Source organism: Leptospira terpstrae serovar Hualin str. LT 11-33 = ATCC 700639 (genome assembly GCF_000332495.1).
GTDB lineage: Bacteria > Spirochaetota > Leptospiria > Leptospirales > Leptospiraceae > Leptospira_A > Leptospira_A terpstrae.
The window spans coordinates 113,990-344,675 of the sequence record NZ_AOGW02000009.1 but is presented as its reverse complement, the minus strand read 5'-3'; the positions used below and the strand labels follow the sequence as shown (position 1 = coordinate 344,675).

The 230,686-nt window shown below is 37.8% G+C and carries 213 protein-coding genes, 1 pseudogene and 1 riboswitch (2 of these 215 cut by a window edge); of the genes and pseudogenes, 100 read left to right on the top strand and 114 right to left on the bottom strand.

Annotated elements, in window-relative coordinates; all coding sequences use genetic code 11:
* Window positions 1-724: the 5' portion of a class I SAM-dependent methyltransferase gene (locus LEP1GSC203_RS08310; protein ID WP_002973256.1), read on the bottom strand. It extends 266 nt beyond the left edge of the window; 724 of the gene's 990 nt are visible here — the first part of the coding sequence; it begins with the start codon at window positions 722-724; its stop codon lies beyond the left edge, outside the window.
* A gap of 214 nt (window positions 725-938) precedes the next feature.
* Between LEP1GSC203_RS08310 and LEP1GSC203_RS08305 the strand changes: the two genes are divergently transcribed.
* From LEP1GSC203_RS08305 to LEP1GSC203_RS08280, 6 genes are all read left to right on the top strand, one after another.
* Window positions 939-1,352: a ribonuclease HI family protein gene (locus LEP1GSC203_RS08305; protein WP_002973332.1), complete on the top strand. Its 414-nt coding sequence runs from the start codon at window positions 939-941 to the stop codon at window positions 1,350-1,352.
* 38 nt (window positions 1,353-1,390) lie between these two features.
* Window positions 1,391-1,714: a hypothetical protein gene (locus LEP1GSC203_RS08300; RefSeq protein WP_002973453.1), complete on the top strand. Its 324-nt coding sequence runs from the start codon at window positions 1,391-1,393 to the stop codon at window positions 1,712-1,714.
* Between the two features lie 32 nt (window positions 1,715-1,746).
* Window positions 1,747-2,169 (top strand): Fur family transcriptional regulator, encoded by a 423-nt coding sequence (locus LEP1GSC203_RS08295; protein WP_002973507.1) that lies wholly within the window; start codon window positions 1,747-1,749, stop codon window positions 2,167-2,169.
* Window positions 2,160-3,446, top strand: a complete 1,287-nt coding sequence (locus LEP1GSC203_RS08290) for a CCA tRNA nucleotidyltransferase (protein ID WP_039937544.1) — start codon at window positions 2,160-2,162, stop codon at window positions 3,444-3,446. Before LEP1GSC203_RS08295 ends, LEP1GSC203_RS08290 begins: the two co-directional genes overlap by 10 nt.
* Before the next feature lie 179 nt (window positions 3,447-3,625).
* Window positions 3,626-5,140 (top strand): outer membrane beta-barrel protein, encoded by a 1,515-nt coding sequence (locus tag LEP1GSC203_RS08285; RefSeq protein WP_002973347.1) that lies wholly within the window; start codon window positions 3,626-3,628, stop codon window positions 5,138-5,140.
* A 10-nt stretch (window positions 5,141-5,150) separates the two neighbouring features.
* Window positions 5,151-5,612, top strand: coding sequence for a hypothetical protein (locus tag LEP1GSC203_RS08280; RefSeq protein ID WP_002973380.1), 462 nt, complete (start codon window positions 5,151-5,153; stop codon window positions 5,610-5,612).
* 286 nt (window positions 5,613-5,898) lie between these two features.
* On the opposite strand, the gene LEP1GSC203_RS08275 is transcribed toward LEP1GSC203_RS08280, so the two are convergent.
* Window positions 5,899-6,249, bottom strand: a complete 351-nt coding sequence (locus LEP1GSC203_RS08275) for a hypothetical protein (protein ID WP_232225847.1) — start codon at window positions 6,247-6,249, stop codon at window positions 5,899-5,901.
* A gap of 209 nt (window positions 6,250-6,458) precedes the next feature.
* Here LEP1GSC203_RS08275 and LEP1GSC203_RS08270 point away from each other — a divergent pair, with 209 nt between their 5' ends.
* From LEP1GSC203_RS08270 to LEP1GSC203_RS08255, 4 genes are all read left to right on the top strand, one after another.
* A complete protein-coding gene (locus LEP1GSC203_RS08270) occupies window positions 6,459-8,501 on the top strand; it encodes a methyl-accepting chemotaxis protein (protein WP_002973316.1) in 2,043 nt (680 codons plus the stop codon).
* A 119-nt stretch (window positions 8,502-8,620) separates the two neighbouring features.
* Window positions 8,621-9,694 carry a cytochrome-c peroxidase gene (locus tag LEP1GSC203_RS08265; RefSeq protein WP_051064149.1) on the top strand — a complete coding sequence of 358 codons (1,074 nt, stop codon included), beginning with the start codon at window positions 8,621-8,623 and terminating at the stop codon, window positions 9,692-9,694.
* Between the two features lie 4 nt (window positions 9,695-9,698).
* Window positions 9,699-9,851: riboswitch (cobalamin riboswitch) on the top strand.
* Between the two features lie 203 nt (window positions 9,852-10,054).
* Window positions 10,055-10,645 carry a hypothetical protein gene (locus LEP1GSC203_RS08260; protein WP_002973431.1) on the top strand — a complete coding sequence of 197 codons (591 nt, stop codon included), beginning with the start codon at window positions 10,055-10,057 and terminating at the stop codon, window positions 10,643-10,645.
* A 50-nt stretch (window positions 10,646-10,695) separates the two neighbouring features.
* Entirely contained in the window at window positions 10,696-11,553 is an 858-nt protein-coding gene (locus tag LEP1GSC203_RS08255) for an LIC_13355 family lipoprotein (RefSeq protein ID WP_002973434.1), read from the top strand.
* Between the two features lie 139 nt (window positions 11,554-11,692).
* Here LEP1GSC203_RS08255 and secA read toward each other — a convergent pair whose 3' ends face one another.
* From secA to LEP1GSC203_RS08240, 3 genes are read right to left on the bottom strand one after another with little or no spacing between them, the layout of a single operon-like run.
* Window positions 11,693-14,449 carry a preprotein translocase subunit SecA gene (gene secA / locus LEP1GSC203_RS08250; protein ID WP_002973301.1) on the bottom strand — a complete coding sequence of 919 codons (2,757 nt, stop codon included), beginning with the start codon at window positions 14,447-14,449 and terminating at the stop codon, window positions 11,693-11,695.
* A gap of 10 nt (window positions 14,450-14,459) precedes the next feature.
* Window positions 14,460-15,149: a type 1 glutamine amidotransferase gene (locus LEP1GSC203_RS08245; RefSeq protein ID WP_002973527.1), complete on the bottom strand. Its 690-nt coding sequence runs from the start codon at window positions 15,147-15,149 to the stop codon at window positions 14,460-14,462.
* The gene (locus LEP1GSC203_RS08240; RefSeq protein ID WP_232225844.1) at window positions 15,146-15,727 is read right to left on the bottom strand and encodes a hypothetical protein; all 582 of its coding nucleotides are present in this window, start codon (window positions 15,725-15,727) and stop codon (window positions 15,146-15,148) included. Before LEP1GSC203_RS08240 ends, LEP1GSC203_RS08245 begins: the two co-directional genes overlap by 4 nt.
* Before the next feature lie 146 nt (window positions 15,728-15,873).
* Between LEP1GSC203_RS08240 and LEP1GSC203_RS08235 the strand changes: the two genes are divergently transcribed.
* Window positions 15,874-16,347: a hypothetical protein gene (locus LEP1GSC203_RS08235; RefSeq protein ID WP_002973340.1), complete on the top strand. Its 474-nt coding sequence runs from the start codon at window positions 15,874-15,876 to the stop codon at window positions 16,345-16,347.
* A gap of 149 nt (window positions 16,348-16,496) precedes the next feature.
* Window positions 16,497-17,777, top strand: coding sequence for a 6-hydroxymethylpterin diphosphokinase MptE-like protein (locus LEP1GSC203_RS08230; RefSeq protein WP_002973530.1), 1,281 nt, complete (start codon window positions 16,497-16,499; stop codon window positions 17,775-17,777).
* On the opposite strand, the gene LEP1GSC203_RS08225 is transcribed toward LEP1GSC203_RS08230, so the two are convergent.
* Window positions 17,774-17,959: a hypothetical protein gene (locus LEP1GSC203_RS08225; protein WP_002973508.1), complete on the bottom strand. Its 186-nt coding sequence runs from the start codon at window positions 17,957-17,959 to the stop codon at window positions 17,774-17,776. The genes LEP1GSC203_RS08230 and LEP1GSC203_RS08225 overlap by 4 nt on opposite strands.
* Before the next feature lie 128 nt (window positions 17,960-18,087).
* On the opposite strand from LEP1GSC203_RS08225, the gene LEP1GSC203_RS08220 reads away from it, so the two are divergent.
* Window positions 18,088-19,560: an HDOD domain-containing protein gene (locus LEP1GSC203_RS08220; RefSeq protein ID WP_002973218.1), complete on the top strand. Its 1,473-nt coding sequence runs from the start codon at window positions 18,088-18,090 to the stop codon at window positions 19,558-19,560.
* The gene (locus LEP1GSC203_RS08215) at window positions 19,553-20,335 is read left to right on the top strand and encodes an ABC transporter ATP-binding protein (RefSeq protein ID WP_002973370.1); all 783 of its coding nucleotides are present in this window, start codon (window positions 19,553-19,555) and stop codon (window positions 20,333-20,335) included. Before LEP1GSC203_RS08220 ends, LEP1GSC203_RS08215 begins: the two co-directional genes overlap by 8 nt.
* Window positions 20,336-20,347: 12 nt before the next feature.
* Here LEP1GSC203_RS08215 and LEP1GSC203_RS08210 read toward each other — a convergent pair whose 3' ends face one another.
* Entirely contained in the window at window positions 20,348-24,079 is a 3,732-nt protein-coding gene (locus tag LEP1GSC203_RS08210) for a hypothetical protein (protein WP_002973459.1), read from the bottom strand.
* Between the two features lie 283 nt (window positions 24,080-24,362).
* On the opposite strand from LEP1GSC203_RS08210, the gene LEP1GSC203_RS08205 reads away from it, so the two are divergent.
* From LEP1GSC203_RS08205 to arsB, 7 genes are all read left to right on the top strand, one after another.
* Window positions 24,363-25,541: a DUF445 domain-containing protein gene (locus LEP1GSC203_RS08205; protein WP_002973254.1), complete on the top strand. Its 1,179-nt coding sequence runs from the start codon at window positions 24,363-24,365 to the stop codon at window positions 25,539-25,541.
* Window positions 25,538-26,500: an NAD-dependent epimerase/dehydratase family protein gene (locus LEP1GSC203_RS08200; RefSeq protein WP_002973489.1), complete on the top strand. Its 963-nt coding sequence runs from the start codon at window positions 25,538-25,540 to the stop codon at window positions 26,498-26,500. The genes LEP1GSC203_RS08205 and LEP1GSC203_RS08200 overlap by 4 nt, the downstream gene beginning before the upstream one ends.
* Window positions 26,501-26,529: 29 nt before the next feature.
* A complete protein-coding gene (locus LEP1GSC203_RS08195) occupies window positions 26,530-27,342 on the top strand; it encodes a hypothetical protein (RefSeq protein WP_002973338.1) in 813 nt (270 codons plus the stop codon).
* A 154-nt stretch (window positions 27,343-27,496) separates the two neighbouring features.
* Window positions 27,497-27,841: an ArsR/SmtB family transcription factor gene (locus LEP1GSC203_RS08190; protein WP_002973312.1), complete on the top strand. Its 345-nt coding sequence runs from the start codon at window positions 27,497-27,499 to the stop codon at window positions 27,839-27,841.
* Complete coding sequence (locus LEP1GSC203_RS08185) at window positions 27,834-28,256, top strand: arsenate reductase ArsC (protein WP_002973515.1); 423 nt, start codon at window positions 27,834-27,836, stop codon at window positions 28,254-28,256. The genes LEP1GSC203_RS08190 and LEP1GSC203_RS08185 overlap by 8 nt, the downstream gene beginning before the upstream one ends.
* Before the next feature lie 10 nt (window positions 28,257-28,266).
* Window positions 28,267-28,800: a DUF6428 family protein gene (locus LEP1GSC203_RS08180; RefSeq protein ID WP_002973277.1), complete on the top strand. Its 534-nt coding sequence runs from the start codon at window positions 28,267-28,269 to the stop codon at window positions 28,798-28,800.
* Complete coding sequence (arsB, locus tag LEP1GSC203_RS08175) at window positions 28,801-29,847, top strand: ACR3 family arsenite efflux transporter (RefSeq protein WP_002973348.1); 1,047 nt, start codon at window positions 28,801-28,803, stop codon at window positions 29,845-29,847.
* Window positions 29,848-29,904: 57 nt separating this feature from the next.
* Here the strand turns inward: arsB and LEP1GSC203_RS08170 are convergent, their stop codons facing one another.
* The 6 genes from LEP1GSC203_RS08170 to LEP1GSC203_RS19575 form a co-directional block, all read right to left on the bottom strand.
* A complete protein-coding gene (locus LEP1GSC203_RS08170) occupies window positions 29,905-31,149 on the bottom strand; it encodes an NADH:flavin oxidoreductase/NADH oxidase family protein (RefSeq protein WP_002973404.1) in 1,245 nt (414 codons plus the stop codon).
* A 58-nt stretch (window positions 31,150-31,207) separates the two neighbouring features.
* Complete coding sequence (locus tag LEP1GSC203_RS08165; protein WP_002973512.1) at window positions 31,208-32,218, bottom strand: sensor domain-containing diguanylate cyclase; 1,011 nt, start codon at window positions 32,216-32,218, stop codon at window positions 31,208-31,210.
* Window positions 32,219-32,261: 43 nt separating this feature from the next.
* Complete coding sequence (locus LEP1GSC203_RS08160; protein WP_002973521.1) at window positions 32,262-32,849, bottom strand: DUF6962 family protein; 588 nt, start codon at window positions 32,847-32,849, stop codon at window positions 32,262-32,264.
* 65 nt (window positions 32,850-32,914) lie between these two features.
* Window positions 32,915-34,717: a PAS domain S-box protein gene (locus LEP1GSC203_RS08155; RefSeq protein ID WP_002973323.1), complete on the bottom strand. Its 1,803-nt coding sequence runs from the start codon at window positions 34,715-34,717 to the stop codon at window positions 32,915-32,917.
* A 225-nt stretch (window positions 34,718-34,942) separates the two neighbouring features.
* Window positions 34,943-35,413, bottom strand: a complete 471-nt coding sequence (locus LEP1GSC203_RS08150) for a GNAT family N-acetyltransferase (protein ID WP_039937538.1) — start codon at window positions 35,411-35,413, stop codon at window positions 34,943-34,945.
* A gap of 166 nt (window positions 35,414-35,579) precedes the next feature.
* Window positions 35,580-35,753, bottom strand: a complete 174-nt coding sequence (locus tag LEP1GSC203_RS19575) for a ribbon-helix-helix protein, CopG family (protein WP_084764920.1) — start codon at window positions 35,751-35,753, stop codon at window positions 35,580-35,582.
* Window positions 35,754-36,048: 295 nt separating this feature from the next.
* Here LEP1GSC203_RS19575 and LEP1GSC203_RS08145 point away from each other — a divergent pair, with 295 nt between their 5' ends.
* Window positions 36,049-36,606 carry a hypothetical protein gene (locus tag LEP1GSC203_RS08145; protein ID WP_002973389.1) on the top strand — a complete coding sequence of 186 codons (558 nt, stop codon included), beginning with the start codon at window positions 36,049-36,051 and terminating at the stop codon, window positions 36,604-36,606.
* Between the two features lie 66 nt (window positions 36,607-36,672).
* Here the strand turns inward: LEP1GSC203_RS08145 and LEP1GSC203_RS08140 are convergent, their stop codons facing one another.
* The 28 genes from LEP1GSC203_RS08140 to LEP1GSC203_RS08005 form a co-directional block, all read right to left on the bottom strand.
* Window positions 36,673-37,053 (bottom strand): hypothetical protein, encoded by a 381-nt coding sequence (locus LEP1GSC203_RS08140; RefSeq protein WP_002973257.1) that lies wholly within the window; start codon window positions 37,051-37,053, stop codon window positions 36,673-36,675.
* A gap of 19 nt (window positions 37,054-37,072) precedes the next feature.
* Window positions 37,073-37,228 carry a hypothetical protein gene (locus LEP1GSC203_RS19770; RefSeq protein WP_002973324.1) on the bottom strand — a complete coding sequence of 52 codons (156 nt, stop codon included), beginning with the start codon at window positions 37,226-37,228 and terminating at the stop codon, window positions 37,073-37,075.
* Between the two features lie 155 nt (window positions 37,229-37,383).
* Complete coding sequence (locus LEP1GSC203_RS08135) at window positions 37,384-37,626, bottom strand: hypothetical protein (RefSeq protein ID WP_002973392.1); 243 nt, start codon at window positions 37,624-37,626, stop codon at window positions 37,384-37,386.
* Window positions 37,623-38,360 (bottom strand): hypothetical protein, encoded by a 738-nt coding sequence (locus tag LEP1GSC203_RS08130; RefSeq protein WP_002973287.1) that lies wholly within the window; start codon window positions 38,358-38,360, stop codon window positions 37,623-37,625. The genes LEP1GSC203_RS08135 and LEP1GSC203_RS08130 overlap by 4 nt, the downstream gene beginning before the upstream one ends.
* A gap of 462 nt (window positions 38,361-38,822) precedes the next feature.
* Window positions 38,823-39,203, bottom strand: a complete 381-nt coding sequence (locus LEP1GSC203_RS08120; protein ID WP_002973481.1) for a hypothetical protein — start codon at window positions 39,201-39,203, stop codon at window positions 38,823-38,825.
* 262 nt (window positions 39,204-39,465) lie between these two features.
* Window positions 39,466-40,143 (bottom strand): hypothetical protein, encoded by a 678-nt coding sequence (locus LEP1GSC203_RS08110; protein ID WP_002973283.1) that lies wholly within the window; start codon window positions 40,141-40,143, stop codon window positions 39,466-39,468.
* Window positions 40,144-40,150: 7 nt separating this feature from the next.
* Window positions 40,151-40,501 carry a hypothetical protein gene (locus LEP1GSC203_RS08105; RefSeq protein ID WP_002973366.1) on the bottom strand — a complete coding sequence of 117 codons (351 nt, stop codon included), beginning with the start codon at window positions 40,499-40,501 and terminating at the stop codon, window positions 40,151-40,153.
* On the bottom strand, window positions 40,498-40,983 hold the full coding sequence (locus LEP1GSC203_RS08100) for a M15 family metallopeptidase (protein ID WP_002973454.1): 486 nt from the start codon (window positions 40,981-40,983) through the stop codon (window positions 40,498-40,500). Before LEP1GSC203_RS08100 ends, LEP1GSC203_RS08105 begins: the two co-directional genes overlap by 4 nt.
* The gene (locus tag LEP1GSC203_RS08095; RefSeq protein WP_002973549.1) at window positions 40,984-41,493 is read right to left on the bottom strand and encodes a hypothetical protein; all 510 of its coding nucleotides are present in this window, start codon (window positions 41,491-41,493) and stop codon (window positions 40,984-40,986) included.
* Window positions 41,490-41,834 (bottom strand): hypothetical protein, encoded by a 345-nt coding sequence (locus tag LEP1GSC203_RS08090; RefSeq protein WP_002973227.1) that lies wholly within the window; start codon window positions 41,832-41,834, stop codon window positions 41,490-41,492. The genes LEP1GSC203_RS08095 and LEP1GSC203_RS08090 overlap by 4 nt, the downstream gene beginning before the upstream one ends.
* Window positions 41,834-43,639 (bottom strand): WD40/YVTN/BNR-like repeat-containing protein, encoded by a 1,806-nt coding sequence (locus tag LEP1GSC203_RS19435; RefSeq protein ID WP_002973308.1) that lies wholly within the window; start codon window positions 43,637-43,639, stop codon window positions 41,834-41,836. The genes LEP1GSC203_RS08090 and LEP1GSC203_RS19435 overlap by 1 nt, the downstream gene beginning before the upstream one ends.
* Before the next feature lie 3 nt (window positions 43,640-43,642).
* Window positions 43,643-44,305, bottom strand: coding sequence for a hypothetical protein (locus LEP1GSC203_RS08080; RefSeq protein ID WP_002973492.1), 663 nt, complete (start codon window positions 44,303-44,305; stop codon window positions 43,643-43,645).
* Entirely contained in the window at window positions 44,305-44,757 is a 453-nt protein-coding gene (locus tag LEP1GSC203_RS08075) for a hypothetical protein (RefSeq protein ID WP_002973415.1), read from the bottom strand. The genes LEP1GSC203_RS08080 and LEP1GSC203_RS08075 overlap by 1 nt, the downstream gene beginning before the upstream one ends.
* A gap of 70 nt (window positions 44,758-44,827) precedes the next feature.
* Complete coding sequence (locus LEP1GSC203_RS08070) at window positions 44,828-45,517, bottom strand: hypothetical protein (RefSeq protein ID WP_002973433.1); 690 nt, start codon at window positions 45,515-45,517, stop codon at window positions 44,828-44,830.
* 34 nt (window positions 45,518-45,551) lie between these two features.
* A complete protein-coding gene (locus LEP1GSC203_RS08065) occupies window positions 45,552-46,091 on the bottom strand; it encodes a hypothetical protein (protein ID WP_002973358.1) in 540 nt (179 codons plus the stop codon).
* A 1-nt stretch (window position 46,092) separates the two neighbouring features.
* Window positions 46,093-46,299, bottom strand: coding sequence for a hypothetical protein (locus LEP1GSC203_RS08060; RefSeq protein WP_002973319.1), 207 nt, complete (start codon window positions 46,297-46,299; stop codon window positions 46,093-46,095).
* 18 nt (window positions 46,300-46,317) lie between these two features.
* Window positions 46,318-47,415 carry a hypothetical protein gene (locus tag LEP1GSC203_RS19430; RefSeq protein WP_002973378.1) on the bottom strand — a complete coding sequence of 366 codons (1,098 nt, stop codon included), beginning with the start codon at window positions 47,413-47,415 and terminating at the stop codon, window positions 46,318-46,320.
* Window positions 47,416-47,535: 120 nt separating this feature from the next.
* The gene (locus tag LEP1GSC203_RS08050) at window positions 47,536-48,078 is read right to left on the bottom strand and encodes a hypothetical protein (RefSeq protein ID WP_002973422.1); all 543 of its coding nucleotides are present in this window, start codon (window positions 48,076-48,078) and stop codon (window positions 47,536-47,538) included.
* 34 nt (window positions 48,079-48,112) lie between these two features.
* Window positions 48,113-48,280, bottom strand: coding sequence for a hypothetical protein (locus LEP1GSC203_RS19765; RefSeq protein WP_002973365.1), 168 nt, complete (start codon window positions 48,278-48,280; stop codon window positions 48,113-48,115).
* On the bottom strand, window positions 48,277-48,597 hold the full coding sequence (locus tag LEP1GSC203_RS08045; protein WP_002973344.1) for a hypothetical protein: 321 nt from the start codon (window positions 48,595-48,597) through the stop codon (window positions 48,277-48,279). The genes LEP1GSC203_RS19765 and LEP1GSC203_RS08045 overlap by 4 nt, the downstream gene beginning before the upstream one ends.
* Window positions 48,594-48,827, bottom strand: a complete 234-nt coding sequence (locus LEP1GSC203_RS08040) for a hypothetical protein (RefSeq protein ID WP_002973336.1) — start codon at window positions 48,825-48,827, stop codon at window positions 48,594-48,596. Before LEP1GSC203_RS08040 ends, LEP1GSC203_RS08045 begins: the two co-directional genes overlap by 4 nt.
* A complete protein-coding gene (locus LEP1GSC203_RS08035; RefSeq protein ID WP_002973318.1) occupies window positions 48,805-49,305 on the bottom strand; it encodes a hypothetical protein in 501 nt (166 codons plus the stop codon). Before LEP1GSC203_RS08035 ends, LEP1GSC203_RS08040 begins: the two co-directional genes overlap by 23 nt.
* Window positions 49,302-49,739 (bottom strand): protein kinase family protein, encoded by a 438-nt coding sequence (locus LEP1GSC203_RS08030; protein WP_002973247.1) that lies wholly within the window; start codon window positions 49,737-49,739, stop codon window positions 49,302-49,304. Before LEP1GSC203_RS08030 ends, LEP1GSC203_RS08035 begins: the two co-directional genes overlap by 4 nt.
* A complete protein-coding gene (locus tag LEP1GSC203_RS19760; RefSeq protein ID WP_002973428.1) occupies window positions 49,736-49,912 on the bottom strand; it encodes a hypothetical protein in 177 nt (58 codons plus the stop codon). The genes LEP1GSC203_RS08030 and LEP1GSC203_RS19760 overlap by 4 nt, the downstream gene beginning before the upstream one ends.
* 196 nt (window positions 49,913-50,108) lie before the next feature.
* On the bottom strand, window positions 50,109-50,435 hold the full coding sequence (locus tag LEP1GSC203_RS08025; RefSeq protein ID WP_002973329.1) for a hypothetical protein: 327 nt from the start codon (window positions 50,433-50,435) through the stop codon (window positions 50,109-50,111).
* Entirely contained in the window at window positions 50,432-51,949 is a 1,518-nt protein-coding gene (locus LEP1GSC203_RS08020) for a VapE domain-containing protein (protein WP_002973261.1), read from the bottom strand. Before LEP1GSC203_RS08020 ends, LEP1GSC203_RS08025 begins: the two co-directional genes overlap by 4 nt.
* A 171-nt stretch (window positions 51,950-52,120) precedes the next feature.
* Complete coding sequence (locus LEP1GSC203_RS08010) at window positions 52,121-52,960, bottom strand: tyrosine-type recombinase/integrase (RefSeq protein ID WP_002973448.1); 840 nt, start codon at window positions 52,958-52,960, stop codon at window positions 52,121-52,123.
* Between the two features lie 220 nt (window positions 52,961-53,180).
* Window positions 53,181-54,347 (bottom strand): acyl-CoA dehydrogenase family protein, encoded by a 1,167-nt coding sequence (locus LEP1GSC203_RS08005; protein WP_002973371.1) that lies wholly within the window; start codon window positions 54,345-54,347, stop codon window positions 53,181-53,183.
* A gap of 58 nt (window positions 54,348-54,405) precedes the next feature.
* On the opposite strand from LEP1GSC203_RS08005, the gene LEP1GSC203_RS08000 reads away from it, so the two are divergent.
* The 3 genes from LEP1GSC203_RS08000 (at window position 54,406) to LEP1GSC203_RS20140 (ending at window position 56,579) form a co-directional block, all read left to right on the top strand.
* Window positions 54,406-55,479 carry an alpha/beta hydrolase gene (locus LEP1GSC203_RS08000; protein ID WP_002973535.1) on the top strand — a complete coding sequence of 358 codons (1,074 nt, stop codon included), beginning with the start codon at window positions 54,406-54,408 and terminating at the stop codon, window positions 55,477-55,479.
* Between the two features lie 51 nt (window positions 55,480-55,530).
* Window positions 55,531-56,235 (top strand): SDR family NAD(P)-dependent oxidoreductase, encoded by a 705-nt coding sequence (locus LEP1GSC203_RS07995; RefSeq protein WP_002973543.1) that lies wholly within the window; start codon window positions 55,531-55,533, stop codon window positions 56,233-56,235.
* A 212-nt stretch (window positions 56,236-56,447) separates the two neighbouring features.
* Window positions 56,448-56,579, top strand: coding sequence for a CPBP family glutamic-type intramembrane protease (locus tag LEP1GSC203_RS20140; protein ID WP_084764929.1), 132 nt, complete (start codon window positions 56,448-56,450; stop codon window positions 56,577-56,579).
* 69 nt (window positions 56,580-56,648) lie between these two features.
* Here the strand turns inward: LEP1GSC203_RS20140 and LEP1GSC203_RS07990 are convergent, their stop codons facing one another.
* Window positions 56,649-57,164 (bottom strand): SRPBCC family protein, encoded by a 516-nt coding sequence (locus LEP1GSC203_RS07990; RefSeq protein ID WP_002973282.1) that lies wholly within the window; start codon window positions 57,162-57,164, stop codon window positions 56,649-56,651.
* Entirely contained in the window at window positions 57,161-57,505 is a 345-nt protein-coding gene (locus tag LEP1GSC203_RS07985; RefSeq protein ID WP_002973368.1) for an ArsR/SmtB family transcription factor, read from the bottom strand. Before LEP1GSC203_RS07985 ends, LEP1GSC203_RS07990 begins: the two co-directional genes overlap by 4 nt.
* Window positions 57,506-57,722: 217 nt before the next feature.
* On the opposite strand from LEP1GSC203_RS07985, the gene LEP1GSC203_RS07980 reads away from it, so the two are divergent.
* Window positions 57,723-58,088 (top strand): DUF4180 domain-containing protein, encoded by a 366-nt coding sequence (locus LEP1GSC203_RS07980; protein WP_002973222.1) that lies wholly within the window; start codon window positions 57,723-57,725, stop codon window positions 58,086-58,088.
* A 21-nt stretch (window positions 58,089-58,109) separates the two neighbouring features.
* Here the strand turns inward: LEP1GSC203_RS07980 and LEP1GSC203_RS07975 are convergent, their stop codons facing one another.
* The 3 genes from LEP1GSC203_RS07975 to LEP1GSC203_RS07965 form a co-directional block, all read right to left on the bottom strand.
* Window positions 58,110-59,204 (bottom strand): GAF domain-containing protein, encoded by a 1,095-nt coding sequence (locus LEP1GSC203_RS07975; protein ID WP_002973449.1) that lies wholly within the window; start codon window positions 59,202-59,204, stop codon window positions 58,110-58,112.
* Between the two features lie 122 nt (window positions 59,205-59,326).
* Window positions 59,327-60,232, bottom strand: a complete 906-nt coding sequence (locus LEP1GSC203_RS07970; protein WP_002973205.1) for an aldo/keto reductase — start codon at window positions 60,230-60,232, stop codon at window positions 59,327-59,329.
* The gene (locus LEP1GSC203_RS07965) at window positions 60,229-61,392 is read right to left on the bottom strand and encodes an LLM class flavin-dependent oxidoreductase (RefSeq protein WP_002973466.1); all 1,164 of its coding nucleotides are present in this window, start codon (window positions 61,390-61,392) and stop codon (window positions 60,229-60,231) included. The genes LEP1GSC203_RS07970 and LEP1GSC203_RS07965 overlap by 4 nt, the downstream gene beginning before the upstream one ends.
* 92 nt (window positions 61,393-61,484) lie before the next feature.
* Here LEP1GSC203_RS07965 and LEP1GSC203_RS07960 point away from each other — a divergent pair, with 92 nt between their 5' ends.
* The 4 genes from LEP1GSC203_RS07960 to LEP1GSC203_RS07945 all read left to right on the top strand — a co-directional run bounded on the left by LEP1GSC203_RS07960 (window position 61,485) and on the right by LEP1GSC203_RS07945 (window position 66,011).
* Window positions 61,485-63,356: an SLC5 family protein gene (locus LEP1GSC203_RS07960; protein ID WP_039937527.1), complete on the top strand. Its 1,872-nt coding sequence runs from the start codon at window positions 61,485-61,487 to the stop codon at window positions 63,354-63,356.
* A gap of 109 nt (window positions 63,357-63,465) precedes the next feature.
* Window positions 63,466-64,218, top strand: coding sequence for a rhomboid family intramembrane serine protease (locus LEP1GSC203_RS07955; protein ID WP_002973496.1), 753 nt, complete (start codon window positions 63,466-63,468; stop codon window positions 64,216-64,218).
* Window positions 64,219-64,340: 122 nt separating this feature from the next.
* Window positions 64,341-65,180, top strand: a complete 840-nt coding sequence (locus LEP1GSC203_RS07950; protein WP_002973395.1) for a hypothetical protein — start codon at window positions 64,341-64,343, stop codon at window positions 65,178-65,180.
* 111 nt (window positions 65,181-65,291) lie between these two features.
* Entirely contained in the window at window positions 65,292-66,011 is a 720-nt protein-coding gene (locus tag LEP1GSC203_RS07945; RefSeq protein ID WP_002973289.1) for a glycosyltransferase, read from the top strand.
* Window positions 66,012-66,027: 16 nt separating this feature from the next.
* On the opposite strand, the gene LEP1GSC203_RS07940 is transcribed toward LEP1GSC203_RS07945, so the two are convergent.
* The 3 genes from LEP1GSC203_RS07940 to LEP1GSC203_RS07930 all read right to left on the bottom strand — a co-directional run bounded on the left by LEP1GSC203_RS07940 (window position 66,028) and on the right by LEP1GSC203_RS07930 (window position 69,393).
* Window positions 66,028-67,278: an adenylate/guanylate cyclase domain-containing protein gene (locus LEP1GSC203_RS07940; protein WP_002973263.1), complete on the bottom strand. Its 1,251-nt coding sequence runs from the start codon at window positions 67,276-67,278 to the stop codon at window positions 66,028-66,030.
* A 239-nt stretch (window positions 67,279-67,517) separates the two neighbouring features.
* Window positions 67,518-68,729, bottom strand: coding sequence for an NADP-dependent isocitrate dehydrogenase (locus LEP1GSC203_RS07935; RefSeq protein ID WP_002973552.1), 1,212 nt, complete (start codon window positions 68,727-68,729; stop codon window positions 67,518-67,520).
* Window positions 68,730-68,775: 46 nt separating this feature from the next.
* The gene (locus LEP1GSC203_RS07930; protein WP_002973349.1) at window positions 68,776-69,393 is read right to left on the bottom strand and encodes a hypothetical protein; all 618 of its coding nucleotides are present in this window, start codon (window positions 69,391-69,393) and stop codon (window positions 68,776-68,778) included.
* 27 nt (window positions 69,394-69,420) lie between these two features.
* On the opposite strand from LEP1GSC203_RS07930, the gene LEP1GSC203_RS07925 reads away from it, so the two are divergent.
* Window positions 69,421-69,795 carry an LIC_13246 family protein gene (locus tag LEP1GSC203_RS07925; protein WP_002973424.1) on the top strand — a complete coding sequence of 125 codons (375 nt, stop codon included), beginning with the start codon at window positions 69,421-69,423 and terminating at the stop codon, window positions 69,793-69,795.
* Between the two features lie 56 nt (window positions 69,796-69,851).
* Window positions 69,852-70,886 carry a hypothetical protein gene (locus LEP1GSC203_RS07920; protein WP_002973529.1) on the top strand — a complete coding sequence of 345 codons (1,035 nt, stop codon included), beginning with the start codon at window positions 69,852-69,854 and terminating at the stop codon, window positions 70,884-70,886.
* 58 nt (window positions 70,887-70,944) lie between these two features.
* On the opposite strand, the gene LEP1GSC203_RS07915 is transcribed toward LEP1GSC203_RS07920, so the two are convergent.
* Window positions 70,945-71,892, bottom strand: coding sequence for an MBL fold metallo-hydrolase (locus LEP1GSC203_RS07915; protein ID WP_002973232.1), 948 nt, complete (start codon window positions 71,890-71,892; stop codon window positions 70,945-70,947).
* A gap of 48 nt (window positions 71,893-71,940) precedes the next feature.
* Between LEP1GSC203_RS07915 and trmB the strand changes: the two genes are divergently transcribed.
* The gene (gene trmB, locus LEP1GSC203_RS07910; RefSeq protein WP_002973364.1) at window positions 71,941-72,600 is read left to right on the top strand and encodes a tRNA (guanine(46)-N(7))-methyltransferase TrmB; all 660 of its coding nucleotides are present in this window, start codon (window positions 71,941-71,943) and stop codon (window positions 72,598-72,600) included.
* A 33-nt stretch (window positions 72,601-72,633) separates the two neighbouring features.
* Here the strand turns inward: trmB and LEP1GSC203_RS07905 are convergent, their stop codons facing one another.
* The 4 genes from LEP1GSC203_RS07905 to rsgA form a co-directional block, all read right to left on the bottom strand.
* Window positions 72,634-76,233 carry a tetratricopeptide repeat protein gene (locus LEP1GSC203_RS07905; protein ID WP_002973272.1) on the bottom strand — a complete coding sequence of 1,200 codons (3,600 nt, stop codon included), beginning with the start codon at window positions 76,231-76,233 and terminating at the stop codon, window positions 72,634-72,636.
* The gene (locus LEP1GSC203_RS07900; protein ID WP_002973236.1) at window positions 76,230-77,843 is read right to left on the bottom strand and encodes an LIC10124 family lipoprotein; all 1,614 of its coding nucleotides are present in this window, start codon (window positions 77,841-77,843) and stop codon (window positions 76,230-76,232) included. The genes LEP1GSC203_RS07905 and LEP1GSC203_RS07900 overlap by 4 nt, the downstream gene beginning before the upstream one ends.
* On the bottom strand, window positions 77,840-78,811 hold the full coding sequence (locus tag LEP1GSC203_RS07895) for a FecR family protein (RefSeq protein ID WP_039937519.1): 972 nt from the start codon (window positions 78,809-78,811) through the stop codon (window positions 77,840-77,842). Before LEP1GSC203_RS07895 ends, LEP1GSC203_RS07900 begins: the two co-directional genes overlap by 4 nt.
* 65 nt (window positions 78,812-78,876) lie before the next feature.
* Complete coding sequence (rsgA, locus tag LEP1GSC203_RS07890) at window positions 78,877-79,830, bottom strand: ribosome small subunit-dependent GTPase A (RefSeq protein WP_002973444.1); 954 nt, start codon at window positions 79,828-79,830, stop codon at window positions 78,877-78,879.
* A 49-nt stretch (window positions 79,831-79,879) separates the two neighbouring features.
* Here rsgA and LEP1GSC203_RS07885 point away from each other — a divergent pair, with 49 nt between their 5' ends.
* Window positions 79,880-81,706, top strand: coding sequence for a sensor histidine kinase (locus tag LEP1GSC203_RS07885; protein ID WP_002973299.1), 1,827 nt, complete (start codon window positions 79,880-79,882; stop codon window positions 81,704-81,706).
* On the opposite strand, the gene LEP1GSC203_RS07880 is transcribed toward LEP1GSC203_RS07885, so the two are convergent.
* On the bottom strand, window positions 81,703-82,791 hold the full coding sequence (locus tag LEP1GSC203_RS07880; protein WP_002973215.1) for an acyl-CoA desaturase: 1,089 nt from the start codon (window positions 82,789-82,791) through the stop codon (window positions 81,703-81,705). The two genes, LEP1GSC203_RS07885 and LEP1GSC203_RS07880, sit on opposite strands and share 4 nt — an antisense overlap.
* Before the next feature lie 59 nt (window positions 82,792-82,850).
* Between LEP1GSC203_RS07880 and LEP1GSC203_RS07875 the strand changes: the two genes are divergently transcribed.
* Together LEP1GSC203_RS07875 and tpx are read left to right on the top strand one after the other, a co-directional pair.
* Entirely contained in the window at window positions 82,851-83,984 is a 1,134-nt protein-coding gene (locus LEP1GSC203_RS07875) for an LBF_2804 family protein (protein WP_039937516.1), read from the top strand.
* 34 nt (window positions 83,985-84,018) lie between these two features.
* Window positions 84,019-84,534, top strand: coding sequence for a thiol peroxidase (gene tpx, locus LEP1GSC203_RS07870; RefSeq protein WP_002973268.1), 516 nt, complete (start codon window positions 84,019-84,021; stop codon window positions 84,532-84,534).
* On the opposite strand, the gene LEP1GSC203_RS07865 is transcribed toward tpx, so the two are convergent.
* The 3 genes from LEP1GSC203_RS07865 to LEP1GSC203_RS07855 form a co-directional block, all read right to left on the bottom strand.
* The gene (locus LEP1GSC203_RS07865) at window positions 84,518-86,827 is read right to left on the bottom strand and encodes an ATP-binding protein (RefSeq protein ID WP_002973523.1); all 2,310 of its coding nucleotides are present in this window, start codon (window positions 86,825-86,827) and stop codon (window positions 84,518-84,520) included. The genes tpx and LEP1GSC203_RS07865 overlap by 17 nt on opposite strands.
* A complete protein-coding gene (locus tag LEP1GSC203_RS07860) occupies window positions 86,824-87,915 on the bottom strand; it encodes a metallophosphoesterase family protein (protein ID WP_002973335.1) in 1,092 nt (363 codons plus the stop codon). Before LEP1GSC203_RS07860 ends, LEP1GSC203_RS07865 begins: the two co-directional genes overlap by 4 nt.
* A 76-nt stretch (window positions 87,916-87,991) precedes the next feature.
* Window positions 87,992-89,185 carry a CaiB/BaiF CoA transferase family protein gene (locus tag LEP1GSC203_RS07855; RefSeq protein WP_002973225.1) on the bottom strand — a complete coding sequence of 398 codons (1,194 nt, stop codon included), beginning with the start codon at window positions 89,183-89,185 and terminating at the stop codon, window positions 87,992-87,994.
* A 108-nt stretch (window positions 89,186-89,293) separates the two neighbouring features.
* On the opposite strand from LEP1GSC203_RS07855, the gene LEP1GSC203_RS07850 reads away from it, so the two are divergent.
* The gene (locus LEP1GSC203_RS07850) at window positions 89,294-93,523 is read left to right on the top strand and encodes a beta strand repeat-containing protein (protein WP_039937588.1); all 4,230 of its coding nucleotides are present in this window, start codon (window positions 89,294-89,296) and stop codon (window positions 93,521-93,523) included.
* A gap of 42 nt (window positions 93,524-93,565) precedes the next feature.
* Here LEP1GSC203_RS07850 and LEP1GSC203_RS07845 read toward each other — a convergent pair whose 3' ends face one another.
* Both LEP1GSC203_RS07845 and LEP1GSC203_RS07840 read right to left on the bottom strand, forming a co-directional pair.
* Complete coding sequence (locus tag LEP1GSC203_RS07845; RefSeq protein WP_002973406.1) at window positions 93,566-95,365, bottom strand: sulfatase; 1,800 nt, start codon at window positions 95,363-95,365, stop codon at window positions 93,566-93,568.
* Between the two features lie 3 nt (window positions 95,366-95,368).
* The gene (locus tag LEP1GSC203_RS07840; protein ID WP_002973209.1) at window positions 95,369-95,758 is read right to left on the bottom strand and encodes a DMT family transporter; all 390 of its coding nucleotides are present in this window, start codon (window positions 95,756-95,758) and stop codon (window positions 95,369-95,371) included.
* On the opposite strand from LEP1GSC203_RS07840, the gene LEP1GSC203_RS07835 reads away from it, so the two are divergent.
* Entirely contained in the window at window positions 95,753-96,652 is a 900-nt protein-coding gene (locus tag LEP1GSC203_RS07835; RefSeq protein WP_002973467.1) for an alpha/beta fold hydrolase, read from the top strand. The two genes, LEP1GSC203_RS07840 and LEP1GSC203_RS07835, sit on opposite strands and share 6 nt — an antisense overlap.
* Window positions 96,653-96,790: 138 nt before the next feature.
* Here LEP1GSC203_RS07835 and LEP1GSC203_RS07830 read toward each other — a convergent pair whose 3' ends face one another.
* From LEP1GSC203_RS07830 to LEP1GSC203_RS07820, 3 genes are read right to left on the bottom strand one after another with little or no spacing between them, the layout of a single operon-like run.
* Window positions 96,791-97,090: a hypothetical protein gene (locus LEP1GSC203_RS07830; RefSeq protein WP_002973384.1), complete on the bottom strand. Its 300-nt coding sequence runs from the start codon at window positions 97,088-97,090 to the stop codon at window positions 96,791-96,793.
* Between the two features lie 15 nt (window positions 97,091-97,105).
* On the bottom strand, window positions 97,106-98,533 hold the full coding sequence (gene lpdA / locus LEP1GSC203_RS07825; protein WP_002973372.1) for a dihydrolipoyl dehydrogenase: 1,428 nt from the start codon (window positions 98,531-98,533) through the stop codon (window positions 97,106-97,108).
* Window positions 98,534-98,576: 43 nt separating this feature from the next.
* A complete protein-coding gene (locus LEP1GSC203_RS07820; protein WP_002973281.1) occupies window positions 98,577-99,317 on the bottom strand; it encodes a class I SAM-dependent DNA methyltransferase in 741 nt (246 codons plus the stop codon).
* Between the two features lie 77 nt (window positions 99,318-99,394).
* Between LEP1GSC203_RS07820 and LEP1GSC203_RS07815 the strand changes: the two genes are divergently transcribed.
* The 4 genes from LEP1GSC203_RS07815 to LEP1GSC203_RS07800 are packed head-to-tail and all read left to right on the top strand — an operon-like array spanning window position 99,395 to window position 103,611.
* A complete protein-coding gene (locus LEP1GSC203_RS07815) occupies window positions 99,395-100,525 on the top strand; it encodes a hypothetical protein (RefSeq protein WP_002973540.1) in 1,131 nt (376 codons plus the stop codon).
* Window positions 100,526-101,041 carry a chemotaxis protein CheX gene (locus LEP1GSC203_RS07810; RefSeq protein ID WP_002973443.1) on the top strand — a complete coding sequence of 172 codons (516 nt, stop codon included), beginning with the start codon at window positions 100,526-100,528 and terminating at the stop codon, window positions 101,039-101,041.
* 6 nt (window positions 101,042-101,047) lie between these two features.
* On the top strand, window positions 101,048-102,085 hold the full coding sequence (locus LEP1GSC203_RS07805) for an alpha/beta hydrolase (protein ID WP_002973341.1): 1,038 nt from the start codon (window positions 101,048-101,050) through the stop codon (window positions 102,083-102,085).
* A gap of 44 nt (window positions 102,086-102,129) precedes the next feature.
* On the top strand, window positions 102,130-103,611 hold the full coding sequence (locus tag LEP1GSC203_RS07800) for a DUF342 domain-containing protein (RefSeq protein ID WP_002973456.1): 1,482 nt from the start codon (window positions 102,130-102,132) through the stop codon (window positions 103,609-103,611).
* 11 nt (window positions 103,612-103,622) lie between these two features.
* On the opposite strand, the gene msrA is transcribed toward LEP1GSC203_RS07800, so the two are convergent.
* Both msrA and mtnA read right to left on the bottom strand, forming a co-directional pair.
* Window positions 103,623-104,132 carry a peptide-methionine (S)-S-oxide reductase MsrA gene (msrA, locus tag LEP1GSC203_RS07795; protein ID WP_002973223.1) on the bottom strand — a complete coding sequence of 170 codons (510 nt, stop codon included), beginning with the start codon at window positions 104,130-104,132 and terminating at the stop codon, window positions 103,623-103,625.
* Entirely contained in the window at window positions 104,129-105,202 is a 1,074-nt protein-coding gene (gene mtnA / locus LEP1GSC203_RS07790) for an S-methyl-5-thioribose-1-phosphate isomerase (protein WP_002973300.1), read from the bottom strand. The genes msrA and mtnA overlap by 4 nt, the downstream gene beginning before the upstream one ends.
* Before the next feature lie 120 nt (window positions 105,203-105,322).
* Between mtnA and LEP1GSC203_RS07785 the strand changes: the two genes are divergently transcribed.
* Window positions 105,323-105,589 (top strand): sigma-54 down-regulated protein, encoded by a 267-nt coding sequence (locus LEP1GSC203_RS07785; RefSeq protein WP_002973373.1) that lies wholly within the window; start codon window positions 105,323-105,325, stop codon window positions 105,587-105,589.
* A 37-nt stretch (window positions 105,590-105,626) separates the two neighbouring features.
* Here LEP1GSC203_RS07785 and LEP1GSC203_RS07780 read toward each other — a convergent pair whose 3' ends face one another.
* Genes LEP1GSC203_RS07780 through LEP1GSC203_RS07765 form a run of 4 tightly spaced genes read right to left on the bottom strand, consistent with a single transcriptional unit; the run spans window position 105,627 to window position 109,829 of the window.
* Complete coding sequence (locus LEP1GSC203_RS07780; protein WP_002973516.1) at window positions 105,627-106,337, bottom strand: hypothetical protein; 711 nt, start codon at window positions 106,335-106,337, stop codon at window positions 105,627-105,629.
* The gene (locus LEP1GSC203_RS07775) at window positions 106,334-108,151 is read right to left on the bottom strand and encodes a CHAT domain-containing protein (RefSeq protein ID WP_002973271.1); all 1,818 of its coding nucleotides are present in this window, start codon (window positions 108,149-108,151) and stop codon (window positions 106,334-106,336) included. Before LEP1GSC203_RS07775 ends, LEP1GSC203_RS07780 begins: the two co-directional genes overlap by 4 nt.
* A 12-nt stretch (window positions 108,152-108,163) precedes the next feature.
* Complete coding sequence (locus LEP1GSC203_RS07770) at window positions 108,164-108,874, bottom strand: hypothetical protein (RefSeq protein ID WP_002973374.1); 711 nt, start codon at window positions 108,872-108,874, stop codon at window positions 108,164-108,166.
* 37 nt (window positions 108,875-108,911) lie between these two features.
* The gene (locus LEP1GSC203_RS07765; RefSeq protein ID WP_002973485.1) at window positions 108,912-109,829 is read right to left on the bottom strand and encodes a sigma-70 family RNA polymerase sigma factor; all 918 of its coding nucleotides are present in this window, start codon (window positions 109,827-109,829) and stop codon (window positions 108,912-108,914) included.
* 45 nt (window positions 109,830-109,874) lie between these two features.
* Between LEP1GSC203_RS07765 and LEP1GSC203_RS07760 the strand changes: the two genes are divergently transcribed.
* Window positions 109,875-110,789, top strand: coding sequence for a M23 family metallopeptidase (locus LEP1GSC203_RS07760; protein WP_002973216.1), 915 nt, complete (start codon window positions 109,875-109,877; stop codon window positions 110,787-110,789).
* 31 nt (window positions 110,790-110,820) lie between these two features.
* Here LEP1GSC203_RS07760 and LEP1GSC203_RS07755 read toward each other — a convergent pair whose 3' ends face one another.
* The 3 genes from LEP1GSC203_RS07755 to dnaE all read right to left on the bottom strand — a co-directional run bounded on the left by LEP1GSC203_RS07755 (window position 110,821) and on the right by dnaE (window position 117,402).
* Window positions 110,821-112,719: an AMP-dependent synthetase/ligase gene (locus LEP1GSC203_RS07755; protein ID WP_002973313.1), complete on the bottom strand. Its 1,899-nt coding sequence runs from the start codon at window positions 112,717-112,719 to the stop codon at window positions 110,821-110,823.
* 79 nt (window positions 112,720-112,798) lie between these two features.
* Entirely contained in the window at window positions 112,799-113,851 is a 1,053-nt protein-coding gene (locus tag LEP1GSC203_RS07750; RefSeq protein WP_408605597.1) for an AraC family transcriptional regulator, read from the bottom strand.
* A gap of 53 nt (window positions 113,852-113,904) precedes the next feature.
* Window positions 113,905-117,402 (bottom strand): DNA polymerase III subunit alpha, encoded by a 3,498-nt coding sequence (dnaE, locus tag LEP1GSC203_RS07745; RefSeq protein ID WP_039937510.1) that lies wholly within the window; start codon window positions 117,400-117,402, stop codon window positions 113,905-113,907.
* A 163-nt stretch (window positions 117,403-117,565) separates the two neighbouring features.
* Between dnaE and cobT the strand changes: the two genes are divergently transcribed.
* The 3 genes from cobT to LEP1GSC203_RS07730 are packed head-to-tail and all read left to right on the top strand — an operon-like array spanning window position 117,566 to window position 120,029.
* On the top strand, window positions 117,566-118,621 hold the full coding sequence (cobT, locus tag LEP1GSC203_RS07740; RefSeq protein ID WP_002973220.1) for a nicotinate-nucleotide--dimethylbenzimidazole phosphoribosyltransferase: 1,056 nt from the start codon (window positions 117,566-117,568) through the stop codon (window positions 118,619-118,621).
* Window positions 118,622-118,629: 8 nt separating this feature from the next.
* Window positions 118,630-119,451 (top strand): adenosylcobinamide-GDP ribazoletransferase, encoded by an 822-nt coding sequence (locus tag LEP1GSC203_RS07735; RefSeq protein ID WP_002973469.1) that lies wholly within the window; start codon window positions 118,630-118,632, stop codon window positions 119,449-119,451.
* Window positions 119,436-120,029 (top strand): histidine phosphatase family protein, encoded by a 594-nt coding sequence (locus tag LEP1GSC203_RS07730; protein ID WP_002973447.1) that lies wholly within the window; start codon window positions 119,436-119,438, stop codon window positions 120,027-120,029. The genes LEP1GSC203_RS07735 and LEP1GSC203_RS07730 overlap by 16 nt, the downstream gene beginning before the upstream one ends.
* A gap of 6 nt (window positions 120,030-120,035) precedes the next feature.
* On the opposite strand, the gene gatB is transcribed toward LEP1GSC203_RS07730, so the two are convergent.
* The 5 genes from gatB to LEP1GSC203_RS07705 form a co-directional block, all read right to left on the bottom strand.
* The gene (gene gatB / locus LEP1GSC203_RS07725) at window positions 120,036-121,499 is read right to left on the bottom strand and encodes an Asp-tRNA(Asn)/Glu-tRNA(Gln) amidotransferase subunit GatB (RefSeq protein ID WP_039937583.1); all 1,464 of its coding nucleotides are present in this window, start codon (window positions 121,497-121,499) and stop codon (window positions 120,036-120,038) included.
* Window positions 121,500-121,558: 59 nt separating this feature from the next.
* Entirely contained in the window at window positions 121,559-122,662 is a 1,104-nt protein-coding gene (locus LEP1GSC203_RS07720; protein WP_002973511.1) for a bacteriohemerythrin, read from the bottom strand.
* A gap of 188 nt (window positions 122,663-122,850) precedes the next feature.
* A complete protein-coding gene (locus tag LEP1GSC203_RS07715) occupies window positions 122,851-124,326 on the bottom strand; it encodes an aldehyde dehydrogenase family protein (RefSeq protein WP_002973439.1) in 1,476 nt (491 codons plus the stop codon).
* A gap of 85 nt (window positions 124,327-124,411) precedes the next feature.
* Window positions 124,412-126,556, bottom strand: coding sequence for a 7TM diverse intracellular signaling domain-containing protein (locus tag LEP1GSC203_RS07710; RefSeq protein WP_039937508.1), 2,145 nt, complete (start codon window positions 126,554-126,556; stop codon window positions 124,412-124,414).
* On the bottom strand, window positions 126,544-128,658 hold the full coding sequence (locus LEP1GSC203_RS07705) for an adenylate/guanylate cyclase domain-containing protein (RefSeq protein ID WP_039937506.1): 2,115 nt from the start codon (window positions 128,656-128,658) through the stop codon (window positions 126,544-126,546). Before LEP1GSC203_RS07705 ends, LEP1GSC203_RS07710 begins: the two co-directional genes overlap by 13 nt.
* Window positions 128,659-128,771: 113 nt before the next feature.
* On the opposite strand from LEP1GSC203_RS07705, the gene LEP1GSC203_RS07700 reads away from it, so the two are divergent.
* From LEP1GSC203_RS07700 to LEP1GSC203_RS07675, 6 genes are read left to right on the top strand one after another with little or no spacing between them, the layout of a single operon-like run.
* The gene (locus LEP1GSC203_RS07700) at window positions 128,772-129,938 is read left to right on the top strand and encodes a FliG C-terminal domain-containing protein (RefSeq protein ID WP_002973326.1); all 1,167 of its coding nucleotides are present in this window, start codon (window positions 128,772-128,774) and stop codon (window positions 129,936-129,938) included.
* A gap of 4 nt (window positions 129,939-129,942) precedes the next feature.
* Window positions 129,943-130,866 carry a flagellar assembly protein FliH gene (fliH, locus tag LEP1GSC203_RS07695; protein WP_002973208.1) on the top strand — a complete coding sequence of 308 codons (924 nt, stop codon included), beginning with the start codon at window positions 129,943-129,945 and terminating at the stop codon, window positions 130,864-130,866.
* Window positions 130,863-132,848: a sensor histidine kinase gene (locus LEP1GSC203_RS07690; RefSeq protein ID WP_039937504.1), complete on the top strand. Its 1,986-nt coding sequence runs from the start codon at window positions 130,863-130,865 to the stop codon at window positions 132,846-132,848. The genes fliH and LEP1GSC203_RS07690 overlap by 4 nt, the downstream gene beginning before the upstream one ends.
* The gene (locus tag LEP1GSC203_RS07685) at window positions 132,845-134,842 is read left to right on the top strand and encodes a 7TM-DISM domain-containing protein (protein WP_002973519.1); all 1,998 of its coding nucleotides are present in this window, start codon (window positions 132,845-132,847) and stop codon (window positions 134,840-134,842) included. Before LEP1GSC203_RS07690 ends, LEP1GSC203_RS07685 begins: the two co-directional genes overlap by 4 nt.
* A gap of 14 nt (window positions 134,843-134,856) precedes the next feature.
* On the top strand, window positions 134,857-135,483 hold the full coding sequence (locus tag LEP1GSC203_RS07680; protein ID WP_002973238.1) for a Crp/Fnr family transcriptional regulator: 627 nt from the start codon (window positions 134,857-134,859) through the stop codon (window positions 135,481-135,483).
* Window positions 135,484-135,533: 50 nt separating this feature from the next.
* Window positions 135,534-136,760, top strand: coding sequence for an NnrS family protein (locus LEP1GSC203_RS07675; protein ID WP_039937500.1), 1,227 nt, complete (start codon window positions 135,534-135,536; stop codon window positions 136,758-136,760).
* 7 nt (window positions 136,761-136,767) lie between these two features.
* Here LEP1GSC203_RS07675 and LEP1GSC203_RS07670 read toward each other — a convergent pair whose 3' ends face one another.
* Genes LEP1GSC203_RS07670 through LEP1GSC203_RS07655 form a run of 4 tightly spaced genes read right to left on the bottom strand, consistent with a single transcriptional unit; the run spans window position 136,768 to window position 141,378 of the window.
* A complete protein-coding gene (locus LEP1GSC203_RS07670; protein WP_002973423.1) occupies window positions 136,768-138,519 on the bottom strand; it encodes a nitric oxide reductase activation protein NorD in 1,752 nt (583 codons plus the stop codon).
* Window positions 138,520-138,528: 9 nt separating this feature from the next.
* Window positions 138,529-139,311, bottom strand: a complete 783-nt coding sequence (locus LEP1GSC203_RS07665; protein ID WP_002973291.1) for a CbbQ/NirQ/NorQ/GpvN family protein — start codon at window positions 139,309-139,311, stop codon at window positions 138,529-138,531.
* A 3-nt stretch (window positions 139,312-139,314) separates the two neighbouring features.
* Window positions 139,315-140,664, bottom strand: coding sequence for a cbb3-type cytochrome c oxidase subunit I (locus LEP1GSC203_RS07660; RefSeq protein WP_002973214.1), 1,350 nt, complete (start codon window positions 140,662-140,664; stop codon window positions 139,315-139,317).
* Window positions 140,665-140,673: 9 nt separating this feature from the next.
* Window positions 140,674-141,378 carry a c-type cytochrome gene (locus tag LEP1GSC203_RS07655; RefSeq protein WP_002973302.1) on the bottom strand — a complete coding sequence of 235 codons (705 nt, stop codon included), beginning with the start codon at window positions 141,376-141,378 and terminating at the stop codon, window positions 140,674-140,676.
* Window positions 141,379-141,686: 308 nt separating this feature from the next.
* On the opposite strand from LEP1GSC203_RS07655, the gene LEP1GSC203_RS07650 reads away from it, so the two are divergent.
* Together LEP1GSC203_RS07650 and LEP1GSC203_RS07645 are read left to right on the top strand one after the other, a co-directional pair.
* Window positions 141,687-142,259 (top strand): cytochrome c oxidase subunit 3, encoded by a 573-nt coding sequence (locus LEP1GSC203_RS07650; RefSeq protein WP_002973284.1) that lies wholly within the window; start codon window positions 141,687-141,689, stop codon window positions 142,257-142,259.
* Window positions 142,260-142,269: 10 nt separating this feature from the next.
* The gene (locus LEP1GSC203_RS07645; RefSeq protein ID WP_039937497.1) at window positions 142,270-142,500 is read left to right on the top strand and encodes a hypothetical protein; all 231 of its coding nucleotides are present in this window, start codon (window positions 142,270-142,272) and stop codon (window positions 142,498-142,500) included.
* Here the strand turns inward: LEP1GSC203_RS07645 and mtnC are convergent.
* Genes mtnC through LEP1GSC203_RS07630 form a run of 3 tightly spaced genes read right to left on the bottom strand, consistent with a single transcriptional unit; the run spans window position 142,497 to window position 145,639 of the window.
* Window positions 142,497-143,228, bottom strand: coding sequence for an acireductone synthase (gene mtnC / locus LEP1GSC203_RS07640; RefSeq protein WP_002973266.1), 732 nt, complete (start codon window positions 143,226-143,228; stop codon window positions 142,497-142,499). The two genes, LEP1GSC203_RS07645 and mtnC, sit on opposite strands and share 4 nt — an antisense overlap.
* Before the next feature lie 24 nt (window positions 143,229-143,252).
* Window positions 143,253-144,617 carry an MFS transporter gene (locus LEP1GSC203_RS07635; RefSeq protein ID WP_002973388.1) on the bottom strand — a complete coding sequence of 455 codons (1,365 nt, stop codon included), beginning with the start codon at window positions 144,615-144,617 and terminating at the stop codon, window positions 143,253-143,255.
* On the bottom strand, window positions 144,614-145,639 hold the full coding sequence (locus LEP1GSC203_RS07630) for a hypothetical protein (RefSeq protein ID WP_002973452.1): 1,026 nt from the start codon (window positions 145,637-145,639) through the stop codon (window positions 144,614-144,616). Before LEP1GSC203_RS07630 ends, LEP1GSC203_RS07635 begins: the two co-directional genes overlap by 4 nt.
* 126 nt (window positions 145,640-145,765) lie before the next feature.
* Here LEP1GSC203_RS07630 and LEP1GSC203_RS07625 point away from each other — a divergent pair, with 126 nt between their 5' ends.
* Window positions 145,766-146,578 (top strand): WecB/TagA/CpsF family glycosyltransferase, encoded by an 813-nt coding sequence (locus LEP1GSC203_RS07625; RefSeq protein ID WP_002973369.1) that lies wholly within the window; start codon window positions 145,766-145,768, stop codon window positions 146,576-146,578.
* 5 nt (window positions 146,579-146,583) lie between these two features.
* Here the strand turns inward: LEP1GSC203_RS07625 and LEP1GSC203_RS07620 are convergent, their stop codons facing one another.
* A complete protein-coding gene (locus tag LEP1GSC203_RS07620) occupies window positions 146,584-150,213 on the bottom strand; it encodes a hypothetical protein (protein ID WP_002973233.1) in 3,630 nt (1,209 codons plus the stop codon).
* Window positions 150,214-150,370: 157 nt separating this feature from the next.
* Between LEP1GSC203_RS07620 and LEP1GSC203_RS07615 the strand changes: the two genes are divergently transcribed.
* Window positions 150,371-151,246, top strand: a complete 876-nt coding sequence (locus tag LEP1GSC203_RS07615) for a glycogen-binding domain-containing protein (protein ID WP_002973483.1) — start codon at window positions 150,371-150,373, stop codon at window positions 151,244-151,246.
* A 61-nt stretch (window positions 151,247-151,307) separates the two neighbouring features.
* On the opposite strand, the gene LEP1GSC203_RS07610 is transcribed toward LEP1GSC203_RS07615, so the two are convergent.
* The 7 genes from LEP1GSC203_RS07610 to LEP1GSC203_RS07580 are packed head-to-tail and all read right to left on the bottom strand — an operon-like array spanning window position 151,308 to window position 157,089.
* Window positions 151,308-151,634, bottom strand: a complete 327-nt coding sequence (locus tag LEP1GSC203_RS07610; RefSeq protein ID WP_002973420.1) for an ATP-dependent Clp protease adaptor ClpS — start codon at window positions 151,632-151,634, stop codon at window positions 151,308-151,310.
* Between the two features lie 16 nt (window positions 151,635-151,650).
* Complete coding sequence (locus LEP1GSC203_RS07605) at window positions 151,651-152,616, bottom strand: transketolase family protein (protein ID WP_002973361.1); 966 nt, start codon at window positions 152,614-152,616, stop codon at window positions 151,651-151,653.
* A gap of 2 nt (window positions 152,617-152,618) precedes the next feature.
* Entirely contained in the window at window positions 152,619-153,785 is a 1,167-nt protein-coding gene (gene metK / locus LEP1GSC203_RS07600; RefSeq protein WP_002973436.1) for a methionine adenosyltransferase, read from the bottom strand.
* 25 nt (window positions 153,786-153,810) lie between these two features.
* Window positions 153,811-154,548 (bottom strand): lysophospholipid acyltransferase family protein, encoded by a 738-nt coding sequence (locus tag LEP1GSC203_RS07595; protein WP_002973417.1) that lies wholly within the window; start codon window positions 154,546-154,548, stop codon window positions 153,811-153,813.
* Entirely contained in the window at window positions 154,545-155,237 is a 693-nt protein-coding gene (locus LEP1GSC203_RS07590) for a Rossmann-fold NAD(P)-binding domain-containing protein (protein WP_002973506.1), read from the bottom strand. The genes LEP1GSC203_RS07595 and LEP1GSC203_RS07590 overlap by 4 nt, the downstream gene beginning before the upstream one ends.
* Entirely contained in the window at window positions 155,234-155,596 is a 363-nt protein-coding gene (locus LEP1GSC203_RS07585) for a PilZ domain-containing protein (RefSeq protein WP_002973345.1), read from the bottom strand. The genes LEP1GSC203_RS07590 and LEP1GSC203_RS07585 overlap by 4 nt, the downstream gene beginning before the upstream one ends.
* A 32-nt stretch (window positions 155,597-155,628) precedes the next feature.
* Entirely contained in the window at window positions 155,629-157,089 is a 1,461-nt protein-coding gene (locus LEP1GSC203_RS07580) for an MBOAT family O-acyltransferase (RefSeq protein WP_002973412.1), read from the bottom strand.
* 130 nt (window positions 157,090-157,219) lie between these two features.
* On the opposite strand from LEP1GSC203_RS07580, the gene LEP1GSC203_RS07575 reads away from it, so the two are divergent.
* Together LEP1GSC203_RS07575 and LEP1GSC203_RS07570 are read left to right on the top strand one after the other, a co-directional pair.
* Window positions 157,220-157,726, top strand: a complete 507-nt coding sequence (locus LEP1GSC203_RS07575) for a DUF3332 family protein (RefSeq protein WP_002973226.1) — start codon at window positions 157,220-157,222, stop codon at window positions 157,724-157,726.
* 53 nt (window positions 157,727-157,779) lie between these two features.
* On the top strand, window positions 157,780-158,850 hold the full coding sequence (locus LEP1GSC203_RS07570) for a hypothetical protein (RefSeq protein ID WP_002973493.1): 1,071 nt from the start codon (window positions 157,780-157,782) through the stop codon (window positions 158,848-158,850).
* A gap of 46 nt (window positions 158,851-158,896) precedes the next feature.
* Here the strand turns inward: LEP1GSC203_RS07570 and LEP1GSC203_RS07565 are convergent, their stop codons facing one another.
* Window positions 158,897-159,250 (bottom strand): single-stranded DNA-binding protein, encoded by a 354-nt coding sequence (locus tag LEP1GSC203_RS07565; RefSeq protein ID WP_002973427.1) that lies wholly within the window; start codon window positions 159,248-159,250, stop codon window positions 158,897-158,899.
* 136 nt (window positions 159,251-159,386) lie between these two features.
* Between LEP1GSC203_RS07565 and LEP1GSC203_RS07560 the strand changes: the two genes are divergently transcribed.
* Genes LEP1GSC203_RS07560 through LEP1GSC203_RS07545 form a run of 4 tightly spaced genes read left to right on the top strand, consistent with a single transcriptional unit; the run spans window position 159,387 to window position 164,970 of the window.
* On the top strand, window positions 159,387-160,910 hold the full coding sequence (locus LEP1GSC203_RS07560) for a sensor histidine kinase (RefSeq protein ID WP_002973538.1): 1,524 nt from the start codon (window positions 159,387-159,389) through the stop codon (window positions 160,908-160,910).
* On the top strand, window positions 160,907-161,305 hold the full coding sequence (locus LEP1GSC203_RS07555; RefSeq protein ID WP_002973513.1) for a response regulator: 399 nt from the start codon (window positions 160,907-160,909) through the stop codon (window positions 161,303-161,305). The genes LEP1GSC203_RS07560 and LEP1GSC203_RS07555 overlap by 4 nt, the downstream gene beginning before the upstream one ends.
* A 29-nt stretch (window positions 161,306-161,334) precedes the next feature.
* Entirely contained in the window at window positions 161,335-162,897 is a 1,563-nt protein-coding gene (locus tag LEP1GSC203_RS07550; protein ID WP_002973248.1) for an FMN-binding glutamate synthase family protein, read from the top strand.
* A complete protein-coding gene (locus tag LEP1GSC203_RS07545; protein WP_002973474.1) occupies window positions 162,898-164,970 on the top strand; it encodes an adenylate/guanylate cyclase domain-containing protein in 2,073 nt (690 codons plus the stop codon).
* Here the strand turns inward: LEP1GSC203_RS07545 and eat are convergent.
* On the bottom strand, window positions 164,967-166,262 hold the full coding sequence (gene eat / locus LEP1GSC203_RS07540) for an ethanolamine permease (protein WP_002973522.1): 1,296 nt from the start codon (window positions 166,260-166,262) through the stop codon (window positions 164,967-164,969). The genes LEP1GSC203_RS07545 and eat overlap by 4 nt on opposite strands.
* 269 nt (window positions 166,263-166,531) lie before the next feature.
* Between eat and LEP1GSC203_RS07535 the strand changes: the two genes are divergently transcribed.
* From LEP1GSC203_RS07535 to LEP1GSC203_RS07490, 10 genes are all read left to right on the top strand, one after another.
* Complete coding sequence (locus tag LEP1GSC203_RS07535; protein ID WP_002973219.1) at window positions 166,532-167,350, top strand: LA_0442/LA_0875 N-terminal domain-containing protein; 819 nt, start codon at window positions 166,532-166,534, stop codon at window positions 167,348-167,350.
* 15 nt (window positions 167,351-167,365) lie between these two features.
* Window positions 167,366-168,181 carry a hypothetical protein gene (locus tag LEP1GSC203_RS07530; RefSeq protein ID WP_002973290.1) on the top strand — a complete coding sequence of 272 codons (816 nt, stop codon included), beginning with the start codon at window positions 167,366-167,368 and terminating at the stop codon, window positions 168,179-168,181.
* A 140-nt stretch (window positions 168,182-168,321) separates the two neighbouring features.
* Window positions 168,322-169,176, top strand: coding sequence for a DMT family transporter (locus LEP1GSC203_RS07525; RefSeq protein WP_039937489.1), 855 nt, complete (start codon window positions 168,322-168,324; stop codon window positions 169,174-169,176).
* 173 nt (window positions 169,177-169,349) lie between these two features.
* The gene (locus LEP1GSC203_RS07520; protein WP_039937487.1) at window positions 169,350-170,156 is read left to right on the top strand and encodes an Ig-like domain-containing protein; all 807 of its coding nucleotides are present in this window, start codon (window positions 169,350-169,352) and stop codon (window positions 170,154-170,156) included.
* Window positions 170,157-170,539: 383 nt separating this feature from the next.
* Window positions 170,540-171,052, top strand: a complete 513-nt coding sequence (locus tag LEP1GSC203_RS07515) for an Ig-like domain-containing protein (protein ID WP_002973286.1) — start codon at window positions 170,540-170,542, stop codon at window positions 171,050-171,052.
* Between the two features lie 255 nt (window positions 171,053-171,307).
* A complete protein-coding gene (locus tag LEP1GSC203_RS07510; RefSeq protein ID WP_039937581.1) occupies window positions 171,308-172,756 on the top strand; it encodes a TPM domain-containing protein in 1,449 nt (482 codons plus the stop codon).
* A 145-nt stretch (window positions 172,757-172,901) separates the two neighbouring features.
* A complete protein-coding gene (locus LEP1GSC203_RS07505) occupies window positions 172,902-173,840 on the top strand; it encodes a hypothetical protein (RefSeq protein ID WP_002973435.1) in 939 nt (312 codons plus the stop codon).
* A 14-nt stretch (window positions 173,841-173,854) separates the two neighbouring features.
* On the top strand, window positions 173,855-174,379 hold the full coding sequence (locus tag LEP1GSC203_RS07500) for an RDD family protein (protein WP_002973528.1): 525 nt from the start codon (window positions 173,855-173,857) through the stop codon (window positions 174,377-174,379).
* Between the two features lie 25 nt (window positions 174,380-174,404).
* Window positions 174,405-174,608: a helix-hairpin-helix domain-containing protein gene (locus tag LEP1GSC203_RS07495; RefSeq protein WP_002973294.1), complete on the top strand. Its 204-nt coding sequence runs from the start codon at window positions 174,405-174,407 to the stop codon at window positions 174,606-174,608.
* 50 nt (window positions 174,609-174,658) lie between these two features.
* Window positions 174,659-175,165 (top strand): DUF1993 domain-containing protein, encoded by a 507-nt coding sequence (locus LEP1GSC203_RS07490; protein ID WP_408605596.1) that lies wholly within the window; start codon window positions 174,659-174,661, stop codon window positions 175,163-175,165.
* A gap of 15 nt (window positions 175,166-175,180) precedes the next feature.
* Here the strand turns inward: LEP1GSC203_RS07490 and LEP1GSC203_RS07485 are convergent, their stop codons facing one another.
* A complete protein-coding gene (locus LEP1GSC203_RS07485; RefSeq protein WP_156808578.1) occupies window positions 175,181-175,669 on the bottom strand; it encodes a hypothetical protein in 489 nt (162 codons plus the stop codon).
* Between the two features lie 292 nt (window positions 175,670-175,961).
* Here LEP1GSC203_RS07485 and LEP1GSC203_RS07480 point away from each other — a divergent pair, with 292 nt between their 5' ends.
* The 3 genes from LEP1GSC203_RS07480 (at window position 175,962) to LEP1GSC203_RS07470 (ending at window position 178,253) form a co-directional block, all read left to right on the top strand.
* Window positions 175,962-176,873: a hypothetical protein gene (locus LEP1GSC203_RS07480; RefSeq protein WP_002973475.1), complete on the top strand. Its 912-nt coding sequence runs from the start codon at window positions 175,962-175,964 to the stop codon at window positions 176,871-176,873.
* A 93-nt stretch (window positions 176,874-176,966) separates the two neighbouring features.
* Window positions 176,967-177,746, top strand: coding sequence for a helix-turn-helix transcriptional regulator (locus tag LEP1GSC203_RS07475; protein WP_232225829.1), 780 nt, complete (start codon window positions 176,967-176,969; stop codon window positions 177,744-177,746).
* A gap of 57 nt (window positions 177,747-177,803) precedes the next feature.
* The gene (locus tag LEP1GSC203_RS07470) at window positions 177,804-178,253 is read left to right on the top strand and encodes a DUF1761 domain-containing protein (protein ID WP_232225828.1); all 450 of its coding nucleotides are present in this window, start codon (window positions 177,804-177,806) and stop codon (window positions 178,251-178,253) included.
* 123 nt (window positions 178,254-178,376) lie between these two features.
* Here LEP1GSC203_RS07470 and pckA read toward each other — a convergent pair whose 3' ends face one another.
* Window positions 178,377-179,969 (bottom strand): phosphoenolpyruvate carboxykinase (ATP), encoded by a 1,593-nt coding sequence (gene pckA / locus LEP1GSC203_RS07465; RefSeq protein ID WP_039937478.1) that lies wholly within the window; start codon window positions 179,967-179,969, stop codon window positions 178,377-178,379.
* 70 nt (window positions 179,970-180,039) lie between these two features.
* Here pckA and LEP1GSC203_RS07460 point away from each other — a divergent pair, with 70 nt between their 5' ends.
* The 5 genes from LEP1GSC203_RS07460 to LEP1GSC203_RS07440 all read left to right on the top strand — a co-directional run bounded on the left by LEP1GSC203_RS07460 (window position 180,040) and on the right by LEP1GSC203_RS07440 (window position 186,164).
* Window positions 180,040-181,470, top strand: a complete 1,431-nt coding sequence (locus LEP1GSC203_RS07460) for a glycogen/starch synthase (protein WP_002973468.1) — start codon at window positions 180,040-180,042, stop codon at window positions 181,468-181,470.
* Between the two features lie 54 nt (window positions 181,471-181,524).
* The gene (locus LEP1GSC203_RS07455; protein WP_002973495.1) at window positions 181,525-183,045 is read left to right on the top strand and encodes a hypothetical protein; all 1,521 of its coding nucleotides are present in this window, start codon (window positions 181,525-181,527) and stop codon (window positions 183,043-183,045) included.
* Between the two features lie 157 nt (window positions 183,046-183,202).
* The gene (locus LEP1GSC203_RS07450) at window positions 183,203-184,819 is read left to right on the top strand and encodes a hypothetical protein (protein WP_002973241.1); all 1,617 of its coding nucleotides are present in this window, start codon (window positions 183,203-183,205) and stop codon (window positions 184,817-184,819) included.
* 101 nt (window positions 184,820-184,920) lie between these two features.
* Window positions 184,921-185,298, top strand: a complete 378-nt coding sequence (locus LEP1GSC203_RS07445; protein WP_002973298.1) for a DUF1304 domain-containing protein — start codon at window positions 184,921-184,923, stop codon at window positions 185,296-185,298.
* Complete coding sequence (locus LEP1GSC203_RS07440; protein WP_002973551.1) at window positions 185,295-186,164, top strand: RNA polymerase sigma factor; 870 nt, start codon at window positions 185,295-185,297, stop codon at window positions 186,162-186,164. The genes LEP1GSC203_RS07445 and LEP1GSC203_RS07440 overlap by 4 nt, the downstream gene beginning before the upstream one ends.
* Here the strand turns inward: LEP1GSC203_RS07440 and LEP1GSC203_RS07435 are convergent.
* A complete protein-coding gene (locus LEP1GSC203_RS07435) occupies window positions 186,132-187,028 on the bottom strand; it encodes an AraC family transcriptional regulator (RefSeq protein ID WP_002973411.1) in 897 nt (298 codons plus the stop codon). The two genes, LEP1GSC203_RS07440 and LEP1GSC203_RS07435, sit on opposite strands and share 33 nt — an antisense overlap.
* A gap of 147 nt (window positions 187,029-187,175) precedes the next feature.
* On the opposite strand from LEP1GSC203_RS07435, the gene LEP1GSC203_RS07430 reads away from it, so the two are divergent.
* Window positions 187,176-188,024 carry an NAD(P)H-binding protein gene (locus tag LEP1GSC203_RS07430; RefSeq protein ID WP_002973387.1) on the top strand — a complete coding sequence of 283 codons (849 nt, stop codon included), beginning with the start codon at window positions 187,176-187,178 and terminating at the stop codon, window positions 188,022-188,024.
* Between the two features lie 50 nt (window positions 188,025-188,074).
* Here the strand turns inward: LEP1GSC203_RS07430 and LEP1GSC203_RS07425 are convergent, their stop codons facing one another.
* Window positions 188,075-189,250 (bottom strand): YncE family protein, encoded by a 1,176-nt coding sequence (locus LEP1GSC203_RS07425; RefSeq protein ID WP_002973531.1) that lies wholly within the window; start codon window positions 189,248-189,250, stop codon window positions 188,075-188,077.
* 196 nt (window positions 189,251-189,446) lie between these two features.
* Here LEP1GSC203_RS07425 and LEP1GSC203_RS07420 point away from each other — a divergent pair, with 196 nt between their 5' ends.
* The gene (locus LEP1GSC203_RS07420) at window positions 189,447-190,949 is read left to right on the top strand and encodes a hypothetical protein (protein ID WP_039937477.1); all 1,503 of its coding nucleotides are present in this window, start codon (window positions 189,447-189,449) and stop codon (window positions 190,947-190,949) included.
* A gap of 54 nt (window positions 190,950-191,003) precedes the next feature.
* Here LEP1GSC203_RS07420 and LEP1GSC203_RS07415 read toward each other — a convergent pair whose 3' ends face one another.
* Window positions 191,004-191,408 (bottom strand): DUF5329 family protein, encoded by a 405-nt coding sequence (locus LEP1GSC203_RS07415; RefSeq protein WP_002973331.1) that lies wholly within the window; start codon window positions 191,406-191,408, stop codon window positions 191,004-191,006.
* Between the two features lie 234 nt (window positions 191,409-191,642).
* On the opposite strand from LEP1GSC203_RS07415, the gene LEP1GSC203_RS07410 reads away from it, so the two are divergent.
* The gene (locus LEP1GSC203_RS07410; RefSeq protein WP_002973547.1) at window positions 191,643-192,314 is read left to right on the top strand and encodes a TetR/AcrR family transcriptional regulator; all 672 of its coding nucleotides are present in this window, start codon (window positions 191,643-191,645) and stop codon (window positions 192,312-192,314) included.
* Here the strand turns inward: LEP1GSC203_RS07410 and LEP1GSC203_RS07405 are convergent.
* The 3 genes from LEP1GSC203_RS07405 to LEP1GSC203_RS07395 all read right to left on the bottom strand — a co-directional run bounded on the left by LEP1GSC203_RS07405 (window position 192,311) and on the right by LEP1GSC203_RS07395 (window position 201,196).
* On the bottom strand, window positions 192,311-193,729 hold the full coding sequence (locus LEP1GSC203_RS07405) for a sulfatase-like hydrolase/transferase (RefSeq protein WP_232225824.1): 1,419 nt from the start codon (window positions 193,727-193,729) through the stop codon (window positions 192,311-192,313). The genes LEP1GSC203_RS07410 and LEP1GSC203_RS07405 overlap by 4 nt on opposite strands.
* A 211-nt stretch (window positions 193,730-193,940) precedes the next feature.
* Window positions 193,941-196,130, bottom strand: coding sequence for a transglycosylase domain-containing protein (locus tag LEP1GSC203_RS07400; RefSeq protein WP_002973457.1), 2,190 nt, complete (start codon window positions 196,128-196,130; stop codon window positions 193,941-193,943).
* Entirely contained in the window at window positions 196,127-201,196 is a 5,070-nt protein-coding gene (locus tag LEP1GSC203_RS07395; protein WP_002973391.1) for an alpha-2-macroglobulin family protein, read from the bottom strand. Before LEP1GSC203_RS07395 ends, LEP1GSC203_RS07400 begins: the two co-directional genes overlap by 4 nt.
* Before the next feature lie 146 nt (window positions 201,197-201,342).
* On the opposite strand from LEP1GSC203_RS07395, the gene LEP1GSC203_RS07390 reads away from it, so the two are divergent.
* Window positions 201,343-201,777, top strand: coding sequence for a hypothetical protein (locus LEP1GSC203_RS07390; protein ID WP_039937476.1), 435 nt, complete (start codon window positions 201,343-201,345; stop codon window positions 201,775-201,777).
* 44 nt (window positions 201,778-201,821) lie between these two features.
* Window positions 201,822-204,200: an ATP-binding protein gene (locus LEP1GSC203_RS07385; RefSeq protein ID WP_002973509.1), complete on the top strand. Its 2,379-nt coding sequence runs from the start codon at window positions 201,822-201,824 to the stop codon at window positions 204,198-204,200.
* On the opposite strand, the gene ahpF is transcribed toward LEP1GSC203_RS07385, so the two are convergent.
* The 3 genes from ahpF to LEP1GSC203_RS07370 all read right to left on the bottom strand — a co-directional run bounded on the left by ahpF (window position 204,186) and on the right by LEP1GSC203_RS07370 (window position 207,385).
* A complete protein-coding gene (ahpF, locus tag LEP1GSC203_RS07380) occupies window positions 204,186-205,745 on the bottom strand; it encodes an alkyl hydroperoxide reductase subunit F (protein WP_002973359.1) in 1,560 nt (519 codons plus the stop codon). The two genes, LEP1GSC203_RS07385 and ahpF, sit on opposite strands and share 15 nt — an antisense overlap.
* A 44-nt stretch (window positions 205,746-205,789) precedes the next feature.
* Complete coding sequence (gene ahpC / locus LEP1GSC203_RS07375) at window positions 205,790-206,353, bottom strand: alkyl hydroperoxide reductase subunit C (RefSeq protein ID WP_002973446.1); 564 nt, start codon at window positions 206,351-206,353, stop codon at window positions 205,790-205,792.
* 114 nt (window positions 206,354-206,467) lie between these two features.
* Window positions 206,468-207,385 carry a hydrogen peroxide-inducible genes activator gene (locus tag LEP1GSC203_RS07370; RefSeq protein WP_002973518.1) on the bottom strand — a complete coding sequence of 306 codons (918 nt, stop codon included), beginning with the start codon at window positions 207,383-207,385 and terminating at the stop codon, window positions 206,468-206,470.
* A gap of 92 nt (window positions 207,386-207,477) precedes the next feature.
* On the opposite strand from LEP1GSC203_RS07370, the gene LEP1GSC203_RS07365 reads away from it, so the two are divergent.
* From LEP1GSC203_RS07365 to LEP1GSC203_RS07315, 11 genes and pseudogenes are all read left to right on the top strand, one after another.
* Window positions 207,478-209,403: a PP2C family protein-serine/threonine phosphatase gene (locus LEP1GSC203_RS07365; protein ID WP_002973243.1), complete on the top strand. Its 1,926-nt coding sequence runs from the start codon at window positions 207,478-207,480 to the stop codon at window positions 209,401-209,403.
* Between the two features lie 9 nt (window positions 209,404-209,412).
* Window positions 209,413-210,150 (top strand): LytR/AlgR family response regulator transcription factor, encoded by a 738-nt coding sequence (locus LEP1GSC203_RS07360; protein ID WP_002973292.1) that lies wholly within the window; start codon window positions 209,413-209,415, stop codon window positions 210,148-210,150.
* 127 nt (window positions 210,151-210,277) lie between these two features.
* On the top strand, window positions 210,278-210,649 hold the full coding sequence (locus LEP1GSC203_RS07355) for an LIC20211 family lipoprotein (protein WP_002973418.1): 372 nt from the start codon (window positions 210,278-210,280) through the stop codon (window positions 210,647-210,649).
* A 58-nt stretch (window positions 210,650-210,707) separates the two neighbouring features.
* Entirely contained in the window at window positions 210,708-211,055 is a 348-nt protein-coding gene (locus LEP1GSC203_RS07350) for a hypothetical protein (RefSeq protein ID WP_084764927.1), read from the top strand.
* Entirely contained in the window at window positions 211,052-211,393 is a 342-nt protein-coding gene (locus LEP1GSC203_RS07345; protein ID WP_002973350.1) for a hypothetical protein, read from the top strand. The genes LEP1GSC203_RS07350 and LEP1GSC203_RS07345 overlap by 4 nt, the downstream gene beginning before the upstream one ends.
* A complete protein-coding gene (locus LEP1GSC203_RS07340; RefSeq protein ID WP_002973381.1) occupies window positions 211,365-213,881 on the top strand; it encodes a TonB-dependent receptor plug domain-containing protein in 2,517 nt (838 codons plus the stop codon). The genes LEP1GSC203_RS07345 and LEP1GSC203_RS07340 overlap by 29 nt, the downstream gene beginning before the upstream one ends.
* The gene (locus tag LEP1GSC203_RS07335; protein WP_002973251.1) at window positions 213,881-214,381 is read left to right on the top strand and encodes a hypothetical protein; all 501 of its coding nucleotides are present in this window, start codon (window positions 213,881-213,883) and stop codon (window positions 214,379-214,381) included. The genes LEP1GSC203_RS07340 and LEP1GSC203_RS07335 overlap by 1 nt, the downstream gene beginning before the upstream one ends.
* A 1-nt stretch (window position 214,382) precedes the next feature.
* Entirely contained in the window at window positions 214,383-214,997 is a 615-nt protein-coding gene (locus LEP1GSC203_RS07330) for a MotA/TolQ/ExbB proton channel family protein (protein ID WP_002973478.1), read from the top strand.
* A 2-nt stretch (window positions 214,998-214,999) separates the two neighbouring features.
* Entirely contained in the window at window positions 215,000-215,401 is a 402-nt protein-coding gene (locus tag LEP1GSC203_RS07325; protein WP_002973390.1) for an ExbD/TolR family protein, read from the top strand.
* Between the two features lie 179 nt (window positions 215,402-215,580).
* Window positions 215,581-216,051 (top strand): annotated as a pseudogene (locus LEP1GSC203_RS07320) (energy transducer TonB); the annotation flags it as partial.
* A 10-nt stretch (window positions 216,052-216,061) separates the two neighbouring features.
* Window positions 216,062-217,978 carry a sensor histidine kinase gene (locus LEP1GSC203_RS07315; RefSeq protein WP_002973503.1) on the top strand — a complete coding sequence of 639 codons (1,917 nt, stop codon included), beginning with the start codon at window positions 216,062-216,064 and terminating at the stop codon, window positions 217,976-217,978.
* Here LEP1GSC203_RS07315 and LEP1GSC203_RS07310 read toward each other — a convergent pair.
* The 8 genes from LEP1GSC203_RS07310 to LEP1GSC203_RS07275 form a co-directional block, all read right to left on the bottom strand.
* Window positions 217,956-218,522: an SCO family protein gene (locus LEP1GSC203_RS07310; protein ID WP_039937575.1), complete on the bottom strand. Its 567-nt coding sequence runs from the start codon at window positions 218,520-218,522 to the stop codon at window positions 217,956-217,958. The two genes, LEP1GSC203_RS07315 and LEP1GSC203_RS07310, sit on opposite strands and share 23 nt — an antisense overlap.
* Window positions 218,504-219,571 carry a multicopper oxidase domain-containing protein gene (locus LEP1GSC203_RS07305; RefSeq protein WP_039937475.1) on the bottom strand — a complete coding sequence of 356 codons (1,068 nt, stop codon included), beginning with the start codon at window positions 219,569-219,571 and terminating at the stop codon, window positions 218,504-218,506. Before LEP1GSC203_RS07305 ends, LEP1GSC203_RS07310 begins: the two co-directional genes overlap by 19 nt.
* A 19-nt stretch (window positions 219,572-219,590) precedes the next feature.
* Window positions 219,591-219,902: a PLDc N-terminal domain-containing protein gene (locus LEP1GSC203_RS07300; RefSeq protein ID WP_002973352.1), complete on the bottom strand. Its 312-nt coding sequence runs from the start codon at window positions 219,900-219,902 to the stop codon at window positions 219,591-219,593.
* A gap of 15 nt (window positions 219,903-219,917) precedes the next feature.
* Window positions 219,918-221,891, bottom strand: a complete 1,974-nt coding sequence (locus LEP1GSC203_RS07295) for a right-handed parallel beta-helix repeat-containing protein (RefSeq protein WP_002973317.1) — start codon at window positions 221,889-221,891, stop codon at window positions 219,918-219,920.
* A gap of 77 nt (window positions 221,892-221,968) precedes the next feature.
* On the bottom strand, window positions 221,969-222,595 hold the full coding sequence (locus LEP1GSC203_RS07290; RefSeq protein WP_002973548.1) for a TetR/AcrR family transcriptional regulator: 627 nt from the start codon (window positions 222,593-222,595) through the stop codon (window positions 221,969-221,971).
* Window positions 222,596-222,700: 105 nt separating this feature from the next.
* A complete protein-coding gene (locus tag LEP1GSC203_RS07285; RefSeq protein ID WP_002973524.1) occupies window positions 222,701-223,645 on the bottom strand; it encodes a TPM domain-containing protein in 945 nt (314 codons plus the stop codon).
* A gap of 48 nt (window positions 223,646-223,693) precedes the next feature.
* On the bottom strand, window positions 223,694-225,304 hold the full coding sequence (locus LEP1GSC203_RS07280; RefSeq protein WP_002973546.1) for a SulP family inorganic anion transporter: 1,611 nt from the start codon (window positions 225,302-225,304) through the stop codon (window positions 223,694-223,696).
* A gap of 33 nt (window positions 225,305-225,337) precedes the next feature.
* Entirely contained in the window at window positions 225,338-227,050 is a 1,713-nt protein-coding gene (locus LEP1GSC203_RS07275) for a helix-turn-helix domain-containing protein (protein ID WP_232225823.1), read from the bottom strand.
* Here LEP1GSC203_RS07275 and LEP1GSC203_RS07270 point away from each other — a divergent pair.
* Genes LEP1GSC203_RS07270 through LEP1GSC203_RS07260 form a run of 3 tightly spaced genes read left to right on the top strand, consistent with a single transcriptional unit; the run spans window position 227,039 to window position 230,580 of the window.
* Window positions 227,039-228,025 carry a sodium-dependent bicarbonate transport family permease gene (locus LEP1GSC203_RS07270; protein ID WP_002973426.1) on the top strand — a complete coding sequence of 329 codons (987 nt, stop codon included), beginning with the start codon at window positions 227,039-227,041 and terminating at the stop codon, window positions 228,023-228,025. The two genes, LEP1GSC203_RS07275 and LEP1GSC203_RS07270, sit on opposite strands and share 12 nt — an antisense overlap.
* Window positions 228,026-228,063: 38 nt before the next feature.
* Window positions 228,064-229,902, top strand: a complete 1,839-nt coding sequence (locus tag LEP1GSC203_RS07265; protein WP_002973397.1) for an alginate export family protein — start codon at window positions 228,064-228,066, stop codon at window positions 229,900-229,902.
* Between the two features lie 60 nt (window positions 229,903-229,962).
* Window positions 229,963-230,580 (top strand): TetR/AcrR family transcriptional regulator, encoded by a 618-nt coding sequence (locus LEP1GSC203_RS07260; protein ID WP_002973296.1) that lies wholly within the window; start codon window positions 229,963-229,965, stop codon window positions 230,578-230,580.
* A gap of 1 nt (window position 230,581) precedes the next feature.
* On the opposite strand, the gene LEP1GSC203_RS07255 is transcribed toward LEP1GSC203_RS07260, so the two are convergent.
* A protein-coding gene (locus LEP1GSC203_RS07255; protein ID WP_002973430.1) for a lysophospholipid acyltransferase family protein crosses the window boundary here: on the bottom strand, window positions 230,582-230,686 show its final stretch. It continues 654 nt past the right edge of the window; the window shows 105 of its 759 coding nt (coding positions 655-759); its start codon lies beyond the right edge, outside the window; its stop codon occupies window positions 230,582-230,584.

The window sequence follows — 230,686 nt, the reverse complement described above, 5'->3', positions numbered from 1 at the left end:
AGAATGTGGGTGGATCTAAAAAAATTAAATCATATCGTTCTCGGTTTGGATTTTTAGTTTCTTCTTCTATCCATTGCAGTATATCTGCATTTACAATTTGATGATTTGATGTTTTAAATCCATTGTGTTCCAGATTTTTTAACGCCCAGTCACAATAAGTTTTAGATAGATCTACACTTTTTGTTTTTGTGGCACCACCTGACGCAGCATAAACGGAGAATGCTCCAGTATAAGAAAAGAGATTTAATACCGACTTTCCTTTGGAAGCTTTCCTCAACCAATCTCTTGTAATCCGATGATCTAAAAAAAGTCCAGTGTCTAAATAATCTGAAAGATTAGTTCGAAATTCCAAGTTAGATTCTTTTACCCATTCAAAGTTTCCTTCGATGGCAAGTTTATCATATTGGTCAGTACCTTTTTGTTTTTTACGTCTTTTTAAAAATAGCTGTTCTTCTGAGATTTGGAATACTTCCCGAACAATGGATGCTATGAGATCAAACCGTTCTTCATGTCCTTCTTCTGCTTGGAAACGTAAGGAACTTTTATCATAAAGTACCAGTCCATTGGGATAGAAATCCAGAATGCAGGATATTTGTGGAATGTCTTCCGAGTAAATTCGGTAACATGTAATTGATTCTCGTTTTGCCCACTTTTCGCGCTCTTTCTTTAGTTTACGAAGGCGGTTTTCAAACATGGTAAGGGCACCAAATCCCCGTTCGGTCATGGAATTTCCTTTTTTTTCGGGGGGGTTTGGGAATTTTAGGTAGATGTCCCCGCCCTATATAGATTGGGTGGGGTAATCCACCCGCCACCCAATACGCTCCGTTTACCACGGCCCGGCAAAAAAGTCCTTCATAAATCAAAATCCAAAAGATTTTTTTAATTTCTGTTCATGTTTTTGATTGGTGAGAGAGAGATCACCGAAAAGACTGTCGGCTATGTCTACAAAAGATACCACCTTTATTTACTGTGACGGTAGTTCCCGCGGTAATCCAGGTCCCGCTGCCATCGGTGTTTCCTTTCAAGACAATGATGGAATCGAATTTTTTTTTCTATCTGAAAAAATTGGAAACGCAACGAATAACGTGGCAGAATGGCAAGCCTTACACCGAGGTATGGAAGAAGCGATCAAAAAGAATTTACAAAAAATCAAATTTCGTTTGGACTCCGAACTTGTCGTCAAACAAATGAAAGGCGAATACAAGGTAAAAAATAAAGACTTACTTGTTTTCAAAACCAAATGTGAATCTTTAAAATCTTCATTTCAACAATTTGATATTCAATACATCCCTCGTGAACAAAACACCAGAGCGGACCAATTAGCAAACTTAGCGCAGGATGCAAAGGTGTGATTTTTCAAATTTTTACCAAAATAGTGCCTCTATTTTTCATGGTTATCTTCTTAACCCATTGTAAAAAGTCAGTCACTCGCCAATTGGATGATTTACTAGAATCTAGTTCTTCCTTCAAAACAGCCACATTTTGTGAATCAAACAAAGCTCAACTTTCCGAAAGAAAAGAAGACTGCGAACGGATCACCCAATTGGCAAAGGAAGAACTTGATTCCATTCTCAACCGAAGATTGGATTTAGGCATTGCACCTGTGATTGTTGAAAAAAATAAAGGAATAGAAATTGAAGAGTTTTTACAAGTCCATACTCGGATGGGAATTCGGTATTGGGAAATCTGGAAAGCAAACGTGATTTTAGAATAGACAATCTTCCCCCATCACAGGATAAACAAATCATGGCTGGAGACCCTTCCCAAATTTTAAAAAAAATCGGACTCAAAGTTACGAAAAATCGTGAACAAGTTTTGTCCATTCTACAAGGATCCCCCCGGCCGTTAAACCACCAGGAAATTATGGAAAAACTTCCCAAAGAGGAATCTTGGGACCGAGTTACCATCTACAGAGCACTATCCGATTTAGAAGAAAAAAACCTTTTAAACTCTCTCCATTCCACAGATCGAGTCACCTACTTTGAGTTAAAGTCCGATGGGAACCATATTGTTTCGGCAGCACATGGACATTTGATTTGTAATGTATGTGGCAAAATTGAATGTATCGATGATCCGTGGAATGGGATTCCTTCCGCCAAACACTTGAAAGGTTTCTCCACCGAATCAGTCGAAATTGTGTTTAGAGGCAAATGTAGAAATTGCCAATAGACATACATTCCTTAGTCCCCGCAAAATTTTTAACTCATCTGCTACAAATTGACTCTGCATTGAAAGGAGCAGGGTTCGAATGTTACCTTGTTGGTGGCTCGGTGCGTGACCTAGTCATGGGAAAAATTCCCAAAGAATACGACCTTACAACAAATGCAGAACCCAAACAAGTTAAGAAACTATTTCGGACAGTAATAGACACAGGAATTGAACATGGTACTGTAACAGTTGTTTTAGATAAAATCAATTACGAAATAACAACTTACCGAATCGACAAAGACTATTCTGATGGAAGACGGCCTGATCATGTGGAATTTGGTACTACTTTGTCGGAGGATTTGAAAAGAAGAGACTTCACTATGAATGCATTAGCATTCGATCTACAAACTGGACATCTTGTGGATGAACATTTGGGAATTAGGGATATTGAACTAAAGACCATTCGGACCATAGGAAATCCGATCCTACGTTTTACTGAAGATGGATTACGACCAATTCGTGCTCTACGTTTTGCAAGTACTTTGGATTTTTTGATCGAACCAGAAACAAAAAAGGCTATTCACGAAACAAAACATATTACAAAAAAAATATCATTAGAGCGATTCCAAGATGAAGTTCTCAAATCCTTTTTAGGACCCTATCCTTCTCGTATGATCCAGCTGTTAGCTGAGGAAAGTATTTTCCAAATTTTCCTTCCTAACCTGCCGCCACAATTGTTTCCAAATCATAATATTTTAAAAAAACTAGACCAAACTTCCAAAGACTTTATTGGAATCCAATTGGCATTGGCATTTTTTTCATTTTTGAATCAAAGCTCTTTAAAAGAATTAGAAACCATTCTTCGGACTTTAAAATTCTCAGGTCAGAATACAAAGGATTGTTTATTGTTCTTCGAATTTTTAACTAAGTGGGAAAAAAATCAAACAACTCCTAATATAGATGAATTTACAATAAAAAAAGAATATCTAGCGCCCGTTAAGCGACACTTCCAATCACGATTTTCGATCGATAATGAATTTATCTTTAAACTCAAACCAATTTTTGGGGAAATCACATCACAGATGGTTCGAATTTGGGAAGAAGAACCACCCCTTCTCCTCACGGATATGAAGATAAACGGGAACCATTTGGCCGAAACTTACCCCCAACTGGCAAAAACCAATTATGGAATGGTTCTAAATTATCTTTTAGATCTTGTCCTACACTCGCCTAAAGAAAATGAATATTCAAGACTATTGCATCACTCTGCTCATTTTATAAGCAATTTGACCAATTAGTTCGTTTTTTTTTCATCCATTTACCCTCGAGTTGTTCTTTATTTAATCAAAAACATATTTTTTTTCCCCAAGAACCCATTCAAATACAGTGTTTCCATTTTTTTCTACCTTCCTCGCGTAGAAACTCCGCCAACCTGGTACACAACTTGCACAACAAGTTCACATAGGAGAAATGGCAAATGAGAAATAAATACACTCTGTTGGCGACGATCGTTGCTACCTTATTTTCCCAGGCTTCCCTTTTTGCTCAGGATAAAAAGGAAAAGGATAAGTCTTGGTATGAGTTGGTAAATTTTTCCGGATATGTGGATGTATACTATAACTATACTTCAAACAACCGGCAAGGGGCTACCCAAGATACAGCGGGTACTTTTCACCAATACAACAAGCAGTTTGCTGTGAATGCAGTTAAACTCTCTATGGAGAAGTTGGCGGATAAAGAAAGTCCATGGGGTTTCCGTTTGGATATGCAAAACGGACAAAACAACATGTACCAAGAACGTCCGTATCAAACAACAAACTCGCTTCATAATATGCAGTTGTTACAACAAGCTTATGTTTCAGCATACTTCCCAGTACTCAAAGGGTTGACTGTTGACGTAGGTAAGATGGCAACCCATATTGGACTCGAAGTTTTAGACTCGAAAGACAACATTGCTTACACCATTGGGTATGTGTTCTACAATACAATCCCCTTCATTCACACCGGTGCACGAGCTAACTTACAAGTAAACGATAGACTTTCAACAAGTTTATATCTTTACAATAGTGCGCAAGGAACTGGTTACACTGGTAACGGTCAACAATTTGGTTACAGTGGATTGGCAGCTTACGGTGATGCAGCAGGTGGATCTAGTTTAACTAGCACTCAACAACATGCTTATGCTGATGGTCCAAACCCTACTAGAGCGATTGGAACACAAGTAAAGTATGATTTAGTACCTGATAAATTCCAAGTAGTATGGAACACATTGCAAGCCAACGATAACATCAAAGGTAGACAAAACAATGCTCTTTACTATCTTGAGCAGTCAACTGGAACTTCTTTTCCAAAACAATCTGCTTTCAAAACTGACCATTGGATGATCCAAAACTTGATTTTGATCTTCAAACCAACTGACAAATTGACTACTATCTTTGACTATACTTACGGTGAAAGAACTGGTCAAACAAACACAGCTGCGTATGGATATGAAGCAAGTGGAGTGACTAAAGCAAAATTAGATGCTGCACTACCAGGTTTAGTTCCTGATTTAGATCCAGGTTTAGTTGCTGCTGGTTTCACAAAAGACACTAGTTTCACTCGTGAAAACAAAATCAAAAGAGTTTACCAAACTTACCAACTACAAGCGAAGTACCAATTTACAAACTTCTTTGCACTTGGTTTCCGTTTTGAGTATCTTGATGACAAACGTTACGGTGGGTCACTTGCTGTAAACCCTCCTCTATTTGCAGTTACACCTGCAGACAGATATGACCTCAAGTTCCAAGATTCCATTGGTGCAAGAGCAGTTACTAACTACGGTCAAATCAAAACTCTCACTTTCACACCTACTTTCGACTTAACGGAAAACCTCCAAGTAAAAGTAGACTTAAGAAGAGATTGGGGTCCTGGTCAACAGTTCATCGATACTTCTGGAAGACCGGCTTCTCACCAAAACGGTATCATCGTCGGTATGGTAGCAAAATTCTAAGGAGAAAACAATGAAAAAGAATATGAAATCCTTTAAATCTGGTTTAGTAGGAATCTCTTTGGCACTCCTTTTGGCAGCTGGCGTTGTTGGCTGCACAGAGTCAGGTGCAAAAAAAGAAGATAACCCAACGGCTCTACTTTACCTAGTCAACGCTGGAAGTTTCAACGAAGTTCAACAAATCTGTCTAGTTGCATATACAGCAGCAAACTCATGCGTTGGTGGAAAAGAATACTTCAACTCAGGGAACGGTTGTTCGCTAGTTAAATTGGAAGGTAAAACGACTGATGATTTGAATGCATTGAAAGAATGTGTACTTAAAAAAGTCAATGACCCCATTCAACCTTGTAACTTACCTCAGTTTACTTATGGCCTTGCGCAACAAGCCCTTGCGGGTGCGTTTGCCGCTTGTAACACATCGTATACAACAGCTGCTGGCACAACAGTAGATTTAACCAGTTACTTGGTATACTAACAAAACTTGAGTCAGGAGATGACCTCTCCTGACTATTTATTTAACTTTCAATTATCCCTACCTAAATCTTTTCAAATTTGACCTTAATCGGTTTACAGAACCGGCGTCATAATAAATAAGCTAAACTTAAAAATGAAAAATGAATTTTAAGATTAACGTATAATCCTATATTCTGAATTACAAAAACAATGAATTCATTCTTATCTCTTTCTCCAATGCAATGATTGGAAAAGGTTTCAACAATCTGAGGGAGGTGGATATCTCCCTCAATCAACAAGGAAGGTTTTTAAGGTTTTTTATAATCTACTTTTTCAACGAAAGATCTGCGAAAAATCACAGTGATTTCTTTATCTGGAGGAGAATCACCAGAGAATTTACTAATAGGCCGTTTATAAATCCAATACTCTCTATCGCCTCCTCTTTTGACTTCATCTGGGTCGCCAATAAATTCTCGGACAAAGTTTCCATTTTTACCTGGCAAAGTGTCTTTGATCTCTCTACGCAGTTTCATTCCTGCCAGTTGCTCCACTGTTAGTTGAGCCAAAACTTCTTCACGTTTTTCTTCTTCGGATTTGATGTCTTCAGCCGATTTAGACATAAACTCGCGACATTTAACTTCATCTTGAAAAGTCTTCATACAATTTTCAAAAAGACTCTCTTTGTTTTTTACTTCCAAAGTACGAGCACATGAAGCCGAAACGAACAATGTAATTAGTATTAGGGATCTGTTCACAAACCCTCCCATTCTTACACCTATAAAATTAAATGATTGATTTATTGAATATCAATAATCGTTAGAAGGTAAGTGGAATTTTTTTCGTCCACTGTAGGAAGATACACAGTTCTATGACAAAATTTCTTTCAAAGTTTTCCATTCAGACCAGACTCTTGCTGCTACCGATTCCTCTCATTGCATCACTATTCATCATTTTGCTTATTTTAGTACGTTCACTGAATGGGAACATTGAGTTCTCCGAAAAAGAACAATTAGGAATCCAAACACTAAAACCAATCTATCTGGCTTATAGAGAAGGTTTAGAAAGGCTAAAGATTGGACAAGAAAACACGGATGATTTGGTTCCTCTAATCAAATCTGCTCAATCTAAAATTAAAGAAACAGACCTTCTCCCAAACGAAACAAAAGAACTTTCTACTTGGAATCAATATACAAAAATCAAAAGTTTTGACCAACCCACAGCAACAAAGTTTCTCTATGACACACAAGAACTTGCTTTGAAAATTGGCGATTTTTCTAATCTAATTCTTGATCCGGAAGTTAACTCTTATTACCAAATGGAAATTATTTTCTTTCGAGTACCTGAGATACTAAAAAACGTAGGAGTTTTAAAAGAAGTAACTCGTGAAGAGTATTCGAGTGCTAATTACAATACCAAACAATATTCTAGCAGTAGTTTTACCAAAGCCTTGATTTCCATTAATTCTATTGAAACCACATGCAATGAAATTCAAAAATCCTATACAAAATCCGTCGAAGATCCTTCTCCTTATGTTGGAGAACTAAAAAAGGCAACTGAGGATTCTAAAATCACTTGTGAAAACTATATCCGAGAACTGAAAGATACATTCATCTTAACAAAAGTTAAACCAAATTCAGCAGAGAAGTTATTTGCAACTATCCATAAAGGGACTTTGATCGCAGGTGGAATCCAAAACAGTTCCATCGCAATATTAGAAAAGTTAGTAAACGATAGGATCCAATTATTATCTTTCCAGAGGAATATAAACATTATTTTAGTTTTGATTTCTTTACTTATCTCTAGTTTATTTGTTATATTCATATTTAGAAGTATCAGCAATCCATTAACAACTGTTCTTTCTAAAGTAAACGAACTTTCCAGCGGAGAGGCAGATTTAACAAAAACACTTCCTAATTTTGGAAACAATGAAATAGGGAAAATTACAAATTCGATCAATCTTTTTTTGAAAAACCTCAATCATATCATGAACCAACTAAAAATCTCGGTAAGTGACGCAGAGAAAGTTTCATATAAATTAAAACAAGATGCAATTTCTGTTTCAGACAATGCATCCTCCCTTGCTTCCATCTCGGAAGAATCTGCGGCATCTCTAGAAGAACTAACAACTTCATTTGAAATTATGTTTGAATTCATTACAAATGAAACGAAAAACATTGTTAAAATTACAGAGGAAATGAAGAAAATAGAAGGCTCTATTTTTAATATTGAAAAAGCTCTTTTTCAGTTAACGGATCAATCTATTACGTCAACAAACTTAGCTAATTTTGGTAATGTTTCCATTCAAAATACTGACAATGCTATGACTGAAATTCGTTCCGTAACAAAAGAAATCACGGGTATTGTAGATCTGATCACCGAAATTTCAGAACGGACCAACTTACTCGCATTAAACGCAAGTATTGAAGCTGCTCGTGCTGGTGATGCGGGGATGGGTTTTGCCGTAGTAGCTGAAGAAATTTCTAAATTGGCTGATAAAACACAATCGTCAGTCAAAAACATAAAACGACTCATTGATAAAAGTAACTCTGTTGTAATCATTGGGGCAAACCATGTACATGAAACTGTTAATGCACTTAGCGAAATTGTAGAACAATCCAATAGAATGCAATCTGGTGTAGACCACTTGAAAGGCGAAATGACAATACAAACGAATAGTTTAATCAATGTCACGACAGAGCTTAACGGATTGCAAGAAATGGCGGAAACTATTGAGTTTTCTAGTCGGGAGCAAAAAAAAGCTTCGGAAGATATGGTTAACACTATCAATACTCTTTCCGGTAGTGCCCAAGAACTTGCTAATAATTCAGAAGATTTAAATCAAGTCAGTCAAAAAATTGGTGAAATTGCTGGAACAATTGCAGCAGTAACAAATTCCTTTCACACAAATTAAATAATTAACGACAAGCAGTCTAAAATTAGAATTAGTTTTCTCAACTTTCACTACCAAACGAAAAACCGGATCCAAAATTTGAATTGAAGGATTCGGGGTAGATTCCTTGTTTGGTTTCTATGGTTTCACCTCCATTAATTCGTTCAGACAAACAAAAACTTAATCTACTATTTTTATGTTTAATACATATAATATCTGCTAGTTGCAATATTCTAACTAATGAATCAAACAAAAATTATATAACCAATAGTTTGGTTTCTTTAAGTATCTCATCAAACATTATGTATGCAATGGAAATCCAGGCTGTTGCCAGAGAAAAAATTGGTCAATTACCGAGCTTTGTTCCAGGTTCTGAAACAGATTCAATTGCCAAAATTAGTTTAGGTAACAAACTTTTTAGAGATAACAAACTTTCATCTAATCATGTGCAATCCTGTTTGACCTGCCATCCAATTGATGGAACTGCTGCAGGTATGGATCGACAATCCACTTCACGAGGAACGTTTGGCCAACTGGGAAAAAGAAACACTCCTACGATTCTTAACGTTGGCTTTTTACCTATAATTTTTTGGGATGGAAGAAGAGATACATTAATCAACCAAGCAACGGACCCATTCATTAATCCTTTAGAGATGTCACTACCATCGGAATCCGAATTATTATCTCGTGTTCAAAACGATTCAAGTTATACAGCTTTTTTTGCAAATGCTTTTCCCGATTCGCCAACTCCAAGTATTCATTCCATTCGACTTGCATTAGTTGCCTTTGAAAATTCTCTTGTATCAAAATCAAGATTTGATGATTTTATAGAGTCTAATTCGTTTGCTCTCAATAAAGATGAGTTAGACGGATTAAAAACATATCTTGAGGTAGGATGTACAAACTGTCACAACAAAAACCTACTTGGCGGATCACAATTTGCTAAATTAGATACTGTGCATTCATACAATCCTAATGATTTTGGAAGATCTGAATTTACTGGAAATCCGTCAGACAATTATTTCTTTAAAGTACCACCTCTTCGAAACGTAGCATTAACGGCACCCTACTTTCATGATGGTAGCGTACCTACTCTCAAAGAAGCTGTCCGACGGATGAATCATTACCAACTGAACCGACCGATGAATGATTCAGAGATCGAAATGATTGTTAACTTCCTAAAATCATTGTCAGATAAAACAAAGATAAACTAAATCCATTGACAAAAAATATTGAGGTGGGAACTGTGGCATTACCTTCAGGGAGGAAACAGGTGAAAGTCCTGTGCTGACCCGCAACTGTGATGCACCTAATATAGTATAAGCTATATTAGGTGATAAGCCAGATCTTCCCCGCAAAGTTTTCTCCGTGGATTGGGAACTTTGCACACTTACATCTATCTGTCTCACAGATGGTGTAAAGGGGCCCCGAAGGTAAATTCGGGGCGCCCGTATGGAAAAAACATTACTTACATATCTTTCTATAGATTTTAAGATTTCCCGTCTTCTGGCGAGGATAAACCTATTTCCTGTTCGTGTTCCCCTAAATTCAAATCAAGATTTAGGAGAATCTAAATGAAAACAACTATCCAACTAACAATTGCTATTTTAGCAATTTCATTTTCAACTGCCTGTTCCGACTCAGGAAAAGTCGATGAGTCAGCAGCTAACACTAATTTATTCACAGGCCTTCTTGTTGGACAACAACAAGGTAAATCAAGTGTAATGGATTCTTTAGCAGAAATTAGAGGATATTGGAAGGGAGGATTTTGTAGTGGTGGAAATTGTACTAGTTTCACTTCCAATGTTTCCATCGTACAAGATCCATCTGGATTTGGTATTTGGGCATCGGGAACTAGTTATTTAAGAATCATTGCAGTTGATACTGTCAATCGCACATTTATCTACCAATACCTTCCATCGGATGCATGGAGTCCAAGTAAATACACAAAAGTTATTTGGACAGCACCTACAACTGTTGGTTGCGAAAACTCAGCAAACAAATGTTTCTACTATTGCACAGTATTTCCAAACTTCGCGACCTTAGCTGAAGCAGAAAATGCCAATCTATCCACTTACAGTTCTGCTGATCCTACGAGAACGGGTTGCGGCGGTTTCGGTTGGAGCAAAGCACTTTTCGTTTCATCCAATCCAACAAGCTGGTAGTTAACTTTATTTTTGGCTCTGATTGTATCAGGGCCAAAGGGAGTCATTTAATGAAAACAAAATCCGATCATTCCATTAGATATCTAATGATAATATTACTATTCTTAAATTTGATTAATTGTTCACCAAAGCCAAAAAACAACCAAGTTGAACTCTTAGCGCTATTAGGCTCCAATCAAATTACGAATAATACAAGACTTAATTGTCCGTCAGGAATTTTGCCTACTGGAATTCCTATTGCAGATACAGTTGTTTCGGCAAATTCAAATGTGAGTGGATTCAATGATTCCTCTAAGGCAATCAACGGTATCTGTGGAGGTGGAGATCTTTCCGGATCGTTAGATGTATATGCTTTAAACTTAACAGGAGCAGGCGCAACATTAGTTTTATCCTGGGGAGGGAAAACAGTTAAGAATATTGCTGGAAATGATTTTATAGTTTATGAAAACTCATTTCGAGTCACAGAAAGTAACGACCGTTATGCCTTCGATCCGATGGTAGTGCAGGTATCTTTTAATGGTACCAATTATTGCGGTTTTGATATCAGTGGATTCAATTCCTCTGTCGCAGACAGTAATAAAATTTCTTCCTGGCCTGGTTTCGGTGGGCTTAGACCAGTTCTCTATAATATGAGCTCCAATCCTTTGTCATTAGAACAACTGTTTACGTCGACGGGAAGTGGATTTTTATTAGGTGGTGGAGATGGATTCAATATAGACGATTTAATTACAAATGTGAGTTGCGATACTACAGTATTAAACAATATCAAAACACTAGGATTCAAATTTATTAAAATGACATCAGCATCGGCAGTCACTGATCCGAACACAGGTTTGGGATATGTTTACCCACATTCCTATAATAATGGATCCGATATTGATGGTGTGGTTGCCAAGTCTATAGAATAAAAACAAAAATTAGAATCGTAACCTATCTATACAACATTCTAAAATTTGATTCAACGTATTAAATCCCAACTCTCACCATAGTGCCGAAGACTATTTGCAAGAGTTGGTTTTTTTTCTTTTTATAAAAGTAACTACTTACCTATTTTTTGCGTCGGCTCGATTTTCTTTCGGAACCACCACCAGAACTTGTTGTCGAAGAGACTTGAGGTTTGGTTTTATTGGACTTAACTTCATTTCCAAACATATCCACTTCCGCTCTCTGTTCCTCGCCAATTTTTTTGTATTCTTTTGGTGAAGATTCATCTTGGTTACGGTCGGATTCAGTCACTTCAATCTTCAACAAAAAAGAGACTACTTCGTTTTTAAGACTATCAACTAACTGATCAAACATCTTAAACCCTTGTAGTTTGTATTCGATCAAAGGATTTTTTTCTCCATAACCAACAGTCCAAATTCCTTCTTTCAAATGGTCCATGGCATATAGATGTTCTTTCCATCTATGATCCAAAATGTCTAAGAATACATTCCTTTCGATCGATCGCCAAACCTCTTCCCCAATTGAAGAAACTTTGGATTCATATAGTTCTTTTACTAATTTAGAAACTACTTCGAATACTTTGAGTTGTGGGTTAGATTCTTTTTTGAATTGTTTTGGATCAATGGTTTCGGTGATACCTAAACTTTGGATCCACTCGTTAAGAGATTCCGCTTCCCAAGCATCCACATTATTGCCTTCGCAATAAAGAATGACTTGGTTCTCAACTACTTCATCAAAAAAATCAACAATGGTTCTCGACATATTTCCTTTGTCTAAGAGTTCATTGCGAATACCGTAAATATATATTCTTTGACGGTTCATTACATCGTCATACTCTAACAAGTGCTTTCTGATATCGAAGTTATGACCTTCCACTCGTTTTTGTGCACGTGCAATGGCATTGGATACCATACTATGCTCCAACTCTTGACCTTCTGGCATCTTGAGTGTGTCCATAATACGTGCTATGCGGTCAGATCCAAAAATACGCATCAAATCATCTTGTAAGGATAAATAAAATCGAGAAGAACCAGGATCCCCTTGCCTACCGGAACGTCCGCGAAGTTGGTTATCAATTCGACGGGATTCGTGCCTTTCGGAACCAATGATATGTAATCCACCAGCTCCAATCACAAAGTCATGATCCACTTTCCATTTCTTTGCTTCCGCTAGAATTTTATTACATTCTTTTTTGATGTTATCATTACGAATTTCTGATATTTTAGACTCTGCCTCTTCAAACTTTTGTTTGATCAAATGTTCCCGAAAACTGTAGATTACTTCGAGTTCTGCTTTCGCTTTGATCCCTAATGAATCAGATAGTTCATCTAACTTTTCCAAGTCTTCTTTGTATTTAGGTGCACCTCCAAGAACAATATCTGTCCCACGACCCGCCATGTTAGTAGCGATGGTAATGGCACCTGGGCGACCTGCATTGGCTACAATTTCGGATTCCCTTTCATGTTGTTTTGCATTTAATACGTTGTGAGGAATTCCATGCGAAGTTAAAAGTTTAGATAGTACTTCCGATTTTTCGATTGAAATTGTTCCCACGAGCACCGGTTGTTTTCTGGAAACTTTTTCCTGGATGTCTTTGACAACCGCATCAAATTTCTCACGTTCAGTTTTATAAACGCGATCTGGCATATCTTGGCGTTGGATCTTTAAATTGGAAGGAATGACAATGACATCTAAATTATAGATTTTTTTGAACTCTTCTGCTTCTGTATCTGCAGTTCCTGTCATACCTGACAACTTCTTATAGATACGAAAATAGTTCTGGAAAGTAATGGATGCTAATGTTTGTGATTCACGAGCAATTGCCACACCTTCCTTTGCCTCTAAGGACTGGTGTAATCCATCAGAATAACGCCTTCCCTTCATCAAACGACCAGTAAACTCATCAACAATGATGACTTCACCATCTTGAACTACATAGTCTTTATCTCTATAAAATATCTTATGAGCTTTTAATGCTTGTTGCACGTGATGTACTAATTCAATATTTTCTGCTTGGTATAAGTTCTCTACACCTAACAATTCTTCTACGTGATGAACACCGGCTTCAGATAAAATTACATTTTTTGCTTTTTCATCGATCTCGTAATCTTCCCCTTCAATGAGTTTAGGGATGATTTTATTTACCTTGAGATATTTGTCTGTTGATTCTTCCGCAGGACCCGAAATGATGAGTGGAGTTCTTGCTTCATCCACTAAAATGGAATCCACCTCATCTACGATCGCATAGTTATGTTGTCTTTGTACGCGATGTTCTTTGTAACTAACCATGTTATCACGTAAATAATCGAAACCAAATTCATTGTTAGTTCCATAAGTGATATCTGAATTGTAAGCTACTTTTCTTTCTTCGTGATCCATATCATGTTGAATCACTCCTACCGAAACTTTTAAAAATTCAAATACAGGTCGCATCCAATTTGCATCACGTTTCGCCAAATAATCGTTAACGGTTACAACATGGACACCTTCTCCAGAAAGGGAATTGAGATAAATAGGTAAGGTTGAAGTAAGCGTTTTCCCTTCCCCTGTTTTCATTTCAGATATATTTCCCCAATGTAAAGAAATACCACCCATCATCTGCACATCAAAATGCCTCATTCCCAAAGTTCGATAAGCAACTTCACGTACTGTGGCAAATGCTTCAGGTAAAACATCATCTAAAGTTTCTCCAGATGCTAACCTTTCTTTAAACTTTGTTGTTTGCAAAGACAAGGTTTCATCGTCCATTGCTTTGATTGCCGGTTCAAAAGAATTAATAGCTTCTACAATGGGATTGAGTCTTTTCAAATCCCTTTCATACTTACTTCCGAATAAAATTGTTAATATTTTTTGAAACATACCGAGTCCGTTATAATTTTATAATATTTCGAAATATTGTTATGGCAGTTTCTGCCATAACTTTCTGTTTGTCTGCGATTTCAGAAAAATCACCAGTCCCTTTTGCGATAAAATCTTTGTGAACCGACTGCCAGACTTGTAACATCTCTAAAGTTGGTTCCAAATGTGTTTGGAAAGCAAAAACCTTGTTTTTGTAAGAAAACATTTGGTTAGCATAAAAATCACTAGCTAGCAAATGTTCTGCACCCACTGGAATGTCAAAAATATCTTCGTGAAGGTGAAATGCCAAAATGGAATCCTTTTCTATTCCATTAAAGATGGGATGTTCTGGTTTTAAAACTTGAAGTTCAGAAAATCCTGTCTCTGGACCTTTGGTGCCAGGACGAACATTTGCACCTAACGCTTTCGCAATGATTTGTGAACCTAAACAAATACCAATTAGTTTTTTGTTTTGTAATGCAACTACATTGTTTACAATATCATAATATGGTTTAAAAAACTCTTGTTCCTCAGGATCTGCAACAGACTGAGGACCACCTAACATAACGATTAGATCAAAATTCAAATGAATTTCAGGCATCAAATGAATTCTTTTGTCATACGCATTTTGATAACTGATTCGGTAACCTGCTTCCCGTAGAATCGGCTCTAAAATACCAGGGCCTTCACAATCGATAAACCTGATGAATACTGCTCTCATAATGATTCCATTCCAAATTGGTATCGAAAGAAATTGAACTTTGCATCTTTACGAATGTTATCCACTGACGTTTGTTCCGAAATTGATCCCAAAAAGTTATAATACAATCGCATGGGTTTTGTAACAAAAAGTAATGTTTCCGGGGTTCCGGTAATGAGTCCCCCTTCTTTTACACGAAAAGGTGGTTTCATAAACACGATAGGAACTTGTATTTTTCGATTTTTGACTTCAATGTCCATCCGTGTTTTTGCTAACTTGTATACATCACCAAACGGGCGATCGTCGGTGATGTCTGGAACTATTTGATACGGATCGACAATCATGTATAAAGCTTTCGAAGGAAACTGACTTTCGATTTCTGCATGCAGAAGATTGAGAGCCGGGATCTCTTTCCAACAAGGAACACAATCGGGGGAGTAAACATTGAGTGCGATTTCCTCTTTCTCCAACCTGGAAAAAGAAATTTCGGCACCACTGGCGGTAAGTCCTACCCATGATTCCTCTCCAAAGTAGGAGGATTTAGCGGGAGCACAGCTAATGAGACATAAACTAACAGTTAAGATGAGGGAGGCTTTCATAAATCCCATTTATTGGACGGTCCATCCCCATGGTTTGGACTACGAGAAGGTCTGTAAAGCCCGTTTTCGAACTTTACCTTGACATCTGACCCCTGCCCCTCAACCTGGTCTAACATTCCACTCCTTCCATCAGGGAATCAAAGAAAATGAGCCAATCGCACAAAGAAGACTTCGATATCGTATCCTTAATAGAACTTTGCCGGGAAAAAAAATACGAAACTTGCGTGGCCGGTTTCAGCACGATCGACAAAATTGACAAGATCACTCTCCCGAAAAAATTAAAAAACCGCAAGTTAACCGTACAAGCATTATACGCACTTACAAACAATATGGTTCAGTGGAAATACCTTTCCTCTGAAGAAAAAGCAATTCTCCAAGCAGAAAAAGACAAACTTGCTGGAGTAACTTCCACTGCAGGTGCTTCCTTTGCTCCTCATGCAGAAGAAGATATCGAAGAAGATTTTATCCCTGAAGAAGAAGCTCGTAAACCAGAACTGGAAGATGGTTTTGAGGATGAATTTGGTGATGAAGCAGAAGAAGAAGAGGAAGACGACGATGATGATGATTTCGACGACGACTCCGATGATGATGCAGAAGCTGACGAGGAAGAAGAGGACTAGAGGTTACTCCCATTCCTCTAATCCTTCACTTTCAAAACAAACTTCTCTATAACTTTCAAACCCCCGACAATTTTTATCTACATTCCAAAGTCTCCCCTGAAAAGGAGGCTTCTAGATTTTTATCCTCTCTCCTACACGATTCCATTCCCGTGATCCTGGGTGTAGGTGCATTACATAATGTTCGGTCATTTATAGAAAATCCAAATGGTCACCAAATCATTGTTTTTTGGGAACCGAATCAAGAAATTTATGAGTGTAACGAATTCCAAACGGAAATAGAAAGTTTGGAAAATCTTGCAAAAACCCAAGGATTATACGTAGTTTTTGCCAAAGGTAAAACACCGAATTGGTTAAAACTAAAAACCGAAGTCCAAAACATCTCCCACTTATCCCCTTCACTTCATTCCAAATGGAGTTTGTACATTACTCCTAGTTATGAACGAATTTTTCCAGAGCTGGTCGCTCTATGCCGAGAGGGATTTCAATCACAGTTTCTCTCCTCGGGGATCAATCAAAACACCATCCAACATTTCCAAAGGTTGTGGACTCACAACTACTTGAAAAATCGGATGGCACTACTGGATTCAAAATCAACATTTGAATGGTTCCAATCATTTTCTTCTCCCAAAAACCAAGTTCTATTTGTGGGTGCAAGCCCTGGGTTAGAGACAGACCTGGAAACTATAAAGCAAAATCGTTCCTCATTTCTTATTTTTGCCAGTGATACGGCTCTCGGATACTTAGTACCGAATGGGGTGATACCCGATTACATTGTATCTTTTGATTCTGGCAGAGGGACAGCTTATCATTTTTTATTGGAGATTCCGTCACATATTCCCATAATCACTTGGTTAGGTGGGGCAACTTTCCTATTCGAACTCCTCAATCCTAAAATTTTGGTCAATACAGGACATCCCTTAGACCAAATTGTGGAACACCAACTCAAACAAAAAAGTGGGAAAGAATGGCCCCACTATTCCAATCCTAGTTTGAATTTACTTGGTATGGTTTTATCGATTACAGAGAAAATAGAAGGTAGAGATTTTTTTGTGAGCGGGGTGAGTTACTTGGCAGAACGAGGAAAGTCTCATTGTAAGGGAACCGGTTATGAAAGGTTTTACTTACCAGAAACCAATCGGAAAAAAAGTTTAGAGCTTACCACCAAACGCCTGTACTCTGGAGATAGAAAAGGCAAAAATCAAATTGCTTGGGAAGAGATGAGTAAACAAGGAACAACTACAAACATTCAATTTCTCTCCAAATCCAAAGATAAAAGTTTCCATAAGATACATAAAATGACACAATCATTACAATCTTTTCAGGGTTTTCCCCCATCAATAGCGGAATTGGCAAAGTGGGCCAACCAAGACCATTCCGGTATCATCCATCGAAAAACCCTCACCACTTGGTTGCGGTTTTCACTAAGTTAAGCACCAAATAGAACCGGTATTTCTTGTAGATTCCACTCTGCGCGTTCTTTGTTTGCGGGAATTCTATCAAAAACTTTTGTTTTTTTGGATTTCCCCTTAGGTCTTCTTTCAATATCCTCAAGAATTTTTTCCAACCGCTCTTGCATAAGCAAATGCAAATTCATTTGGTCTAACATATCCATAGTGATTTCCTCCACTGTTGTAATCACTATACAATGCGCCTGGGACAAAATAGAAATCGGATGAGAAAAAAATATCTATTGCGTCCAAAAGAAATTAAAATATAAGAGTGTTACGGGAAAAAGCGTTTGTGAATTTTCAAGATATTATCTCTCAATTAGAAACCGCAAAAGAATCCAGAATTAACTTTTACTTTGTTACTGAAGAACAAAATCAGGAGATATACGCATTACTTGTCCATGTAATGGGGTATATGGACAAACTCTATTTAGTAGAAGTCATCTTTACTGTTTTAAAAGAACTTCTCATGAACGCCAATAAGGCCAATGCAAAACGCGATTATTTTACCCGAGAAAATTTAGACATCCAAAACGCTGGTGATTATGCAAAGGGAATGTCCCGGTTCCAAGAAAATATCATCATGAAGTGGAATGAACAGTTGGATCGGTTAGACGGTGGAAATTACTACATAAGTCTTCTGATGAAAGTAGAAGGTAAGTCCATCCACTTTGCGGTGGAAAACAACGCACCCATTACCAAAGAAGAATTAGCACGAGTTAATCGAAGGATCGAAGTAGCCAAAAATTACAATGATCTTTCGGATGCATTCACTGATGTATCAGACAGTACCGAGTCTGCAGGTTTAGGATTAGTACTCATACAACTCCTTTTGAAAAATTCTGGAATCGGTTCTGAAAAATTCAAAATCTTTACTAACGACAAAATAACACGCGCTACACTTTCTGTACCGGAAGTCACTACGCCGGTAGAAATTCAAACAGACCTAAAAACAAAACTTTTGAATGAAATTGATGGCCTTCCTCCATTGCCACATTCACTTACAAAAATCATTCTCCTATGTAACAATCCGGATTCTGATTTACATATGATCTCTCAAGAAATTGAAAGAAATCCCGCTTTATCGGCAGACCTACTTAAACTTTCAAATTCCGCTTTTTTTGCTAACAGAAGTCAGGTGAGTTCTATCTTACAAGCGGTTAAGGTTGTGGGTTTGAAAAACTTACGAAACCTTCTCTATGTTTCTGGGGTTCGAAAGATTATGGATGGCCAATACGGAAAAATGATGGATGTTTGGGATCATTCCAGCCGTTGCAGTTATTATGCGAGATACTTAGCGACAGAAAACAATCATACTAATAAAATTGCCGATATCATTGCCGTCAGTGCTTTGTTACACGATATTGGGAAGTTTCTATTACTTTCTGTGGATCGTGGGTTCTTCAAAAAAATTGAAACCTACCAAAGAGGGGCCGATTCTGGAAACTCCACTCTTTTAGAAGAGATGGCGATTGGTTTGAGCCACCCTCAACTTGGTGCTCTACTTGCTGAAAAATGGGAATTTCCACTGGACCTTCGTGTGGCCATTGAATACCACCACAAACCATTTTTAGCACCACCGGAATTACGTGACCTTGTAGAAGTGATTTACATGGCCAATATGATGGCTGATTATCATGAACAGAAAAAAGGTTTCTATGCCATTGATAAAAACCTTCTCGCAAAGTTTAATTTAGATAATATCGATGTGTTCTCTGCCGCCGTGAACAAAATCGAACTCCTTTTCAAAAAATCAAATGAATGAAGTAGTTCTTTTTGATTCTGTTTCTTTTGTTAGAAACGACAAAAAGATTTTAGATAACATTAATTTTTCCTTAAACCAAGGAGACTCTCTTGCCATCATTGGCCGCAACGGTGCGGGAAAAACAACCCTCATCAACCTCCTCTTTGGTTATTCTTGGCCCACAACAGGTTCCATCTCTGCTTTTGGGGAAACATACGGCGAAACTCCCATGGCACCTTTACAAAATCGAATTGGAATGGTACAACCAGGCCACCAAGAATCCTTATTACAAAGACTTACTACTTTTGAAATGGTCCTCACAGGTGTGATTGGAACTCTTGGCCTTTACAAAGAACCGACAAAAAACCAAGAACAAACCGCAGAATCTCTGTTAAACTCCATTGGCCTTAGCCATAAAATCAACCAAACTTATGCAACACTCTCTTCTGGGGAAAAAATGAAGGTGTTACTTTTACGTGCATTTGGTGTGGGAAAAGATATCCTCGTTTTGGATGAACCTACAGCTACCTTAGACATCACAGCAAGGACAGATTTTGGGAAATCATTATTACAATTAAAGAAGAACAATCCTCGGCTCACAAGAATTCTGATCACTCATCGGATTGAAGAAATTCCAGAAGACTTTTCCAAGGTGTTATTAATGAAAGAAGGAAAGGTACTTAGTTTTGGAGCCAAAAACCAAGTATTAACAGATAAAAACTTATCGGATCTCTATGATTTAGACCTGCAAGTGAACGAAAAAAAAGGACAGTATTCCGTTACTGTCCTTTCCTGATACATTCAATACCTAACGAGAATACATCGATCTTTCAATGAAGTTAGTGGCAGTACAACCTGCAGTTCCCACATCCGAAATGGATTTGTCTTGTGCTATACAGAAGATTTTCCACCAACGATTGGAATGGTTAGGTGCAATGGAATAGTTTCTCACTTCCCCTACACTTCCTTTAAAGATCCGAACATTGGCTCCAGAGATTCCCATAAGTGCTTCCCCTGACCAATTGTATATACTGTAATAACGATTGGGTTGGTTCCAAACAGTTCCTTGGAGAGTGATGGTTTCTGGACCATATCCCGTTGTGATATCATAGTCCAAACTTCCATTACCCGCACCTAGTGGAGTTTTGTTATTCCAAACGATTCTATCATTTGCGGAGTTTCCATATTGCAAATGGGAGTCCAAATCACGAGGTTTGGCACCCCAAGATAATACGACTCGCATTTCATTTTCTGGAAGGATAGGAGTTACAAGAATGTTTTGGTTTGCAGGTGTTTCCGATCCAGCAGACACTACTGTTCGGTAAGTAGTAAGATAACTTTCCTGCACTGAAGTACAATCCCCTCTTTTTCCTGCACCCGATACTTCTAGAGTATAATTCCCTGGCGGAACTGATGGAATCACATAAGAACCATCGGTAGAAGTTTTAACAGAGGCGATGGTCACTCCATTTGCATCAATCGCATAAGGACCTGACTTCACATTTACACCTGGTCGAATGCGTGCCGTTAGGTTACAAACTCCCGTGTTATACAATGCTGACAAGGCCCTTCCAGTAATAGATCCGCTAGTTTGGCTACCAGGCACAAAGGTAATGATATCAAAGTTGGTGGTTACATCCGCTTGGATATCTACAATACCTTCCACCGTTTGGTAACCGGCAGAAACAAATCGAACCTTCCAACGACCTGCGTTGATGTTAAAAATAGTGTATTGGCTTGCATTCGAAAATATGGTAGCTCCCGTGGCAATGGAAGCTGGTTGTACGCCGGCGGAAGGTCGAAGATTTCCCCCGTTTGGATCTACAATCTCTAAAGAATAAGTTCCTAGAAAAGAAAATCCGCCCGGTGTTCGTACTGATCCTGTTAGATGGCCACGACCATCACTTGTTATCACAGGCGTGTTTACTACTACAGTTCCCCCACCAGTTCCCACTTCTACAGGGAAGTATGTGGTGATTCCATTTTTTTCCACACGGAGTTGGTAAGAACCTGGTGAAAGGAAAGGGAAACTATAACTTCCATTAGATTGTGAAGTCACAGATCCAACCACTTGGTCGGCCCCGAAAGTCCTTGTGGAAGACACAGTACAATTGGGTGAATCAAATCCACCCGAACAGTCCCGATGTACATCAGCCGTGAAATTGCCACCGACCAAACGACCAAGTGTCACTGTGGCACCACTTACATTTTGCGTGGAGACTGCATCCGTTACAACACCAGTGACTGTTGCTCTTGGACTGTGCATTACAGTTCCATTTACGGTAAATACAGCGGGACTCGTTGCGTATTGGTTTGTCGCTACTGAGGATGTATCCACACGAAGACTTGCAGAAGTTAAATAACTAGATTGGTAAACCGGAGCCACACGATCCACTACGATGAGTTGGTAAGAACTTTGGCGGAAATTGTATTCGTCTCCATTGATGATATCAATGGAAGCAGAATTATCATTCGCACGTGCGATGTTTGGCGTTTGCGATAAGGTGGTCGCAAGTCCAGAACCCAATTGGTATAAGGCATAACCCACACGACCTGCTTCATCATTGGTAAATGGAACAGGTAGAACTGCAGGTAAAGTCACCACATAGGAACTACCACCAAAACTAAACTGGCCCGCAGATGTTGTAGTGATATGAGCAAGACTGGATCCGTCTATAGACGTGTTTCCAAGTAAGACCACAAATAATCCAGACTGGTTTGTATGGACTGCATTTGCTGTGGGAGCAGTGTCTCGAATGGAAATGGATCCAAAGATTTGGGAACGAGATGCAATCGACGTTAAGGAAATGGTTCCTGCGTTGAGGTTACCACCATTCAAACTTACTTGTAATGGATGGGAAGAACAAGGTGAGGTATTGGAACCACAGTAATTTTCAAATCCAGGTGCCGAAATATAATATGCCCAAAGTCCACTCGCTCCAAGGAAAGATACTTCTTTCGTTGTTGGATTTACTTCGTAGAGTTTGTTTCCGTAAGTTTGGTAAGCCCAAGGTCCTGAACCTTGCACAGTCGCCAAACAAGAAGCAGTTGGATTCACTGCGCAAGAACAGATTGATCCTACTTGGTTTAGAGAACAATTCGTTCCAGCCACTGCACTCAGCGCTTCCACTATCCAAAGTTTGATGGCATTTCCTAATATAGGGTCATCTTTTAAATACAGAAGTCGAGAAGGGGCTTGGTTTGCCGAAGGTCTTACATTGATCACAGTACCTGCAACATGGTTTCCATTGGAATCTTTAACAAATCCAGTGACAAGAGAAGGTTTTGCGACAATATAAATTGGGTCGGTAAGGTTTACGTTTTTGGTTCCTCCAGTGGGAGAAGCCGTAAACAAAAAGGACCTAGAGACGGTATAAAAAACAGGATTGGATACTTCTATGTAGTACACACCATTGGTAAGATAACTTCCTTCAATGGCAAAACTTCCATTCCCCGTAATTTGAACTGTTTGTAAAATAGCGCCTTGTTCGTTCTTTAATTTGATTGTGAATACAGTGGTAGAATCGGAAGGTAAGGCCCCATTCAAAATATTTCCAGTTAGGTGGAGATCACTTTCTGTTGCTGCCATCCAAGGAAGGCTTGTTTCTCCTAAGTCCACTTGCGCCACAGTATTCGGATTGGTTCCAGGAAAAGTAAAATGGATGAACTCGGTCGTATTGGCAAAGGGTTGGCCAGATACTTCTACAGAATCTCCAGAATACACAACTGTATAATTTCCATTAGGCAACGGGTTGATCGAGATAACATAAGATCCATTGGCATTGGTCACTCCAGTCCCTACTGTGTTTCCATTTGCATCCAGGATAGAAACAGTGATTCCAGCGATTGGACCTGCAGGAACCGTCACACCACCACCGGAAAAACCAGGACTTGTAACAACACCAGTAAATTGCGCCGGACCTTGGCCGTAATACAAACGTTCTGCGAGAAGATTTCCTACGTTGACGAGGGTATAAGGATTCTGTGTAGGATCAAAAATGAAAGAAAAATCTTGGTAAGTATAATTGAGACCATATCCTGTATTAATCAATACTCGATAGTTGTTATTGGGAAGGTCCGTTAGATCAAATTGGAATTTTCCATTGGATTCTGCGTTGGTCACTGCAACGAGAGTGTTTGTCTCACCATTGGCAACCTCGATCCTAACAGAGATTAAAGTAAGGTCGATACAAGCGGGAGCTTGCGGGGCCCCTGGATTTCCACAAACTACGTTTGCAGGTACACCGGAAACGACAGGTACGATGGTTCCGATGACACGAGCTGGACCATGGTTAGGAACTTCTTGTTCGGAATTGTTACCGGGAACTTCTTCAGGGTCAGTCACGCCGACAGAATCACCAGGAGTAGGAAGAGGAACACCGTTGGAATCGGGAGGTGTGAGTGCACCAGTACTTGCGTCAGAGACAGCACCGCCAGTTCCTAACAGGAACCAAAACGGCATGGATTTCTTTTTGCGGGAACAACCCACAACTGCCAAAGAGATGAGAACGAGAATTGTAAAAATTCCTCGAACGCGCATAGACTTACCCTCTAATCAAAATTCGCTTTGTGGCAAAACCACAGTTTTCAAATGCCCTTCGGGAAATACCTAAACCTCTCCGAAGTGTACCATTTGTAGTTCGTTTCCGTACACAAATCAAATCTTTTTTAGGGGTATCGGCAAAAAAATAACAAATGTTACCGAATTTAGGGAAAAATCAACACCCAGAGGAATTTCGGTTGCCCTTGCCCTCCCTTTTTTAGCTTACTCATAGCGGAATATGTGGGAGAATTGGCTTACACCAGAACAGTGGAAACTCCTAATGATTCCCTTTACCTATGGATTTGTGGGTTGGGTGACAAACTGGCTTGCCCTAAAGATGACCTTTTATCCAATCCAATTTGTAGGAATCCCGCCCTATCTGGGTTGGCAAGGAATCATTCCTAGAAAGGCCCACAAGATGGCCAGTAAGTCCGTAGATGTCATTACGGAGCGCCTCCTCAATATCAGAGAAGTATTCTTAAAAGTAGATCCTAAAAAAGCAGAATCGGTTTTTTTACCTGCTTTAGAGTCTAGCATCCGCTATACGATGCGAGAATTTTCCGATAGTTTGGATCCCAAACTTTGGGATCTGATTCCCGAAGTGGTCAGAGAAGAAATTTATCATAAGGTCAAACGAGAAAGTGGCGTAACGATCCGAAAGGTGATTCGAAAACTCCAAAAAGATATCGATTCTTTATTTGATGTAAAGGCCTTAGTCTTAAAAAAACTATCCGGGAATAACGTAGGTCTTGTTGTAGAACTTTTTAAAGAGGTCGGAGCCCCTGAGTTTCGATTCATTGAAAGGTCTGGTTTTTATTTCGGATTTTTACTCGGACTTGTCCAAATGATTTTTATGATTTATTTTCCCTTAGTTTGGACTCTTCCCATCCAAGGTGTGATTGTGGGATATCTAACAAATTACCTCGCATTGGAAATGATCTTTCGCCCTCTTCTGCCCAAAAAGTTTTTAGGAATTTTTACATACCAAGGTTTGTTTTTAAAAAGACAATCTGAAGTTTCAAGGCTCTACGCAAAACTGGTAAGCGAAAAAATTTTAACACCAAAAAACATTCTTTCAGAACTTATTTTTGGAAAAGCTTCTGATGATATCATTGCTATCATTCGGAAAGAAGTAATCCAACATGTGGATACAATCACTTTCCTTGCAAAACCCGCCTTATTTGCTTCTGGGAAAATAGAAGAGTTTGAAGCAGCAAAAGAAAGAATCGCCGTAGCTATGGCTGATCATGCCGTAGAAAAATCTTTTCATTTAGAAGAGTATTTAGGGGAAGCATTAGAGATTGAAAAAATGATGGGAGACCGAATGTCAGCTCTTCCTCCCAAGGAATTTGAATCCATCTTAAGGTCTGCATTTCAAGAAGATGAACTGTTATTAATTTTAGTAGGTGCCGCACTCGGTGCCATGGTGGGATGGTTTCAAATGGTATTTATCGTATGACAAAAACAATTCTTATCACAGGAGGGAGTGGTGTTCTTGGTAAAAGATTATTATCTAATTTGATTGAAGACTATAAGATTATTGCGATTGGCAAAAACTATGTTAGTTTTCCCGACTCCATCCGATTTCATAAAAATTTCAAATTTTACGAACGAGACCTTGCCTCCATTACCAAAATGGAAGAATTTTTAATTCCAGAATCCATCGATTTGATCCTTCATTTGGCAGCTGTAGTTTCTGGAGTCAAATTGACCGAAGAAGTGTACCACCAAATCAATGTTAATTCCACAAAATTACTTGTGGAATATGCAAAATCAAAAAATGTTCCCCATTTTGGATTTGTAAGTTCTGTTTCTGTTTATGGATCCAAAGAAACCAATTTGAACATCAACAGTGAAAGGTTTGGAACTACCATTTATGCAAAAACAAAAGCATTGGCAGAAGATTATGTGTTAAATTCAGGGAAGGCCTACTCCCTATTTCGAATGGCAAGTATTTATGGCCAAGGGACAAAAAGTTTTATATCCAAACTGCGTTCTCTCACAAAACGTGGAGTATATCCTTACATTTCGTCCCTTCGCAAAAAATCGCTTATCCATATAGATGATGCCACAAGGGCTCTAGAGACATGGACCAAACAAACATTAAATGGAAAACCACCCAGACCAGTGTATGTATTTTCTCATCCTGAATTTGTCACAGTAAACCAAGTGATTCAAACCTTTCAGAAACTCGGGATCGCAAAGGGTTTCTTAATCCCCATCCCTGTGGGAGGATTTTGGGCCAAATTTGTGGAATTAGTATTTCGCCTTCTCTCCTTTTTAAGAAGGAAACCTTTTCATGGTTCTCCTCTCCAACCACTTCTCGAATCGGTAGCCATTTATGATTCCCAATCCTTTGAAAATTTAGGATTTTTTCCAGAACAAGATTTACGAAAAGGACTCACTGACTATCAATAATGAAGGTACTGGGGGCCGATATTCTAAGTATGAAAAAGCGACTTTGCCTACTTGTTTTATTATGTCTTACTCTTTCTCATTTGGATGCAGCCACCTGGATCGAAGACTCTTTGAGTTTTGCATTCGAATATCCAAGAGGTTGGGCAAAGTCTGTTTTACGCCATCCGGACACAGTCCGAATCCAATTTTCAAAAACCAATAGAGAAGCCATCCTCCAAATTGATGTCGCTCGTAGGACCAAAGATTACGATATCGACAGGTTCATTGAAGAAACAGTGGATACTTTTTTAACAAAATACCCAGACTTAAAGTTAGTTCGTGAAAAATTATTAGAGAATGAAATCGCTGGATTCGATGAATCCGTCTTTGTTGTGTTACACTATACAGAACACAAACAACTGGTTTCCAATCGCTTTTTGTTTCATAGAAAAGGTGGATTGTATTATGTAATTCAGGCAAAAACACCTAGGGCTTATTTTGCAAAGTATTCCAAAGATCTAGACTTAGTGATGAAAAGTTTTCGGCGCGATACTCGTACAAAAAACAGATGGCGTAATGATAGTTTGGCTTATCTTGATCCCGTTAAGGATGAAAGGATCATCCAATACATTTCCATTACCATAAGACCGATTGATTCCTATCCTCATGAACAAGGCGCCGTGAAAAACCAAGAAGATGGATGGTTGTTTTCTGTAGAGGGGAACAAAAAGCCAAACCCAGGAGAATGGGACAACCGCACCAAACCGACACCAACAGACAATGGTTACACACCATCCGATGTCAAACCAGACACCCCTACTTCGGACGAACCTGTAGTCATCCCGGATAGCTCTGGAATCTAAAAGCTAAGCTCCTATAATTTCTAAAAACCAATCCTTTCCTTTTTACGACATTCCCCGGAAATCCAGGGAATGTCCGGCTGCCCAACCTCGAAATTCTTCCATTTCCACTTGACGGAAACAGGGCAATCAATTAATCGTATATCTACGATAAACTATGGCTCAAAATAAAAAAACAGAATTCCCGGAAAACATCCAAAGGATGGCTAGCTTTACCAAACTGCTCTCCCATCCGGCAAGGATTGCCATCTTAGAGGTCTTAGCTAAGAAACAAACTTGTGTTTGTGGGGAAATAGTAGAAATCCTTCCTTTAGCGCAATCTACCGTATCTCAACATCTAAAAGAACTAAAAGAGGGAGGTCTTGTCAAAGGCGAAGTGGAAGGAACTACTTCTTGTTATTGTATCCATTGGGAAAATCTGTCCCAAGCTTATCACGAATTTACAGAACATATTGAATTCATTCAGAAATTTAAAATTAAGGACGGGAGCTGTTGTGAGTAATCCAAAAAATATTTTAATCCTTTGCACAGGGAATAGTTGTAGGAGTCAAATTGCAGAAGGTTGGATGCGTTTCTACGCAAAAGACAATGCCAATGTTTATAGTGCTGGGATCGAAACACACGGTGTGAATCCAAAAGCGATTGCTACGATGAAGGAAGCGGGAATTGATATTTCCCATCACACTTCTAATCATATCAACGAATATAAGAATATATCATTTGATTTCCTAATTACAGTATGTGACCACGCTAAAGAAAACTGTCCTTATTTCCCCACAAATGCAAAAAGTTTCCACCATAACTTTACTGACCCTTCTAAAAAGGTAGGATCAGAAGAAGAGATTAAAGAAGCCTTTGCATTGACAAGAGAAGAGATACGAAATTACTGCGAAAACTTTGTAAAAACTGAATTATAGGAGAGAAAAAATGAAAACGCTTACTTGGAATGACTTTAAAACTAATTTGGATTTATATCCAAAATTTCACTTAAAATTTGAATATGGCAAAAACCAAACCATATTTCCCAACTATCATATTACCGAATTCAAACTAGCAACTATCCAATCTGTAGATTGTGGTGGGAAAACTGATTCTTGGTCTGAAATCATTTTACAAGTGTTAGAGCCAAAGATAGAAAAAGATACCGAATCAATGACACTTAACAAAGTAAATTCCATTCTAAAAAAAGTGACAACTTCAATGAATATACCAGAAGAAGCCACCTTACGCATTGAATTTGGAAATGATGCAACAGCGATGAGACAATACTTTGTTTCGGAGATGCAACCAATCGGAAATTCTCTATTGATCCACTTAAAAGATGGAAAAACGGAATGCAAAGCATCCGCAAGTTGCGGTTTACCAAAGGATGTAGTAAGTTTTCCAAAATTAGAGAAATCAAGTTCTGCTTGCTGTTCACCAAAAACAGAAGACATAGGTGAAAAAGTAGGTTGTTGTTAGATGAAAAAACTCTCTTTTTTAGATAGATTTTTAACACTTTGGATCTTTGGAGCTATGGCCATTGGGTTGTTGATTGGAAAAAATTTTCCCTCTGCAGTAACCCAATTTTCTTCTCTTTCTATTAGAACCACCAATATCCCCTTGGCCATTGGATTGATACTAATGATGTATCCCCCGCTGGCCAAAGTGAAGTATAAAGAATTGGCGAAGGTTTTTAAAGATGGGAAGTTACTCACTTTATCCTTAGTTCTCAATTGGATCGTTGGCCCGGTTCTTATGTTTCTCTTGGCGATCACATTTCTTACAAACGAACCAGAATACAGGACTGGACTGATCCTCATTGGTCTTGCACGATGCATTGCCATGGTGATTGTTTGGAATGATTTGGCAAATGGAGACAGGGAATATGGGGCAGCACTTGTAGCACTTAATAGTATTTTTCAAGTTTTCTTTTATAGTTTTTATGCCTATTTATTCATAACTGTTCTGCCGCCTTATTTTGGTTTGGTTGGAACAGAAATTTCGATTCAGATTGTTGATATTGCAGAAACTGTGGGAATATATTTAGGAATCCCGTTTTTTCTAGGTTTTATTTCTCGGTATGGATTTGAAAAATTTGGTGGCAAAGAGTATTATGAAAAGAAATTCCTTCCCAAGATTTCACCCTTAACACTTTCTTCACTTCTATTTACCATTATTGTAATGTTTAGTTTGAAAGGTGGAATGATTTTAGAATTAACGGATGATGTGATCCGTGTTGCGATCCCCCTACTTTTATATTTTGGAATTATGTTTTTTGTAAGCCTTTGGATTGGATACAAATTAGGTGTGGACTATTCGAAAAATGCGGCTGTTAGTTTCACTGCTACAGGAAATAACTTTGAATTGGCGATTGCCGTTGCCATCGGTATATTTGGGATCCAAAGTGGAGTTGCCTTTGTAGGAGTGATTGGTCCACTCATTGAAGTACCGGCCCTCATCTTACTTGTTAAATTTGCGATTGGATTTAGGAACAAATTCTATAAAGAAAAAACAAAACTTTCGTAAAGGAAAAATTGCAGGCAATGTAGGTCTGCAGTATCTTTTTAAACGAAACAAACTTTCTCAATTAGGAATGTTGTGAATCCACCTTCGGTATCGTTTCGTCAGTTTCGAAAGCCGAAATTGGTCCATAAGGAGTCTTAAAATTGGAGAAACATTTACCGTGGGAAGTTTGTTTTGGGACAAACGATTCAATTGGTAACGAACCATAGCCATATTTGCCAAACCCTTTAAAGTTTTAGATTTCCAATCAGGATTAGGTAAGGAATGATACATTTCTTTATTTTCTTTCCAATCATTGGGAAGGTTTGGATTGAGTGCGAGTGCGGTTGCGATGCCAACCAAGGGAACCCCTGAATCCAAAACAGATTCTGCAATTTGTTTTCTTCGAATCCCTCCTGTGACAAGGATTGGCACTGTTGCCGTCTTTGCCACTTCACTGGCAAAATCTAAAAAGTATGCTTCTCTTGCTAATGTAGAACCATCCCGAGATTCTCCCTGCATAGCGGGAGCCTCATAATTACCACCTGACAATTCAATAAAATCGACACCTAATGTTTGTATTTTGGCTATTACTTCTTTGGCATCTTGAAATTGAAAACCACCTTTTTGAAAATCAGCTGAGTTCAATTTTACCGCGACTATAAAACCAGGTTTTACTGCTTTACGGACCGCACGAATTACTTCTAACAAAAACCTCGATCTATTTTCTAAACTCCCACCCCAAATATCATCTCTCCGATTGGCAATAGGAGATAAAAACTGACTGATCAGATATCCATGAGCCGCATGAATTTCTACACCATCAAAACCAGATTCCATAGCCAAATGGGAAGTTTTTGCAAATCGTTGGATTGTTTCTAAAATTTCTTTTTCTGTCATGGCTTTGGGGTTTCCTAATAGTTTCGATAAGTTCCCAATATCTACTGGTACCGCAGATGGTGCCCAAACCTCACCACCTAACTTTGCTAATATTTGTCTGCCAGGATGATTGATTTGCATAATGATCTTTCCTCCGGCAACTTTTGCTTTTGATGACCATATACGAAATCCGTCAAGAGGAGTACCTTCCTCCAAAACCACTCCACCGGGCCCAGTCATTGCTCTGTGATCGACCATTACATTCCCTGTTATCATAGTCCCAACTCCACCTCGTGCCCAGGATTCATATAAATTCCAAAGAGCGTTGTCTGGTTCTAAATTTGTATTGGAAAGATTTTCTTCCATCGCCGCTTTTACTAAACGATTGGGTAAAGTGGCTCCGTTAGGAAGGGTATAAGAAGTGAATAATGGGGAATTGGAGATCATTTGTCTTTATTAGACAAAGAAACTTAAATAGAGAGAAATAATTTCAAATGAAAAGGTTTTATACTTTTTTTCGAGATCGTTTGTTTTCATACAATCTTCCATCTGCGATGGCCATTAAAGTTTCAGGTTCTAAACCATCCACAGGATAAAAAGCAACACCTACACTGGTTTTTATATTAAGTTTGGTGGACTCGAATTGAATTTCTCCTTCCACCATATTGACAATACTATTGAGGAGAGCTAAAACTGATTCGTTAGATTCATTATGAATCATAATGAGTCCAAATTCATCACCACCAAGTCTTGCAAATACGTCTTGGTTTTGGATCAAATGGTTAAACCGACTCGCAAACCGAGATAAATAAAAATCACCGGCAGCATGTCCATAACTATCATTAACTACTTTTAAACCATCTAAATCGAACAATGCAACGGTCAAAGCATCACCTTCTTTTTGAGTTCGAGAAAGTCCTCTCCTTAAAAAGTCATAAAATGCCGAACGATTATAAACTCCAGTCAGAGCGTCATGACTTGCAAGATAAGCCATTGTTTGCAGGCTTTTTTCTCTTTCTGCCCATCGGTAAGCGTTATGTAAAATGGCAGCAATAGTTCCTGACAACATATTCAACACATAGGTATCGTTAGGTGAATAGAACCCAACTTTAGAACTATGGACTTTCAATACCCCGATAACTTCTGAATCAAAATATAATGGCAATACAATCATGGAACGAAGGCCAACGACGCGACAAGCTTCTCGGTTGACACGATCATCAACTTCGGAATCGATACAATATAAAGTTTGTTTTAATTGAAGAGACAGACCAGAAAAACTCCCTTTGTTAGGGATTCTGAGTCCAATTTGTTTTTCTGCACTTCCACTAGCAGCACGGTAAACTAAATCATCTCCTTCCACAAGTTCAAATACAGCACCCTCTGAGTCTGTGATTTCTTTGGCTCGGAGAGTGATGCGATCTAAAAGATAAGGAACATCTGGTTTAGCGGCTGTTAACTCTGTTTGGAGTTTTAGTATTTTTTCTAATGTAGAAGCAGGAGAGGAGTTTTCCATGGATGCCCTTGGAAATATATTTTTGAAACTCCTCTCATTTGATCTAGCTTAATTTTCGAATTCCCTCTGCTAAACAATAATTAGCAATCGCAAGTAAGATATGAAAGATATCAACGTTCAGAACTGGCCCTGTTGATCCTTTAGTACCAATCACAAGACCTGCAACGATAAACAAAATTGATCCAATGATTCCCATCACAGCAGCATTTGATTTTCTAGGGAAACGAACTATAGAACTAATGAGGATGATAAACATTGACAATCCACCAACAACTGTCGAGTAAACAGGAAGTGGATAAACATAAGAGAACACTAAGTAGAGAAGAAATGCGACTGCAATGAAGAGCAAAAAAGTTTTTTCCGATAGGGATCGAAAGGTAAAATGAAAAAATGCTAAACCGAGTAGTGGAACACCCACACATCCAGACAATCCTACAAAGAATCGATAGATGGAATCAAGAGTATTGATGCCTAAAAAATGTATCGATCCAAGTCCAGCGGATATACCGATGATGGCAAACCCGTAAAATGCTGAACGAGATGGGATAGATGACTTCCCGACAAATCGATAGGCCATTGCCAAGGTAATTAAGGAAAGAATTAAGTCTGAAAGGAAAGTTGAGAAAACCATGGCTACGAATTAGAACTAATTTAGTAGAAGAAGCAAGATAAATTAAACGGTCTTAAATAATTAATTCAGGGAACTATGACTCGTTGGGATTTTAGTACAATGTCCTGAATGATACTGTCCAATTCTTTGGCCGATTCGATGAGATGGTCCAAACTTTGGCGTTCTTCTTCATGTGAAAGTGCTCCCGTTTTGATCAAATCCACAATTCCCATGATTTTTGCCAAAGGATTCCGCACCACATGGGACTGGGTCCAAGCGATGGCTTTGAGTTTTTCATTTTGGGTCTGGATTGCTGTAATTTGAAAAACTCGTTCTGTCACATCGTGAAAGTTATCAACGATCCCACCAATGTTTTCGTCTTCAATGAGATTGGTAATGGTAGACTCCACCCACCTCCATGAACCATTTTGGTGTTTGATTCTAAAATTATGACTCGGCAAAGAATTCCCTTGAGGAATGGAACGAACCTCTTCCAATCTTTTGATAATTTTGGGAACATCATCTGGATGTAAAAAATCAAATAAGTTCATATGCATTGCATCCAATTCGGAATATCCCAATACTTTTGTAATCGAAGGAGATACATACTTGGCTTTACCTTCGGTACTAAGTATGGCAATTACATCGACACCATTTTCCACAAGGGCTCGGTAACGTTTTTCACTTGCGACAAGTTCCATTCGTTTTGCCATCAAATCAGTGATATCTTTAGAAAAACAAGCAAGGCCAGTGATTTGATTTTCTGCATTTCTGATCGGATTAAAAAATACCTCACGGTGTTCTTCCAGCTGGGTGATGGGGCTAATAAATCTTTCGTATGTTTTGAAACTTTCTCCTGATAGTCCCCTCTCATAATACCCCTTCCATTTTTCATAGAAAGCTTCGCCTTGGCTCATGATAAGAACCGAATCACCTTCTTTAGCTGCGGTTCCGAGTAAAAAACTCATCACATCGGAAAAAGCTTTGTTAGCGGCAATCAAACGAAACTTAGAATCTAAAGACCAAATCAAATCAGAAGTTCCATTGATGAGTGCTTCTTGGTTTCGTTTGATACGAATGAGTTTTTCTTCTGATTTTACTTTGTCTGAAATATCACGAGTTACACTCAGTACGGACATGATCTCTCCCGATTGATTGGTCAAAGGAACTGCTGTACTTTCCATCCATCTTTCAGTACCTTTCAGGCCTATGATACGAAACCTTGTACTCGACTTAATTCCTTGCAGTGCACGATTATGAATTGATTGATAATATTTTAAATCCAACGGGTTCACTAAGTTTTCTACCTTTTGTCCAACCGCTTCCTCTGGAGAGTCTGCCTCTATCATTTGTAGACCAGCAGGATTCATCTCTACTAGGATTCCATCTGGAGAAACTACTTTCACACATTCTGGTTCTGATTGTAGAATCGTACTTAATCTTAGTTCTTGTTGTTTTAAAGTTTCGTAAGCTTCTCTTTGTTCGGTGATATCTTGAAAGATTCCTACAATTTGTAATGGTTCGTTTTTTTCATTTCGAATCACATCAGCGAGAGAACGAATGGATTTGATTTTTCCCGAAGTGGTGATGAGCCTACATTCTAAATCGTAGTCAATTCCAGTTTCGAGAACTTCTTTCATATGTTCAATGGCACGTTCGCGATCATCAGGATGGACAAAAAGAAAACCTGTTTCTAAATTGATCGGCATGGAAGAAGGATCCAATTCTAAAATATGGAACACTCCTTCCGACCAATGGAGAGTTTGGTTTACAAAGTCCACATCCCAGTGACCAATCTTTGCCAAAGTTTCCATCTGTCGCAAAATCAGTTCTTGTTTGTTTTTTATTGCATTAGGGGGAACTTTTTTTTCACTTTGATTCTTTTTCACAACAAATCTTTTGCCCCCTCAAAAATCAGAAGTATGATTTTGTCCGACAAAGAATAGGCAGTCAGCCCTTTTTTTAATAAAAATGGAAAATCTAACACACTAAAGTTGGAAATTTCTACCGTCAGGGATACGAAGGATGCCGAAAGCACCCTGGTTTGGCGATAGACAAATCAGGGGGAAGCGAAAGCGGACTCCGGAGTAGCCCGCCCGGGCGGCCAGAAAAAGTCAGACGATTTGTTTCTCAAAACATATGGCAGTGGGATCTGATGCCCATTTACCAAACGCCGGAATTTCTTTGAATCCAAAGTTTTTGTATAAAGTTAAAGCTTCTGGTTGTGGTGCGCCCGCTCGTAGGATCATGGATGAGAAATGGTCGATTTGGGCTTGTTTTTCTAATTCAATTAACAAAGATTTGGCGACATTATTTTTTCGAAACTTGGGAAATACGTAAACAGCATCCAATTCACACTTTGAATCGTTGAACTTTGTATAGGCTGCTGATCCTAAAACTTCATTTGTTTCATTATGTTCTGCGATGAAGAACTTTCCTCTTGGATGCAAAAAATCTTGAAAATCCATTGGGTTTGGCGCTTGGAATCCATATCGATTTTGGATCTCTTCCCAAAGATGATCCAAACAAAGTTGTGAGTTTGGATCTAGGGTTTCGAGCAGTCGAATTTTGAAAATTTGATTCATGAATGTAGAAAGATGAACTTCTTTATATTAAAATTTGCAAATATATTTTTTAGATGGAGAGAAATTGGAGGATGTTGTATAGGGAAGTTATTGGGTGGCGGGATGTATTGCCTACACAGTTGTGCAGTATCATGGGCATCCGCCCCCAAATCAAATCTACAGATCCTTATTTCTTTGCCGATCGTTTTTCAATCGGCGAAACATTCAGAAACTTCTTAATTGCTAACCGAATTACTTTTGATCGATCCATTTCATTATTTGCCGCAAATTGATCTACAGCATTCATCAAATCTTTCTCACAAGAAAAAGTCGTTCTTACATCTTTTTGTATCGCCAACATCCCCACCCCCTTAGCTCCAAAGTTGGATAACTTCCTAAAGATTAGATTTTTCCTGGATTATGTCAATTAAAAAAGTATGAAATTTGCATGATTATTCACAATTTAATGGTAGAGACACAAAGACACTAGAGACACTATTTTCTAAAATTCGGCGGATTCAAAAAAAATAGGATTGAGTATTTATTTCCTTCCCAAGAGAGTAAAATTCATTTTCTCGTGTGTGAGGTGTTTTGTGGCAAATTTCACTGATTCAATGAGTGACAAAAAATTCGGACGTTGGATACGGAAACAGGTAATGCGTGATTTGTTCTGGACGGATTTTTTACGTGAGTTGATCCAACGAAATGAACTTACCGTTTCTCTGAAATCATATAACGACTTCCACGATCACTTCAAAAAACGTGAAGACAATGCAAAACAATTTGAATCACTGAACGAGGCATTTAGTGAATTTATAAAATATACCGAATCTAAAAACCCGATCAGTAGAGCAGAGTTTCAAGAGATTTATAGAAACGTGCATTCTGTGCAACAGACTGTTAAGGAAATTTTTGCACATATCAATCAAACTCTCACGGTTAAGTGTGTGGATGATGTTAATATTTTTGAATGTTTGGGTAATATTTCTAGCGAATTAAACACTCTGCGAATTCTTCTGGGGGATGTATCTACAGATCATATTGAAAATTTTGAAGAAAGTGACCGCCATGCTTTACAATCAAGATTTGAATCCAAACCTCTTCCTAGGGGATTTGTTGAGTCTGAACTATTGGAAATTGCTATGGATGAATTCAGGATAGAAAAATATTTGATCCGAAATAACGGAGTCCCGAAGGGCTTTACGGAAAAATAGTGTTTCAGAAAGCCTTTCCGGTACTACACAAAATCGTTTTTTTGATTTAGGCGTTAGGTGGAATGCTTAAAACTGTGTTTCATTCCTCACCAAAACTAAACCTTCGTCTATTAGGCAGTAAAAAATTGTATCTTTCTGCATGTCGAAAGAAGATAGAATAACCTTTGTTTGGAGTTCTATGGATAGTTTTAAGCAAGGTTCAAAAAGGTCATCTTTTCCCGTAGTGTTTAAAATGCCGGAAATGCAAATACATTCCCCTTTAGATCCTTTGAGTCTTTCGCTTATGTTAGAAGGACGAATTTCGTCATTGATTTCATCGTTTGTTAGTAGAATCGATTTCAATTTCTGATCGAAGAATTCTATCTCTTCGTTTACAAAAACTGTTATTGTATTTTGAACCCAGTATCCCAAATTTGCACCTTCAATACCAACCAGGTTCGCTTCCATTTCCAAACGATACCTGCTATTATTTTACTTTCACTAGTTCATCTAGTTCTTTCAGAAATTCCAAAATCATCCCTTGTCTAATTGTCGCATACATTGAATCATCCAACCGAGAATCATCTAGCTCGGAATATTGTTTCAATAGTTTTAATTTTAGATTTTTAATTCTGTCTTTCATAACTTCCGTTTGACGATAGGAGTTAGGAAAGATTACAGCTACTTTTTAGATCCTTAATCTCATTCCTAATAAATTTCAATTCAGGACTAAATAAAGCTGAACCCGGCATTTTAGCAGATACAAACTTTTCTACTTTATCCATTACTAAAACCAATTTAGATATTTTCTCTTCGTTCGTCATTTTCTGTTACCTGATATTCTTTTACTTCAATTGCATTTGGAAATAACTTGTTCCGAATCTTTTCTTGCCGTTCCACTTGCTTTTTATGCAACTGGAACTTTTCTATTTCCTTTTTAAGATTCGGATCTATCTTTTTTAATAAGTAAGGAGTTCCTTCTTTAAGTATTGCCTTTGATATAGCAATTGCAATACGACCTAAAGGAAATTTCTTTTTCATGATGATGGAATTTCAGCTTCGAAAGATTCACCCCTCCAAGCCTTACCTAAAAATTTTACTCCGGTAACCAATAGATTTACCGATTTTTCTGGATCTGCGGAAAGAGCTTCCATTGCACCTTCAGCAACTTTTCCTAAAACATCTGTAAAGCGGAATCGATCTTCTCTTATCCTCTTGCGAGCAAGAATTTGTTCTTTCTCCAATTCCCAACGCTTTCTTTCCAATCCAAACTCTTCATTTTGGATTTCCATTCTTCGTTTATTTGCATACTCAACAGAATCAAGTTTTTCATTCAAATTTTCTTTTTGTTTGTTGATCCTTTGTTCTACTTCCTTATCGTATTCAGCGAACTTGTCAGAATACTTTCTAGTCACTCTCTCTAAGTCTTCAGAATAAACACGATTCATTTCAAACGTGGCTTTCATAATATCTAGAGGAGTAGTTGGAAGTTGTGGGCTAGTAGCTTCCTCTTGCTTTTTTTCAATAGGACTAAACTCTTTCAATATTCCAGAGCCAATTACATTTCCATCTTTCTTTAGTTCATAGTTAATGAAATGAGGATTTTCTAAGTTTCTATTGATAACTGGGAAGGAAGTTGGAATATCTTCACCTTTTATCACTACTTTGTTTTTTTCTGTGAATAATTCTAAAGTATAATCGGAATCAGGAAACTCGTTTTTCCTTTTTCCATAAAGAGTTTTCATTTTGCGGAACGCATCGTCTGAATCAACCATACAAATTTTCTACCTTTTCGCTTAGTTTTTTGTAGTATCTTTGTGAAAACTAAGTGATTACCAAGTAAAAACCAAGTGACCACAAAGTACATATTAAGTGAATGAATGATTTTTATAAGGCTTGTCAAGAGAAAAGTAAATATTAAGAAAGTGCTATGAGAAATTCTATCAAGATCCAAGCACGTTTAAGCGAACATAATTTAGTTTTATCATGGGAAGAATATAGGAAGGAATTTATAAAACAGAATGGATTTAATCCAACGCACTCGGATGTCTTAGGATCTATTCTACATAAGACAAGTGATTATCAATATACATACGATAGGCGAATAAAGTTTTTGAAAGATAAAAAGGAAAAGAACTCTTTCGATTTGAAAGAGATAGAATATCTAGAGGAAATTTTAAAATTGAATATTAGTGCGGAGACTCTCCGGAGTTCTGTCTCCGGAGATGAATAGCTTTTTAAGGCGAAGGTAAAAAAGGTATTTTGATTTTGCCTTTTATATAAGCATACAATCCTAGGATTAGAACAATTAGAGAAAGTGCAATGATAGACCAGTTTCTCAATGCTTTTAATCCATCTGTAAAACCCGCATCCCTTTGAAGATCCGAATTTTCCTTTGCTGTGCTTGCTTGGTTTGCAATTGCAATACGTGCATTCTCATCAGAGGAGTCAATTGTATCGGCTGCCGCTTCTAGAAGCTCGGAAGTCTTTTGGTCACCTAGATCCTTCTTTTCCTTTGCAGAGCTGCGTAGAAGGCTTGTCAGGGGCTTAGAAGATGGGTTCTGAGGAACGCTAAGACAACCAAAAAAGAAAATAAATAAACAAATGAATATTTTCATTTTCTTTTCCTCTTCAGTTGTGGCCACGTACCAAAAGAATTCCGAGTTCGCCACTTTTCCCAAGCAGTCGGGTAAATTGGAGAAGCAATAAACATGATTCCCAATATAGACAAAGACCAAAAAGCCGGAAAAGAATTATCTCCAAGGATTTTCACTTCCGGAGCACGTTCAAAATACTGAAGAACTGCATCGGCAATAAATCCTAAAAAGAAAATTGCAATCCCGAACTTTTGTAAGAAGTTTAAAATTTTGTTTTCGCTTTTCATTTTTTTTCCTGTAAAAAACCAATGTGACAAGGTGCTTTCGATGGACCATTGATTGCCTTCTTAAAGTCCGGAAGTGGAATGAAAGAATTGTCCCCGTCATGGTCCTTGTAATTAGTTAAAAGTTTTCCGAATGGATCTTTTAATTTAAAACCAAGTAGTTTTCCATTTAAGTCTTCTCTGTATCCACTTCCAAATGTTAGATGACCTTTTCCTGAAGGATACCAATCCTTTATGTAAAGTGAAATCATCAAAGGATCTCCTTTCTTCATAATCTTTTGGATTGCTGAAAGAGTAGCCTTTTCAAAATCAAACATGAAATCTGAATCCTTTAGAATGACCTCGTTCATCAGTCTTTTATGAACTGCCCAAAGGAATCTTGTTTCTCCCTTTTTCATTACTTTGTCTAATGCAAGTTCATATGCGACTTCATCGACAATAGTTTTGATAATTCTTCTTTCGTGTAAGAATCCACAGAACATGGAACCAGCAGATATAAAACACTTTGTAACTCGATCATAGAGTAGGTGTTCGTATTTTTCAAAGTCTTCTAAATCAAAAAGATACTTTCCTTTTTTATCAAAAACTTTTCCGTCCTCGATGGTGTAAGGATTTATATTATCTCTTTGAGAAAGATAATCTGTTTCCGTTAAAAGATGATCTGTAAATGAATCCATCTTTTAACTAGAAGAAAAAACCGGCTGCAATCGCTGCTATTACCAAAAGAACACTTGAACCAGATTTCTCTTTAGCGTTCGTTTGATTTGTGGTCACGTTTGCCTTTGGTGGGGTTTGGGTTGTAGTGGTTGTAGTTGAAATTGGTTTTGTTTCAACTTTAATAATTCCAACACCCGGATTCATTGTTTGAAAATCTCTGATAGCTTTACCGGCAGTTTCTCCGATTGCTTTTCCATTTACATCGACTTCAGATAGAAAAGAAAATCTCTTCTCTTGAGTGTTATACAATAGTCCTTCTACTTTTGGGTAGTTGTACTTCTTGTTTGTTGGTACATAAACATAAACTCGACCTTTCATTTTCGCTTACCTCTTAAACTATAAATTGAAATTCCAATAACTGCTACGATAGGGAAGATAATCTTGCCATTGAGTCCTGGAACAAATCTTCTCCAACCTTTGATTTGAAAATGAGCTGAATCTGGGAATTTTACTTTCTTCTTTGTTTTAGTGTCGATTCTCCAAAAATCCATTCCCCAGGCTATATCAGAGTTTTTACTCAGTAACTCTCTAATGTCTTTTTCTCTGTTTGTAAAATTGACATTCCTTATATCAAAAGCCAAACCATGATTATGTGGAGAATTTCCGGCTGTTGCATAAGTTACGATCTCTCCGGATCTCGTTCTCCCCAAAGAATAAAGATAGGTTTGTCTTTCGTTTGATCTTTTGGTTTCAAACAATTCCGCCTCTGGAATAGCTTTCTTTAAATCCTTCCAAAATGATTGAAGTCTAGAAGTAACTAGTTCAATTGAATTGTTAGCCTGTGTTACTTCTAAACTCATTTACTTTCTAAGTAAAAGAAAAAGACCGAAACCAACTGCTGCATAGGTTCCGTATTTTAATCCATCTTTGACTTCTTCTTTTTTGGTTCCGGTTGTATCTGCAATGGTTCGGATGGGATCAACTAAACCGCCTTCTTCAAATACATACTCTTTCAACTGATTCAAAGAAGTATGTTTTGATAAGATTGTTTCTCTAAATTTCTGGATCTCTTGATCTGTTGAAAAAAGAGTAGAAGCAAGAGTTTTCCGAAAGACAGTTTCCTTCTTTACAACAAAAGAAAGTCGTTTCAATTCTGCATTGTGCTTAAAGCCTTTGAATTGGCTTAAATAGTTGAAAGTATCAATATCAAAGCCAATCGGTTGTGTTACTCCGCTTAACGAGTAATCCAACGCATAACGCGGAACGCTGTTTTTACTGTTTGGTATCCATGGAACATCCCATCCCGGAATTAAAGATTCCGTTGGCATTGTTTCAAGAAATCGATTTGGATAATAGTTTACATTGCTCATTTTCGCTTTCCTTTACTAGTTGGCTTCTTTTCAAGCCCGACCATTATTTGTTCATATATTTTTAAAACTAAATCTCTTGTAGCTGAAGACTCATCAGAGAACTTTCTCATGGTGGTTTCAGTTCTTTCTAAATTTCTATTTAGAGTTGAAAGTTCAGACATGACCTTATCATTGTTGCGATCATGCTCTGATTTTACTTCAGTAATCTTGTCAGTGTTGGATTGGATTTTTTCGTTTAACTCTTCTTTGAAATTAGAGAGCTTCTGATTTACTTGTGAATTTACATAGTAAATAGAAATACCTGTTACTGCACCAACTAACTCTTGGAAGCCGATTTCCATTATAAGTGACCTGCCCCTAAACCTGTTCTAGTTGTCATAACTTTATTTCCTATATGGCAAACAGCTACTAATGTTCCTAACTTTGGAGACCAACAAACTGAATACCAGGAACTTCCATCTGTAGGTGTTGATCGTTGTGTCCAGTTTATACCATCAGGTGAAGTCATGACTTTGTCAGTGCCAGAAATAGCAACAGCAACGAAGAGGCCAAGTTTAGGAGCATAGCAAACTGATTGCCAACTATTTCCTACGTTTGGTGTTATTCGAGAAGTCCAAGTTATACCGTCTGGAGAGGTCATGACTCTGTTACCTATTCCAGAAACTGAAACAGCAACAAAGATTTCTTTTTCCTCAGACCAACAAACTGATTTCCATTGATTATCTGCAGCACTTGTTCTTATGGTCCATGTGATGCCATCCGGAGAGGTCATAACTCTGTTGCCTATTCCATCACTTGAAACAGCAACAAAGATTCCTCTCTTTGGTGACCAGCAAACTGAATACCATTGATTATCTGCAGCACTGACTTGAGAAGTCCATGTAATGCCATCCGGAGAGGTCATAACTCTGTTACCTGTTCCAGTGCCAGCTACAGCTACAAAGATTTCGTTTTCCTCAGACCAACAAACTGACCACCATTGATTATCTGCAGCACTTGTTCTTATTGTCCAAGTTATTCCATCTGGAGAGGTCATAACTCTGTTGCCTGTTCCGTTATATGAAACAGCTACAAAGATTCCTCTCTTTGGTGACCAACAAACTGAATACCACCCGTTATCTGCAGCACTTGTTCTTATGGTCCATGTGATGCCATCCGGAGAGGTCATAACTCTGTTGCCTGTTCCAGAAGCAGCTACGGCTACAAAGATTTCTCTTTCAGGAGACCAACAAATTGAATACCAATTGTTATCAACTAAACCTGATCTAATTATCCAATGATCTGCAAACCATCCAGCAAATGCTTTGATTGCCTCGTTAGTGGACCCACCTCCGGAGAGAGTATCAATTTGAGATTGTAAACTAGCTAAAAGAGCAGGAAGCCCTAAGATGTTTGCTTGTGTATGGTTGTGAGCTGTAGGAGGAAATGTTGAAGGTTTTCCCGATATATCTTCCCAAGCGTGACCATGAGGACTTGCTGGAAACGAAGAGGGCTTTCCTGATACCTCATCCCAATCGTGTCCATGAGAACTCGGAGGAAATGAAGCAGGCTTTCCATTAATATCAGGCCAATTATGATTATGATTACTTGGAGGGAAAACTGTTGGTTTATCTGTTAGATCGTTCCAAGATGAAACCCCTCCACCTAATTCACCTAAGTCGGTAATATCTGTTTTTGTATGTGTGTGATGTGCAGGAGGAAAGCCTTCCGGCTTTAATTGAACGTTTTCCCATTTAGGTTTATTTTGTACAATGCGAGGTCTTACTGGATTTGCATTTGAAATAACTATTCCAGTTGAACTGTCTGAATCTAAACCATTGATCTTTTCTCCAAGTGCATTGGAAAAAAATTGCATTTGTTGTTTGTACCCGTCGATTTGATCGGTTGAAATAAGTTCAAAGAATTCCCATAGATACTTCCTATGACCATTCCTTGAATCTTGAGAAGGTGCTTCACCATGAGCAAGTCTATCGAACCTTTCTGTAAGTTCGTTAAACTGATCTAAGATGTCTTCTCTTAGATCATCTAAATCGGAAACTTCCGCTAAATCAGCGTATTCGTTTTCCCAATCAGTAGCATATATGTTTGCAAAAATTTCTCCACCGACTGGCCAATCTAACCAAGCGGAATAAATCTGTTTCGACATACTTTATTCCTCCTCATCTTCATCAGAGAGGGAAACGATTGAAAAATTGATACGACCACTCATTGCGACCCTTGTTCTTTGGCACTTTGCAGTATAAGGAAAGAAATATAGAAAACTCTTTCCATTTGGGTTTTTGATCGGAATATCTCCGGGGACAGGATAAGGAGTTCCATTTAAAAGAAAGGTATCTACTAAAGTGTTACCGATTAAAAGTTTTGAAGCAGAAGCAAAATCATATTGAGGGTTTGAGAAATTCTCTTCATCGATATAATCTTCATATTCTAAAATGTCCTCATAACAAACAATCGTTGGCATTCTAGAAATTTTATCAGCAACACTTAATTCTGGAAATGGAGAGTTTGCTGGGATATTGTTTTCAGGAGCAAAGATTCCCGATCCATAATCAACTAACTTTGTAAAACCGTCATTTAGAACTTCTTCTAAATTATCGGCTAACACAATGGCAAGAGTCACCGGGTTCGAAAGTGCCTGAGTTGATCTAAAAAAATAACTCTGAACAAGTGCGTTTCGTATCACCAATTTCTTTTCTTTTTCAATATCGATTTTTCCAATACTGAAAGTCTCCGTATAAATCGGCGGAGGTAATTCCGAAGAAGCTCGATAGTCTTGCGTAAATGAAAATGGATGGGAAATTCGACGTTCCATTATTTTTTCTGAACCACTTCCTTCGAGTCGTCCAATTCTTCCATAAGAAGTGCTATCATTACGCTTCTTTCCGGAACAGGAATAGCCCAAGTCTTTAAGTGAATTTCGATTGCAAGATTTTTTGTAATTAAAATTCCATCACCAGGAAATGGGAATATTTGAAATGCAGGAGTAGAAAAGTTTGGTGAAATCTTTGAACCCAAAACAGCTAGGGCAAGGTCTCCAGAAATCGGAGGATTGTTTTTTGTTTTAGAAGTTTTGAATTCTATACAAACGTCATCAATTTCACCTTTGTATCTTAATATAACACCAATAACTCTTCCATCTTTGTTCGTGTTGTTTTCGATAGTCATAGCCTTTGTATAGCTATCTCCATTCACGGGACTGACTGTTTTATTCATCCCGGCTAACACTGTATAGTCATTGCCTTTGTAATTTACTTTAGTATTCATTTTTTCGCTTACCGTTGCAAAGACCGGCTCTTCACCGGTCTTTAAATTGAATTAGTTTCTTTAGAAACGTTTATTTTGGGAATTCCACACCGAGTGCAGTAACAACCAAAAGGTGGTTATTCAATGCTGCATCAACACCACCACTTTGAGATGGTAGCCATGCTTCAAAAACAAAGGAATCGTTGTTTGAAAAATCCACTGGAAGATAAAGTACTCTTAAACCAGAGTTTCTTTCTTCGATGTTTCCTGTTTGAGTTTCTACTGCACTTACAGCAACCAGACCGTTTTCAATTCCAGTTCCAACCTTGGAAGGCTTCAAAATTCTAGGAAGAGGGTCAATGATCGATTTGAAAGATCCTTCACGAAGAACTGTTTTGTTCTTTGTGATTCTGAATCGAATCATATTGATTAGTTTGTTTGCCGCATCTAAAACATTGTAGGTTCCGTCACCTGCAAGGTTTAACGCTGCAAAGTCAGGCCCATGTAACTCTACTTGAAACCCTACGAGTTTCCCTTTTTGAGACTCGATAGGGTTTTTACCACCAAGACCATAGTGAGCTAGATGGCCATAGTTTGCCCGGTCTTCATTACCAGCAAAGAAACCAAATGATTTATCACCAGTGGCCAATTTAGCAGTTGAATGAAGCTCAATTGGGATTCCTCCCTTTTGCATAAGAAGAGAAATTTCAGATTGAACTGTCTTTCTCGCATTTGAATTTTTATTAACACGTGCTTGTGTCGGTTGTTGTTGTGTTTGCATTTTTCGCTTACCTATTTTCGCTTTTTGAAATCATTTACACGAGGTCGAAGACCGATTCAGCACCGGAGACTTCTTCTTCTTCCTCGAATTCATCGTTACCAAACTCATAAACTGGTTCTGACTCACCAACTTCCGAACTTTCGCTTGGAGCAAGATATTGAATCTTTCCTTCGTTGAATGCTTGTTGAATTCTTCGATCAACTTCCGCATTGATTTGGTTTTCTGCCTCTTCTCCAGATACTTCGATGTATTCATCGGTTTCACCGGCTAACGCACTTACAACACCAGCAGGAAGGGCATTTTGAACCGTTGGAATTCTAGTTGCCAAATGAAGCGTAGCGGATGCAGATCCAGCAACGATACCGACTCGGACTAGTTTGTCCTTAATCTTGTCTTGGAATTTGATTGCTCCCACTGTTATACCAGCGGACACAATTACAGCTCCGGTTTCTGGAGATTCTTTCATGATTTGTTTGGAATACTCCATCGTAGAAAGAAATCGGTTCAAAGCATAACCAACAAAAGCAGCTCCTCCAAGTTTGGCTCCTGACATGACGTTTTGTTTAAAACTCATATTAAGCCGCCTTAACTTTGTTCACTGCACTTCGAATTTGGTTGATAAGTGCTTTCTTCTTTTTTAAAGGCTCTGTTTTTGCCTTCACTTTCGCTTCCCAAGCCTTCACTCGTTCAGCATAACGCTTCCAAACTTCTATAGAAGCCGATGCCTTTGGAGCCTTCGGCTTCTTTGGAAGACTTCTTTTTTTTCGTTTTGTTCCAAACATTTTCGCTTACCTACTTACTTATTTTTTAAATAAAAATAATGCACCAACAGCAACACCAACTAACAAGATGGTGTTTTTACTATCACTATCAACCTTATGGGTAATTTCAGAATCTAAGATCCCTCGTGAAGTTGAACTACCGCTTGCATAAGCAGCACTTGAAGTGGGCTTTGCTATTTTAATACTTGCCGCTTTTGTGGGAGTGGCCTTTTTAATTTTCACTGGCTTGTTAGTTTGAGAGAGAGCTTTAAGAATTGCATCCGTAGCTTTTTGCTTTGATGCTTTTTTGGCGGCTCCCTTTGCAGCTTGCTTTTGTTGAATGGTCGAAGCTGCACTCATCGCCATTGGAATAAATTGTGCAAATCCAAGTTCGCCACTCATTTCTTCTTCCTCTTCTTCATAATATTGCTCACTTTCTTCTTCTGAATATTCTTCCGATGGAATTTCCTCTTCGTATTCTTCCTCGACTTCTTCTTCTTCCTCTGGTTCCTCTTCAGGCATTCCAGAGTCAGGACTAAGGAGGCTTCCTGCTCCTTCAGCAACTTGTGACAAAATATCTCCTGCACCTTTCGCAAGTGAAGAGACACCTTTTCCGATTCCTTTACCGATGTCAGAGATTGATTTAGTATATGCTTGTCCGGCTTTGGATAGTCCCTTGCCGACGCTGCTAACACCTTTAGAGATTCCTTTACCGACTTTGCTAAATCCTTTAGTTAAGCCGCTTGTTTTGATTTTGGGAGCTTTGAATTTTACTTTAGGAAGTTTGCCGAGTTTCATTTTCGGCATTTTTGGAAGACTAAAACCTTTGAAACCTTTGAAGCTAAATCCTTCTAAGGTTTCATATTCATGTACGTTTCCTTCATCGTCTCCAAAGACAAGGACAGCGTCTCCGTTTTCATCTTCGAAACCATAGACAAGATATCCTGTATCTTCATCCTCACCTAAGAGAAGATATTCTTCTCCATCGTCTCCAGAAAGGAAGACAGGTTCGTTTGAAAACAAAGGTGAATCAATTTCCTCTCCATGAAGAATTGAATCATAACTTACTAAAATATTTTTGACCGATTGAGGGGGAGCTTCGTCCCCCTCTAATCGAATTGATTCTACTTGTGACATTTTCGCTTAACAGAATCACTTTATAAAATGAAAAACTGTAAACAGGAAAAAGATTAAAACCTTAACAAGTATTAAACTAATACAACCTAATACTAATTAATGATATATATTTAAAGTGAATCAATGTTTTTTAACTGGATGGTTTTCCTCATAAAAAACCCTTTTGAACTGTGGAATGTATAAAGTTTTACCAAAATTGTTCCAAGGATAGGTACAATCATAAGGAGACCATTGACTTTCCAAATTGGTTTCGTCTTTGAATTCAACGTAGATATGTTTGGGAACTGCATATCGTCCAGTGACAGCCAATCTTGTTTTGAATTTTGTTCCTTTTAAATTGTTTTGAAGGAGAAAGAAACTAAGCGACAAGATGGATCTATCATCACAATCAAAAGGATGGTCTGTATTAGCACGTTCCAATAGAATCTTTGGTCTGCTTACGTGTTCCTTTCTATAAGGATCTTTTACGTACCGAATTGACTTAATGTATTCGTAAAACTCACGAATAGATAAATCCTCCAATGGTATGCCGTTGGCTTTGAATAGGAGTAGGTCTTTCCAATACAAACGAGCAAGATCAAAACAATCTGCTACCGTCTGTTTGTAAGTTAAAAGTGGTTGTCTAGTTCGAGTGTATTCCCCGACTTTTTCGATTTTTCGCATAATCGATATTTCGGGGTGTAAGGGTGAGTTTAAGTCAAGAGGCTTTTTTTGTTTTTTTCCTTACCGCTTTCCCGTCTGGATGTTTTGCCTTAGATAAATCAAAAGTATCCTTGTTCTTTTCAACATCGGAAAGGATCTTTTTTATCTTTTTGTCCTCGGCTTTCGTCGGGGTTACAATGTTAAATGCAACTTTTGTTTTCATAAATCTTCCCTGGATCGGATAGCGTCCGTTTCATCTTTGCTTAGCTTATACTCCCAAGCAGTAATGACAAAAAAATGTTTTTGTTTCTTTGTCATTTTTTGATTTCTAAAAATCACTTTTAAGGAGCGATTGGAAGTCATTCCCACAGCCTCAAAGCTACCATCTTTTCTTTTTATCGCCAAGTATTTTTCTAGTGAAAAAAACTCATAAAGTTCCAAGTCAGTAACTCCGTGGTCTGCTACGTGGGTATTTCCAAGATCGACATCGTAGTAAATGTCGAGAATAAATTCCTCTTTATACAAACGAATCACATTCATTGAAAGAGAACCTGGTCTTCCATCGCTTTTTTTAAAGCAATATCCTTTTGCTTTTTGAGTTTTGATTTTTTGTCTCTTATGTAGTTGAGGTTATCGATTGCGGTTTCTAGATCACCTTCCAGCACTTGAATTTCTAAATCAATCTTCTCTATTTCCCTTTTCCAAATTGGTACAAGATTTTTTGAGTCCATATATGCCGACTTAGGATCAACCGCTTTTAGAGCTACCATCTTGGGCTTCTCCTTTAGCTTCAATAGGCTTCCCATTAGCGTTTGAAACAGAATCCGTGCCTTCTGATTCCTTGGGAAGTAATGATGCCCCATTAGAAATAGATCCAGTGCGTAGGTCATCTCCAGAAATATTTCCTTTTGGCTCTTTTGCGTTATTTCCTTCATTGTTTAGATTCTCCCTAACTGCTTCGTGCATTGAAAGTCCAAGAGTAGGATTATAACCTCTTAACTTCATTTCCTCTTTAAAAGATTCTTCGTCGATGATTGCATCGACATCTAAAACAATCGTAAGACCAAAAGTGTGACACCATTCCAACCAAACCATAGTTTGGAGAATACGGATTGCATCCCATTGACTGATAGGATCTTCGTTTGGTTCCTTTGCGTTCTGTAAGGCTATTAAGAAGGAATCCAAATTTGAATTCAATCTGACTCCTTTCTTTGAAAATTCCTTTGCTAGTTTTGTGTAATCTTTCATCTTATTACCTCCGATGAATCTCCTTTATTCTTTGAATAAATGCTTCCTCTGGTGACGAATTCACCGTTCATTCTTAGCGTCCTTTGGCACTGTTCGAAACTTCCTCTTTCAACAACATGATCGTGAATGAAAGCTTCAAATTGTTCTTCACCATCGATAAATTGATTTAACTTTTCTAAACGAACGGGTGGTCTCATTTCGTTCTCCATTGATTTTATTTTCTCTGTGTTGAGTTCTGATAGAATTACAGAGAGTGTTTTTATTTCTTTTAAATGTATGTACTTATCATGTTTTAGCTGACCCAAAATTTTAGTTCGAAGATTTTCATTTTTAGGATTGGAACGAGAAAGCTCGAACTCAGATTTTACTAAGTTTATATGTTCTAATCGAGATTTCAATATTTGAATTCTGGCTTCAATTGGTCTCAACTTCATACTCTCTTCACCCAGTAATCCAATATATCGATGACAACCATTGTAATAAAAAGAAAGAAGATCCAAACATATAGATCCCAACCCTTAACCTCACCAAAGATAAGATTAAAAAAAATAAAGGTGAGAGCCAAAGAAGGGATAGGTAATAATAAAATTTTCGTTCCTGTTTTCATTGATCCAATTCCGAATTTTAAGATTTTAGTAAAGAACCATAAAGGCCAAATGTTAGAAGTTTATTACATGCTTCATTGAAATGATCTTCGCAAAGTAAACGTCCTTGGTATTCATGCACAGCGAAGCTGTCACAGAACTTGCAAAAGTCCGGCATATTGATTTTTTGAACTAGGTTTGTGTGTAGATCACGGCTTTTCATCGAAGACCAAGACCTTCGGCAAAGAATTCTTGAAACATATCATCAAAATTTTTCTTATCAGATTCATGGTTTGAAAGAATGTTGGTTTCGATATGAGATAGTATAGAAACCAATAAATCTTTAGAGTGATCGGCAAGAAAAAGGTGATCTCTGATGTCTTTGCCACGAAAGTATATTTGAAGTTCGAAACTAAAATTCTGATCTTCTTTGGCGGCTCTTATTCTATTAATGAGATCTACTTGACCTTCTGAAATACTTAACTTGTTCTTTAAATTCCACAATTCATCAACTTGCTTAAATTGCTGTTTGATACTACGTTTCATTTTTTATTTTTCCTCTGCCGTTTTTTTAAAAATAGTGTCTCTAGTGTCTTAGTGTCTTCGGTCTTTTTTACCAAATATACTCTGTGGTTTTTATCGAGTTTGGCTCGCACGAAGTTCATTTTTACTAAACCTCTACCAATCCAGGTAGTGCTCATTTTAAAGGTTGGATGTTTCTCGCTGATATAAAGATATATATCTGTCGCACTTAGCTTTAAATGGTTTTTGTTTTTTTCATCGTATTCAATTTCCTGCAAGGGACGAAAGTATTTAAGAATAATCTCGTATTCATTATTTGAATAGTTATATTGGATGTTATTTTCATCGACTTGCCGTTGTTCGGTGACATTCCAATGTAACTGATTCCAGCGCATTTTTTTGTATTGATGAAATACTTGCGCCCAGAATTTTTCGATTGGAATCTTTTGAAACTTATCTATCTGAATTGGTTCGGCTAACGAGAAAATGATAAAACGGCGATTACCTGTATCATCAACAAGGAACTCCACCTTATTGCAAGCACCAATGAAATTTGATATTCGAGTAAAATGCTCTTGGTTTCGTCCATACGCCTTACGTTCTAAAGATCCTCGTCGTGAGAGAAATTCTCGGAGTTCTGCGGCATCACGCTTATTTGTAACTCTATCAATTTCGTCGAGAAACCAGATCCAGATTTTAGAGGCAGAGACCACTAGATCAGTTGCCGTTAATTTTTCGGGAATTCTTGAATTATAATAAGGTTTTAACTGCTTGGGTATCAAACCGTGAACGAATGTTGATTTATACCAACCCTGTGGCGATTGTATGATAATACAATGCTCTTGATGAAACTCATTTTCACTAAATAGAGAGTAAACGGCTCTTACACACCATTTTTCTAAATAATTTCTAAAATCGAGTTCATTCGATACTTTAATACATGAGCACACTTTCCCTATCCAGTCCGTCTTCTTATCCCACGGTTCTAGTGAACTTAAATAATCCTTAATTGGGTGGAAGCTTGGAATAAAATTTGAATTCAAAATAGATATTAACATATCTTTGGAAATATATTTATATTCCTTGAGCCTTCGTAAGTTGACATATAAGTCAGAGAAATCTCGATCAGACCACGTCTGATAATTTTTAGTACCTTTAGGCTTATGCTCAAGATTTTGAGAAACTAGATTGTAACGAATGTCAGTGTTTTCCTTAATATAGGTTTCTAATTTATGGACTTCGCCATCATAATCGATCTTATCTGATTTTTTAACTGGTTTTGTTGTATCGATTTTTTCCAATACAATAAGTTCAACTTTTCTTTTTCCTACTGAGTTTGCTACTGCAAGATCAAGAAGCTCAAAGTATTTATTTTCTATGTGTCGTTTGGCTGACATAGCTCCGGTGCCATCGAGTCCAAATATGATTTTTGATTCAGTCATCTTGATTAAAGACATCTCTCTGAAAAATCTATTGTAGTAAACGGCGGGGACTGTTTTTTGAAGTTCTTTTTGTATTTGGTTATCTAGCTCAGACATAGTGAAATACTTTCGCTTCCTTTAAATCAATTTTCATTTTTTTAAACTCGTCCGACAAACAGTCCTTACACATATCGTATTGATACAATTCAACATTCGAAGCCCCGCATTTTTTGCAGGATTTAGGATCTTCATTTTCTTTCTTTTTAGGTTCATCTTTTTCTATATTTATCATGCGCAAATTTTGTCTAAACGTCTTGTTATAGCCGAACGATCTAAGGAAGAGTGAAGATAAGTTCTCGCAATCACTTCAGCGGTGTTTCCTGCAAACTCGGCAACGGCTCCTATGTCGTTTCCTTCTCGGATCATATCTGTTATGAAAGTGTGTCGAAAGAGGTGGGGGTAAATATCTCGTCCTAGATATTTCTTTCCAATAGCAGAAACGATCTTCCAAATTGCGTGAGGTTTGTACTGATCTTTGTTTACAGTTTCGAATAGGAAAACGTAACCACAAAAGGTCTGTCTGATTTGGTGAAAGAGGGAAATTGGAATAACAATATTCCGTTTCTTTTCACCCTTTCCTAATAATTTAATTTCAATTAGGTTGTTATCTAAAGGACGACAATCCTTTAGTTTGATACTTACTAAATCCCCGGCTCTGACTCCTGTTGTCCAAAGAAAAAGAGAGATAGACTTTTGACGTGCAGTTCCAAACTTATTGATCCTTTGAATTTCTGTTAGAGTAATTAAGTCAGATTCACTAACTCTAGTTCTGGGAACTTTAATTGGAAAAACTTCGTTTAGCTGTTTTCTGAAACCGTCAATTGCAAAACCTAACTCGGTTCCAACGGTTGCCTTTTTCATTGCTCGAAAAACAGAGTTTTTGTCGTCTCTAAGGGTGGCGGATTTTATTCCTAAATTTTTACGTTCTTGTAAAAAATTTAAGAACCTTCTAGGTGTCACCGTCTCACCTTTGTTCCATGTAAGGAATTTAGTTACACGGTATTGGTCGCGTGTAGTGAGAAGTGGTAAACTATCAGATATTATGTGAGGTTCGATTGATCTTATCATTTATTTTTTGGGGATAAGATCGGAAGAAGATTAGGAGATTCTAAATTTGATATTTTACGGGGAATGGCCTCTAATGAGACATCATTCGGTCAATGCCTGGCGGGTGGTCACACCCCACCCAATTCAGGGCGGGGATACCTACATCCAACCTGTACCACCCGAACAAAAAAAGCCCCCATCTCTGGAGGCTCCCTTTCGACCGAATTTCGGTTCGAAACTCTTAGTCTTTTTTAGATGCTGCTTCTTTAATTACGTAAGCTGCAATTTCATTTTTTTGGATTTGAGTGGTTCCTTCAAAGATAGTGAGGATTTTAGAATCTCTCATTAACTTCTCAACTGGATACTCTTTCGTGTATCCGTATCCACCAAAAATTTGCACTGCATCAGTAGCACACTGAACTGCACATTCAGATGCGTATGCTTTTGCAATTGCAGAATATTTTGGAAGGTTAGGATCGTTTGCATCAGAAAGACGAGCTGCTTTGTAAGTGATTTCTCTTGCAGTTTCTACTTTGATAGACATATCAGCTAACATGTGTTGCACTGCTTGGAAAGTTCCGATTTTCACTCCGAACTGCTCTCTTTCACGTGCGTAACGTGCTGCATGGTCAAGAGCGGCTTGTGCCACACCTACACCCATAACGGCTACGAATGGACGAGAAGCATTCAAAGTTTGAAGAGCGTAAACGAAACCTAGGTTTTCTTTTCCGACCAGAGCATCTTCACCCACTTCACAATCTTCAAAAATCACTTGGTGAGTAGAAGAAGCACGGATTCCGAGTTTGTCTTCTTTTTTACCAACAGTCAGACCTTTGGCACTACGTGGAACGTAGAAACAAGATACACCACGTGTTCCGCGGTTTTTATCAGTATAAGCAAATACAGTAAAGGCTTGTGCATCAGATGCACCAGTGATCCATTGTTTTGCTCCGTTGATGATCCATTTGTCGCCTTTTTTCTCAGCGCGAGTGGTCATACCAGGAACGTCAGAACCTGCACCAGGTTCAGACAAACAAAAAGAAACTCCGAACTTTCCGTCCGCAATTTCTGGAAGCCATTTTAATTTTTGTTCGTGAGTGGCACCTTTTAGAATGGGAAGAATTCCAAGACCAGTGTAAGCAAATCCTAGAGCGATCCCTAGGCATCCCCTTGAAAGTTCTTCGATCGCTAAACACTGTTCAATCGCGCCGAGTCCCCATCCACCGTATTCTTCCGGAATGACAAGACCGTTAATTCCTAGTTCCGAACGCATTTTATTGATGAGTTCTGTTGGGTGTTGGTTCTTCTCATCCCAGTGCAATGCTACTTCATGTGGGATTTCTTTTTTTACGAAGTTACGAACTAAATCTCTGATTTCAAGTTGTTGCTCTGTGAATTGGCTATACATTCCGGGATGTTCCTTCTGAGAATGGGTATTTACTACCTTTTTTCGTACGACCCTTCCTATGCCAATGTTTTTTCTCTCTTTACAAGAAAGCAAAAACACTGTAATATTTTCCATTTGTATGGCTAAATCGTGTTCTTTATTCCACAACCTCAGGCAGCTGTCTGCTGTCTTCCTCATCACTGTTTCCTTTGTCCTTGTTTCTTGCAGTGGGCGACCAAAGTACGAACCCAAAGCAAACTTAAGTTATGCGAACTTTGAAGTTTATTTCCAAGAGAAGTTACAAGAAAGCAAAAGAAAGAACCACAGACCAGGTAACGAAGAACGTTATATTAGTTTTGGTAAAAAAACTCCTCTCGCTTTTTTATACATCCATGGATATGGAGCTTCTCGTGCCGAAGGGGAAGAAGTGATGGAAAAGTTGGCAAAAAAATTTAAAGCCAATACTTACTTACTTCGTCTTCCAGGTCATGGAACCAACAAAGAAGACCAAAGAGACCAAACCTTTGCCAATTATTTAGATGCTTCTCGTGAAGCTTTGTATATGATGCAATCCCAAGGAGATAGAGTGGTGGTGTTTGGAAGTTCCATGGGAGGTCTCCTTGCGACTTGGCTTGCTTCGGAATACCCAGAAGAAGTAGATGGACTTGTACTGGCGAATCCCTTCTACGCTCCAGTAGATGGAAGTTTGAATATTTTAAACTATCCTGGGGGACTTACCTTCATCCATTTGCTGAAAGGAAAAGTGAGAGCCTCAGCACACAATAACAATCCTAAGGTGTTACCCGAAAGAAATAACTTTTGGTATCCAGAACAATACTTCTCCGCACTCGTAGGTGTGAATGATTTAAAAAACTATGCAGCAGTTCCTGAAGTATTTCGAAAAGTGACTTCTCCCGCATTACTTTTGTACTACTATAAATCTGAGAAAGAACAAGACCCAACGGCCAGTGTTCCTAAAATGTTAGAAGGATATACAAATTTTGGTTTGGAAAAATCACCAAGTCCTCTCAACAAAAAAGTAGCAGTGGAAAATGGAATGCATGTTCTCATGTCTAAGTGGGTCATCACAGACAAAGCCTTTATCGAAGCGCAAACCGAAAAATGGCTCACGGAACTGGCAAAGTCTAAGTAAAACCAGTCTATAAAGAAAGGTAAAAAAACTTACCGAAGGAGATTTGAATCCATGAAAGCAACCAAGGAACGCATTGCCCTTGTTACAGGGGCCAACCGAGGGATTGGGAAACAAGTCTCCATAGATCTTGCCAAACAAGGAATTTATGTGCTTGTTGGTGCCAGAAATCCAGGAGAAGCTGCTGACACCTTGGCGGCGGTCCAGGCGGTAGGGAAAGGGGAAATCCTTTCCCTTGATGTATCTAAGGAACAAAGCATTAGCGAAGCTCTAGACACAATCACCGGGAGTTTTGGTAAATTAGACATCCTCGTCAACAATGCGGGGATCTTTGCCGATCCTGGATCTTTTTTTGATACCACCAGTGAAGACTTACATAGAACCTTACTCGTAAATTTGTACGGCCCACTTCGTTTGATTCAAACATTTTTACCATTGATGATCCAAAACAATTTTGGACGGATTGTGAACGTAAGTTCTGGGATGGGACAATTGTCTGATATGGGGGGTGGTTATCCTGCTTACCGTATTTCCAAAACTGCCATCAATGCACTCACCAATGTTTCCAGTGTAGAAGCTGTGGGAAAGAATATCAAAATCAATTCTGTTTGTCCCGGTTGGGTAAAAACCGATATGGGGGGAGCCAGTGCGACAAGACCCGTGGAAAAAGGGGCAGAAACCATCGTTTGGGCGGCAACGTTACCTGACAGTGGTCCTACAGGAAAATTCTTTCGGGATAAAAAAGAGATTAGCTGGTAGGTGGTGAGTCCGAAGAAATCAACAAGCGGACGTTAGCTGCCTTAAGCCAAAACATCTATCTAGAACTGCCTTGGCTCTTACAAAAAACCTATGAAAGAAGAAGTCAAATCAACAGTATTTTTTAGTTTTTTTATCTTTTGGACTTTTTGTTTTTTGAATGGATTTTTTAATCCATCGTTATCTGCAAATAAAGTACTGTTCTATTTTGTGGAATTGTTAATTTAATTGATACATTTTTATATGGCCTTACATTTTCATTTTTTTTCAATAAATATAAGAATGTATGGCCACTGATTATTGCTCATATCCTCACCGATGTAATCGCTTTTTATCCGAATTACTGAATGGAAAAATTTAGTATGTCAGTTTGCCTTATTCGTTATGTGACTAAGACAAAACCTTTTCCCTTTTTTCTAAACAACCTCAATTAGTAATTTATCCAGCTCCAAATAACATTCCGCCATTCCATCAGCCGCACCACTTTCCACCATCATCTTACAAACTTCGGCGGAAGCGTATCGACAGAGATGTGTCATCAGTGTTCGTTTGCCTTCTGTCGTAAAAGTGCGAGACTCGAATGTTGCATTAGGATCTTCTGGAGCATTCGGATTGAAGTCCGACATTTCCATAATGTAATTCTCTGTATTGGCTAGTGTTTCAGGTACAACCACTTCACGAAACGTTCCGTAAACACCGGATTTATTTCCCTTTTGGTCTGCATAGAGATACAAGTATTTGCCACCTACTTTTAAATCTTGTTCGCAAGTATCAAGCACCATACCTTCAGGTCCAATGAGCCATCTTTTCATGAACTCAGGTTTGGTGTGGCAATCAAAAACCAATTCCCTTGGCGCATCGAAGTATCTTGTAAACACAACTTCTCTTTCACCTCGACGTTCTAACTTCACTTCATTTTTGTTTGTATTCATTTTTTCCTATTTCCCTTTGTTTGTATTGTTTGTAATTCGGCAAGTAATCCATCTAACACCTGATATCTTTTTTCCCACATCTGGCGGTATTTTTCGATCCAGTCGATTGCGGTTTTTAACGGTGCTGTTTCCAACCGTCGGGGCCTCTCTTGCGCACGGATGGTCGTAGAAACAAGGCCTGCTTCTTCCAAAACTTTCAGGTGTTTGGATATAGCGGGTTGACTCATTCGAAACGGTTTGGCAAGTTCCATGACCGTTAAATCACCTTTCGCAAGGCGCATAAGAATGGCCCTTCGAGTGGGGTCGGCAAGGGCAGAGAATGTTGCATCAAGAGTTTGCATAACTAATTGGTTATATAATCATTTAGTTATCTAAATACTAAAAGTCAAATCTTTTTTTAGAGAAGAAAAGAAAGAAATTAAATATGCCGATAGTTTTTTTGGATTTTCCTTAGAATTGATCGTAGGATTCTCTTAAAAATTAGATCTCCAAACTGTCTAAGGATCGATGGGAACTGGGATAAGCTACCCAGTTCCCAATAACACTGGAAAATAACCAATGAAAGTTCGCAAAATAAATCAAAACAATATTGAAATCGCAATGATTGATTCAGAAGAAATTCTGATTAAAGATGGTTCGTCTGCCCTAGACTTCTTTGCTACTGTCCAATACGATTCAGGATGTGACCGTTTCGTTTTAAAACAGTCTCATTTTACTGGGGACTTTTTTGATTTAAAATCGAAAATAGCAGGGGAAGTTTTACAAAAGATTGTGAACTACCGGATGAAACTGGCAATCGTAGGAGATTTTTCTATTTATTCAAGCAAAAGTTTAAATGATTTTATCTACGAAATGAACACAGGGAAAGATGTTTTTTTTGTTAAAACTGAGAAGGAAGCAACTGACCACCTAAGCAATGTCTAATCAACATTCAATAAGACTGTTTTACTCGGTCGGCAGTGAATCCTTCTCCAAAAATACTATTTTAGACAACAAATCAATGTTATGTTTTTCGATCGTGTTGGCTAGGCCAATCCCCATCAATTCAAACACACGTTGGAACAATTCTATAGATTCAATCTTTTGATTCTTTATTCCGTAAAACCCTAAAATACCAATGGTTTGGTTATGGACTTTTAGAGGAAACTCCATAAGGCAAGAGATCTCTGCTTCTAGTAAGTGCTCTCTAACTTCCACACTAGAAGAAGAAATTTCATTTCGAATGATCGCCGAATTGTGGGAATGTGAGAGTGAAAATTTAGATTCTTCTTTAGAAAATCTTTGTCCCTCATAAATTCCATGTACATATCCTTCGACCAAACTGTATTCCCAGTCATCGCCGATTTTAGAAGTAATCAAACCCAAGGGCAAACCAAAAAGTTTTGTACCCGTTTGTAAATAATTTCGGCAAGTTGTTGTTAGGTCAGAAGACTTTGCGGAAAGTAGACGAAACAATTCCGCTAATGAATGTTTCACAAAAGAAGCAGTATTTAAAGTTTCAGAGATCAATTGTTCATTTTTATATCGAATTAGTTCTTGGCTCAATTGGTCGGCAATGACATCGATCAGTTTTAAGTTTTTAAATTTATGTTTAAACTTAGCTTCGACCACCATTCCGATCACTCCGATTACAGTCCCAATATCGGAACGAATGGGATAACCCAAATACATAGCGGAGGTTTTGTCAGAAAGTGTTTTCGCCAAGGGGATAAAAAAAGATTCGTCACCTGCCAAATTCAATTCAAAAATCATATTGGAATCGACAACATGATAACAAGGAACGGAATATTTTGGTACAATAGGTGCGATTTGAAATTCAGAGTGGCTATGCAGCGCCAACAAACGGAAGTTTTGTGATTCTGGTAGGTATTCAAAAATCCATGTGGAAATGATTTCTGGAATGCGTGCAATGGTTTTTACGGTTTGTTCCCAGACCACTTCCGACGACCTTTCCGAACCAAAAGAATGTAAGTCATCCGCTAGATCAAAAGAAAGAGAAATTCCAGAAAAATAATCGTTAGGAGCCAATTCTGAAAGCATAACAACCACCTCTCTTGTCCATTCGACAAGGAAGTTCAAGAGAGGCCAGAAACTTAATCCGTTATATAAGATTTTTATTCAATATAACGACCAATATCTTCTCCGATTGGTCAATCGAATGATTATGCTACTTCCATACCCCGAGCCGCTTCCAAAATGGAAAACCATTCCATGCGACTCAGAGGATAGGAAAAACTACCAGCCGCTGACTGAATTCGCTTTATATCATTTGTTCCCAAAATGGGAACAAGTCCTGAGGGATGATTCAAAAACCAAGAATATAAAACTTGGTCTACCCCAGAGCTTTTTAACTTAGCGATTTCCTGAAGTTTCGAAAAGGTTGCCAGTTCTCTTTCTGATTTAGGAGTAAAGATTCTTCCCCCTGCTGTAGGAGACCATACCATCGGATGGAAATTGGATTCCAAGGCTTGGTCAAATGTTCCATTAAACAAAGGTTCGGTGTAGAAAGGATGAAACTCAACTTGGTTTGTGAAAAGGGGTTTCTTATAAACAGATTGTAACATTTGGAACTGGGAAGTTGTGAAATTGGAAACACCAAAATGGAGTACCTTTCCTTCTTTGATGAGAACTTCAAAAATTCCGGCCAATTCATACGGATCCATCAGGGGATCTGGTCTATGGATGAGTACCACATCCAACTTGTCAACTTGCAGTTTACGTAAGGATCGTTCTACTGAGTAACGAATGTGTTCTTTAGATGTATTGTAATGTTTGGTGGGAAACTTGGGTCCTGGAATTTGAATTCCACACTTAGAAATGATTTTGATTTTTGATTTTAAGGTCGGAATTTTGCCTAAGGTTTTGCCAAATAGTTCTTCATTCTCAAAACCTCCATAAATATCAGCATGATCAAAGGTATCAATTCCCAAACTGAGACAAACTTCTATTTTTTCAAGAATCCTTTCTGGCGAAGTACCTTCTTTATCTTCATGCAATCGCCAAATTCCATATACCAATCTAGAAATAGAAAAATTATTTTTGGTAAATTCAATTTGTGGAACTTTCATTTTCTTTCCCCAGTTGTCAGTGGTGTCACAGGAATTCCTTTTGGTTTTCTACCTTGCGCTTCTGCAAAGTTAATGGTGTTTAATTTTGGGAGAACTGTTTTTGCAAAAATCTTTGATTCCTCAAGTAAGGGATAACCGGAAAAAATAAATGCGCGAATTCCCATTTGAATGTATCTCTGGATTTTTTCATATACTTGTTCTGGAGTACCTACGATTGCCGAACCACAACCGGAACGTGCAAGGCCTATCCCAGACCAAACCATTGGTTCAATAAATAAATCAGAATCTGCAGACCTACGTAACTCATCTTGACGCAAAACTCCAGCAGAATTAGAATCCAAAGCTCTGTGTTTTATATCGTTTGCTTTTTCTATATCAACTTTAGATAACAGACGTTTCGCGGCTTCCCGTGCTTCTTCTTCTGTTTCTCTCACAATCAAATGAATCCGAAGTCCAAAATCAATTGTCCTTCCAAAGGTGGCTGCCCGAAGGCTCAAGTCCTTCATAGTATCTGCAAGTCTCTCTTCTGTTTCGGGCCACATCAAAAACACATCACAAAACTCTGCACAAAGAGCACGCGCATCAGGAGATATTCCACCGAAGTACAATAGGGGTCCTCCATTCTGTTGGTAAGACTTCACTGGATCAGTGGGAAGATCCAACTGATAGTGTTTTCCTTGAAAGTGAATTCGATCTTCCGTCCAACCTTGTTTTAGAATTTGAATCACCTCTTTGGAAATTTCATATCTTGTTTTGGAATCTCTTTGGGTTCCTGGTAAGTCAGAGGAGATGATATTGATATTTAATCTTCCCTTTAACATATGATCCAAAGTGGAAAGAGTTCGAGCAAGCATAGGAGGATGGATTTCGCCGCAACGAATCGCGGTGAGGAGAGAAATTTGTTTTGTCAATTGGGAAGCGGCGGCGGCAAAAGTTAAGGTATCCTGTCCTGTTTGGTAAGAGGAAGGAAGGAGGATGTTTTGGTAACCTAACTCATCCGCCAAACGGATGATATCCGAACAATGCTCGAAACTAGAACGTAAGGACCCATCGGGAACTCCTAAGTATTCATAGTCTCCGTTACAAAGGTCACAAAACCAGGCAACTTCGACAGCGGGGTTTTCAGAGCGAATGATGGGTGCTTGGGGAATTGGCTTCATATTTTTTTCAAGTAATGGATGATAGAGGTTTTCCAGGCAAGAGTGAATTATTAGAAATCTATCGCTTGCCATAATTTCAGAAAATATCTAATATGGCGAATCAATTATCTGTTATGATAGCAAGTATCGACATCCTATTTTTTGTCTGTACCTTCCTCTTGGTCCTTGGCGTGGGGATGTATGCGGGAAGAAAGGAATCTTCCTCTTCTGACTATTTTCTTGGGGGCAGGAGTCTTCCTTGGTGGGGAATTGCCGGTTCCCTATTTGGAACCAATATTTCCGCAAACCATCTGGTCGGAATGCTTGGCATTGGATTTTCCGTCGGGTTTGCCCAAAGCCATTATGAATTTGGATCCATACCAGCTATCGTTCTTTTGGCTTTTGTTTTCCTCCCTCTCTTTCGTCGTAAAAAGTTTTATACCTTATCTCAATTTCTGCAGGGAAAATTTGGAGCCACGGCAGGTAGAATTTATTCTGGAATCTCACTCATCCTCATTACAATCCAACTCACAGGAGCGCTCTACATTGGGGCACGAAGTTTTCTTCCTTTTCTGAAAGATGCTGGTATCAACATCACCTACACAGAAGTTGTGATTTGGATTGCCTTCACTTCAACCATCTATACGTGGTTTGGTGGTCTTAAATCCGTTGTATATACTGATGTGATCCAAACAGTTCTCATTTTAGCTTCCGGAATACTACTTGCTTACCTTTCCATCACGAGACCAGAAGTCGGTGGAATTTTTGAACTTTTAGCAAAAGAAGAAAGCCGTGTAGATGGATTGAGTAAAATGAATTTGTATTTACCTCCGAACCATCCGACACTTCCTTGGACCGGGGCACTCAGTGGACTTTTTTTATTACATATTTTTTATTGGAATACAAATCAATATGTCGTACAGCGAACATTAGGTGGAAAATCACTTAGAGAGGCACGGTTTGGAATTTTAGTGGGTGGATTACTCAAACTTACAGTTCCATTTTTTTCTATCCTAACGGGTGTGGCTGCATTTCAAATTTGGACCGCACTGGGAGCAGCCACAGAGATTGCTCCTGACGAAGCATTTTCAAAATTAGTAGTCCTTGTGGTTCCTCTTGGTTATGGGCTTATTGGAGTGATTCTTGCCGGATTACTTGGTGCCATTTTTTCGAGTATCGATTCGATGTTACATTCGGCAGCCACTCTTTTTACTATCGATTTTTATAAACCATTCAAAGTTAGAATGAATCAAAAACTTTCTGATAGAGATGAAATGAATTCCGGAAGGATTTTCCTAATCATATTTTCTTGTTTGGTGACAATTCTTGCGATTCTTTTTGTAGATCCCAATTCAAAGAAAAACTTCTTTATCGAACTTTCAAACCAAAGTTCTCATTTTACCCCTGCCCTACTTGTGGTATTTTTATTTGGAATTTTGAATATAAAAATTGATAGTAGGATGATTTGTATTACCATCCTTCTTACTCCAGTATTTTCTTTTCTTTTGCCTTCTTTGTATTCCTATGTATCACCTACCTTCATAAAACAAATATTTGGTGATGACCTCAACTTTTTGCACCGTGTTTTTTTCAGTTTCCATTTTGCTATTGTCATTTTGAGTTTTGCTGCATACATTCAATATCGCAACACGAAAGGACCAGTGGACGCCAATACACAGAAAACGGGAACATTCAATGGAAAATTGCTACTTTTCTATTTCCGCAGCATCGTAAAACCAAGTGTCAGGAATTGGATTTTATTTCTTTTTATATTTTTGGGGCTGGTCACTACTAGAATCAAAATTCCTGAAATCAAAATCTATGTATCGATTGCGGGTTTTCTAATGTTTTTGATTTTTTCTTTTTTCATTACCATTCGGAAAAGAATGCCAAAACAAAACTTAGCAACATTATTTCGCAAACGAGACGAGTGGTTGTATGGAATCCTGCTAGGAACCACTTTTTTCTTTTACCTTTGGTTCTAACCAGATATCAAAAAAGTCAAGACCATACAATATTCTGATTTTTTTGGTATAAAATAAAGAGATTGGCAATTGATTCAAAATTTACAAGTATTGACGGAACCAACTAACAATGTTTGTATTTGAGAAAGCAAACCATAACTTTAGAAAACCAATCCTAACTTTTGGATTTATTTTTCTGTCTATGTTGACTTTGTTTTTTAATGATCCTAAATCCTATGCATTCACACCCAATCAGGAGATTGGTTTCAATTTAGTTTTCTCCTTCTTTTTTAATTCTTCTTTTACGGAATGGCTTACAAATGCAATCTATTTGTATATGTTTGCTGACAATATAGAAGATGTAATCGGACATTTTTATTTTTTCATTTTATTTCTTTTTTTTGGAATCCTAACCAACCTAACCTATTTTTTATTTCATATACATTCCAATATACCTGTTGTTGGCACATCTGGTGTTGTTTCAGGAATTCTTGGAATGTATTATGTATTTTTTCCAAATGTAAAAAGTATGATGGTATTCGAAAGGATCAGTTTTCGAGATGTACCAATATTTATTAGTCTCAGCGTTTGGATTCTCATCCAATCCTGTTTCTATGTAATTGAATTAGACAACCAAGTACGCAGTGTTTACGGGGGGCAAGTAGTTGCTTTTTTAACAGGTGCTACCCTTGCTCAAATTTTTGTGCGCTACCGATTTATAGATCGATTAGAAAATAACCTACGGATGTCTACTTTTAGAAACAAAACTGTTCTTTGTCCTTCTTGTAATAAACCAATTCCTGCAAAAAAATATGGAAGGTTCCACTGTTCGTCTTGTAATACAAAATTCACTTTCGATCGAACTGGAAAGAAATTTCTCTAACTTCTCCTTGTTGGTATTTATATCTAAATTCTCTTAAAAATATTCCCCTAGTTTAATTTCTCGTCGACAATTTGTTTTCCCTGTTTATAATCCTCCGTTACCTTGCAATGGGAGAATTATCGATGCAAAGAATCTCGTTCCTTTTTCTTGTGTTTGCCATTTCCTTTTTTCCAATCTTAGCGGAAGAAAAACCAACTCCACCAGGTCCTCCCAAGGAAGGTTATTATATCATCACTTACAAAAACTATGGCATCAATCTTGAAATCAATGTGAATGGATATGATGTAAGAGATGGATCATCGAATGAAGACTCCTCCGGACAAGCAGATATCAACTACTGGATTTTACCTGAGAAAAACAAAATCAAGATCCGACTTACAGAACGAAAGGGAAAACAAAAAGAAAATACTGGACTTTCCAAAGAAGCAGAAGTCAAATTATTCATAGGCCAAAAAGGACAATTCCCTGACGAGGGAATTTTGTTAGAACATTTCCAATGGCCAACGTCCACCAAAGATAGATTAGGTGAATGGACAGAGATTGAGATGAACACACCTTTTGTTCCACCCAGTCAATTGTGGAAACAAGCAGAAACCATCACCCTTTCCAAAGAAAAAGAATCTTCTATCCGTACATTTGCAAAAGAATTCACAACAACTCTCAATTCAAAAGATGCAAAACAAATCCTTACTTGGATACAATTTCGTGCGCAGGACACTTCTGAAGTTCGTTACTATCCTTATGTAGAAGCTGACGAACTAAAATCCGTATCTGGAATGACTAAGGCCATTGGCTCAAGTTGGAAATTAGAAACTAAGGACATCCGTTTTTCATTGATTTGTAACAACCAAATCGTGAGCGTAACAAACAAAAAAGGGGAACCCATCATTGCTTCAAAAAAAGGGGCAGCCATTCCTCTTTACTTAAGTTGGATAGGTGGCAAATGGGTAATTGTACGTTAGCTTAATCTATCGATCGGATCCATACAATAGCGGAGTAATTTACTTGATTTCCCGCATTGTATGTTTTCCACTGCTTAGTTAGATTCAGTAAAAACCGTTCCAACCGTTCTCATGGTTAAAAATCACCTTAGTTTAGTCATTCCCTCTTACCGTGAATCAGAAAGACTCCCGCTCTTTTTGGAATCTCTTTTGGATACATTCAAAGGTTCCAAGTCTATTGAATTCATTGTAGTCGATGATGGAAGTCCACTCGAAGAATTCAAAACTCTAAACATTAAAATCAAACATTTACTTTCCAATCCCCAATTAAAAATAATTCGCCAAGAAACAAATTCTGGTAAAGGGAGTGCCATTCAATTGGGACTACAAAATGCAAAAGGCAATTATTATGGCTTTGTAGATGCCGACGGTGCGACCCCTGCTTACGAAGTTTTACGCATTTGGAACTACGCAAATGATCACAAAGAAATAGACTTACTTGCGGGTTCTAGAATCATCATGATGGGGCGAAATGTAAAAAAGTCATTCTACAGACATCTTACCAACCGAATCTTTTCATTTTATTTTTCCTTAGTATTTCAAATTCAAATGTATGATCCACAGTGCGGATGTAAAATTTTCAAAAAATCTTCCTATTTAGAAGTCATTCAAAAAATTTCCGACTTACGTTGGTTATGGGATACTCAATTACTAGTTTTATTATTTAGAAATGGATTTAAAATTGAAGAATTTCCTGTGGATTGGAAAGACATCCCTGGATCCAAATTTAGTTTTATGAAAGATTCAATTCGTGTGGTCCTATCCACTTGGAAATACCGAAACATTCATTAATCAAATATTTTTTATCCTAATATTTTTTCTTCACACGTTCCGAAATGGCAAATATTTTCTGTGGAGAACCAATTCCTTTGAGTTTGTGTTCCCCTAGCTCTTCCCAGCGAACAGGGATTTGGTTGGCTAAATTTTCGGAGGCCAAGACAGCTTTACCTAACTCTCCACACATCCCAGCAATTCGACTCGTTAGATTGACAGCTTCCCCAATCACCGTAAAATCCAACCTTTCTGTAGATCCAATATTTCCATAAAGGATTTCGCCGGAATGTAAACCCACCCCATGATGGATGGGAAGTTTTGATTCTTTTTCTCTCTCTTGGTTGTGGAGAAACAAACTTTCACCTAACTTTCTTACTGCGAGAAGCACTTTCTTTCCAACATAGGTTTTATTCGATTCTGTATAAGGAAATACAGCTAAAATTCCATCACCTAAAAGTTTCAAAACTTCTCCGCCATGGGATTCAATCATTGGAATTGCTAAACCAAAATAATCGTTTAACAACTGTATTACCTCACCAGGGGACAATTTTTCACTCAACCCAGAATAATTGCGAATGTCAGAAAACCAAATTACCGATTGGATGTTATCAAGTTCCCCCAAATAAATTTTTCCCGAGTAGACTGTGGAACCAGTTCGTTTTCCAAGATAAATACTCAGCAGTGATTCGGTAAGTTCTGATTGGATGAAAGCCATCCATTGAAGAGAAATTATTTTTAAAACCTGATCTAAAAAAATAAGTTCTTCTTTTGACCAACCATTTGGTTTGTCTGTAACTAAACTTAAAAAAGCATAACTTGTTCCTTTTTGTAAAATGGGAACGGCAAAATAACCAGTGGCACCTAATGGAGCCAAATCATCCAGAATTGGATACGGAAATGTTTTTTCTTTATGATCCACAAAACTAAAGTAATACGGCTTTTTTGTAGACATCACATATTGAACAGGACTAACCGCAAATTGAGAAGTTTGCAACGATCCCAATCGAAAACGCACCTCTCGAAGGAATCCTATTTCAGATTCAATCGTTGTTTTTGAATGTAGTAACGGTGTTGTGGATTCATCAAAGTATTCTTTTTTTTCTTTAGGAACCCAAGTATAGGATAAGGATTCAACTTGCGGGTGAAGTGTACGAGTACCCATATTGACTCGAACAATTTGAAATCCTTGCCTTTGTAAATAACCAATCGCTTTGTCAAAAAGTTCAGCGGATGATTTCACCGCTTGCGATTCATTCGAATACCATTCTATAAATTTAGCGATCATTTGTTTATTTGACTTCAACAGCGAACTCAAAATCACCTTCCGTTATATTTTTTGTCCAACCTACACCATATGCAACTTATTTGTAAATTTTGCATGTTTTGTTTCACGAATATCTAATGTATTAAGAAGATTGAATGTACGATAACTAAAGACGATTTCAAGGAAATATTTGATTCAGGAGAAAGGTGGGAATAAAAAACCCCACTCAGGTATGATTGAGTGGGGTAATGGGTGTAAACTTATTTTAGTTTAGAATCCAAACGTTTTTGTACAGCTTCCATAAATTGGAAAGTATCAAGTTCTGTTTTTTTAGCAGCTGTAGAAAGAGAAAGTAAGTCTTTAGTCATCTCACCACCTTCAATGGTTTCAATGATGGCTTCTTCCAATTTCAAAGCAAAGTTCACTACATCAGGAGTTCCGTCAAGTTCCCCACGTTTCGCAAGAGCTCCTGTCCAAGCAAAAATGGAAGCAACAGAGTTTGTCGAAGTAGTTTCGCCTTTTTGGTATTTACGGTAGTGGCGAGTCACAGTTCCGTGTGCCGCTTCATACTCATACTTTCCATCGGGAGATACTAGAACTGAAGTCATAAGACCAAGGGAACCAAATCCAGAAGCAACCATATCACTCATAACGTCACCGTCGTAGTTCATAAGGGCCCAAAGTTGGCCACCTTCGTTTTTCATGATCTGTGCAACAGCATCATCGATAAGGTAGTAACTATAAGTAATCCCAGCAGCCTTCATAGCAGCATCTTGTTCTTTTGCCATGTTATCAAAGATATCACGGAAACGAGCATGATACTTTTTAGAGATTGTATCTTTCGTTGCAAACCAGATGCTGATTTTTTCAGACAAAGCATAAGTAAAACAAGCTTTGGCAAAAGATTTAATCGATTCATCTAGGTTGTGCATAGCAAGAGCCACACCAGCACCTTTGAATTCATTTACGAGTAGTCTTTGTTTTTCTTTTCCAGATGCATCTGTATAAACTAGTTCTACTTTTCCTGGACCATCCACAAGGATTTCCACATCACGGTAGATATCGCCATAGGCATGTCTTCCAATCGCAATTGGTTTTTTCCAAGAGTTAACAGCTGCTGGAATATTTTTAATGATGATAGGTTTACGGAATACTGTTCCATCTAAGATGGCACGGATGGTTCCGTTAGGTGATTTCCATTCTTGTTTTAAGTTGTATTCTTTTACGCGGTCTGCGTTCGGAGTGATGGTTGCACATTTAACACCTACGCCATGTTTTTTGATCGCATTTGCAGAATCTACAGTGACTTGGTCATCTGTTTTATCACGGTATTCAACGCCTAAGTCGTAATATTCTAAAGTGATGTCTAAATAAGGGTGGATGAAACGATCTTTAATTTCTTTCCAGATAATTCTTGTCATTTCATCGCCGTCTAACTCAACAAGCGGTGTTTTTACTTTAATTTTTCCCATTGATTTCTCCTAAACTCGGTCCATTTTTGATTCGTTTAAAATACAGTTATGTTGGATCTGCCATGTACAAATTCCACAGATAGTGACAAAACTCCGTAGAATTATTGATCGCTCCTGAAATGGTATGAATTCCCGTGAGGGATGTATATCTTTTTCTATAGGCATCACGTTCTGAAATCTCAGAAAGTTTTACTTCCAATCGAACAAGAATCTCTTTCCAAAATTCACAATGTTCTTTCACCAAAGGGTCTTTGGCAGTGATCCTAAGGTTTTCAGCTTTCTCAATTTGGATCTCCCAAAAATGAGAGGGAAATGCGGGCGGTGTGTACCGGTCCCGGATAGCTTCCAAATCTTTTTCTATGTCTTGGTCTTTGAATGTGGTAAAAAAGAAAAATCCGCTAATTTTTAAAGAGATGGGTAAGTAAAAACTAAAAGTGCGATCATTGGAGACCATCTGTTGGAGAGTCCATTGGGCAGATTTTCCCTTCGGTCTTTTTTCTAAAAAGGACTTAGAGTCCAAGGATGCTAATTCATCAAAACAGTATTGGGCAAACCGGAGTTTCTCTTTCCAGAATATTTCTAAAATCTCCGTTACCATATCCGTTTCGTTCATCTTGGATAGGGGAAAGTATTTTTCAAGTGAGAATCCTTTTTTAAGAACCAAAGTCAAAGTTCCACCACCACACCGGATATGAAAGAAACTGAAGTTTCCTGGCGTGAACTTATGACAAAAAAAGAAGAATTCTTACATATCTTACGAATTCTGAACCACTACTACGAAATGAGAGGGGAAACCAAGTCCAAACAGTTTGCCTTCCGCCGCAGTTTAGCCGACTCACCACCCGAATCGGTTCAAATTTTCTTCTCCAAATTAGGGCCTTTTGAATACCAGGTTGCCTGTCGCATCCTTCCAGAAGAACAAATAGAAACCTGGATCCATATCGACGGAATCGCCGAAGAGAGAGAACGGCTTGGACAAATTGGCAATACAGAACATCCAGTGTTTTCGCTCGTTTGTCTCGGAGATTTGTTTGCCATTTCACTTCCCAGCACGGTTTCCATTTAAAGGAAAACCCCAAGAAAAATCTTGATTCTTTTACAAGCGCCCGTTAGGATTTGCCGGTGTTCCGGCAATTCATTCGATTGGTTTGGCTATCTCTTTTTTTTGCATTACTGCCCACAGAAAATCTACTGTCACAAGATTTTAAGACCCAACATTTTCCAGACGAAGGTTACCTACAAGCTTGGAACTTTACCTTTCGAAATGAAAAATACAATATGTTTGCGACTTTCCTTGTTAGTAATTTTGGACCAGGTTCGTATAACAATGGTATATCTCTTCTTTTAAAATCAAAAGACCAACCGGTTTTCTATTCCACTCGTGAATTCGATGCCGATGAGTATGAATCCAAAAAAGGCCAGTTCTACCAAAAGAGTGGAGAAAACTGGATGGAATACAAAAACGGAATTTATTCCTTCTATATGAACTATGGGGACTGGGAAATAAAGTTAGACTATAAACCAAGGAGAGGTTCCGTTCCCATCTCCAAGGGAAGATATCCATTGAGAGACGAAGGAAAATTTGTCCAAGCAGACATTCCCTTCTCTTTCTCCCAAGTAACTGGGACCATTCGTTACAAAGATACAACGGAAGAAGTAAAAGGTGTGGGTGGGTTGGAACATATCCTCTCAAACGAAGCAGTATATCAATATTCCAAAAAATGGGAATTGGTTAGGTCCATTACAAAAGATGGTCACAGAATTTTTACCGGTGGGTTTGTCGGGAATTCAGATTTTCCTGGTGCCTTTTATCGTCGCGTGGCAGTCCTTGATCCTACTGGACATCTGGTTTTAGAAGGTACGGTAGAACGAGCAGAGGTTTTGGATTGGGAAAAAGAACCTACTTCTGGTTATACGATACCAAAAATAGAAGTCCTTCATTTTAACGAAGGGAAATGTACGCTTCTTGTCAAACGAATGCGCCCCATTGCGACTATGAGCGCCCTAGAAAACATCTCTTCATTTTTAAGATTCTTTATCCAACTTTTCTTTGCAAAACCATACCAAATCCACTGGTATGCAGATTTAAAACTGGATTGTCCCGATTGGTCTGGTGAAGCAAAAGGTTACCATTCCAATTACCTAATCAACGAATGAATAGAGAAAGTTCACCTACAATCATTCACTCTTTTTAGAAAGGGTGAAACAAATTTTTCTACAGGATAAACTTTTGTCCTTCATGAGCAATGTGCACTTGCATTCCACCTGGTTTGATTAGTCTAGCTTCATCTAAAATGATTCGAGCTACTTCATGATCCGTGTGATCTGGTTCATGGTGTGTGAGAACAACTGAACGAATTTCCATCATTTCCGCAAACTCTACTGCTTTACTGACTGCCGTATGTCCCCAACCTAATTTTTTTTCCGCCTCAGCAGTGCTATACTGTGCATCGATGATAATAAGATCCGCTCCAGCAATTTGAGGTTTCATTTTGATTAAATGTTCCCTGTCTTCTTCACGATATTCTACGTCTGTACAAAATAGAAAAATTTTATTTCCTTCGCGAATTCGATATCCCGTACAAGAACCTGGATGGCGAAGTCCAAAAGGGATAATTTTAAGTCCACCTAACATATAAGATTCGAATTCTTTCCAAAGATGAAAATGTTTTTTGGATGCCATTTGTTGAAAAGTAATCGGAAAGTTTTCAGGATGTTGTTGGCGAACCAGTCTTTCTTCTAAATTTTCAATACATGAGTAAAAGTGAATATTACAAGAGGGAGAATAACCCGGTTTAAAAAAAGGCCAACCTTGGATATGATCCCAATGAGTGTGAGAAACAAGAATATGAATATCCATTTCTTCTCCGCTAAATGCCTGCGGTGCCATCTGGTTACCAAGGACACGAAGACCTGTCCCCATATCTAAAATAACTTTTTCTCCCCCGTCTCCTTCAATGAACACACAAGTAGTATTTCCACCTAGATCTTGTGATAAGGGAATCGGTAAGTGATTTAAAAATTCCTCTTCTGAGAATCCGGCTGGATCCTTACGCCACTCTTCTTTGGCCATTTGGAGAATCTTTAGTGTTTTCTCACGTTGTTCTGGTTTAGAAATCGGTGTGGGGAGAGAACCTCGAACACCAAAAAGAGTTATTTTCATCTAGTTCCTTTTTAAAATCCTGACATTACATCATCGGAAGGAATGCAATTGTTAGTTAGCCCAGAAATCCAAGAAAAACTTTGGAAGTTTACTACCAAGACTTCCTATCAATCAGACTATCTCCTGCAACCTAAAGACCGCGGAAAAAAAATCGATCTAAAAAAATCTTTCCCGGAAACCATACAAAACTTTGTTTTAGAACTTGGATCGGGATGGGGGGAAGTTGCCATCGAACTGGCTAATGGCGACCGCCAAACAGGTTACCTACTCATGGAAAAGAAGGTAAACCGAATCATTCATACCGAAAAACAACGAAAAACGCTAGGCCTAGAAAATATCCGTTATATGACCGTTAACTTCCAGTGGTTTTTTGATGAACTATTGGAGAAAGAAATTTTTGACACTATTATCATCAACTTTCCTGACCCATGGCCTAAGAAAAAACACCGTAAAAACAGACTGATGCAACCAGATATGCTCGAACAGATTTATGATTTGTTAAAACCAGGCGGGAGATTGTTATTTGCGACCGACTACGGCCCTTATGCGAGACGGACCATATCCCTATTTCGAAAATTTCCTAAATTAGTTTGGGAGAAAAAAGAATATGAATTTGAAAGACCAGGTTTCCCAGTTTCCTTTTTCGAAACTGAAAAAAGAAATGAAGGGAAACGAATTTATTATCTAAACCGAGTCAAACTTAAGTAAATGATTGATCGGCTTTCTTTTTTGCGTTTGGTATCAATCTACAGTGACTGTACTAATGCGAAGGCCATCCCGGTCTCCCTTCCAAGGAACAGGAGTTTTCTCCCGACCTTTGATGAGGAGTAATTCTTTTGACCTACCTTCTACGACAAGTCCATCCAATGGATAATAAAAATCCCCTTCGATGGAATAAGAATCTTTCCACTTAGAGCCACCTTTCCAAAGATAGGCGGTATTTTCAGTATTAAGAAGCAATGACTCTGGATTTTTGACAACCGAGCGAATGGTATCTGTATTACCTAAAGAATACAACTTTGCCTTTTCAGTTCCTTGGTAGATTTGATTGCCCAATTGAACTAAACAAGTGTCTTCTAAACATCCGAGAATCTGAGCAGATTCTTTTGTATCTTTTTTCACAATAGGATTCGATACCTTTTTGTCTTTATCGGAATTGGAACTAGCTCCGATGGAAAACACTTGGATTTGGAATTCTTTCTTTAAATCTCGTAAGACAAAAAGTTTTCCTTCTGAAGTATGTGAAAAATTCAAAAAATCGTTTCCATTCCATTCTTCCTCAATTTCCAAATTAGGGTTGGTTCTTACAATCTTACGATCATTACCTTTTTCTTTTTCCAAAAGAAGTAAAAATCCATTCCCTTCTGCAGAACCTTGTTTGACTTTCCAACCGACAAGAATTTGTTTTTTGAAGCTAGTTTTACCCGATTCTGGATAGATCTTCGTGGCTGTATCGTTAGAGATTCCAACAAGTTCTTTACCAGCGACTAACAACTGATAAGGAGAAGATGTGTATTGTTTCCAAACCAGTTCCTTGGTAATTCTATCATAACCCACTAGGGCAGTTCCATAATTTACGATGATCCGGTTGGGATACACAATGGGTGTAGAAACTGGAGTTCCTGAAAGATTGAGATCTGTCACGTGTAGTGGTTCATCATCTAACGCATCGGAAGGAAGGAGTCTTGCATATTTAGTTTCGCCGTATTCCCGTAAAATTTTCTCTTTTACTTGATTTCTTTTCGCTTTTACTTTATCAGAAGGAGATTGTTTTTGTTTGGCATCTAAAATACGAAACTGTGCAAACAAAGCTTCCGCAGAAGGTTCTTCTTTCAATACTCGATCAATGATCTTCTCTGCTTCTTCCAATTTGTTTTCTTTGAAGTAGATGTAAGCTAATTGGATCTCACCATCCATAAAATCAGGATCAGATTTGCGAATGGATTCTAAAATGGATTTTGATTCTTTTGTCAGGTCTTCATTGAAATAAGCAATCGCTAAGTTATAAGAAGAAAGTCCAAATTCAGAATCTTTCACTCGTGCTTTTTCAAATTCACGTTTTGCATTGTCCATTTGGTTTAGTTTGTAAAATGCCAAACCTTTGGCCACGTTACTTGGTGCAAAATTTGGATTCACTAAAATAGAACGATCAAATTCTCCAATGGCGGCTTCGTAATTTTTACGTTTCATGGTCACAAGACCTAACATATAGTATGCGTAATAGGAATCCGGTTTTTCTCTTAGGATGTCGTAGAATCCGTCTTCTGCTCGTTTTAACTCACCTTTTTTATAATAAAAAGAGTAGATTCCTTCCTTAAAAGAAATTGCATTTTCTTTGTTGGTGCGAACCGCATTTTCCAAAATGGAAAGGCCTTTTTCTTCCTCACCTTTTTCAATATAACATTCTGCAATTTTTACAAGTAAGGAAGCTTTAGGAACTCGATCGTATGCCTTTTGGTATGGGGATACTGCCTCAATGTATTTTTTACGATTGAATAGAGAATTTCCTTCTTTCACAAAAGGCAAAATCTCCGCAAAACGAGAGTTTTCCGCTACTGTCTTTTCCGTTTCAATCAGTTCAGGAATGTCTTTTGTATACTTTTTTGACTTTTGAATGAACTCATTGGCTCGAGAGTAGTTTTCTTTAGAATTTTCCTCTACGGCTCGTTTGTAATACAAACTTCCCAATCGGTAATCAACAGCATCATTGTTCGGGAATTTTTTCTTTAGTCCCATATAAATGGACTCAGCTTCATCCCACTTGCTTGCATCTTCTGCGATTCGACCTAAAGTGATTGCACTAAAAGGATCTGTAGCAGAAAGAATTTCTAGTTTTTTGATGTATTCTTTTTCTTTTTTGGATTCACCAGTTTTTGCATATACTCGAGCTAACCCTTGCAAGGCGCCAGGGTTGGTGGCATCCATTCGGTAGGCTTCCAAAAAGGAACTTTCTGATTTTTTGTATTCACCAAAGGCAAAATAAGCCCGGCCAAATGAATTTTGTGCCGCCGGATTTTCTGGGTTCACACCCATTGCTTTTCCGTATTCATCAAATGCTTGTTTGCGTTTGCCTTGGCGTAGAAAAACATCTCCATCAGCAATAAACTTTTGTGATTCTGCGAGTATCTTTGCCTTACGAATCTCTTCTTTTTTGGCCTTGGGATGAGACTCTGCTTTTTTTAATACATCCAAGGCTTCATCAAACCGGCCAGAATCAATCAACACATAGGCTAAGTTGAGTTTTGGTTCAAAAAAATTGGGATCCCATGAAGCTGCATCTTGGAAACTAAGCGTTGCTTTTTTAGTTTCACCCCATTTCCATTCGCATATCCCTTGTTTGTTGCGTATCTCTGCATTTTTAGGAATTTTTTGTACGGCTTGTTTGGATGTTTTTAAACAATCAGAATAATTATGCGTTTGAATGTAGACATTACACAAACCCACATATGCATTGGGATTTGTGTCAGAAAGAGAAATTGATTTTTTAAAACTATCCTCACTTTCTTTTAGTTTTCCACCAAGTAACTGCGCGTTACCAAGAAAAGACCATACAGAACCATTTTGTGGCTGTAACTCAGTGGCTTTTTTGAATTCTGATGTTGCCTCTGCATAATTCTTTTTTGCCAAAAAATCATTCCCGCGTTGGATGAGAGATGCTATTTTTGTGGAAAGTTTTGCATCTTTTGCAGTTTTTAATTCAGGATTGAGTTTTTCCGCTCTTGCGAAGTAAGCTTCTGCTTCCTCATATCTCTTTAGCTCTAAACAAAGATCCCCTAATTGATTTAACAATTCGATAGGATATGGAAATTCTGGTTTTGTTTCCAAAGGTTTTAGAACCACAAGGCTTTCTTGGTAACGACCCAAGTTTTTTAAAAGTAATCCTGTTTTATAAGTATAAATGGTTTCTTCGGGTTTTAATTGGCTTAGAGTTTGGTAAGTAGCGAGGGCTTCCTCGTTTTCTCCTAGTGTAGATTGAACGGTTCCAAGGCCAATCAGCAGTTTTTCATTTTTGGGTTCTAAGTTTTTGCCTTTTTCATAAGCAAGTTTTGCATTCTCATAATCACCTAACTGGTAATAAGACGCCCCAAGAAGAGAATAACCATCTATAAGTTCAAAAGTTTGAATGGAGGACTTTGCTTTTTCTAAAGCAACATCCATATTTCCTTTTTGGAATTCGTTACTTCCTTCTGCGACAAGTTCCCTTGCTTCTTCAATTTTCTGCCGATCCGATACTTCCGATTTTTCTACCACAGAATCCTTTACGGAAACGGGTTTAAAGTCTCGTGATTGGCAACCTACAAAAAAAACGACGGTAATTAATAAAAAACTAAGTTGTCTCATTTTTGGAGCCTTTCCTCAAACTTAACCATATCAGGATATCGTATTTTTAAACCTCGAAGAGGTGTGCCCGTTAAAGGCGCGTTATGTGGAGTCAAAACTCCCAAATTCCAAAAAGTTTCAAAATTCCATGGAAGTTCTTCCACAGTTTTATTACCCAAAGACAATCGAATCATCTTCTTTTCGATATCAGTCGAAAGTTTGATACTTCTACCCTTGAGTTCATCTTCTTTGTTCCAACGATAGGAAGAACGAACAGGTGCTTCTTTTTCTTCTGCTGAAAACTTTATGATATGAAAGTCTGTTTTGTCGACATAAACAAGAATGGCATTTTGGTTGTGGTCAGTAAAAGACAAACCAACTGCTCCATTTATATCCTTAACAAGATCTAACACAAGTTCGGCTTCGAGGTAATCCGGAATGAGATCTTCAGAATACACTCCATACCAACCAGTAGGAAGGTCTTTGTTTTTGGCAAAGGTAAGTTTGCCAGGAAATGTCGCAGAAAAATTCGGCGAAGCTGAAGTCAGATTCCAAAATTCTTCGGATTCCCAACCTACTCCATCTTCCAAAGATATAGGTAACGCAATGGAGGTAATTTGTTTTGGTCTAATTTTGATTCCCGCTTTTGCATATTCAAAATGAGAATCGTTTTGGGTTCGAATGAATTGGATCGGATAACTTCCGTAAGGAACTCCCGATTCCGCATATTGTGTTTTCCCTTTTTTTTGGCCATCCACTACGATGTCGAGACCAGCGGGAAAACTAGAAATCACAATGGTTCCTTGGGATATGTCGTCGTTCCATTCTTGGAACACACGTGTGGTTTTCCCTGCACGAATTAAGATATTTCGTTTCACTGGATCTTTACCAGGTTTTGCAAAGGATAAAGTATGTTTTCCATTGATAAGGGAATAGGAAAGTAAAGGAGCTTTACCCACTTCCACACCATCCAAATAAATTGTGGTACCTGGTGAGGTAGAAAACACTGAGGCATTTCCACGTAAGGAGGAAGTAAAATAATTTCGTAATTCATCTTCCGATGGGGAAGAAACTTCTGCAAAATACACAGGGACACTTCCTGTCAAAGGTTGGAGTTGTCTTTTTCCATGGAAAACGTCAAATGATTTTAATGACTTGGTTACAGGTTCTTTTTCTTCTTGGTAAACAAAGATCGCCTTGCCATAGTTTTGCGACAAAACAGGATCTTTGTATTGGACTTCAATCGAATGTCTTTCGGCACTGCGAGTGAGAGACAATTCCAAAACCAAATCTAAATCAGAAACTTCCGAAAATTTTGGATCTGGATCCTTGGGGGCTTTTTTGTAAATACCCAGTTTGTTGTGTGGGAAGAGGACTTTCTCTTCGAGTAACAAAAGGTCAGATTTTGAAAACTCCTCTGGAACTTGTTTCCAGAGGAGTGAAAAATAAGGAGTGGATTTATTTACCAGTCGTTCTTTGTAATCTCTGCCCGAAGGAAGGGGTTCCGACTCACCCGGTTCTGGAGTGATGAACTTAGGTTTTGTAAAACTTCGATTTAAAGTTTCGATCTTTGTGACCGAAGAACAATAACCGACTAAAAAACAAAGGACCGGTAAATAAACATATCTCATTTCGTCTTATCAAAACTCTCTTTTGGTGCCAATTTTAGGGAATCTTTCTGAACATCTTTTTTAATGTATTTAGAATCTTCGATAGACTTAGCAGTTGTGATCACTTCGTCTGATTTAGATTTAGTAATCTCACGAGATTTTGCTGCTTTTTCCAATTCTTCTACTGAAGATCCAATGTTTAATTTTTGAAGTTCTTCGTTGTTGGACTTAAGTTCATTTGCAAGAGACTCAAATTGTAACATCTTAGTATTTTCAAAAGCCAACATTTCTTTCATCTCTGAAAGGGATTGTTTGTCCATTGGTTTGATCATTTTATCAGAAAGTTTAGTTTCATTTCCGACTTCAGCTGTTTTCTGTTTGTCGACTACGATTTCATTCTCTGAGTTTGATTTACGGATCGCAACCGCACCATCAAGTACAGTATACTTTACAACGCAGTTTCCAGAACCACAAGCAACGTTTCCACCTTTAGCTGATGGATTTTCCACATTGGTTAGGAAGATCGTTCCACGAACACCCGCAATCGAAGTAGGAGTGACAACACTGAAAGATTCTGTTTTTCTTTCTTTGCGTAGAACAGTCACTAGTTTTCCGTATTGCATGTTCACTTCTGTAGCGCGAGAACCATCGTTTGCGGCAAATGCTTGGCTTACGCTAAGAGAAGTATTTTTGTTTAATTTCAAAACTCCGTCTTCGCCAACAAGAATTTCGACCGAACCATTTTGGCCAGTTACAATTGTATCTTTGGAAGTTAAAACATCACCTAAGTTTGGTTTCACTTGTCCACTTTCACGGATCACAACCACATCACCTTTTACAAAGGCAACTACAACATTACTTTCTTGTTGGGATTTATCTGTAACAGTTGTTACAGATTCTTTAGAATCTTTTTGGCAAGCAGTGAAAAATATGGCAAAAATTGCCACAAATCCCAATACCGACAACTGATTGATTATTGTACGTTTCATATTCCTTCCTCCGGAAATAACATTCTAAGAATAGATAACAACTGAGTGCTTGGCAACTCTTTTCCCTAATGCCTTTTTGTGACAGCTTTGGTCCAATGATCCCTTCTTGTCACCCTGTGGGGGTTTTCTAGGCTCTCAATCATGGATTCTAAGCTCTTTTTTCGGGTTTCATCCATAGACTCGTTAAGGTGTTTTCGCATGGAACACTCAGAACCTAGTTCACAGCAATAAATTTCCTTACATGTTTCTTTAATCTTTCGTAATTCGGGAAAACTTTCCCAAAGTTCGACGGGTGTCAGGTGTAAGATGCCCCATTCTTTGACTCCTGGAGAATCGATCAGGACAGTGTTTTCTTCTAAAAATAAAGCAAAGGAATTGGTGGTTGTGTGTTTGCCTTTTTTGGTCGTGCCACTGATTAGGTTTGTCCTCTGCACTGTCTTTTTTTGGAGATGGTTCATGAGTGTGGACTTCCCCACGCCTGAGTTTCCACAAAGAAAGGTTCGTTTCCCACGGATTCTATCCCACAATGGTTGGATGGATTCTTCTGAAAGTAGAGAAACCGTCATCACCTCATAACCTAACTCACGGTAGTAAACTTCTCGTTCTTCGATTTCTTCCTCAGTGATGAGATCTTTTTTGGTAAAAATGATGAGTGGGGGAATTTGTGTATGATAAGCAGCTGCAAGCAAACGGTCGATAAATCCGGGTTTTGTTTCCGGATCTTTACAAGAAGCAAGGATGGCTAATTGGTCTAAGTTTGCACATAACACATGACTGTCGCCTCGATCACTCTTTCTTGTTAAGTAATTCTTTCGTTCCATTCGTTCGGATATGACCCACTCTTCGCCAGAAGATTTTTCGGCAAGGACCATATCTCCCACAACAAAGGGATGGCGCTCTCCTGAATCCTTTAACCGAAGTTTGCCCTTAAGAACGGCACGTACATACGTGGTTCCTTCTGAATAAATTTCGTAATAAGCTCCAAAGATACGAGCGATTGTAAATAGTTCTTTACCCAAGTGGATTCTTCATTAAAATAATCTAGTTCTTACATTCTATACAGATGACATGCAAACACAAGTTTTCTTTCCTTTTGGAATCATAATCCTTTCCTCTTTTAGCTGGTTTGTTTTTGCCTATGCCTTAAGCACCTCAGATTCCACAAAAAACTTCGTGATCCCAAGCTTTGTCTTGGGGTTTTTGACTCTTTCTCTTTTGTTCTTTTTACGCAGAAAACGTTTATCGCAAAGTACAGAAAAACCTAAAAAACGAGATGAACTCGTCCAAAATCTTTTTGCCTTAGAAAAATTCAAAGAAGAACTCATTTCCTTCAATGACCCAGACCAAATTAGCGATACCATCAGCCAATTTCTCGCATCCAAAATCCCTGCTGACTTTGTGCAAGTGTATACTTGGGACGAAAGAGAGGGGCAGTTTCGACCCAGGCCCTTTTTGGAATCACGAGACCAAAAGTTTTCGCAGTTACCTTCGATACCGGTGTTCGATCCTTTTTTACTTTGGCTTTCCGAAAGAGAAGGAATCCATATCAAAGAAAACTTTTTGCAGTTTGCCTCTCCCAATCACGCAAAGATAGCAAAACAAGCATTAGATTTTTTCAAAGAAACCAAATCAGAGTTAGTGGCTACACTTTCCATTAAATCAAGCCTCGTGGGATTTATCCTTCTTGGAAAACATAAAGAAGGGAAAATTTACGATATAGAAGAAATTGAAATCATATTAGAAATCCTTTCCGTATCCCTCATGTCTCTTTCAAATTCGATGATTTACCAACAGCTGTTAAATCTAACCGAAACTTTGGAAGCTAAAGTGAGAGAACGAACGAAAGAGTTAGAAGAAACCCAAGCTCACCTTGTCCAGTCTGAAAAAATGGCCTCTCTTGGGGTGATGGTTGCGGGTATTGCTCATGAAATCAATACCCCAGCAGCAGTGATCAATGGGGCAGCGGACAACTTGGATGCAAACCTAGTTTTTGTTTTATCTCACTTGGGTGACATCACCCATCTCATTCAAAATCCCGACTTTCGTTCCATTTACCTAGACATTCTCTTTAGTTTTGTAAAAGAGGATCCGGCTGCAAAAATAGATCCTAAAGATAAATTTAAATTAAAAAAGGAAACTAAGTTTCGATTCATCCAAGATGGGATTCCTGAAAACAATGCTTCTGATCTTTCAAACTTTCTTATCGACCACCATCTTTTGCATATGCAAGAGGAACTGATTCGCATTTGGAAAACGGGAGGGAAAGAAACATTTGAAATGTTAAAGAATACTTTGAGCCTTCAGAGAAATATCAAAAACATCAAATATGCCATTCGTAATATTGTTAGAATTGTCAAAGCATTAAAGTATTATTCTCACTTGGGCCAAGCTTCTTATGCTGTTTGTGATTTACACGAAGGTTTAGAAAACACCCTCGTGATTATGCAAAACCAAATCAAACATGGTGTAGAAATTGAAAGGGTATATGGAAGTATTCCACCAGTTCGTTGTAATATTGATGAACTCAACCAAGTGTGGACAAACCTAATCACCAACGCCATCCATGCGATGAAAAAAGTGGAACATCCAAAACTGATAATCTCCTCAAAAAGGATTGGGGAAGATTATGTACTGATTAGTTTTGAAGACAATGGATCGGGGATTCCTTCGGAAATCAAAGATAAAATTTGGGATCCTTTCTTTACTACAAAAGACCAAGGAGAAGGAACAGGACTTGGTCTCGGGATTGTGAAAGGGATTATCGAAAAACACAAAGGTAGGATTGAAGTGGAATCGGCTCCGGGACGAACTTTGTTTATGGTATATTTACCGTTAGTTGGTCCAGGAGACGTTCCCAGTATCCCAAAAGAAATCTTTCGGGAAATTCGAGGTTAAGTAAAAAGTGGCTGGCCGAGAAGTTTTTCCCAACTGGCTTTGGTTTGTTCAAAGTTCTTTTTTAACACTCCCGCTTCTTTTTCGCTAGAGGATTGTTTTGCTTGTTTCCATTTTTGGTATTCTTGTAATGCCGATTCACGTAAACTTGCCAGTTGTTCTTCCCAATGACGCAGTTTGTCTTCACTAACATTAGTATACTTATGAAGAGTTTCTTTTTCTTTCAGAAACATAGTCTTTTGTAAAATTTTTTCTTCAGAAACTTTTTTTAAGTTATAAGTGAGACCTAAATAGGAAAGAGCTTTGATCATCCATTTGGATGGATCATAATCAAACCAACGAATTCCATTCCGATAGTCCGATTGGAATTCATGGTGGAAGTTATGAAATCCTTCACCAAATGTAAAAAAGGCGATGATCCAATTGTCTCGAGCCGTTTGTTCTTTGGAGAAAGTTCTTTCTCCCCAAACATGGCAGGCACTGTTGATAAAAAATGTGAACTGGTGAACTACAAAAAGTCTTAAAAAACCAGCGACAAAAAATCCTTCTAAAAACGAACCCCATAACATAGTGATAAGACCTGGAAGGATAAAACACATGAAGATGGATATCGAATAAAAATGTTTATGTTGCCAAAGTACGAGCGGGTCATTTGCTAAATCTTGTACGCCTTGTTGCACATACTTCCTTTTACGAAATAACCAACCAATATGGGCAAACCAAAATCCTTTTCTTATGGAATAGGGATCTTTATCTGTATCCACAAATCTGTGGTGGATGCGGTGGTCCTCACTCCATTCGAGGGCAGTGGATTGAAAAGCGGCAGCTCCAAAAAGAAGTAACCAAAGTTTGACGGGAGCTTTTGCTTCATAAGCTTTGTGTGAAAAAAGTCTATGGTATCCAACTGTAATTCCCATACCTGTAGCAAAAAAATAAAATACAAATAAGGCCCAAGTACCTAAGTGAATGGTATCATAAAGATAGAAGTAAAGAGATCCGAAGATCCCCACGAGAGGAGAAGTGAGTAAAAATATGGTAGTCACCCAATCGATCGGGATTTGGGATTTGATTTCAGCTTGTGTCGTCATAGAGAATTCCTGTTTCATGGAGTGTGAGTCCTAATCCAGGAGTTCGGTTGCAAAAAAATATGAGTACAGAACGTTACAAGCCGGGTTTTTTAGAACAGTGGGGTCGCCGGGTTCTCATCTCCATTGGCTCCCAATCGGGAAAACTCGAAGATTCTGGGAAAAGTTTTGCCTACCATTCTAGAACTCTCCTCTTTTGGGGTTTTTTTTGGTCTTTTTGGATTGGATTTTTGCCTTCTGTTGCCTTTGTTTATCTTACTACTCACCTTCCCCCACTTTCCTTTTGGCCATGGGAATCACTCTCCTTCCTTTCGCTTTCAGGATTTGTGATTCTTTTGGCCATGGCTACATTCATCGAATTTTATCTCCTCTTTCGATTGGGATTTTATCTTTCCTATCGGATGGCAAAGTATGCAGACATTGCTCTAGCTGAGGAACCGGAACTCATCACACCAATTCCAGGGATGATGGCACGTTTGGTTTTGGAAATTCCTGACCCCAGGATCCGATTGTATGGGATTGATCCTTACAAACACCTAAATGAAAGGGCCTTGTTTTTTCGGACAATTTTGTATAAAAGCAAAGTATTCCTTTCGAATATTTTCGCAAAACTTTTGTTAAAGGTTTTTCTAGGAAGGACAGGACTAAGGTTTTTAATCGAATACATTTCAGGGCCTGTCACAGGAATTTGGGACAGTGTCACCACCTATATCATTTTGTACGAATTACGCAAACGGATCATTACAAGAAAATTATCCGATGCGATGTTATTCAAAATCAAAGCAAAGGAAAGAAAAAAAACATTAATTGAATCAGCTGTGAGAGCCGTCGCCCTCTCTATAGTTTTTACGAAAACTTTCCATCCTAACTTTGAATATTTGCTCTTTGGACTCATTGGACTTTTGCCCGAACGCGACAAATTAAAAAACTTAGATGATTGGAACGAGTTTGTGTTTTCCTTCCAAAAACTCTCAACAGAAGAAAGAAAATGGCCTATTGCTATCTTTGCCCTTTGTTCCTCCTTCGATGGAACTTTAAACAAAGAAGAATTAGAGGCGTTTCGTGACATTACAGACCTCTCCCCTACCTGGTTACTCGACCGAGTGCACATTCTAAGTGCGTCCATTCGAAAAGGGGAACTTACGGAATCTTTAGAATGGATGGAAAAAATCCTTCCCGAAGAATCCATTCACTGAAAGGTTAGAATTAGTCTAAAAAAAGGAGATAACAATGGCACAAGTAACACTCAAAGGAAATCCAGTTCCTCTCGAAGGTAATATTCCCAAACCAGGGGACAAAGCGCCTGACTTTAGAGTCGCAAAACAAGATTTAGGTGATCTTACATTAAAAGATTTAGCAGGAAAAGTAAAAATTCTAGTAGCCGTTCCAAGTTTGGATACAGCTGTTTGTGCGTTGGAAACTAAGAAGTTTAACGAAAAAGCAGCCAAAGAAAATGGAATCACAACTCTTATCATCTCAGGTGACCTTCCTTTTGCTATGAAACGTTTTTGTACGACAGAAGGAATCGATTCTGAAAATCTGATTACAGGATCTCAGTTCAAAGATTTTTCTTTTTCAAAAAATTATGGAACTCATATTGCCGCGGGACCTCTTGCTGGTCTTTCTGCACGTGCGGTCTTCGTTGTGGATAAAGACGATATCATTCGGTATACAGAACTTGTACCAGAAATTGGAAGTGAACCTAATTACGATACAGTTCTTGCGGAAGCTAAGAAATTGGTTTAGTCAATTCATGGATTTGGCAGGGGAGGTTTAATCCCGCTGCCAATTCTTTGATTTTGGAAACAATTTCCCCATCAAAACTAAAAAACACAACTCGCCAATCTTCCTCTGCGTTAGCAATACACTGAAGTGTGTAGGCCAAAGCAGAATCCCTTCGACTTGCATCCATATGACGAAATGGCTCATCTAACAAAAGATAGGGTAAGTTGAATTGTTTTCCAATCCGAAACGCATATTCCAAACGTAACACGAAAGAAACTTGTTCTTTGGTTCCTGTAGACAGATTGGCAAATGCCAAACTCTCCTGAGAAGAATCGGTTGTGACCTGAATTTCATCTGAAAATCCATTCCATTGGATTTGTTTAGAAGGAAGAGAACCTTTTAAAGCATCCATTCGGGTTTGTAAAGACTTAACCAAGGAAGACATTTTGTCCGTACTTTCCACCTGCATCTCAGAAAAAATTTCAGACAATACTTCCAATGCTTGGAAGTTTCTATCCAAATCATTTTTCCATTTTTCTTTTGTTTCTAAATCTCTTTTGGTCTGTTCCCATTCTTTTTGAGCTGGGACCATTTGCGATTCCAATACAGCTTTGCCCGTATCTAACTTTTTTTCCAAGTCCACTAACTTACGTTCTAAGTCTCGGATAGAATCGGCAAACGACTGGATTGTGTTTTCTAATCTTTGTTTGGCGACTCGATCTTCCGAAGAAAAAGATTTGGGAACTCCTTTTTTTTCAAAATCACTGAGTTTATCTTTTAGTTTGAGTTTTAACTCTCCTAAATCAATATTTCCCCATTTTTTGGATACGTTTTTTAACGATTCTTCTAAGGTATGTAATTTTTCTTGTTTTAACCGAATTTGAACAAACAACTCCGAAAGTTCAGAAAGAGAATGTACACCCGCTTCTCGCCAAATTGTAGTTAATTCTTTTTCTTTTTCCAAAAGTATTTCTTTTGTTTTTTTCTCCTCTGCCCGAAGCCTGGAGATTTCTTCTTCCATGTTCGACATTGTAGAATTCAAACTTTCCAATTCGAGTTTTTGTTTTGTATATTCTCTATCAAATCTTTGGAAAGTAAGAGAAATAGATTCCATACTAAGTGAGTCGGGTTTCCATTCTCCCAAAGTTTTGGTTTCCATTTCCGTTGCAATCCTGCGAATCATTTCATTCCATTTCGGCTCATCTTTTTCAATTTGGATTTCTTTGGCGCGGGAATAAAAATAAAAACTAACAATCAAAAGAATGGCGGGCGCAGAATAGACCCAAATTCCAAAGTCAGAAAATAGTGAAAAAATAAGAGAAAAAATCCCTAAAACCCCAGATCCTCCCGCCAAACTTCTGTACAACGGATTCCAAACTGTTTTTTGAACCACGGGAGATTCTTCTTGGAACTTGCGGAGGGTTTGTTTCCAGGTTTCAAAAAAATCAAAATACGATTCTAGTTTTTTGGACTTTTGGTCTGCTTGTGATTTTTGTACTTTGTAGGATTCCCATTTTGATTCCGATGTTTCTATTCTTTCTTTTGTTAGGGAAAGTTTTTGTTCTAAGGATTTGGTTTCTCCATCCAGAGTTTTTGCTTTTTTATCCCAGTCAGATTTTAGAATATTTTCCTCTTGTTTTGTTTGCGATTCAAGAGTATCCCATTGTAATAGTTGGGTATAAATACGATCGGCTTCACTGTGTTCTTCGGTTTCGCGAAACTCTTCCAGTTGTTTTTTATGTTTGGTCTGATCGGTTAAGTTTGAAGCCAAAGTTTCTTTTAGGTTTTGGCGTTCTTTTTCCCAAAGGGGTAAATCTGCAAATTGAGAGGAAATTTTATTGAGAGCCAATTCAGATTCGTCAAACTTTTGTTTGGCGGCGTTAAATTCAGACAAAGCCAGATTCCATTCTTTGGCTGATTTTCTTGTTCCCGATTTTGCAGAAAGTTGTTCTACTTGTTCTTTCAGTTGTGATGGATTGTATCCACTATCGAATATTGTTTGTTCAATGGTGCTTATGAGTTCCTTTTCAGAACCTACATCCATATTCCCTTCTCGAATCACAAGTGAGTTCAAATATAAATTTTGAGAGAGGGATAGTTTTGTAATTCCTAAGTCAGAACTTCTGTCTGGTTTGTACCGAGCATTCAAAAGAGCTCCGTATTTTGTACTTCCCACCACTTTGACAAGTGCCGATACAAATGCATCTAAGATGGTTGTTTTTCCTGATTCATTGGGTCCTGTAAATACAGTGACTTTTGCAATGGGAAATTCTTTTTTAGAAAAGATACCGAAGTTTTCTATTTTTAATTTCATCGGTTTTTTTTACCTTCTAAAATCAAACGAATGCCAGTGACTCGAGTCTGTCTCCAAAGAAGAGGTTCCATTTGTTCTTTTCGTTCATTCATTTTGTCGAGGAATTGTTTCACAAATTCATTTTCTGACAAATGTTGGATCACTGTAATTTGGGATTCATCTGGATCAAACTCTAAGATGCGATACTTTGATTTCCATTCCCGAAGAAAAGTTTCTTGAAACTTTTGTTTTTCTGCCATCGAGTCTACATATCCCGCAAAACGAAACACAATCCAATCCTTGGGATTTGTTCCACGTAAATATGTTTCAATACTTTCTTCCGGTTTTCCTTCGGTATCCAAAGTGACTAAGATCTCTCGATACTCACCAGCCTCTTTCCAATATACAGGTTCTGTGCGCACCTTAGATCCATCGATATGAATGAAAATTCCCCCTCTTGGCCCCAATTCTCCTTTTCTCCAAACTCGAGAAGATCCCGCATAACCAACGCTACAGTTTCCAACCGATCCCATACGCGCGCGGTGGAGGTGGCCAATAGCAAGATAATCCAAACCTAAGTTTTGGATGAGTTGGGGATCAAGATACGACCCACCTTCTTCTTCTTCCTCGCTAAGACCTGTAAAACTCATTCCAGGAACCGTTCCATGAGCAAGGCCGATCCTAACTTTCGTTTGTTTGGGTGGTGGCGGAGATAATAACAATCCAGAATAGTTTTCTTGGTGGGGGATGGATACAAACTCGATTCCCGTATCTTCAAATAAACGATAGGGAGTTTCGTCTAGTACTTTGACCTTTTCAGACCAATCATAGTCCACATAACGGTTGCTATTCCCTTTTTTCTCCAAGATTTCATGGTTTCCAGGAAGAAAGTAAACAATTCCCGAATAAGAAGAAACTACTTTCAAAAACTCTGATCGGAGTGCTTCTAAATCGGGGAAGGTATTGAAAAGATCTCCACAAAATAGAATTCGGTCGCATTTGGTTTGTTCTGCGGTTTCAAAAATTTCACCGAGTACGGCTAAGGAATAGTTTTTTTCGTCTTTGGAACTTTGGGAAAGGTGGAGGTCAGAAACTTGTAATAACTTCATATTGTATGATTAGGGGAGAGTTTACCTCCCCCCTGGGACAAATTAAAGAAATTACGAAAAAAAAGCAAGGGAGCCGTTAAATCACCCGGTCTTTTTTGAACTCCGCAATTTTATCTTTGGGATACCCCAAACCACCCAAAATCTCCTCAGTGTGTTCCCCGTGTTCCGGTGGATCATTTCTGTAGACAAAAGGGGTTTCCGAAAAATGGAAAGGAGAACCAAACTGGAGGATTGGACCATATTTGGGATGGTTTCTTTCGAGCACCATTCCCCGGTCTTTCATATGTGGGTCTTCTGAAACTTCTTTCATATTGAGAATAGGAGAAAGACAAGCATCTGTATTATCAAAGATAGGCTGTAAATCAGAATAAGTTTTGGATTTAAAATAATCGGTTAACTTCTGTTTAATGAGAGGTATGTTTTCTTCGTTCATTGGATGGTCTTTGGTTAAGTTTTCCATTCCCGCTGCCCGTAAAAAAGTTTGAAAGAACATATCTTCCAAAGCACCTAGAGCAACATACCTTCCTTCTTTGGTTTCATACACATTGTAATTTGGTAATTTACCAGATAAAATATCGTTCCCAGCTTCTGGAGAAGTTTCAGAGGCTGATAAAATCCCACCGTATAACGAAAGAAATTGGAGAGAAGCATCAGTCATAGAAATATCAATGCGTTGTCCTTTCCCTGTTTTTTCTCTATAATAAAGGGCAGCAAGAATAGCAGAAAGAGCAGTGAGAGTACCTCCTCCCACATCTGCCAATTGAAAACCTGCTGGTCTTGGTGGGTTTCCGGTTTGGTCAAGAACTCCCGAGATCGCAAGATAGTTCAAATCATGTCCTGCAAAGTCTACGTACTTACCCGAAATTCCATAGCCAGAAATTCCACAGTAAATCAATCGAGGGAATTTTTCTTTTAAGACATCATATCCGATTCCCATCTTATCCATTCCATCAGGACGAAACCCTTCGAGTAAAATGTCAGCGTCTTCCAAAAGTTTGAAAAGAATTTCTTTTGCTGATTCTCTTTTTAGGTTCAGCGTGATCGCTTTTTTATTTCGATTGAGCATCATGTACAAAGCAGGGTAACCTGTTTTTCCTTTGAACATCGCACGAGATCCATCATAGGCTCTTGGGTTTTCAATTTTTATGACCTCGGCACCCATATCCGCTAAATGTTGCGAACAAAGTGGTCCTGGAAGGAGTAAAGATAAGTCGACTACTTTCACACCAGCAAGTGGTCCCCTAGAAGTTTGATTTTGATTTTGGCTCATTTTTGTTTATTGCATATCCTGGAAATTTTTTTCTGATTTAGGGTATTTTTCTCGTAATATATAAAGGGAGAACCCTAATTGGAAGTCAAACGAGGACAAAAGGGAATCATGTTCAGGGTCTGTATTTCCATTATTTTTCTCGTTTTCTCCACTCTCTCTGTATCCTGCCAGTCCATAACACCCATTAACCTACAGATGTTATTCGGTTCTTTTTTTGCATCTACAACTGGGCAAGGTTCTGTGATTTACGATACTCCGAATTTTTTATTTACGAGTGAAAATGGAAAACAAGCAGAATTCACAGTTCGTTTGAACATTGAGCCGAATAGTTCAGTAAGAATCGGTCCCATCACTGTCTCTGATCCTACAGAAGGTGTTCTATTATCTTCAACTTTTATTGAATTTACGGAAGATAATTGGGATATACCACAGAGCGTTCGTTTGGCGGGAGTGGATGATTTAATTGCAGATGGAAATCAAAACTATAGAGTTCAATTAGGAACAACTTTTGCTTCTGACATCAGGTTTTCTTCTCAAGGACTTCCTGTTTTACTCGTAGTCAATACAGACAATGAATCCTCTGGTGTGGCCGCAAGTCCCACTTTAGGTCTAATCACATCCGAAACAGGAGAAACGGGAACCATTGCCTATGTTTTACAAACAAGGCCAATGCAAGATGTTTATATTAGAAACTTTGTTTCAAACGATACTACAGAAGCTACAGTCGCAGCAGTAGAACTTGTATTTACACCTAACAATTGGGATGTGCCACAAACTGTGACTATTACCGGTGTGGATGATTTTAGTGTAGATGAAAGTACATTTCAAATTTCTGCAGACGTTACTGTATCGAATGATCCCGCTTACTTGGGAAAACCAGTTCCAATCATTACCGGAACCAATGTAGATGATGATGTGGCAGGGTTCACTGTAATCAATTTATCTGGACTTACCACAACGGAAGCTGGCGGGGCAGTCAGTTTTGCTGTGGTCATGAATACTCTTCCCACAAATTCAGTGACAATCCCTTCTATCGTGGCCACACCTAGTTCTGAAGGAACAGCATCACCTTCCTCACTTACCTTTGCACCAGGAGAATGGTTCACTCCTAAGATTGTCACAGTCACAGGAGTAGATGATTATATAGTAGATGGTTCAAGGACAGTGTCGATTGTTACAGGAGCCGCAACTTCTGCTGATACAGATTACAATGGTTTGGCGGGACCTGTTTTTCCTTCTGTTACCAATACAGATGATGATGTGCCTGGATTTATACTCACAAGTCCAGGGAGTTTGACCATATCAGAAAATGGAGGAACTCTTTCATTTGCCATTCATCTTTCTTCTCAACCACCGCCTGGATTTACAGTAACACTCACTGGAATTTCAGAAAATAATTCCATCACGAATGCCAGCACCTCAAATTTAGTTTTTACCAATGCGAATTGGAACATAGACCAATTTGTCAATATCACAACTAACAACAATTCGATTGATGAAGATACAAGAACCGTTACTTTACAATTTGGAACTGTAGATACGGGAGGTTCTGCGGATCCCGTATATAATTCAGTTACGCCTCCCACTCAAGCAACCATCTTTGTGACAGATGATGATACGGCAGGATTTACCGTAACTCCAGTGGGTGGGCTTGTGGTTCATGAAAATGGAACTCCTTCCACAGAAACTTTTACCGTTGTTTTAAACTCACAGCCAACAAACTCAGTCAGTATTCCTTCTATCACATCCAGTAATACCGCAGAAATTACTGTATCTCCATCTTCTTTAAACTTTACAGTAGGGAACTGGAATACTCCGCAAACAGTTACTGTCACGTCCGTGTTAGATGGATCTGACGATGGCGATCAAAATGTAAATATTACTTTTGGAAATTCCTCTTCAACGGATCCAAAATACAACTCAATCGCCATTCCTGCTGTGACTGCCATCAATACCGATAGTAATGAACCTTTGGTTCGAATCCAAAACTTATCAGCGTCTTCTATGGCAGAGAATGGAAGTTCTACCATTACCTTTGAAATCAGACTTTCGTTAAAGCCGAGTTCTAATGTAACGATTGGTCCCATTACTTCCTCCGACGGGACAGAAGCGGTGTTACTCAATAGTACCGCAGGGGTTGCAGCCTCGCGCACTTTGACCTTTACACCGACGAACGGGCAATCGGCGAACTATACAGGCAACACAAGCGACAGCGGCTGGGATGTACCTCAGGTGGTTACCATTCGTTCGGTTTCTGATTCCTTCGACGATGGAAACCTTCCCGTTACCATTCATATCCCACAAGCAAGTGGTTCTTATTTCACAGGTCTTTATCCGACAGGTACCCTACCCGGATATACAGAAGCTAGCGGGAATTTGGTGGTGACAATCAATGACAATGATACCGTTGGTTTTACCATTTCATCCACAACCTTAAATCTTACCGAAGGAGGAAGCGATGGAACCTTCACAGTCCGTTTGAATTCGGCTCCTTGTGACACTCCCGGCAATTTGGCAGCTTGTGCTACTGGATCTGTTACGATTCCTATCACGGGTGAAACCTTTAACTTACCCGATTCGGTTCAATACACATTCACACCGGCAAGTCTTACCTTCACCCAAGCAAACTATTCGACTACACAAACAGTGACAGTTATGGTCACCAATGATTCTATCAATGAAATCAATACAAGAACTCATACACTGGCACTCGGTGCCATTTCAGGATCAGGAACTGATTATGAAGGATTGAATCCGAATGATATTACAATCAATATCACGGATGATGACAATCCCTCCCCAAGTATTCTATTTACTCTCGATGCAGGACAACCTTACTTTACGACAGAATCTGGACAATCGGCTATGTATAGCCTTAGGTTAGGAAGTCGACCTCTCCCAGGAAACCAAGTCACAGTGACACTTGCTACTTCTGATGCCACAGAAGGAATGATTAACGACAGCGGAACACCCGTTAGTTCCAAACAATATATTTTTGATGAAACCAATTGGAGTACATCCGTTCCAGTGGAAATCCAAGGAGTTTCCGATGCCTTAACCGACGGTAACGTCAGTTATAATATTACAGTGAATGGAACAGAAACAGGTTCCACTCCTTCCTGGTATATTAGTTTTGTAGGAAGCACAGGAAATACTGCGACCCTTCTCAATTATAGCGTTTCTGAAAATCCAGTCACAGTAATCACTCCGACAAACCTAACTCGGGCCGAAAATTCATCTGCCTTTCCTATTTATATTTTACTGAGCCAAGCACCTACTGACGATGTCACAGTTCCTGTATCCGTCACCACTACATTTCCTTGTGAATTGATAACTAGTCCTTCTATTCCTCAGTTTTCAATCTCAACAAGTTCAGTGACAATTACTAGTGCCAATTGGAATACCATTGGAGCACATAACACAATCATTGTGACACCAAATGATGATGCTGTGGATGATGGAAATGTTTCTTGTCCGATTGTTATAGGAATCCTTTCTTCTTCCGATGGATTTTACAATGGAGTGAATCCCTATCCGGCTTCTAACTATCCAATGCTCACATTGAATGACAATGACAGTGCCGGAATCACTACGTCAGGGTTCACTCCAGCAACAGTCGTTACTTCTCAATCAGGTGCCTCTTCCGAATTTTATATTCATTTGGATTCACAACCCACAGCCAATATCACTGTGAACTTTAGCACCACACCAGGCGGCCTTGTCAGTTTTCCTACAGCTCCACTCACATTCACTCCGAGTAATTTTGGAACTGGGCAACTAGTAACTGTTACAGGACTTGATACCGCAAGTTTAGTGGATGTAAGTTATATAATATCTTCGGTTGTGACTTCCGGTGAAACAGGCACAGGCTTTTCACCTTCTACGATTTACAGCGCGCTCACTCCTCTATCGGTCTCTGGTAATCATATCAACTATATTTATGATATCATTCCATGTTCAGACCCGAATCCGATGAATGCATGTGGGACCGCACCCAATAGTTCCGGGGGACTTGTCACTTCACCTAACTTAATCACTACGGAGATTGGTGGTCAGTCCAGATTCCAAGTTCGTTTGCGCGCACGTCCAATCACAAACGTTACCATTCCAGTTTCTAGTTCCAATGTCGCAGAAGGAACCGTATCGGGCGCTAGTTTGGTGTTTACTTCTAGCGATTGGAATACTTTCCAAAACATAGTCCTTACAGGAGTTGATGATTTTCTTGTGGATGGAAATATGGCTTATTCTATTTTATTCGGCTCTCTTAGTGGAGGAGGAACTGGATTTAACGGAGAATCATTGCCTTCTGTATCGGTAACGAACCAAGATAATGATTGAATGGATGATAACCAAGCTGAAAAAATGATCAAAAAAAACTAACTACTGAACATATCCTTGTTTCTTTAGAATTTCTAAAGCATCTGTTCCTAACTCTTGTTTAGAAGTATAAGATTTTTTTTGCCCACCTTCTTTCCAAAAATAAACTTTTGCATTCGGTAGGATCATAGGTCTTTGTGCTCCAGACTCATATAACAACTCACAGTTGGAATTGCAGGAAGCCATACTCAATCCAAAATATCCGGTATAAATATCTGTTTTTGGAATTTGTTTTTTAGAAAACCAAACAGTAAACTCAGGGAAACTGACATCGGGATAGACTTCTAAGCTAATTTCAAATGCCTTCGTAGTATTTGTATGAATCTGAACCGATTTTCCCTTCTCTTCCAAAACTACGTCATCGGGAAGGTTTGCCATTCGTATCCTACCTTGTGGTACTCGAATTTGAATGTCTGTATCTGTTGATTCTGGTTGGATGGAAAGATGATACAAAGGAAGTTTTGGTTCCATCGAACGAATTTGTTTCCAAAAACGTAGGATCTTCTTTTCCAAAGTTGGACTTAATTTCATATCCTTTAAGTCTGAAATATTCGAGATTCGCAATGGATTTATTTGGTTAGGATCTTTTTTCGTATCGGTATATAAATAAAACTCAGATCCTACGGAACCTTGCCAAAACTTACCTACTTCATGAAATCGATACGACCTTTGAAGAAGAAACTCCGATCCTTCTCCATACCCTTGTGTGAATCTAGTTTCGCCGTAGTATGTTCGTTTGGTGGTTTCTTGATTTTCGATCAATGGTTTGAGTGATTTTCCTTGAACCAACTTAGGAATGGAAAGTCCACAATAATCAAGAACAGTTGGAAATAAATCAATAGACCTTGTCATAGAAGAAATCGATTGTTTTACATTCGATCCAGGCAATTTAACAAGAAGTGGCACATGAATATTTTCCAAAAACAAATCCTGACCATGTCCATAATAAGTATTAGTTCCAGTAAAAGGAGAGATCGCATGGGCACTATGCATCACCTCTCCATGATCTGCTGTGATGAGAATGAGAGTATTGTCCCAAAGGTTTTTGTTTTTCAGTTCCTCAAACACTAATCCAAGTTCCTCATCCACAAAAGCAACTTCCCCCAAGTAGTTCCTTTTTTTTTCATCTAAGATTTCATTAGTTTGAATCCGATTGGTGAATCCTTGTGGTGGGGTATAGGGTTTGTGTGGGTCGTTGTAATTTAAAAATAGAAAAAAAGGTTTTTCCTTACCGGAAATTTCTTCCAAAACTTCGAATGTTTTTTTAGTTATTTTTTTTGTATCTTCACTATAATTCGAAAAGTCGTATAACGAATCAAAGCCGACATCTACCCCAAGTCCAAACTTATCTGTCAAGAACGGGTTGTTCCCTACCATATAAGTATCAAACGAATGATCTTTTAATAACTTAGGAAGGGGACGTTTTTCAGATCGATAAAATGCTTCTACCTCTGACTTGGTTGTGGGGTAATCCCAAAAATTCACAGGATTAGCCGAAGCATACTTTCCAGTAAAAAACACAAGTGTGGATGGCCTTGTCCAGGCAGCATTGACCAAATGGTATTGGAAGTGGACTGCATTTTTTTGAAACAAATCTAAGTTAGGTGTGACACCATACCGACCGATGATATCTCCCCTTAAAGAATCTATCACAATCCAAAGGACATTAGGGCGCTTTTGAATGTTTGGTGAAACAGATTCCTCACCTGTGTTGGAATCTGTTTTTTTACAATGAAAAAAGAAAAGAAAAGAAATTAGAAAAAGTAATGTTTTAAGTTTTATAAAAACAGATTTTGATTTCAAGATTTACGATTTGACATCAAACATTTGCAAGGCGGTAAGCCAAACGCCTATGAGGATAAATGCAATTCCCAACCACTGCGTTAAGTTCAATCTTTCTTTAAAAAAGAGAGAAGAGGCAATCAAAACAATGATAAAACCACTAGAAGTAAACACAGGATAGGCGAGTGAAAGTTTTAATCCTTTCCCGAGTACATAACGATATCCAAGGAGTGCCAAACCGAAACTCGCAAGCCCACCAATAAAGTAAGGATTAAATACAGTAAAGATTGTATCCCAAAGACCACCTGACAAAGTTTTTGTTTGGTCTTGTAAGGAAGAGGATTTGATTAAAATATTAGCCAATGCATTGAAGAATACGGCTATACAGAAGAAGAGGATGACCTGGAATTGCATGGGATAGAGACAAAATCCGATCTAAATCGGGAAGGGTCAAATAGAAAAATGAAACAAAAATCCTTTCGGTTCAGAAACTGGGAATGTGCCTATTTAGATTCGGAAACTCCGGGTCCTGTTCTCGTTTTCTGTCATGCCAATGGCTATAGTGCCGGCTGTTATCATAATTATTTTAATTTATTATCAAAACACTTCCGAATCATTGCACCCGATTTTTTAGGACATGGTCGTTCTGAGTTCAGTTTACAATTTCATAATTGGAATGTGTTTCGAGACCAGATCTTAGCACTCCTCGATCATGAATCCATTCATAAGACAAATATCATTGGTCATTCCCTTGGTGGAGCCTCTTCTCTCCTTGCTGCGGCGAAAGAGCCATGGCGTTTTGAAAAAGTTCTGGCAATGGATCCAGTGATCCTTGGTTGGAAGTTGATCCTTCTTTCTAAATTTTTGGAAAACCCACTCGCAAAAGGAGCCAAAAAAAGAAGGACTCATTTTAAATCGATTGAACTTGTTAGGCGGTCCTTTCGAAAATTCCCTGCCTTTGCCAACTTCGAACCATCCATCTTCGAAGATTATTTAAACTCTTGTTTTATCAGTACAGGCCACGAAGCAGAAGTCAAACTTTGTTGTGACCCAAGGGTGGAAGCAAGAATCTTTGGACATGCCCACTTCCATGTCTTCAAAAACTTTTATGGAATCAAAACGGAAAACCATATCGCGATCCCAGAAAAATTTGAAGTCTGTAGCCCAAAGTATGCCAACCTCCTCACAAAAGTGCATCCCAAATCCGATGTCACCATCTTCCCTGGGTTCACTCATTTTTTTCCCTTTGAAAGACCAATGGAAACTTGGGATTGGATTCGCCGTTGTTTGGAGATAAAAGAAAATTAAGATACACTTTTGGAAGATAGAAGAAAGGGGCGCCTCGGATTCGTTAGGTGAAAGGGAATCGACGATTAACCCGATCGCGCTTTACGCTCCAATCTTTCCTACGGAAAGGATTTCCGCTGCAATCGCTGGCGCGGGGTATTACTTTTTCTCTTCTTGCAAACAAAGGATTTGATTGCACTCTGCAACACAACCTTGCCGAGCCGATTCCGCATTGCGGTACTTGTTTGAAAATCCAAACACCGGTCCTGTACAGTTTGTCATACACTGTTGTTTCTCTTTGCAATTCAAATTTCCATTTTGACCAAACTTATCATAGAATGGATGCACAGGTTTTTCTTTAGAAAAATCAATTTGGTCTTTCATGACTTGTTTTTCTGAAAATAAATCCAGACTCAATAGAAAGAAGATGAATACTATCCGAATTAACGATCGTTCCATTCAACTTCCCTCTCCTTATATATTAATCGCCTCTCCGAGTACCGCTGCCGCACTTTCCATAATCCCTTCCGATAACGTAGGATGGGCATGGATAGTGTTGGCAAGTTCCCTTACCGTAATTTCCATATTAGCACCTAGCGTCAGCTCGGCGATCATTTCTGTGGCGCCACTTCCAATGATATGGGCTCCTAAAATTTCTCCATGTTTTTTATCAGAAACAATTTTTACCATTCCTGTTGTGTCCCCTTGGGCTTGGGCCCGGCCACTGGCAGTGAACGGAAATTTACCAACGGTGATTTCATATCCCATTGCCTTTGCTTTTTCTTCCGTAAGGCCCACACTGGCCACTTCAGGATGGCAATACGTACAGCCAGGGATGTAAGAATAGTTCAGTCTAACAATCTGTAAATGGTGAGGGTTGCCTAAACGAAAGGAAATATCTTCTGCAGCTCGGATTCCTTCGGCACTGGCCACATGGGCAAGCGAAGGTGTAGGAATACAATCCCCAATGGCATAGATATGATCCAAAGTGGAACGGTAGTTCCCCACAAAGTCTACAAATCCATTTTTAAGTTTGATTCCAATTTCATCCAAACCAATAGCCTGAGTATTCGGTGTAATTCCTACACCGACGATCACTTTATCAAAGTTTAATTTTTCTTTTTTACCAGATTTTCGATCTTGTAAGGTGAGTTCCACACCAGAATCGGAAACTACGGCCGTTTCCACACCAAAACTTAAATACTGCTCAATCCCTCGTTTTTTAAAACTTCGTTCCAACACTCCAGAAATTTCTACATCTTCATTGGGGAGTAGATGGTCTTGGAATTCAATGATGGAAACTTTAGACCCCATACTTGCATAAAAATCGGCAAACTCTACACCAATCGCACCGGCTCCAATGATAGCCAGGTTCGGAATTACTTTTGGTTCAATCATAGCATCTCTAGCAGATAACACACGTTTACCGTCAAAAGGTAAAAAAGGGAGGGCTTTGTTTTTAGCACCCACAGCTAAGATAAAAAAATCGGCAGTATAAGTATTTGTCTCCCCAGAACTTGGTTTGACTTGGATGGTTTTGGAATTTTGAAAACTGGCCTCACCACTGATTACGGTGATTTTGTTTTTCTTCATCAGAAATTCAACACCTTTGGCCATTTGGTCAGCAACAGACCGAGAACGTTTGATGACTGCATCAAAGTCAGCTTTGATATTATCGCAAGAAAGTCCAAAACTTGCAGCCTGTTTTAAATGTTCTAATACGTGCGCGCTTTCTAACAAAGCTTTGGTGGGAATACAACCCCAGTTCAAACAAACTCCCCCGAGTTTTTCACGTTCAACAACACAAGTTTGCAAACCTAATTGTGCGGCACGGATGGCAGCGACATAACCTCCAGGCCCTCCTCCGATTACGATTACTTGGAAATGGTTTGGACTAGACATACGTTCTCCCGATAGATTGAGATACCGTACAAAAAAAAGAAAGTCAAGACCTCTTTTTGGCTACAATGAGCATCCTTGCGCCCGTTTTTATATATTTTTCGCCATCATAGTTGCTATAAACATGAAGGACATCAAACTTATTATCGTCTAAGAAATTCTGCACTTGGGGGAAATGAAACACACGCATCGTATGTTTGTCTTTTAAATCTTTTTGATTTAAATTATATACATAATTGACTTCCACAATGGCAACATCATCTGCTCTTGTTAAACGAAATCCACGATTTCTTCGAATCGAAGTATCCCCTTGCCTCACATTACTTACTGTCGTAATTGGTTTACGTTTGATTCTGTGGATTGGGTCTGCATTCCAGATTTCCAAAACCAAAAGACCGGCCTGTTTTAAATTTTTATGACAATTCCGTAGAAAATTTTGAACCAAGTCATCATTGATCAAATAATTAAAAGTCCCATACAAACAAATCACAGCATCTACCGGTTGTTTGGCGACATATACTTCCATTTTTCCCAGCTCAAACTGACAATGCGGAAACCGGACTTTGGCGATCTCTAACATTCGGGGAGATCCATCCACTCCGAGTGGTTTGAATCCCATTCCTTGCAGTTCCTTGATATGTTCCCCGGTCCCGCAGCCTATATCTAAAATGGTATGTATTTTATGTCGCTTAAAGGTATCTCTTAAAAAGAGGATTTCCTCCGAGAACTTACGGCTAGCTTCTTCGATGGTAAAATAGTATTCGGCTAATTCGGAATAGAGTTTCATTTGCCCCTAGCGGAAAGGGAAAATCAGTTCAGCGAATCCCCATTTTACCCGTTATATTGAGTAACGGCTAAGACACCATGAAACGATATACAATTCCCACAATTTTTTTTACCATCGGAGTCATCCTTCAGTATACATTCTATTTTTCTTGGGTGAGTTTTACACTTCTTGCAGTTTCCTGTTTGTTACTGGCGTTGTTTTTATACAGTTTGGATTTTCAAAAGCCTGAGCATCTGAATGATGCGGATCCTAATTTAAATAACGAAGTTTTATTAGAAAATAATCCACATACAGATGTGGTCTTTGATACGGAAACGTCTTTACCATCCATACCTTCGAATGCAGAACCTAAACCAAAAGACATTCTCTGGAAAAAAGATCCCATCTTACTTGCCAGAGAACAAATTCATTTGGCAGAACGATCTTTGTTTTGTGAAACGGTAAAAGAATTTCCTTTTCCATTTTTAACAGAGAAACTTACCTCAATCCAATATGTTTATTATGATGGAAAAGAGTTTAAGGAATGTTATTGGCAAAAGGCTGGAATGATGGTGGAAACCGATGACAATCCAGTGGAATGGGAAGAATATGAAGAAAGTAAGGTGAAAGAACTACTCCCAGCCATCTCCATCGACAAGCGAAAGTTATACATTCCGTTAACTATGAATGCACAGTTATTCGGTTTTTTATGTTTTTCTACTAAAGAGTCTTGGAATGAATCAGAAATCCAATCCTACTGGGAAAAATCAACCATCATCTCAGAAAAGATTATGGTAAAAAGAGAATATGCAAAGGTAACTAAACATCCTATTTCCAAACTCTACAATGTTTCTCATTTTTATCAAATGGCAAAATCAGTGTTTGAGTCAAAAGAAAAAGTGACTCTCATCCTATTCAAGTTCATTGATACAAACTTCCAATCAGAAATTGCCATTGGTTTAAACGAACTTGGTAAACAAAACGGCGTCATTGGTTTGGGTTTGTACCAACTAGAAGAAAATTTATATGCGGCAATCATTTCGAATGCCAAGCTCGATGTGTTTTCTGAATTTTTTAAACAGTTTATCGAAGAATTGGATAGTCTAGGGTTTCCATCAGAAGTAGCCCTTGGTTACTCAAACCAATCCATTCCAGGAATCAAATTTGATGTATGGATCAAAGCCGCATACAAATCATTGGAAGAGAGTATCCTTTCCCACGCAGCATAAATGGATCCTTTAATTGATGAAAAATTTATCCTGACTGTTTCGCAAGTATTACCGGAACATTTCCAAAAGACTCTACTCGTCTATGCAGAAAGAGAGGCTTATGGTCCTTCTAAAAATGAAGGCCTTTGTTTTGAAAACTGTACACTTGTTGAATTTGTTGGAGATATTAATGGAAAAGTGTATCTAGCTTTAGATGGTTATACAAAACTCAAACTCCTTCCAAAAATTGCCAAGGCATTTCAAATAGATCCCACTTCCCGTTCTCATTCAGCATCCATCATGATGGAATTTGCAAACCAGATAGCAGGAAAATTAATTACAGAAATGAGACTGGGCCGTTACGAAATTGATATTTTGCCACCCGAAAATTTAAACCATAAACTAGTTCCTATCTCCTTAGAACATTTCCGCCAATACATTCTTATCTTCAATCTCAAAGACAGAAGAGGAGAAGAATATATGGGTAGACTCTATCTTATTTTATTGTTGGAAAAATTTCCCACTCCCAAAAACTAAATCCGAATGAAACCTTATGTTTTGGCAATCCCACTCATTTTGGGATATGCAGGGATTAAACAAAAAAAATCTTTAGAACGTAAGGAACTCCAATTGTCTGGAACAGGCAGGCGAGTGTTTCATATTTATCCTACAGGAAAAAATCCAGAATCTTTACCAGGTGTTTATATCCAACATGGAATGAGTGCTATGGGGATTGATGACCCAAGGATATTGGAACTTGCAGAAAATATTGCGAACTCCAACCACAGTGTCATCTTACCGGAACTTCCCGAAGTGAAAGGGCTTCGGATCGCAGAAACGACTATTACAAACATCCAAGATTTGATGATGGAAATTCATTCCACAAAACATATGTTTAACGGAAATGATTTAGGATATTTATCCGCTAGTTTTTCCGGTGGTATGGGTCTAATTGCTGCTTCTAAGTCTAACACAAAAAATAAAATCAAAACTTCTATGGCAATAGGAGCCTATTGCGATTTTTTAGATACTGTTCCCTTTGTTTTTTCTAATTACGATATAGATCCTTATGCGGTGTATGTCATTCTATATAACATGCTCCATCGTTTTGAACCAGACCTTGCAGAAGAATTAAAACCAGTATACTATGAGTCCGCTTTGGATAACGGACTCAAACGACAAGGTGACGAGGCACTAGGTGAAAAATTACTCAAAAAGATTTCTCTCCATGCCAAAGAATTCTTTTTCCAAGTGGCCGCCGATGGAAATTTTCGAATAGAAATAGCGAACCGCGTTCTAAAAACGGTTCCGGAAAATCTCCCTGAAAATCTATCTCCGTTTTACCAATTGGAAACACTCAGTGGGCCCGTAGCCCTTCTCCATGGAAAGACAGACCCTGTGATCTCGCCAGAGGAATCAGAAAAACTGGCCCTCCTCTTCCAATCGAAAGAAATTTCCTATGTCCACCGCACTTCGACTGCCCTAACCCACGGAGACAGCCTACCTCTCCATTCCCAAATTTTCGGAGTCCCGGCCCTCCTGCAAACCTTCGGAAGTTTTCTATATTGGCTCCGCCGATAGAAATTCTCGTTTCTCCTAAGTAACCTGCCGATACTTTTAACAGAATGGACGTAAAAAATGCACCGGACTTCAATCCGGAACGGGGACTGAAAATCCAAATCTCCGAGGATCGACTCACGGCAACTTTGGTAGCAAAACCAATTTGGTTGTTAGGCGGTTCAATGAGCAATATATTAATTTATGAAGCTCTAGACAATGCAACCATTCATCGGGATCGAATTTTGATGAAAGAGGTAGATAAGGCAGCCATCGAAATTGATAAAATCTTAAAAGATCCCACCAAAGTAAGAGAAGATTTTAATTTTTTAGTAGCACAAGGAAACCCCGCCAAACAAGGGGAAAGTGGTTGGATTAAATTTTATTTCCCAAGAGCACAACGTGTTGTCTTAAAAGACGATGGATCAGCAGATTTTAGAAACATCAATAAATATGTTCACGTAAAAGAAGGCGAAAGACTGGCTACTCTTTTTGAAGGAATTGCTGGAGAACAAGGGATTGATGTTTTAGGAAATCCAATTTATCCTAACCCAATCGACAGACCTAGATTAACTTTAGGTAAAAATGTACTTCCAAAAACCGTGGAAGATCCTGAAAAACCAGGTAGACAACTTAAGGAATACTTTGCTTCACTCAGTGGTGTTGTGTTTTCAACTGACACCTCTCTCACCGTATCTCCTGAATTAAATATTGAAAGTAACATTGGTCTAGGAACAGGTAACATCAACTTTGAAGGTACTATCCGTGTCAAAGGAACCATTGAAGAGGGAGCCGTTGTTAATTGCCAAGGATCTCTTTACTTAGATGGTAACGTGGAATCTTCTGATGTGATTGTAGGTGAAGACTTAGAAGTCAAAGGTGGAGTCAAAGCCAAAGGAAAAGGTGTCATTCGTATCAAAGGGGACCTTCGAGCAAAATTCATTGAGAATGGAAACCTAGAAATTGATGGCGATTGTATCGTTGAGAATTTTATTTTAGGAAGTAAAATTCTTTGTTTAGGAAACGTAATCCTTACAGGAGAATCTTCTTCCATCATTGGTTCTGATATTGTTTCTTACCAAGGAATCACAGTATCATCACTTGGTTCAACTGCCCAAATGGACACAGTGGTAGAAGTAGGATTTCATTTTAGAAATGATAGACTATTTACTGAAGGTAGCTCCAAACTTGCCGAGTTTGAAAGAGATTTAGAAGCACTAGTTCCAGAAATACAAAAAATCAAAGAAGTTGTCCAAAGGTCTCGTGGGAAATTGGATGATTCGAGAAAAGAAAAGTTCAAAGAAATCTTTGATGCTTACCAGAAAAAAAGTAAAACCGTTGAACTTCTCAAATCTAAAATAGAAGAACTTAAAGGTGCTCGTTACAACCAAGACAATGTTAAGGTTGTTGTTCGAAACACAGCCCACCCAGGTGCAGTGATCAAATACAGACGGCAAGTGGAAAAAATTACCAAAGCCCAAATTGCATTTGTGATGAACTTTTTCCCTAACCAGGAAAAAGCGATGTTAACAGCTTTTAAAGGGAAATAACCTTACAACGATTACAGCTTTAATCCCAACTTTTTAAGTTTGGGAAAAATCACATAATGGCAATAGGGATTTTGTGGGTTGAGAGTGAAATAATTTTGGTGGTAATCTTCCGCTGGATAAAACTCTGGAGCCGGTGAAATCTCTGTGACAATCGGATCAGGAAAAAGATAAGCATGTTTTCTTTTGGATTCCACTGCTAAATCTTTTTGTTTATCATTTAGGTAGAAAATAACGGAGCGATATTGGGTTCCAACATCGTTCCCTTGTTTATTGAGAGTTGTAGGATCATGGGACGCCCAAAAAATTTCTAATATTTTTGAGTATGTAATGAGCTCGGGATCAAATTCAATTTCGATAACCTCTGCATGTCCAGTAGTTCCTGTGCAGATTTCTTTGTAGGTAGGACTCGGAGTGGATCCACCTGCGTATCCTGATTTTACGGATAGAATTCCTGGAATTCTAAGATACACAGCCTCCGTACACCAAAAACACCCACCACCTAAAATTGCTTTTTCCGTCATACATTCTTTAGACGAAGAGAAATCTCCGCAGGTACGAAACATCCAAATTCTGTGATAAAGTTTCTGATTAAGTGAGCTTTTGTTACATCAAACGAGGGATTGAGAGCTCTTGCACCTATAGGTGAAGTTTTTCCTTCTGGAAATAAATATTTTCCATCGGTTCCCTTTAAAAAGTCGAACCTGGTCACCTCGGATTCTTTTCTCATTTCTATAGGAATTTCTTCCCCTGATTTTAAGTTTAAGTCAAAACTATCTTTTGTGGCACAAACATAGAATGGTACATTATGTTCTCTTGCGACTATCCCTAAATTGTAAGTTCCTATTTTATTGGCAGTGTCTCCGTTTGCCGCAACCCGATCACAACCTACGATGACTGCGTCAATCTTTCTATGGTTCATTAGCCAACCAGACATTCCATCAGTAATGATATAACATTCGATTCCTTCTTCCATCATTTCAAAAGCTGTAAGTCTTGAACCTTGAAGAAAGGGCCTTGTTTCATCTGCATAAACAACTACCTTTTTTCCTGCATCCCGCAAACTTCGAATCACCCCAAGAGCCGTTCCATGACCTGCAGTGGCAAGGGCTCCTGTGTTACAATGAGTGATGATATGAAATTCCAATTGGTCTTTAGGAAATAATGAAACTCCATTTTCCCCCAAAGATTTGTTTGCTGCCAAATCGTCTTTCATCATTTCCTCACCATAGGTTTCCCAAATCTTTGCGATGGTTCCCCATTCAGTGATTCCTTGGATTCGATTTTTTGCCTCTCGTAAGGCATAACTCAAATTGACTGCTGTTGGCCGAGACTCAAGTACAGACGAAAGTAATGTATCAATCTCACTCGGATTTGCGACACCTGACCGAGATTTGGCGCCTAAACTAAGACCAAAGACTCCTGTGATGGCAATGGCAGGTGCACCTCTAACAGCCATTTCACGGATTGCTACTATGGTTTCTTCCGCAGTGGATAATTTCAAAAATTCTTTTTTTCCCGGCAAAATCCGTTGGTCGAGAAGTTCTAAATAAGTGGATTTCCACTGGATGGGCAAAAATTCCGGATGAGGCATCTATCCATTTTTTTTGTGCGATGCAGGAAAAAAATACAAAAACGGGTTGACTAATTCCTGTGCACCGCACAAAAAGAGGTAGTGCATTGCACAAAATAAAACCGAAAAGGAAAAATGAAAATGGAACAACAAGTAAAAGACGGATTAAACTTCATCCTAGGCGCAGTAAACACAGCAAAAGTAGAAGCAGAAAAAGCTTTTTCTGAAATCAGCACTGGTTTCCAAAGCCTAGCTGCAAAAGGTGCTCAAGACCAAAGCGAAGTTTCTGTTAACCTTAGAAAATACCTTCAAGAAGGAATTTCTCAAGTAGAAACTATCATCGGTAAAGCAAACACTGTGGTAGCAGAAACAAAAGCAAAAGTAGCAACTGTTACTTCTAAAGCTTAATTAAATTTTATTCTAATCAAAGCCCGGATACTCACCTCTATCCGGGATTTTTTTTAGTCATTCCTTCTCGCCAATCTTTCCAATACTGACCCAACTCCTTGGAAAAATAATCTTCCAATACACTTAAATCAGAAAAACTCTCATAGTTGATTTCAAATGAAGTGAAATTTTTTTCTGCTGAGGTTTGGAGTCGCATTCGAAACAAATCCATCATCTCCAACCGAAATTCCTGAAACATTCGATCCATACTAATGTTTAACAATTGGAAATATTTTTCAAGAGCATGCGAAAAGATATGGTCTGCTGATAAAAAAGAATACTCAACAGAGTCCTTTGCCATCTCCACAAAAAGCGATTCCCATAAGTCGGCCAAAATACTTTCTTTGTTTTTGCAATCATAGGCTTGGCAAATAGAAGCTCCGTAAAAGGAAAAGTTTTGGCTTTTTGGATCTCCAGTAAAAATGGGATGAATCATACAGCCTATCCGTTGTTTGGCTGGATCTACATATCCCAAAAAAGGACAATTATAAGTCATATCATCTTTTTTAGGAATGTGAGCTTCTTTTGTTTCTCTTTCTTTACGAAAGATGGGAAAACTATGGCGAACTTCAAAATTGACTGTGGTTTGGAATTCGGAAGTTCGTTCCAATAACAGTGTTTTAAATTCTTTTGGCTGAAGTTTTAAATTAAACAAACCACAACAGGCACCGCAGGAAACGTTACCAACATCCGGATGGCATAAACTCAACTCTGCTTGGCTCCTAAAACAAAAGGTGTGAGGCCGTTAAACACAAGTTCCAAATCACCCGTTTCCTTTTTTTCTTTAAAGTATGTTGGGAATGGAATCACAATTTTACGACTTTCATGAACCAAAACTAAATTTCCTTTTTGATTAGAAAGTTGTTCCTGTAATTTGTCTTTGGATCCAGGAGAAGAAGGATATAAATAAGCAGGTTTGATACCTTTAAAATAAAAATGTGGATTGTGATTTTCAGAAACTAAAAGAATACTCACTTTCTCCAATTCCGAAAATTCTAATAACATATTTTCTACAAAGAATTGCAAAATGATTTGGTAGGATTCAATTTCTTCCTCTTTGATTTCATCTCTTTCCCAAGATTCCATCCATCCTACGATTTTGAAAATGGTTTCTTTTTGTTCATGTAAAACAGGAAGTGCCATTTCCAAAATACTTGAAATCTTTAGTTTTTGAAAATCCCAAACACATCCATATACAAGTTCCCACCATTTACGAAGAGATACCGCATCATCCGGGTTATTCGGAATCGATTTGTTCATTGCATGTGCGGAATGATCACTAAAAACCATCATTCCTACAACTTGGCTAATTGCTTCGAATAATTTAGCCAAACTAAGAAGATTGTTTTTATCAATGGATTTTGATTTACTAGTATTGATGAACTTGGAATAAGCGACAGCAATCGGAGTGGGGTAAAACTCTAGAACCGTGGTAGGATTTAGAATTTTGGCAGAATGGAAATTTTTTCTTTCTTTTACGAATAAGGAAAAATCAGGATTTCCATACAATGCATAGTTTGCCCAAGTCAAATCGTTGGCATGGTAATTTCGCCTTGCAAATTCTTTAGACAAAAACAAAGACTCACCTACAGATTTATCAGAAAACAAAAAGGTATAAAACCGAACTGTAAAATCTATCGTCCTTTCGTTGTCTAAAATTTCCCAATTGGTTCCCACAAAAGTTTTGATACCTGCAGTAAGAAATGCTCCTGCATATTGATTCATAATATTTGTATTTAATTTTTTACCGGCTGCTTTTGCAGACATACAGGAATTGGAAAAAACTAAATCAGTATCGATCCCTGTTGATTTGATCTCGCGCGCCTTTAATACTTTTCCATCGGACAACAACCAACCATTCTCCAATGAATCATCTGAAAAATGAAGGTGTCCCGAATAATGTATAATATGTTTGTCTTTGATAAGAGAAAGTAACTTGAGTTTGGTGACTTGTTTTCCACCGATAAACTCTAACTCTAAAAGGTGTGTGGGTACCTTTTGGCTCAGAACAGAAAAAAGTACCTCTCCTTCTTTTTGCGCATGAGGTAAGTCTTCTGTAGGATCTGCTATGATTAACATCTTAATCTTTCGGTTTTCTTGGTGTGTAGGACGGTGTAATCCACCACGAATGGTTTTTCCAATTCTAAATTTATCAGAAAGAAAACTAGTGCCGTCATGAAGAAGTTCCCAAGGAACCAAAGCGAGGGCAGGATCAATATTAAAATGAATGCTATGTTTGGTTGTGTTTTTTAATTTTTCAATAATGGAGATCGGGAAAAATTGTTGGTAAAATGTTTCACCTAACACCTTCAAATCTTGAAGGATATCTGCATTGAGAATTTGATTTGGGTTGGAGAGTACCGATTGGGAAACGTGGACAAGTCTCTCCACTTCTCCTAAATATTCGAAAATTAAATCATCATCTAACGTTGATTGAATGTGTGATTCTTCAACGGGGAGATTGTCCTCCAAAACATTGAAGATATTTACGTTACCGACTCTATCTATGATTAGGGAGAGCATTCTCCCATGAACCTATCCGACGAGGATAGACAAGTCAAACGATTTTGATTGGCCTGGACCTACAAACTCAATGGTGTAACTACCAGGGATTAACCCCGAGAAGCTTGCACTGCCTTCTAAATTGATTTTACTAGAAAGGATGAACCTTCCCTCTCGGCGAAGGTTCACTTGTTGGAAGGCAGGGGTTCCTTCTGCTTTGACAGAAAGATACACTTCTTCTTGGTTTTCCTTCACAATTTGATAATAGAATTTCTGGTTTTCGCTGGTGGTTTCTTCAAAGATAACAGAATTAGCATCTCCGGAACGAACCTCAGCAGAAGCAGAACGCATCGAAGGAGCAAATTCAAAACTTTCTCGAATTTGTAAAGACTCCACAAGACTATCAATCACCCGAATTCCGGATTGCGTGAGACGAACGATGAGGCTATCTTTCTTCTCTGGTAAGATGAGGTTCTTACGTGTGTATTCTTTTAAAAATTCAGGTAAAGGAAGAGGAACTTTGCCCATAGTCAGATCTGCTTTTGCCAAATCCCAAGACTCAGCGTAGGTGTGGTTTGCCACCGTTTCTTGGCGCAAACTAGCAAAGAAGGCTTCTTCACAAAACCAATAGGCATCCTGCAAATCAGGATGATTTTGCAACTCATCCTCACTCGAAAACTCTCCACGGACAAAAAGTCCCCTGGCTAGTTCCAGTACCTCTACGTTAAAACCCTGATTTTCCATGTGGACCCCCCACCCTGTAAAAGTATGACGAAGGAAATTAGTCCTCTCCAGCCATAGAATGCATTTTTTTTTGCATTTTTTCTAAGACCCGGAGCAAAGTGACGCTGACACCACCTTCGGAAATCCCTAAAATTCTGGCAATCTCTCGGTAAGGGGTGCGGACAAGAAAGTGTCCCTTTTGCTTTTTTTCGATTAGCTTTTTCCTTTGTTCATACTTTTTGGCGAGTGCATGGTCCAATCGCTCTTTATAATATAATGCCTCTACCGAATCACCCTGGGCTTTGGATTTCTTTTGTTCTTTCAGATCTAGAATATTCAAATATAGAGCTGTGATCTTATCTTCCATTTTTAAGTTTTCTTCTTCGCGGCCAGAGAGGTCTTCTCTAAGCTTTAAAACTTCAACACGAATTTCCTCTTCCGAACGGTTTGTTTTTTCTGAAATGAAACGGATTTCTTCCGGATCCAAATGGAGGTAATAAACAAATGACAATTTGAAAACAACTCGGTTCTCTATTTTGATTGTGGAGAGTACGGAATGGAACTGATCCGAGACGTCAATGGCCAATGCAAGAGCTTCCGAACGTTTGTCTGGTTCGTCTTCGATGGTGCTGTATTCTTTCCCATCTCTATTGACTTTAGAAATCGTTTGGGTTTTGACTTCCCGTTTAGTGCGCTGCCAATCGATCAGTAAATTTCTGAGTACGGAGAAAAACCAAGTTTTAAAGCTGGATTTTCCCACAAAACTTTTGAATCGTTTTCCTGTTTTTAAACGTTCAAAAGCGTAGATATAATAATCAGAAGCATCATCCTCACTTAGGTGAAAAACTCGGATGGGAAAGTTGTATATATCTTGTGAATAGATATCAAAAAATGTCTGCAGAGACTTTTCATCTCCAGCACCACATGCCTTTACAATCTCTAAAATTTCTTCATTGGTATGAGAAGTCAGTTTCATTATATACTTTCCTAAAAAGTAACCTGCCAGGAGACTTCTCTAAACATGAGAAGTATTGTTGTAGTATTGAGTCTCTTGGCAAGTTTTATTTTAGCGGACGAACCTGTCTCTGATACAAAACCAGAGTTTGTTTGGCCCATCCAGGGCTTAGAATTGCCTGCGCTCATCACAAGCACCTTTGGTGAGTCAAGAAAAGACCATTTTCACAATGGACTCGACATTTCTTCCGTTTTACAACCTGTCAAAAGTATGAGCCAGGGATTTATCCTATACTCCCGTTATGCGGAGGATGACCCTTTTGAAGACGAACGTGGCTCGGGCAATATAGTCTGGATAGCACATAAAAATGGTTATGTGAGCGGTTATTACCATTTAGGTGGCACGAGAAATGAAGTAGTCCGCACCGGCAAACAGGTCTCTGCTGGTGATACCATTGGGATCTCTGGAAACACAGGCCATTCCACTGGTGGACATTTACATTTTGTTCTTGGAAAGGATTATGGGAAAACTCTGCTCGATCCCCTGGCCTTCCTTCCCCCTATAGAGGACACAATGCCTCCACAAATTGCCAACCTCTTCATCCATGTAGGTGAAAATTATACAAATCTAAATGATGGCGACAATATCAATGTATCCAAAGCTTTTCCCTTAACAGTAAGCATCATTGATGGTGGTGTCAAAAATAGCCAGCGAAGAGGAGTAAAGGAAGTGAAGTTCTTTTTTAACGGAGAAACTTACAAAGAGGCCACTTTCGGCTCCCTTCGCTTTGACTCAGGAAAATGGAAAACCAAAGAAGGACATAGTTTTGATGATCTGTTTTTTAAAGATCGATATTTGGTTGGAGTTCTCAATTTAAAAGCAGGAGAAAATACCATCAAAGTAAAAACGAAGGACTTTAGCGGACAAGAATCGGAAAGAGGATTCAGCATCAACATAACAAGAATTAGCGGAGGGAACTAAACCCTCCCTAATCTTTTATTTCAGATAATTTTTAGTTGTTGGAATACAATTTTGCAATTTCTGATTTGTATTTGTCTGTGATTACATGTCTCTTTAAGGATAGTTTTGCGGTGAGTTCGTCTCCCACTTCAAATGGTTTTGGCAAAACCACAACCCCCACAACCCTTTCAAAAGATTTAAATCCCGTCTGCGCATTGACCTTTGTTTTGATTTCTGTTTCAATTTTTTGAATCACTTCTTTTTTGTTCCAGAATTCTCCAGTAAGAGGCTCTTCAAATCGAGAAATGTTTGGATACACAAGTACACTTAAATACTTTTGATCTTGACCAACGACCATACACTGATCAATCCATTCTGACTCTAAAATTTTTGATTCTATAGGAACTGGCTCCACATTTTCACCACCTAACAAAACAATGGTTTCCTTTGATCTTCCTACAATTCTCAAATTATGATTTGCAGTAAAAATTCCTAAGTCACCAGTATTTAACCAACCATCCACCAAAACCTTATTCGTTGCATCTGGATTTTTATAATAACCAGCCATCACTTGTTTTCCCTTCACATGGATTTCGCCCTTTCTTCCGAATACAAATTTACCTGTTTCTGTATCTAAAAAAACTTCGCCAGTTTGTAAATCAACAAGCCTTAAATGTGTTTTTGGAAATATCCTACCTACTGAACCTGGAATGATTTCTTCGAATGTCCGCATAGCAAGCACAGGTGCTGTTTCAGTCATTCCATATCCTTCTAACACAGGAATTCCAATAGTATTAAAAAATTCATCTACATGATAAGGAAGTGCACCTCCACCAGAACAAGAACCTTTTAGTTCTCCCCCCGTGGCCTTTCGAATCTTAGATAAAACTAAAAAATCAAAAAACAAATGAGGCAAACTTACCAGAAAAAATCGATACAAGTGATAAACAAAACGAAGGGTTTGTTTCCAAAAAACAACAGGGTGGATGTCCAAAACATTTCCTGTGATGATTTGTCTCGAAACAAAAAATCTTTTGGCAAAGAACATCGCAATATGAAACATTTTTTGTTTTACCGTTGATGACTTGGCAAGAGTTCCCAAAATTCCTGAATAGATACTTTCCCAAAGTCTTGGGGCCGATGCCATAAAGTTGGGTTTCACAAATCTTAAATCTTCTTTTAATGTACGAACACTGCTGTAGTAAGTACAAGCTCCATAGTACAATGTAAAGATTTCAAAAATTCTTTCAAAGATATGCCAAATAGGTAAGATGGATAAAGTTCTATCCCCTTTCTGCAAACGAATTGGGAGGTTTTGTAATTGAAATAAAATGTTTCCTTGGGTCAACATGACACCTTTCGGTGTTCCTGTAGTTCCCGAAGTGTAGATCATAGTAAATAGGTCTGATTCTTTTATCGTACTATTCAGAAATAAAGTATCTGTTTGGTCGACTTTACGAAGTTCTTTTCCCTTTGCGGCTAGCTCTTGCAAGGTGGAAATCTTAATTTTCCGGGAACTCATTTCTTTATTTCCCTCTTTAGGTGGATATATGATTACAATTTCTTTTAAAAATTCTAACTCAGATTCCAATCGAATCACTCTTTTGAACACAGCTTCATTTTCTACAAATAGAATCTTTGATTCTGAATGATTTAAAATGTAAAGTATATCGTGATCTGTTACATCAGATGCTCTTGGTACGTCAACGGCACCAAGTAGTGTCACTGCGATGCTGGTTTGGATCCACTCATACGCATTGTCTGCAAAAATGGCGACCTTTTCTCTTTCTGATAAACTCGGCCGGAGTCCAAATGCCAAATCCTTTGCATCTGAAAGCAAGTTGTTGTAAGTTTTATATTCGTAAACACCAGCACCTACTCGGGTGGCAAAAGAATTTTTCTGCCCGAATCTCGCCGGAAGATTTAAATAAAAATCAATCATAGTTCGCATTGAATTTCCTCGTTACAAACCCAATTCTAACGAAAGAAATTGGAACTGTCGTCTTGGAGAATTCTTTGAGACCTTGGATTTAGATAGATTTTGATTGTTTACGAAATTCGGAAGGAGTTGTACCGACTGTTTCTAAAAATACTCGATTGAAAGTTGATTTAGAATTAAATCCAACGGCATCTGCAATAGAAAGAATGGATCTTTCTTCAGATTCCAATAACAAACGTTTTGCCTCATCGATCCTGTATTGATTGATGTATTGATAAAATCCAAATCCATAACGTTTGTGAAAGTATTCGGAAAGTTGTCCCGGTTTGACCTCTGCCATATCGGCGAGTTTAGAAAGGCTAAGATCTTCATCACAAAATACTTTTTCGCGCATAAGTTCATATAACCTTTGATCGATGGTTTCTAATTGAACCGATACCAATTTGGATTTTTCGTATTTATTTCTTTGGATACTATCTCGAACATCGCTGACAAAAGGAGTCCAAAGTTCACGAGTAAAATAATAAAAATACATAAGGATTGGCAAAAGATAAGCACTGAGTTTACGAAAAAAAACAATTTGAAAAGTAAACCCAATACTTCCGAGTAACAAGTCGATCCAAATCAAAAGGATAAATATGAGAGAGTAAATGGCTTTTTTCGTAAAGAAGACGGACATCCTTACATTCGGAATCCATTCTTTGACAAGAAATATTCCCACAGAAAGTAAAATAGAAACTTTGATTCCGAAGTTAAGGCCAACGATGATAGAACCATATTCTGATTTATCCAAAAGTCCTAAAATTTCCAATCGTTCTGTATCGGTTCCTGAATAAAAAGGAATCAAAAATAGAACAGAGACAATCGCGGGAATAAAATGATAAACTTTGATTTGGATGGGTTTTTCCAAAAACAAAAATTCTAAGTATAAATAGAGTAATGTAGATGATAGAAAAACAAAAGGGATATGGGTGAGTGCAATCGAAGGAAGATAGTGATAAAAACCAGTGAACATAAAGGCCCCGGTGAGTAACCAAAGCCCTGTAGAAAATAAAACAAACGACCAAACAAATCCAGAAACACTACGATTGCGGACCAAATGAGAGAGAGACCAAATCAAACAAAAGACGGACCCCGAACCCATCCAAAGAAACTCTAATAATAAAGTTAAAGTAAGAGAAGGAGACTCCACAAACTTTATCCGAAAACTCTCACTTCTTCGCCAACCGTATAACGAACTGAACCTTTACCAAGAATATCGGTTAACATCTTCATCAGGTCAGAAGAAATTTCGATGGAAAAATGATCGTGTGCTCGTATCACTTTTTTTTCATCACCTTTTCCAACCAAATGAAAAAACACTGAAGATGCACCACGATGCACTGATAAAATGTCTTGGAGTTTCAAAATCACATCTCGATTTTTTTCTTCTAACATATTGATTGTTAAATGGAGTGTTTTCTCCATTTTCTTTTCAATCGTTACAGAATTTAGTTCTTCAAGTTTGTTGACTATTATTTGACCCTTTAACTCTGATTCGTCGGCATCTAGTCGTTCCAAAATTCCACGAATAAATACCGTATTGTCCTCTGTGAACAAATGTTTGAATTCTGCATAGGTTTTTGGAAAGGCTACACATTCGATCTCACCGGTTTGGTCCTCGATCATAAAGTTAACAAACTCTTCTTTTTTCTTAGTGAGTTTTACTACTTTTTTTGAAAGAACCCCAGCAATTTCTACCTTGGATTTAGGTCGCACCTCTTCCAAGTTTTCAATGGTAGTTGGATTGAGTGTTTTTAATTGTTCGGTAAATTTATCTAGTGGATGGCCAGAAAGATAAAGCCCTGTTGTTTCTTTTTCTCTTCGAAGAAGTTCATCGCCATTCCATTCAATTCCATCTTTGGGAAGATTTAGATTTTCTTCTCCGCCACCGTTGACACCGCCAAACAGAGAAAATTGGCCTTCTTTTTCTTCAGCTTGTTTTTTGTTGGCATAGTTAAGAATGATATCTGTGGATTCAGAAATGGTTTTCCTTGAATAACCAAATGAGTCGAAGGCTCCACCTTGTGCAAGTGACTCGAGGACCTTTTTGTTTGCAAGCCTTGTATCTAGCTTCTTTGTGAAGTCTCCCAATTGGTTGTATCCACCAATGGAATTGCGATTGGAAATAATATTTTCTGCGGCAAGTTCTCCCACTCCCTTGATCGAAGATAGACCAAATCGAACGGTTTTGTCGTCAGTGATTTCAAAAGAAATTCCCGACTCTTTGACATCGGGACCTAAAATGCGAATACCCATTTCTTTGGCGTTATTGATGTATTTTACCACATCCGTAATTTTGGAATGATCACCTGATAAAAGAGCTGTTAAGTATTCAATGGAATAATTAGCTTTTAAGTAAGCGGTTTGGTAAGTAACAAAGGCATAAGCAACCGAGTGAGATTTGTTAAATCCATACTCACCAAATTTTTCTAACTGTTCAAATAGTTCAATGGCAAGTTTTTCGTTGATCTTTTTTTCGATGGCACCTTTTACAAATTTTTCTTTTAAGGCTGGGAGTTTGGATTTGTCTTTTTTGGCCATCGCCTTACGAAGTACATCCGAGTCTCCTACAGAATACCCACCCATAATCCGGGAGATACCCATTACCTGCTCTTGGTAGACAACCACTCCGTAAGTTTCCCCTAACACTTCTGCTAAACTTTCATGGGGGAATACTACTTTCTTTTTCCCGTTTTTACGATCTAAATAATCATCCAACATCCCTGATCCCATAGGACCAGGTCGATATAACGCAAGTAAGGCGGCAATTTCTTCAAATTTTTGCACTTGGGCTTTGGCAAAAAGATCTCGGATCCCGGATGAAGAATCTAACTGGAATATCCCAAGGACATTGGCTTTTCGTAATAAACTAAAGGTGGCCGCATCATCTAAAGGAATTTTATCTAAATCGATTAAAATTCCATGTCGTTTTTCAATGAGTTTGGTTGCATGATGGATGGTAGTTAAGTTTTTTAAACCTAAAATATCCATTTTGATGAGTCCCACTTGTTCCGACATGTTTTTGTCGTATTGTGTGACAATGGATCGACCATCTCTACCAGGTTCGCTGACTGTAGATAAAGGAACTATTTCTTCTAGGGCAGTAGGAGCAATGACAACACCGGCAGCATGTCTTCCCACCTGACGATAGTTACCCTCTAATTTTTGAGCAATATAAAATACTTTTTTGTTTAAATCAGATTTTTCTGCAATATCACGAAGGTCTTTCGATGTATCAACAGCTTCTTGGATGGTAATTCCCAATTTTTTTGGAAAAAGTTTACTCATCTCATTCACTTCAGAAAATGGAACATTAAAAACACGAGCCACGTCTTTGATGGCAGCTTTGGCAGCAAGAGATCCAAAGGTAATGATTTGTCCTACTCGGTTCTCGCCGTATTTATGTTTGATATAATTAATAACTTCTTCTCGCCTTTCTACGCAAAAATCCGTATCAATATCTGGCATATCCTTTCTATCGGGATTGAGGAATCTTTCAAAAAGAAGATTGTATCGGATGGGATCGACATTTGTAATTCCCAAAGCATAAGCAATAATCGATCCTGCAGCAGAACCGCGACCGGGACCAACAGGAATTCCCGCTCGCCTAGCAAAGTTTATATAGTCTTGTACAATTAAAAAGTATCCGGCAAAATGCATATTACGAATCGTTTGCATTTCATATTCCGTTCTTTCTCGTACAATAGGTGTTATATCCTGGTATTTTTCTTTGATTCCTTCCCATACTAGTTTTTCTAAATAACTATCGGTATCAAATCCTGCAGGGACTTCAAATGGAGGAAGGAGTGGATTTCCAAATTGGAAATTTAAGGAACATTTATCACGAATGGCTAAAGTATTATAAAAAGCATCTTTATGATCAGGAAAAATGTTAATCATTTCCGCAGGTGATTTTACATAAAAGTTTTCGTTGAAGCCAAAACGCATTTCATCATCGATGTTTTTGCGCATTCCGATGCGAAGTAAAATATCTTGAGCTTCTCTATCATCCTTTGTGAGAAAGTGTGAATCATTTGTAAGTACAAGAGGGATTCCTGTTCGTTTCGAAAATCCCATGACTGCTTCAGCAACTGTTCGTTGTTCTGGAATTCCATGATCTTGGATTTCTAAATAAAAATCTTCTTTGCGGAAAATTTCGTGTAACCGACCAGCTAACGCATACGCTTTATCTTCTTTGCCTTCTAGAATCTTTCGATTGACTTCCCCTGCAAGGCAAGCTGTTAAACAAACAAGACCTTCGCTATACCTTTCCAAAAGATCATAATCAATCCTTGGTTTGCGATAGAAACCTTCAGTGAAGGACCTACTTGCAAGTTTAATGATATTTTTATAACCAATTTCGTTTTTACAAAGTAAGATGATATGATATGCACCACCGTCAGCGATTTCATCCAGTTCTGTTTCGGCACTGCGAGAAGGGGTTACATAAAATTCACACCCAATGATGGGTTTAACATCGTGTTTGACTGCTTCTTTATAGAACTCAATCGCTCCATACATGTTCCCATGGTCAGTGATGGCAACAGAACTCATCCCCAGTTCCTTCACACGTTTCATCAAATCGCTGATCCGTATGGCCCCGTCCAACATGGAATAGGTAGTATGTAAATGAAGGTGAGCGAAATCGTCCATGGCTTGGTGACATAGTAACTCCGACGGGTTCCTACGTAAAGCGCCCCAAGGACGGAAATTCGGATTTTTTTTGGCCCAAATAGCCAATTCCCAAACCTCCCTGCCCCGTCCAAGCCCAAAAACGATGGAAGCGGATACCGGTTCGGTTAGACTGGTTTTGTTTATGTCACCATTTTCCCTACCCTCCATTTCTCCTGTAACCGATGTTTTGCGAAACTCCATCCGCAGTAAAATAGACAATAAAACCAAACCGTTAGGTTCCTTAGGTGATTTGGAGACCATTGCCATGCAATTGGCAGAAATCCAAAATACCCTTTCTCCTGAGCTAAAAAATCCAAAGCTCATACTATTTGCGGCAGACCATGGAATTACCGAAGAACCCGTCTCCTTATATCCTAAAGATGTTACTTGGCAAATGGTTTTGAACTTTTTATCTGGGGGGGCCTGTGCTAATGTCTTCGCCAAACACAGTCATATCGATGTGGAAGTTGTGGATGCGGGAGTAGATCATGATTGGGATCAAAATGCACCAAAACCAATCGAACGAAAAATTCGAAAAGGTACATCTAACTTTTTGAAAACAAAAGCTATGTCATTAGAAGAAGCAAAAGAAACCATTGGTAATGGGATTGAACTTCTGTCTGAAAAACAATACCAAGATACAAATATCTTTTTATTTGGGGAAATGGGAATTGGAAATACATCTGCAGCATCTCTTATCTTATCTCATCTAACAGACATTCCACTAAGAAAACTTGTGGGACGTGGTACGGGACTCAACAACAGCGGAAAAGAACATAAATTCAAAATCCTTTCTGAAGCATTTGAAAGAACAGGAAAACTAAACGATCCATTAGAAATCCTTTCAGAATTTGGTGGATTCGAAATTGGAATGATGGCAGGAGCAATGATCGGTGCTTCTGCACATAGAAAAACATTTGTTGTCGATGGTTTTATCTCTACAGCAGCATTTGCAATTGCTTATGCACTAAACCCAGCAGTGAAATATTACTCCATTTTTTCACATTTATCGGAAGAAGAAGGACATACCGTCGTTTTAGAACATTGGAAGATAAAACCCCTCCTTCGGCTCAATCTTCGTTTAGGAGAGGGAAGTGGTGCACTTGCGGCTTTTCCACTCATTGAACTCAGTGTAAAATTTCTTAATGAAATGGCTTCCTTTGCTGATGCTGGTGTTAGCAATTCGGATTCAAAATAAAAATTTATATGCAATATTTATTAAGAGAAATTCGCCTCTTCTTTGTTTGTTTATCATTTCTATCCCGAATTCCCTCACCTAAGTGGATTGGTTTCCAAGAAGAATGGTTACATAAATCAATCAAATACTCACCGACTGTGGGAATATTTCTTGGAACTTTTCAATGGATTGTTTATATCATTTTCCAATTAATGTTTGGTCCAAACATTGCGTTTGTAATCTCCTTAGGATTTTTATTAATTCTAACAGGTGCCTTTCACGAAGATGGATTTTCTGATTTTTGTGACGGGATTGGAGGTGGTTGGAAAAGAGAAGATATTTTACGAATTATGAAGGATAGTCGGGTCGGTAGTTTTGGAGCTGCTGGAATTTCCCTATTACTTGTTCTTAAAATTTCAGGTGCCTCACAGTCACTAGCATCCACCGGATTTCGATGGAACCAGTTGCATTTTTTTTGGAATCACCAACTAATTTCGATTTGGTTGTATTTTGTTTCTGCTCATAGTTTGAGTCGATTTTTTTCGGTAATCATGATGTTAGTCCTTCCCTATGCCAAAGAAGAAGGGTATGCAAAACCAATGGCAAAAGAAATTACTTGGCCACAAACTCTTTTTGCATGTTTTGCAGGTCTCGTTCCTTTTCTCTTGTTATCATACCAACATCCGCAATTTGTTTTTAGTTTGGTTATGATCATTCCCAGTTTATACTATATGTATTCGCTTATGAAACGTTGGATCGGTGGTTTTACTGGCGATTGTTTAGGAGCCGTCCAACAAGTGGTAGAAACTTGTATCTGGATTTCGGGAGTGTTTGTATGGACCTATATTTAATTCGCCATCCAGAAACTATAGCACCGAAAGGAACTTGTTATGGAAGGACTGATTTTCCTCTCAAATATCCAGTAGAAGATACAGCGGATTCTACTTTTCCTCATTTACCACCAAACTTTGACCATTTCCTTTCGAGTCCTGCTCCCAGAGCTTTAAAACTTTCCTCCGCTTTACTTTCCAAATACAATTTCACCTCAACAGATCATTCATCAATACCAACTGACGAACGTTTGTGGGAAATGAACTTTGGAGATTGGGACGGAAAACTTTGGGAAGAAATTCCGAGAAAAGAAACCATCCCTTGGATGAAAGATTTTGTCAATGCCAGGACTCCCGGCGGGGAAGCATTCACTGACCTGATCCTTCGAATGGATGCATTTATAGGAGATTGGAAAGATGGTGGGTTTTTAAGAACAGAATGGGAAAAAACAAACGATAAATCACTATCCTCACTCATCGTTGTTTGTCATTCCGGCCCAATTCGAGCCGTACTTTGCAAACATTTAGGAACTCCGTATGAAGAAGCGTTTAAATCGCCTGTGGACTTTGGTTCTGTCCACAAGTTGGAACTCCCCTAACGAACGCTAAACTTTCTTTTTTTCGCCGAGCGGGCCAAGTTTAGCTAATATCAGCTCGTTTACAAGTTTTGGATCAGCTTTGCCTTTGGTTTCTTTCATCACACCACCGACAATGGCACCAAGCACACGGTCTTTTCCGTTTTTCCAACCTTCGACTGATTCTGGTTGGGATTCAATCACTCGAATTACAATTTCTTCTAATGCTTTGTCATCGCGAACTACTTTCAGACCTTTTGATTCGACAATGGCTTCTGGTTGGTCTTTGGTAGTTAACATATCTTCAAAAATAGATTTTGCTATCTTACCCGTGATTTCTCCAGAATTGATCAGTTTCACAAGTTTACCTATACGTAATGGATCAATTGCAAATTCCTGAATCGAAATATTTTCTTTGTTAACGATCCCGAGAATTTCATCTTTTACCCAGTTGGATGTTTTTTTAGCATCCCCCGAAACAAGAAGGGCTTCTTCAAAATATTCAGCAATTTCACGTTCGCTTGTTAACACTTCGGCATCGTATTCAGGAAGTCCCAGTTCTGTTTTGTATCGTTCTTTTTTCTGCCTAGGTAGTTCAGGTAAAGTTTTACGAATGTCTTCAATAAAAGAATCTGAGATTTGGATGGTAGGTAAGTCAGGTTCAGGAAAGTAACGATAGTCATGGCTCATTTCCTTGGAACGCATAGGAATGGTTTTGAGTAATGTAGCATCCCAAAGTTTTGTCATCTGACGGAATGACTCACCACGAGAATATACATCTTTTTGCCACTCGATTTCATAGTCTATCGCTTGTTTTACGGCCTTAAAAGAGTTGAGATTTTTGATTTCTACGCGAGTCCTAAATCCTTTTTCTCCTTTAGGTCGAATGGAAACGTTTGCATCACATCGAAGTGAACCTTCTTCCATATTACAATCTGAAACTTGAATGTATCGTAATATTGTTTTTAATTCATTTAAATAAACGTATGCTTCATCAGAAGAACGTAAATCAGGTTCAGAAACGATTTCAATGAGTGGAGTTCCCGCACGATTATAATCTACATAAGATCTATTGATTGATGGGTCATGAGAATGGATCAGTTTTCCCGCATCCTCTTCCATATGAATTCGCGTTAGGGGAATGAACTTTTCTTCTGTTTCTCCTTTTAACTTAATATGAATTCCACCTTGTGTTGCATAAGGTTTATCAAATTGAGAAATCTGGTATCCTTTTGGTAAATCTGGATAAAAATAATTTTTACGATCAAATTTTGTAAAACGAGTGATTTCACATCCGAGGGCAACTCCGGCACGAACTGCCTTTTCGAGAACAACTTCGTTTAGCACTGGTAAGGTGCCGGGTAAAGCCACACAAAGTGTTGAAATATGAGTATTGGGACTACCACCGAATTCGTTCGTAGCCGTAGAAAATATTTTAGATAGAGTGTTGAGCTGGACGTGGACTTCCAGACCGATGATGACTTCGTATTCCATGGGTTTGGAAACAGGATTTTCCCGGAAAATCAACCTGGCAATTCAATTTCCGAAAGAAATTAATCAAGCGGGTCGGGAGCCGATTGCATTACCAGTTTATATAGGTTTTTTTGCTCTCTAGAGATGGTAATTTCGCCAGTTTGGTGCAGTTTTTTCGTAAACTCAGAAAGTTCTCTCACTCGAGATTCAAATGCCAGACCAATTTTTTTATCCTCAAGAGCAATATGGGACAAAAGCCAGTTTCGTAAGTCCTGGACCAAATGCAATCCAGCCCGAGGATTTCCTAATTTAAATTCATCGTTTCTAGTTTTGATAAAATCAATAAACCGTTTGTGTTGGTTCATATGGTTAACCACATCAGTATATCGAAAGTATCTCATGATTTTATCTTCCACACCAAAATGGTCTTTTGTATATTCAATTGCTGCAGCGATTACTTTGTGGAAAGTTTCACTGGCACCATCACCTAACTTCAATGAATGGTCAAGCTCTACAATCATTTTCAAAAGCCAAATGTGTTGTAAATCTATGATCGGAATTCCAGTGGAAAGATTATATGTTTTCCAAATATTTCTGATTTCTTGAATTGTATCAATAGATTGTTCGTGTAGTGAAATATGAGTTGTGTCCATTTGAATTATGTTTTGATAAATCAAAAGTTGTTCTTTGGAAATCGGATATTTACCTGACTTTAAAATTTCAATACAGTAAGACTTTAAATCAATACCACTTGCTTTAAAAAACTCTGCATAATCTGTATCATCATGTAAAATATGTTGAAATAGCCATTTTTTAAGGATTTGTAAAATACCCAAAGCAGCCATTTGACTATTTTTTGCTTCATAGTATTTTTCTGTTAATCGTTCTACAAATTTTCGGTGTCCTTGTATATGTTCGGAAAATTTTGGATAGTTAAAGTGTTCCAGGATATCTTCTTCTAATGCAAAATGTTCTGCAACATAGTCCAAAGCTTTTCGAAATGAGGAATGTACATCAACATCCGACCCTTCTTTTTCAGACTCTACGATTGTTTCTTCTAACTCAAGAATGATATGAACCAACCAAACATGTTGTAAGTCAATGATGGGAATTCCCAAATGGAAAGGTTCACTTAACCAAGTGATTCGTAAGGAATCTAAATGTGCGGAGTAATCCTTCTGCATGTTTCCACAAAAATAATCACCCGTGCGATGTCACTGAATTAGAATCATTGTAGGAGTTGATATTTATCAGTACTTTCGAAAAAACGAGAATATTGATAAAGAGATAAAAAATATAAAGATTTTGTAGCGAATTCAATAGGTACACTCCCGAAGATTCCCCAGGAGTGTGCCATCTTTAAGCGAAAAAACTAAACGAAAAATTTAGTAGTTAACTTTACCATAAGTCTCACAAAACCAGAGTAAGGTGGATACATTAATTTAGCGATAGATGCCTTAGGGGTTTGTAAAACAGACCTTTCATGGGAAAAAGTTTTGAAACCAAAAATTCCATGGTAACTTCCATGCCCAGAATGATTTACCCCACCAAAAGGAAGGTTTGGATTTACTAAGTGAAGGATGACATCATTAATCACCGCCCCACCGGAACTGGTTCTACGTAACACATATTTAGAAGTACTTCTCTTTTTTGTGAATATATACAACGCTAGCGGCTTTGGTTTTTCATTGATGATGTGGATGGCTTCATCCAAAGTTTTGTAAGTAACTATCGGAAGCAGTGGTCCAAAAATTTCGTCTTCCATAATTCGTGAATCCAAAGATACATTCGTAAGAATGGTTGGAGAAATAAAGTTATCTGAACTTCTTGTTTCTCCACCATAGGCAATTTTGGCACCTTTTTTCACAGCATCATCTATATAAGATGACACTCTTCCAAAGTTCTTTGCGTTCACGATTCGACAAAAATCTGCACTCGCTGTAAAATTTTCGGGTTTGGATTTAAAGAAACTTTCCGTTGTTTCTTTGGCATTTTTTACAAATTCATCAACTTTGGATTCAGGAATCAAAAGATAATCGGGGGCCACACAGGTTTGACCGGCATTTAAAAATTTTCCCCACATGATTCTTTCTGCAGCCACTTTCATGTCGGCGTCTTCCGCAACAATGGAAGGTGACTTACCACCTAACTCAAGTGTCACGCTTGTAAGGTTTTTTGCAGCAGCTGTCATAACAATTTTACCAACAGGAGTAGAGCCAGTAAAAAAGATATGATCAAAGGGCACTTCCAAAAGTGCAGTTGCAACAGCAACATCACCTTCAAATACAGCAACTTCTTCTTCAGAGAATACTTCACTTAACATTGCTTTGATGACATCAGCGGTATGTGGAGTGAACTCAGAAGGTTTCAACATTACCGTATTGCCCGCAGCAATCGCTGCAGCCAATGGAGCAATGGCTAGGTGGAATGGATAGTTCCAAGGAGCAATGATAAGACAAACTCCTTTTGGTTCATAAACAATGCGACTTGTTGCACCCAAAAGAGTTGGTGGAGTCATTACATTTTTTGGACGCATCCAATGTTTTACATGGCGAATCGCATCATTGATTTCAGCAATAGTTGGAAGAATTTCAGTAATGTCTACTTCGCCAGATGATTTTTTAAAATCAGCATGAAGGGCTGTTTGGATTTCTTTTTGGAATTTAAGGACAACATCTTTCAGCTTCTTTAGTTTTACGATGCGAGTTTTGTAATTCGACAATCGAAGTTCCAAAGCCTTTTTCTTTTGGGCTGTGAAGATACGGTCAATATCAGATGGAGTAAAACTTTTTGTTTGGATCACAGCCTTTCCAGCAGTTGGGGCTTGTGTAAGAGTGGCTTGGGTCATGGGAATCTCCGTATTACTGACTCTCGTTCATTTAGAGAGGAAATTCAAGAACTTTTTCAAGAAAAGGGGCGATTCTATGTCTTTTTTATGCCAAAAACCCCTTTCCAAAACCGGGAGGGGGGCCGTTTTGTGCGTACATTTGCGTCCGCTCTAAATACAATTGAGCCGCTTTGTCTGAAGGATCGATTTCCGCAATCGTACGAAATCCTATCCTCGCTTTTTCGAATTCCTCATCCCAGAATAAATTCACACTTTCCTCAAATTTTTCTCTGGTTTTTAACTTTAAATCAAAAGATTCTTCTACACCCTCCACCAACACTTGGACAATTCCAATTAACTTTTGTTTGGCTGGAATCTTAATAAAATCTAACAATCGATGCGGATAAGAATCTGGATGTTGTAATTCAAGTAATGCATCGAGACTAATGATAATTTTGGCACCGTATTTTTTGGTCATGGATTCCAAAGAATTGGCAACACCCATAGAGTCGGAAAGGACAGCAGACTCAATTCTTTGTTCCTCACCAATAATTCCCAACATAAGCTCACCATAATGAATCCCTACCCCAATTTGGATTTCAGTCACACGATGTGGCCTCGACTCTTTATTCCACCTTGCAATTGTTTTGTGCATTTCGATAGCTGCAGACAAAGCATCTTCTGGTTGTTTTTCGAACAATGCAAAAATAGCATCTCCCACATACTTTTCGATAAATCCATTATGGGACCTAATAGTAGGTCCTACTTGACGCAAATAATCATTAAGAAAAAGAAATGTTTCTTCAGGGCTTAGAGTTTCAGAGATTGAAGTAAAATCACGAATGTCCGATGACAATACTGACATCTGTTTAACAATAAAATCTCCACGTTTTGCTCTAGTTTTAGATTGTTGGGAAAACAACTCAATGAGCCGCAAGGGCACAAACTTTGCATATACTTGGTTAGATGATTCTAATCGATTATTCACTTCAATCAACTCAGTGGTCAAAGTGTCCATCGATGAATAAAACCTTGCATTCCTTCTCGCAAGAAGAATACTCTGAAATAAAAAGAACACAAAAAGTGAAAAAGGCATAAGGGGTTGTGATTGAAACCAATAATTCCCCGCCATTAAATCATGTGTAGATCCAATCATAAGCAAAAGAGATCCATAAAAAACCAAACTACTATCTCGTTTTTTTTGGCGGTATATCTTTAGTATCACATAAAATGAACAAACACTAAAAAATAGAATCACTACTTGAGAAAATATATTTGTTTTGGTAAAGAGTTTGGCATCTGTTAAAACCACAAAGGAAACAAAACAAGTAGTAATACTCCAACAAGAGTATAACATCCACTTAGGAACTTCGGATCGGCCCGGAAATAAACTTTTTAAGTAACCTAAGAAAAAACAGACAAGTAGTGGTGCCGATGTGTAATCTAACACTTGCATCCAATGCCAAGAAAAATCAGGAAATGCATATATTATATAATAGTTATCTAAAACAACCAAACGAAGACCAGTAAAGAGGCAAAACAAAGAAAAGAAAAGGGAACTCTTCTCCTCTCGGCGAAAGAAAAACACAGTAAACTGGTAGAGGGCCATGGTCAACATAGTGCCGAAAACAAATACTTCTCCCGCAGAATAAATTAAAGATTCGTTTTGAATTACTTCCTTGGTCCCAATTTCAATCGGCTTTCTATAGCCACCACGAGCATGATGAAAATTACTCACAACATAAAGTATTTCTTGTTCCTCGTTTTCTGGTTGGAAGGATACATATTGGATTTGGTATTTGGGTACTGCACTCAGTTCATCCGTTCCTACTTTTCCAGAACTTGCAATTTTTTGACGATTGATATAGAGTTCGTAGGAACTCGTTGCGGGTTGAACTCGCAGATAATAACGAATTTTTGGATCAGGAAGTTTTAATGTTAGGCGGAAAACTGCGAATCCATCTCCACCTTCTCCTTCCGGCCGATAAGAATTCCATGAAGAAGGAACTTTAACATAAGTTTTATTTGGTTCCTTTATTTTTTCAAATAAACTTTCACCGTAAACTTCTCCCCAATAGAATTCCCATTCTCCTCCGGTAGATAGTTTTTTGTTTTCTGTCACATATGCGGGAGGAAGTTCCAAATATCCTTTCACTGCTTCCGGTGATGTGCCAAAATTACAGGAAGAAATAAAGAAAGCTAAAATAAAAAATACAAACCCAGCTCGAATGGTATTCATTATTTTTCCCATGCGGAAACACCGTCCCAATCGACACCAACACCTGCACTTTGATAATACTCACATCTTTCAATGTATATTTTTGCAGCCAAATCTTCTGGATTGTTTGCAAATACCGCACTAAATTTTTTTAAAGCAGAAACAAAATCAGCTCGTTCATAATCAAAAATTCCTGCTTCAAATTCTTCTTTAAATTCAATTTTTTTATTCGAATTTGTATCAATATCAGGAATCAAAACCTCTGCGATCATTATTGCTTCCTGTTTACCTTTGACGCGCACAAAATCCAGGATTCGATAAGGGATTGTATCTAAATCCTCATGTAACATAAGTGATGTTACACTGACGAGAATCCTTGCTCCGTATTTTTTTGTTAGGCCCTGGATTCTACTCGAAAGATTGACTGTATCGGAAATCACAGTCGATTCAAATCTTTCTTCCTCTCCCAAAATACCAAGCATGGTATCTCCAGAATGAATTCCTATACCGGCATGGAGAGGCAAATAATCAAAAGTTTTCCTACGTTCATTATATTTTTCCAATTCCCATTGGATATCTTCAGCGGCCTTGATTGAATTTTGAATCCCGCCGTCGAACAATGCCATGATGGCACTGCCAATGTATTTATCAATGAAGCCATTGTTTTTGCGAACACATGGTCCAATCCTTCCTAAATAAGAATTTGTAAATAAAATTCTATTTTCAAGTGGAATTGAATAAATAATATCCCAATACTCCCAAATATCAGCAAACAAAACGGTGATTTCCCTTTCACTACTATCACCTAACCGAACTTCCTCGATACTTTCCTTATCTAGGTGGGTTAAAAAATCACGAGGAATAAACTTCGCATAAAATCGGTTTGTCAAAATAAAATATTCGTTAATAGTTTCAAACTCTTCTTTTAATAATAGTTTTTTGTGAAAGTTTCTTGCCGTACGAAGTGTAACAATAGTAGATTGGACCCCAAAAAATAAAAAGACCGCTATTTGTGATAATGTTGATTCCCCTTCCCCGCTATAAGCGAGAAAAACATCATACATAAACCCAACAAATAAAATCAAATATCCTAAAAAGAAAATTCCGGCATCCGGTAGGCCTTTACGCACCATCTGAGACAAACGTATTCCAAGAAAAACTGCGTATACCACACCCAATGTTTGAAAAACGATTTCAAACTGAGTATATACCTCTGGTTTGATAATCAAACCATATACCAATATAAACTGTACGTAGGCACTGAAATATAGAATGATCTTTGTATCTATAAAACGAGGGAATAGGCCATCCACAAACCATAAAAATAAAATTCCTAAAACGAATACTGATGCATATTCAACGTAGATTACCAATTCCCAAGGGATATTGGGGAACATAGCATAGATAGTTTTACTTCCAATGAAGGGAATTCTCGCAGCAAATACCAGACAGAAAAACCCAAAATAAAAAGCTTCTCTCTGCTTTTTTCTATAAAAGAATAAAATGAAATGATATAAACCAAACATGAAGATAGCGCCCGTTAATGCTAAATCCACAGTACTCTGTGCTAAAATATAATTTTGAACACTTTCTGCAAGGCCAAAGACAGGGGCATTAGGAAGCCCACCTTCTTTGTGATGAAAATTACTTACCTCTATCCGGATATGAAGCTGGTCTTTGGCTACGATGGTAAAACTTTGGCCCTGGGCACTCGGAGTCGTTGATTCTTTGTTCACACCGGGAACACCGGACAACAAACTTCTGTTACCTGCCATTAACTTAAACGAAGTTCTGACTTCTGGCAAATAAACCGAATAAATCTGATTTTCTTTGGGAAGTTGAATGTCTAGGACATAAGTTCCATACCCCTTTCCATCCACGAGCCCCGTTCGCAGCGGCACTTGATTCCATAGGGAAGGAACAGGAAGATAGGTAGGCGGATCTGCGTCTTTGGGAACATCCAATTGACCAGGGAAAAATTTCCAATCGCCTTGGAGGGCCATTGCCGCCCCCGACTCAAAAGGGAATGTTCGTAAATCCAATGCACCTGATTCAATTTTAGGTGAAGGAGCCACCATACGACAAGCCGATGCCAAAAATGCTATGGAGAGATAGATTATTGTCTGACGGGTCATCCCTAACCTTCAGAGACTTTTCGGACACGAATTTGGAAAGGAAGTTTTCGAAATAAAAAAAATAATATTTTTTGGTTTGTACGACGGTCCTACTAAGTTATTATGTCACCTAAATGAAAACTCCATCTGGACCCAATAAAGCCGCCCTTGCCTACCAGATCCTTGGCCGCTATTTACCGGATGAAGTGTTCTCTCATTTGAGTGATTCCGAAATTGAATCCCTCCTCCTTAAAGTAGAATCCAACCCATCTCCAACCAAGGGTCAGGAAAAAGACATCCTACTTTCCTTCACAAAATTCCTCCAAAAAAAAGGAAACCAAGGAAACTCTCAAAACACACACCAACCAAGCCATAGCAGTACCGTCATGAGAGGAGGTTATGCGAATAGCAGTTATTCCCCCAATAAAGCAGGAAAAAACGAACCCAGATTCGGAAATTTACCAGCAGAGGGTGGTTTTACGCATAACAACGAGCATACACAGTCTCCCGCAAGCAACTATGGCGGGAACTATGTGCATAACGAACATCCAGACACCAATGAATTATATTCTCTCCTGCAAGAGATCCTAAAAGAGGAGGATTCTAAGTCGAGTGCCCCTCTTTGGCCGGAACTTCCGACCTATTCTTTGGAAATGCTACGAAACCTCACGATGGACGAAACCTCCGAAGTTGTGGCCCGGGTTCTTAGTTTTTCAGATCCAGAAACAGCATCTGAAGTTTTAGCGGAATATCCGGAAAATCATCGAGAAGATATCATTTTAGCCCTTTCTGAAATTGATTACCATTCGGACAGGGAAAGGGACCAATTGGAGCGTTTTCTGCGGTTCAAAATGGAACTCATCCAGAAAAAAATGCCAGTTTCCAAGATCCGAAGCCGCAAAGCTAAAACTGCGGGTGAAATTCTCACTAGACTTCCTTTTTTACCATCTCAAAATTTAATTGAACGAATTCAGAAAAAAAGCCCAGAATATGCCGAAACTATAGTAGAACACTACTTTCGTTTGGAAGACCTCCTTCATTTAGGAAGGACGAGCCTCACTCGGTTCTTTTCTGAGATCCATCCTCTTGTCCTTGCCTGTGCATTGAAAGGAGTGGAGACAGATTTTCGTGATCAAGTTTATTCCAATTTGGAATCTTGGCTTGTGAAAGAAATTAAGATCGAATGGGATTCGTTAGGTCCTGTCTCTTTAGCAGAAATCGAAGAAGCCCAAAAGGGAATCTTGGATAGACTGCGCGAGGCAATGGATGAAGGCAAAGTGAAACTCTGGAGATTGAAGTAAGGATATGGCAAAACTAGTCTTTAAACCCATTCAAATTGCCGACTTACAAGAAGAAGTTGAGATTCAACTTCCTGATAAGTACAAAAAGTTCCATAAAACCGACGAACAAGAAGATTTCGAGATAGACCAAGAAGGGAATATCATCGAACAATACCAAGGTCCATCGATTGAAGAAATCGAAGCGGAACTCCAAAGGTATCGTCAAGAGACGGAAGAACAGGTCCGCCAATTATTAGAAGACGCAAAAAAACAAGCCAAAGCCATTGAAGAAGAAGGAAGGACAAAAGCCTTCCAAATGGTTCAAGACTCCAAAGAAAAAATTAAATTAGAAGAAGACTCTGGCCGTGCCAAAGCGGAACAAATCTTAGATCGTGCTAAGATGGAAGTCGAACGTATGATCAAAGAAGCCGAAATGAAACAGGCTGAGATCGAACACGAAGCGTACCAAAAAGGATACGATGCAGGTCGAGAAGTAGGATTCAAAAAAGGCCAAGGGGAAGTGAGACGACTCATTGACCGACTAGGAACTATCATTGGTAAGGCGATCGACATTCGAGAAGAAATGATTGCTGCTTCAGAAAAACAAATGGTAGAGATGATTCTAGTCATTGCAAGAAAAGTAATCAAAGACGAAATCATTGAACGTAAAGAAATTGTTCTCAATAACATTCGTGAAGCAATGAAACGAATTAAAGATCGTGACCGAATTGACATTCGTGTTAACTTTGCCGACTTGGAACTCACCACTGCTCACAAAGACGAACTCATCAAACTAATGGAATCTCTCCGCAAAGTCAATATCTACGAAGACTCTCGAGTGGATCGTGGTGGGGTTATCATCGAAACGGATGTGGGGGCTATCGACGCAAGGATTTCTACACAGCTCAAAGAAATCGAAGAGGCCATTCGAAACGTCGAACCGATATGATTTCGAAAACCCGTATTTACCAGCTCGTTTTCGGGTTCGCATTTGTTTTGTTGCCAACTGTTTTCAGTTTGGCGGCAGAACCTTGTGGAACTATGATCACTTCCTTCGAAAGGCCAGTAGTTTTAAAAACAGATTGGTTATTTAGAAAAGGTGACAACTTAGATTGGCGAGATGAATCAGTTGAAGAATCATTTTGGGTCAAACGATCTGTTCCTGATTATGGAATTTCGAAAACTGAAAACCTAACAGGGTATCACTGGTATCGATGTTCTTTTTATTTACCAGATAATTATACTACTCCTGTAGAGCCCATTGCCATCCAACTCGGTCGGATTCGCGATATTGATGAGTTTTATCTAAATGGAATCCTCATTGATAAAACTGGTACTGTTTTACCAAAAATGGAAGTAGACTTCCAAAAAATTCGAATTTATTCATTACCCACTCACCTTCTCAAACCAGGTTTGAACGTAATGGCGATTCGCATTTATGCAGCAACCAATCTAAATGGACTAAAAGAAGCACCCACAATTGCCAAAGAACGTTTATTACGTGAAACTGTTTTTTCAAAAGAAGCATTTGCAATGGTTTGCGGCTATGTCTTCATATTTATGGGGATTTATTTTTTAGTAGGTTCCATAGTCCGTGGCCGAGCAGGAGAGAACTTTTTCTTTGCCCTATTCTCCATTTTTATGGGAATCTATGTTCTGATCCGTACGCAACATCGCGATATTTTATTTGAAAGTTTTACTTGGTCTTATGTTTCGGAGCTTTTAGTTCTTATCTGCCTTCCTGTATTTTTTATCAACTTCATGCACCAGTATTTAAAGATGAAGCGAAATGTAGTGCTACTAGTATATGAAGTATTTCTTTTTGCTTTATTTGTGATTACTTTGTTTTTTAGAACACCTAAAACTTGGATCTTAGTCATCGCTCTTTTTAATTATGCGTTACCAGTAGCGATGGGACTTGTCATTTACCTATTTGTAAACAATGGCAAAGCAAACATTGCGAAGGTAAAATACATTCTAATTGGGATCGCTTCTTTATTGCCAACGATCCTAATCGATAGTCTTTCTGCCTTAGAAATCATTTCCATGCCAGGAACTTTATATTTAGGATTTTTGATATTCCTTGTTATGATTTCAATCCAACTTTCAAACGATATAGTTTTGGGTTTAGAAAACTTTATCGAACAAGAAAAAGAATTAATCCAAATGGAAAGAGTTAAAACAGGATTTTTGATCAATTTATCCTCTGAATTCAAATCAGGAATGGAAAAAATCAAAAAGGCAATCGACAATATATCTACAAACTCTGCTAAAAACAATTCCAAAGAACAAACGAAAGTATCTACAAAATCTGCCCCAAAAAAGAAGGCCAAAACTAAATTAGGATCAAAACATGAGTTAGATCCCATAAAACAAGCAGAAGATCATATTTCCTATATGAGTTATATGGTAGAAGAAGCAATTCTATTACGTAAATTAGAAGATAGAACATATATTCCTTTTTATGAAACATTCTCTGTAGCAGAGTTAATTCGAAATTGTGTATCCAGTGTTGAAAACCATTTGGAACAACATAGAAAAACAACTTCAATTGAAGTAAAACCAAATGACTTGGAGATTTATTTTCCTAAAGAATTACTCTTTTGTATTTTAAGAAACTTGGTAGAAAATGCCTACCAATACACTGACCCAAAGACAGACATCAGTATAGAATTTTTCAATCGCGATGGCTTTCACCAACTCATTGTTATGGATGAAGGTATGGGCCTAAGCCAATTAGAAATGGAAACTATCTTTCAAAAGTTCGTTCGCGGATACCGTGATAAAAAAAATGAAATCCCTGGAGCTGGAATTGGACTCACTTTAGTAGAGGCTACGGCTAAATTTCTCGGTGGAACTGTAAGTTTAAAATCAAGCGAAGGTATGGGAGCCAAATTCACAATTCGTATCCCGGAGAAACCTAATAAATGAAATCCCTTACATTCAAACGAATCTTAATATTATCCTTCTTTTTCTTCCTTTCTGATTGTTCTCGTTCCACTGTCGAAAACACTGTTGTATTACGTTTAGATGGTGATGATTGGGGAATTTATTTTAATGATAATGCAGATATCCTAAGCAATGAATTTAACGCAAACAACTTAGATATCACAACAGTTCCCAGTAACTTTCGAAATTTAAATAGAAGTTATCGTGGATCCATTTGGGTTAGAAAGAGTTTTGATATTACTACAGAACAACACCAAAAGTCTTTAGCATTACAACTGGGAAAAATCTACGAATCAGATGAAGTATTTATCAACGGAGTACTGATTGGTAAAAATAATTCTGCATTTGGAAAAGACCCAGATGAGTTTGCATTTGGTAGACCCAGGATTTACCCTATCCCTCACGACTTATTGTTAGATGGAGAAAATGTTCTAATAGTAAAAATTAATTCCTCTCTATCCACATCTGCAGGAATTATCACCGGGCCAATCCGAATTGTCACTTACGAAGAAGCATTAAATGGCAATCTATATGATTCTCTCGTAGAACTTATCTTTGTTGGTTTTTATCTCTTCATTGCTTTATTTTTCTTTATTAACTTTTTTAATCTAAGAGATAAAAAAGAATACTTTAGTTTCAGTATATTAGCGCTTATTTTCTCAGCTTATGAATTATCAAAAAACGAAGTTCGATTCTTTTTAATAGACCAATTCACAATTCTAAAGTTTATCGAGTATTCATTTTTACTAATTTTACCTTATGGATTTATTAAATTCATTCAGGATTTTTTTGAATTAAAGCCATTCAAATACCAGAGGTTGTATCTCTTTACTCAGTTTTTCTTTATTGCAGTTTTTGCTATAGTCCACAGCCCCGTATTCTGGTATAATTTTATAGGTTATTGGGATATCCATTTATTAGCTGTTATCGTTTATGCAATCTATGTAACTTTCATAAAATTTAGAGATCAAAAAAGAGGGTCCGCGATTCACTTGCTGGCTCTTGTTTACTTACTTTATTCTATTTTAAAAGAGATATTAATTGAAAGAGGATACCTAAACTCTCCCTCCTCTCTCGAAACAAGTTTTTTGGTCTATTTGATTTTAATGACACTAGCGCTACGTTTCCAATTTCTGATTATGAAGCGAAAACTTCAGAATCGTTACGAAAGATTGAAAGAAGCAGATTCTTTACGTGAAAAGATTTTTTATTATATGGACGCTATGATTTCAGGTCCTCTGAAATCGATGAAAGACAAACTAATATCTTACCGAGAATCTACTCAAAAAACTAAGGATAAAAATTTAGTCAAAGAGGTAATAGAAGTTCAATCATCGATTGACAATGTAATGGATGATATCATCGAACTTTCAAGATTGGAAGTCCTCAAAGAAGTACCTTTTAAAGAACAAGTGAACTTCATCTCCTTCATTAATGAAGTTATTCCAGAAGATGATATAACTTACTCAATAAAAGTTAATCCTGAGACAGAAATCCACAATAGTTTAGATTTAATTAACTCTGTTGTAGTTCGATTAGTTGATTTTCCTCCATTTAAAGAGTTCAATCATAATGATTTAATCATTACACAAGACTTAAGAGGAAATGTTCATTTCCGTTTTTTACTTTTTCACAGTAATCCCAAAGTATCTCAAAGATTATTTAGCGATTTAGTGGAAAACTACAACACCTTAACTCCAGTAAAAGTAAAATGGGCAATTATACTAGAAATAGTACGCCTATTAGGTGCAAAAATTGATTTCAAAATCATTAAAAAGAAATATCTCAAAATTGACTTAGGAATTGCGGCGATTGTTCCCGTTTCCGAACTAGAACCAGTGAAGGAATCGCAAAACAACGCACAATCCTCCACGATAAAACCTCAAAAAGAAGATTGGAAAGTTACTTTAAAGCGTTTTTGGAAATTTCTAAAGGAAACGGAAATTAAAATCCCGAACTTTAAAAAGAAAAAATAATTTCATAACTTTTCATGATTATAAAGTATCTTACAAAACCAAATCCTGAATCATTAATGAAAGCTTTTGAAGGATGCCAAGAGTTATCTTTTTCAAAGGATGAATTTTTATTCCATGGCGGAGACAATGTTGCCTATATGGATTTACTTGTCACGGGAGACTTACAAGTTTTTAAGTACGATGGAAACATGAATGAAGTGACTTTAACTTTCTTTCGTCCCGTAAGTATCATAGCTGAATGGGCAGTCATCCAAGGAATTCCTTATCCTGCTTCGGGAAGGTTCACAAAAAATAGCACAATCCTAAGAATGCCACTCACAGAAGTACAGAGTCGTATTCATAAAAATATAGAACTCAATCATATTTTAATGCATTCACTCATGAACAAAATTGAGACCTTAAATTTGGCGATCAACCGTGGCCTAACGATGGATGCAATGCAAAGGGTAGCTCATTTTTTATTCTATGGAACACCAGACTCGCTTGCACTGAAACAAACTCAAATGGCATCTCTGCTTTACTTAAGACCGGAAACATTCTCCAGAATCCTAAAACAACTAAAAGACCAAGGACTCATTGACACCCAAAAGGGAGAAATCTCCATATTGGACAAAGAGGGATTACTTAAAATTTTAGCATAGTTCTTGATTTGAATCAATGAAATGATTCTAATTTCAATTAGTCTCATAGTATGAAGAATTCATTTTTTCAGTTAAGTTTGTGGAATACTGCATTCCGACCTTTTTTTTGGTTCGGCTCTATTTATGGCATTTTTGTCATTGGATTTTGGTTATTAGTACTTTCGAATACAGTAAGTAACCCAATCAATATAAATTCTATCCATTGGCATTCCTATGAAATGGTCTTTGGTTTTTCCAAAGCAATTGTACTCGGTTTTCTATTTACCGCTGTGCAAAATTGGACAAACTCTAGTATCTTAAAAGGAAAAAATCTATTTTTCCTACTCCTCTTTTGGTTCTTAGGAAGATTTTCCATGTATCCACTTGGATTTCCTTCCTATTTATCTTTTGGACTAGATATTAGCTCTGATCTTTTTGTCATTTATTTGTTAGTTCCAAAACTTATGGTTCCGACACAAAACCACAACAGACCCATTGTATTTCACTATGCATTATTTACTGTCTTTCATTTGTTCAGTGGTCTTTCCGCACGTTCCGTTATAGAACCTGAACAAACTTTATCATTCATCCACCTCAGTATATTCGTAATCTTATTTTTGATTTTGATCATTGGAGGACGTGTAGTTCCTTTCTTTTCTGGAGTTGTCATTCCAGGTTATTCCTTCAAAAGAATTCCTAAAATAGAATCTGTTGTCCTTTATTTACCATTTACTTTCTATCTTTTTAAACTGATCCAAGTTTTTTCTATACAAGGTATTGCAACTAACATTGATTTCACTAAATTTAATATAGTTTCAGGAATATTGATTATATCTTTTTTAATCTGTTTTTCTTTATTTTTGACTAATAGTATCCGTTTTCTTTCCTGGAAACCCTGGAAGTCTTATAAAAAACCCATCTTATGGATTTTATATATGGGTTATTTTTGGGTTTCTATAGGATTTTTATTATATAGTTTAGCAGAATTAGGATACTTCCCTATCTCCTCAGCAATCCATAGTTTGACTGTCGGCGGAATTGGAGTATTTATCTATGGAATGATCACAAGAGTGAGTTTAGGACATACAGGAAGAAGTATTATTGCCTCTCCTCTCACCGTATTTGCTTATATCATTCTTAATATTGCAGTTGTGATTCGAGTGTTCTTTCCATTGATGGGAGAATACAAGTATGCATACCACCTATCAGGTATGATTTGGGTTCTTTCCTTTTTGCTATTTTTGTTGCAATATACAAAAATTTTATTTAGCCCAAGACCTGACGGCAAACCTTCCTAACAAGGATTTATACTCTTATGGCTCTTCGAAAGAATTCTTGCAAAGAATCGAGGAGCCTTTCCGGATGAAACAACATTTGATAACTAGCATTTCGCATCATTGCAGGTATCGTTGGTTTTTCTTCTGTTCCGATTGCCAAAGTATATACCTGAATTCCATTTAACAAACATTCGCCGACTGCTTTATTTACATCTTCGATACCGTATTTACCTTCATACTGATCGTAGTCATTGGGGCGAGCATCTGTGATCAAAATGATCCATTTTTGTTTGAATGAGGTATCCTTGAGTATGGAATTTGTATGACGAAGTGAAGGACCAACTCGAGTGTAACCCTTTGGGCTAAGAGGACCTAAACGATCTCTTGCAACCGTCCAAGATTCTGATAATTTCTTTATATGGATAAATTGATTAAAGTTACGAGTTCGAGAATAAAAACCTGCTATCCCAAAGGGAATTTTTAGATCTTCCAAACATTCAGAAAACAAAAGTAGGCTCTCCCTTTCGACATCCAAAACCCTATGATCTTGAATCCATGAGTCAGTCGATAAACTTAAGTCGACAAGAAAATAAAGAACCATATCGGATACATCCTGAATGGGATTCATGTATATCGTTTCCGATGGAGTTATTTTAGCCTTTAGATCTGCATACCGATCTACCAATGCATCTAAGTCAATATCAGCCCCTGCAACCAAACGTTTTTTGATTCGAGTTTGATTTAGGAGTGCCATCATCTTCTTTTTTAATTGTACTAAGTGAGTATGTTGTTTTTCTAATACCTGTTTAGAATAACTAAAATCAGTTTGGTTAGGGAACTCTTCGACTACAGAACAATAGTTTGGCTTATAATTTTTTAGTTTATAATCCCACTCTGGGTATGTAAAATGTTTTCCTTCCTTGCTAAAATCAGAAATTTCTAATAAGGTACCTGATCCGGATTCGCTAGTCCGTGTTGTATGCACTGGGTCTTCAGTTCTAATGATATGTTTAAGATTTAGCTCTTGCAAAGCCTCCTCTTCTTCCATATCTTCTTCTCCATCAATATCTCTCCATTGCCCATCAAACTCTTCTACTGTTTCGATTTTTTCAAAATTGTGACCCAAAGTATACTCTTCTATTTTTTTCTCATCAACTTCGAGTAGTTCCGCATCATTTGGATCCAATTTCTGTTTTGATTCTTTCGATTGGATTTTTTGTTTATTCGCTTGGGATACAAAGTCTTTTCCCATTGGAATGATTTGTCTTGTTTCGTTTACGGAAGTTTTAGCATTAAGCAGGATAGAATTAATTTTTTTATATTGTGTTTGGTCTTTTTTACGAATCGCTAATCTTTCTTTTCGTATATCCTTCCAATCTACTTTGGTACCCGGAAACTTTTTTAAAAACATCCGAAAGGAATCAAAAAAATTCACACTAGAAACAGAGGTGACTCCATTTCTAAGTTTGTAATCTTGCATAAGGTCAGAAAGAAAAGAAAGATATGCAAGGAGAATCCGAACAAATTTTTTAGAAATTGATTCAGATACAAACCAATGCACCACTTCAGGAAATTTCAAAAAGTTTTGACCAAGGGAAATAAATTCTCCACCAAAAATCAAACTGACTGGTTCTTTCTTTAATGTTTGTAAGTACCGAATGATTCTAACTTCTTCGGATTTTAATTCATATCCATAATATGGATTCGGAGGTGTTAGTTTTTTGCGAATTTTTTTCCAAAGTTTATGACCTTGGTAAAATACGAACTGATCCCATTCCAACGTAAAATCCTAAAAGATTAGATCAAAGCTGTCTTGTAAGGCAGCAACTGTATCTAAGTCATCAGACAAAGGTAAGATGATGGCAGTTCTTCCGGCAAGACGCGAGGGGAGGCCTTTCGAAATCAATTTAGCACATGAGACAAGTAATCTTGTCGAAACAGTTTCAGCCAAACCTAACTCTTGCTTGTTTCTGACTAGTCCAGCGAATTGAACTAATTTTTTAGCAATTGTCTCACCGATTCCTGTTTCACCAATTATGATTTTTTCTTCTACAGAAGCTTTGGGATAAGGAAAATCCATTCCCAAAAATCTTTGTTTAGTGGATGGCTTAAGTTCTTTAAATCCTCTTTGGTATCCAGGGTTATAAGAAGCTACTAGTAAAAAATCTGGATGTGCGATGATTTCTTCATTTTTTCTTTCCAGAAATAATGTGCGCCGATGGTCGGTTAGAGAATGGATCGTTACAAGTGTATCTGGTCTTGCTTCTGCAATCTCATCCAAATACACAATGGCACCTTCCTTGACACCAGTGGTTAAGGGACCATCCATCCAAATGGTATCTGCTCCTTTCACTAAAAATCTACCCACTAAATCCACTGAAGATGTTTCATCATTACACAAAATAGTGATGAGTCTACGTCCCATCGAATGAGCCATATACTCTAAAAAACGAGATTTACCAGATCCAGTAGGCCCTTTCAACAAAAGCGGCAGAGAATTCTCTGCCGCCATTTGAAAGATTTCTATTTCCTTACCGATTGGTTCGTAATAGGGTGCTTTCGTCGTTAACATAAATTAATCGAGGTCACCAACATTCTTACCGAGTGCTTCATTCGATGGAAGACCATGACGAATGAAATCTACGATAAAATATGTGATCCCAACAGTAAAGAGCGTAGCCGCAAGTAACATTCCGACAAAATGGAATTCAATTTCTTTTTGAACCACCAAAAAGTCCATACCCAATTTACGTTCTAGATACACTTGAGCGATCCCAGCCACTGCAAGTGCCCCAGTCATTCCTAACATTCCAATATTGGATGCCCAGAATGCTAAATAACCCGACATTCCTGTAAAAAGTTTTCTACCCGTAAGGTTAGGCATTGCATAGGATATAACAGCTAACACTAACATGGCGTAGGCTCCCCAAAAAGCAAGATGTCCATGCATCGCAGTGATCAGTGTTCCATGTGTCCATTGGTTAACCGCAGGCCAAGTATGAGCAAAACCAAGAAAACCAGCACCAATAAACGACATCATTGCACTTCCGAGTGTCCAATAGAGTGCAATTTTATTCGGATGGTTTTTTCCTTTTTTGCGATACATATTGAGTGCCCAGATTGCCATACCAAGGAAAGCAAGAGGTTCTAAGGCAGAAAAAATACCACCGACCATAAGCCAATACTTTGGTGTTCCAATCCAATAGTAGTGGTGACCTGTTCCTAAAATTCCAGATAGGAAAGTTAAACCCACAACTACATAAAGCCATTTTTCGATTACTTCTCTATCCACTCCCGTGAGTTTGATCAGTAAAAAAGCAAGGATACCACCCATAATCAGTTCCCATACTCCTTCCACCCAAAGATGTACTACCCACCATCGAAAGTAGGAGTCCAAAGTTTGGTTGTCGAAGTAAATCATACCAGGTAAGTAGAGTAAGGCGGCACATAATAAACCAAAGAAAAGAACAAGTTGTGTTGTACTTCTTTTTTTGGCTTCCCAAATGGTCATGGCTATGTTAAACAAAAATGTTAGAACATTCACAACAACTAAATAGTCAAGCGGTCTAGGAATTTCTAAAAACTTACGTCCTTCCCACCAATTGAAGTGAAATCCAATTATGGCAATTACCCCAACAACTACCCAGGAAATAAGTTGGATGTAGGCAAGTTTGACACTATACAACTCTCTGTCTGATTCTTCTGGAATGATGTAATAAGCAGCTCCCATAAAACCAGTTAACAACCATACAACGAGTAAGTTTGTATGTGTAGCACGTGCGGTATTGAATGGTATGTAATCATGTAATCCATCCATTCCGATACGAGCAAAACCCATAATGAAACCATATACGATTTGTAAAGATAAGAGTAACATACAAGTTGCAAAGAACCAATATGCTACCTTTTGTGATTGGAATCTCATTGTTTCTCCTTATTTCAACGCAGAAAGATAGGTAACGATATCTTTTCTTTCTGGATCAGTTAACGGCAACTTAGGCATATTTGTTCCCGGTTTGATGGCCTGCGGATCTGATAACCAACGATTGAGATAATCAGAATCAAATTTCGAACCTACGTGATCAAGTGCTGGTCCTACATTTCCTCCCTTTCCACCTACTGCATGACAGGCGACACAAAGTTGAGAAAACTTTTCTGGTTGGGACAAGGCAACAACATTGGATTTTATTTGTGGGGCAGGAGATGTCACAATAGAATCGATAGGAATATTTGGTTTTGGTGGCCAACCATTGGCATCGATTTTACCCACCCAATCCAAAAAGGCAATGACTTGTCCTTTTTCTTCCTTAGTAAAGTTGTACTTCACCATTTTTCGTTCTCCGGGAAACATCGCTTGTGGATCATCTAAAAAGACATCAATCCAAGTGGCTCCTCGCCTTTCGACAACCTTAGTCAGATCCGGTGCATAATATGCTCCTTCACCTAACAGAGTATGGCATCCCATACAATTGTTTTTTTCCCAAATTTCTTTACCCTTTAAGACATCTTCAGTGATGTTTTGTGCATTGGTTCGGGAATCAGTTTGTCGCAAGGTATCCACAGTGAGAAACACAAAGATAGCACTGAACAAGAAAGTGCCTCCCAAAAAGAACGCCCTAGCTTGCGATTTTGATAGCATCCTTGCCTCCTATTTTCAATTTTTTGAATTGTAGGAGCAGATTTTAGTTTTGGCATTGATTTATATCAAGTACGAATTTGAATTTTTCTAATATGGTTGATATTAAAGCAGTGAACGGTCGTTAATTGCCACTTAGAATCAATCTAAGATGGCGAGAACTGCGTTCACAAAGAAATTTTATGTACAAAATGTCCATATTTTTATGAAAACCCTAAGGCGTTTTCGAAATAAGAAGAGGAATCTTTTATTTTATTATTTAAATTGAATATTCTATTTTTTATCAATAGAGGAGTAACGCAGGAAACAAAATGAATCAAAACAACTTAGAAACAAACCAAACTTTGTGGTATCCTCCGGGTGGAATTCTGATATGGATGATCGTTCTTGTTGAAATTCTTACCTTTTGTTTGGGGATTGGATCGCTCCTCTACGATAAATCAAAGGATCTTAATACATTTTCCTTTATGCAGTCCCACTTAAACAAAACTTTTGCTTTTTGGAATACAGTATTTTTGTTAACAAGTGGATTTTGTATTGCGATTGCTGTATTTTACAAAACCAAAGATAAACTAAACTTTTTCACTTTCTACTTAATCGCATCTATTCTATTTGGATTTGCATTTCTAACTCTTAAGTTTTATGAGTTTAGAGATAAATGGATGTTAGGTTATGGTTTAGAAACAAGTAATTTTTTCAGTTACTATTGGTTACTCACTGGATTTCATTATCTCCATGTAGTTGTAGGAATTTTGATACTTTTTATCATCTATCTCAGTCGCAAAACAATAACCTTTGAAAATCTAGAAGCAGGCGCCGTATTTTGGCATATGTGCGATTTGATTTGGCTTTTACTTTATCCCGCACTATATTTGATTCAGTAGGTACTAAAAAATGAAATTAATTATTTTTACTTATACAATTCTTATGTTCATTGTTTATTTTTCTTTTTTTGGAATGGGACAATTGATTCCGGGAAATTGGAATTTGATCCTGATGAGTGCTACCAAATTTCTATTGATATGTTTTGTATTTATGAATTTGAAATCAGCCCATACTTTTTGGAAAGTGGCCTTTCCCATCCTCATTGGAATCTATTCTTTTAGTATTTGGATCCTAACTTAAAAGTGATCCCATACGGGATAGGTATGAGGTTTCTGGGGGAGATTGCCTGGTCGATTCAAAATCACCACATCCATACCAACTGAACTAGCTGCTTCTGCCTCTTCCACAATATCTGTAAAAAAACGAATTTGGTTTGAAGATGAATTTAGTTTGTCTGCGATCGCTTTATAACTTTCTTTTTCTCTTTTCCCACCGACCGCAGTGTCAAAATAAGAAGTGAAATAGTTCCTTAAGTCACCTAACTCTGAATACTGATAGATTAGAATTTGTGCTTCTACAGATCCAGAAGAATATACATGATTCTTTATCCCCTCTTTTATTGCGTTTTCTAAAAATCCGGGAACATCTTCATATACGATACTTTTGATTTCCCCTGATTCATAACCTTCTTTCCAGATTTTGCCTTGGATCTCTTTTAAAGGGCCAAACTTACGATCCTTCTCTATCAAATATTCAAAGTAAAAGGGAATGATCTCGTTTGAAAAAGAAAGAGAACCTGGAATTATTTTTGATTCAGACTTTGAAAATCGCGAGAAAAAACCTTCCTCGTTTAAAGCTAAATCCTTTTCAAATTCTAACTTAATTTCTCTTAGTCGATCCTCTGGAAACTGATAGGAATTTAGGAAACGAACAATATGTTTTTTAGCAAATGGAAAAAGCACCTGATGGACAAAGGCGATTGGTGCCGTTGTCCCTTCAATGTCGAGTAAGTTGTGTTTAATATTCATTCAGTTCCAAATGGCAAAAGAAAATCATGTAACAGAGGCATTTTGTTTCATGAGTTCATGCATTCTTTCTTCATCTTTTTCATAATTAAACAAAACCAAAAACCAAGCCAATGCACAAGGAATCCAGAAAAGAATCGATATGGATAGAGCAAGTCCACGGTCAGGAGTAAGACCTAAAATCACCGCAGACATCACGGGTCCCAATCCTTTCCCCAAATCATCAGTTAGGTTGTATATGGAAAATATCGCACTTCTTGATTTTGGTTCATTTACGTTGAGTAATACGGCTCTTACGTTTGGTCCTGTCACCGAAATCATAATCCCAGTAAAAATATTCAGTGCGATGAAAAGGCCCATAAAAGGAACAATATCAAAGGCATAAAAAAGCATGATTGCTGGAAATACCCCAAAGAAAGTGGTCCCCATACATAGAAGTGGTTGGTATGTTTTTTTAATATTGTATAAAATTTGACCGAGAACTCCACCGAAAAAAGTTCCAATAAAAATTCCAATTGCAGCAAAGGTAATCATACCAGCAGATACTTCTTTTGAAAGATGATAAGTATGTTCGTAATAATCAGCTAAATAAACAAAGAATACTCCCCAAGGAATACAACCCGGAAGGCCTTGCAAAAAAGCTCCTAAGTTGGTTTTGTTTTCAAAAAGTAATTTAAAGTCTTTTAAACTAATTTTATGAGATAGTTCATCACTGACAATTCCTTCGGCCCCGCCACGTTTTGGTTCTTTGCAAAAGAATAAATAAATTGCTGCAAAGATAAAAGATGGAGCAGACATATAAATAAAGGATGCTCGCCATCCATTGATAGGATCAGCTCCACCCAAAATTCCACCAAGGAGTTGCCCTACTCCTACACCAAGTCCCATAGCTAACGACACATACCCAGTAGCAATGGCTCTTGATTGGCTGGAAAAATAATCTCCAATCAAACTAAAGAGTAATGGAAAAATACCCCCAAGACCAAACCCACAAAGTGTACGTAAAACCAAAAACTGATCATAGGTTTCGACATAAGCCGTTAAAAAACAAGGAATTTCACCTAGCAGTACTGTTGCGAGTAGTAAGTTTTTACGTGAAAAAGTTTGTGATAGGTATCCCATGGATAAAGATACAACTCCACCCAAAATAAAAAATAATACAGGGATGATTCCACCTAACTTCCAATCTACTTCGTTTGGATCTGTGATTCCCAAAGAAGCGCCAATATTTTTCATATTCGGTGCAATTAAGTTTTGATCGCCGAACAAAAAGAAGGCCATACCTAAAATGACCCAAAATGCTAGAATCCCTCTGGCTCCATGGTCTGCGAGTTCGGCGAGGCCAAAGAATCGCAGATAGGATTTATCTCGTACTGATTGTTTTTGGTTCATGGATTGTTTTTCCTTTCTATTTGTTTTCGATAGACAAAAATAAATGAGAGCGTAAATAAAAATCCAAGAAACCCAACAACTGCAAACAGGGAAAGGTCCCAACTTGTCAGTATGGAGCCATTCCAGATTTCTGGATTCGGATTGTTGGAAATAGTGGGAAGTGGTTTTCCACCAGAAAAAGTAAACTCAACAGTAGTTCCAAAATCTAAAGAACTAAGAACGTAAGCACTAAGACCTGCCGGAACATCTTTATCAAGTTTGGTGACTGGAGTTTTTTCTCCTGTTGTAATTTCCATATCTTGCGGTTTCACAAAGATCGGGAATTTACCATTCTCAGATTCGATTAACATTCGTTCGCTGAATTTATCGTTATTGTTGGGAATAAAATAAGAAATTTGCATTTCTGATACACCAGGAAGAATGGCACGATCCAAAATCCTTCCTCCGTTTTTTCCTTCAGGAATTCCCAAAGGTATGGCCATCTTACTACCTGGCTGTTGGATTTGTGCCAGAATTTCGGTAGCTTCTTTGGCAACAGAATATTCTAAAGGAGATAATTTTGAATCATAGGATTTGGGAGGTTTACTTGAATTATCAATCAGAAATAATTTAAATACACGTAAGCCTTTTTTCTCTCGCATAACCTGCATTAAGCTTTTTACAGCCACCTGTTTGCGATCCGCACCCGTATCAAACACCGTTACCTCTTGCGGAGATGTACGAAACTTAGTGGTTGGCGGAATCATTTTATTATAATTTACACCTTGGTATTGGATTTGTAAGAGGATGGGTGCTCCTTCTGGCAAATCTGTTTCAGGAAAACGAAATTTACCTGATTGTGGGCCGATGTCTGCCAAAGGAACCATGGCTCCTTGCAAAGCTAACATTCGAATCGAATCTGCCTTACCGAGACCGCCCGTTGTACCATTTTGAATGGTTCCATAAATGGAAAGTTTTTCCGCATAACTTGCGCTTGAGAGAAAGATAAGAATCAATATTGAGAAAAGATGGCTTCGAAACATTTTGATACTTTTTCTCGTTCTTTCGATTCCAATCCAAGTGAAAAAACGGCAGTTTTTAAAAATTTAGAGGCGACAATAGAGGATACTGGACATAATGTTTTAGATAGGAAAGGAAAGCCCGGCTAAATGAAGCAACTGAGCGAAATCGTTCACAATTCCTCAAAAGATGAGAGGGATATACTACTAGAATACCAAAATATAGATGTTTCCAAGCTGGAAACACTCAATGTACTGGGAATTCCCATCGACAACGTCACTACAGACGAAGCCATCGCTAAACTCTTCCGCGTGCTTGAGAAAAAAGAAGGCATGCACCATGTTTTATTTTTAGATCCCATCAAACTGATGAGGATGCGTCCCAGAAAATCCCTCCACCGGATTGCAGAAAAAGCCGGCACCATATTGGTAGAAGGAGCAGGGATTGGCTGGATGACCTCAGGCAGACTCAAAGAACGAGTGACCCCCATTGCTGTGATGATGGATCTTATTCGTCTTGCGGAACTCAAAGAATTTACTGCCTTTATCTTTGGGGCAAAAGATGAAATTGTAGAACGAATTTATTTCAACCTCACAAGACACTTTCCAAAAGTTCGTATCGTCGGCAGACATGCAGGCCATTTGGATCGCCAAAGAGAGATGCGAGTCAAAGAAGCCATTCGAAAAACCGGACCTGATATTATCTTCCTTGCGATGGATTTTCCTGAACAAGAAATTTGGATTGAAAACAATACTGGTTATTTTGGCAAAGCGGTTGTGATTGGAGTGGGTGGCGCCTTAGATATGTTATCTGGTGCAGATAAAAAAGCCCCGGAATGGTTCAAAGAAAGAGGACTGATCTGGTTTTGGAGGATCCTCGCAAGACCTTACCGAATCCAAAGAATGTGGGAAACATTCTTTTTCATTTTACTCGGCATTCGCGAAAGATTCCGCAAACATTAATCAATCTACTTTTTGATTTGATCTAACCTGTCGAGTGTTGGCGCCAACCAATCTTCTAACAATGGTTCTCTGTCAAGTTTTGCTCGCACAAATACTAAATCTTTGTTAGAGTTTGCGATTTCGCTTACAGAACTAATTTTACGTGCTGTTTCCATGGCTTTCCAATAGTATTTGAGAGCATTGATGGTATCTTGTTTTTTCTCATACACTGCTCCAATATTATTGTATAGGGCAGTGAGAGTTTCATACACTTCCCTATGATCAGAGTTTTCCGTATCAATTCTTCCCAAACTTTGTTCTTTCAGTTCAAAGTCATCTTTTAACTTCAGATAGTTGCCAAGGGCTGCATTGTACTGTCTAGTGTAGTAGAAAGCATTTCCTTTTCCGAATAGTAATGTTGCGTTATTATAAATATCTTCTTCTGGAAGTTCTGCCCAAAAATCCAAACTTTGGGAAAAGTCGCCATGGTTATAATCAATCCAACCTAGGTAATAATAACATTCTCTGACTATCTTTGGATCTTTAGAAATATCACGATCAAGGGCCGCTAAAAACGATTCACGAGCCATAAATAGTCCATTTCGTCTTTCCTTTTCTTCATAGGAGAGAGTTCCTATGCTTCGTTCTGGATATATTTTTTTACCAGGAAATTCTCGTATATTGTCTGTTACATTTATTCCAGCAGCTTCTAAAAATTGAATTTTTCCTAAGTTAAACGAAATCCTTCCCGGACTTCCTTCAAGTAAGGTTTCATCTTCATCTTTTTCTCCAAGACGATCTCGATAGTTTTGGTAACGGTCATCGGCTTCTCTGAGAAGTTTTACAGCCTCATCATAATTTTCAGTTTGGATATAATACTCAGCCATGAGTAGAACTGCTAAGTAGTGACGAATATCATATGTAGATGCCAATTCCAATTGTTTGAGGGCCCGTGCCGCTTCCTCTTTTTTAAAATAGAACCGAGCGCGTTGGTAATACCCTTCTGCAAACTTGGAACCACCTTCTTTTCCATAAGCAATGTTGAGAAGGTATTCCACATTATCATCAATTTCCATACCTGTCACTTGGTCTTCTGGGTTGATATTGTATTTGATTCTGACCTCTTCAGAATCCAAATCTATATAGAAAGATGCCAGTTTTGCTAATACAAAAAGAGAAAGTTCATCTTCAATATTGAGTGCATTGCGAACTTGTCTATGATGGTTTAGCACATACTGAGGATTATTATCTCGTTTCCACATTTCGATGTAAGTTGATAAAATTCCACCATGTCCAATGGCATTTTTTGGATATTTTTCAATGATATCATTATAATATTTAACCGCAGTTCCAAACTCTTGTTTGTTGTAAAAAATCTTTGCAATGCCTGCGATGGCATCAACATTGTCTGGATCTCCACCATCAGTAAACACTCGTTTGAAGTATTCGATGGCAAGGTGGTCATTTTTATATTTTTTGCGATTACTACCCGGCGGAACTTCGATAAAATCCTTTCTATGAAAAGAATGAAACGTTCCGAGCGCTATGTAAGTATCAATATCATGGACATTGTATTTGAGCCTTGAGGCAATATAAGCACCTGCTTTTAGAACCCTTCTTGGAACTTTGTCTTGGGATGTCAGATAAAATGCTAATTCCGAGAGTGGTCGTCGGCCTGCGGTTTCGACTCCCGCATCATTCCATTCCGTTTTTTTCGCAAAACTAATGTTTGGTACTTCTTTTCTATTTTCCCAAGCTCGTTTGTGTTCTTTATCTTCTGGTTCGTAACCAAAATCAGGTTCTACTTTTCCAAAACATTTTTCAAAGGCTCTTTCATACTGCCCAGCTTTTGTATAGGCAATACAATATTTATTCAAAAACTCTAAGTTATGTGGGAAAATCTCTTCCCCTTTGATAAAATAATTTTCTGCATCAGCAAGGAGTTTTTTCTTCTCCAAAGCATCCGTTTCATAACTAAACTCTTCGATTTTTTCAAGTCCGAGTGCATACTGCGCTTTGGCACGATAAGGAACAATGACATACTTCCATAGAGTGACGATTCCAAAAACAAGAAATACCGCAGCGGCAGATGATAAAATGGTTCTACGAACTAACTCACGTTTGCGGGCAGCACCTTCTTTCGTATAAGCGTCTCGACTAGCAATGATCGGAACACCATCGGCAGCAAACTTTCCTGTGGAATCGCTGAGTTCGACCCTTTCCCCAAGAAGTCCACTTAAGTAACTGGCAATGTCTTCTGGTTTTTGTTGTGCCTTAATGAGTTCAATGATTTCTTTCTGGTTACGAACCGGAATCCTTTGGTTCACAATCGTATCGATGATTGTACGACGAAGTTTTGGTGGGTAACGGAGTAATTCGGATTGGATGACAGCTAATTCTTCATCTGTTAGGTTAGCTTCCAGTGACTCTTCTGGTTCCTCTTCTTTGCCAAGAGACATGAGGTCTTCCTCAAATCCCCCTGGTCCATCTGAACCAAAGTCATCCATTGTAGAGACAGGCATATCATCAATCGATGGGGCTAAATCATCAAAAGAAGGAGCACCTAAGTCGTCATCGAGACTTGGTGGTTCCATTCCCACTCCCAAGTCTCCAAACGGATCATCAAATCCACCACCGACATCTACTGGTTCATTGTCCCTAGAAGGTGCGGACGGACTGTCCATATTTCCGAATGGATCGTCACCAAAACTTTCTGTTGGTGTCGGGGTAGAACCCATATCCGCAAATGGATCATCACCAAAGGAAGTATCTCCCCCAGAAGCGGGAGTCGAAAGATCACCAAATGGATCATCCGCGCCACCGGAATCGGAAGTCGGAGTATCAAATCCACCAAACGGGTCATCGCCGAAACTTTCTGTTGGCGTGGGAGTAGATCCCATATCTGCAAAAGGATCATCACCGGCAGGAGCACTGTCTCCCCCACCCCCAAAATCAAAATCATCACTAGCGGAAGTTGGTTCTTCCGCACCAGAATCGAATCCAGCAAACAGGTCTTCGTCGGTAGTGGGGGGAGTATCATCCTCACCGCCTAAATTGGCAAAAGGATCATCACCGATGACAGGTGCAGGTTTGTCCTCTAAAGGAGCTTCATCAACGGCATCTAAGTTAGCAAAAGGATCATCTTCGTCTGACGCTCCGCCGGGACTGTCCATACTTGCGAATGGATCTGTTTCTTCCGTTGTACCTGTATCGGAGGCAAAAGGATCGGTATCCTCTGTGTCAGTGGCTGGGGCATCAAAGTCAAAATCGTCAGTAGCAGCAGGAGTCGGTTTCGGTGAGTCTTCACCGAGTAATTCATCTAAATCAATTCCGTCGTCTTCTTCCGCTTCTCGGTTCGGAAGTTTGGGAGGACCAAAATCGTCATCCTCGTCATCGAGTGGGGCAAAAGGATCTCCGCCTTCAGAATCGCCCGCGCCTTCGTTATCAATATCATCAAAAGGAGAGCCGGAATCTTCTTCGGAGTCGGCTGCCGGTTCCGAAGGTACGATGGGACTTGTATATCCCAGTTTCTCACGTAAAACCTTCGCCATCGGATTCAGTTCTTCCGATGAGAGCGGATTTTTATTGAGAGCCGAAAACATCGTCTCGATTTGTGTGATTTCTTCCGGACTCAATTTGTCTATCGGCTCAGCCATTACGGGTCTATTCCTAATGAATTATCGGCCCCTTCTTAAAATGACAGAATATTTTTTTTATTATGTCAGATGGTTCGTGCAGAAAAAAACCTTTCACTCTCTTTTTTCATTTCTGCCGAAAATTATCTAGAAGGACTCTTTAACGACCACGACTATGATGAAATCGAAATCCATCCGTATCGCCCTATTTTTACTCTTTTTCACAGGAATCGGAATCTTTGCCGAGGATGGAATGGATTGGATCGGAAGTTTTTCCTCAAAAGAACTAGAGATGTCCGATGAAACAGAAGACCAAGATACGGTCTATTACCTCTGGCAACTGGAAAGTCTCAAAAAAAATATTGCTCCACGTTACATTCGTTATCTCGATGTGGAATCTTATGTTTCCTCAGGCAAATTGATAAATAGAGGGATTCTTTTTACTTACAATGGACTTAGAGATGAATCGGTGGAAATCTGTGGAAGTTTCAACAATTGGGAATGTTCTGATATGAAACGTAACCAATATGGAATTTATTATACAGTCATAGAACCAACCCAAATCACAGACACTTACGAAGAAGATCCAGTTTACGAGTACAAGTTCCGTGTGAATGGACTCCTCACATATGACCCAGAAAACTTTGATAAGTTGGAAGATGGTTCTGGATCTTACTACTCTCGTTTTATTTTAGATGGAAAAGATACGGACCGCCAAACAAAAACTATGGTGCTCGAAGATTCTGCAAATGAAGAAAGAGATTTACGAACCGTTAAATTTCAAATCTATTTACCGAATGCCGAAGTGGTTCGAGTGGTGGGAAGTTTTAATGATTGGAACCCAGAACACGATTTTTTGAAAAAAGATAGAAAGGGAGTTTTTACTCTCGAAAAGAAATTACTCCCAGGAGAATACCATTACCAATTCATTGTGGATGGTGATTATATGTTGGATACTTACAATCCTACAACCCATATCAAAGTGGATACCAATGAATCAGTATCTTCTTTACTCGTACCAGAAAGAAACTATGCTTTAGAACGAAAGATGTAATCGCTAACATTTGCGATTGTATTCGTCTGAAGATTGTATTCAAAATAAAAAAAAATATAGATTACTGCTCTAGAGTGGCAGTCATAGATCCTTTCGAAGAACTCATTCTTGGATCGGGACCATAGTTTAAGATCCGTTCGTGGACAAATTCCGCGTGTTCCAATTCTCCTGAGAATACGATGGTTTTCTTTTTTGTGTCCACTTCTACCGCATGTTGGAAGGCTTTTTCCCAAGGCATTTGGCATACGTCGATTAACATTTCAATTACATACTCGTATGTGTGAAAGTCATCATCCCAAAGTACAACCTTCCAAGGCCCGTCACTAAGACGTGGCCTCACTTCTGTTTCTTCTAAGATGGATGGTTGAGAAGCTCCGGCACCGGTCATAACCGAAACCAAAACCCTATTTTTTCTTTTTGGAAATTGCGATTTCTACGTGGGAAACTACATCTTTTGCACGAAGGCCGAAGTAATCGAGTAGACCACTCCAAGTTCCCGATTTTCCAAAGGTATCTTTCATTCCTACTTTGATCACAGGAACTGGATACTCTTCAGAAAGAAGTTCGGACACTGCAGAACCAAGTCCACCGATCACATTGTGTTCTTCACAAGTGACAATAGCCCCACATTCTTTTGCTTTTGCGATGATTGCTTCTTTATCCAAAGGTTTGATGGTTGCCATATTGAGAAGGCTTGCATTAATTCCTTTTTCCTTGAGAAGTCCGACAGCAATCATGGCTTCGTTGACCATAACACCGTTGGCAATGATACAAACATCTTTTCCTTCGGAGATCACTTCTGCTTTTCCAATTTGGAATTTATAGTTTTCTCTTTCAATCACAGGAATGGCAGGACGACCGACCCTTACGTAAACAGGTCCTTTGTAATCCGCAATGGCGTGAATGACTTGTTTGGTTTCGTTAAAATCAGAAGGACAAATCACAGTCATTTCAGGAATGACACGCATAATAGCAAAGTCTTCGATACATTGGTGAGAAGCACCGTCTTCTCCCACTGTGATTCCACCGTGAGAGGCAACGAGTTTTACGTTTAACTTTGGATATACGACACTATTTCGTACCACTTCCCAAGCTCTGCCTGATAGAAACATAGCAAAACTAGATGCGAATGGAACAAAACCAGAAAGGGCAAGACCTGCCGCATGACCAACTAAGTTCTGTTCAGCGACTCCAACATTAAAAAATCGTTCAGGGAATTTTTTCTTAAAATCGGCAGTTTTAGTGGAACCGGAAAGGTCCGCATCTAAAACCACGATATCTTGCCTGGACGCACCTAACTCAACTAAGGCTTCGCCGTATGCATCTCTTGTTGCTTTTTTGTCTGCAGTGGATTGGCTAGGTGCTCCCATACTTATCCTTTTTTTAAAGCTTCTGCTTTATCCGTTTTTTCCCAAGTAAATGTATTACCTGTTCTACCAAAGTGGCCATAAGCCGCTGTTTCTTGGTATTTTCTTCCTTTTCCAAGAAGATCCAAACCATCCACAATTCCCTTTGGAGTGAGTTTGAAGTTTGCAAGAACTCGCTTAGAAATTTCTTCGTCAGAAATAGTTCCTGTTCCAAATGTATCAACAAGAACGGAAACTGGTTCTGCAACTCCAATTGCGTAAGCAAGTTGCACTTCACATTTGTGAGCAAGACCAGCTGCTACTACGTTTTTTGCAATATAACGGCCGATATACGCTGCAGAACGATCTACTTTAGATGGATCCTTTCCAGAGAAAGCACCACCACCATGGCGACCCATTCCACCGTAAGTATCTACAATGATCTTACGACCAGTTAGACCTGTGTCACCATGAGGCCCGCCGATCTCAAATTTACCAGTAGGGTTGATAAAATAACGAGTGTTCACTAGAAGTTCTTTTGGTATCATTTTTTTGATACATTCTTCGATCACAGCTTCTTCGATTTGTTTGTGAGTTACACCTGGTTTGTGTTGAGTAGAGATCACTACTGTATCTACTTGCTTTGGTTTTCCATCTTCGTATTGGATAGTAACTTGTGATTTCGCATCAGGACGAAGCCAATCGATTTTGTTTGTATGGCGAAGTTCTGATAAATGTTCTAAAAGTTTATGAGAGTAGTAAAGAGGAGCTGGCATTAGTTCTGGAGTTTCTGCAATGGCAAAACCAAACATAAGACCTTGATCACCGGCACCTTGTTCTGTATGAAGTCCTTCCCCTTCATTTACACCTTGCGCAATGTCGGGAGACTGTGCATGCACGTGAGAGGCAACCACAGCAAAATCAGCATCGAAGTACATATTGATATCGTTATAACCGATTTTACGGATGACGTCACGAGCCACTTCTTGTGTGTCCACTTTCCCTTTACTTGTGATTTCACCAGCGATCACCACTAGGTTTGTAGTCACTAGAGTTTCGCAAGCAACACGGGATTTTGGATCTTGGGCTAAATACGCATCGAGAATGGCATCAGAGATTTGGTCGCAGACTTTGTCCGGGTGTCCTTCAGATACGGACTCGGAAGTGAAGATATAGTTTTTAAGAGAGGACATATTTTTTACCTTACTTGGTTAAACTTTAGATTTTAGGCGGTACGTCAATAGAATTGTCAGAGGATTGTCCACGCACATAGGATTCCAGGATTTCGGCATTTTTCCCCATGGCAATTTCCAATTTTTTAGCATAATCCTCTATTTGGCTCTCCGAAAGCCCTTTGGGAACAAAGAACGGCTCCCCATATTGGATGAAAAGTTTTGCCCCAAATTTTGGAAAAAAATGCCTGTCCCAACTTTTAAAAGTGTAAGCCCGGTCATAACAAGAATGCAAATACAGAATGGGAAAGCCAGTAAGAGAGGCCGTCACAATCACACCTGGTTTCACTTCCCGTCTTGGGCCTTTAGGACCGTCGACTGTAAAGATAGGAACTGCCCCTTGTTTCATTTCTTTTAGGATATTACGAAAGGCACCTGTGCCCCCTCTGGTGGAAGACCCGCGAACCGAACGAAGACTAGAGCGAGCAAAGGTTTGGTGGATGATCTCTCCATCTTTCGATTGTGATACAAGAGCGACCATATCCGCTTTTTTCTTTCGCTTCAAATACTGAGTGGCATGCCTATAAAGCGAAAGAGTAGTTTCATGAAAAACTGCAATGATATAACCAGAACCTTTTTCAATGACCTTGGCACTTTCTTCGGGAATGATGAATTTTTGGTTTCGAACGAATAGATACCAAACTCGTACAATAAAGTGTACCACCCAACTGAGGATGATGTATTTGGTTTTGGAATAGGGTTTTTGTTTGTTATCTGGAATCAAAAAGAATGGTCCTTACCGATTTCCCAAAGGACATCGTTTTCGTATACTTTCACTTGTGGGGCAGATCCTTTTTCTGGTTTGTCATGTAACAAAGAATGGATCATAGATTTGGCAACATATTCACCTGGAATTGGTTTGAATTTTTTGAGTCCAAGAAGGCCAAAAGGAATGAGGTTACCAAGAAACTCTCCTACCTTTTCTCCTACTCGCACTTCTTCTCTTTCTCCAATGAGTAAAGAAGGTCTAAAAATTCCCAAAAAAGGAAATTGTAACTGACGCAGTTCCAATTCAATCTCGCCTTTCACTCGATTATAAAATATAGAAGAGTTTGGATCTGATCCCATTGCCGTAATGATATAGAAACCAGGAATCTTTTTTTCTTTTGCTTGTTTTGCTGCAAGCAATGGATATTCATAATCGATTTCTTTAAATTTTTCCTGGCTGCCTGCTTTGTTAATGGTGGTTCCCAAACAACAAAATACAGCATCAATCCCATCGGGAACAGATACCTTACCCGATTGAAAGTCTTCCCACTTTACTTGTACCACTTCAATGGGAACATTGGGATTAGAAGTTGATGGGGAATTTCTTGCCCAAACGATTACTTTTTTGATTTGTGGGTAAAAAACAAGAGAGAGTAACACTTGTTTACCTATGAGACCGGTTCCACCGAGAAGTAGTATTTTCATTTGATCTCCAAACTGCGCGCAAGCATTGAATCCGTAAGATTGAGTCTTTCCTGGAATTGAATTCCTGCAATATAATAAACTACATTTTTAATTTTAGAAGTTTGGGTCCACATCACGGTTCCTTCAAAGAACATCCGTTTGGTGCCTTTTGCCCAAACTATACTTCCCAAAACTTGGGATTCAATTTCATCGCTGAGTAAGTCATCCTCACCCAAAAAACAAAGACCTTCTTCCGAAATATTCCCTAACTTTCCGAAAAGTGTGATCCCTTCCAAATCCAATTGGACCTCAAATTCAGAAAAGTCACCGGGGGATATTCTTGGAAGCCTTCGCTCACTTTCCATAGCAACAAGGTACAAGGATTCCCATTATTGGAAACGAAAAAAGCAGATTAGAACTGAAAGTAAATGAAAGGAACAGAATTTTCTGGTGTAGCTAAATTTAAGACAAGAAATAGAATTGGATAGAAGGCAAACTCCAAACTAGCTGGGATTTTTTTGCCTTTCCCCTTTTCAAAGATAAAATACCCAATGATATGGCCTAAATACAGAAAGATGATGATCCAAAGGAAGTCCTTCCACATATAGGGCCGGATTTGACCGGCCTGGAAGGTAAAGATTCCTCGGATATGAATCCAGGCATTTTCCCAAGTAAGGGAACGGAAAAAAACGGCACCCAAAAAGAAAATGGAGCTATTGAGAATATTCTGAAAAAGCCAAAGGGGGATTTGGTACCAAGGTTCTGCAGCGCGGTTCTCTTTTTTGTCAGGGAACCACTCCTTCCAAACCTCTTCTAAAACATAAAAAACACCATTGAGTGAGCCCCAAAACACAAAGGTCCATTGGGCCCCATGCCAAACCCCACTGACAAACATTGTAAACCATAGGTTAAACTTTCGTCTTACCGATGTTACCCTACTTCCGCCCATAGGAATATAAATATAATCGCGTAACCAGGAATTTAAGGTCATATGCCAACGCCGCCAAAATCCAGAGACAGAAGTAGCGAGGAAAGGTAAATTGAAGTTAGTGGGAAGTTTATAGCCAAGTAACATAGCACTTCCAATGGCCATATCTGAATACCCACTAAAATCTAAATACACTTGGATTCCGCCTAGAGCAGCAGCAATTAACAATGCATACGCATGATGACCCGCAGGATCGGCATAAATAGCATCAATCGTTGGAGCCACCATATCAGAAAGGACAGCTTTTTTGAAATAACCCAACATAAAGAATCGAATCGCAACGCGAAACTCTATATCTTCCAATTTCTTTGGACTATACAATTGTGGCATAAAAGTTCTGGCAGTAACAATTGGTCCTGCAACAAGTTGCGGGAAAAAACTCACAAATAATGCAAATCGAATGAAGTCCTTTTCAGCAGGGATTTCTTTTCTATACACATCAATGGTATAAGACAAAGATTGGAATGTAAAAAAGGAAATACCTGCGGGAAGAATGATTTTAAGAACAGGAAATGCATCTGCACCAAACATTGGATTGGTGACAGTGTTAATCGAAGTCACAAGAAAATTATAGTATTTAAAAAATCCCAAAATAAAAACAAGATTGGTAATCAAACTAAAAAGTAAGAGGTAGTATCTCACCTTTTCTCTGTTCTCAGAGCTGAGTTTCAGTCCTACATAATAGTCAATGGCTGTGGAAAGAAGGATAAGTGCACCAAAGCGATAATCCCAAGACATGTAAAAAAAATAACTACTGATGAGTAGGAATACATGTAATATGCGAGTTTCTCTCGATTGATTCGAAAAAATAGTAGGGAATACGTACCAAACCGTAAAAAAAACAAAGAGAAAGAAGACAAAGTATTCAAAATCGGAAAAGATCAATGGGATTTGCCTTCTATTCAGACCAGGCTCTTTGAAAAAATATGTCTGTCAATCATTTCGGCTTGCAGATGATTGCAGAATCGCCTATGATATACCTCTAGTTTTCTAGCTAAAAACTAAGAGGTAAATAATGAAAAAAAAATTAAAAACAGCTCTCGTGGGACTTTTGTCCATTGGCTTACTTTCCAATTGTTTTGGAAAATTTGGTGCGATCAAAGCAGTATACTCCTTTAACGGAAATATCCAAATTGGATCTGGTAAACTCGCAAGTTTCTTTCGTTCCCTTTTAATGATCTTCCCACTATACTTTGCTTATGGAATTGGAAGTTTTTTAGACATCTTTATTTTCAACCTAATTGAGTTTTGGACTGATAGAAATCCAATCGCAATGGCTGAATATGATTTTGATGGAAAGTTAGTTAAAGAATTCAAACAAGATGGCCAAACCATTACTCTTACTTATACTGAATGGGGTAAGGTTTTGAAATTAGAAGCGCCTACACAAAAAGGGATTGAACCTGTTTACTTCCTAAAAGAAAAACCGGAAAAAGCATTCCGTATGATCAATGGAAAGTATGTGGAAATCCTCCAAACTAGCGGACCGATCCTCCCTCCAGCTGACATAAAACACATTTAACTTCAACATTGCCCCTAATTTTAGGGGCAATCTATGACCGATACTTAAACTATATGAACCGCTTATATTTGGCTTCTTTCCTGTTATTTCTCTCTATCGGATGCGAAACTCCGCAACAGGTGATCACCCCTACCTTCCCTACTCATTCAGAACAAATCAATCTCAACCGTATCAAGATGATTACAAAATCGGAAGCAGTACATACCGATTCCAAGGACGGAAAAAAACCTTTGGCCCAGGAGCCAGGTGTCAGCGTTGAGTATTCAGAAAACAAAATTCCTTTCATCCAATTGGATTTATTTTTTGAAGATGCAGGAATTAGCATTATAGAAGAAATCATTGCAGGAACTATTTTAGACCATCATATCATTGTGTTAAACCAAAAAGGGGAAATCATCGCCAAACAACCTGTAAACTTCCAAGCCTACGAAATTTTGGAAACTAAAACAGAAGTCATGCGAAACAAAGTGATTGTTGGTGAGTCCAAAAAACCTGTAAAAGTAAATAGCACCACTCCCGAAACCAAAATTTCACGGGAAGCAATTGAAAGACAGTACACAGATAGAGATACAGTCCCACAAGTATTGGAAATCCAAGACGGCAAAGTCCCAAATCCAGGCGAATATATAAACATCTACCTAGAACTCACCTATGTAAATCCTCATCTAGAACCCAACTGCGAATCCTACGGAGGAAACTGTTATGGCGCCAAACAGAGGTTTTTTGAGGATGTCACCGGGCGGAACCGAAGAGAATTGGATATTTTGCGAAATCGTTATGTAGATGGGGAAGTAGCACAGTTTCCCAACTTAACTCAGACAGAACAATCGGATTACAAAACAAACATCAAATCCAAAATAGAAACCACCAATGGAGTGTTTGGACCAAAACATGGATTTACAAAGTTTCTGTTTAGAGAATGGAATTTGGTTTCTTCACCAAGATACTTTCGCATTTTATCTGTTAACAAAAACGGGAAACAATCATCACAAGAAGATCGTAATGATGAAAAAAAACTAACCGACGAATCCGGGGAAAATTCAAAATCAGATAATGATCACCATTCTATTTTTGATTCCCCAACTCATTCTAAACACAAAAAGAGAAGTATTCCCACCCCATAACAAAAAATAGCGGGTGCAGAAAATCCAAACACCCGCTATGGAATTCCTAAGCGACCTTTTCCTCTTTCTTTCGAATGCTATCAAATCGAACAGTAGAAGCAATCACTCGAAATTTGGATTTGTTTTCACCCTCCGAAGTTTTCCAACGGTTCTGTTTTAAGTTTCCCATCACAGTAACTTTGCTTCCTTTTCTTAGGAATTCTACACAGTTTTCACCTAGTTTTTCCCAGGCTTCTACTTCAAAGAAAGAAACTTCTTCCTTGTCTTTCCCTTCTTGGTTGTTAGATGTGTGGTTGACAGCAACTGTGAAATTTGCCAAAGTTTTACCTCCGGCAATTGTTTTTTCTTCTGGATCAGCAGTTAGATTTCCGTCCAGAATGATGTACGATAGATTTTTCATTTGAGTATCCTTTTATCAATTTTGATGGCCTTCAAAAAGACTGGTTCGTTTTTGATCTGGTTGGTTGTAAAAAAAATCTAATTCAGACTAATTTTATAAAATCCTAATTCCACACACATTTCGGATAGACAATCCAATGGAACCAGTGGAAAATTTCCTTGTGGGACTTCCCGATTCTGAGATACTTCATTTAGTAACATCCATTAGTCGAGAGTTGGTATGTTTACATGAAGCCGACGGTACATACATATACGTTAGCCCCAACTCAGAAAAAATTATTGGCTACAAATCCGAGGAACTGATTGGCAAAAATCCTTACGATTATTTTCACCCTGAGGAAAGAAGACTCATCCAAGAAAGGTCTCACCAACCTCTCCTTCGCGGAGAAGATAATATTCACACTACTTTTCGTTTTTTGCATAAAAACGGAAGTTATATTTGGCTACAGTCTGACAATCGTTTAACGATTCATCCTACTACCGGACAAAAATATTTACATACATCTTCAAGAGATATTTCTGAAAAAATTGATACCGAAGCAAACTTAGCACTTGCAGAACGTAGGTTCAAAACCTTATTTCATGATTCTCCGATTGGACTTGTTATCACCGGGAAAAAAGGATACATTGATGAAACAAATGATTCTTTTGCCAACTTTTTAGGTTACAAAAGTTACGAGATTGTGGGGAAACATTTTTCCGAAATCAGTGCCGGGGAAGAACTCGAAGAAAATTTAAAATATAGAGACGAAGTTCAAAAAGGAATCATCGATAATTATTCGATTGAAAAACAATACCTTCATAAATCAGGAAAAAAAGTTTGGGCCTATATAACGGTCACTGTACTTCGCGATGAAATGGGTTATCCCATCCACTACTTGGCGCAAATCATTGATATTAATGAAAGGAAAAAATCAGAAACACTCCTTCTTGAAAATAATGATCGTTTAAGGGCCACAACCAATTCTCTTTTGACCCAAAACAAACAGCTGCAAGCTTATAACCAAATCATCTCTCACCATTTACGAGCACCTGTAAGTAATCTAAGAAGCCTTCTGGATTTAATGAAAGAGACAAATGATCTAAAAGAAATTAGAGAAATTGAAGATCATTTAGAAGTGGTAACAGAAACTCTAGAAACTGTTCTATCTGAACTCATCAGCACTTTAAAAATCCAAAATTCTGACCATTACAAACCCGAGCGAGTGGCCATTGACCAATCTTTTTCCAATGTGATTCATCTGATGGAAGGAGAATTGGCAGAAAAGCAGGTGGAAATCCAATCAGATTTTTCTGGAGGGGAAACCATTTTCTTTTCCAAAGAGTTCCTAGAGACAATTTTCCTAAATTTACTCAACAATTCTCTCCGTTATGCCCAACCGGGTCGAAATTTGCGTATTTCCGTCGAATCCTTTCAAATTGGGGCTCAAACCACTATTTCCTTTTCTGACAACGGATCTGGGATCGATTTAGAAAGATATGGTGATCAAATTTTTCAGCTAAGAAAGACTTTTCATCGTCATATCAGTGGCAAGGGACTAGGATTGTTTTTGATTAAATACAAAATGGAATCAGTTGGTGGACGAATTGAAGTGCGCTCCAAACCAGGAGAAGGTGCGACTTTCCTTCTTCACTTTCCGGAAGGAAGTGAAACCAAATGACTCCAAAGATCTGTGTTATTGACGATGATACAATTTACCAATTCACGACCAAAAAAATCATCTCCAATGCAGGAATCAAAGAGGAGGTGCTAATTTTTTCAGATGCCGAAAACGCACTCGAGTTTTTCAATACAGAATCTGAAAACAGAGACAAACTTCCTGATATCATCTTTTTAGATATCAATATGCCTTTTATGGACGGCTGGCAATTTTTAGATGCTTTCGCAAAGATCGTACCCCGATTTCCAAAATCAATAGAAGTGTTTCTCGTTAGTTCTTCCGTTGATGAGGCCGATACTGATCGCGCAGCAAAAATCCCTCTCATCTCTGGGTATATTTTCAAACCGTTTACAAAAGAAAAACTTTGGGAATCTTTGTCTCGCATCCAATCTTAGCTTGTCATCTTTTTGCTTTGAATATAGAAATGGACGCACCCCATATGGACCAGATACTTACTTGGATTGACACCTATCCCTTATCCTCCACACTAATTGGTTTGTTTTTGTTTCTTGTGTTAGTTTTCTTAAGAGACATCACTCAAAAAACGCACACGATTCAGAGAAACTTTCCTATTGTTGGACGGCTTCGTTATTTTTTAGAAATGATCGGACCGGAACTCAGACAGTATTGGGTTGCCCATGATAAAGAAGAACGTCCCTTTGATCGAACCGAACGTAGTTGGATTTATGCAACTGCTAAAGGCCAGAATAGTAACTTTGGATTTGGAACCACTGAAATCCAATACGAACCAGGTTACCCCATCATCAAACACAAAGCTTTCCCTTATCCAGAAGCAAATGCATTCATCCATAACAAAGATGCAAGTTGTATTCCCTGTTTGAAAGTCATTGGCACTAAACGAAAATTCCCTTATCGTCCCTATTCCATTATAAACATTTCTGCAATGTCCTTTGGGTCTCTTGGAAAAAATGCAATTATGGCACTCAACCGTGGTGCTAGGGATTCCGGTGCTTATCATAACACAGGGGAAGGTGGATTAAGTAATTACCATCGAGAAGGAGCTGATATCGTTTGGCAAATTGGAACTGGTTACTTTGGTGCCAGGGACCATTCCGGAAAATTTAGTTTGGATGTTTTAAAAGAGAAAGTGGGTTTGAACCCTTGCATCAAGATGATTGAAATAAAATTATCACAGGGCGCCAAACCAGGTAAAGGCGGAATTCTACCTGCTAAAAAAGTAAATGCAGAGATTGCTTCCATCCGTCATGTTGAAGAAGGTAAGGATTGTATTTCACCTAACTCCCATAGTGAGTTTACCAATGTAAAAGAACTCATTCAATTCATTGAAACCATTGCTAACGGTACAGGTCTCCCGGTAGGGATCAAAAGTGCGGTGGGTGAAATTGAATTTTGGGAAGAACTTGCACGTGAAATGAAACAAAGTTCACAAGGTCCTGATTTCATCACGATCGATGGTGGAGAAGGTGGAACAGGTGCTGCCCCCCTTACCTATGCTGACCATGTTTCCTTACCTTTTAAAATTGGATTCCAAAGAGTCTATACCCTCTTCCAAAGTCAGGGTTTGTCCGAACAAATTGTATGGATTGGTTCCGGAAAATTAGGTTTTCCTGATCGCGCAGTGGTTGCGATTGCCATGGGTTGTGACCTCATCAATGTGGCTAGAGAAGCCATGTTATCCATTGGTTGCATCCAAGCTCAGAAATGCCATACGGACCATTGTCCGGCCGGTGTTGCCACTCAGAATTGGTGGTTACAACGCGGTGTGGATCCAGAGATCAAAGGAAAACGTGCGGCAAAATACATCCAAGGGTTTCGAAAAGAACTCTTAAGTTTAGCACATTCTTGTGGATACGAACACCCAGGACAATTCACAGGCCAAGACGTAGAAATCAGCATGGGTATGAATCGTTATCAGACCTTAGAAGGATTACTTGGTTACAAACGAGACGAAGTCAAATTTACAAAGCTTCAAGATTATACGGTATTCCCGAAACGACAAGCCTAAATGAAAAAGCTCTTTCTTATCTTCCTATTATTCCACCTCGGTTGTCTTTCAGAGGAAAGGAATGTCAAAGCAGAAACAAAGAAAGGGTATTTAGATCTTAGCCAACATTCGTTTTCGGACCAACCTTTTGTTGCACTGAATGGAGAATGGAAATTTTTCTGGAACACAGCACCTTCGCAAATACAAGAATCAGATTCTGATTTGTTATTAGACCTGCCCAAACATTGGAATGGTTACAAAATGGATTATGGTTCTCTTAGTGGATTTGGTCATGCTAGTTTCAGAATCAAGTTGAAACTGGATGAAAATCTTCGCGAAACCATGGCTCTCACTGTTTATGAGCAGGACACTTCGTACGCTATTTATGCCAATGGAAAGTATTTAGGTGGATCAGGAAAACCTGGATCCAATCTAAACGAATATACCCCACAAGTAAAATCTACCATCGTAGTTTTACCACAAACTTCAGAAATCACTATCGATCTTTATGTTGCCAACTATGTACATAGAAAGGGTGGGATTTGGAATGACATTGTCATTTCTTCATACACAAAAGCAGAAAGTCGACTCACCAAACGAAAGATCAACGAAACCATGTTATCTTCGATCCTTGCCTTTGTGGGCTTTTTCTTTTTGGTAATGTATTTTTACAATCGTGATGGCAAACATACCATTGGAATCTTTTTATTTTCATTAGCAGTTTTACTAAGGACCATCTCTACTGGAGAACGAATTCTATTAGAATTTGCTGAACTTCCTTATTGGTTTCTATTACGATTGGAATATGTTTCTTGGTACTGGTCTGCTCCACTACTCTATCATTATTTTTATACTATTTTTCCCGAAGATTTTTCTAAAAAAATGGGAACTTTCTTTTATACTCTTTCCTCAGTATTAACGATTGGACTTTTATTACCTCCTGTTTATTTTACAGAAACTGCATCTATCTACCCCATTGCTTTCGTTGCCAATGGAATGATTATTTTTACTTATTTGTATCGGGCTTACCAAAAAAAACGAATGGAATCCAAACCATTATTACTAGGAATGCTTTTGGTACTTATTGCTGCAACCAATGATGTCCTTCATGCAGAATCTTATATCCATACAACCTACATAGCTCCTGCGAGTGTGGTTATCTTTGTATTTTTACAAGTCATGACCTTTGGACGGACTGTTCGTCAAACCATGACAAAAACTCTGGAGTTTGCACAAGAACAAAAACAACTAAGCAATTCCTTTAGTCGTTTCGTTCCCACAGAGTTTTTATACCATTTAGGTAAAACCGATATCAGATACGTGGACTTAGGCGACCAGGTCCAAAAAAGAATGACAATACTCTTTGCAGATATCAGGTCCTTTACTGAATTTTCAGAAACACTCACTCCAAAAGAAAACTTTGATTTTTTGAATAGTTACTTACAAAGAGTAGGTCCTATCATTAGGCACAACAATGGATTTATCGATAAATTCATTGGTGATGCTGTTATGGCATTGTTTCCTTACGATATCAATGATGCCGTAAAAGCAGCTGTTGAAATGCAAGATGCCATTCGCATTTATAATGGCCATAGAGCGAACTGTGGATATATCCCTATCGAAGTGGGAATCGGGATCCATACGGGAAATCTCACCTTAGGTATCTTAGGTGAACACAAGCGGATGGAAGGAACCGTAATTTCCGATGCCGTCAACTTAGCTTCGCGTATTGAAGGTATCACCAAACTCTTTTCTTCTCGTATTGTGATCAGTGCAGATACTTTTATTGAAGCTTCCGAAGGATTAGGTTACCACTATAGGCTTCTTGACCGAGTCGCAATCAAAGGTAAAACCGAATCCGTTTTTGTTGTGGAAGTTTTGGATGGATACGAACCCGAAAAAGCATCCAGACTCATTTCTTCTAAAGATGATTATACTTTAGCATTGGATGCCTTCCGACGAGACGATTTTGAAGAAGCTTTGGATGGATTTTCAAAACTTTTGGATAAAAACCCCGATGATTCTGTCTCGAGGTTGTTTTTAGAACGTTGTAGAGACGCAAAAGAAAGAACAAAAACTGAATTTGGAAGTTAGGTTTTCCTTAGTTTTAAGTAGTAACCGATTCCTAATACAACTCCAAATCCTAAAACCCCAAGCGCCAAATCAGGTTCAGAAACGCAAACCGAACCGCAAGCCACAATTCCAAGAATCAGTGCAACTCCAGGTAACACAGGGTAAAACGGAGCTTTATAAGGTCTTACCATCTCTGGTTCTTTTTTACGCAGTACAAAATAAGAGACTAGACTCAAAAGGTACATACCACAAGCACCTAATGCCGATATGGTGATGAGTTCCGCAGTGTTTAAAAAACACATACAAAAAATACCCAAAACCCCGCCACTAATCACTGCATTTTGGGGAACCAATGAACCATGACTCAGTTTTGAAAGATAGGTTGGTAAATATCCTTCTTTTGCCATCGCATAAATCAAACGTGAGTTTCCAAGTATGATTCCGAATAAGGAAGCTACAAGTCCAAACAAACCAATGAACGTAAATACAAACGGCCAGATTTCATCTTTTCCATATAACTTCTGTAATACATAAGATAAAGGATAATCCAATTCAGCAATTTCTTTGATATCAACGACAGAAGCGGTAAAAACAAAGATAAGTCCCGCCAAACAAAGTAATGTAAATATTCCAGCAGTATATCCAATGGGAATGTCCCTTGCAGGATTTCGAACTTCTTCGGAGGCTAAAGCAACTCCTTCCACTGCCAAAAAAAACCAGATGGCAAAAGGTATAGAAAGAAATACAGAATTCCATGATAGGGAGCTGACTTTAGGAAAATTCGGAATTCGATCGAAGGAAACATAAGGCGTAAGGAATGCCAAATAAAACAAAAGCCCAAATACGGCAACGATGGTTACTAAAAGTTCAAACCGAGCAGTTTGTTTGATACCGGTTAGGTTAATTAATAACAACAAACAAAACATCACAATACCGGCACCAAATGCTGGTATTACGGGGAAAAGAAAATGGATGTAACCTCCGAGGGCCGAAGCTATGGCAGGAGGTGCCAGTAAAAATTCCACAAGAACCAAATACCCCGTGATCAGTCCAAATAAATCGCCGAGTGCCCGTTTTGCATAAGCAGAAGGACCTCCGGACTGTGGAATACTTGCTGCCAGTTCGGTAAAACAGAGTGCAAATAGTACATAGAAAGTTGCAATCCATCCTACCGCAAAACTGAATTCCCAAAAACTAGCTTTGGACCATCCAAAGTTCCAGCCAAAGTAGTCGCCTGAAATAACAAGCCCCACAGCAATGCCCCATAAATGGACAGAATGTAGAACTTTATGCATTTTTTGATCTTCTTTCATCCTACCCCTTCAAAATACCAATGGTTCATTATTAAAATAAAAACATCATCAAATAGAATACCTGCAAAGAGCACAATATACTTATTTCTTAGCGGAGCCTTGGCAATAACTTTCCATCTTTGGTCGGATATGTTTGGTGGAAGTATAACCTCTGTGACCTTGGTCATCGAACATTTCTTGAAGTATTTCCACAAAACAAGAAAATTCGGTATTGCAAATGATTCTAATTCCTAATATTATAGGGCAAATACTAAGAACGGACCTAAAAAATGCGAAACTTAAAACTAACCTTAATTATATTTTTATATTTCATTTCTCCCTTAAGTGCAGTTCAAACCATCCTTCTCAAACAAGGCAAATCCATCAAAGGAATTGTCACCAATCAAAATGTGGATAGTGTCGAAGTGGACACACAAAATGGAAAACACATGGTCATTTCCAAAAAAACCGTTTTGAAAATTATTTACAAAGATTTAGCGGAATCTGAAGAAGAAACAATTCGTAAAGAAGAAGAAGAAAAACGAAAACTTGAAAAAGAAAAAGCGATCGCTGCCAAACAAGAAGAGATTCGCAAACGCAGAGAAGAACTAATACGCCAAGAATCAGAAAGGAAAGCAAACGAAGAAGGTGGCGACGTAGTGACACATAGCCTTAGGGATTCCTTTGTTCTCGGTTCCGTTGCCGATGGGAACATGATTACTCTTGCACCAGACTCGGCTAAATGCCAAACCTTTCATGAGTATCCAGAATACTTTTGGTTATTTGGTGGTCTCCGCTTCAAAGAACCAGATTGGAATGTTCTCCTGCCAAAAGACAATCGTCCAGTGCGCATCAAACAAACTTCCACCTGGACAGACATGGCCGTTACCCTACTTGGTGGATTTTTAATCACAGTCACTCGTAAGACGATCGTAGTCGACGTTTGCGAGGGAAATGGATACCGCATGGTTTCTGATTCTGAAATCAAACGAATCAAAGACGAAGCTGTAGAACAAATCAAAACCGAACAAGAACTCAAAGAAGCAGAAGAAAAATACGAGTTAGAACAACTAGAGAAAGATTTAGAATCTTTGAAGAAAAGAAAGTAATAGAAAGGAGATTATATGAAACCTCTCCATCTGATTCGAAGGCCTATTCTTATAGGTTTTGTTTTTTTGATTTCTACAGTAAACTGTTACTTCAATCCTTTGGTAAATGGATTACTCAACCCTAAGGTAGAAGAAACTGATTCCTCCGCCTTGCTTGGGTTAGCTGTAGGAATCGGTGGCCAATCAGTATTTGTTAATATTTCAGGCCAAATCAAAAAAGCAGGGATTGCCCTTGGGAATGTTGAGATCAAGGCAATGGACCCATCTTTTTCTGCCAAAAGCCAAACTAATTCTTCAACCACCAATACAGCAGGAAGATTCTATCTTAGTATTTCAACGGGATTTCAATCTTTGCAATTTTCTGATGCAGGTACTATTGTAAACATCCTATTGCAGGTTACTCCGTTTTCGGCAACTGTTCTTTCTGTTGATAATTCAGCTTACCAAATACAAAGTTTGGATGTTTATAATCTAGATACTGAGGCACCTGTGTATTTAGAATTGGTATCGTCCATGCCGTATGACGGGTTATTGATTGATAATGGAAATTTTAGTTTGATTTCCGGAGGTTTTGCCTTTACCTTCTCTGAGGATATTGAAATGCCTTCCAATCAAACTTTGTGGGTCGCAGAAAATTTCCTAGTGAACCCAAGTATAACATTGTTATCCCCCAGCATTTCAAAGAACAATGTGCAAATCATGATTAATAATGGAACCATCACAGCACCTACTCTATATACTATTACCTTAAATTCCGGAATCAAATCTGTTACGGGAAAATCGATTAAGCCAACTACAATCCTATTTGTGACTGGAGAATTATTCTTGTAATTGAAGAGACTTCATTTATTTGGAGTTAGGTGCAAAATTCAAAAACTTCACTATTCTTTATGAATTTTATTATACTAAATTAGGATGGCGATTAAAGTCTAAAGATAAATTATTTGATAATTTGGTTATGTTTACAATCAATGTCTAAAATCCGCATATTCGCTTTCACCTTATTATCATTAACTGCTTTTGCAGCAAATTCCCTACTATGTCGATTGGCGCTTAAAGGATCCAAAATTGATGCATCGAGTTTTACAAGCATAAGATTGCTATCTGGAGCTGTTTTTCTCTGGATATTAGTGTTAATAACTCAGAAAAAAACTAAAATTTCGGGCAACTGGAAATCTGCCTTTGCATTATTCATTTATGCTGCTTGTTTTTCTTTTGCTTATGTCAGTTTAACGGCAGCAACAGGAGCACTCTTGTTATTTGGCGCCGTTCAAATCACGATGATTGGATTCGGAATTTGGAAGGGGGAAAGGTTAGGTATTGCAAAAATAATTGGAATTCTATTAGCATTTGGTGGACTTCTTTTCTTATTAATCCCTGGAGTAAAGTCACCATCTTTATTAAACTCTATTTTTATGATTACCGCTGGCGTCGCTTGGGGAATATATTCATTGCACGGAAGAAGCTCCAAAAATCCAACCAGCACCACTTCGGGTAACTTTATAAAAGCGGTTCCATTTTCAATTGTATTGAATATTTTTATGTTAAATAATAGCTATTCTGATAGCCAAGGACTTTTATTAGCAGTTTTATCTGGTGCACTTGCTTCTGGTGCGGGTTATGCAATTTGGTATTCTGTATTGCCATTGTTAAAATCAAGCAATGCTTCTGTTGTCCAACTAATTGTCCCTGTCTTTACCTCCATAAGCGGAATTATTTTCATCGATGAGCCATTAACGTTAAGAATATTTATAGCATCAATATTGATTCTTTTCGGTATAGCGCTTGTATTCTTAAGTAAACTTCAATCAAATGCAAATGCATAGTGCATTTAAATACAATCGTTAACTTTTGTGAATCCACAAAAACATCTATCTTTTGTAAATAAATTTCTTGCAACACATCCTCGAATCCTGTAAAGTTAACTTCTTGGATTCTTTTGCCCAAGGCAGTTCATTCCTTTATTAAAAAAATCACATTGCCGGCGGAGTCAATTCTTATGAACCGAAATCTTAGTATACCAACTTTACTTAGTTTCTTAAGTTTATGGATGATACTTGGGAACTGTTACTTCAATCCGATCGTGAATGGACTTTTGAATCCGGTAGAAGAAAAAAGTAGCAATGTATCCCTTGGTCTACTTGGCCTCGCACAAGGAACCTCTAACCTTCTCATGACTGGCCAGATCCGTGATCCCAATGGGGTCGCTCTTTCCGGTCTTGTTTTGCAAATCGGTTCTACATTGGCTCAAACAAAATCGGTAACTTCCCCTTATCGGACGGATGCAGGAGGAAGGTTTTATCTTCCTTACCAATCAGGCAGTTTTCCTTTCACTGTGTATAGGGATGAATTGTATTTTTTTGAATTTACTTTAACCGTCGGAAATCCAACCGATATTACTTATTCAACTTTTGGTGCTCCTCCAGGTTTGGAAATAACGGGATTGGGTACAATAAATGCAAATGATATAGCTAACTTTTTTGAGTTGGTAGACTCTAGCCCAAAACATAATGCAATTGTCGCTAGTTATTTCAGTGAGTATGTGTTTACTTTTAGCGAACCTCCGATTTCTGCTTTAGAAACAGGCCCGTTAGTGACAGAATGGATTTCTCAAAATATATCTATTTCTCCCACAGGATCATTTGATAATTTTATGAGTGTTTCAGGAAATACTTTAACGATCGCACCAATGAGCATGAGTGGTATGACTATTTACGAGTTAACGTTGAAACCCGGAATTTTGTCTGCCACAGGAAAACCATTAACGCAAAGAACCATTCGATTTGATTATCAATATAATCCGTAATCAGTTAAGAAAGTTTTGATCGATCACTTTGCGCATACAATGTTTTTACTCAATTGATTTTTATACCGTCAGAAAACGGCCCTAGGGAAATCAATGTAATAATTAGAAATACGACTATTTCACTAAAATATAAAAATTTGAGAGAAAGATTATTTTCCGAGAGTTTCAAGAACAAACAAATACTTCATTAGCCGATCCAAAATCTTAATCTGATAAGAGTAGTAGATTTTCCTCCCAAGTCTTCGGTTTACTGCCTAAGTCTTGTAAATAAATTTCTTGCAACACATCCTCGAATCCTGTACCATTAGTCCCTTGGATACTTTTACCCAAGGCTTCTCATTCCTTAAGTGAAAAAGTCACAATTGCCAGCGGAGCCAATTCTTATGAACCGAAATCTTAGTTTACCAACTTTACTTAGTTTCTTAAGTTTATGGATGATACTTGGAAACTGTTACTTTAACCCTGCAGTGCAGTTGGTTGTAAATCCTACCGTTGAGGAAGAACAGGAGGTAGCAGGTGCTGGATTATTAGCAGTTCTCGCATCCCCTCCTTCATCTCCCTATTTTTTCCTTGTAAGTTCCATTCCTGCAGATGGAGAAGACCTAACATCTTCTATTACTAGTTTTTCTTTTACGTTCTCTGAAGAATTAGATATTAATGCCTCGAATCCTGGCACATGGATTACCGAAAACATCATCCAGACTCAAACAATTTTTTTCTTACCTACAGTGGGTGTATCAGAAAGAAAAATTGATCTTTCTCTCCCAGCAAATGCATTAGTCAATGCTTTCAACTATTCAATTTCATTTGGACCAGGAATTAATGTCAAATCAGGTCGAGCATTAACTGCGAGTACAAAGATCTCTTTTACCTGTTCAGGATGTCCAGGGTTATAAAGTAGCCTTTTTACTTTCCATACCGATCAACTTGCCCCATAATGTCTGACTTGACAAACGAATTAGACCTTCTACAGTTTAGCGGTCGTGAAATTCCCACTCAACCAAAACCCCTTATACTTTCCTAAATTATTACGAATTCAAATAGTAACACTGTCGCTTCTCCTTATCTTTTCTTGTTCCCCAACCAACGAGGAGCCTATTGATACTCTTGTGTCCAAGGTACCAAACCCAAAAACTGTCCGAAACAGTTGGGTGGAAGATAGTGCCGGAGTATTAACAGACACGGCATCCATTGACCAAATGATCAATGCAGAGGAAGCTTCTTCAGGATTAGAAATCGCCGTAGTCACTTTACCAACAATTGAGAGTTATGTGCCAAAGGATTTTGCAGTGGCACTATTCAACTATTGGAAAATTGGAAAAAAAGATAAAGACAATGGAATTCTCATCCTCCATGTCATCGACCAAAGGCGAGTGGAAATTGAAATCGGCTATGGACTGGAAGGTGACCTTCCGGATGTAATAGTCAAACGAATCATTGATACATATACAATTCCCGCATTCAAAGCAGACAACTTTCAAAAAGGACATGCAGATACAGTAGCAGCCCTGATTAAAAAATTGAACCACCCCGAACTTGAAGTAGACCAGCTCCTTTCAGATACAAACACTGATTCCGTTTCGGATTCAACTCAGGAAGCAGCTGCTGAACAGGCCATACCAGAAAGAACGGATTACTACGATTACCAAGGCAAAGCTTATACCCAACTGAGTGAAGAAGAAAAACAAATCTTAGACAGGACTATTGATACTTACAATACTACATCCAATTATTTTTTAAATGATGAAGAATCCAGGTTGTGGGCAGAAAAATCAACCGAATTAGAGAGGATTGAAAAAGAAGATAGTCTCCGTTACAGACAATATTTTATCTTCGGCTACATCTCTATTTTTATACTATTGCATCTTTTACAAAGAATCATTGTATGGATCATTCCTTCACCGACTGCTAAATACCAAATCGTACATAAAACAGACTTCCCCTTGTTCTATGGTGTCATAATAGCTCCGATTGTATTTACCATTACCATACTTTCTCAATTCTTAGATGATGCGATTTTTCCCATTTCGATTTTCTTAACTATAGCCTTCATCGTTGTTTATGCCATCTTTTGGGGTGACTTACGTCTGCGAAAGTTAAACGAAAGACTATTAAAAATTAGAAACATTCCTAGAAATTGTAAAAAATGTGGAACTGCAATGACCAAACTTTCGGAAGAAGAGGATAACATCCATTTGTCGAAAGGTCAAATCTCCGAAGAAATTGTAAATTCCATTGATTATGATGTATGGGTTTGTTCAGGATGCGATGCCAATACCATACTTAAATTTCCAAGTATCAACCCTGAATATATTTATAAAGGAACGTCTTTTCGTAAGATCAAGTCTTGTCCCGAATGTAAGTTTGAAACCTTTGTTTGTAAATCTAGCAGAATCATTAGCGAAGCCACTTACAGCAGTTCCGGAAAGGTAGAAGTGAAAAGGACCTGTGCCCATTGCAAACACAGTGCGGTGGAATACGAAACCATTCCCAAAAAACAAAAAAGTAGCTCTGGCGGTTCTTCTGGAGGCGGCGGAGGTGGTGGCGGAAGTTTTGGTGGTGGTTCCTCTGGGGGAGGGGGAAGTGGAGGTAGTTATTAAGGAAGAACTAATCCAAAAATATTTTGTCGGCCGAAATGGAAGAAACTGAATATAGTATTAATCCCTACTTATAAAACTTCTTCTTTTTCGGAACCAAACATACATTCGCCTATTCTATTTTGACGCCAATCTAGAATATGGCTTTATGTATAATTTGTCTAAGTCTATAAACAAACAAATGTTTGTTTCTTTAAAATATAAATTTTACTTTGTTTTACTCTGCTTATTTTTGAGTCCATCCATTTGGTCCGATGAAAACAGTTCATCCCTTACCATTCATGATAAAAAGGGCCGATGGAATTTCCAGTGGGGTTACAATCGAAGTTATTATACGCAAAGTGATATAAATTTTCGCGGCCCCGGATACGAGTATACTCTCAAAGATGTGAACGCAAAAGATAAACCGGAATCTTTTAAACCAGAAGTTTACTTCAATCCTTCTAAATTTGAAATCCCCCAATACAATCTAAAGATTAGTTATTTCTTCACTGACAGATTCTTTTTGGCATTCGGCCAAGACCATATGAAGTATGTGGTCACACCAGGCCAGCCGGTGAAGTATTCCGGTTACATCGACCCAGGTGTAATTGCGAAAAACCAATTGGCATTGTCTCCAGAAGCGGCTGCATTTATTTATCTTTTTCCTGGGCATGTGCAGGAAATGTCAGGTTATCATGGTGGGGACCAAACCATTGCCTTAACACCTGACATTCTCAAGTACGAACATACCGATGGATTGAATTATTTGTTTTTAGACTTTGGGTGGATCACTCCTCTTTATACATCTTCCGATGGACTCAGTGGTGTTAGTTTGGTATCTACAATCGGAGGAGGACCAGTGGTTTGTCGTAGCGACGTACGCGTGTTAGGAAAAGGACAAAACAATAATTTCCATCTTTCCGGATACGGAGTTTCTGGATATGTTGCGACTCGTTATGAATTTTCGAGAGCTTATTTTTTAGAATTAGGCGGCAAAGGTGGTTATATCGATCTTACCGATGTTCTCACCAGTGGTGGTTCTAACCGCGCTTCTCAAAACTTTGGATTTTTAGAGCTGGTTTTGTCTGGAGGAGTTTCCATCTAGGAAATCAAACTAACTTGAGCAATAAACCGAGCAACCACTATACCTCTCGACTCCTTGCCAAAGTATTCGATATTAAAATAGCAGAAATTGCTTCCTACTATTTGTTAGATTTCTTTCTGATAAATGTTGATAGAATTGTTGAAGTTCAAATTTTATCGCACATTGTTACCGTTTTAGTTTTCATAGTATACGATTCTTCATTTCAATTTTTTGCAGACGGGAGTTTAGGAAAAAAAATATTCAATATTCATTTAATATCAAAAGAAGAAGAGAACCATAAAATTCCTTTCCAAAAAATTCTATATCGATCAGTTTATGTATGCTGTTTTGGATTGGGTTTATTACTTCCAAAAATTTCCATATTATTCGCATTATTTACTTTCTACTACTTATACAGAAATGGAACAACACATTGGGATAAAATTTTAAAACTTAGACCTGTGTATAAACCTATTTCTTACGGTAGAATGGTCTGGATTGCCGTTTGTTTTTTATTTTTACTCAGTTCATATTTTCAGATTTTAAGAAATTATTTTTAACTGAAATTTAACTGAAGGGAAAAAAATGAAAAAGAATGAACCCAATTTCTTAAGTTTTCTTGGAGCACCGGCACAGAGAGCTCTAATGGTGGAACTCAAAATTTCGCAACTAGAAGATATTTCACGTTATTCCAAAAAAGACCTTCTTAAACTGCACGGATTTGGTCCCAGTTCTATTCCTAAAATAGAAGAAGCCTTAAAGAAAATAGGAAAGAAATTAATGGATTAATGAATTGCGTAAACAGTCGCTCCTATTTGAGTAGAACAATGAATGAATCCATCATATATCAAATCTCCATCCAATCCTTTAAAAAAGGCCTTGGGAATTTAATTAAAATATTAGAAAAAGCAGAAGCCCATTCTGTTACCAAAAAATTTCCTTTTGAAAATTTATTGAATTCACGACTTTTTCCTGACCAATTCCAACTAACTAAACAAATCCAAATTGCTTGTGATACTGCCAAACTTTGTGTTGCTCGAATCTCAGGAAAAGAGGCTCCCGCTCACGAAGATTCTGAAACAAACTTAGAGGAACTAAAACATAGAATTAATTCTGTAATCCAATACTTAGATACTTATAAAGAGGAAGATTTTAAGTTGGTTTCCGAAATCAAAGTATCCCAACCAAGATGGGAAGGAAAATACTTAACAGGATTAGAATACCTCACCCAACATGCGATTCCTAATTTTTATTTCCACATAACAACCGCCTATGCGATCTTAAGGCATAACGGAATTGAAATTGGAAAAAAAGATTATTTGGGTGAGATGCCGTTTAAGAAATAGAAAAAATCAAAGATATCATTCTATGGTAAGCTTTTGGTAAACTTTCTTGCCACCGCAAGTCCCTGTACGATCCAAACATACGATAACATTCCCTGAAGCCAGTGAATCAATATACCAATTTAGACCGTCTATAGTAACTTTGAGATGGAAGGGAATCGGGGATACGCCATTATCCGGATAGTCTTCAATACGATTGAACAAATTGAATCCATATGGATTCGTATTAGCATTGATCCTACACCGACAACCGATCGGAGTTCCTTGGGGCACTGAGGTTGTGCTTGGATCGATAAAAACATTTGTATCATAACGATAGAAAATAGGATCTTCTGATTTTAAATAACAGGGATAGGCGTTTGTCGGATAGGCATCCGCTGCCGCCGAACAAGCACTCGATTCTGCAAGGATCGGATTGAGATATCCAGGAAATTGTTCATAAAATGATTTTTCCTTTTCACGTTTTACACAAGAAAAGACTGTTAGGAGAAGGATTAGATGAATCAAATTTTTCAAGGATTGGCATATATTGAATATACATAATATACTCATGTCAACGTATTTTTGAGTTTATAAGTAATTTCCTCCATGTTTTTTTGAAATGCTCCAAATCACAACTGTTATCCTCTTCGAGACCGTTAAAAACGGTGGAAACCCAATTTAAAAACATTTTTAGCGGTAAATTCAAACTTTTTACTTAGACTAATGAAAATTAGTTGTCCCCTTAAGAGGGAACCAACTACATTAAATTTTTTGCATATTCATGCGAAATTATTAGTTTCTAAACAAAATAGGTCCAATGAAATTCAAAACAATAATTAGTATCTTCCTGATATCTACATCGATTTTAAATGCACAAGAAACCAAAACTCAAACAGCTACATTTGAATATGGACTGAAAGCTCAAAACATCACTTATTTTCCTTACGAAACAAATTCCAGTCTAAGACAGTCACAATCGAATTTAAAAAACAACAAAGACTTGGTGTATTTGCCTTTCTTTAAATATAGAAACGCTAGTAGCAAAATTGGTTATGAGTTTTCAATGATTGATGTAAAACTAAATAACCCATATTTTAAAGGTGTCTTTTTTGGTCCAAATGCTTCCCCAACCACTTTCACCTATGGGAATATTCAAAGACAAGAGTTTCGATTTAATTTTTTCTACTATCCACTAGAGAATGAATTATTCTATTTTGGATTTGGAATCTTAAAGATAGATCGTTTTTACAAAAATCAAAATTTTGAAGAGTTCTCTAACATTTATTCAGATAAGATCAATTCTTATGGTATCTCATTGCCACTTCGAAGTAAAATCCAATTGGTGGATGGTTTAGAATTAAATCTAGCTTTTGATCCTTATGTGACTTATGGAAATAGGAATTATGTAAACCAGAGAGTTAGTAGTATGATGTATTATGAAAATAGACCTGGACCATACTTTTATTTATCAAAAACAAATCCAAATAACATTACAGAGATATTAGGGTTTCAAGCAGAGATTTCACTTTCCTATCAATTCTATGAAAATTTAAAACTTTATGTTGGATTCAATCGAAACCAATCGAAAATTCGATCCATTCATTTTGATCAAACTAATTATACTTATCTTGGAGCAATCAATGAGCTCTATATAACAACAGAAAACAAATACAATCGTTTGATTGATACCCACCATTCCATCTACTTTGGAATTTCAAATACACATTGATACTCGAAGCTCCTATATTTTTGGGATACAGATTGTCTGGCCCATAAACAAACCGAAAGGAAAATTCTTTACAAAGGATGAAACTCTGTTTGATTGGGATCAATTCTCATGATCCCCACTGTCATTGAATACAAGCCGCAATCACAGCTCAGCCCCTATATTGAAAATTATCTATTAATTCAATGTGATGAAGATTTTAATAAATCGGTCATTCCACACCACTCATTTGTTCTAACGATTAAACTCAAAGGGAATCATCATTATCGGATCCAATCAGATCTAAAAACTTTACCCTCCATCTCCTTATCGGGACTTAGAAAAACAGTAAAACACAATACACTATCTAAAGGAACCGAGATCATTATTATTAAGTTCCAACCATGGGGAGCATTTTCTTTGCTCAATATGTCTATGTATGAATTGAATGATATCGGAATTTCTGGATATGATCTATTGGATAAAACTGAATTAGATGACCTTCATTCAAAATTACAAGATACTAAAGACAATCATTCAAAAATTGATCATATCGAAAGTTTTTTATTAAAAACGATCAAAAATAAAAACATTGATCTAAGAATTTTAGAATCGATATCTCAAATGAAGCATTCACAAGGTACAATTAAGATCAAAGAAATTGCTTCCGTTTTGAATTTAAGTATCGATACCTTTGAAAAAAAATTTCGAGAGGTGATCGGGAACACTCCGAAACAATTTTCATCGATCATCCGAATGAATTCCGCAATTCGAGAAATCCAAAAGTATAATTCTTTTACCAAATTAGCTTATGATTTTGGGTATTTCGACCAATCACATTTTATCAAAGATTTTAAATCATTCACAGGACAAACACCGACAGAATTTTTGACTTAAAAAAAATCCCCCACCTTGATTTTTTACAATCCCTCCTTAAAAAAATCCGCTATAAAGATGAAATACTTATCTATCAAAGGAAGATTGTTTATGTTAGAAATATTTTTAAGTTTGAATTGGATCTCTGTAATCTCGGCATTTTTTGCCTATTTTTTTCTAGGTTATGTTTGGTTTACGGTTTTCTTCAAAAAATTATATCGAGTTTCCCTAGGAAAAGAAAATGAGAAAGAACAACCGTTAACAATGATATTTGTCGTTGGTCCGGGAATTTGTACTCTGGTCATTTTAATAACAACAGCAATATTATTTTCTGCATTACATATACACCAAACGGTTGATGCACTCAAGTGGGGAGTATTCATTGGAATTGGATATTTGTCTGCCAATACGTTTACTATTGCAATCAATCCAAATATTCCCAAACCAATCTTATATGGTCTTATTTCTAGCGCCTATCATCTGGTAGGGATCAACATCGCCTCGTTCCTACTCATCCAAAATTTCTAAAGACAAAAAAAAGCCACTCGTAGGTTTTCACCTTTTTGAGTGGCTTCTCGCATTTGAAATTTTCATACTTCCCGACTCACACACGCAAGTCGGTGAAGTTTGATTCAGACAACTTTAACTTTTTTACGCTACGGGACCGTATTGGCTGTAGTCAAATTCTTTGGAACCAGTGAGGTATTTTTTGTAGTTCTCAATGAATTGTTTTGCAAGGTCAGTTGCCGTTTTGTCGTATTCTTCTTTGTTTTCCCAAGCGTTACGTGGGTTTAGGATATGAGAATCCACACCATTAACCGATTTAGGAAAAGAAACTTGGAATACAGGGTGTTTTTCGAACTCGGATTTTTCAATGTTACCGTTTAAGATTTCATTGATGATTTGGCGAGTAGCAGGAAGGTTCATACGTTTTCCTACCCCATACTTTCCACCCACAAGACCTGTGTTAATTAGGTATGCGTTTACTTTGTGAGTTTTCATTTTTTCACCAAGTAACTTTGCGTAGTATGTTGGGTGAAGTGTCATAAACGCCTGACCAAAACATGCAGAAAAAGTTGCTTGTGGTTCTTTCACACCGCGTTCAGTTCCTGCCACCTTAGCTGTGTATCCAGAAAGGAAGTGATACATCGCTTGTTCGATAGAAAGTTTAGAAACCGCTGGAAGAACACCGTAAGCATCGTAAGTAAGGAAGATCACAGTGTTAGGGTGACCTGCTTTCGATCCAGGTTGGATGTTGTCGATATGGAAGATTGGGTAAGATACTCTTGTGTTTTCAGTTTTTGCTGCAGAAGAATAATCTACTTTTTTTGTTGCCGCATCGAAAACTACGTTTTCGAGAAGAGCATCACGACGGATGGCTGCATAGATCTCAGGTTCTGTTTTTGGATCTAGGTTGATGGTTTTTGCGTAACATCCACCTTCAATATTGAAAATTCCATTGTTGTCCCAACCATGTTCGTCATCACCGATGAGTTTGCGGTGCGGGTCAGTGGAAAGAGTGGTTTTTCCTGTTCCGGATAGACCAAAAAATAGTGCACTGTCTCCGTCCTTACCCACGTTAGCTGAACAATGCATTGTAAGCACGTTTTTTAACGGTAGGTAGTAGTTCATAACGGAGAAAATCCCTTTTTTCATTTCTCCACCGTATTCTGTTCCACCGATGATACAGATCTTTTTAGCTAAGTGGAAAATTACGAATACTTCGGAATTAAGGCCATGTTCTTTGTATTTTGCGTTTTTGTAACCGGAAGCGTTGATGATGGTAAATTCTGGGTGGAGTTTTTCCAATTCTTCCTTAGTCGGGCGAAGGAACATATTAGTGCAAAAGTGGTGTTGCCAAGCTCTTTCAGTAACCACACGGAGAGAGATACGTGTGTCATCGTTGGTTCCGGCATGACCGTCAAAAACATAGAGTTTTTTGTTATCGAGAAATTTAGTTACTTCAGCATACAATTCATTGAAAATAGCTTCGGATACCTTTGTGTTGACCGGACCCCACCAAATGTTGTTTGTGGAAGAAGGTTCATCGACAAAATATTTGTCTTTAGGGGAGCGACCCGTAAAAATCCCGGTATCTACCATCATCGTTCCGTTATCAGAAGTTACGCCTTCTTTGTTGTTCAATTCGTGCTGGTAAATTTCTTCGTAAGATAAGTTATGGAAGACTTCAGACGGTTTAAGGCCTAATTCAGCAAGGCCGCGCAGATTAGTAGATACTGACATGGATCTCTCCTCGATTTCACTTTGTGTTTTTCTAGCTTCTTACTTTGCGAGTCGGTGTCAATAACAGAAAATGAAGATTCTCCATGCATCTGCAGAATATTTTCCTTACATTAAGATGGGTGGACTTGCGGATATGCTTGCTTCCCTCACCAAAGAACAGGCCCAATCGGAAGAAGTTTATGTCGCATTACCTTACATTGGTGGTTTGGGGAAAGAGCCTCTCTGGACGGGCAAAGATTACCCAGCCTTACTTCCAAAAGATGCCAAAACAGATTCCCTAGTCGTATCAGTGCTTCGGGATTCCCGTTTTTTAGAAGCCGAAGAATCTGGAGTCAAGTTGTACTTTTTCCAATCGGACCTATTCCAAACCTTGGACTCTATTTATGGACATGCCGAAGAACACTTTCGGTTTGCGATGTTTTCTTATGCTTGTTATGCATTAAGCCAAATTCTTAAAGTGGATGTTTTCCATGCACATGATTGGCATACAGCCATATCCCTTGCTTTACAAAAAGATTCTCCTTTCCCCATTCCTAGTGTGTTTACAATTCACAATTTAGCATACCAAGGGGATCATCCTTTTTGGATGACTGGATTTTTAAAAGAAGAACCATTTCGTTTAGTCACAAGTCCCTTTGACCATAATGGGAAGTGCAACTATATGAAAGCTGGAATCCTTTCTGCAAACCAAATCACTACTGTAAGTCCTGGGTATAGAGAAGAAACACTTAGAGAACCCAATGGATTTGGTCTGAGTGATTGTTTGAATCTAAGAGCCAGAGACTATTCGGGAATTTTGAATGGAATCGACACAGAGGAATGGAATCCCAAAAAAGACAAACGAATATACAATACCTTCCAGGATTCTAATTGGAAAGTAGGAAAATTAAAAAACAAAGAAGAACTTTTTAAAGAAATCGGAAGACCATTTTTACCTTTAGATGCTCCATTAGTGGGCCTGATTGGTAGGCTTACTTACCAGAAAGGATTTCCCACATTCTTAAAAGCGTTTTTAGATAGACGCCACCTACCACATCGTTATGTGGTTCTCGGCTCAGGGGATCCTGAAACGGAAAATTCTTTTTTTCAACTTTCAGAATCCTTACCTGATATATTTTATTTTTATAAAGGATATAATGAAAGTTTGGCTCATAAAATCGAAGCCGCTAGTGATTTTTTTCTAATGCCTTCCCTCTTTGAACCTTGTGGCCTGAACCAAATGTATAGCCATGTGTATGGAACCATTCCCATTGTTTCTCGTGTGGGGGGTTTGCGTGATACTGTAGAAGAATCCAGTTTAATACAATTCAAAACAGGAATTGTATTTGAACCGAATGACACTGGTTCGCTGGGATATGCATTAGAACGTGCCAGAGATTTATTTTTTTCTCCAGAGAGAGATATTGTAGTGAAAAACATTATGAAATTAGATTGGAGTTGGAAAAAAAGAAAGGCGGAATACCAATCAGTCTACTTTCGTGCGATTGATTTACAAATTTAGTCAATTTATTCTTTGATAGAGAAGAGGGTTCATTTCGATTGTTAATATAAGTATATGAAATCTTTCTCTTTTTTGTTTTTTGTTTTTTTAACATTCACTTCTTCCTGCAAATTAATTCTCAATAATCCAAGTGACCCTACTTCTCAAGATTTTTTTCTTACCAATGTGTTAAGGGCTTTTTTATTATCTGATCCCTGTTTAAACTTTAAAACCTGGAAAAAAACTTATGGCACCGGAACTTTTAAAACTACGGGATCTGATATCATCACATTATCCAATGGCGATTATTTGGTTTCAGGAATTACCAGAGAATATCTAGTTCCAGGTTCTTCTTCGGGAGTCACTAATGCTTTTGCGGGGAGCTCGGGAATTACTTTGAATACATTCTTAATGAGAGTCTCTCATACAAATGGAGAAATCCTTTGGGTGGATTATCTTGGCGACGCGGTCTCAGAAGTTGTCAATAAACCTAAATTAAGAAAATATTCGAATGGAGACATTTCTGTTGCTTTTATTGTTACAGGAGCATCGCAACCTGCACCCATCAACGCAAAATCAGGAATTGGAGTTGCTTCTTTATTTGTAGGAAGGATTCGAGAAGATGGAACCCGCGTTTGGTATACCTACTTAGATTCCGCTAGTATTGGCGATTATGTGGTCTCTGCTATGGATTCATCGAACCGCCTGCATGTGTTTATTGAGAATATTGGAAGTTATGCATCCTTTGTAGATGGACCGGCAATTAGCAATACCTCACTTGGAAGCGGATCGGACTCAGATTTTATCCACTTGTCAGTCAACGAAAATGGATCCATGTTATTCCAAAGATATTTTACAAGCGCTGGTGGAGATTTTATCTTTGGAGCCGAAGCCAACGCCAATGGACTGTTTATTACAGGGACTACATCCCAAGGTGCTGCTGGAACCACTCATCCCAATAATCTTTACCAAATGCCATTTGTAATGAAAGTAAATGAAGCCGATGGAACTATCCTATGGTATCAATACCTTGGTATAACCGCTGAACAAAATTATGGTTCTTCTCGTTTTCTAGTACAGAATGATTCAATTTATGTCATTGGTCCAGCACGTTATACCTATGGTAGCCCGGTAGAACCGCTTGTGACTACTGATGGAACCATAAAACATTTTGTATTTACTAAATTGAATGCGAATGGTTCAGTCCTATGGAATTCCTTTTTGGGAAATGCCGCTGAAGATGTATTGGATACATCCGAGTCCGAACCCATTTTTCTTTCTTCATCTCAATTACTTGTGAGGATGCAAACTTCCACAACGACAAGTACGTTTACTTCATCACCGGATTTTATTTCCGGTAATGGATCTGGAACATACCAACTAGCAGATGTTTTTGTAAACCCCTTCACCGGAACTTTCAACCGATTTCATTATTCTTCCAATTTAGCAGTACCTCCACTAGAGCGTACAGAGGTAATTCGAGAGGTATGTTCCGGAAAAATGGTTCGATTGAATTATACAAAATTTACAACGGCTCCCCCTCCGCCAGCAATAGAAGCCACTCAGATTTCTATCGAGAATGTGAGTTTGCCTTAATTTTAAGAAACCTAGGACTACTCACAATTTCCTGTAATTTTTCTAGTAAAAACCCACAAATGACTTGAGAAACCTTCTCCTTTCTGTTCTCTTTTAAAAACTAAATTCAATAATTAATTTCCATTCTTCTTTTGCGATTGATGGAAATGGAAAAACAATGGTTCAACATTCAAGAATTCGTAAGTTTGCTTTTCTGTTTTTTAGTCTGTTATGGATTTGTTTTTCGTTAAGTTTTTGCAAACTGGATTTAAACAATCCTAGTGATCCAAAATCAAAAAGTTATTTTGAAACAGCCCTTTGGAATACATATCTGAATTCACTATGTAATCCCAATGTTCGAGGAAGTTTTCCATTGGGAAGTGGGAATACTTTAATTTTGCCGCTTTCGATAAAGGTATTAAAGAGTGGTAATATAGTGATCTCTGCCGTGACTCAAGAGCCACTGGTTTGGAATGGAGGCTCCAATGGAATCCATGGCAATCACCAAAATGCAGTTTTGAATGGAGTTGTTTTTGTCATCGATAAAGGTTTTTCACGCATTCTTTGGTTAGACTACATCGGAGAAATGAGTTACGGAGTGGAAGATTGGCCTCAACCTGATGTGATTTCGGTAGACGAGTTTTCCAATGGGGATCTGGGTATATTTGCATTGGTAAATGGAACCGGAAGGTCCAATACTCTAAATCCAAAAACCACGACAGTCTCCTTTTTTCTTTCTAGGTACAATCAGTTTTCTGGTGAGATTGTATGGCAAGGATACTTGAATAAAGACAACACAAGATTTACTACTAAAGGTTATGCGATGTCAGTCACAAACCTAGATCAACTAACAATTCTTTTCCAAGGTATTTCCGAAGCATCAACACCGACGTTTGACTCCACTGGTCTTAATTTTCCTGGTTTGCTAACACCGACAACTTCATCCAATGCAACATTAGCAAGTCAGAGAGAAATTGGTATTGCCTTAGTAGATGGAAGTGGAAATGGAATCAGCCAAAGTTTTTTACCTAACACTGGTTCATTCACAGAAGCAACTTTTTTCAAATCCTATGCTGACAAAATTCTAATCGCAGGAGAAACCTCCAATGAATTTATTTCATTCTCTGGACACCCAAGAACAACAGAAGGGAGAGGTTTTTATGGAATTTTGAATTCTTCTCTTAGTTGGGATGCAGTAAGTTACTACGGTCCAACTTTTTCTCCGACAACCTACAAAATACAAAAAGCACTTTTGAGCAACGGGGAAATCTTTCTTGCTGGTAAAATAGACCAAACCGACTCAACACCTAACACGATCCATCCCTTTCAAGGAAGCACCGGTAGAAGAAACTATCAATTTTTAAAAATAGATCGAAATTCCACCAATTTGATTTGGAGCCAATACTTAGGAACAACAAGCTATAACGTACCGGATGTCCTTCCGGCTAATCTTATTTATAATACTGCGCGAGGAGAGATAGTAGGAAACATACTTACCGTTGATAATGGTAGTCAATTCACAGGAATTTCCTCTGGGATTATTTCAGGAACTGTCCAAAATCCTCTTGGGCAAGCAAGATTACGAATGAATCCTTCTACAGGAGCCTTCAACCAAATTCATTTCTACGAAGGTACCGGTGATTTAAGTGGAAATAATGGGAGATTCGTTATGAACCAGGCGGAAGCTTGTTCAGGAAGAATGGTAAGCATTTTTTCTATATTTAATTCAGCTGCGACTCTAACCTCCGCAAGGCGGATGGAAATCTCCACCCGACCTGGAAACGAAGAGCTTTAAAGAGCAAAAGGAGCGGAATTTTCTAATTTTTTTCTTCCCATTCTGTCACAAACGGTAAAATCAATTGTCCCAAGAAGAAAACAATTCTTTAGGAGAATTATATGAAACTCACTTCTCTCATCCTGACTGGCTTTGTTGCTGTAGAACATGTGTTCATTTTGGTCTTGGAAATGTTCCTTTGGAAAACTGAGTTTGGAATGAAAGTATTCCAACTCACACCGGAAACTGCGGAAATCACAGCCAAATTGGCTAAAAACCAAGGCCTCTATAATGGTTTTTTAGCTGCGGGACTTTTTTGGGCTCTTATCTTTATCAAAGACCAAAAACAACAATTCCAAACTATTTTGTTTTTTCTCGTCTGTGTTGTGATCGCAGGAATTTATGGATCGGCAACTGCTAAGTTTTCCATTCTTTTTTCGCAAGGTTTGCCAGCCTTCCTCGCTCTCATCGTACATTGGATCGCAAATAAAAATAAATGATCGATGACCCGCATCTTTCTCTATTAGAAAGTTCCCTTGCCGGAAAAACAAATGCATTGGAAGAACTCATTCAAATCTTCCAACCAAAAGTATTTTCGTTAGCATTGAAATTTTTATGGAACCCGGAAGATGCGGAAGACGCCACCCAAGAAATTTTGGTCAAAGTGATTACCAACTTAGGGAGTTTTCGCAAAGAAAGTAAACTATCGACTTGGATCTATCGAATTGCCAGTAACCATTTAATTAATATTCAAAAATCAAAAATGGAACGCCGTAAAGTTCACTTAAGGGCTGTTCGCGAAGAACTTCACCGGACTCAAAGAACTTACAATCCTTCTACTCAATTCCCACCTCACCTCACAGATGAGGAAACTTCAACTAAAGTTTCAGAACTCGTTTTACATGTCCAAGTAGCTTGCACCTATGCCATGTTACAAGGTCTGTCTCGACCTTACCGAATGGCTTATCTTTTAGGAGAAGTGTTCCAAACTTCGAGTGAGGAAGGTGCCTCAGTGATGAGTATTCGTCCAGAAGCTTTTCGCCAAAAGTTATCGAGATCCAGAAAACAAATGGAAACATTTCTCGGAAAAGAATGTAGCCTAACAAAAGCAGACAATCCCTGTCATTGTCCCAATCGAATCACCTATGCCACAAGGGCAGGAAGGATCAAATCTTATCTTAAACTTTCAGAACAAATGAAATTAGATGGGAGATGGAAAGAAATAAAACCGATGATGGCCGACACTTCCAAAATTCGAAAAGCAGCAGAAGTATTCCGAAGCCATCCTGAATACTTACCTAAAAAAAACCAATTGGATAACATAAGGATTCTTTTACACTACTCGTTTCCACTCACGACTCGGTGAATTGCCAAAAATTCGTTTGTAAGCTTTTGAAAAAGAAAAAGCTGACGCATAACCTACATTTTGTGCAATTTCTTCCAAACCCATATTTCCTTTTTGAAATAATTGTTTAGCTTTTTCCATTCTAAGTTTTGCCAAGTATTCCATAGGAGGAATTCCCAAAACTTCACGAAATCGATTTGCCAAACTTGCACGAGACACTCCTGTTTCTTTGGCTAATGATTCAATGGTCCAATCTTTACTATATCCATTGTGTAATTTTTCTAAAGCATACAACACCAGTGTGTCATGAAATGCCTTGACCCAACCAACGTGGGAATCTACATGTTGGCTTAACCACATACGTAACATATAGTATAATAAAATATCAGTTAACCTTTGTACAATTAAATCGGTTCCGAGATTTAGTTCTAATTCTCGAGATAGGATTTGAATGATATCACCTAAAGCATGGTGGGCTTGGATGTTTTCGTATGGTATATGGATATATTCTGGTAATTCCAAAAACAAAGGATGAATGGGACCAGGAGGAACCTCATAACGAACAGAAACAAAAGTAGTGACAGGATTTTCTTTTTTGACACGGATCTCTTTATCACCTAAAAATCGTTCAATAGTTACCACTTTTGCTTTAGGATCTGATAAAAGTTCGTGATTGGTTCCTCTGGTGATAAAAATTAAATCACCTTTATGTAAAGGAATCATTGTATTTCCTATCTTCGCATAACAACTGCCTTGTGTTACCACATGAAATCCGCCACTCTTTTCACATGGGAAGTGAAACCCAAAACTATCAAAAATTTGCCCTTTGGAAAGTAGGTCGTTTTTCCAGCCTGCGGAGGATAGGATGTCAGAAAGTAGATCCATGACCCTATTTCTCTCCATATTTACCCAATGTCTATCAATTTATACGATTGGACATTTTTTTAATATTTTACGACATAGACAGTCTAGATTTTTCAGAGTATATTATAGAAACAATAACGGATGTATATCCGAATTCAAGGATTCACTATGAAAGTATTTGTATATGGCGGCTCAGGACTAGTAGGTGGCCACCTGGTAACCGAATTATTAAACGGGGGACATGAAGTCTTTGCTGGATCAAGAAAACCGGAAACTCAAAAAGCTACCTCTAATTTACATTGGGTGTTTGCTGATTCTAGCGAACTTACCAAAGGTTTGGAAGTTTTAGAAAAAGTAGATGCGGCTTATTTTTTAAGTCCTCCAGGCCAAACCAACCAATATGAAATTCTTTCCCCATGGATCGAAAAAGCAAAACAAGTTGGCTTAAAAAAATTGGTTCTCATGACAGCAATGGGAGTCGATCATGCGCCACCAGAAGCTCCATTTCGCAAAACAGAGATTTTGTTAGAAGGAGCAGGAATTCCTTGGAATATCATTCGTCCTAACTGGTTTATGCAAAACTTCCATACCTTTTGGATTGCAGGAATCAAACAAGATGGGAAAATTTATTTTCCAGGTGGTAGTGCAAAAACCAGCTTTATTGATGCAAGAGACATTGCCTCAGTAGCGGCAGTATTACTAACATCTTCGAAAAATGACAACCAAGCCTTTACATTGACGGGACCAGAATCTATCGATCATAATGAAGCTGCAAATCATTTAACAAAAGTAAGTGGAAAAACAATCGGATATGTAGATGTAGATCCAAAAGTTTTTGAATCTTCTCTTGTTTCTGCAGGACTTACCAAAGACTATGCAGCGTTTTTAGTGATGATAGCCGGTGCCTTAAAAGAAGGATTTGCTTCTCCTATCCTAGATACGGTTAAAACCTTAACAGGAAAAGATCCATTATCCTTTGCTCAGTATGCAAAAGATAATGCGGGTGCTTGGAAATAAAGTTCCAATCACCTTTATGAAATCCTTTTACTAAGATAAGGATCTCATTTTTAATCTGCGATTAAGACTCGGTTGGCAGCTCCGCCAGCCGGATCTTCCAATATATTCCTCAATAATAATTTTTGAAATGGCAAAAAGGCCGATCCACTAACATTGACATGGTTCTTATAGAATTTTTTTGTAGGGATGACTTTCTTTTGTTTTAGAGTTATGGGATCATAAATATGAAGTCCTGAGTTTCTTACCCAAACAAGTTCTCCATCCTTCCAAAATCCTAATTTATGACCAAAAGTTCCCCATTTTGATTTTTTGACTTCATTCAGATTTCCTGTATTATACATACGAACTTCTCCAGTGTCAGACGCAGCCATATACAAATACTTTCCATCTTTCGAAAAACTAATTCCATAAGGAGTGGATGGAATAGAAAACTCTTGGAATTCGTTTGAATCTAATTTATATAAATATCCCGTTGGATTTCGTTTTTGAAAAGCTTCCGTATAACAAGCGATCACGATTTGTTTTGAATCAGGATGGAACTCAGGTGTGTATGGATAAAATCTAGATTTGTATTCTTTTAGTTTAGTTAAATTTTGGTTTTGAATTTTATATATAAAAGCAGTAACATCTTCTGATTCATCATCTTTTAGATCTGCATCCACAGCGAAGGTGAAGTAACCGGTATTGTTTTCCTGTGAATATCCAACGGCTGAACTTTGTGCAAAAGATTTTTTATCATCTTCTGCGATTTCATAGATTGGTTCGACCATATCGATTTGATTCATAGACAAGTCCCATCCTACAAAAAAATATCTTTTTGCATTAACTGATTTATGTTTATTTTCAATTACAAAACCAGCCCTTTGTGTTGATTCATCGTAAAACAAAAACTCATATATGGTTAGCGGCAAACGTTTGCCTTTTGTCTCTATTTGCCCGATAAACTCTGTAGAGTGTGTAATGTAATAAGCTTCCAAGGGTACTGAGCGATAAATTCTCTCTTTGGATTTTGTATCAAAAAAATAAAGGCCAGGTTCATCAAAATCTGCAGTCCGTCCTAAATAGATCCATTTCCCACCGTTGACAAAAAATGGATTGTTCCCCTCAACAAACGTAGGACGTATATTAAAGTCCGTAGCAAATGAAAACTCAGATTCGATTTTTTCCGCAGATAAAGAAAAACTGAAAAGTAGAATGAAAAAAGAAAACAGAGAAAATCGATTCATAGGTAACTCCTACTGCATTGGTATGGTGGAATACACTACAATAGTTCCTATTTTTTACAACCATTGTTTACAATTATTTTACTAAAATCCTATCTCTTCAGCGAAACAATTGAAAAAGTAGTTAGTTAAAAAAATTCAAATCGTCACCTAACCTACAAAGAAATGAGATGGTATTATCTTTCCAAACTTAATGCTTATGTTACACCGTCTATTTCTTGCCATCCTATTTCTGATTGCTTTTTCTTGTAAGTTAAACTTAAACAATCCCAATGATCCAGCAACCAATGATTTCTGGTTACGAAATCTCATCCAGTCCGCTCTTTTAAACAATTCATGTTCAAATTTTTCACAGTGGAACAGGCGTTATGGTACTGGAAACTATTCCACGTTTGGAACCGACTTTCAATTTCTTCCCAATGGTGACATTGTCATCGTAGGAATCACTGAGGACCCTATCAATTCAGGAGAGTTACAAGGAATCACTGGTTCTTTTGCCGGAACTCCCGGTCTCACAAAAAACTTTTTTATCATGCGTGTTGCTAGAAATAACGGAGACATTCAATGGATCGATTATTTGGGCGAAGTTTATAGTTCACTTAATTTTAAACCAAGACTCCATCTATACTCTAACGGTGACTTAGCGGTAAGTTTTATCGCAATGGGAAGTGGCCAATTTATTCCATCCAATATTTCTCCAAAAGCTGATGCAGGAATGTCAGTATATTTGGGAAGGCATCGAGGAGATGGAAGTCGAGTTTGGTATACCTATTTGGATTCGATAGATTTGGGAATTTACTTAGTGACAACTGTAGATAATTTAGATAGGTTTCATTTTTTTATTACGTTGGACGGAGGCAATGGACATACTCCGCTGTTGGAACTACCTAGTATTGAAAATTCAAGTTTAGGAAGCGAGTCAGATACGGATATATTGTACGGAAATATTGACCAAAATGGCATTGGAATTTTCCAAAAATATATTTCCAGTTCAGGGAACGACTTTCCATTTAATGTATCATATTCAAATGGATATGTATATCTTGCTGGTACGACGGATGGAAGTGTCGAAGGAACAACTCATCCTTCATTAGGAACTCAATTACCTTACATAACAAAGTTTAATACAATAAGCGGTGTCCGTGAAATCTTTGTCTATAATGGCTACACAAGTGCAACTTATGGAGATAGTAGACAAATTGCAGTTTCAAATACTTCAATTTTACAACTTCTAACGACTAACATATCCTGGAGTACAGTTGTAAAAGAACCTATACAGAGCGATACTCAACATTATGCCTTTGCTCAGTACAATTTGAACGGTGGTTTGCAATGGATATCATTTCTCGGTTCTTCTAGCGGTGATGTCCCTAACTTTGAAGAACCACCTACTTTACTTGACTCTTCTGGACTTTGGAGAAATAGGTCTCGTATTCCCAATACATTTGATCGTTATACTTCCGGTGCGTCGGTTACATCTGGGACAGGAACAGGTACATACCAAATTGCTGATGTTTGGATTCGTCCAGAAAGCGGTGCTTTCGATCGTATCCGTTACAGCTCAAACCTTGGTGGAACTGTAAACCAGCGCACTGATCAAATGAAAGAGTTATGTGGTGGAAAATTTGGATATATGGACAAAGTGTTCTCGACCGAAAGTGATTCCCCATCTCAACTTGGATTCCAAACTTCTCAAGAATAACAAATAGCCTTAAGACATAGATATGATCATAAATAATAACTAATCAAAATTATTCTATAAACAAGATTCTATTTTACCTAATTCTGTAAAAAGCCAATCAGAGGATTTAGTTTCTTTTCCATCAGAAGTTTTTATTAAATAGGGAGTCCCTGTTAAAAATGATTTTGATGCAATTTTCTCTATGAATAGTTTAGCAGTCCATTCTTTCGGGTCAGGTGCAAAAATCGAGTTTTTTGCTTCTTGTAATTTATATCGAAGATGTTTTTCTGCTTCTTCGGCTGTATGTGAATCTCCATTTCGAATAAAACTGCCTTGGATTTTTCCCACACGTTTTAATAGTTTTTCAATTTTTTGTTCTTCGGTTGTTGTCAGACATGAATTGGTTTTTCCATACAAGAGCGGCAATTCGATAACAAGTAAAATTGCCAAAAAAAACCAAAATAAACGACGACCTTTCATAAATATCTCCTTGTTTTAGATAAATGTAAAGTATTAGAATTTATCTATTCTCATGACCGAACAATAACAAACAAAACCAATTTTGTATAGACTTATTGTATATTTACAGTCAAAAGAAATTTCTTTGGTGACCGCAAGTCAAAGATAAATGACTGGTGGTTGCTCTAAATTGACCCCTGGTCAATAACCATTTTTTTCTAGCATATTTTATAGGATCTTCCTATCCAGGAAGGTATGAGCCGCGCGCCGATTGCAGAACGTTTGCCAAAAAAGAGAGCTGTTTTGGAAAAAGACAAACTTTCCAAACGCACATCCATACTTCAATCCGCAGCCTTTCTTTTACAAAAAAAAGATTGGGCGGAACTTTCCATGGATGAAGTTGCTAAACGTGCAAAAATTGCAAAAGGAACTCTTTATTTATATTTTCCAACGAAAGAAGATCTTTGTCTTAGAGTACACAGTGCCGATTATGAAGCATGGTTTTTGGACATGGAAGTATTTTTATCAGAAACAAAAAGTATCGATGCTGATTTTTTTTCGAAGTGGTTTGTTAATTCAATGGATAGACATGTTCGGTTTTTAAAACTTTTACCGATTGTCCCTACTATCTTAGAAAAAAATGCAAGTATTGCTACCATACGAGAATTTAAACTTAGTTTGAAGGAACAAATTTCTAAAATTCTACCTTTATTAATACAGGCTTTTCCTTTTTTAAACGAACAATCAGGATTCTTATTTCTTATGCAATGCCATGCCTTGGCAGTAGGATCTTGGTCTCATGGATTTCCTTCAAACCAAGTAAGAGAAGCAGTGAAAGAAGATGGATTAGATATCTTTGTTTTGGATTACAAAAACTTTCTAAAAACTTCAATTCTTACACTTCTGAATGGTAATAAAATCACTTAACGAATTTCGGAGTAAATTTGATTCAATACTTTTTGTTTCAAACGTAGATCTGAAATCGGAGTTCTGTTATCTTCTATGAAATCCATTTGTAGCAATTGATCCCTATCACTGTGATAAATATATTTTTTATCATGATTGATCCAAGCTTTTTGTACTTCGGAGTTCCAAGTTTTTAATACTAAACTTGGTTGGTAATTATGATTAAAAAAATTAACTTTCGATTTTTCACTCAATAGGTTTGTGTTTGTTTCTAGTAATCTTAATATTGTTTCTTTAAAATCTACAGAAGTTCCTAATTTAGGAATGTATACTTGTCCTGATTTTAGAAAATAGAATAAGAAGGGAACATCCGTTTCTTGATTGTATAATGAATAGTTATGAGCGAAAGCTCCTTCTTCTCCAAATGATTCTCCATGATCAGCAGAAAGTATCAATAGAGTCTCTCGAGAAGAGTTTTCTTTCCAATAAGAAATGATACTATCTAATACTGCAACCTCCTCGTTTATAGATGCATGATAGCGAACTAACGGTGAATTCCATTGCGAATGAGTATTTTCGTTTACTACAAAATAAGGACTATGCGTTTGGCTTAGTCCAATCAATAAAAATAAAGGATTCTTCTCTGTAATATTGATTTGGTTCATTGCGGGAAGAATGACTCTGTCGTCCATACCCCAACTAAATGATGGATAAAGAGATCCGTATCTTTTTTCTAAAATTGATTTATCAACTATTGTTTGAAATATTTTAGGGAAAAACTGTTCCATTCCTTCCAAATAAATTGATTGTGTATATATCATTACCGTTTGGTAATTATGTTTTTTTTGTAATAACACAGGAAGATTCAATTCGAATACAGAATCATCCAATTGTAGTCGAGAATTTTTAAGTTGTGCTTCTCCTGTCATCCAAGTTAACAAACTTTTGGAAGTATGTGGCATCGGGATCCAAAAATGAGAACCTTCCAATAAAGAAAAATCAATATAACGTGACTGTAATGAAGACAGTTGTTTTCTAGAAACACCTTCTAATAAAACAAAAACAATATTTGGCTTACCCGGGATAGATTCTAAAACTGTTTTTCCTTTTTTGATTTGAAAAGAAGTGGTTACTTTTGTATAGTTATCGTTAATCATCCACTGCGATGTAAATCGTAAATATAGAAATAGTATGGAAATAATCAATAGAGTGAAAAAAATTCTCTTCCTATTTTTATCGAAAACCAAATAGATTCCGGTAGCCAATGCCAACCACTGCAAAAAATCCCAATGGTATAAAAACGTAAAAAAATCTCCGTACAACAATGATAGATTTTGGAAAGAATAAATCACCAGATCTAATGTTACAGAAGTTTGGTAGATTTCTTGGTAAGTAAAGATCAATACAAAGAAGGACCATAAAACTAAACGACACATTGTGTTTAATCTGTTTCTATTATTTGATTTTTGATTAATATAAAATTCTAAAACTATAACAAAGATTGTAAATATGGAAACAAAAATTCCATGGAAATAAAACCAAACTCCAAATGAAAAGGAAATAGGCCAATAAAAACAATACAAAAACAAATACCAAATGGTTAGTGAGAATTTTCCCTCCAAATACTCGTTCTTAAAATTGACTAATTTATTTAACTTCAAAATTAACTGATGCCTTCATTATATCGCCATCGTATAATACTAATGAATGTTTCCCACGGACGATGGGCAAACGTAAGTCACCATTGGAAGTAGGTTTAAATTCTGTTTTTCCATTCCAAACTAATTTTGGAACTTTTAATGTTTGATACTCCCGAACTCGAACAGGAATACTCTGTGTATCTTTTTCATACGATGGATGGTATAAATAAACTTGTCCCATAGAAGGATAAACAAATCCAACCCCTAATATGGATGGATTGGATTCTAACTTGTGTTTGTCACATAAATCGTTAAGAATTATTTTTTTTCTTACTTTCAAAGCAATAGAAGGACATTGGTTAGAAGCCAATTTACCTGTGAGACGACAAAAATTTCTAGTTTCTGTATAACTTGATTTAAAATCCAAAGCAGGTTTATCTTTCATTAAACTGCGAAATATATTTTGAACAATTCTTCCTGCACCAAAAGATCCTGAAACGTCCATAGTCCTTTCTCCAGAAAAGTTTCCTACCCATGCTCCAACAACATAACGATCATTAAATGCTACAGTCCAAGAATTGCGATAATCTTTCGAAGTTCCTGTTTTAATAGAAACTGGAAATGGAAAATCCAAATAACTCCTTCTACCGAAGGCTCTTTGTCTTAATTTCGGATCTTTTAGAACAAACTTCAACTCTTCAGCTGTTTCGCCGGAGAAGAGTCGAGTCGAGAAACTAAAATATAATGGATTCTTATCAATTTTTCCCAAACGAATTTTTGGTAATATTCCATTCAAAGGAAATGATCCGTAAGCGCGCGTTAGCTGAAGAAGACTTGTTCCTCCGGAACCCAATGCGAGGCCTGGTCCATAAAACTGTGGCGATTCTTTTAGATGCGTAAATCCAGCGGTTTGTAAAAAACGATAAAAGGTTGTGACTCCCATTTGATTGATTGCCGTGACAGCGGGAATATTTCTAGAATTACCGAGAGCCTCTGCTAAAGTTAAGTCACCCCAATAACGTAGGTCAGAATTTCTAGGAAGGTAGTTACCTCCTTGGCCTAATGAAAATGAATATTTTTCATCAGAGAATATAGAATTTACAGTATAAAACCCTTTTTCTATAGCAACAGCATATAACAAAGGTTTTAGTGTACTTCCTGCATCTCTATAAGCCAAACTACCATTTACCATTCCATTTCCATCTTCGAAAAAATTTTTAGAACCAATCATACCTTTTAGTTCTAGTTCGTCTTCCTTTCCAGATACACGTTCCAACACAATAGCAGATGCGTTGGAAACATTCCATCGTTCTAAACCATCTAATTCAGAATTAACTATTGCATGTAACTCAGAATTTAATTCAGAAGATAAAGAAGATACAAATTCTTCTGAAGGAATTGATATCAACTTTCGAATCCAAATGAGAAAATGCTGATTTTCTCCCTTCCAATGTTCGGAAAAATCAGGTTTATTTTTAAACTTTGTATCAATTGTAAGTTCATTGGGATCTTTTAATCTTGGTAACTTATAAGTGATCCTCTCACTTAAATTCTGATAACGAATAGAGAGTTCCTCTAATCCAGGTTGGTTTTTCCTGATCAAAACAGTAAGGTATACAGCTTCCTCAATTGATAAAAAACGAATGTGTTTTCCAAATAACGTAAGTGAGGCAGATGGAAACCCAACAATATTGGAATGAATTGATATGGAATTAAGATAAGCTTCTAATATTTCGGACTTTGTTAACCAAACTTCATACCTGAGTGCTTCGGAAATTTCAAAAACTTTGCGCAGTAAAACTGGATACGAACGAATTTCCGGATTTTGAATTCGCACCAGTTGCATGGTAAGTGTCGAAGCTCCACCTCTTTTTCCTTTAGAAAAAAGATAAGAGTAAAGAGAATTAAAACCTGCAAAAAGATCAATTCCATGGTGATAATCAAATCGTTTGTCTTCGGCAATCTTTAGAATTTCAGGAACATAGTTTGGATACTCATGAATACTTTCCCAATCTTGCCTTGTTTGATTTTGGTTTTTTCCTCTTCCAATGAGAGTTCCTTCCTTGGTTAGGATACGAACTGTTGTTTGATTTCGAAGGGATTCGAAGGATACAGGTCTTAACAAAAATCCTGCTATGGGGAATATTACGCTTCCCCCTAACAGGATATAAAGAATGAATTTTTTTTTCGAAATCACTCCACTTTCACTCTAATGGTATTAGTATTTCCATAAAACTGTGGATGATACATTAAAAAAGTTTTGGATGCAGGCAGAATAGAATTTCCTTTTGCAACCGGCCGTAATATATAATTAAACTCTGTTTCTCCTCTTCCAAGTCTATCTTCCGAAAAGATAACACGATCATCACGGTATTCTTTGTATCTTCCATAATAATTTTCCGTAACTTCGGTTTCTTCAGCGTCTGAAGTTTTTTCTGTCAAAAATGAAGTGTTTACAATTTCTGTGTTACTCGGAATTGGATCCACAATCATAGCAAATGCCTGTTCGGTGTTACTCAGTATTTTCAATTTGACAAGATATGTTGATCCACGTTGCATACTTGTCGCTTCTTTTAAGATGGCATCACCATTTGAATTTCTACCATCAATTCTGTATAAAGTTTTTCTAATTTCAAGTCCATTGAACTTTTGAGTGGTTGTGTCTTTTACGGGAACATACATCAATCTAGATTGGAAATACAACCTTCCTTCAGCACTAGTGCGTTTAAATAGCAAAGGTCTACCCGATGGATCCTTTCCTTCGAAAAGGCGATCAAAGGTAATTTCTTCTTTATAGATGGAATCAGAAGAAGCAGAAAAAGATTCATCAATTAAAGTTTTTTCACCAAAGATTGCCTGTCCTTCCGTATCAGCAGAAGTTGATTCAAAACGATTTCTATATTCAAATAACGCAAGTGCAACAGTTCCCACACTATGACTATCAGACCAAAAATGATTTTGCCGATCCATCATTATAGATTTCACAAGTTCTACAATTCGCGGATTTTTAGAATCTACCTTTAGTAACAATCGTAAATAATTCCCAAGTACACTAGAGGAACTATAGTAAGAGTAGTAGTAAGCTTCCTCTGCATCTTGCTTTAGTGGTTTTAATGTGAATAGTTCCTTTTCGTATCCAATGTATTTGGTATATTCAGAAAATAACTTTTTAAAAACAGTATCAGATTCATAAGATTCTAATTTATGTGTTTCAGCATAGGCAGTTAGAAAAATTCCCCGTGACTTTAAATTTAATTCCTCAAAATGATCTACTAATGTTTTTTCTAATGAATGAATGTCCTTTTTGTCTTTCGAAAGGACAGAATAAATTAAACTGAGAGTTTGGTAGGAATTAATCGATGTTTCCGTAGGATTCTTTACATAATTTTGTAAGTATTGTATGGCCGCAAGGTATGCTTGTGAATTTGATCTTTTTCCTTTCTCTTTTGCTATTTGCATTACTGAAGCAATGTAGGCTGTTAAATAAGGATATCCAGTTCGACCATGACCTTTCCAAACTTTAAAACTTCCATCAGAGGATTGAAAATCAGACATCTCATCTAAAAATAATTTTTCGATTTGAGTAAAATCATAAGAATCTTTTGAAGGAGCTTTATATTGAAATTCCTTTAGTAACTCCCCTGCACTCAATGAAAGTAAATAGGCTGAAGTTCTTTGTTCCATACAAAAATAAGGGTTGGATTCATAGAAGTCAAAGGCAGATTTTAAAGCTGTGAGTGCAGTTCCCGACATACGAATGTCCAACGAACCTTTATTGAGTAATATTGATTCTTTTTTAGGAAATGCGATTAGCGTTTTGTGTTCGGAATCTGTATAACCAGAAAATTGAACCGATGTTACAGGATCAAATTCTTTGATAGGAACGGTTACAACTAGAGCATCAGAAAGATCAGATTTTTTCAAATTAACAAATTCAGTGGCGTTTTCTGGTTCCACTGAAATTTGATATGACATTTGAATTTCATCCTTTGGATGATCTAGTTTTAGTTTGATGTACTGAGATTCAGAAATCTGGAAACTTCTTAGAACTTCTTTGGTTTGTCCTGCAGCAAGTTCAATTGATATCCAACCTTTATCATCTGGAAGAAACTTAGACTCAATTTTATATTTAAACTTTCCTTTTTTCTTTGTATTATTGGTAATACTACCACCTAACTCTAAACTATCGCCCACTCGAATGAATCTGGCAACAGTCTTTTGTAAAACTAGATTCTTTTTGACGATAAATTCCGTATTTGATGCACCAAACTTTCCATTGGCGGAAGATGCAACCATGACCCGAAACGTTGTCAAATTATCTGGTAAAGTAAAACTTAAATCTGCATTTCCATTACTGTCCGCTGTGACAATAGGATTCCAATAAGCAGTATATCGAAAGTCTTTCCTAGCTCCGGATTCTGATTCCGCAGAGAACCCTCCCCCCGAATCTTCACCATAATCCCCTCCGGGACTATCCCCTTTGTTTTCGTATATATAATGTTTGATGATCATACTACGAAGTTCAAAAGTTTTCACAATACTATACCAATACTGGTAGAACATTTGCACTGGGCTTTGAAAAGAATATCCTACCAAGTCTAACACTCCGCGATCTGCCACAGAAACAGTTAGTTCCGCTCCGGGACTAGATTGAATTGATAATTTTACCTGTTCCCTTGGTTGGTATTCGGTTTTGTCAGTTTTGATCACAACAGGAGCTGTTCTCGATTCTAAATTTACCTTTAATGTAACGGAACCTGTTTTGGCTTTTGGAGCACCTAAATCTTGTTCATTGAACTCTTTGATGTCATCGGTAGAAAGACCTTCAGGCACCGGCAATCTTCCTGATAACATAACTACGTTGACATCAACATTTGGAAGGTATGATTCTTCAATAGGAATTTCTAAAGGAGCACTGTTTCCTTTCATCAAAAAAGATTTTTTGAAATACACGGAATCTCTTTCTACAGTAACGATGACTCGTGCATTTTGCAAAGGAGACTTAATCAAAATCTTTGCTTTGTCACCAATTTTATATTCTTTTTTATCAGAACGTAACTCGATAGAATCATCGCCCCGAAAGTCCCAAGTATAATAAGATTCTTTTTCGTAAGCATAAAAATCTACTCGAGAAAAAACTTTGTCTCGATTTAGAATCAAAACCGTATAACTTCCAGGATCTTTGGCACGATAATCAAAACTGACACCATCCGCTTTAGAAATCAGTTTTTTTGTCTCAACAACTTTTTTTGTTAGCTGGTTACTTCTAAAAAAGAACTTTCCTATACCTTGAGACAAAACAGAAGTCCAATCATTATAAATAATATAAGCCTTTAGTTCTGCGCCAGCGACAGCTTTTCCTTGTAAGTTGACTGCCACAGCTCCAAACTGGAACGGTTTGTCCAAAGGTTGGTATCTATCATTACATTTTAAACCTACATAGGTTTCCGATGGATTGTATGGTATACTGGAAGATTTTGTAACAGACTTTCCATCTACATCGAAGACAGAAGATTCCACAACCAAATGAAACGGATCAGCAATTTCGATATCTTCTCCATCGGTTAAAAACTTACGGGTTAGATCTTGAACTGGAATGTCTAAACTAAAGAGTCCCTTACTGTCTAATACTCCTTCGGAACCGGTTACATAATCCGAATTTCCACTTGAATATTCGTCTTCGTAATCATACCAAGTGTCGGAAAAATCATAATTTGAAAATGCATCAAAGTTTATATAACGTTTTCTTTTTAATACCGAATAACTAACCTTAGCTCCTCCCATTGGAGCTCCGAACATATATTTACCTTCCACAGACCCTTTTACATTCTGGTCTTTGTTCACAACATTCGCCAAATTTACATTCACCATAAAATTCACTGGTCGAAATTCTTCTACTTGAAAGGTATCATAGGTGATCGAACCATCTTTCCCAGGTAAATAAATAGAAACAGAATAATGTCCCAGGGGAGCATCAGAGGGAATTGTATAACCTGTGGCCACTCCCCCTTGCCCAGTGGATGTAAGATTTGAATTGGTTACATCCTTACCACGGGAATCTCGAATTTGTACATTTACGGTTTTTGATGAATAAGGTACCAATGCTCCATTTTTTCTGTCAGCAAGGACTGCTTTGATCTCTACGCGATCCCCTGGTCTGTACAACTTTCTATCAAAGTATATTTTACCTTTTACATAGTTGTCCGTGTAATAATCGCTATACCCTTCTATATGTGTTTCATTAAAATGAAGGAATGCTTTATCACCGGAAGTATCTTCCGCAATTAACACGGATTTGTCGAAATACTTTAAATCGCTGATGGCTGGCACAGTGCAATGTCCATCTTTGTCAGTTTTACAAGTGCCTCGTAAATTTCCTTTTTCATACAAACTAATATTTGTATTAGCTACAGGTTCTGCCTTGGAAAGACTATGTACCCATACATGAAGTGTATTCGGATCTAACTTGGTTGTGATACCTAAGTTTGTAGATTGTAAGAATATCGATTCTTTTTTGTACTCTTCTTTATTATTTTCACCAATGATATTTGCACCTAATTGGAATGCGATCCATGCTTTTGTATTCGGTTTGGAACCAAAATAATTATCAATATCCATCCCTTGGTTTCCAAAGGAATTGACTTTGACCCCCGACTTCCAAACAGATTTTTTCCAATTTAATTGGTTTTCAAATTCATAGTATTTATTTCCGAGTGTAGCAACTGCATCGACAAGAATAGGAATAGATAATTCTGCAGAACGAATTTGAAATTCTGGAACGTTGGAAATGGAGATAGGAAGTACCTTGTTTAAGTTGGATTCAAATATATTTTCCCTAGATAAATAAAAGGAAGGTTTTTTTGCCATCACTGGTAGCTTGAAACTAACAGGCGTTTCTAAGAAACAATCGTTCTCAGCGTAAAATTTTCCAATTTTGATTTCGTATTCGACTCCTGGATCAAAGTTCCAAGAATCAAGAGAAAATTCCCGAGTTACATAATCAGAAAAATCGGTTCTAGGGAAGGATGGTTTTGGCGAAATTTGAACTGCTGAAGCAAACTCTTGTAAATTGGTATCTTCTGAAACTGTAATGCGGTAGTCCCAAAGGTCTTCTAGATATTTTAAATCTGTTGTGTCTAGTTTAACTTCGATTCGGCAACTGCTAGGAAAGAAAGTGCGTTTGATGGACCGGAAAAAACCTGCGAGAGGATTACAAGAACTAAGAAAAAATAAAAAACTAAAAGCCAATACCAACTTACGCATGTGGACTCCGAAATTCGAATGTTCCCTGTTCTACGATGGGTACTTGCAATTGCCAACTCTTTCCTGAATGAAATGGGAAATCTTTCCATATTTTTTTAACAGGATCGGAATTTTCGCTATGCTTTTGTTAATTTGAAATTTGATTGATGACGATGTCCCTATTTGAATTTAAAAAACAGTTCTTGGAATTAAAGGCACCTGAATCCTTTCCGACAGGCAATTACCAGGCAGAATGGCTTGGACCTAAATGGTTTCAAAACAGTGCTCGTTTTAGTTTGAACTTTTTGTCCTTTCGTCATTGGTGGGGAAAATCATTCGATGGGTCTGAAATCGCTTACAATTTATTTTTACCTCCCCACTCTACAGATTTCCAAATGCGTTATCCGATGGACCTATCCATTGGGAAATCCCGACTCGATGGAAAACCTAGCTTAATTCTTGAGTATACAAAAAATGCTCCCTTTCCTTGGCCCTATTTCGTAGATGAATTTCGAGTTTTGAATGGGACGGATCTGCTAGGGATGAACTACAGTAAACTCTCCCCTTTTTTGGCACTCCCATTTCTTATTAGAAAGATCTAATTTAGTATGTTAGATCTTGCGAAAAGATTCGTCAAATGGAGGGTATGCGCCCGCCTCCCCCTTCATTGGAAATGCAAATTCTCTCCGCAATGGAGGAGGTTATATTTTCGGCCAGTTATCCTGAATTACAAATTCTCTACATAAGCCCTTCTGTTGAAACTCTCACTGGATATCCTATCGAATACTTCACTGATCATAGAGATGCATGGCGGGAGCTTATCCATCTTGATGATCGTTCTATCGTTGAACTCGCATTAACTACTTTAAATATTGATGGTAAAATTCGAGTTCGTTATCGAATTCTTACGAAAGACAAACAAACTAAATTTGTTCAATGCCAAGGAAGATTGATTCGGAATGAAGCTGGAGAAATCCTCCGCTTTGACGGAGTAGTCGCTGACATTTCAGAACTGTTATCCTTACAAGATGTTATTAAAAATGAATCCGTAGAAATCAAAGAACTCTTACTTGAAAACAATATTTTGTTTAATGGAAGTCAAGATTCTATGTTTCTTGTTGAGGTAATGGACAACGGAGAATTTGTAATTCGTCGCATCAATGCGGCATACGAAAAATCTACTGGGGTTACCCAATCCTATATACAAGGGAAAACACCCATCGATTTGTTAGGTGAAAAGTTAGGAATTCCTGTTATCAAAAATTTCCAAAATGCATTAAAGGCAAAAACTACAATTTCTTATGAAGAAAGTCTTCCTATGCCTGCAGGTACTAGAATTTGGACTACTGCTCTTACTCCTATCTTAGTGGAAGAAAAATTTAAATTTATCGTAGGTGCTAGTAAAGACATAACCGAACAAAAACGTGCTGAAAATGCATTAAAAGAATCTAATGAACGTTATGCATTAATTTTAGAAGTAAGTTCCGATGGTTGGTTCGATTGGGACTTGGTCAACGATACTGTCATTTATTCACGACGATGGTGGCTAGAATTTGGTAACGATGAAAAACCAGAAAATGTTCCCATCAGTTATTGGAAAAGTTTAATTCATCCCGACGATTTGGACTGGGTTTCTGAATTCTTAGAAAATATTATGCTCTCTCAAAGAGAAACATTTGAGTTCAGTTTCCAAATGAAAAAACGAAAAGGGAATTTTGCGCATGTTTTATCGCGATGTTATATCCAACGCGATTCCTCTGGAAATAAAATTCGAATGGTTGGATCCAATTCCGATCTAACAGAAACGAAAAAAATAGAATATACTTTGCGAAAAGCAAAAGAAATGGCAGAAGCAGCAAACATGGCAAAGGGTAACTTTTTAGCCAATATGAGTCACGAAATCCGAACTCCACTCAATGGAATCATCGGATTCACTGAACTTTTGTTGCATTCGTCACTATCCGAAGAACAAAAAGAATATTTAAGAAGTATATTTCTTTCTGGAAAAAGTTTACTCTCTTTAGTAAATCAAATTCTAGATTTTTCTAAAATAGATTCGGGAAAAATGGAACTTGAATTCATCAGTACCGATTTAAATGATTTAGTCCAATCCACTGTGGATCTTTTCCAGATTTCTGCTGCATCAAAGGCCATTCCTTTGAACCTACATTTGGATGCCCAATTACCTAGATTTGTATCTTTGGATCCCTTACGACTTAGGCAAGTGCTTTCAAATTTGATAGGGAATGCTATCAAGTTTACTCATGAAGGAAAAGTTGAAGTTTCAGTCAAACCTATCAAACAAAATGACAACATCATTGATATTGAATTTGCAGTAACTGATACAGGTATTGGAATTGATCCCAATTCTCAGACAAAATTATTTGATTCGTTTTCACAAGCAGATACATCGATTACAAGAAAGTATGGAGGTACTGGGCTTGGACTTACGATCACCAGTGAACTAGTCCATAAAATGAATTCCCACTTACGACTTGAAAGTGAACTCGGGAAAGGAAGTACTTTTAGCTTTGTATTATCCTTACAAGCAAATACTTCAGGATCCGTATCTTCTAATTTATTCGAAGAAAAACAAACAGCTCCCGATGAATCTGTGATTATTGAAAACAATCTGATTCAAAATGACATATTGATTGTAGAAGATAACGATTTAAACAAAAAGTTATTATCTAAAATGTTATTAAAAAGATATCCCAACATAAAGCTAAGATATGCAAACGATGGAGCCGATGCTGTCCATCAGTTTCAAGAGAAAATTCCTGATCTGATTTTTATGGACTTACAAATGCCGGTGATGGATGGTTATACGGCAACAATTGAAATCAGAAAACTCGAAAAGGGATCTAATAAAAAAACTCCTATTGTTGCGTTAACAGCAGGGGCATTTTTTTCAGTAAAAGATACGGCGATGGAATCTGGCATGAATGATTTTCTCACCAAACCAATTTCCGCCGCCGACCTATACTCTACTCTTGAAAAATGGATATCCTCAAGCCGCGTGTAAAAGGTACTCAAAAGCGCTGATGGCAGCTTTGGCACCCTCACCCATGGCAATGATAATTTGTTTGTAAGGTGTGTTTGTTACATCTCCACAAGCAAAAATTCCATCAACATTGGTTTTACATTTTTCATCTACTAAAATCTCTCCAAAACGATTGGTAGCAACCAAATCTTTCACAAAACTACTGTTTGGTACAAGTCCAATCTGAACAAAAACTCCATCCAAGGGAATGGTTTCTCTTTGTTCTGAACTTCTGTCCTTATAAGTAAGCCCTGTGACTTTTTCTGTATTGGTTTGAATTTCCATAGTTTGTGCCTTTACCAAAGTTTTGATATTTGGTGACTGAGCCACTTTATCCAGTAACACCTTATCAGCATTTAGCTTATCACCAAACTCAATCAAGGTAACAGATTTAACGATTCCACTTAGGTCCAGTGCTGCTTCAACACCTGAATTTCCTCCTCCAACCACAGCTACGTCCTTATCTTTAAAAAATGGTCCATCGCAGTGAGGACAATAAGCTACTCCTTTCCCAACAAACTCTTTTTCGCCAGGAACATTGAGTTCACGCCATTTTGCACCAGTAGAAAGTATCACAGTTTTTGTAACAATTCGTTCTCCTGTATTCAAATGGATGGTTTTGAAATCACCAGATTCAATTTTTAAAACACGGACATTTTCTTTTTTGCGAATTTGGTTATTGTCCAACTGTTCTGACAATACATGGGTGAGTTCTGGACCTGTTGTATAAGGAATGGATATTATATTTTCAATCCCTAAAGTGTCCTTCACTTGACCACCTAACCGATCCGCGATGACAAGAGTTTTTAATCCTTTTCTAGCAGAATACACTGCCGCAGTCACACCAGATGGACCACCACCAATAACTGTTACATCATAAATATCAGAAGGGTTAGAAATTTTTGAGTTTTCTTCTTTTGTTTCAGGTACAGAATACAATTCCAACAGTTTATCAAAAATTACAGAAGCTTCTGCTTTGCCAGATAGGAATCGTTTTCCATTTAGAAAAACTGCAGGAACTCCTTGAATATTTTTTTCTTTAACAAGATCGGGATACATAGCTCCATCAATCATATTATGTGAAATCGAAGGATTCACAAGAGCAAAACTATTGAGCGTTTGAACTACTTCGGGACAGTTATGACAATCAAGAGAAATAAATGTTTCAAAGTGTAAGTTCTCTTTAAGTTTTGATACTGCAGAAAGAATTCCTTCTTCCAATTTGATTGGGTTACCACCAGATTGAAGAATAGCTAAAATCAATGATGTAAATTCATGACCCATTGGAATTCCTGAAAATTCAATTCCTGTTGGTTTTCCTTCGGATAAAATGGAAAATCGAAGACCATCATTTTTATCTTCTGAATGTTCCAAAGAAATCTTTGAACTCAAAGAGACGATATCATTTAAAAAATCAATCAACTCTTCACGTTTTTCGTGATCTCCGGAAAACAATCGTATATTTATTGGATTTTGGATTCTTTCAAAGTATTGTTTTACTTGTTCTTTTGTTGTTTCATCTAACATAAGCACCTCCCGATTTAGGCGGGCTTATGCCCGCCTAATATTGTTTAGATTTTTCCTACCAAGTCAAGACCTGGCTTCAAAGTAGAATTACCTGGTTTCCATTTAGCTGGACAAACTTCGCCGTCATTGTTTGCAACATATTGTGCTGCTTGCACTTTACGAACTAGTTCCTCAGCAGAACGTCCGATTCCAAGATCATGGATTTCAGCAGTTTTGATCACACCTTCTGGATTCACCACAAATGTTCCGCGAAGAGCTTGACCATCTTCTTCAATCATAATTCCAAATCCTCTTGTGATTTTGCCAGAAGCATCACCTAACATTGGAAATTTGATTTTTTTGATGGTATCACTTGCTTCGTGCCAAGCTTTGTGAACAAAATGTGTATCCGTAGAAACAGAATACACTTCTACTCCCATTTTTTGGAGTTCTTCATAATAATCTGCTACGTCGCCAAGTTCCGTCGGGCAAACAAATGTAAAATCCGCAGGATAAAAAACAAATACGGACCATTTTCCGAGGACGTCTTTTTTGCTAATTTTTTTGAAAGCACCGTTATGGAAAGCTTCCGTTGTAAAGTCAGGAATTTGAGTGTTGATATTGGACATTGAATATCCTCCTTTGATGTTAAGAAGAATATACTCGCAAATTGATCATTTGTAAAATAAATACTATAAATTTACAGATTTACAAAAACTATTAAGGGAAATGAATCGATCTTTTTAATCTTGGTTTAAAGACACCCCAATGATTTTAAATTTTTCTTTGGAATGGTATTCTTTGGGAATCACACTAAGAATCAAACTTGTGAGTTTTTTTAAAATTTTGGTTTTGTAGAATCCTTTTTTGTAAACCAAACTTATTTCCCTGGCGGGCTCGGGAGAATCAAAAGGAACAATCCGCTCCGAAGATTTCTCTATAGATAATTTGGGCAAAAGAGTGATTCCAATTCCCATATCCACCATTCGTTTGAGAGTTTCCACACTTCCACTTTCAATTTTCGCAAGTGAATTCCGATTGCAGATTTTTAAGGACTGGTGACGAAAACAATGCTCTTCTCCAAGCACAAGGAGTGGATATTTTTCAATATGTTTCATAGAGACTGAAGAAGTTTTTTCTTTGGCATTTTTGGGATAGTAAACAACAAAGGGCTCATAGTAAAGCGGGTGTTCGACGATGTTTGAAATTTTGAGTGGAGTTGCGAGAATCCCTAAATCAATTTCCTCAGATTCTAATTTTTCGAGAATGGTTAAGGTAGGTAATTCCGAAATCCGAAAGTTCACTTTTGAAAACTCCGTTTGTAAACTTTGATAGATAGAAGGAATTAAATAATTACTAACTGTAGGAATGATCCCAATCGAAATATTTCCAGCAGGTTCATCTTTCCATTGGCCAGCAATTTCAAAGAGTTTATCTGCTTCCTTTAAGGTATTTTTTGCCTGATCAACCACCGCTTTGCCTAATTTTGTGGTAATGACAGGATTTTTTTTTCTATCGAACAATTCGAAACCAAGCTCTTGTTCTACCTTTTGAATTTGCAAACTCAAAGTGGGTTGAGCAATTAAGCAATGTTCGGCGGCTTTTGCAAAACTTTTAAACTGATCCAAAGCGACGATATATCGAAGTTGAGTGATTGTCATTTAGATTCTCTCCAAAAAAATAACTAAACTATATAAGAGATTGAAAATCAACTTGCATTCTCTCTGTACAGGACTATCTTTAGCCGATAGTGATGAGATCCCTCTCATTTATTTTCCCCTTTTTACTTACTGCGGTATTTTCGCTTTCCTCGGAACCATTGAAAGTAAGTTCTCAAAACCTTACGACTTTGTCGGAAGGTTGGACTTTTACGTCCCAAGGGGAAACAAAACCAATCCAAGTAGGAAAAGGTCTCTCTTTACAAGGAATGAACCCACCGGTTCACGGCTCTTACAAAACCCATTTCTTTTACGAACCAGACAACAAACCACTTGGTATCTATTTAGACAGAGTCCAAGAAGTCGATAAACTTTTTGTGAATGGGGTTTTGTTAGGGGAAACTGGTAGCATTTCCGCAGATGGATTGTATTCTCCCAACTGGTATTACAAACGACTATATTTTATACCCAGCTCTGTTCTCAAAGTAAACGAAGTTAATGAACTAGAAATTGAAATCCATTTCCGTAATAAAACATTTCAAGGTGGTCTGTTTCGAAAAATTCCGGTGATGGGAAATTACGAACAATTACAAGAGTTTATCATTCGCGAGGATGGGAGAGATTTTTGTTTTATTATGTTGTTCTTTGGGATTGGTGCTTACCAAATTTTTTCTATTGTTCTAAAAAGACAGGCAAAAGCAAATTTCTATCTCTTTTTATCCACGTTAATTTTTGTTATGTGGAGATTACCTCTATTAAACATTAGTTATACATATACTAATTTTTCCTTTTTCTTTTGGTTAAAGGTATTTTTTACTTCGCAAACTTTATTACCCGTTACTATTTTTTTATTTAGTTATTCTTTATTCCAAACCAAATTCCACCTGAAAGAAAGATTACTCGTTTTTTTTCTTCTCTGTATTGCATTTGCGCAAACTTGGGAAATAGAAATACCAACTAGGATCTTACTACTCCGAATTTGGGAATTTTCGTTGTTGTTAGTTGTTTTCTTTATTGTTCGAGGTGTCATTCGAGCAGCTAAAGCCAAAAAAGCGGAAGCTTACTTTTTGACAGTTGGTTTTATTTCAATTTGTATCGGTGCTACCATTGACATCATCATCGATGTAACTTCAGGAAAGAATATCTATTTAACCCAATATGGTTTTTTAATTCTCATGATACTTTCTGGAGTTGCTATCTCGTATCGACATGCTAAAAACGAAAAAGAACTTTCCATATTAACTAAGGATCTGGAAATTCGAGTTCGAGAAAGAACCATAGAACTTAGGGAAAAAAACCAAGACTTAGAACAAGACTTATTCTTTGCATCCCAACTTCAAAGTTATCTTCTACCAAAAGAACACCCCAATACAATTGGAATTCGAATTCATACCACCTACCTTCCCATGAAACAAGTGGGGGGTGATTTGTATGACTGGGTAGAGTTAGATGACCACCGCCTGCTTTTGTTAATCGCTGATGTAGCCGGACACGGTGTTCCGGCAGCCTTTGTATCTTCGATGGTAAAGGTTCAGTTCAGAGAATCTACAAAAAATATCAACTCGCCCAAAGATGTATTAGAACACATGAACCAAGCTTTGACTTCCCTTGTGAGTAGATATTTTATTACGGCTTGTTGTGCTCTCATTGATACTAAAGAAAGGAATATTGTATTTTCCTCTGCTGGCCATCCTAACCCATACATTTACAATCGAATTCGAGGCAAATTCGAATTTATGAATGTAAAAGGTCCTATCATTGGTTGGAAAGACTCATTTACTTATGGTGAATGGACCCACAAAATACAACCGGGGGACCGTTACTTTTTTTTCACAGATGGTGTAACAGAAGCACGTGCAGAAAATAAATTGTTTGGTGAAAGCAAAATACTTGATCTACTTGAAAAAGGAAAAAACAAGGATATAAAAACATTATCTCAAGAAATCATCGTTCAAATTTCAAAATTTTCAGAAGAAGAACTAAAAAACGATGTAACATTTTTCTTTATTGATGTAACATAAAGTATAAACATGGAATCCTCCTCTTATTCAGTTCTAATCATCGAAGATGAATATCCCGCAAGGATGCTCATGATGGATTACATTATGAACTGCTCCGAGTTAAAACTGTCAGGGATAGCAGAAAGTGGTGATAAAGCACTAAACTTACTCCAAGAAAAACAATTTGATTTAGTTTTCATGGACATTAATCTTCCCGCTGTCAATGGAATGGATATTTTAAGAAAGGAACATAACAAATCCACTTTTTTTATTATCACAACTGCTTATAGCGAACATGCAGTCGAAGCATTTGATTTGGATGCGACTGATTATTTACTAAAACCATTTTCGTTTGATCGATTTCGAAAGTCCGTGGATAAAGCTTTACGATTTCTACAAGAATCAAAACAAATCAAAAGTTCTTCTCAAGAAAAGTTAACCAATCTGAAAATCCAATCAGATTCCGCAGTGTTTTTATTACCTCTCCAAGACATCCAATTCATTTCTGCTAATAACAAAAGTTGTGTGATTCATACTTCCCAGAAAGATTACGAAACTTCAAAATTACTCAAAGAAATTGAAGAAAAATTACCTTCTGAACAGTTCATTCGAATTCATAAAGGTTTTTTGGTTAATTTAGATTACGTGACAAGTCTCCGTTATGATAAAGGTGGGTCTTATACCATCCAACTAAAAAATGAGGACGAAACCACCCTTCCGGTTGGTAGGTCTTTTGCTCAAAACTTAAAAGAAGCACTCAAACTGTAACAGATTCGGATTTCACTCCAGAATATGTAGCGTTCATTCCAAGTTAAGTAGTTAATCTTCGTTAGCCCAATTAATCCGTTGACCAAAGCCATAAAAATAGTATTTGGACACAAGACGGAGTCTTTTTATGAAACATTTTATTGCAACAGTAAGCATTTTCTTTTTAACTTTAGGTTTATTTAATTGTGCATCTTCATCCGTTGGAATTGCTACTAGCAATAAACCGATCCCAAACACACCTTACGAAACAGTAAAAACTGTAGAGAAAACCTTTACATGGTATGCATTAGATTTTATCATATTTGGCATACCTTTTACCGAACCTCCTATTACTGATTTATACGAAAAAGTAATGGAAGAGGATGCTGGTGATGCACTAGTTAACATTCGTTATTGGAATGATAAATCTATATTTGGACCTTTAACACGTTACCGATTTACAATCAAAGGTGATTTGGTTCGATTTCCATCTCAACCAACAACTAAAAACAAAAGATAAATAACGAATGAAAACCTCGATTCTCAAAATCTTTATCAGTTTTATGTCGGCCCTAATCATGGCGATGGGTTGTATCGGTTCCCATGTTCCAAAGGAAATCCATTTATTTGATTCAGCTACAGTTGTACGTTCTACCGAATATAAAATTCTTGGTAAAGGGAAAGGACAAGACTCCGCATTCTATTTACTCGGAATGTTTCCGGTTACTAAAGCACCAAATGTTGAACTAGCGATGAGCCAAATTTTAGAAAAATATCCTACTGGAAAAACTTTAATCAACATCAAAATCCAAAGAGAAGACAAGGCTTACTTTCCTTTGGGATTAGTTACGGTAGTGAATGTAACAGCTGATGTGGTAGGGCAACCAGAAGAAGCGGAAAGCCCTGGGACAAAAGGTACCAAATGAAATTCTGGACTGGAATCTTTATACTATCCATTGGGTTAACTATTCATTGTGGACCTGGTGTGGATCGTGTGGATACAAACGATGCACAAAGTCAAGTTTACGCTGCTGCAAAATTTGCTTCAGAAAAATGCGGGAATCCCATTCCAAATCCACCATTAGTGATCATAAATAAACCAATCCAAAGGAATTTGGATTTTTGTACAATTGCGATTACGCGTACGGAATGTCCGTTTCTCGGTTATCCCTTACCCTGTACTCTAATTTACCTCGAAAAAGAAACGGGAGACCTCCCTTGGTATTTAAACTTCAATGAACTCAGTAAAATTCAAATTAAATAACCCTTTCTTAATTGGGATTTTCTTTCTTTGTATTGGATCCCCACTGTTCGCGGTGAGTATTCGTGCAAAACTGATCAATCCTAAAAAGGAAATTGCAGAACAGAACTTATCTGTTTTAATTTTTGAAACGAAAAAATTTGCGCAAACTGATGCTGAAGGGAATGTAACACTTGAATTTCCATCGGCTGGTGATTACACCTTGCGATTGTTACGTGACACCGGAATCCAAGAATTAAAGATTTCCGTAGGCTCTGAAGATGAATCAAGAACCATCTATACAGAAAAAAAGGCAAGTGCACCCAAAACAGGGATCGTTGTGGAAGGGGAACGTGAAAAGACAGTATCTTCCCGAACGAAGGTGCGTTATGAAGAAATCAAAAGGATGCCAGGTACTTTTGGAGAAGCCCTCCGTGCATTGGAAACTCTTCCTGGAGTCATTCCTAACTTAGGTCTTGGTGGTGGTGCTAACGGGATTATTGTACGTGGTGCCAATCCTAATGCCAACACCTATCTTTATGATGATCTCCCCATTTTGTATCCATTCCACTTAGATGGATTAACATCGGTGATTCATAACGATTTAATCAAATCAATTGACTTATATTCAGGCGCTTATCCAGCAAACTTTAATAATGCGACAGGTGGTATCATTGAAATTGAAACTGTTGACTCTGTTCAAAAAACCAAAGGTGCATTTCAAGTCTCCTTATGGAATACAACGGCCTATGCGGCAACTCCCACTTCAGGTGGTAAAGGTTATCTGGCAATTGCTGGTAAACTTGGATATTTGGATAAAACGTTAGGGGCAACTGGTCTACTGCCAGAAGGGATTCGTCTTCCGCGTTATAACGACTCTCAAATTAAGTATGTTCATAACTTTACGCCAGAGCACCAAATCTCTTTTTATAATCTATCGGCTCAAGACAACTTTGCTATCGATGTTCCTAACAAACCAGCCAATGATCCTACTGCTTCCGCTTTTGCACTTTTAAGTGGTGCTAAAGCAAGTTTTGGGCAAAGTTTTCGAACTACGGCACTTCGTTATACTTGGATTCCAGGTGACAAGTTTCAAAACCGTATTACATTGATTAACTTTGACCCAATTGGTGAATACAATGTTGGATTTGGAACTATCCAAGGAAAACAATACCAGAGAGGAAGTTATGTTGGTGTTCGTCAGGATGCTTATTGGACGGCAACTAGATTTCTAAAAGTTGATTTTGGAACAGAAGTTAGAAGATTTTCATTTAGAGATTATGGAACCGAAGTGGCTCTTCGAGATCCAACAAATCCGTCACCTAACCCATACAATTCGGCAAACCCTGATTTTGTGGGAAGACCGATTAGCATTCAAGGAAATTCTCCTTACTACAATGCTTATACAACGTTACATTTTAAATTTGGTAATTTTTTGTTCGAACCAGGTGCACGTTATGACTATGTTCAAGTCACGGGCAATGGAGCCTTAACACCAAGAGCTACTGCTTCCTATACCTTTCCAGAAATTGGGAAAGGAATGACTGTTTATGGAAGTGGTGGGGACGTCTCCAGATTTCCATTAACCACAAACTTTAACGCAGAAACAGGAAACCCTGATTTACGGTTCGAAAAAGCTAGGAAAGTCAGTGCAGGTATCGATCAAAAAATTGATCAGGTTTGGCAGGTAAAAGTGGAAATGTTCAAAAACCAGTTCACAGATACCATTATTGATGATCCTTACGTGTCCAGTCCTGTGGGTTTAAACCCAGACAAGGGTCAATGGTTAACACAACCGATCGTCGCCAATCGTCCGTTAAACTATTCAAACAGGGCTACGGGTTGGTCGCATGGATACGAACTTTTGATTCGTAAAAACGCCCGCCCAGGCACAAGAGATTGGTTTGGCTGGATTTCCTATACTTGGTCGCAGTCTTTTCAGAACACTAACTTATACCAAGTTTACGAAGGTGATACATCACAAGTTGGCGGGATCGAAAGAAAAATTCTTGCAGCATATTTTCCAAACTCAAAAGAACAATTAGCTCCATGGGATAGAACTCATGTTGCAAACTTTATTTATGGTTGGAGAATGAGTGAAAGTTTCCAAATTGGCGGTCGATGGAGTTATTTAACATCAGTTCCATCACGCCCAGTGGTTGGAGATGATGGAGGTAGATTTTCAAATCCTCTTAATGGTCTTACCTATTGGAACCCACAATATTCCAATAATCCAAATTCACCACAATATGGGTATGTAAAACGTGGAACTGATTTTCATAGATTCGATATTCGTTTCGATATTTTTGAAAACTATTCTTGGGGTTATATGAACTGGTATTTAGAAATCGTAAACGTTTACATGAGAAAAAATAAAAACGGTTATGATTTTGATAATTCAAGGCCATTCTCAGCAACAAACCCTAAAGAAAATGATACCTTCGGTACTTTAGAACTTCCGGGTGGAACAGTTATTCCTTTTTTCAACGTTGGTATGGAGGTACATTTCTAATGAATTACAAAATCTTTTTTCTTGGAATTGTGCTACTCTTCTCTTGTGCTGAATCTAAAAAATTTGAAGATTCATATAAAGAAACGGTATTGTTACAATACCTTTTAACTCCGAATGCACCACAAGAAACCTGTGAATCAATCATCACAAACAAAGATTTATGTTTCAAAGCTTATGCTGATTCACTTGGAGCTCCTTTTACTGCGACTACTTCTAGTGCAAAAACTCTAACTTGCCAAGGAATGATCAATACTGCTTATAAAAATATGTCGGGTATTGCTCAAACCTGTGCCTTCAATTGTCAAGTAACCGATTGGAAATCAAAAACAAATTCTGGACTTTGTACACAATCAACGATTCCTGCTTTGATAGAATCTAGTCTAACATCTAGTTCAGCAATTTCTTGTTTGAGATCTTGTTTCGCATCGACGAACAATCAAATCAGTACAGACCAGATTCCATTATATTTATTATTTAATATCATTCAAAACGGAGAATAGTATGCAAGAGTATGTAGAAATAGGTGAAGAGTTAGTCTTTATTGCAATGGCAGTAGCGAGTGTGATCGCATTAGCCGTATTTGCCGAAAGATTAATTTATTATAAAAAATCCATTGGTAAAAAAAACGACGATTACTTAAATGAAGTTAGAACTTCCTTACAAGAAGAACCAGAAATTCATTGGAAAACTGATGCGGGCGAAGAATCCATCTACACAAGATTCGTACAGTTTGCACTCAAACAATTAAAATTAGGAAGAAAAGGATTGGACGAAAGTTTAGACGGCCAAATTCTATCTGAAAAATTGGAGCTGGAAAAACGTTTACCAATTCTAAATACTTTGGGTAACAATGCTCCGTTTATTGGATTACTTGGAACAGTGCTTGGTGTGATTAAAGCATTTTATGGTTTGGGTACATTGGGAAGTTCAGGTGCGGAAGTTGTGATGCGGTCCATTTCAACAGCGCTTCTAGCAACGGCTGCGGGTCTTGCAGTTGCGATACCAGTGGTAATGGCGAACAATTATTTTTCTAGAAAGTCCAAAGTCATTTTGCAGAATATGGAAATTCTGAAAAAAGAACTACTCTCTTATCAAATGAATAAGACAAAGGTATAATTATGGCTGGAGCATCAGGTTCTCAAGACGAAGAAATTGGAAGTATAAACATCACCCCCATGGTGGATGTGATTTTAGTACTTCTAGTCATTTTTATGGTAACGGCAAACTTTCTAAAAAAAGAAAGTTTAAATATCAATTTACCAAAAGTACAAGCTGCAGATCCGAACGTTGCCGAATCGGTGCAAGTAGCTTTAACAAAAACAGGTGCTATTCTCTTAGAGGGAAAAGATACGGATATTTCAGGTTTAGTGAGAAATCTCGAAAGGGAAGCAAAAATTAGACCTAACATGCGCTTGACTCTTTCTGCTGATGAAAGCCTTCCTTATGGGAAAATTACGGAGCTGATGGGAATCATCCGAAAAGCGGGTGTGACTAAAATTGCCCTCAGTGTAAAAAAATGAATCGCCTTGCGGAACTATTGGAATCATTCAAACATTCTATCAAACAAAATAGAGAACGTTTATTTCATGTTTGTTTGATCGGTAGTTTGTTTGTCCATACCGCAACTTACGCTGGTTATAAAATTAGCCAATTACGGGGTGATGAAGTAGTAGAAGAATCTAACTTCGAAGATGTCGATGTCAGTTTTGAAGAAATTCCTCCCGAACTCATTGGTGGAACCTCCTCTCCGGCTCCTATAGAAAAACAGGAATGGGTGGAAGGAAGCAATAAAGACAAAGCCGATGAACCTGACAATTCAGACATCAATCCAAACCAACTTTCAGGCAACGGAACAGACAAAGACGGATATCTTTTTTCGTTTAACGGAGACAAGATGCCGACGGCCATCATTGACTTTGACTTAAAGGAATACTTTCCTCCTCAAGCAAAAGCTGCAAACATTGTTGAAAAACAAGTAGTACTTCTTGTTCAGGTGAATGAAGATGGGAGTCTACAATCAGCAAAAATTGTTTCCGGCAGGGCTGGATATGGATTTGAAGAGGCTGCGATGAAACTCATAAAACGTGTTCGTTTCAGTCCGGGTTATGTGCAAGGTCAGCCAAAAAAAATGGCCCATAGATTACCGATACTTTTTTCCCTAGAAGACTAACGTAAGTTTTATGGAAAACTATTGGAGCAGATTTTTAGAAAAACCCACTCTATCAATCTGCCTCCTTGCTCTAGTTGTAACTGTCTCAATCACATCGTATTTTTATTCTGTATTAAAACCAACTGACAGTTCTTTATCAGAATACTATTTAACAGAAAATACAGAATACTTTGTTGGTGACATACCAGCAGATGATAATGGTGAAATTGATTTTCAAAAAATGCATAAGGTATATTGGGAATCAGTTTCTGGTTGGATCAATGATACAGAACTCCAACGAATCACAGATTCTGAATTTATTTGGTTACGTTGCAAAGCTTTTCCCAACCCCAAAGAAAATGAAGAGTTGTATATTCTGTTAGAACATTCGGGATTAAATATTGAAATATTTACCGAATATGGTGACTCCGTATTTAAGTATGGGGAGTTTCTTGAGCAAGAAAAACTACCTAATATATTCCAATCAAAATTTGATTGGGTAAAAATCCCAAATGATGATTCTAAATATTATTTCCTACGACTGTATCATAAAAAAGGAATTCTCTTTATCATTACGATTATCGAAAACCTAGTTGGCAAACAAACTGCGTTGTACCGCGAGATAGCTTTAAAAAACCTAACAACCATTTTCTTTCATTCGTTCTTCTTAATGATTGGAATTATCTGTGCCCTAGTATATTTCATAGAACTTAAGAAAAAATACAATATACTCTTGGATTTTGCTGCCTTTTCGCTATGTTTTGGATTACTCGGACTTACTTCAAATGTACTCATTCGATATCTTTTCACCAATTCAGAAACTTTATTCATACTCACAACTATATCGTCAAACTTTGTTTTTGTACCCATGTTATCTGGAGTTCGTCGTCTCTTTGGTGGCGGAAGTTATCGAGTCCTCGATATATTGATTTATATTAACGTATTAATTTGTTCATTAACAACTATATTGGTTTTTTCACTTCCATTCTTCGATGTTTCGCATTCTTTACTGATCAGCAGCAGAAGTTTTTTTATTTTATTCAATCTCATCAATATACTCGGACCAATTTATATTACCTATGAAGCTTGGAAAAAAGGAAACCCTGAAGCCTTTGGACATTTTATTGGATTTAGCATTACCTTATTTCTTGTGATTCTAGAAATTTATTTGGCTATCAAAACCAATGATAACTCAAATTCAAAAGTAGTTCTTTGGGGTGTGTTGTTCGGTGTTATCTCTCAAGGATTTGCCTTAGAACGTACGATATTTGCGAACAGACAAAAAGCACAGTTGTACAAAGAAGATTTATTAAAAGCAGAAAAATCTCTAAAAGAAAGTCAACTCAAAACTCTACAAACTAAAATGAGTCCACATTATTTATTTAATTCTTTAAATACGATCCATGCTCTTCATAAAATTAAACCAGAGTTAATTGGGGATGCAATTTTGAGTCTTGCCAATAATTATAGATTCATTTCCGATAGAACTGATAGAGATTGGATTCCTTTCGAAGAAGAGTGGAATTTTTTAGAGGATTACCTTCATTTACAAAAGTTAAGATTTTATGATACAATCCAAATTGATTTTAAAAAATCAGGTGACTTTTCTTCGGTAGTACTGCCTCCACTTCTCTTACAACCCATCATCGAAAATTCATTTAAACATGGTTTCCGCGGATCAGCAGACGAACAGTTCCAATTGTTCATTCATGCAAAAATGGTACGTGATTCTGTGTTTAGTTTTGTTGTCTATGACAATGGGATTGGTATTCCCGAAGAATTACTTGCCGATAAAGGAAAATTATTAGAACGATCTTTAGGTAATATTAAAGAACGTTTGAAAAACCTATATTCAGAGTTTAGTTTCGAAGTAACTAGAAATTATCCTGAAGGTGCAAGAACAGAAATCGAAATTATACTTACCTCTAGAGTTCCGCAAGTTCTCTGAGTTTTGTCGCCAATCCATTGGCGGATACTCCACCAGGAAAGTTTGCGAGTGTGTTTAAATTTTCATCTAACACATAAATAAAATTGGAATGATCAATTCTATAATTTTTACCTTCACCCACCTTTTCTCTCACAATTCCAAATAGATCGGTAAGTTTGATTAGAGACTCTGCATTGGGGGAAAGTGCTGTTAAATTCTTTCCTGGAAAATTATTTATGTAATTTTTTAATGTCGTAGGAGAATCCCTTTCCGGATCAAGTGTAACAAAGATAAATCGGAAACGATTCGATTTTTCCCCCAGGATTAAGGAAGCTCTTCCGAAATTAGTTAAGGCGAGCGGACACATATCAGGACAATGAGAAAATCCAAAGTATAAAACAGATTTTTTTTCAGACCAAAACTTTGGTTCGAGTAAACTTCCATCTGGTTTCACAAAAGACAGATGTTTCCATTCCTCTTTAATTGTATCTTCTTTCGATTTACAAAAAGTAAATAAACTAATAATCAAAAAAACACAAACCAAAGTTATACGGCTACGATCCAACCCATTCCCCCATTTTCAGCCATATGAGTTTGGTGCGGATGAAACATATACCGACCTTTTTTCTTAAGAACAAATTCAATCACAACTCGCTCCGTTTGACCAATACTCACAACATCAGAATGTCCATCGGGAATAATACTTCCCAAACTTCTTATGATATCAAATGTCTGCGCATGTAAGTGAAAAGTAATGATTGGTTCTCGTTCCATCATATTCTGTATGTAAAATCGAACCCTTTCCCCTACGGGAACTTTCATAGGATAACGGTCATAAATCCCAGCAATTCCATTCCAAGTATAATAATCATTTTTACCTTTTCCTTTTGTATCCCATCCTGAAAAGGTTAGAACAAATTCATGAGCAGGTTTTCGTTTGATCGGAGGATCCACAAGCAATGCACCATACAACCCTTTGGCGGTATGCACCATTAGTGGCGGAACATGACAGTGGTAAGGATGAAGTCCGATAGGACCTGCTTCAATCTGATAGGTTCTTTCACCAAATGCAGGAATAGGTTCCCATCCATCTTCTAAAGGATCATGAGTTCCATGAAAGTGCAAAGAATGTGGATCAGGGCTAGAATTTTTGACATGGATTCGAAGTTTGTCTCCCAAATTCGCACGAAGCACTGGCCCAGGAACCAATCCATCAAAGGTCCATGCTGGATAATTTACGTTATGTGCGATATTCATACTCAAAGGAAAAAGATTTAAATTAAAATCTTTTATCTTTTGTGTCGAATTCTTGTAGTTAGGTGGGTAGTAAAATCGTTGGGTATATTCCTCTTTGATAAAAAAAGGTGGGTGGGCCATACTACCATAGGTATTTGTCCCCCGTAAACTTCCACCAGCTCCAATGGAGTTTTGGTAGTTATCAGTTACGGTGGGAGTGGTTACCACACCAAAGTTGGTAGCAACTGAACTTGTAGGATCAGAAGGTCCACAAATCTCCTCAGAGTTCCGCGAATTGAATTTGATAGACCCAAAAAGTGATCCAACAAATCCCATAACACCAAATCCTAGTGTTGTTATAAAACTCTTCCGATCCATAATGATACTCTCTTATTTCTTAGATGTGCGAAACTAAACTGAGTATCCAAACAAGAACTAAAACTCCAAGACCGCCACCAACAGCAATTTGTTTGAATTTTTTTTCGTATTCGGTATCAGCCACTAGCAGATAAGCCGCAGGTCCAACCACAGGAATTACCAAAATCACAAGAGACCAAATGATTTGTTTTGTTGTATCCATACCCTTTTGTTTGGATAAACCAAACAAAGCTAAAGGAGCCCAAACCATTGTTAAAACAAAAGGTAGGTAATACGCGTAAGATCCGATGAAATAAGTCCAAAAACCTGGGTTTGCAAAAGTTGTTTCCATAAATAAACTCCTATATTAAGTTACAGACGGTTCCGTTACCGCCGTCATCGCATAACCGGCATAAGCCAGAATTGTAAAGAAAAGTAAAATGCCACCGATCACTACTGTGTTCCGAACGACCTTAGAAATTTTTGATTCTTTGGAATACAAATAAATCAAAGATCCAATAAAAGGCACAAGAAGTATTAGCCAAAAGTAATAATCCAATTTAGAACCTTTTCCAGAGAATCGATCCAAAATGGCAAGTCCAGTCCAAGCAGCAAAAATAGCAAACGGCAACAAGTATCCCATAATATGGAAATACCAAGTTTTCAATGTGCCAGGAAAGTGAACTTTCCAACCAGAAGTGTACATTTTGTTCGTTGCAGAATCAAATTCAGCCTGGCTTAGTTTTGGAAGTTCTGCTTTATCAATCAGTCCTTTGTTTGCTTCAAATACATCGTGTGCTGGAACAATGTGATCCAAACTTTCTTTAGGCATATTCATTTGGGAAGGTGGGATTGGTTGGTTTTTATAAGAACCGAGTACAAACTCCCTAAGATTTGCCTGAACAAATAATGCTAACAATCCGATACTAGAAGACATATCTCCTGTATGCGGATAACGAATTCCTGTACATGATTGTAAGGTTTCCAGCAGTGGTGGACTCGATACTCCATAGGAGTTTCCTTCAAAACAGTTTCCCACATTCACAGGTCCACTGAGAGCAATATCTCCTCGGCCAGAATGGTATACCTTATTGTTTCTTACGACGTTGTTGTTGGAAATCCAAATGTTTTCGTCGATATTCATGGTAACCAATATTCCATAGTTGTTGTGATTAAAAACTAAATTGTCTTCCACAACATTCTCTAAAGCACCGAGTAAAGCGATTCCGTTTCCGATAGAAGGATATTCTAACTTTTTGGAAGGAGCGTTGGTATTGTTATTATCATAAACAATATTTTTCTTTACCACAATTTGTTTTTGCGGCGGAAGTAATTCCCTATCCAATGTATTTGGACCAATACCTAATTGGTTTTTTCTCCAAATAGAAGACAAAAGATATAAATTCCCACTGGAGTTGGTTCCAGAATATCCAAGGGCGTTATTCTCAGAGATCACATCATTAATAATCGCATTACATGGGTTACACTGCCCTATATAAAATCCAGAGTCGGGAGATCCAGAAGCAAAGGAATGTTCCATGAGACCATCAACAGAATCAAATGCATAAATTCCATAATCACCATTATTATAAGCGGTTAAGTATGATCCGCGGTAACCTTTCACCCCAGTCCAATACACACCATTCAGTGTAGCATTTCTTGTTGTTAGGTTTTCAACGGCAACTCCATCGGCTCCGACAACCATGATTCCGTTTCCTCGCAAAAACTCACCATCAATGATGGTTTCATTGCGATCTTCTCCGCGAATTACAATCGAAGGTGTAGTGACAGTAACTTCTTCTTTATAAATTCCTTTGGCAACTAGGACTAAGTCACCTGGAGACGCTGCATCCACTGCATTCTGAATGGTTTTGTATTGTGAAGGAACTTTACGAGTGACCCCTGACCATTTTTTGGAAATCTTCGATTTAGCAATGTTAGTCTGTGGATTGAAAGTTGCATTTCCAATCACAGCAACGCCAGTCATTCCAATTTTGCCATCAGGCGAGGCATGAAAAGAACAGAAATAAGGAAAGACACCTTCTTCCGGAAAGAACACATCTGTATGTGCACCGCGAAACATTGCCAAATTACCAAATGTTTTCTCCGTAGACCAATCTTTGGTAATAGAGATTGCATTGTGAGGGTTGTTTCCTTCGTTCACAAATCGAATTTTTCCGCCCTTGAAGGTTCGTATGACAGGCGGGTGGAAGGCATTGTCCATCATCGTAACATGGACAAAGGCCGAATTGGCAGGATCTTCTGAACTGCAATGATTCATACCAAGTGTTATGAATACCGCAATGAAGATTCCGAGTAAAATCTTTTTGGTCTTTTTCATAGGTCTTTCCCAGAATATGAGGATTCCCTCACATTTTGAGAATTCTACATCTGTGTTAAAACTTTGTCAATGTTAAATCAAAAGAAGGAGGAAAAATATACGAACAAAAGATTCCTAAGTTCCGCGATCACTGCCTTTTTTTCGGCCGCTTTTCCCTTTCTTTGCGCAATTTTGAATACAGCATCCACTGTTTCTACAATCATCAGTGAACTATAGTAAGCACGTTTTTTGTCTACTTTGGGAAACAAATATAAAATCACTTTCTTAGCTAATGATTTTGCAAATCGTTCATTACTTTCGATATCCAGTTGCAACAAAGCTTGGTTAGTATAAAGTATAGAATTGATCAAACGATATCCTTTGACTTCATTTAATGCCCGGTCAAACGCATGGAGAGTGAATTCAATGAAATCTGGTGAAAACTTTTTTTTCTTTTTTAATTCTTCATCTAAAAGTTTAAAAAAATGATCATGAAGTACAAAATAACATGATTCTGCATGAGAATAAATAATGGATTCCTTGTTAGGAAAAAACTGATAGATAGAACCAACTGAAATCCCACTCCTCTCGGCTATCAAATCCGTAGTTAAATCATCATATCCAACTTCCCCGAGTAACTCAATCGCAGTATCCACAATTTTTTGATACCTTTCGATAGAACGTTTCTGTTGAGGAATTTTTCTTGGATTTAATTTAATATTCATTCCGATTGAAATCCCAGAATCACAATGGTAATCTTACGTAACATCACAATTTGCTAAACTTAAATTTGATTGGATATGTTTCTAATACTTAAATTTTTTAAGATTTTACCAACTTCCGGAACTACCCCCTCCTCCAAAACTGCCACCTCCCCCACTAAATCCACTAGACCTGGAACTACCACCGCCACTACTTGACCAACCACTTCCGCTACTAGACCTTCCGTATGATCCACCAAAGATTCCTTTCTTCATCCTTTTCCTACCATGCGGAGTCAATAGATGATAAAGTTTATACAAGCCAACGCCAATCGCATAAGTTAAAAACACTGATGCCCCAATATTGGCACCATGAATTGCAGTAGGAAATATACTCCAAAAGGGAAATAAAAAGAAATAGATAAACCAACCAACATAAGGTGCGTTAGCTGCAACATAAGTAAAAATTCCTAAAATAACCAAAACAAAAACGGAGATAAATATTTTTACCTGATAAGGGATTTCTTCTTGTCCCGCCGAAATTTCACCCAAAAATGAAAGAGGTCCTAGGTGAGAATAATCTTCAGGTGCAGGAGCCGTATAAGAACCTTCTATTGCACCCAAAATTGCATTCACACCATTTTGAATTCCAGATTCGTAATCCCCCTTTTTAAAATATGGTTTTATCTCATTTTCAATGATATGATGGCATAAAACATCCGTTAAACTACCTTCGAGTCCATATCCGACTTCAATTCTGATTTTGCGGTCATTTAGGGCGATTAACAATAGAACTCCATTGTCATTTTTCTTTTGCCCAAGTCTCCATTCTTCTACAACTTTGATAGAATACTCTTCTAATACTTCTCCTTCCAAAGTAGGAACTATGAGAACAGCAAGTTGATTGCTAGTTTTACTTTCATGGTCTTTGAGTTGTCTTTCGATTGCTGATACAAACCCTGTATCCAAAGTCCAAGTTTCATCAACCACTCTACCTTTTAATGTAGGGACATCTTTTGCTTGGATCAGAATGGGAAAAAAAAGAAGTAGGGAAAAAACCAATACCCGTTGCATACAAGGATATTGGTTTTTAAAAGTTATGTTACAAGAATTTTTTATAGACTACTTGTGGATTCGAGTGGCTCCATAATAAGTTGAGATTGGTTTTAAATCTTCAAACCCGATCAAATTCACTTGCCCACCTCGTTCTTCATAATCCCTTTTGAAACTTTGTAAAAACTCAATGGCAGAAAAACCGATCATTTTCACATTTTTATCAAACTTAAGATCTACTCGTTCCCCAGGAACAATCTTTCTAAGCAATAGTTTCAAAGAAATCATGTTAGAAAATAACAATGCTTGTTTCACATCCAAAACATGGATCTTGTTTTCGGATTTAACTGTAATGTCAGCAACAAAGATATACCGAAGTGGAACTCCGAAATAGATTTGAATCAAAATTGCCGTCACGATTCCACAAAAAACCCCAACTAACAAATCTTCCACGATAGTAATTACAACTGTCACAGTAAAAATGACGATTTGATCCCAACCCTTGTCGTAAGTTTCTTTAAAAACATGAGGGGAAGCCAAACGAATCCCGACCATAATCAAAATCCCAGCAAGGGAAGCCAGAGGGATTCTATGAATCAGACCTGGTAAAAGTAAAATGAAAAAAAGTAAAAAGAGTCCATGGAAAAAATTGGACCATCTTGTTTTTGCACCATTTTCCATATTGGCAGAAGACCGAACTACCTCAGCAATGATAGGCAATCCTCCAATCCAACCCAAAAAAAAGTTACCTGCCCCTTTTGCGACCAATTCACGGTCCATATTCGATTTACGTCGATAAGGGTCTGTATTATCAACTGCCGTTGCAGTTAACAAAGATTCTATACTTGCGATGAGTGCGATGGTAACAACCATCACCCAAAAGATTCCATCCTTCCATCTTGAAAAATCAGGAAAGGTTATCCCATCATAAATATGATCGGGAAGATTTACTAACTTTTCAGGACCAATTTTATAAGTTTGGTTAAGCAATGTATAAGAATGTTCATCTGCTAAATCAAAAATAACTCCTAAGAAAATTCCAACTAACACAGCAACAAGTGGTGCTGGCAATTTTTTCACTAAAGGATTTTTGATTTTTGCCAAAATGGCTATGATCACAATGGCGGAGATCCCGATGATGGCCACTTCAGGATTTATAAAGGAAAAACTAAAAGGAATTTCTAAAAGTAATCCCCCGATCGTTTTTGCTTTGGGAGTAATTCCGAGAGCCACATAAAACTGCTTAGAAATAATAATAATCCCAATAGCTGCCATCATCCCATGTACAACAGAGATGGGAAAATAAACTGTTAAATTACCTGCTTTTACCAAACCTAATACAACTTGAATGGCTCCTGCTATCACAATAGCCGCAAGTGTCAGTTCAAATCCTAGTTTTGCATCCCCACCACCCAATACCATAATCGAGTTTAAAACAACTGCAATCAGACCAGCCGCAGGACCATTAATTGTTAGGTGAGATCCACTTAACAAAGAAGCTATGATACCTCCGACAATACCGGAAAAAATTCCAGCCATCGGCGGTGCTCCTGAAGCGAGTGAAATGCCCAAACATAGTGGCAAAGCAATCAAAAACACAATAAAACCGGAAACAATATCCGATCTCCAATTTTCTTTCAATCCGGGTAACCAATCTTTTGGTTTCTCTTTATTGTTCATAGGGAACATCCTCTCAATCTAACTATCTTTATCTTAAAATGGCTTTTTAGTTTTCCGAAACTGGTTCGGATTCACACCGGATTGTTTTTTAAATTCTAGATAAAACGCAGATCTGGATCCAAATCCAGAAAGTTTGCCTACTTCCGCAATATTGAGTTCTGGTTGTTCATTCAATAATGCCATAGCTTCTTTGATTCGATATTGGTTTAATAGAGATGGAAAATTGAAGTTATATTCTGAATTGATAAGTTCACTTAACTGGTGGTAAGAAAGTCCCATTTTAGTAGCAATGAGTTCTTCATTACAATCTGGATCAAGATACACCTTTTCGGCACCTAACAAAGTTTCTAGTTTATTTCGAAATTCACTTTTATCAAATTTCGTTGTTAACGATCTATACCTTGATTTCGACTTATCCTTTTTTTCGTAATTTCTCAAAAACAAAAAAGATCCCGCCGTCAAAAAGGGAAGATAGAAAACTGCTGCATATATAAAGAATGGTTGATATGGATAAAAATCAAAATGAAACAATGTCTTCAAGAAGACGGAGAAAAGAAAAAAGAACCAACCAAATACATAAGCCCTTTCAACACTTTCTTGTTTTGCTAATAAAGAGCTATGAGTCTTAAATAAATAGTAAGCGGCGGTTCCAAATATTGATAACACTAGAAAGATTCTAAATTCATACACACGTGGAAAAAGTGGGACGAGCAAATACAAAAATCCAGCAAATCCAAAGGTCCAAAACAATACCTGTTTTGAAACCCGATTTCCAACAAACTGATCAAAAGAAGCAAGATAAGTAAAAAATATGAAATGGTTAATCGATAAAAAGATATAATAAGAATGCCTAACTAAGTTATTTGAATTTCCAAATACGGAAGCGAATTCCTTCCCATGTACTGAATATACAAGAAGGAAAAACATTAAAAAATGAACTAAGATTGATAGGTAAACCTTTTCCTTTGATTTTAGATATTCTGCAATCGCCCACCCAAAAGAAACAATGCCCACCATAGAAAAAAATAAAAATGTTAAAAACCGAAACAATACTATGGAACGGTAACTTGCAGAAGAAACTGTGCGAATGGGAAAATTTAAGTCTTCATTTGAAACAAGGTAAATATAGAAATAACGACTTTCCTTAGCTTTTAGAGTCACATTGAAATGCGGGAAGGGAGAGAGTAAACCCATCCAATCTTCCCAAACGTAACCACTGTAAGAGTCGATAACTTCTCCGTTAGGATTCTCCGAACAAAGTTCCACAAAGGGAATGTTAATCCACTGGATTAGAATGCTGAAATAGTGATCCACTTCCGTGTCATTCTTCAGTTCAAATCGTACCCATTGCCCTCCATCCTCCCGTTTTCCCCGCAAAGAATCCGCACTACGATTGTCCATCCAGGCAAAATTTCGCAGAGATTGGATAGATTCATGGCTGCAATTTTTGGGAATTTCCGTCCTGTGAGGTACCAAAAATTGAACATCACGGCTGATGTTTCTTCCATAGAAACTTTCCGGCTTCCACAAACACCCACCAAGACCTGCTAGGATTGCAAATAAGAGGGGTAATACGGCCATTCGTTTCATCTGAATCACCAGTTTTGGTGCATTCTGTGCGTAAGGAAGCGATTTCGATGTTTGGAAAAATTTGAAATGAATAATTTTTTGTCCAATTTTATGATTTTGGACAAAACAGGTGTCTAAAATGATGACAGCAAGAGGGTAGAAATTATGGATTTCCACGCAGCACTCAACAACATCTTAAACCCACCGGTACTCTTTTTCTTTTTAGGAATGGGAGTCGTTTTTTTTAAATCAGATCTAAGGATAACGGAAGGGGTCTCTAAGTTCCTTTCTTTGTATCTTTTATTCTCCATTGGGTTCAAAGGCGGCCACGAGCTATTTAAGTCCCCATTCGCAGAAGAACACCTACTGACTCTGATTGCCTGTATGTTCATGGCATGTTTTGTTCCAATTTACTCATACTTCATCTTCAGAGCTAAGTTGGACCATGCGAATTCTGCGGCTCTTGCAGGAAGTTTTGGATCCATCAGTGCCGTGACTTTTGTGACAGCCGGAGCCTTTTTACACAGTTACGGTTACGAATACCAAGGTTTTATTGTGGCCGGAATGGCTCTTATGGAATCACCAGCAATCGTACTTGCGGTAATCATCGATCGTTTGGGCAAAAAGAAAAGTAACGGGAATCAAAACGAAAAAATCCAATGGAAACAATTACTCCATGAAGCTTTCTTTAGTTCGTCCGTTTATATTTTAATTGGAGCTTTGATTGTTGGTTATTTATCAGGTGAATCTGGATGGAATACAACAAAACCATTTACTGAAGATATCTTCAAAGGACTACTCACCTTCTTCCTATTAGATAAAGGAATCGATGCCGCAAGACAAATGCGTGAATTGAAGAAAGTAGGTTTTTTTCTCGTAGGGTCTGCGCTTATCATCATGTTGATTAACGTAGTCATTGCGATTCTACTGACTAAAATCATCCAAATGCCAATTGGTGATGCCCTTATGTTTGTTGTATTATGTGCCTCAGCTTCTTACATTGCTGTGCCTGCCGCCATGAAGGAATCCATTCCAGAAGCAAATCCAAGTATTTACTTAACCGTTGCTTTATCGATTGTATTTCCAATCAACATCATCATCGGGATCCCTTTATACTTTTACATTCTGAAAGTGATCACAGGAACCGTATAGTTAAAGCATACTCACGTTAAAGAAAAAGGAGATATATCATGTATATTTCAAAAGGTTATTTCTATTTTCTACTGTTAGCGGTATTTTTACCGCTAACAGTTTCCATGGCAGTACCTACAGAACAACAAAATTCTGAAGAGGCCGCAGTAGTTCCTAAACTATATGTATCTTCTATGAAAGAGAAGGGAATTGATCCAGAATACAACCGTCACATGTTTGTTGAACCCGAGTTATCCAAACACTCTGCCAATTCCGGACAATTCTGGTTAAACGATGTTTTAAGATTTGGTTTGTATTTACGACCAAGACAAGAATCTAGATACAATTTAGACTTTAATGCATCTGACAAAGGTTATATTGATAGAACTGTTCAAACATCATCAATTTATTTTATCTTTGATCCCAGCCCCTATATACAAGCAAAAGTAACTCTCCAAGATGCTCGTGTTTGGGGAGGTGAATCACCCGCGTCTTCTGGAGACATTCGTGCCAATTTTTTTAACAACACGGCTGATATTTACTCTAAAAACCAAACTAATGCAGTATCTCTAAATCAAACTGGAGTTAGGGAAGCATTTTTAACTCTAAACCAGCTCCCACTTCGTTCTAAGTTACAAATAGGACGACAAATTTGGGCTTACGGCGACCAACGAATGATAGGCGGTGGAAACTGGACTGTGAATGGACTTTCCTTTGATGGGGCAAGGCTCATGTTTAACTACGACAACTTTAAGATCCACTTTTTAATGGCAAGGCCCTATTGGACTCAAAGTGGTACCAATGGAGTTGTATCAGCTAACGATCCAAAACTTAATTCCGCAGCAACAGGGACAGACACAACTTTACTAGGAACTTACAATAGTGTCACTATTCCTGATTGGGTTACTTTAGATCTATACAGTTTGGGTGTGGTTCGTAAATGGAAAAAAAATCCTATAAATCCTGTCACTGGTTTGCCTGAGTCTTCTAATGATGACCCACTTGCTGCCAACCGGAGTAGACAAAATCAAAACTTAATCACCACAGGATTTCGTCTTACCAACAGAACCAAAGGTAACTTTCTTCCTGAAGGGAAGGCATGGGATTTCACATGGGAATCTGCTTTCCAAACGGGGACCAGTGGGAGACGGATCCAAGATCCTTATCTAAAAGAGTATCTTCCAAATGAATATGATAACTCGAGAACAGAAAGAGAAAAGTATACAGGCCAAATGCATGTTTTCCAAACGGGATATACTTTCTTCAAAAAACTTAGATTAGGTGGTCAGGTATTGTATGCCTCTGGTGACAAAAATAGAGCAGATGCTTCTGTATCCACATTCCAAACTCTAGCCAATCCAAGATTTGGAGTGATCCCCTATTTTAACAGTGTGGCAGGAATCTCGGAAAATATCAATGCACAGAATTTATATTCTAAGTCAGTAAGTATCACCTACCAAACAGAATCCTTTGGTGAATTTCAAGTCACCTACTTTCAAAACGACAAAGCAGAAAAACATGATGCATGGTATGCTATCAGTGGTGCCGCCAACTCCACAAGTTCTCTAGGTGAAAAAAATCCCTATCCTGTATCGGCAGACAAAGGAAGTACAGAAAACTATTCTAACAATTCTTATTCTTCACCATATGCACTGGGGAAACGAATTTATACAGAAGTGGACTTAACTTGGCATGGGCAAATCAATGATTTTGTTTCATTGTGGATGGGATTTGGATATTTGAGTGCAGGTGATTCCATTCGTAATTATCGAAATAGCAAAATCCAATACAATACCACCACTCAATCCTTTGAATGGAACCAAAACTACCTACAAGGTAAAAACCAACTGGCAAAAGATGCTTTTATGGCCTACGCCCAAATCAACGCTGCTTTTTAAGAAAAACGTTCGATTTTTGTATGGATTTGAATAATATGGAGGTCAGACAGATTCAAATCCATGTTGGAAGCTTCAAACAAACAAAGACGGATTCGTAATAGCCTCTCTCGCGAGGAAATTAGAAACGTTTCACTTTTAATTTTAAAAGAAGAAGGATTGGAAGGTCTCTCTATGCGAAAAATCGCCAACCGATTGGGTTGTAGTGTCGCAAGTCCCTATTCCTATTATGAGAGCCAAATTGACTTAGTCCAAGATTTGATCAAATCAGGTGAGGACGAACTACTCTCCATGCTCAAAAAAGCAAGTGCAGAAGTAGAAACAGGCTCTGCCTTTCAACAGTTAGCTGCTATTGCGCGCTCCTACTTTAACTTCGCAAGTAACAACCGAGAGTTACACAAAGTAATGTTTGTAACAGACTATGGTGGAGTACATAGAAAAGCATTTCCTCAACTTCCGAAAAGTTACCGTTTCTTTTTAGAAACAGTGCGCATTGGTTTTGAATCTGGAGAAATTCCCTATCCAAAAAATGAATACCCTGCTATTGCTCGAATGATGTGGAGTTGGATGTATGGAGTGATTGTTTTGGATATGACGGGAATGCTTCGCAAAAGGAAAGGTTCCGGAAATCCCATTGAAGAAGGGATTTCCTATTTTCAAAAACTACTAAGTAAAAAATAAACTAACTGATACTTGGTGAGACTTCAAGTCCATCATCATCCATATCCAAACTTCCTTCCACTTCGCTTGAAACTGAAATAGAAGTTCCTTTGTCTTTCAATCGAAT

Bases quoted from the DNA above. Each gene is read 5' to 3' on its own strand.
- LEP1GSC203_RS08295 (WP_002973507.1), top strand. From the start codon at position 1,747: ATGGCTGGAGACCCTTCCCAAATTTTAAAAAAAATCGGACTCAAAGTT.
- LEP1GSC203_RS07530 (WP_002973290.1), top strand. From the start codon at position 167,366: ATGAAACCTCTCCATCTGATTCGAAGGCCTATTCTTATAGGTTTTGTT.
- LEP1GSC203_RS07875 (WP_039937516.1), top strand. From the start codon at position 82,851: ATGAGTACAGAACGTTACAAGCCGGGTTTTTTAGAACAGTGGGGTCGC.
- LEP1GSC203_RS07955 (WP_002973496.1), top strand. From the start codon at position 63,466: ATGTTTGTATTTGAGAAAGCAAACCATAACTTTAGAAAACCAATCCTA.
- LEP1GSC203_RS07405 (WP_232225824.1), bottom strand. From the start codon at position 193,729: ATGTGTCGTTTAGTTTTATGGTCCTTCTTTGTATTGATCTTTACTTAC.
- LEP1GSC203_RS07560 (WP_002973538.1), top strand. From the start codon at position 159,387: ATGGAACCAGTGGAAAATTTCCTTGTGGGACTTCCCGATTCTGAGATA.
- LEP1GSC203_RS19765 (WP_002973365.1), bottom strand. From the start codon at position 48,280: ATGAAAACAAAAGTTGCATTTAACATTGTAACCCCGACGAAAGCCGAG.
- LEP1GSC203_RS07850 (WP_039937588.1), top strand. From the start codon at position 89,294: ATGTTCAGGGTCTGTATTTCCATTATTTTTCTCGTTTTCTCCACTCTC.
- arsB (WP_002973348.1), top strand. From the start codon at position 28,801: ATGAAAAAACTCTCTTTTTTAGATAGATTTTTAACACTTTGGATCTTT.
- LEP1GSC203_RS07295 (WP_002973317.1), bottom strand. From the start codon at position 221,891: ATGAAAAAGACCAAAAAGATTTTACTCGGAATCTTCATTGCGGTATTC.
- dnaE (WP_039937510.1), bottom strand. From the start codon at position 117,402: ATGGACGATTTCGCTCACCTTCATTTACATACTACCTATTCCATGTTG.
- LEP1GSC203_RS08180 (WP_002973277.1), top strand. From the start codon at position 28,267: ATGAAAACGCTTACTTGGAATGACTTTAAAACTAATTTGGATTTATAT.
- LEP1GSC203_RS19575 (WP_084764920.1), bottom strand. From the start codon at position 35,753: ATGTTGGCGATACAAAAAGATGTAAGAACGACTTTTTCTTGTGAGAAA.
- LEP1GSC203_RS07895 (WP_039937519.1), bottom strand. From the start codon at position 78,811: ATGAAACGTACAATAATCAATCAGTTGTCGGTATTGGGATTTGTGGCA.
- LEP1GSC203_RS07615 (WP_002973483.1), top strand. From the start codon at position 150,371: ATGAAATCGAAATCCATCCGTATCGCCCTATTTTTACTCTTTTTCACA.
- LEP1GSC203_RS07605 (WP_002973361.1), bottom strand. From the start codon at position 152,616: ATGGGAGCACCTAGCCAATCCACTGCAGACAAAAAAGCAACAAGAGAT.
- LEP1GSC203_RS08245 (WP_002973527.1), bottom strand. From the start codon at position 15,149: ATGAGAGCAGTATTCATCAGGTTTATCGATTGTGAAGGCCCTGGTATT.
- LEP1GSC203_RS07325 (WP_002973390.1), top strand. From the start codon at position 215,000: ATGGCTGGAGCATCAGGTTCTCAAGACGAAGAAATTGGAAGTATAAAC.
- LEP1GSC203_RS07805 (WP_002973341.1), top strand. From the start codon at position 101,048: ATGAAACCTTATGTTTTGGCAATCCCACTCATTTTGGGATATGCAGGG.
- LEP1GSC203_RS08160 (WP_002973521.1), bottom strand. From the start codon at position 32,849: ATGGTTTTCTCAACTTTCCTTTCAGACTTAATTCTTTCCTTAATTACC.
- LEP1GSC203_RS07905 (WP_002973272.1), bottom strand. From the start codon at position 76,233: ATGAGACAACTTAGTTTTTTATTAATTACCGTCGTTTTTTTTGTAGGT.
- LEP1GSC203_RS07330 (WP_002973478.1), top strand. From the start codon at position 214,383: ATGCAAGAGTATGTAGAAATAGGTGAAGAGTTAGTCTTTATTGCAATG.
- cobT (WP_002973220.1), top strand. From the start codon at position 117,566: ATGTCACCATTTTCCCTACCCTCCATTTCTCCTGTAACCGATGTTTTG.
- LEP1GSC203_RS08120 (WP_002973481.1), bottom strand. From the start codon at position 39,203: ATGAAAATATTCATTTGTTTATTTATTTTCTTTTTTGGTTGTCTTAGC.
- LEP1GSC203_RS08135 (WP_002973392.1), bottom strand. From the start codon at position 37,626: ATGAAAAAGAAATTTCCTTTAGGTCGTATTGCAATTGCTATATCAAAG.
- LEP1GSC203_RS07365 (WP_002973243.1), top strand. From the start codon at position 207,478: ATGAGATCCCTCTCATTTATTTTCCCCTTTTTACTTACTGCGGTATTT.
- LEP1GSC203_RS07830 (WP_002973384.1), bottom strand. From the start codon at position 97,090: ATGGAACGATCGTTAATTCGGATAGTATTCATCTTCTTTCTATTGAGT.
- LEP1GSC203_RS07885 (WP_002973299.1), top strand. From the start codon at position 79,880: ATGCAAACACAAGTTTTCTTTCCTTTTGGAATCATAATCCTTTCCTCT.
- LEP1GSC203_RS08100 (WP_002973454.1), bottom strand. From the start codon at position 40,983: ATGAGTTTAGAAGTAACACAGGCTAACAATTCAATTGAACTAGTTACT.
- LEP1GSC203_RS08000 (WP_002973535.1), top strand. From the start codon at position 54,406: ATGCCAATGTTTTTTCTCTCTTTACAAGAAAGCAAAAACACTGTAATA.
- LEP1GSC203_RS07865 (WP_002973523.1), bottom strand. From the start codon at position 86,827: ATGAAATTAAAAATAGAAAACTTCGGTATCTTTTCTAAAAAAGAATTT.
- LEP1GSC203_RS07665 (WP_002973291.1), bottom strand. From the start codon at position 139,311: ATGTTAACGACGAAAGCACCCTATTACGAACCAATCGGTAAGGAAATA.
- LEP1GSC203_RS07950 (WP_002973395.1), top strand. From the start codon at position 64,341: ATGCAAAGAATCTCGTTCCTTTTTCTTGTGTTTGCCATTTCCTTTTTT.
- LEP1GSC203_RS08035 (WP_002973318.1), bottom strand. From the start codon at position 49,305: ATGAAAGATTACACAAAACTAGCAAAGGAATTTTCAAAGAAAGGAGTC.
- metK (WP_002973436.1), bottom strand. From the start codon at position 153,785: ATGTCCTCTCTTAAAAACTATATCTTCACTTCCGAGTCCGTATCTGAA.
- gatB (WP_039937583.1), bottom strand. From the start codon at position 121,499: ATGGAATACGAAGTCATCATCGGTCTGGAAGTCCACGTCCAGCTCAAC.
- LEP1GSC203_RS08170 (WP_002973404.1), bottom strand. From the start codon at position 31,149: ATGATCTCCAATTCCCCATTATTCACTTCTTATACCCTTCCTAACGGA.
- LEP1GSC203_RS07800 (WP_002973456.1), top strand. From the start codon at position 102,130: ATGGACGTAAAAAATGCACCGGACTTCAATCCGGAACGGGGACTGAAA.
- LEP1GSC203_RS07775 (WP_002973271.1), bottom strand. From the start codon at position 108,151: ATGCTCTCCCTAATCATAGATAGAGTCGGTAACGTAAATATCTTCAAT.
- LEP1GSC203_RS07495 (WP_002973294.1), top strand. From the start codon at position 174,405: ATGAAAAAGAATGAACCCAATTTCTTAAGTTTTCTTGGAGCACCGGCA.
- LEP1GSC203_RS07990 (WP_002973282.1), bottom strand. From the start codon at position 57,164: ATGAATACAAACAAAAATGAAGTGAAGTTAGAACGTCGAGGTGAAAGA.
- LEP1GSC203_RS08255 (WP_002973434.1), top strand. From the start codon at position 10,696: ATGAAAACAAAATCCGATCATTCCATTAGATATCTAATGATAATATTA.
- LEP1GSC203_RS08300 (WP_002973453.1), top strand. From the start codon at position 1,391: ATGGTTATCTTCTTAACCCATTGTAAAAAGTCAGTCACTCGCCAATTG.
- LEP1GSC203_RS08305 (WP_002973332.1), top strand. From the start codon at position 939: ATGTCTACAAAAGATACCACCTTTATTTACTGTGACGGTAGTTCCCGC.
- LEP1GSC203_RS07660 (WP_002973214.1), bottom strand. From the start codon at position 140,664: ATGAGATTCCAATCACAAAAGGTAGCATATTGGTTCTTTGCAACTTGT.
- LEP1GSC203_RS07350 (WP_084764927.1), top strand. From the start codon at position 210,708: ATGGCGATGGGTTGTATCGGTTCCCATGTTCCAAAGGAAATCCATTTA.
- LEP1GSC203_RS07420 (WP_039937477.1), top strand. From the start codon at position 189,447: ATGTTACACCGTCTATTTCTTGCCATCCTATTTCTGATTGCTTTTTCT.
- LEP1GSC203_RS08215 (WP_002973370.1), top strand. From the start codon at position 19,553: ATGAATGAAGTAGTTCTTTTTGATTCTGTTTCTTTTGTTAGAAACGAC.
- LEP1GSC203_RS07995 (WP_002973543.1), top strand. From the start codon at position 55,531: ATGAAAGCAACCAAGGAACGCATTGCCCTTGTTACAGGGGCCAACCGA.
- LEP1GSC203_RS07840 (WP_002973209.1), bottom strand. From the start codon at position 95,758: ATGCAATTCCAGGTCATCCTCTTCTTCTGTATAGCCGTATTCTTCAAT.
- LEP1GSC203_RS07985 (WP_002973368.1), bottom strand. From the start codon at position 57,505: ATGCAAACTCTTGATGCAACATTCTCTGCCCTTGCCGACCCCACTCGA.
- LEP1GSC203_RS19430 (WP_002973378.1), bottom strand. From the start codon at position 47,415: ATGTCACAAGTAGAATCAATTCGATTAGAGGGGGACGAAGCTCCCCCT.
- LEP1GSC203_RS07685 (WP_002973519.1), top strand. From the start codon at position 132,845: ATGAAATCCCTTACATTCAAACGAATCTTAATATTATCCTTCTTTTTC.
- LEP1GSC203_RS07290 (WP_002973548.1), bottom strand. From the start codon at position 222,595: ATGAATATTAAATTAAATCCAAGAAAAATTCCTCAACAGAAACGTTCT.
- LEP1GSC203_RS07690 (WP_039937504.1), top strand. From the start codon at position 130,863: ATGATTTCGAAAACCCGTATTTACCAGCTCGTTTTCGGGTTCGCATTT.
- ahpC (WP_002973446.1), bottom strand. From the start codon at position 206,353: ATGTCCAATATCAACACTCAAATTCCTGACTTTACAACGGAAGCTTTC.
- LEP1GSC203_RS07635 (WP_002973388.1), bottom strand. From the start codon at position 144,617: ATGAACCAAAAACAATCAGTACGAGATAAATCCTATCTGCGATTCTTT.
- eat (WP_002973522.1), bottom strand. From the start codon at position 166,262: ATGAAAGAAGATCAAAAAATGCATAAAGTTCTACATTCTGTCCATTTA.
- LEP1GSC203_RS07935 (WP_002973552.1), bottom strand. From the start codon at position 68,729: ATGGGAAAAATTAAAGTAAAAACACCGCTTGTTGAGTTAGACGGCGAT.
- LEP1GSC203_RS08240 (WP_232225844.1), bottom strand. From the start codon at position 15,727: ATGAAAGCCTCCCTCATCTTAACTGTTAGTTTATGTCTCATTAGCTGT.
- LEP1GSC203_RS08040 (WP_002973336.1), bottom strand. From the start codon at position 48,827: ATGGTAGCTCTAAAAGCGGTTGATCCTAAGTCGGCATATATGGACTCA.
- LEP1GSC203_RS07970 (WP_002973205.1), bottom strand. From the start codon at position 60,232: ATGAAAGTTCCACAAATTGAATTTACCAAAAATAATTTTTCTATTTCT.
- mtnC (WP_002973266.1), bottom strand. From the start codon at position 143,228: ATGAATATTAAACACAACTTACTCGACATTGAAGGGACAACGGCACCA.
- LEP1GSC203_RS07590 (WP_002973506.1), bottom strand. From the start codon at position 155,237: ATGAAAATACTACTTCTCGGTGGAACCGGTCTCATAGGTAAACAAGTG.
- LEP1GSC203_RS08275 (WP_232225847.1), bottom strand. From the start codon at position 6,249: ATGAAGACTTTTCAAGATGAAGTTAAATGTCGCGAGTTTATGTCTAAA.
- secA (WP_002973301.1), bottom strand. From the start codon at position 14,449: ATGTTTCAAAAAATATTAACAATTTTATTCGGAAGTAAGTATGAAAGG.
- LEP1GSC203_RS19760 (WP_002973428.1), bottom strand. From the start codon at position 49,912: ATGAAAACAGGAACGAAAATTTTATTATTACCTATCCCTTCTTTGGCT.
- LEP1GSC203_RS08210 (WP_002973459.1), bottom strand. From the start codon at position 24,079: ATGCGCGTTCGAGGAATTTTTACAATTCTCGTTCTCATCTCTTTGGCA.
- LEP1GSC203_RS07430 (WP_002973387.1), top strand. From the start codon at position 187,176: ATGAAAGTATTTGTATATGGCGGCTCAGGACTAGTAGGTGGCCACCTG.
- LEP1GSC203_RS07515 (WP_002973286.1), top strand. From the start codon at position 170,540: ATGAACCGAAATCTTAGTTTACCAACTTTACTTAGTTTCTTAAGTTTA.
- LEP1GSC203_RS08150 (WP_039937538.1), bottom strand. From the start codon at position 35,413: ATGAATCAAATTTTCAAAATTCGACTGCTCGAAACCCTAGATCCAAAC.
- LEP1GSC203_RS08235 (WP_002973340.1), top strand. From the start codon at position 15,874: ATGAGCCAATCGCACAAAGAAGACTTCGATATCGTATCCTTAATAGAA.
- LEP1GSC203_RS07395 (WP_002973391.1), bottom strand. From the start codon at position 201,196: ATGCGTAAGTTGGTATTGGCTTTTAGTTTTTTATTTTTTCTTAGTTCT.
- LEP1GSC203_RS07675 (WP_039937500.1), top strand. From the start codon at position 135,534: ATGAAGAATTCATTTTTTCAGTTAAGTTTGTGGAATACTGCATTCCGA.
- LEP1GSC203_RS07860 (WP_002973335.1), bottom strand. From the start codon at position 87,915: ATGAAGTTATTACAAGTTTCTGACCTCCACCTTTCCCAAAGTTCCAAA.
- mtnA (WP_002973300.1), bottom strand. From the start codon at position 105,202: ATGCCTCATCCGGAATTTTTGCCCATCCAGTGGAAATCCACTTATTTA.
- LEP1GSC203_RS07545 (WP_002973474.1), top strand. From the start codon at position 162,898: ATGAAAAAGCTCTTTCTTATCTTCCTATTATTCCACCTCGGTTGTCTT.
- LEP1GSC203_RS07625 (WP_002973369.1), top strand. From the start codon at position 145,766: ATGAAGCAACTGAGCGAAATCGTTCACAATTCCTCAAAAGATGAGAGG.
- LEP1GSC203_RS07505 (WP_002973435.1), top strand. From the start codon at position 172,902: ATGTATAATTTGTCTAAGTCTATAAACAAACAAATGTTTGTTTCTTTA.
- LEP1GSC203_RS07410 (WP_002973547.1), top strand. From the start codon at position 191,643: ATGAGCCGCGCGCCGATTGCAGAACGTTTGCCAAAAAAGAGAGCTGTT.
- LEP1GSC203_RS08110 (WP_002973283.1), bottom strand. From the start codon at position 40,143: ATGGATTCATTTACAGATCATCTTTTAACGGAAACAGATTATCTTTCT.
- LEP1GSC203_RS07855 (WP_002973225.1), bottom strand. From the start codon at position 89,185: ATGAGCCAAAATCAAAATCAAACTTCTAGGGGACCACTTGCTGGTGTG.
- LEP1GSC203_RS07555 (WP_002973513.1), top strand. From the start codon at position 160,907: ATGACTCCAAAGATCTGTGTTATTGACGATGATACAATTTACCAATTC.
- LEP1GSC203_RS07260 (WP_002973296.1), top strand. From the start codon at position 229,963: ATGTTGGAAGCTTCAAACAAACAAAGACGGATTCGTAATAGCCTCTCT.
- LEP1GSC203_RS07705 (WP_039937506.1), bottom strand. From the start codon at position 128,658: ATGACCCGTCAGACAATAATCTATCTCTCCATAGCATTTTTGGCATCG.
- LEP1GSC203_RS07880 (WP_002973215.1), bottom strand. From the start codon at position 82,791: ATGACGACACAAGCTGAAATCAAATCCCAAATCCCGATCGATTGGGTG.
- LEP1GSC203_RS08130 (WP_002973287.1), bottom strand. From the start codon at position 38,360: ATGGTTGATTCAGACGATGCGTTCCGCAAAATGAAAACTCTTTATGGA.
- LEP1GSC203_RS08190 (WP_002973312.1), top strand. From the start codon at position 27,497: ATGGCTCAAAATAAAAAAACAGAATTCCCGGAAAACATCCAAAGGATG.
- LEP1GSC203_RS07715 (WP_002973439.1), bottom strand. From the start codon at position 124,326: ATGACCCAAGCCACTCTTACACAAGCCCCAACTGCTGGAAAGGCTGTG.
- LEP1GSC203_RS07770 (WP_002973374.1), bottom strand. From the start codon at position 108,874: ATGGAAAATCAGGGTTTTAACGTAGAGGTACTGGAACTAGCCAGGGGA.
- LEP1GSC203_RS08095 (WP_002973549.1), bottom strand. From the start codon at position 41,493: ATGAGCAATGTAAACTATTATCCAAATCGATTTCTTGAAACAATGCCA.
- LEP1GSC203_RS07345 (WP_002973350.1), top strand. From the start codon at position 211,052: ATGAAATTCTGGACTGGAATCTTTATACTATCCATTGGGTTAACTATT.
- LEP1GSC203_RS07370 (WP_002973518.1), bottom strand. From the start codon at position 207,385: ATGACAATCACTCAACTTCGATATATCGTCGCTTTGGATCAGTTTAAA.
- LEP1GSC203_RS08065 (WP_002973358.1), bottom strand. From the start codon at position 46,091: ATGAGTTTTAAACAAAACGTCATGTCAGGAGCCAAACTTGGAGGAGCT.
- ahpF (WP_002973359.1), bottom strand. From the start codon at position 205,745: ATGTTAGATGAAACAACAAAAGAACAAGTAAAACAATACTTTGAAAGA.
- LEP1GSC203_RS07755 (WP_002973313.1), bottom strand. From the start codon at position 112,719: ATGCGAACTATGATTGATTTTTATTTAAATCTTCCGGCGAGATTCGGG.
- fliH (WP_002973208.1), top strand. From the start codon at position 129,943: ATGGCAAAACTAGTCTTTAAACCCATTCAAATTGCCGACTTACAAGAA.
- LEP1GSC203_RS07680 (WP_002973238.1), top strand. From the start codon at position 134,857: ATGATTATAAAGTATCTTACAAAACCAAATCCTGAATCATTAATGAAA.
- LEP1GSC203_RS07305 (WP_039937475.1), bottom strand. From the start codon at position 219,571: ATGGATCGGAAGAGTTTTATAACAACACTAGGATTTGGTGTTATGGGA.
- LEP1GSC203_RS08050 (WP_002973422.1), bottom strand. From the start codon at position 48,078: ATGCGAAAAATCGAAAAAGTCGGGGAATACACTCGAACTAGACAACCA.
- LEP1GSC203_RS07450 (WP_002973241.1), top strand. From the start codon at position 183,203: ATGGTTCAACATTCAAGAATTCGTAAGTTTGCTTTTCTGTTTTTTAGT.
- LEP1GSC203_RS08070 (WP_002973433.1), bottom strand. From the start codon at position 45,517: ATGCAAACACAACAACAACCGACACAAGCACGTGTTAATAAAAATTCA.
- LEP1GSC203_RS07730 (WP_002973447.1), top strand. From the start codon at position 119,436: ATGGACCTATATTTAATTCGCCATCCAGAAACTATAGCACCGAAAGGA.
- LEP1GSC203_RS08195 (WP_002973338.1), top strand. From the start codon at position 26,530: ATGAAAAAGCGACTTTGCCTACTTGTTTTATTATGTCTTACTCTTTCT.
- LEP1GSC203_RS07925 (WP_002973424.1), top strand. From the start codon at position 69,421: ATGAAAGAAACTGAAGTTTCCTGGCGTGAACTTATGACAAAAAAAGAA.
- LEP1GSC203_RS07820 (WP_002973281.1), bottom strand. From the start codon at position 99,317: ATGAAACTCTATTCCGAATTAGCCGAATACTATTTTACCATCGAAGAA.
- LEP1GSC203_RS08165 (WP_002973512.1), bottom strand. From the start codon at position 32,218: ATGGAAAACTCCTCTCCTGCTTCTACATTAGAAAAAATACTAAAACTC.
- LEP1GSC203_RS07285 (WP_002973524.1), bottom strand. From the start codon at position 223,645: ATGCAACGGGTATTGGTTTTTTCCCTACTTCTTTTTTTTCCCATTCTG.
- LEP1GSC203_RS07340 (WP_002973381.1), top strand. From the start codon at position 211,365: ATGAACTCAGTAAAATTCAAATTAAATAACCCTTTCTTAATTGGGATT.
- LEP1GSC203_RS08025 (WP_002973329.1), bottom strand. From the start codon at position 50,435: ATGAAACGTAGTATCAAACAGCAATTTAAGCAAGTTGATGAATTGTGG.
- LEP1GSC203_RS07650 (WP_002973284.1), top strand. From the start codon at position 141,687: ATGAATCAAAACAACTTAGAAACAAACCAAACTTTGTGGTATCCTCCG.
- LEP1GSC203_RS07480 (WP_002973475.1), top strand. From the start codon at position 175,962: ATGAAATTCAAAACAATAATTAGTATCTTCCTGATATCTACATCGATT.
- LEP1GSC203_RS07455 (WP_002973495.1), top strand. From the start codon at position 181,525: ATGAAATCTTTCTCTTTTTTGTTTTTTGTTTTTTTAACATTCACTTCT.
- LEP1GSC203_RS07570 (WP_002973493.1), top strand. From the start codon at position 157,780: ATGAACCGCTTATATTTGGCTTCTTTCCTGTTATTTCTCTCTATCGGA.
- LEP1GSC203_RS08260 (WP_002973431.1), top strand. From the start codon at position 10,055: ATGAAAACAACTATCCAACTAACAATTGCTATTTTAGCAATTTCATTT.
- lpdA (WP_002973372.1), bottom strand. From the start codon at position 98,533: ATGTCTAGTCCAAACCATTTCCAAGTAATCGTAATCGGAGGAGGGCCT.
- LEP1GSC203_RS07760 (WP_002973216.1), top strand. From the start codon at position 109,875: ATGAGAAGTATTGTTGTAGTATTGAGTCTCTTGGCAAGTTTTATTTTA.
- msrA (WP_002973223.1), bottom strand. From the start codon at position 104,132: ATGACGGAAAAAGCAATTTTAGGTGGTGGGTGTTTTTGGTGTACGGAG.
- LEP1GSC203_RS07915 (WP_002973232.1), bottom strand. From the start codon at position 71,892: ATGAAAATAACTCTTTTTGGTGTTCGAGGTTCTCTCCCCACACCGATT.
- LEP1GSC203_RS07620 (WP_002973233.1), bottom strand. From the start codon at position 150,213: ATGGCTGAGCCGATAGACAAATTGAGTCCGGAAGAAATCACACAAATC.
- LEP1GSC203_RS08105 (WP_002973366.1), bottom strand. From the start codon at position 40,501: ATGAAAGGTCGAGTTTATGTTTATGTACCAACAAACAAGAAGTACAAC.
- LEP1GSC203_RS07315 (WP_002973503.1), top strand. From the start codon at position 216,062: ATGGAAAACTATTGGAGCAGATTTTTAGAAAAACCCACTCTATCAATC.
- LEP1GSC203_RS08200 (WP_002973489.1), top strand. From the start codon at position 25,538: ATGACAAAAACAATTCTTATCACAGGAGGGAGTGGTGTTCTTGGTAAA.
- LEP1GSC203_RS07630 (WP_002973452.1), bottom strand. From the start codon at position 145,639: ATGTTTCGAAGCCATCTTTTCTCAATATTGATTCTTATCTTTCTCTCA.
- LEP1GSC203_RS07435 (WP_002973411.1), bottom strand. From the start codon at position 187,028: ATGGATCTACTTTCTGACATCCTATCCTCCGCAGGCTGGAAAAACGAC.
- LEP1GSC203_RS07385 (WP_002973509.1), top strand. From the start codon at position 201,822: ATGCGCCCGCCTCCCCCTTCATTGGAAATGCAAATTCTCTCCGCAATG.
- LEP1GSC203_RS07265 (WP_002973397.1), top strand. From the start codon at position 228,064: ATGTATATTTCAAAAGGTTATTTCTATTTTCTACTGTTAGCGGTATTT.
- LEP1GSC203_RS07735 (WP_002973469.1), top strand. From the start codon at position 118,630: ATGCAATATTTATTAAGAGAAATTCGCCTCTTCTTTGTTTGTTTATCA.
- LEP1GSC203_RS08140 (WP_002973257.1), bottom strand. From the start codon at position 37,053: ATGGAAGCGAACCTGGTTGGTATTGAAGGTGCAAATTTGGGATACTGG.
- LEP1GSC203_RS07565 (WP_002973427.1), bottom strand. From the start codon at position 159,250: ATGAAAAATCTATCGTACATCATTCTGGACGGAAATCTAACTGCTGAT.
- LEP1GSC203_RS08020 (WP_002973261.1), bottom strand. From the start codon at position 51,949: ATGTCTGAGCTAGATAACCAAATACAAAAAGAACTTCAAAAAACAGTC.
- LEP1GSC203_RS07470 (WP_232225828.1), top strand. From the start codon at position 177,804: ATGAAATACTTATCTATCAAAGGAAGATTGTTTATGTTAGAAATATTT.
- LEP1GSC203_RS07270 (WP_002973426.1), top strand. From the start codon at position 227,039: ATGGATTTCCACGCAGCACTCAACAACATCTTAAACCCACCGGTACTC.
- pckA (WP_039937478.1), bottom strand. From the start codon at position 179,969: ATGTCAGTATCTACTAATCTGCGCGGCCTTGCTGAATTAGGCCTTAAA.
- LEP1GSC203_RS07360 (WP_002973292.1), top strand. From the start codon at position 209,413: ATGGAATCCTCCTCTTATTCAGTTCTAATCATCGAAGATGAATATCCC.
- LEP1GSC203_RS07440 (WP_002973551.1), top strand. From the start codon at position 185,295: ATGATCGATGACCCGCATCTTTCTCTATTAGAAAGTTCCCTTGCCGGA.
- LEP1GSC203_RS07940 (WP_002973263.1), bottom strand. From the start codon at position 67,278: ATGATCGCTAAATTTATAGAATGGTATTCGAATGAATCGCAAGCGGTG.
- LEP1GSC203_RS07445 (WP_002973298.1), top strand. From the start codon at position 184,921: ATGAAACTCACTTCTCTCATCCTGACTGGCTTTGTTGCTGTAGAACAT.
- LEP1GSC203_RS07645 (WP_039937497.1), top strand. From the start codon at position 142,270: ATGAAATTAATTATTTTTACTTATACAATTCTTATGTTCATTGTTTAT.
- LEP1GSC203_RS08285 (WP_002973347.1), top strand. From the start codon at position 3,626: ATGAGAAATAAATACACTCTGTTGGCGACGATCGTTGCTACCTTATTT.
- tpx (WP_002973268.1), top strand. From the start codon at position 84,019: ATGGCACAAGTAACACTCAAAGGAAATCCAGTTCCTCTCGAAGGTAAT.
- LEP1GSC203_RS07785 (WP_002973373.1), top strand. From the start codon at position 105,323: ATGGAACAACAAGTAAAAGACGGATTAAACTTCATCCTAGGCGCAGTA.
- LEP1GSC203_RS08225 (WP_002973508.1), bottom strand. From the start codon at position 17,959: ATGGATATGTTAGACCAAATGAATTTGCATTTGCTTATGCAAGAGCGG.
- LEP1GSC203_RS08045 (WP_002973344.1), bottom strand. From the start codon at position 48,597: ATGAATGTGATTCGTTTGTATAAAGAGGAATTTATTCTCGACATTTAC.
- LEP1GSC203_RS07425 (WP_002973531.1), bottom strand. From the start codon at position 189,250: ATGAATCGATTTTCTCTGTTTTCTTTTTTCATTCTACTTTTCAGTTTT.
- LEP1GSC203_RS07710 (WP_039937508.1), bottom strand. From the start codon at position 126,556: ATGGGAAAAATAATGAATACCATTCGAGCTGGGTTTGTATTTTTTATT.
- LEP1GSC203_RS07535 (WP_002973219.1), top strand. From the start codon at position 166,532: ATGCGAAACTTAAAACTAACCTTAATTATATTTTTATATTTCATTTCT.
- LEP1GSC203_RS07765 (WP_002973485.1), bottom strand. From the start codon at position 109,829: ATGAAACTGACTTCTCATACCAATGAAGAAATTTTAGAGATTGTAAAG.
- LEP1GSC203_RS07810 (WP_002973443.1), top strand. From the start codon at position 100,526: ATGGATCCTTTAATTGATGAAAAATTTATCCTGACTGTTTCGCAAGTA.
- LEP1GSC203_RS08280 (WP_002973380.1), top strand. From the start codon at position 5,151: ATGAAAAAGAATATGAAATCCTTTAAATCTGGTTTAGTAGGAATCTCT.
- LEP1GSC203_RS07520 (WP_039937487.1), top strand. From the start codon at position 169,350: ATGAACCGAAATCTTAGTATACCAACTTTACTTAGTTTCTTAAGTTTA.
- LEP1GSC203_RS19435 (WP_002973308.1), bottom strand. From the start codon at position 43,639: ATGTCGAAACAGATTTATTCCGCTTGGTTAGATTGGCCAGTCGGTGGA.
- LEP1GSC203_RS07965 (WP_002973466.1), bottom strand. From the start codon at position 61,392: ATGAAGCCAATTCCCCAAGCACCCATCATTCGCTCTGAAAACCCCGCT.
- LEP1GSC203_RS07750 (WP_408605597.1), bottom strand. From the start codon at position 113,851: ATGGGTTCGGGGTCCGTCTTTTGTTTGATTTGGTCTCTCTCTCATTTG.
- LEP1GSC203_RS08075 (WP_002973415.1), bottom strand. From the start codon at position 44,757: ATGAATACTAAAGTAAATTACAAAGGCAATGACTATACAGTGTTAGCC.
- LEP1GSC203_RS08090 (WP_002973227.1), bottom strand. From the start codon at position 41,834: ATGGAAATCGGCTTCCAAGAGTTAGTTGGTGCAGTAACAGGTATTTCT.
- LEP1GSC203_RS07355 (WP_002973418.1), top strand. From the start codon at position 210,278: ATGAAACATTTTATTGCAACAGTAAGCATTTTCTTTTTAACTTTAGGT.
- LEP1GSC203_RS07945 (WP_002973289.1), top strand. From the start codon at position 65,292: ATGGTTAAAAATCACCTTAGTTTAGTCATTCCCTCTTACCGTGAATCA.
- LEP1GSC203_RS19770 (WP_002973324.1), bottom strand. From the start codon at position 37,228: ATGAAAGACAGAATTAAAAATCTAAAATTAAAACTATTGAAACAATAT.
- LEP1GSC203_RS07335 (WP_002973251.1), top strand. From the start codon at position 213,881: ATGAATTACAAAATCTTTTTTCTTGGAATTGTGCTACTCTTCTCTTGT.
- LEP1GSC203_RS07610 (WP_002973420.1), bottom strand. From the start codon at position 151,634: ATGACCGGTGCCGGAGCTTCTCAACCATCCATCTTAGAAGAAACAGAA.
- LEP1GSC203_RS07700 (WP_002973326.1), top strand. From the start codon at position 128,772: ATGAAAACTCCATCTGGACCCAATAAAGCCGCCCTTGCCTACCAGATC.
- LEP1GSC203_RS07415 (WP_002973331.1), bottom strand. From the start codon at position 191,408: ATGAAAGGTCGTCGTTTATTTTGGTTTTTTTTGGCAATTTTACTTGTT.
- LEP1GSC203_RS07900 (WP_002973236.1), bottom strand. From the start codon at position 77,843: ATGAGATATGTTTATTTACCGGTCCTTTGTTTTTTAGTCGGTTATTGT.
- LEP1GSC203_RS08205 (WP_002973254.1), top strand. From the start codon at position 24,363: ATGATTCCCTTTACCTATGGATTTGTGGGTTGGGTGACAAACTGGCTT.
- LEP1GSC203_RS07655 (WP_002973302.1), bottom strand. From the start codon at position 141,378: ATGCTATCAAAATCGCAAGCTAGGGCGTTCTTTTTGGGAGGCACTTTC.
- LEP1GSC203_RS07720 (WP_002973511.1), bottom strand. From the start codon at position 122,662: ATGCAGAAGGATTACTCCGCACATTTAGATTCCTTACGAATCACTTGG.
- LEP1GSC203_RS08010 (WP_002973448.1), bottom strand. From the start codon at position 52,960: ATGATAAGATCAATCGAACCTCACATAATATCTGATAGTTTACCACTT.
- LEP1GSC203_RS07575 (WP_002973226.1), top strand. From the start codon at position 157,220: ATGAAAAAAAAATTAAAAACAGCTCTCGTGGGACTTTTGTCCATTGGC.
- LEP1GSC203_RS07525 (WP_039937489.1), top strand. From the start codon at position 168,322: ATGTCTAAAATCCGCATATTCGCTTTCACCTTATTATCATTAACTGCT.
- LEP1GSC203_RS07300 (WP_002973352.1), bottom strand. From the start codon at position 219,902: ATGGAAACAACTTTTGCAAACCCAGGTTTTTGGACTTATTTCATCGGA.
- LEP1GSC203_RS07550 (WP_002973248.1), top strand. From the start codon at position 161,335: ATGGACGCACCCCATATGGACCAGATACTTACTTGGATTGACACCTAT.
- LEP1GSC203_RS07460 (WP_002973468.1), top strand. From the start codon at position 180,040: ATGAAGATTCTCCATGCATCTGCAGAATATTTTCCTTACATTAAGATG.
- LEP1GSC203_RS08005 (WP_002973371.1), bottom strand. From the start codon at position 54,347: ATGTATAGCCAATTCACAGAGCAACAACTTGAAATCAGAGATTTAGTT.
- LEP1GSC203_RS07390 (WP_039937476.1), top strand. From the start codon at position 201,343: ATGACGATGTCCCTATTTGAATTTAAAAAACAGTTCTTGGAATTAAAG.
- LEP1GSC203_RS08270 (WP_002973316.1), top strand. From the start codon at position 6,459: ATGACAAAATTTCTTTCAAAGTTTTCCATTCAGACCAGACTCTTGCTG.
- LEP1GSC203_RS07960 (WP_039937527.1), top strand. From the start codon at position 61,485: ATGGCGAATCAATTATCTGTTATGATAGCAAGTATCGACATCCTATTT.
- LEP1GSC203_RS08080 (WP_002973492.1), bottom strand. From the start codon at position 44,305: ATGGAACGTCGAATTTCCCATCCATTTTCATTTACGCAAGACTATCGA.
- LEP1GSC203_RS07980 (WP_002973222.1), top strand. From the start codon at position 57,723: ATGAAAGTTCGCAAAATAAATCAAAACAATATTGAAATCGCAATGATT.
- LEP1GSC203_RS08060 (WP_002973319.1), bottom strand. From the start codon at position 46,299: ATGTTTGGAACAAAACGAAAAAAAAGAAGTCTTCCAAAGAAGCCGAAG.
- LEP1GSC203_RS08265 (WP_051064149.1), top strand. From the start codon at position 8,621: ATGGTTTCACCTCCATTAATTCGTTCAGACAAACAAAAACTTAATCTA.
- LEP1GSC203_RS08145 (WP_002973389.1), top strand. From the start codon at position 36,049: ATGCGTGATTTGTTCTGGACGGATTTTTTACGTGAGTTGATCCAACGA.
- LEP1GSC203_RS08030 (WP_002973247.1), bottom strand. From the start codon at position 49,739: ATGAAGTTGAGACCAATTGAAGCCAGAATTCAAATATTGAAATCTCGA.
- LEP1GSC203_RS07815 (WP_002973540.1), top strand. From the start codon at position 99,395: ATGAAACGATATACAATTCCCACAATTTTTTTTACCATCGGAGTCATC.
- LEP1GSC203_RS07975 (WP_002973449.1), bottom strand. From the start codon at position 59,204: ATGCTTTCAGAATTGGCTCCTAACGATTATTTTTCTGGAATTTCTCTT.
- LEP1GSC203_RS07280 (WP_002973546.1), bottom strand. From the start codon at position 225,304: ATGAACAATAAAGAGAAACCAAAAGATTGGTTACCCGGATTGAAAGAA.